The sequence below is a fragment of the Rhizorhabdus antheiae genome (assembly GCF_049889055.1).
Lineage (GTDB): Bacteria > Pseudomonadota > Alphaproteobacteria > Sphingomonadales > Sphingomonadaceae > Rhizorhabdus.
Map to the genome: position 1 here is coordinate 674503 of NZ_JBLTWO010000001.1, position 223761 is coordinate 898263.

A 223761-nucleotide genomic window follows, 5' to 3' on the forward strand; every position below is an offset into this window, starting at 1 on the left:
AGGGCGCTCAGCAGGACCGTCTTAGCCTTGCAGTCGCCGAAGCGACGTTCCCACGTCTCGGCAACCGAGGCGGGCCGGAAATTGCCGCCGTCGAGCCCGACATAGACATAGCGTATCTCGTCTTGCACCAGCCGCAGCGCCGCCTGCGCCCGTTCGGCGGGGTCCCCGGTCGCGGCGGCGATCCGGGCGACTTCGGCCTGGAGAGGCGAGTCGGCTGGAATGACCGACACCTTATCGTAGAGCGGCGCCATGCGCCGTGACACTTCACGCCAGTCCTTGAATTCCGAATAGCCGACCGTCCGGCGTATATTGTAGCGGCCCGGCGCGCCGTCATTCAGGATCACGCCCGACGGATCGCGCAATTCATAGCTGATCACCGTCTCGGTCGCCGTGCGGACGGGCACCGCCTGGGGAAGGTCGCGCGAGGCCTGCCAGCGCATCGGCCGTCCGTTCGACCAGCGCAGCGTGAAGCGGAAGGCGCCGGGCATGGCTTCGTCCATCATGGAGCCGAAGCCGAAACCATGCTCGCCCAGCGTCGGATCCCGGTCGGTCGTCGTGTAGGCGAACTCCACCTCGTCGCCGATGCGCAGGCCCGGCGCCTGCAGCACCGCCGTCAACATCCCGTCGAGCATCGACTCCTCGAGCCCATCCTCGCGCTGGAGCACCTGAAAGCGATTGGCCTTGAGAAGATCGACCGACTGTCCGTCGCGAACCAGACGGGCGGTGTGGATCGTGGCGCTCCCGCTGGACGGGTTCCACATCAGGGACATCTTGCCGAAGCTCAGTCCGTCGGACTTCAAGATTTTCACCCGATAGGCGCTGTAAATTTCCTCCCCCTTATCGGTGATGCGCACCTGCCCATCCTGATAGACCAGCCGATAGGCCGCATCGGGAGGCGCGCGACCGGTGGTCGGCGGGGGCGGCGGTGCGATCCAGCTCGCGGCCGGACCATAAGCCAGTTCGGCACCGGCAGGTGCCGCCCATGCCGACAGCGGGCATGCGCCGCCTGCCAGGACGGCTGCGGCTATAAGGGTCGGGATAACTCTGCTCATAGTTCGTCCGCCTGCAGAGGAAAGCGCCGCGTTCCGCCGGCGCGGCGGATCGCCGCCTGCACATCCGGCCGCTGTTTCAGGACGGGCAGCGCCCTTTCGAGCGGCAGCAGCGGCATTGACGCATGAGCGGCGTCATAGTCGCTGAGCAGCAACAACATCCCGGCCCGTTCCGCCGGGTCGTCGAGCCCGGTCACGAGAGCGGCGGCAGCTCCGTCCAGATCCCCGGCACAGGCGAGCAGGTGCAGCAAGGCGAGAGGATGCTCGGTCGCATGCGACCTGGCATAGGCGATGTCGTCGGCCAGCCCGGCGCGGTCGCCGGATAGCGCACGGGCGCAGCCCTGACCTGCACGAAGCTCCATGAGGCCGAACGCACTGAGATCCTTATTGTCCAGTCCCACCGTCTTCGCCGCCGCGAGCGCAGCTGCCGGCTGGCCATAGCGAACATGGAGGAAGACGAGGTTGATGCCCTGGTCGACATTGGGGCCGCCATCCTGTGAAGCTCCGAGGCCACGGGCCAAGGCGGCGACCGCCTGTTCGGGCCGGCCGGCTCTCCGCAAATTGCGCGCCATCTCGTCCCAGAACCAGCGTGTCTGCACGTCCCTATCGGAATAGGATCCGGCCAACGCGCCTTCGGGCGCAAAGGCCTCGAGCGTGGCGACCGCTTCCTCTGGCCGGCCAAGCCTGCGCAGATGCTGCGCAATGGCCACGACCGCGCCGAGCGAATGCATATGGCTTGCCGCAATTTCGCGGGCTCGCTCAAGCTCGCGCTCCCGCGCCGCGCGAAAGTCGATATCGGCCGGAAGCAGCGGCGCCAGATTCGGGTGGACCGCCGCCTGCATCAACAGATCGCCCTCCTCGATCCGCTGCAGCAGGACGCCCGCCGTCCTCTGGTCGCCCGCCTGAGCGAGTCTTTCGGCTCGCTGGAACAGATAATAGCCCTTGCCGCCCAGGGGATCGTCAGGCTGATAGGTGGAGTCGGTCAGAACGACGAGGAGCCGATCGAGCAGATCGGGCTTGCCGGCCTCCTCGACCAGATGGTGGACATCGTCGATCGACCCGAGCGGCATCGCGTCCAGTGCCGCCGGATTGGTCGCCGCCATGCCCTCCATCGTGGCGACCGCGCCGGCGGCATCGTCGCGCTTCAGATCGGACCAGAGCCGGAGGCCCCAGAGGAAGCCCACCCTCGTGTCCAGCGGACTGCCGAGCAGCGCATAGCGTTGCATCGCCGCCTCATCGGCCAACGCCTCGCCGCAGTTTGCCCCCAGTTGCGCGGTCGAGAAGCGTACCGACGGATCGAGCGCCGCAAAGGCCGGATCGCGGACAGCCTTGTCGAACAGCTTCAACGCACCGGCGCAGTCGTCGGCCGAGACGCGTTCTGTGGCCTGCCGCAGCATCGGCATCAGATCGGTACCGGCACGCGCCGCAACCGGTGAAGCCGCTGCGGCCAGCGCGAGCAGGATCGCGGTCAGGCGCCCCACCCCGCGCGGACTCGATGACGACAACAGGCAGGATCGCTCCCGCATAGACACCCCCCTCGTCCGCTACGGAAAGGCGAACGAGGGACCAGTCTATGCAAAACAGGTCCGGACTACGAGCTACGTAATGATCCGAAACGGCGCGATCACCCGAAGCGCCCGGACCGCCTTCCGATCAGTCGAACAGGCTGGAAACCGAGCTTTCGTCGGCGATGCGCTTGATCGCCTCACCGAGCAGCGGGGCGATCGTGAGGTGGCGGATCTTGCTCGCTTCGGCAACGGCCGGGGTCGCGCCGATCGAATCGGTGATGACCAGTTCGAGCAGCTCCGACTTCTCGACGCGGGCGACGGCGCCGCCCGACAGCACGCCATGGCTGACATAGGCGACGACGTCCTCGGCTCCCGCCTTGCGCAGCGCGGCTGCGGCATTGCAGAGCGTGCCCGCCGAATCGACGATGTCATCGACGAGGATGCAGAAGCGGCCCGACACGTCGCCGATGATGTTCATCACCTCCGATTCGCCCGGCCGTTCGCGGCGCTTGTCGACGATCGCCAGCGGCGCGTTGTCGAGGCGCTTGGACAGCGCGCGGGCGCGTACCACACCGCCGACGTCGGGTGACACCACCATCAGGTTGCGGCCCGCGAAGCGCGCATGGATGTCGGCCGACATCACCGGTGCGGCATAGAGATTGTCGGTCGGGATATCGAAGAAGCCCTGGATCTGCCCTGCGTGCAGATCGACCGACAGGACGCGGTTGGCGCCGGCGGTCTCGAGCAGGTTGGCGACCAGCTTGGCCGAGATCGGGGTGCGCGGGCCGGGCTTCCGGTCCTGCCGGGCATAGCCGAAATAGGGGATGACGGCGGTGACGCGCTTGGCCGACGCGCGCTTCAGCGCATCGATGCAGATCAGCAGCTCCATCAGATTGTCGTTCGCCGGATAGCCGGTCGACTGGATCACGAACACGTCCTCGCCGCGAACATTCTCGTGGATCTCGACGAAAACTTCTTCGTCGGCGAAGCGGCGGACGCTCGCCTCCGTCAGCGGCAGTTCGAGATAGGAGGCGATCGCCTTGGCGAGCGGCTGGTTCGAATTGCCGGTCAGAAGCTTCATAGATCTATCCCCGTTCGGGCGGTGTGGGCGGAAGACTCGGGGGCTCTTAGTCGCAAGGTGCCCTTGGGGGAAGAGGGTGGCTGAACCGATCATATCCGCCTAAGAGCCCGCCATGGTCGTCACCCGCTTCGCTCCCTCCCCCACCGGCCGGCTGCATGTCGGCAACATCCGCACCGCACTCCACAACTGGATGTGGGCGCGCGCCAATGGGGGCCGCTTCCTGCTACGGCTCGACGACACCGATGCCGAGCGTTCGACCGAGGAGAACGTCGTCGCGATCCGCGACGATCTCGCCTGGCTCGGCCTTTCGCCCGATGGCGAGGCGCGGCAGTCCGACCGTTTCGCGCTGTATGAGCGCCGTTTCGAGGAACTGCGCGCGCTGGGCCGGGTCTATCCCTGCTACGAGACCGCCGAGGAGCTGGAACTCAAGCGCAAGATTCTGGCCGGCCGGGGTCTGCCGCCGATCTACGACCGCGCCGCGCTGGAGCTCGACGATACGAAGCGGGCCGCACTCGAAGCCGACGGCCATCGGCCGCACTGGCGTTTCCTGCTCGACCATGAGGAGCCGATCCGCTGGGACGACCTGATCAGGGGACCGCAGCATCTCGATCCGAGCCGCCTGTCCGACCCGGTCATCCGGCGCGCCGACGGAAGCTGGCTCTACATGTTGCCCAGCGCGATCGACGATATCGACATGGGCATCACCCATGTCGTGCGCGGCGAGGACCATGTCACGAACACCGGTCTGCAATTGCAGATGTTCTCCGCACTCGGCGCGACGGCGCCCGCCTTCGCGCACGAAGCCTTGCTGGTCGGCAGCGAGGGCAAGCTGTCGAAGCGGCTCGGTTCGCTCGGCTGCGACGCGTTTCGCGAGGAAGGGATCGAGCCGATCGCACTGATCGCGCTGCTCGGACGGATCGGCACCAGCCTGCCGGTGGAGCCGGTCGCCTCGCCCGACGCGCTGTTCGCCGATTTCGACTTCGCCCGCTTCGGTCGCGCCCCTGCGCGCTTCGATCTGGATGAACTCAAGGCGCTGAACGCGCGCATCCTGCACCTGCTCGACCATGCGGCGGTGGCGGAGCGACTTCCGGTGGGCATGGATGCCACGGCCTGGCAGGCGATCCGACCCAATCTGACCCGGCTGTCCGACGCCGCCGACTGGTGGGGCGTGGTCGAGGGTGCGGTGGAGAGTGCGCTGGGCGACGAGGATCGCGCCTTCGTGCTTCGGGCGGCCGAGGTGGCGGAGAGTATAGCCTGGGATACGGGCGTCTGGAAGGCACTGACCAGCCAGTTGAACGCTGCCACCGGGCGCAGGGGCAAGGCGCTGTTCCTGCCGCTGCGGCTCGCGCTCACCGGCCGCGAACATGGGCCGGACATGAACGCGCTGCTTCCGCTGATCGGCCGCGATCGGGCGATCGCGCGGCTGCGCTCCGCCGGAGCCTGAGCCCCGGCGCACGCTTTCGTCGTCAGAAGCGGTTCGACGGCGCGATCAGTCCGACCAGCAGGTAGAGCAGGATCGTCGAGCCGACGCCGCAGAGCGTCAGCAGGACAGCCGCGACACGGATCAACGAAAGATCGATCCCGCTATAGTCGGCAAGACCGGCGCATACGCCCATGATCTTGCCCTGGCTCTTGTTGAGGCGGAAGCGGTCGGTGCGGACGGACATGGCAATTTCCTTTGCTTGGCAGGACGGGTCAGAGGAGGACGGGGCGCTCGGCCGACGTCGGCGTCGCGGAGCAGAAGCAGTTCGCATTCGCCGGTCCCAGCGCCGTCGCCAGACAGGCAAGGCTGAAGAGCAGCGCACCGCCGACAGCGAGCAGGAAACGCCGTGCGTCGCTCATCTCGGTGTTGGTGTCGAACATGGTCAGGCTCCCTTTGATCGGCCCCCTCGGCCGGATGCCTGAAGCTTTGCAGGAGGCGTGCCAAATGCCCCGAGCCAGGAAATTCGGGGTGGAAATCTCGATCAAGGCCAGACAACCTCGAAAGATACGCCATTTTTCTGGAAAAATCGCCAACGAACGGCACATAGGCCCGGATCATGTTTCGCAGTTCGGAGGTTATGGATCCCCGCCTTCGCGGGGATGACGCGAGGGCAGCCGGCAGCCGGTGGCCAGCGTCCTGGTCGGTGGCAGACATCGGGCGATGCTGACCGCGCCGACCGGTTCCGGCGCCCGCCATTCCGGGCGCCGGGCTGGCGCAGCGAGCACGCCTCGCCTATCTTGGCTCCATGGCCATTTTCCCCCGCCCGTCGACCCCGCGCGCTTTCCTCTCCGATCTCAAGGCCTTTTGGGGCCAGCAGGAACGGCACAAGCTGCTGATCGCGGTGATATCGGCGCTGATGCCGATGATCATCGTCTGGGGTTTCTACGTCGATTCGAAGACCGAAAAGCCGAAGGCGCAAGTGATCTTCGTCGAAAGCTGGCCGTCCAGCCGCACCGATGCCGAGATCGAAAAGCAGAATATCGCTGACCAGAAGGTCCGCGACGCCCGGCGCAAGGAGAAGCAGGAAGAATATCGCCGCCTCGCCGACAAGCTGGGCATCGACTATTGATCGCCACGCGCGAAGACGACCGCCGATGGATGATGGCAGCGATATCGCTTGCCGGACGGGGACGGGGTCGCACCGCCCCCAATCCCAATGTCGGCTGCATCATCGTCCGTGGCGGGCGCGTGATCGGACGCGGCGTGACACAGACCGGCGGCCGCCCCCATGCCGAAGCCCAGGCCCTCGCTATGGCGGGCAATGTCGACGGCGCTACCGTATATGTCACGCTGGAGCCCTGCGCTCATGCCTCCTCACGAGGGCCCGCCTGCGCCGACCTGATCGTGGCGGCGTCGCCCGCGCGGGTCGTCGTTGCGCTGACCGACCCCGATCCGCGCACCAACGGCCGGGGGATCGCCCGGCTGCAGGCTGCGGGCATAGCGGTGACGACCGATGTGGCGACAGCGGAGGCTCGCCGGTCGATGGCTGGCTTCCTTGCCCGCCAGGCATCGAACCGGCCCCATGTCACGCTCAAGCTGGCGACATCGCTCGACGGGTGTATCGCGCTCGCGGACGGGAGCAGCCGCTGGATCACCGGCGCCGCCGCCCGGGCGCATTGCCATGTCGAGCGCAGCCGCCACGAGGCGATACTGGTCGGTCGCGGTACTTTCGATGCGGACGCACCGCGGCTCGACGTTCGGCTGCCGGGCCTCGCCGAGCGCAGCCCGCGACGCCTGCTGCTGACGCAGGGCGCGGCGCCCGAAGGCTGGACCGCCATCGCGCGGCCCGAAGCGATAACGGAGCTCGACGGGATCGATCATCTGTTCGTCGAAGGCGGGGCTGCGACGGCCGCGGCCTTCCTGCGCGCGGATCTCGTCGACCGGCTGCTGCTCTACACCGCACCGATCCTGATCGGCGGCGGCCGGCCGGCGATCGCGGATATCGGCCTCGGCGATCTCGCATCGGCACATGGCCGCTGGTGCATGACCGACACGCGCATGCTTGGCAGGGACCGCCTCACCATCTACGAACGCTGCTGACATGTTCACCGGAATCATCACCGACATCGGCACCATCGTCGCGACCGAGCAGCGCGGCGACCTTCATGTGCGCATCGCCTGCTCCTACGACACGGGCTCGATCGACATCGGTGCCTCGATCGCCTGTTCGGGCGCGTGCATGACGGTGGTCGAACTCGGACCCGACTGGTTCGCCATCGACATCAGCGGCGAAAGCGTATCGCGCACCGCAGCCGACCGCTGGGTGACCGGTCGCAAGCTCAACCTCGAACGCTCGCTCAGGCTGGGCGACGAACTGGGCGGCCACATCGTGACCGGCCATGTCGACGGCGTGGGTATGGTCGCGTCGATCAGCACCGACGGCGATTCGAAGCGCTTCGAGATTCGCGCACCGGCCGAGCTCGCTCCCTATCTGGCGGAGAAGGGTTCGATCACGGTCGACGGCGTCTCGCTGACGGTCAACACGATCACCGACCAGCCCGACGGCAGCACTCTGTTCGGCCTGAACATCATCCCGCACACCGCTGCGGTGACGACGATCGGCCTGCTTGAAGTCGGCGACAGCGTAAATCTCGAGATCGACGTGCTGGCCCGTTATCTGCGGCGCATGGAGCAGCTCCGCACCCTGGCCTGACGAGAGTATCACATTTCAATGTGATTTAATCGTTGCGATGTCATCTTGATGTGATATCGCCGCACCTATGAGCACCGAACTGATCGATCGCATCCGCCATGCCGTGTCCGAACGCGGCGTTTCCCGTTCCGGCCTGGCCCGCGCTGCCGGGCTTCACCCCAATTCGCTGCGGTCGCTCGACGACCCGGACTGGAATCCCACGGCGGACACGCTCAAGAAGCTCGAGCGTTACCTCTCCTATTCGGGCCTGTCGCCGATCGAGGAGATCATCGATGAGGCGCGCAACGGCCGCATGTTCATCCTCGTCGACGATGAGGATCGCGAGAATGAGGGCGACCTCATCATCCCCGCACAGATGGCGACCCCCGACGCGATCAACTTCATGGCGAAATATGGTCGCGGGCTGATCTGCCTGTCGATGACCAAGGAGCGGGTCGACCAGCTCGGCCTGCCGCTGATGAGCCGCAACAACGGCACCCGCCACGAAACCGCCTTCACCGTCTCGATCGAGGCCCGCGAGGGCGTTACGACCGGCATATCCGCCGCCGACCGCGCACGCACCGTGGCGGTCGCGATCGACGCGTCGAAGGGGCCCGAGCATATCGTGACCCCCGGCCATGTCTTCCCGCTGGTCGCCAAGCCCGGCGGCGTGCTGATCCGCGCGGGGCATACCGAAGCTGCGGTCGACGTTGCCCGCCTCGCGGGGCTCAACCCCTCGGGCGTGATCTGCGAGATCATGAACGATGACGGGACGATGGCGCGGATGGACTCGCTGGTCGAGTTCGCCCGCACCCACAAGCTCAAGATCGGTACGATCCGCGACCTGATCGCCTATCGCCGCAAGCACGACCATCTGGTCGAGAAACGCACCGAGACGCGCTTCACCAGCCGCTGGGGCGGCGAGTGGAAGCTGACCACCTTCTACAACAAGGCGACCGGGACCGAGCAGACCGCGCTGGTTATGGGCCATATCGATCCGGACAAGCCGACGCTGGTCCGCATGCACCTGCTCAACCCCTTCGCCGACATCTATGGCGAGAAGGGCCCGCGCAGCGACCTGATCGAACGCTCGATGGAGATGATCGCCCAGGAAGGCGCCGGCGTGATCGTCATCCTCAACCGCCCGATGAGCGGCTGGATGACCCGCGCGGTCGAGGCGCGCGAGACCGGTGACACATCGGCGATGGACGAGCTGCGCGATTATGGCGTGGGTGCGCAGATCCTGACCGAACTCGGCGTGCAGGACATGATCCTGCTCACCAATTCGCACCACACGCTGATTGCGCTGGACGGCTATGGTCTGTCGATCGTAGGCGAGCGGCCCATTCCCGCCGCCTGACAGGAGCTAGACCATGGCCAAGATCCTCATCGTCGAAGCGCGCTTCTACGATCATCTGAACGACATGCTCCTCGACGGCGCGCGCACCGCGATCGAGGAAGCGGGCCACCGCCACGAGACGGTCACCGTACCGGGCGCGCTCGAAATCCCCGGCGCCATCGCGATGGCGGCGGAGAGCGGTCGTTATGACGGCTTCGTCGCGATCGGCGTCGTGATCCGGGGCGAGACCTATCATTTCGAGGTGGTCTCGAACGAAAGCGCACGCGGCCTGATGGCGCTGTCGATGGACGGTATCGCGATCGGCAACGGCATCATCACCGTCGAGAACGAAGCCCAGGCGCTCGCCCGCGCCCGCCGGTCGGAAAAGGACAAGGGCGGCGAAGCAGCCAAGGCCGCGCTGCGCATGCTGGAACTGCGCGAGACATTCGGCGCCTGACCCGACCGAAACTGGTCGCCGGTCGCCGACGCGGCGCACCCGCGATCCGGTCTTTCCCTTGCCGCGGCGGAAGATGATGGTCACCCGATGAGCAGCGCGTCGCCCGCCAATCCCCCCGTTGCACGCGCCTATGCCGCGATGGTGATCGCGAATCTCGCGCTCGCCTTCGGGCCGTGGTTCGTCCGCCTCGCGGACACCTCATCGATCGCATCAGCCTTCTGGCGGCTGGCGCTCGCCTGCCCACTGCTGTTCGTGATGACCCGGATCGCCAGACAGCCGATCCCCCGCCTGTCGCTCGGCATGATCGGGACGATCGCGATCGGTGGCCTGTTCTTCGCGGCCGACCTCGGCGCCTGGCATGTCGGCATCCACCACACCAAGCTCGCCAACGCGACCCTGTTCGCCAATCTCGCCGGCTTCCTGCTGCCTGCCTTCGCCCTGATCGCGACGCGCAAGCTGCCCGACCGCATGCAGGCATTCGCCTTGCTGCTGGCGGCAATCGGCACTGCACTGCTGCTAGGCCGGTCCTATCAGCTTGAAAGACGCTACTTGACCGGCGACCTGCTCTGCATCCTCGCCGGGCTCCTGTACACCGGCTACATCATCGCCCTGTCGAAGGCGCGGGGCATGCTGCAGCCTATGCCGGTGCTGCTAATCTCTACGATGGCTGGCATGCTGCCGCTGCTGCTGTTCGCCTGGTTCGACGGCGGCCCGATCCTGCCGCGAGACTGGACACCACTTCTGCTGCTGGCGATCGGCAGTCAGGTCGTCGGGCAGGGCCTGATGGTCTATGCGATCGGCCATCTGCCGCCGCTGGTAATCGGGATCGGCCTGCTCATCCAGCCCTTCATCGCTGCCCTTATCGGCAGCGTGCGTTATGGCGAGATGTTGGGCATTCTCGATCTCGCCGGAGGTCTCGCCATCTGCGCGGCCCTGGTGCTCGTCCGGGCCGGTGGTACTGGTCAGCATACGCTCGAAAAGCTAAGGGAACAGCCATGATTACTGCCGCCGACATGACCCTCGACGAGCTTCGGCTGGCCTTGGCCGAGCGCCTGCCCACCCATGCCGTCTTCGACGGCTGGAGCGCCACCGCGCTCGCCAATGCCGCAGAGGAGCTCGACGTCCCCGCCGACCGTGCCGCCCTGTGTTTCCCCGGTGGCGCTATCGAGATGATCGACGCCTGGTTCGCCACCATCGACGCGGCGATGACGGAGCAGCTCCAGCCGCTCGACCTCGGCGCGATGAAGATACGTGACCGTATCCGCACCGCCCTGCTCGTCCGGCTCGACGAAGCCACCCGCCAGCCCGACGCCCTGCGCCGCGCGATCACCCAGCTTGCGCGTCCGCGCCACGCAGCGCGCGCGGTCAAGCTGGCCTGGCGCGCGGCCGATTCGATGTGGCGCGCGATCGGTGACACCAGCGTCGATATCGCCTGGTACAGCAAGCGGACGACGCTGGCCGCGCTCTATACCTCGGTTCTGACCGCCTGGATGGACGACGACAGCGAGGATTTCGCCGACACGCGCGCCTTTCTCGATCGCCGGATCGACGATGTGATGCGGTTCGAGAAATTCAAGGCCAGGCTGAAACCCGAGCCCGACCGGCATTTTAGCCCGGTCCGCTTCCTGGGGCGGCTGCGATACCGCCTCCAGGCCTGATCGGATAGCTTATTTTGCCATGGGGGATGGCAATGACGCAGGCTTATTGATAATCACTCGCATCATGGATGTGGATGCAGAGACGATGAGCCTCGACAGGCTGCCGCTGGGAACCGGTGGCGCCATCATCGGGGTGCGCTGGGACCAGCTCGACGAGCGCGACGCGCGCCGCCTGCGCGAGTTGGGCGTGGACGAGGGCGTTTCGGTCGAGAAACTGCACAAGGGGCCGTTCGGCGCCGATCCCATCGCCTGCCGCATCGGCCGCATGACCGTCGCGCTGCGCAGCATCCAGGCTTCGGCCATCCTCGTCGGGCCTCGATCGGCATCATGACGCCGACCCCGCTGATCGCGCTCGCCGGCAACCCCAATGCCGGCAAGAGCGCCCTGTTCAACGCCCTTACCGGCGCCCGACAGAAGGTCGGCAATTATCCCGGCGTGACGGTGGAGCGGAAGTCGGGACGGATGGCACTCGACGATGGCCGCCCGCTCGAGTTGCTCGACCTGCCCGGCACCTACAGCCTGACGCCATCGAGCCCCGATGAAGCCGTCACCCATGATGTACTGCTCGGCAGACAGCGGGGCGAGCGCCTGCCCTCTGCCCTGCTCGTGGTCGTCGACGCGACCAATCTCGACAATCATCTGCGCTTCGCGCTGCAGCTGATCGACCTCGGCCTGCCGACGGTGATCGCGCTCAACATGGTCGACATGGCCGAACGCGACGGCCTGCGCATCGACGCCGACCGGCTCTCGGCCGAACTCGGCGTGCCGGTCATCCCGACCGTCGCCGTCCGTCGGAAGGGCATAGACGAACTCAAGGCTGCGCTCGGCGGTATGGCGGCGACGCAGGCGAGCCGGCCGGTCCGCGAACCTTCGAACGACCATGACGCGCTGGTCGCGCTCCAGCGGCGCGCGCGCGCGATCGCCGCCGCCGCGACGACCGAGGAGAATTTCCGCCTGCGCTGGACGCACCGCGCCGATGCGGTCGCGCTGCATCCGGTGATCGGCCCCGTCCTGCTCGCGACGATCCTGTTCGTGATGTTCCAGGCGGTCTTCGCCTGGTCTGCAGCGCCCGCCGATGCGATCGACGGCGCCTTCGTCGCCTTGCAGGGCGTGGTCAACGACCGGATGGCCGATGGCTTCGTGCGATCGCTGATCGCCGAAGGGCTGATCGCCGGTGTGGGCGCGGTGATCGTGTTCCTGCCGCAGATTCTGATCCTTTTCCTGTTCATCCTGCTGCTCGAAGCGTCGGGCTATATGGTCCGCGCAGCGTTCATCATGGACCAGCTGATGGCGCGCGTCGGCCTGTCGGGCCGGGCCTTCATCCCGCTCCTGTCCTCCTTCGCCTGCGCCATTCCGGGAATCATGGCGACGCGGACCATCGACGATCCCAAGGACCGGCTGACGACGATCCTGATCGCGCCGCTGATGACCTGTTCGGCGCGCCTGCCGGTCTATGCCGTGATCATCGCGGCCTTCATCCCCGAGCGGACCGTCGGGCCCGGCATCGGCTTGCAGGGCCTCGTCCTCTTCTGCCTCTACATCGCCGGCATCGCCGGCGCGATGCTCGCCGCCTTCATTCTGCGTCGGACGGTGACCAAGGGGCCGGCCCCCGGCTTCCTGATGGAGATGCCGCGCTACCAGATGCCGATCCTGCGCGACGTGCTGCTGGGCCTTTGGCAGCGGGCGATCATCTTCCTGCGCCGCGCGGGCACCATCATCGCCGCGACGACCGCCGTCCTGTGGCTGCTCGTCTCCTACCCCAAGGCGCCTGCGGATTATGCACAGCCGACGATCGACTATTCGGTCGCGGGCCGGATCGCAGGTGCCCTGGAGCCAGTTTTCGCACCGGTGGGGTTCAACCGGGACATGGCACTGGCGCTGATCCCCGCGATGGCCGCGCGCGAGGTCGCCGTTTCGGCGCTCGCCACCGTCTATGCCGTCGATGCCGAGGATGAGGCGGTGCAGGAGCAGTCGCTGGTCGAACGCCTGCAGGGCCGATGGTCGCTGCCGACCGCTTTGGCCTTCCTCGCCTGGTTCGTCTTCGCGCCGCAATGCGTGTCGACGATCGCGGTCGTGCGGCGCGAGACGAACAGCTGGAAATGGACCGGCTTCATGCTGGCCTATTTGTTCGGTCTGGCTTACATCGCGGCAGGCGCTACCTATTGGAGCGCGCTAGCTTTAGGTTTGTAGGGAGGCCCGCGTGGCAGGCAGCGTTAACAAGGTGATCCTCGTCGGCAATCTCGGTCGCGACCCGGAAAGCCGCTCCTTTGCCAATGGCGGCAAGGTGGTGAACCTGCGCATCGCCACGTCGGAGCAGTGGAAGGATCGCAGCACCGGAGAACGTCGCGACAAGACCGAATGGCATTCGGTCGCGATCTTCAACGAGGCGCTGGCCGGCGTCGCCGAGCGCTATCTGCGCAAGGGCAGCAAGGTCTATCTCGAGGGGCAGCTCCAGACCCGCAAATGGACCGACCAGCAGGGCCAGGAGCGCTACTCGACCGAAGTGGTCCTTCAGGGATTCAACGCGGTGATGGTGCTCCTCGATCGCCCCGATGGCGGTGGCGGCATGGGCGGCGGTGGCGGCGGCGGATCCGCTGCTGGCGGCAGCTGGGGCGACGATGACGGCTATGGCAGCAGCTTCGGTGGCGGCAGCGGCGGCGGCGGTGGCGGCTTCGGCGGCGGCAGTCGCGGCGGTGCGCCGGCAGGCGGCGGCCGCAAGTCCGATCCCTTCGATGTCGGCGACCTCGACGACGACGTTCCGTTCTAATAGCGCGGCTGCGCGACCGGTCCTGCCGATTACCCGATGAACGGTTGCCGCGCCCGGTACACCGGGCCTCTCCCCGCTTGCACGGGAAGCGGGGGAGCGTATTTTCCTGCAATGCGTGACCCCGTCCCTTTCGGTCTGGTGAGATGAGCCCCTCGCTGCCGATCCTCAGGTCGCCGCCCTTTCCCGGCACGGCCCCCGCTACGGCGGCCATCAGCCGGCGTCTTCCGCTCGCGCCGGTGCGCGACGCAATCCCTCCCCAGCTAAGCGGGCGCGCACGACTGGTCCGGGAGCGGATCGTGGAAGCGCGTATCGGTGGCCGTTTCTGGGCCGCCGGCGACGCTAATGTCTGGAACCCTGTAGCGCGCGGCGAACGACTGGCGTTCGCCGGAGACGACGAGCGCGGCCTGCTCGCGCTGATCGCCGGCGCGTCGGTCGACTGGACCAGTCCCGGCCCCTTTGCCGATGTCGCGCGCAGCACAGATCCGGACGCGCTCGATCGGGCGGTGATCCACTGGCTGATCGATAGCGTGGAGTATCGCGATCCTTATTCTGGCCGGCCGGTCGCGATCGAAGCCGCGATCGACCAGCTCGCCTTCTGGCGGCAAGTGATCGACCGCAATCGCGGGCTCGTCGCCGCAGCCGGCATCGCGCGCTGGAAGCGACGCGAGGTCGAAGCGATGCTCTGGCCCGGCGACAACCTCGTCTTCGCCGGCAATGCTGCAGACGCCGTCGAAGCCGCTTTGCGAGCGAACGGCGACATCGCGGTCTGGCCGTCAAAGGCGCCGCGCGGGCTTGCCGAGGAAGCCGCAGCCCGTGGCGTGCGCGTGCATCCAGTGGAGGACGGCTTCCTCCGCTCGGCCGGCCTGGGGAGCGACTGCCACCCGCCGCATTCGATCATCTTCGACCGTGCGGGCCTCCACCTCGACCCCAACCGCCCCTCCGACCTCGAGGCCATGATCGCAGGCCCAGCTGATCCGGCACTGCTCGCCCGTGCGGAACGGCTCATGCGGTCGCTGGTCGACGCCGGGATCAGCAAATATGCGAGCGGCGGGGATCCCTGGGAGCGGCCGGTCAAGGACCGCCGCATCGTCCTCGTGACCGGCCAGGTCGAGGACGATCTGTCGGTGCAGCTCGGCGGAGCCGGGGTCGAGGGCAATCTCGACCTGATCCGTCGCGCACGCGCGGCCGAGCCCGATGCCTGGCTCGTCTTCAAGCCGCATCCCGATGTCGACGCCGGCCATCGCCGTGGTGCGATCCCCGATGCCGTCGCTTTGCGCCATGTCGATCAGGTCGTCCGCGACGTGCCGATGGCATCGATGCTCGATGCGGTCGATGCCGTGCATGTCCTGACCTCTCTCGCGGGGTTCGAGGCACTGATTCGCGGCTGCGACGTTGTGACCCACGGCCAGCCCTTCTATGCAGGATGGGGATTGACGCGGGACCTCGCGCCGCCCATTGAGCGCAGACGGGGCCGCAACGTAACGAAGGCGCAGCTTGTGGCGGCAACTTTGATTCTCTACCCGCGCTATCTCGACCCGGTAACGAAGCTCCCCTGCCCTCCCGAAATCCTCGTGGAGCGCCTTGCAGCAGAGCCGGAACCGCGCGAGACGCTGCTGACCCGCCTGCGCCGCCTTCAGGGCCGCCTGCGCCGCACCCTCTCCGTCGCGGGAGGCCGGGCTTGAGGCTTCACGACATCGCCAAGCAGCGCTTCCTGTTCCTGCAGGGGCCGCCGGGACCCTTCTTCGACCGGCTCGGCGCATCGCTGCGCCAGCACGGCCATGCGGTCCACCGGATCAATCTCAACGCCGGCGATGTCGCCTCCTGGTCGGGTCCGGCGGTCGATTATCGCGGCACCGCAGAACGCTGGCCGAGTTTCGTCGATGATTTTCTGGTCCACCATCGGATCACCGACCTGATCCTGTTCGGCGACTGCCGGCCGCTGCACAATGCCGCACGCGGCATGGCACGGCTGCGCGGCGTGCGCGTCCATGTGTTCGAGGAAGGCTATATCCGGCCCGACTGGGCGACGCTCGAACTGGACGGCGTCAACGGGCATTCCTCGCTGCCGCGCGATCCGAACTGGTATCTGAAGGCGGCGCGCACCCTGCCGCCGCTGGCCAAGCGCCCGACCGTGCCGTCGCGTTTCCGTCGCCGGGCACAGGAAGCCACCAGCTATTATGCCCGCACCTCGCTCGGCCGCTGGCGCTTCCCGCACTACAAGTCGCACCGCGACCGCTCTGCGGTGACCGAGGCGCTCGGCTGGCTCAAGCAGTTCGCGCTGCGCAAGCTGCAGGAAGGCCGGGCCGAGAACGTCCTCGCCCAGCTCGAGGGCAAACGCTATTTCGCGCTGCCGCTGCAGCTGTCGTCGGACCACCAGATCCGCGTCCATTCGCTGTTCGGCACGATGCAGGCGGGCGCCTCCTATGTGATCGAGAGCTTCGCCCGCTCGGCGCCCGACGACACCTATCTGCTGGTCAAGGAACATCCCCTCGACAGCAGCCTGTTCAGCTGGCGTCGGTTCATCCGGCGCGAGGCGCGGCGACTGAACGTCGAGAATCGCGTGCTGTTCACCAAGGGCGGCCGGATCGACGACATCGTCGAGAATTCGCTGGGTGTCGTCACCGTCAACAGCACGACGGGCACGTTGGCGCTGGCATCGGGCATTCCGGTGATCACGCTCGGCCAGGCGGTGTACAACATCCCCGGCATCACCTTCCAGGGTCCGCTGGACAGCTTCTGGAGCGATCCGACTCCGCCAAGTGCGAAGATCTGGGACGCTTTCTCCCGCGTGCTGCAGGCGCGCTGCCTGGTCTATGGCGGCTTTGCCAGCGACGAGGGCATCGAGATGCTGGTCGAAGGATCGATCGCGCGGCTGGTCGAAGCGTCGAAGATCGTCGACATCGGCTCCTATCTGGGCGGTGCGGCACAGATCGCCGCCGAATAAGGCGCGCCTCCTGCCCGATCCGCCTCAGCGGCGGCGCATGATATATTCCTCGTCATACCAGCTGCCGACCTTGAAGCGATAGTCGCCGACCTTCTCGAACCCGCGCGCGGCATAGACCGCCTGCGCCTTGGCGTTGCCTGACCAGACGCCCAGCCACACCGGCCCGGGCCGTATCACGGCGAGATGATCGAGCGCGGCGGCGAGCAGCCCCGCGCCAAGGCGGAGCCCCTGTGCCTCTCGCAGGACGTAGAGCTGATAGAGTTCGCCGTCGCCGGGTGCGACCTCGACATGCGGCAGCTTGCAGGGCCCTACCTGCGCATAGCCGAGCAGTTCGCCGTCGCGATCCGCGACCCAGCTGCGCCGCTCTTCGTCGGACAGCTCCGCACGGACGGTATCGGCCGAATAGGCCTCCGCCTCGAAGATCGCGAGATCGGCCGGCGGATAGGGGATCGCGAAACCTTCTTCCAGGAAGGTCTGGCGAAAGGTGGTCAGCTTCAGCCGGGCGAGCGCCTCGGCATCGTCGGGCGCGGCGGGACGGATGGTGACGGTCATGTCCCTGCCTGCGATGCGGCGGCGATGCCGTCAAGCAAGCGTACGCGCCGCAAAGAAAAGGGGCGCGGAAGCCAATGCCTCCGCGCCCCGATCCCTTGTTCCTTCCGGTCCCGCAGGACCGGTCCGGATCAGCCGTTCTGGCGAGCCTTGAGGGCTTCGCCGAGAATGTCGCCGAGCGACGCGCCCGAGTCGGACGAGCCGTACTGGGCGACGGCCTGCTTCTCTTCGGCGATCTGCATCGCCTTGACCGAGAAGGTCGGCTTCTTGGAACGGTCGAAACCGGTCACCATCGCGTCGAACTTCTGGCCGACCTGGAAGCGCTCCGGACGCTGCTCGTCGCGGTCGCGGCCGAGATCGCTGCGCTTGATGAAGCCGGCTGCGCCGTCGTCACCCGCCTGCACTTCCAGACCACCGTCGGTGATCGCGAGAACGGTGACGGTAACGACCGCGCTCTTGTTGAGCTTCGAGCCATCCGAGGTCGCAGCGCCGATGCCGCCACGCTCGAGCTGCTTGATGCCGAGCGAGATGCGCTCCTTCTCGGAGTCGATGTCAAGCACGATCGCCTTGACCGTCTCACCCTTGTGATGAAGCGACAGAGCTTCCTCGCCGGTCACGCCCCAGGCGATGTCCGACATATGCACCATGCCGTCGACATCGTTGTCGAGGCCGATGAACAGGCCGAACTCGGTGGCGTTCTTGACTTCACCCTCGACGACCGAACCGATCGGATGCGCTTCGGCGAAGGCCTCCCACGGGTTGGTGATCGCCTGCTTGAGGCCGAGCGAGATGCGGCGCTTGTCGGCGTCGACCTCGAGGATGACGACTTCGACTTCCTGGCTGGTCGAGACGATCTTGCCCGGATGGACGTTCTTCTTGGTCCAGCTCATTTCGGAAACGTGGACCAGACCCTCGATGCCCGGCTCGAGCTCGACGAAGGCACCATATTCGGTGATGTTCGTCACGCGGCCCGAGAACTTGCCACCGATCGGGTACTTGGCGGATGCGCCTTCCCACGGATCGCTCTCGAGCTGCTTCATGCCGAGCGAGATGCGCTGCGTGTCCTTGTTGATGCGGATGATCTGCACCTTCACGACGTCGCCGATGTTGATCATCTCGTTCGGATGGCCGACGCGCTTGTAGCTGAGGTCGGTGACGTGCAGCAGGCCGTCGATGCCGCCCAGGTCGACGAACGCACCATAGTCGGTGATGTTCTTGACGACGCCTTCGATCACCTGGCCTTCGGCCAGCGACTGGATCAGGCCCGAACGCTGCTCGGCGCGGGTTTCTTCGAGGACGGCGCGGCGCGACACGACGATGTTGCCGCGGCGGCGATCCATCTTGAGGATCTGGAAGGGCTGCGGAATGTCCATCAGCGGGGTGACGTCGCGGACCGGACGGATGTCGACCTGCGAACCCGGCAGGAAGGCAACGGCGCCGTTGAGGTCGACGGTGAAGCCGCCCTTCACGCGGCCGAAGATAACGCCCTCGACGCGGCTCGACTGCGAGAACTCGGCTTCGAGCTTGTCCCAGGCGGCTTCGCGGCGGGCGCGGTCGCGGCTGAGCATCGCTTCGCCATGGACGTTCTCGACGCGGTCGACATAAACTTCGACTTCGTCACCGACCTTCAGATCGGCCTTCTGGCCGGGCGCAGGCGCGAATTCGCGCAGGGCCACGCGGCCTTCCGACTTCAGACCGACGTCGATGACGGCCATGTCGTTTTCGATCGCGGTGACGGTGCCCTTGACGACGCGGCCTTCGAAGCCTTCGTTCTCGCCGCCGAGGGTCTGGTTGAGAAGCGCCGCGAAATCGTCGCGGCTCGGGTTTGCCGTAGTGGCCATAGACTAATGTCTTCCTGTGTCAGTTATTCCGGCCATCCGGTTGTCTCCGGAGGTCTTGGGGCCAGAACCGCCATAACGGCCTCATGCCGCTATGACATCCGAAGGACGCTCGATTCGCGGAACCCGAAAAAGCATAAGGGCGCGGCAAGAGAACGGCTTCTTGACTGCCGACCCCCTGTCGCGCCTGCTGGCGATCGCCTTTAAGAGCGCTGCGCCGTCCGGGCTTCCACGAGCTCTACCGCCCGTTGGACGGCCGCTTCTATACCGAGATCGCTGGTATCGAGCAAGTCAGCATCCTCGGCCTGGCGCAGCGGTGCGGCGGACCGCCCCATGTCACGTTCGTCGCGCGCGAGGATGTCGGCCAGGACCGCGTCATAGCCGACCGCGGCGCCCATCGATTCCATCTCGCGAAAGCGACGCTGGGCCCGCACCTCGGAGCGGGCCGTGACGAACAGCTTGGCGTCGGCGTCCGGCGCGATCACCGTGCCGATGTCGCGCCCGTCGAGCACCGCGCCCCCAGCCTGTCCGGCAAAGGCCCGCTGCCGTTCGAGCAGCGCTTCCCGCACCAGGCTGTGCACCGAGGCGAGCGAGGCCGCCCGGCCCGCCGACTCGGTCTTGAGCGCGGGATCGTCGAGCAGCACCGCCTCGAAATTGCAGCCGCGCAACGCATCGGCCGCATCGGCCGGATCGCCGCCGGCGCGCATCACCGACACGCCGACCGCGCGATAGAGCAGGCCGGTGTCGAGGTGCGGCAGGCCATAATGGCGGGCGAGCGCCTTGGCGATGGTGCCCTTGCCCGATGCCGCCGGGCCGTCGACCGCGATGATCATGCGACTTCGGCACCCAGGCCGGTCATCAACGCGGTGAAGCCGGGGAAGCTGGTCGCTACCGGCCCCATGTCGTCGATTATGACCGGCGCCGAGGAGACCAGCCCCGCCACCGCAAAGCTCATCGCGATGCGGTGGTCGAGCCGCGCGGCGATCGTGGCCCCGCCCGGCAGCCTGTCGCCCCCGGTGCCGTCGATGATCAGCCCGTCGTCGAGCTCCTCGACCCGAGCGCCGATCGCGCGCAGCCCTTCGGCCATCACCGCGATCCGGTCCGATTCCTTGACGCGCAGTTCCTCCAGCCCCCGCGCCACGGTGCGGCCCTCGGCCAGCGCCGCCGCGACGAACAGGATCGGATATTCGTCGACCATCGAGGCGACCGTCTCGATCGGGGTCTCGATCCCCTTGAGCACCGAGTGGCGCACGATGATGTCGGCGACGGGTTCACCCCCAACTTCGCGGGCGTTGGCGAAGACGATGTCGCCGCCCATCATCCGCAGCACGTCGAACAGCGCGGCGCGGGTGGGGTTGAGCCCGACATTGGTGACGGTCACCTCAGAGCCCGGCACCAGCAGCGCCGCGACGACGGGAAAAGCCGCCGAGGAGGGATCGCCCGGCACGACGATATGCTGCGGCCGCAGATCGGCCTCGCCCCGGATCGAGATCAGCCGCGCGCCTGCGCCATCCTCCTCGACCGTCAGTTCGGCGCCGAAGCCGCGCAGCATCCGCTCGCTATGGTCGCGCGTCGCGATCGGCTCAACCACGCGGGTGACCCCCGGCGTGTTGAGACCGGCGAGCAGGATCGCCGACTTGACCTGCGCCGAGGCGACGGGGAGGCGATAATCGATCGGCACCGCCGGGCAGAGTCCCCGCACCATCAGTGGCAGGCGCCCGCCGGGGCTCGCGCTGACCTCGGCGCCCATCAGGCCGAGCGGCTCGATCACGCGCCCCATCGGCCGCTTCGACAGCGAAGCATCGCCGGTGAAGGTGGCGGTGATCGCATGGCTGGCGACGAGGCCCATCAGCAGGCGCGTCGATGTGCCCGAATTGCCCATGTCGAGCGCGCCCTGCGGCTGGAGCAGCCCGCCGACGCCGACGCCGTGGATGCACCAGACATCGTCCGCGCCGCGCTCGATCGTGGCGCCCATCGCCCGCATCGCAGCGGCGGTGGCGAGGACGTCCTCCCCTTCCAGCAGCCCTTCGACGCGACTTTCGCCGATCGCGAGCGCGGACAGCATCAGCGATCGGTGCGAGATCGACTTGTCGCCGGGAACACCGGTGGTTCCGCGCAACGGGCCGGGGGCCGAGAAGCGCGCGGGGCTGGGATGGGGGCCGTGCATAAGCGCGCGCTTTTGACAGCGGCGTCGGGCTATGGCAAGGCGCCCGGCGTTTCGGCCTTCCATTGACTCGGGCGGCCGCGAAGTTTCCGCAATGTCGACTGGAGTTTCTGAACCGTGGTGAAACCTGAATGGGGCACCAAGCGGACCTGCCCGAAGTGCGGCACCCGCTTTTACGACCTGGAAAAGGACAATCCCGTCACCTGCATCGAATGCGGTGCGGCCTGGGAGCCTGAGCCCGTTCTCAAGTCGAAGCAGCCGCTGCCGTTCGACGCGCCCAAGAAGGAAGGTCCCGAGCCCAAGGCGGTCGACACCGACCTGTCCGACGATCTGGACATCGACGAGGACGCCGAGGAGAATCCGGACGACGACGTCGATCTGGGCGGCGACGACGATATCGGCCTGAACACGGCCGACGACGAGGACGACAACTGATCCGCGCGCCGGGGCGGGCCCCTGCGGCCCGCCCCGGCGGCGATCGGCATAAAATCGAGCGCGCGATGCGAAAGGGTCTTGCGAGGCCCTCGAAGCTGACCTAAAGGGCGCGCTCCGCCGCCGGGCCCAACCGGCAAGCGACCGAAATGGCACGGGGCCGTAGCTCAGCTGGGAGAGCGCTGCAATGGCATTGCAGAGGTCAGGGGTTCGATCCCCCTCGGCTCCACCATTCCCCCCCAACATTGAACGAGGGCTGGCCCTTGAAACTTCCTAGGCGGCCAAAAACGGCCGTTGAAACGTTTAATAACGAGCGCAGTGACTTGATGTATAGCGTCCGTTATTGTCCAGAAGCCCTCGCCAACTACCGGTCGGTAGAATCATTTTGCCAATAATTTAGAGACTAGCCCATGCACTGTCGCATCGGCCGGCCCTTCGTCTTTGACGATACCATCCGGGGTTGCGCGAAAGAGAGCGCCTAAAACGATGTGACGATCAGCCTCTGCAGCCGCACCCTCTGACGCAAGCGCAAGATAAGTCGTAGTCATCACAGCCCGCTCTTCTGCATCGTTGCGAAGATGATGCTCACTCAAATACAATTTTGTTAACAGCCTCCCGATCCAAAATGCTAGACTAGATAAGATTATTAGGCTTCCAGATATAACAACATATACTGCGACAGGCATTTTTCCTTCTGAATTCTCAGGGTAAGATATTATAAATTTTCCTGCAGACAGAAAAGCGAGAACTAATATAATTATCGTAATTGGAAAATAAAAATACAAACGTTTACGCGCAATCGACTCCCTTCCCTCATGATTTATTGCTTTTTGTTGCCAATATTCTACGGGCGCCTTAAGCTTCATGAACTCTCGATAGGCCTTGTCCGTAGCATGTACGGCTTCGACAGCCTTCTTCGATATATGTTCGATGGTTTGAACACGCGCCGAAGCCTCGTCCCGCAAACTCTCTTGCGCCCGTTGCCAATCGGCTAATCTCCGTTTGAACACGCGCAAACTCAACTGCGCAGCCCGGCGTGCGAATCGCATGTTCTGGTCTGCGCGTTCCCTCGCTTCTTTCTCAACCCGATCAGTCAAACTCTGGACTGACATGCGGAAGTTGCTGCGCTCGCGCTTGAGATGGTCGCTCCAGTCTCGAACCCTCGACAGATCGGGAACGATCGTCAGCAAAATGCCTAGAAAATCATCGCGCGAAGTTGCATTTTGTACACCTACCACACCTTTTAAGAATCCTGCTGCAAAAGATGCAGCATTAGCACCGGATGAATGAAGTATATCGATAACAGCTGCGCCATCGGCCGATGTGGAAATAAGTATTGGTCCATCTACGAGTGGACTAAGATACACCTCTATCGCATCAAGGGGCTCGCCAGCTCCTTGAAAATCAGCGACCTGATTGATAATCTCGTGCCACGCATTATGAATTCTGCTGGCGATATGGAATCGATCCATAACTTGGTCGCCGGGCACCAACCAAGTCCAGCGAGCACGCTCCTTTTCAAGCCATCGCTGAAGTTCGCCGTAGCTTCGAACGGTCACCTCACCGGCGTCGCCCACAGAGAAAGTTAGGTGGTCAGACATCTCATCTCCCTGCCGCAATGTTCGAACAAACGCGACGGTCGCGCAACCCGTCAACCCCAGCCCTGGAGATGGCGTCAGGGAAAGCACTTCATCGAACAGAAAATGGAGAAATAGGGCATATTTAAACTGGCCTGCAGCCGATATTGGCGCTGCTGCCGATGCCCTGCTCGGTTTACGGCGATCATGCACTGAGGCTGTTCATTCGCCCCCCGCCCGCGCCCCCCTCTCCCTTGCTCCCCCGAACGCGCGTATCTCTCTCTTACGACCGCCAGAAAGCCGGCTTGAAATGTAAGAGAGGATGCGATGAGGCCACATATGGAGACCGTCGATGCAGGCGCGTAATCCCAGGATCGTCTTTCAGGATGCCTTGCCCCACTGGGCGTCCGACCACGCCTTCGCCCAGATCGTCAACGCGGGATCGCTGATCATCCCGGCGGTCGAAATTTTCCTGAACAAGGTGATGGCGCGCGCCTTGAGCGAGATCACGGACCCCGCCACGCGGCGCGACATCGAGATCTTCATGGCCCAGGAAGGCAATCATTATCGCTACCACCGCCTGTTCAACAAGACGATGTGGGCGCGCTACCCCGAACTCCGCGCTTTCGACGCGGAGCTGACGGCCGAATATGAAGCGATGCTCAGGACACGCTCGCTCCACGACTGCGCCGCCTATTGCGAGGGGTTCGAATCGCTGGGCCTGATCCAGGCCGAGTTCTTCTTCGGGCATGTCGACGATCTTCTGGAAGGCGCCGACGCGCGCGTGGTCCGCCTGTGGCAATGGCATCTGGCGGAGGAGTTCGAGCATCGCTCGGTCTGCTTCGACGTCCACCGCCAGCTGGGCGGCGGCTATCTGGCGCGCATCCGGGGCTTCGCGGAGGCCGCGCGGCATCTGGGGGCGTGGGGCAAGCGTGTCTCGGGCCACCTGATCGCCCACGACTGTGCGGGGCTCGACGCCGCGGCCCGCGCGCAGCTGCGCGCGCAGGAAAAGGCCTATCGCCGCCGCCTCCTGCGCTTCTCGCTGCCCCGGCTCCTCGCAATCCTGTCGCCCACCTATGATCCGCGCGGAAAGACGGTGCCGCGCGCGGCGACGAGACTGCTGGAAAGCTTGGGCGCGCAATAGCAGAGAGCCTGCGCCTCATAACAGCCTTGCCAAAGTACAGCGATCTCGCACATTGAAGCAGGCAGAAAGAACTGGAGTTATTTATGAACAAGCAGGAAACGCATGAGACCGCGCGCGACAGCGATATGCCGAAGCAGGTCTGGACGCAGCCGCAGATGATCGAGATCGATGCCGTCGCGGTCACCCTGGCAGGTGGCGCTGTTTCCGCCGATCAGGATCCCAATCAGCCGTCCTGATGCTCGTCGGGCGCGGTTGAACGCGGCGGTCCAGCGCTACCAGAGGCGGTTTTTGCAAAGATGGCGCAATGATCACCGGGCTGTCCGACCTTCTGCCGCCCGCTGAGAAAGGTGAACTCCTCGCGGCCGTGGCCGAAAAGCGGCCGATCAAATCGCGTACGTCACGGATCGATCTTGCGCGGCTCGCCCCATGGTCCGAACTGAACCGCTGGATCACGATCGACACGCTGGCATCGGGCCGTGTGCGCCTGTTGCGCGGTGGGCGGGACGTTCCCATCGAACTCGTGAGCAAGCGGGAGAACGGCCGGCAACGCGTCCTGCTGGCCCAGGCCTTGCACCAACTGTGCGAACAGGGGCTGAGCATACAATTTCTTGCTGTCGAGCGCCTCAGCCAGCGCATTGCCGTCGTCGTTGCAGCGCTGGAACGCGAACTGCGCGCGGATATGTGGGCCAATGCCTATGCCAGTTTCACCCGTGGTGGCGCACTTCCGCCGCATTCGGACGAGCATGATGTGCTGATCCTGCAACTGGACGGCAGAAAGGCGTGGAAAGGCTATGGCGGTGCCGATGCCCGCCCGTTGGGCGGCGGCGCTGCCAAAGTGGGCGATCCCGAATGGGAAGAAGAGTTGCAGCCTGGCGACCTGCTCTATTTGCCGCGTGGAGAGGTTCATCATGCGGCGGTCATCGGCGAACAATCGCTTCACCTGACCATCGGCATCGAACACGCCAAGGGCCGCGACAGCCTGTCCTGGCTGCACGAACGCAGCAGCCGCGACATCATCTTCCGCACCGATATCACGCCAGAGGCGCAGGGGGAGAGTCTCGACCAGCGGTCGATCGCGTTGAGACAGGCACTCCACAGGCTGGTCGACCAGTTCGACCTGCGTGAAATGCTCGCCGACCGCGATCGCGCTGTGGCTCCCCACAGTCCTCTCAACCTCGGCCTGTTCGGTCGGATCGCCCCCGAGGCCTGGGTATCCCCCACCTTGCGCCGTCGCCCTAACCTCCCCGCCGAGGGCGAGGCTCGGATCGAGGCGAATGGCGCCGAGATCCTGCTGGACTCCGCCGAATGCGCCTTGCTCCTCCACCTTCTGGACAGCGGCGGCAGTCGCGTCGGCGCGCTGATCGACGGTCCAGAGGCACAAACTGTCGAGCGCGCACTGACGGGGCTGATCCGCAAGTCGCTGCTGTTCGTCCTCGAGGATTGAACCAGGCGGGCGAGGCTCCGGCTTATGCGTTCAGGCGTTGCTGCCGCTCGCCTTGCGCGTGAACATGCCTGTCGAAAGGCCGCGCATCAGCTTCAGATTATAGCGGTAATAAGAGGCCCGATCCGCCGGGTCCGCCTCTTCCAGCGTCTGCGCCAGGCCCAGCAAGGTCCGCACGTCGACCACATCGTTGCAGGCATCTGTCGCCAGTTGCCGCTGCAACTCTCCGACCAACGAAGCCTGCGCCTGAATCTGCACGGCTTTCCAGTCGGACGCTGCGAGGCCGACATGCCTGTCCTCCCATAGCGGGGCCGGCACGCGCTCGCCAAAGGCCTTGCGATAGAGCCATTTGGGCTGCCCCTCGCGGAGAAAGATATCCGCCGGGGTCGACAGGCAATATTCGAGAACGCGGCGATCGGCGGTCGGGTCGCGACGGTCGACGCGAAAGGCCGCCCGGATCGCGGCGTTCATCGGCGCAGCGTCGGCCATGGGCAGCATGTGCCGAAACCAGGACCGCCAGGACAGCAGCCGGGGTGATATATTCTGCGCCAGACGCGCATCGTCCGGCCCGTCATATCCCATCTGCCGCAGCAGTGCCGGCGCGATCGGGTAGAGATTCTCATAGATCGCCTGTCGGCGAAGGCGTCGGACCGCATCCGGGAGGCGCGTGGTCAGCGCCTTTCGCACGACCGTATAGAGGCGATATTCCGCGCGCACCGCATAGCCGTTGCGGCGCAGCTGCCGGGTTTCCCCCAGCAGCCGAGCCCAGCGGCCGCTGTCCATCATCTCCGACAGCGCGTGCTGGCCGGTATAGCTGATACCCAAATTGCCCTTGGTGCCAACGAGAACCGTCGAATTGCCGCGCTGGGCCGCAAGGCGATAGCCAAGACACAGCCAGGCCGTGTTGAGCGGGTTCATCACCGGCTGATCGGCATAGCTGATCAAGCGCTCGACCTCCGCCAGCAGGTCCGCATCGGCGAGGTGAATGAGGTGATGGTCGATGTTCGGATGCCGCGCCGCCACGAGACGGGCGAATGGCCCTTCGTCGAGGCGGGCATGCGTCATGAACTGGGGCGGGACGTCGGAGCGCGGCACATTGGTTATGGCGGTAAGCCTTTCTCCGCGCGCCGCGAGGATCGGCGCAGCGCTGGTCGCTACCGCGCTGCTGTCGAGTCCTCCGCTGAGCAGGAGCGCGTTGCCGCGTACGCTCCGCAACCGCGCTTCGACCGCCTGATCCAGCACGGCGCGCAGCCCCTCGGCATAATCCTCGGGACGTGCGAGCCGCAGCACCGGCACCGCTTCGGGCCGCCAGTGGCGCCGAACATCCACGCGCCCGTCAGCGCCGATCCGCACCAGATGCCCCGGCTCGACGCGCGAGACCTGTTCGTAGAAGCTGCGGCTTCCTTCGTCGGGATGCAGCAGCTGCCAGCGCGCGAGCCTGACCGGATCCAGATCGCGACCGATATCGGGAAGAGCCAGCAATATGCTCGGCATGGTGGCAAAGGCGAACCAGCCCTTGCCACGATGATAGTGGAGTGGGCGCGCGTCGCCATGGTCACGCGCGATCAGCAGCGAACGGTCCCGCGCGTCCCACAGCGCGAAGGCAAAGTCGCCGACCAGACGGTCGATCGCCGCCTCGCCCCAGCGCTCATAGGCGGCAAGAAGCACGTCCGCGTCGCTTCTGCGAGCCATGTCCGGGGGCGATGTGCCGAGCGCTTCGCCAAGCTCGCCGCGATTGTCGAGACGAATGTCGGCCACGAGGGTCACTACCCCGCTCGCGCCGAGCAATGGCTGCCGATCGAAACGGTCCTCCGGCAGGAGTCGCAGCAACGCAGCCCCAAGCGCAACCTCTCCACCATCCCAGGCGCGCGCCTGATCGGGACCAAAAGCGCGGGCCGCCTTCTGCATCCGTTCGCACGCAGCATGCGCTCCGGGTCGACCGTCGATATGCCAGGCCCCATAGATCGCACTCATGACCGGCTCCTGCCGCATGCGGCGCCATCGCCGAAAGACGGTCGGGCCTGCTGCGCCAGGCGCAGTTCTTCCAGCCGATTATAAGGTTCGCGCACCAACGCCTCGACTATGGCTTCAAGCGCGGTATCGCAGGGGTCGATCCGCGGCACGGCTGCGTCGCCTTGGTCGGCCGCCTTCACGTTCGTGCGAGCGAGGACCTTGAAGCGCGCTACCAAATCGGTTCCTGGGCTCATTCCAAAATGGCGGCAGATGGCAGGCATGGTGTCCGCGAGTTCGGCATAGTTCACGAGCATCCAGTCGCCCATCGGATCGCCCTCGATCATTTCGGCTATGACGTTCATGCCATCCGCCACTGTCCGGGCGACAAAATCCAATAGCCCCTCCGCACCGGCATGGCGCCCCCAGATCGGCGGCCGGGCTGCGAAGGAGGCAAGCGCAGCGAGGGGCTCGCGGTACAGATAGAGCTTGGGGACGCCCGGCCACATGGTCTGCAGTCGCGCGGCCTCCCTCGTCGTCCAACTCGACATCTTCACGATGAGCGGGCCGGGATCGTCGCCGAACCCCGCCGGCACAAGGTGCATCAGATGGCGCAGCGCCGCCTCACGTCGCGGCCATGGCTGGAAGCGCCAGAACCCCGCCTCGCTCAGCACATCATTAAGCGCGCCGGGCTCCGAAACGACCCGGCTCTGCTGCAAGCGTGCCAGGGCGACGGCGAGCAACGTCGATCCGCATCTGCCGACATGGAAGATCAGTCCGTCGGGAGCCGATGCGTCAGCAAGGTCGAGCGGTGGAGTCCGCCGGCTGGACAATGGCCGCTGCAAGGCGCGGGCTGCCGCGATCTGATCGAACTGAAACGGGTAATCGCTGCGCAGCCCGGCGACATCGATCTCTACGACTTCCAGTCCTTCGCCAAAGGGAAAGGCCCTGACCGGGATCGGGCGGGCAACCGTCTCGCGCTCAATCTCCGACACGGATGACATCGCGGGCGATCGCCCGGTTAAGAAACCGCATGGCATCGGACTCGATGACCGATCGGTCGCCATGATATTTCAAACAAAGCCGGTCGACGAGATATCCCACGTCCAGCGGCGTTTCGATCAGTCGCCATATCTCTGAAGCGACATGGTCTAAGCTGATATAGGATCCGGTCGCGACGTCGAGCATCACGATTTCACCTTCGACCTCCGACCACATGAACTCCGTATTTCGGTTGAGCACGCTATGAAGGGCTATCGTCTGCGGTTCTTCGGCCATGACGTCCGGATATCGAAAAGCTGCGCGATTTAAAACGGGATCATGATCGGCAAAGACGCCGGATCAAGGACCTGTTCACCACCGGCACGCGGCCCGGCCCCCGCTGGCGTTCGCGGCCCTGCCGTGCATGATGGGTGCGATCGGCCCCTCCGACATGCTCAGGTCGGGATAGTGCGCCGGCGCGGAGGATGCCCATGTCACTGACTCTCTATGCCCACCCCTTCTCGTCCTACAGCCAGAAAGTGCTGATCGCTCTGTGGGAGAATGATACCCCCTTTTCCTATCGCCATATGGAAGAGCCGGGGGCCGGCGACGAATTGCGCGCGCATTGGCCGATCGGCAAATTCCCGGTGCTGTTCGACGGAGACCAGGCCATCGCCGAGACGAGCATCATCGTCGAGCACCTGGACGTGCACCATCGCGGGCCGGTCCGTTTCCTGCCCGACGACCCGGAGGCGGCGCTGGAAGTGCGGTTGATCGACCGCGTTTTCGACAATCATGTGATGAGCGCGATGCAGGGCGCCGTGAACGAATCTCTGCGGGAGAAGCCCGATCGCCTCGACGAGGCGAAGCGCGTCGCAGCGACCGCGCTCGATCGTGCCTATGGCTGGATCGAGGGCCGGATTAGCGGACGCCAGTGGGCGGCAGGCGAGGATTTCTCGCTCGCGGATTGCGCGGCGGCGCCGGCGCTCTTCTATGCCGACTGGGTTCATCCTATCACGCAGGCCTATCCCGTCCTGCGCGCCTATCGCGCGCGGCTGATCGAGCGGCCCTCCTTTGCCCGGGCGGTCGAGGAAGCCCGGAAGTACCGGCATTATTTCCCGCTGGGTGCGCCCGACCGCGACTGACCCGGGATCGGGCTGTAACGTGCCAGCCCAGCGCTTAATGCCGCATTTTCCGAGACGTCGACCGAATCCGATCAACTTGAAAATGCTCTAGCCACGCTTGCCGGCCCCCGATAAAACAGACATGCATGTTTGTATTTTTCGAGTCTTGTCAGGCCGGACGATGCAGACCAGCGGCGCGGACAGGAGCAGGATGTCGACGCCGGACCTCGCCCGAAGCGGGACCATATCCGCCGGGCGCAATCAGGAGATGGGTGCATGACCGAAGACGGCCATTATGATCATCGCCTGACCTGGCCGGTCAATCCCGAGGCACCGGCCGACAGCTATGAAGCCAAGGCGCCCTATGTCGACAATGGCTGCGCCCCGATTGCGCCGGAGCGCTATTATGCGGTCGATTATATGGAGGCGGAACGTCGGCTGCTGTGGCCGCGCGTCTGGAACTGGGCCGCGCGTGAGGAGGACATAACCGACACGGGCGACTATGTGACCTTCGAGATCGGCCGCGAGAGCTTCATCGTCACGCGCGACGAGGCCGGCGCGATCCGGGCCTATGCCAATGTCTGCCCCCATCGCGGCAACCGGCTGGTGTCGGACGAGGAAGGGTCTCGTCCCGGCGGCTTCACCTGCCCGTTTCACAACTGGAATTTCGGGCTGGACGGGAAGGTGGCGCGCGTCACCGATCGCGAAACCTTCCGCCCCGAGGCGCTGTGCCGGTCGATGGACCTGGCCGAGGTCCGCTGCGAGAGCTGGGAGGGCTTCGTCTTCATCAACATGGACGAGAATGCCCCGCCGCTGATCGAGACGCTGGGTCCGCTGCCCGCCCATGCCCGCCCCTATCGGCTGAAGGACATGCGGATCATGCGGCGGGTGCAGGCCGTGTGGGAGGCGAACTGGAAGATCGGCGTCGACGGCTTCAACGAAGCTTATCATGTCCACGCGATCCACCCGCAGATCCTGCCGGTGTTCAACGACTATAATGCGCAGATCGACCTCTACCCCAACGGCATGAGCCGGATGGTGACGAAGTTCGCGACCGAGAGCCCGCGCATGGGCCAGGAGGGGTTGAACGCCGGACTGCGCGCGACGATGATCGAGGTCGGGATCGACCCCGATGCCTTCGAGGGCGGCAAGGGCGACGTCCGCAAGGCGATCCAGGCGGCGAAGCGCCAGCGCGCCGAAGCGCTGGGCCTCGACTATTCGGGCTTCCTCGACAACCAGCTGACCGACGACTGGAACTATGCGATCTTCCCCAACATCCAGATGGGCATCCATCCGGAGGGCGTGTCGATGCTCTATTTCCGCCCGCACGCAACCGACCCGCGCAAGTTCATCTTCGACGTCATCGTGATGATGCACCCGCAGGAGAGCCCCGAAATCCTGCCGCCGGCCTATATGGGCCTGCCCGATGGCTGGGATATTTCGGGCCGGGAGAAGGCCGAGATCCAGCATATCGACTGGCGCGAAGGGGGGCTGGGCGAGGTGTTCGACCAGGACAGCAGCCTGTTCGCCGAGGTCCAGCGCGCGATCGAGAGCCGCTTCTTTCGCGGCTCGATCCTATCCGAGCAGGAGCAGCGGATCGGCCATTTCCACGCGGAGCTCGATCGCTACATGATGGGCAAGGGCTGACGCCTCAGCCCATGATGCGCTCGAACGGCAGAAAGGCCGAGCGGGCGTGGTCGATGAAGCGGCGCTCGTCCTCATAGGCGTCACCCGCGATGTCGGGCGAGGCGAGACGCGCCTGCATCGCGCGGAGATCGGCGAACAGGGCCTGGGCCACGCCGTCGAAGAGCGCGTCCGGCAAGCCGGCCGGCACGACCGCTTGCCGCGGATGGATCTGGCGATAGGCGTTGACCGGGTTGCGCCGGCCGAAATCGGCGTGGACGTCGAGCCAGTAGCGCTGAAAGCCTGCCGGGGTGAGGTGGCCGAGGCGCACGAGCGGACAGAACAGCGCGACGTCCCCGCTCCCGCCGACGATCTCATAGGCGGTGCCGACAAAAGCCCGCGATCGACTTCGGTCGAGTCCCTGCGCTGCGGCAAGGGCCACCGCCAGCCGATCGGCTGCGGCCGTGCCGACCGCCTCCAGCACCAGATCATAGTGCGTCCCCGGCCCTGCGGCGCCCTGCGGACTCGGCCCGAGCAGCTCGCGCGGTAGCGCATTCCACGCGTGCAGGCCGGGTGCCGTTCCGGCACAGGCCGATAGCAGCAACGCCTCGACCGCGTCGGAGTCGGTATTGGCGATGAAGGCCAATATCGTCTCGGTCCCGGATGGACGGATGCTCATGCCCACTCTCCTGCGCCGCCGGCTCGTACCGGCCTGGGCTCAGCGTGACCGATGGGCGTCGTCGTTGCACCGCTGACTAAGGACAGGGACAGCAGCCCATGTCGGACAGCGATCCCCGGATTTGCGCCATTTACACATTAACTTTCTGTAATGTTGTCTCAAACGCAACGATCCGACACAGAAACCCGCCTTGTTCGGCGAAATAGAATGTTACAAGGCTGTTTCTACAAGACGGTAAATGTCTCGCATGCCGTGATTTTGCGCCATCATCAGAGAGGGTTGGCCGACATGAAGACGATCCTGACCGCCGCCGCCGCCCTGGCGCTTTCCACGGTCCTCCATCCGGCCGGTGCGGTCGCCGCCGAGCAGACCTTCTCCGCACCCGTGAAGGACGATGTGCTGTCGCGCATGTTCATCTGGTGGAACCAGGCGATCAAGGATCCGAACGGCTTCACGGTCGAGGCATTCAGCCGCTATTTCACCGACGATGCGGTGCTGCGCATCAACGGCACCAATCGCGCCGCGGGTATCCAGAACCTCACCGAGCGCTTCCGCATGATCCAGAAGGGTGTCGAAGCGGTCGAGATCAAGGTGCCGTTCGTCGAGTCCTTCTCCTCGCCCGACGGCTCGAAGATCTTCACCTACCATCTCGAGGAAGCCATGGAGAAGGGCAAGCCCAGCCACTCGATGGTGATGGGCTATGCCGAAATCCGCGACGGCAAGATCGCCCTCGTCAACTTCATCAGCATCGACGGTCAGCCGGGCCCCATCGCCGGAAAATGACCTGACCAGGGCCCGTTAGACGGGCCGCACCACAGGCCGGCGGCCGCAGGTCGACCGGCCCCTCCAAAAGGGAATGACATGAAACGCTCTGCCTTCGTCCAGCTGCTGCTGGCCGGAATATCCTTTGGCGCGCCCGTGATGGCGCAGACCGCCGCCGACGCCGCAGCCAATGCGGCCGATGGCGACATCGTCGTCACCGCGCAGCGCCGCCAGCAGCTCGCCACCGACGTGCCGATCAGCCTGACCGTGTTCGACGACAAGGCGATCACGCGCCAGAACGTCCAGGGCATCGACGACTATTTCTCGCAGACGCCGAACGTCAGCTTCACCTCGACCGGCGCGCGTGACCGCAAGGAAATCAGCATCCGCGGCATCACCAACCAGCTGAGCGCCGACGCGATCCCGAGGACGAGCACCTTCGGCTTCTACATCGACGAGTTCAACGTCTCGACCGGCACGGTGAACCCCGAGATCGTCGACATCGACCGGATCGAAGTGCTGCGCGGCCCGCAGGGCACCTATTTCGGCCGCAACTCGGTCGGCGGCGCGATCAACATCACGACCAAGCAGGCGAACACCCAGGAGTTCGAGGGCGAAGGCTCGATCGGCTATTCGAGCTTCGACACGCTCGACGTGCACGGCGTCGTCAACGTTCCGATCGTCACCGACAAGGCCGCGATCCGCGTGGTCGGCCGCCTGTCGAAGAGCGACGGCAACATCAAGAACATCAACCCGATCGGCGGCGGCAACGACTCCGACTATAAATATGGCAAGGCGATGCTGCGCCTGACGCCGACCGACCGTCTGACCGTCGACCTGACCGGCGTGTACACCAAGGAAAATGTCGGCATGCGCGTCGGCGTGCCCTCGGGCGTGCTCGGCTACACCGCGCTGCAGGTCGTCTATCCGGGCGTGACCAACCCGGTCGCCGATCCGGACGGCGTCGGCTTCTTCCCCGACAACGACAACAAGGTGAACTTCAACCGCCCGCAGAAGATCGGCACGGAGTTCTATTACTTCACCGGTCGCGCCAAGTGGGACTTCGACTTCGCCACGCTGACCAGCATCACCGGCTACATCCACTCCAAGCAGTTCCTGCAGGGTGACATCGACGGGTCGAGCAAGGACTATTATTACGAGACCAAGCCGATCAGCCGGTCCTCGTTCAGCCAGGAAGTCCGCCTGCAGTCGAACGACAATGGCAGCCCGCTGAGCTGGACCATCGGCGCGCTCTATGCGACCGACAAGGGCAGCATCAATCAGTTCACCTTCACCGGCACAGACAACCCCTTCGGTCTGCCCGCCGACCTGCAGATCACCTCGACCCAGAACCGCGGCAAGTCCGAGAGCTGGGCGATCTTCGGCGAAGGCGTGTACAAGCTGAACGACGCTTTGTCGGTGACGCTCGGCGGCCGCTACACCCACGAAAAGGTGACCGTAGCCCAGCTCAACACCTCGACCGGCGGCGTCAACGGCGTGGTCGACGACAGCGCGAGCTTCAACAATTTCTCGCCGCGCGTGACCGTCGCCTATGAGCTGGCCGATCGCACCAACCTCTACGCAACCGTCTCGCGCGGCTTCAAGGCGGGGGGCGTCCAGATCAACCCGTTGGTCAACGACACCTCCTATGCGCCGGAAAGCCTGTGGAACTATGAGGTCGGCTTCAAGACGCAGGCCTTCGATCGCCGCCTGCTGTTCAACGTCGCCGCCTTCTACATGGACTGGAAGAACCTCCAGACCGAGTTCGCGGTGGCCCGCGCCGACGCAGCCGGCAACATCACCTTCATCTCGGGCATCGAGAATGCGGCCAAGGCGCGCAGCTACGGCGCCGAGGCGGATGCGACGTTCAAGCTGACCCGCGACCTGCAGATGGGCGGCACCGTCGGCTATCTCAGCGCGGAATTCCGCAAATATGAGAATGCCTTCATCGACGGCCGGGTCATCGACCTGTCGGGCCGGCGCATGCCGAACTCGCCCAAGTGGACGCTGAGCGGCTTCGGCGAGTACAACTTCACCCCGGCCGAAGGCTTCGACAGCTTCGTCCGTGCGGAGTGGGTCTATCGCAGCTCGATCTACTCGGACAAGGCCGCGCTCCTGTATAACATCTGGCCGTACAAGGTGCCGGCGTTCAACCAGTGGAACCTGCGCGCGGGCTTTACCCGCGGCAATGTCGAGGTGCAGGCCTTCGTGGAGAATGTGTTCAAGAACAAGTACTTCACCAATGCCTATGAAAAGGCGTTCGCGGGCGGCCTCTATGTCGAGCCGTCGGTGCGCAACATCGGCACCCGCGTGACGTGGAAGTTCTGATCCACTGACATGCCCATGCCGGCCCGTCGTCGCCTTCCAGCGGCGGCGGGCCGGATGCGTTTGGGGCTCCTGACAGGGAGCGCCCTTCCATTACCCTCTTCCGCCTGCACCGACTCGTCATGCTATGCGTGCAGACATCGATAGCGGCTCCGCTCCGCCAGCTTGCCCGAAGGACCTCGACGCCGATGAAGACCGACCAGCGCTTCCTCCTTTCGCTCCTCGTCGCCGCTTCGACCCTGGCAAGCGCTAGCCTTGCGGCCACGCCAGCCATAGATCTTGATCGAGCGCCCCTGCCGCCGGTTCCGGTCTGGCACGGCAAGAGCGAGAAGCTGGCCGTCAAGCCGTCTGACCCATGGATTACCCCGGCCGAGAAGAGCGGCCTGACGGCAACCGCGACCTATGCCGAGACGGCTGCCTATCTCGACCGGCTCGCCGCCGCCTCGCCACTGATCCGCGTCGAGCGCTTCGCGAAGACCCCGCAGGGCCGCGACATGCTGCTGGTCGTCGCCAGCAAGGACGGCGCCACGCTCGATCCGGCCAAGCCACTGCTGCTGGTGCAGGCGGGCATCCATTCGGGCGAGATCGACGGCAAGGATGCCGGCATGATGCTGCTGCGCGACATCGCGCTGCGCGGCAAGGACTGGCTGCTCGACCGCGTCAACTTCGCGTTCGTGCCGATCTTCAATCTCGACGGGCATGAGCGCAGCTCGGCCTATAACCGCCCCAACCAGCGCGGGCCGGTGTCGCAGGGTTGGCGCACGACCGCGCAGAACATCAACCTGAACCGCGACTACATCAAGGCCGACGCGCCGGAGATGCAGGCGATGCTGGGGCTGTTCAACCGGTTCGATCCGACGCTCTACATGGACCTGCACGTCTCCGACGGGCTCGACTTCCAATATGACATCACCTTCGGCTGGCAGGAGCCGCAATATACGAAGTCGCCCGCGATCAACCGCTGGTTCGAGAACGTCTATCGCGGCCAGGCCGATGCCGGACTGAAAGGCGCGGGCCATGTCCCGGGGCCGCTGATCCTCGCCGCCGACGATCGCCATCCCGAAAAGGGCCTGATGCTGCCCGCCTTTCCGGCACGCTTTTCGCACGGCTATGGCGACCTGCGGCACATGCCGGCGGTGCTGGTCGAGAACCACTCTCTCAAGCCCTTCGGCCGCCGCGTACTCGGCACCTATGTGCTGCTCGAACAGACGCTGAAGACCCTCGCCAGCGACGGCGCGGCGCTCAAGGCCGCGATCGCTGCCGACCGCAAGGCGACCGGCCCCGAGGTGATCGCCTGGAAGGGAAAGGCAGATCCGGTCCGCACCATCGACTTCCTGCCGATGCAGGCGGACTATTACACCTCGCCGGCGTCGGGCGCCGAGGAAGTGCGCTGGCTCGCCAAGCCCGCCCCGGCAGCGGTCGTGCCGCTCTACGGCTCCGAAGCCGACGTGACCGTGACGCCGCCGGCCGCCTATTGGGTATCGGCGGTCGACCGCGAGGTGATCGACCGGCTCCGCCGCCACGGTGTCCAGATGGAGACGATCGACGCCCCGCGCACGGTGGACGTCGACATGATCCGCGTGGCCGATCCCAAGCTCGATGCCACCCCGACCGAGGGCCGCGTCATGGTCCACGCCGCCGGCTTCGCGCATGAACGGCGGCAGGAAACCTACCCCGCCGGATCGGTGCGCGTGCCGACCGACCAGCCGCTCGGCGCGCTGGCGACGATGCTGCTAGAGCCGCAGGGCGAGGACTCGCTCTTCACCTGGGGCTTCTTCCCCGCGCTGCTCCAGCGGACCGAATATATCGAGGGCTATGTCATCGCGCCGATGGCCGACGCGATGCTGCAGCGCGATCCGGCGCTCAAGGCGGCGTTCGACAAGAAGCTGGCCGAGGACCCTGCCTTCGCCGCCGACCCGCAGGCCCGCCTGACCTGGTTCTACGCACACACCCGCTATTATGACGCGCGCTACCTGCTCTATCCGGTGGGACGCGAGTTGGCTGGACGATAAGCCCCGGGGGGGGGGGCTCTATCCGGCCGACCCGGATCATGGCCGGGTCGGGTCGGGCACCCATTGGGCGAGTATGTCGGCGAGATCGCACGCAACCGGCCCCTCCAACTGGGGAAGCGTGGCGATAATCCAATTGCCGCTGCTATTGCCTTCGAGAAGCACGGGGCCGCTCGCGGTCGGGATGAAATCCCAATGAACCAGTGGGAGCGGAGGGAGTGCGTCCATCGCCCGGAGGGCCGCCGCCAAGGCAATGCCGAAGTCCGGCAAGACGCGCCCCTTCAGCGCAGCGCCGTTCCAAGGCAGCCGATCCAGTCTGTCGTTAGGACGTGACAGCCTTATACCTCGCATCATCCGGCCCGTCGAGACATCGACCGGCACGTACAGCGCACCATCGAGAAAATGCGCGGGATTCTGGCCGGGAACGCCAAGCGTCAGCATCGCGGAATGCACAAAGGGTTCGGCGCCAGGCCACCTGCCGGTGACGATCCGCAGCACCGGCGCCGGGTCGGCTACGGCGAGATCGACGAGATCGGGGGATGCCGTCAGGCGCTCCTGAACCAACAGATCATCAAATCGCACTGACCGCTGGAGCCGGTCCAGCAAAGTCGGCATCGGGACCGCCTGTCCATCGATTCGCCATTCGCCGGCATGCCCGTCCAAGGCAAAAGCGCCCCGGCCGCCATGACCATGCCGGGGTTTCAGGAACAAAGGGCGGTCGGGCAGCGCTGCGCTGGAAAAATCGATCGGCTTGCCTTGTTCGAGCACGCCGAAAAGAGTCGGGAAGGTGAGCGCAGCCTCCGCAAGCTTGGCGGCGGTGGCAAGCTTGTCGGCCAGAAGATGATGCGCCTCGGGCGATCCCAGCCGGGGCAGCAACAGCGCGGCAGCCCTGGCGGGCAGCGGATGGGGCGACGCATGTAGCGTCCGCCAAACATGCGCCTCCAGCGGCGTCGCGCCCGTGGCCACGCAATCGCGGTACAAGCGAACGGGCGCGACGCCCTCGATCCTCCGCGAGAAACGCAGCGCCGCGCCGAGCGCTGCCAGGGGCCACAGAAATTTGCTGGCGAAACCGACGGCCCCGTGAAGCGAGGGCGCACGCTCGCGGCGCCACGCACGCGCCGACCATGAGCGGAGGTGATATAGTGTCGGATCGCTCGCGCGGGCCAGGCCTTGGCCATCCCACGGCAGATTGTGCCAAAACCGCCTTGCCATGCCGATCGCGATGCCCAATCCGAGAAAGCTCAAAACTGAACGCTATGCCGGCATGACGCAACGCTTCCATTTCAGGAACCGAGAGACCGCTTTATGGCATGGTGGCGACCGGGCGGAAGACGAGCCGGACGGCGCGTCAAATATTATCCGAGGTGCTCCATGATCACGTCGATTGCCGATCTGCTGCATCCGAACGAGCCGGTGACGCTGCGCGCTGCGGCGGCAGACGGCAAGCGCCTCTTGCTCCACACCGATCGTGCCGCGCAATTCGCGAAGCTGATATCCTGGGAGCGGTTCAACGATCTTGTCACCGCCGACAAGGTTTTGGCGGGGGATATCGAATTCGCGCGCAACAATGCCATATTGCCGGCCGAAATGACGATCGTCCGGCCCAAGCGGCAAAGGCCCCCCACGCGCATGCGTGCCGCCGCGATCGACCATTATGCCCGGCAAGGCGTCAGTGTGGTCATCAACGGGCTCGACGAGATGGACGCCGAAATCCGACGATTGAATGCCATCGTAGAGCGCATGTTTCGCGCACGCGTTCAGGCCAATCTTTACGCCAGCTTCGGTCGCGACAGCGCCTTCAAGCCGCACTGGGACGATCATAATGTGCTGGTTCTGCAGCTCCACGGGAGGAAGCTGTGGCGCAGTTGGGGCCAGCCATGGCAGGCTCCCTTGTCGCGCAAGCTCTTCAAGGTTCCGGAGACCCTCGGCGAACCTGAATGGCAGGCCATACTCGACCCCGGCGACATCCTGTACCTCCCCCGTGGAGAAATTCACGCGGCGGAAATCACGCCGGGCGAGGACTCTATGCACCTGACAATCGGCATCGCTCCGCCCGGCTTTGATGCGCTCACGACGGCAATGGCGGAAGCGTGCCAAAGCGAGGTTATCGGACGTCAGGACCTGCCTATCCTGGCCGAGCGCGCGCAGTCAGATGCCTGGATGAGAGATGCCCGCGAGGCCCTGCATCGCGCTGTCGACAGACTGGACCTCGAACAGATCCTCGAGGCTCTCGACCGACGCGTCGAACCGATGCCTGCGGGATTCCTTGGCGCTGATCGGCGACTGGGCCCAGAAACCTTTATACTGCCAACACTCCGGCGCCCGCTGAGCGACGTCGACAAGGAAAAAGAAGAGCCGTGCGACGACCGCCTCGTGGTCAATGCCGGATCGCAGAGCTGGACCCTGGAGGGAACCGAGCGCCGCGTTCTGGATCAGATAATGAAGGACGGCGCCCCGACGCTTACGCATCTGGCCGCACGGCTGGCCAGCGACGGGGAGCCAAATGTCGAGGAGGCTGTGGTTCAATTAGCGCGTAAGGGACTGGTCCTTCTGCGAAGCCCGGCCGACCAGGTATGAAGGCAAAGAGCTATCAGGAACCCGCCTTCAGAAAGTCAGTCCCTTCGACGCCGGAATCGCCACCGCCATGGGTGATGGCGCTGATGTCCGCATCCTCGATCACCGGAGCAGACCACCGCTTGCGCATATCATTCCCAACAGCTTCGGAGAGAGGCCCGCTGATCTTGTCGTTTCCCATGTGAACCCTCTCTTCCAAGCGACTTTCGGCCGTCTGCCCTTAAACCACGGCTATATGCCGCTACCGATACTGAGCAGCACTTAGTCGAAAAACTCTCTGACGGAAAGTCTTGCCTTTGCAGCCCCCGCCTCGCATCGAGAATAGATGACAGATAGCGATCGCCCGCCTCCCCGTCAGTACCGGCTGTCCGGCTTGACTGTGCGATCCGACTTCGAACTGCCGATGCGGACCTCCAGGCCTTCCGATGACCTACGTCCACCCGACGTGCTCTTCGAATTGGGAGAAGCTCCGGAGAGCCTTCCCCACTTTTCTCATCGTGGCCCGAACTGGACCGCCAACCAGAGAAGCTTTCTGCTGGATTTGCCCGGCATCGGGCGGTTCCTCTCTGAGGATGGGTGCCGATTGATGTTGCGCCCGGCGCCTGGCGCATTTTTGGATGACATCGCGGTCTTCGCAACAGGCACGGCCATGGCTGCCATCCTGTACCAGCGCGGGGCGATGCTTCTCCACGCCTCTGCGGTGGTCCATGACGGAAGGGCCTTTCTGTTCTGCGGTGCCAGCGGATCGGGGAAATCCACGATCGCCGGAGCGCTCGTCCAGGCGGGCGCCACTTTTCTCGCGGACGATGTCTGCTCGATCGACCAGTCCGCCGGGCGCCCGCCCGTGGTTCTGACCGACGGACGGTGCCTCCGCCTCTATCCCGACAGCATCGACCAAGTCGGTTTGCGGGACGGCGTAGGGGATCGCGTGCGCCGACGGATCGACAAATTTCACGTGACGCCCGCCGCGACCTCGCACGCCGTCCAGGAATACGCTCCCCTTGGCGGCATATACATCCTTTCCAACTCCACTGCCGCTGCGCCGCCGGGCGTCAGGCCGATGCCGCTGCTGGAAGCCGCTCAGTCCTTGCTGCATCACACCTACCGGCGGCGGCTGGCGCTGGCTTATGGGCGCGAGGGCCAGGTGGCCCGAGACGCGGCCCGCCTTCTTTCGCAGGTTCCGGTGTTCCACCTTCGTCGTCCGCTCGATTTTGATCGCCTCGATGAGAGCGTCGCGATGATCAGGAGACACTGGGCCAGCCGGGGTTGAGGAGGCGAGTCTATGGCTGATTTTCCCGCAGGGCTGGTGTGGCTCGCCTCCTATCCCAAATCCGGCAATACCTGGATGCGTATCCTGCTGGCGAACTTGCTGGCCGGTGCGGAACGGCCCGCCGACATCAACAACCTTGCCGAGCCCGAGACGCTCGTGAGCCAATGGCGCTTCGCGGACGACATGCTGGTCGACCCGGACCTGCTGGACAAGCGCGAGCTTGAACGCCTGAGACCCCTGCAATGCGACTTTGCGGCTATGAACGTTTCGCGCCCCTTCTTCTGCAAGACGCATGACAGGTTCTGGATGAAAACGGGCGAACCGACGCTGGGGACTTCGGCGCGCCGCGCGCTCTATATCGTTCGCGACCCGCGCGACGTCGCCATATCGCTCAGCTATCACTCCAGCCTGACCATCGACGCCGCGATTGCACAGATGATGGACCCGAAGGCGCATTCTGCGGGCCGCGTGCAACTCCCTTATGCGGTAGGAGATTGGGGCTGCCACGTCATGAGCTGGACGACGCAACGCGTCGTCGAGACCAAGGTCGTGCGCTACGAAGATCTTCACGCGGACACGATCGGTACCTTGAGCGGCATCGTCGACTTCGTGGGCGGACAAGCGAGTCAGGAGGAAATTCGCCGGGCGGTCAGCCATAGCAGCTTCGAAGAATTGCAGCGGCAGGAGGCGAGCAAGGGATTCCGCGAAAGCCGGCCGGGGCAGCAGCGCTTTTTTCGCGCCGGCCGCGTCGCAGACTGGCGCGAAACCCTGACCCCACAACAAGCTCACACGATCGAAAACCATTTCGCTGACGTCATGTCGATGCATGGTTACGTGGGCTCGACCTGACGCCATGGTCGCCGCCATTCCGTGCAGGGCGGACGCAGATACTATCGAGGGAAAAGAGGATATGGGCCAGAAATTTCATCGCAAGAGTGACGTGTTCGAGGCTGAAGTCGAAGAGTCGGTGGTGCTGCTGCTCAACGCGGACACGGGCAGCTACCATTCGCTGAACCCCGTGGCCGGACGTATCTGGGAGTTGCTTGCGGAGCCAATCGACGAAGACTCGATCATCACGCAACTGGTCGAGGAATTCGCCGTGACAGTGGAAGAGTGCCGGCGCGAGGTGGCGGCCTTCCTGCCGGCATTGCGTGCACGCGGCCTGATCGTCGACGTCTGAGCCATGCGGCTGATCGCCGGGGTCCTGCAACTCGACGGCCGCCCCGCCGAACCGAACGTGCTGGCGCGGATGGCCAGCGCGATGACGCCACCCGGGTTGCACCCGTCGCTTGCGCGATGGCTTGAAGGACCGGTTGGTCTGCTCGCGCTGGATTTCTCGGGAGACGAAGGCCCCCTTCCTGAGAGTGGCGGATGGACCGTAGTGCCGGATCTCCGACTCGACCGACCGAGCGGGCCTGCCCATGTCGATCTGGTGCGCGCGATCGATAATCATGGGCCCGACTTCCCCGACCGACTGGATGGCGACTTCGCCGTAGCGCTGTGGCACCGGGGACGCGGCGAGCTTTGGCTCGGCAGAGACTTCATCGGCGTCAGGCCGCTGGCGTGGACGTGGCAGAGCGGTCGCCATTTCGCCTTCGCGAGTCTGCCCAAGGGGTTGCACGGTTCGGGACTGGCCTCGTCGGCGCCCGACCCCGTGGCGCTCGCGAGAAAGGCGAGCCAGACATATTTCTCCGGAGCGGACAGCGGATTTACGGATATCCGCTATCTTGAGGCCGGGCATAGCCTGTGCCTCCGAATCGGAGAGGACCGCCAACCGCAGCCACACCGAGCCTATCGGCCCTGCGCCTCGCAGGTGGGGCAGTGGCGCGGCACGCCGGAACAGGCGGCGACACAGCTGCGCGCGCTTGTGGAGGAAGCGGTTACGGTCCGGATGCCGACGAGCGGCCCCATTGCCACGCATCTGACCGGAGGGTTGGACAGTTCATCGATCACCGTTCTTGCCGCGAGGCGCGCCCGCGAACGAGGCGAGAGTATCGTCGCCCTGAACCGTGGCACCGAGATCATGTTCGGCCCGGAAGAGCTCGACGAGCGTCCGTTGATCGAAGAGGTGCTGCGGCAGGAAGCGAACATCAGCTATCGCTTCATACCCGATGTTCTGCCGATGCCGGGCCGGCAAGCCGACCCGGATTGGCCAGGCGGCATGATCGGCGATGGCGACGACCTGATCATGGAAACGGCGGCGGCCGCGGGAGCCGACCGCCTCCTGAGTGGGGTCGGCGGAGACGAAGGCGCGACCTATAATGGAGCGCGGCTTTATCTTTCCCTGCTGAAAACCGGGCGATGGCCGACCTTGCTGCGGGAAATGAGAGCCCGGGCGGTCGCGGGCCGCATCTCGCTGCCCCGCGTCCTCTATCGCCAGTTGGGAGCGCCACTGCTCGCGGCCGTCCTGGGAGGCAACCGGCCCGGCCCCGCCGACAGCCGGCTGGGCGCCACGCGCTACCTCGCCCCCACGATCGTCGAGCGCGTCAATGCCGGCCGGCTACGGCCGGTTCTGCACAGCAACCGGGCGGAGGACAGGGTGCGCGCCTTTGCCGACCATCACATCCCGTCGCGCTGCACCTATTATTCGGTGGTGGCGGCGCGCCATGGCATTGCGGTCAGCTTTCCCCTGCTCGACCGGCGCATCGTCGATTTCGCTTTGTCGCTCCCGCTGCACCTGTTGGTCGGCGAAGGCCTCGGCAGGCAGCCCTTCCGGCGCGCCATGCGCGGCATCTTGCCCGAGCGGGTGCGCCTGACCAACGCCAAGGTCGGACTGTTCGACCAGCGTTTCCGGCAATATGCGCAGCTCCGCCCGGTCCTGCTGGACGATGTCGCGCACCTGCGCGCGCTCGGCCTGCCGTCCATATCGGAAATGTTCGACCTCGATGCCATCAGCGCCGGCATCGAAAGCTTCCCTGCCGTCGAGGACATCGCCGATCGCTCAGCGCGGGGCGAGCGCGTGCTGGGTAAATCGCCATGGGTGCTGGTCTACGCCCTGAATGCTCTGATCATGGCCCGGGAGATCGCCGACAAGGCCGCAGCGCAGACGGACCTCCGCGCCACCTAGCCGCCCCAGCCCGTGAAGTGCAGCCAGATCAGCTCGAGGAACGGCAGCGGATGGGCTGTACCGAGGGGGCCGAGCGGCAGGCAGTAGAGCAGGAAGATTGCAGTCAGCGCAGGCGATGCCGGCGGCAAACGCCAGCCCAGGCGGGCGACGCCGATCAGCAGCGTCAGCGCCACCGCGAACAGGCCCAGGCTTGCCCAGCGGAAATAGTCGAAGCCGAGCGGAAAGAGCAGCAGCGTCGCCGTCGGGGGCAGGAAATAGCGCAACAGGCTGGCGCGGTTGTGGCGCAGCACCGCGAACAGCAGGACGAAGGGCGCGAGCGTGTAGAAGGCGAGCGCGGCCTGTTCATAGGGCTTGAGCGCGATCGGTACCTCGATCACCCCGCGCGACCAGACAGTGGTGCCGCTGCCGGGGCGAGCGTCGAGCAGCGCCAGCTGCGCCGCGTCGAGATTGCCCCACAGCCCGACCGCGCCCAGCGCCAACGCGCCGGGCAACAGGCACGCCACCATGTCGGCCGGACGGGACCGGGTGGCGAACAGGGCGACGGCGAGCGGCCCGACCCCGTAGAAGAAAACCGCTTCATGGACGAGGCCGGCAATGCCGAAGATCAGCCCGGCGAGGCGCGGGCGCCCGTTCAGGACCAGTGCGACCGCGACCAGCAGCAGCGCGATGTTGAGCGCGTCATAGCGCCCGATATCGTGCGCGATCTCCATCAGACCGGCGGGCGAGAGCAGCAGCGCCGCAAGAACGCAGGCGCCGAGGCCCGCCTCCTCTCTGCGAAGCGGCCGGGCATGAAGCCGGTCGAGCAGCAGGATCATCACCGCGAAGATCGCGAGCGACAATCCGGTCGCGATGGCCGCGCCGGTGGCAGCATCGACGACCGGGGCGGAGAAGACCGGATAGAGCAGCGTGCCCACCAGTGCACGCTTGGCGAAGCCGAAGTCGACATAGTTGACATAGAACTGCTTGAGCAGCCACGGCCCGACCAGCGGCCGATCGGCGCCGAGCCGGAAATAGAGATTGGCGAGCGAGCCGACCGCGAGCGACAGCAAAGCCAGCAGCAGAAAGTGGCGCAAGGCCATCCGTCCTGCCTCCTGCCCGATCCCCCTACGCTCCATCCCCGTCCCCGTCAGATGCTCAGCTTCTTGAACAACCCTTCGGGTATCGCCCGAATGATGGCCATGATCCAGCGCCACAGCGGGCGGACATAAACGACATCCGTCTTCCGCTCGACCGCGCGCCAGATGGCCTGCGCGACCTCCTCTGGCCGGGCGGTGAGCGCGGGCGGCAACGCCATTCCCTCGGTCATCCGCGTATCGACGAAGCCGGGCAGGACGCTGACGACGTGGACGCCGGTCTTGCCGAAACGGTTGCGCAGGCCCGAGAGGAAGGCGGTCATCCCCGCCTTGGCCGAGCCATAGACATAGTTGGACGCCCGCCCCCGCTCACCCGCGACCGAGCTGATGCCGACAATGACGCCCTGGCCGCGGCTGGCGAACGCCTCCGCGAGGGCGCCCAGCAGCAGGGCCGGCCCCTCATAATTGGCGCGCATCACCCGTTCGGCGGCGGTCGGATCGATCTCGCTTTCCCGCTGGTCGCCGAGAAGACCGACCGCACAGACGACCACATCGGGCAGCACCGACAGGCCGGCGAGCAGCGCTGCGCGATCCCGCGCCTCGGTCACGTCGCAGCGATGGATCGACACGGCGACGCGGTGACGCAGTTCCAGGTCGGCCGCCATCGCGCCGAGGGCCGCCTCATCGCGGCCGGCGAGCTGCACTGCATAGCCGGCAGCAGAGAAGCGCCGCGCAGTCGCGGCGGCGATGTCCGACGATGCGCCGAGAACGAGAAGGGTGCGCGTCACAGTCCGAGCCTTTCCGACATATACGAGCGTAACGGCCCGACCATGCCTCCGTCGCGCCGCCAGCGCGCGAAGGCAAGCCCGCGCGGATCGAGTGCGGCCATTTCCGCCTCGGTCATCTGTGCATCTTTGGCAAGATAGAGCCGCCCGCCATGATCGCGGGTCATCGCGCGAAGCTCGGCGGTCAGCGCCTCGGTCCGTCGGCCAACGGGGAAATCGAGCGCGAGCGTGTAGCCTTCCATCGGGAAAGAGAAGGGCCCCTCCTCCGGTCCCATCTGCTTGAGCACGGCGAGGAAGGAGCCGGTGCCGGAAGCCGCGATCCGCGAGAGCATCGCGGTGAGCCCCGCCTGTGCACTGACAAGCGGAAGCACGCACTGGAACTGGACGAAGCCACGCCGGCCATAGATGCGGTTCCATCGCAGGATCGCATCGAGCGGATAGAAATAGCCGTCGATCGGGACCAGCGCTTCGCCCGCGCGGCGGCGATTGCGCGCATGATAGAGCGCGTTGAAGGCGCGGACGACCGGCCCGCCGACCAGACTGAAAGGCGGGGTCAACGGCACGTCGAGCGTCGGGCCGCGACGCCGTGCGAAGGGGGTGGCGGCGACATCCTCGGGCAATTCCTCGACGCGGGCATGTTCGCCCAGCATCAGGATCGAGCGACCGAGCGAGCGGCCCGAGGCGAGCGTGTCGATCCACGCCACCGAATAGGTCGCCTCGGCGCTCGCCTCGAACGCGTCCATCGTCTCGGCCAGCGAGAAGGTCGGGATGGTCCGCTGCCGGATCCAAGCGCTTTCGACCGGGCGCAGCCGCACCGCCGCGCGCAGGATCGTGCCGGTCAGCCCCATGCCACCCATCGTCCAGTGAAACAGCTCGGCATGGTCGTCGGGAGAGCAACGCCGCTCGATGCCGTCGGGGCCGAGCAGGTCGAACCAGGCGACGTGGCGCCGGAAGCTCCCTTCGCCATGGTGGTTCTTGCCATGAACGTCGGCCGCGATCGCACCGCCGAGGGTAACAAACTTCGTGCCCGGCGTGACCACCGGAAACCAGCCGCGCGGCAGGAAGATGTCGATGATCTCGGCCAGGGTCAGCCCGGCTTCGGCGACCAACAGCCCCGTCGCATGATCGAATGCGATCAGCCGGTCGAGCCGGCGCATGTCGACAGTGGTCGACAGCCCGATCGCGGCATCGCCATAGGCCCGGCCATTGCCGCGCGCGACCGTGCCCGCCGGATCGAGCAGGGCCGGCACGTCCGCCGGCTGTCCGGCGCGACGCAACCGCGTGGCGCGGGGGGGATAGAGCCCCCAGCCGCTGAGCTCGACCCGATCAGCCATGCCCCGTGGTCACAACAAGCCGAAGCCGGTGGCGCTGCCTGCGACGATGATGACCATCAGCAGCGCGCAGCAGAGGCTGACGCGGTCGGTCGCCGCAAAGACGATCGGATCGTCGTGCATATTGCCGCGATTGGCGACCATCGCCATCCGGCTGATCCAGTAGAGCAGGATGGCGCAGCTGCCCCACAGCAATTCGGGAAAGGCGTAGAGCCGGTCGACCGCCGTCGAGTTCAGATAGAGGGCGAGGACGAGCACCGCGACATAGCCCGACGAGATCGCCATCTGCGACACGGTTGCGAGGTCGCCGCTGTGATAGCCGCGCCCGTGCAGCGTGCGACCGCCATCGGCGAGGCTGTCGACGATCTCCGCCTGGCGCTTGATCGCTGCCAGCGAAAAGAACAGGAACAGGGTGAAGGCCAGCATCCACATCGACAGCGGTACCTGCGCCGCCACCGCACCGGCGATCACGCGCAAGGTGTAGAGACCGGCCAGCGTGCAGATGTCTACCACCACCTTGCGCTTGAGCCACAGCGAATAGGCGGTGGTCGCGATATGGTAGAAGAGCAGCACGCCCAGAAAGGCCCCCCCCACCACCGCGCCCAATGCAACGCCGCCCGCAAACAGGCCGATCACCATCCAGCTGGCCTGCTCGATCGGGATCGTGCCAGCCGCGAAGGGCCGCAGCCGCTTGCGCGGATGGGCGCGGTCCGAGCTGAGGTCGAGCAGGTCGTTGAGCACATAGACGCTCGACGCGATCAACGAAAAGGCGAGGAAGGCCAGGCACCCCGCGCGCAGCGTCGCCAGATCGGACTGGTGCGCGCCGATGATCGGCAGGAAGACCAGCGGATTCTTCGCCCATTGGTGGACGCGGATCGCGCGCAGATAATCTGCGATGCGGGCCTTCGGCCGGGACAGCGTCTCGTGCCCCGGATAGAGACCGGCGAGCCGCGTCGAGAGGCGGCGACCGGGGTTGCAGGCGATCACCATGCGCGCCTTGCCCCATACCGGGAGGTCGGCGGGGCTGTCGCCGATATAAGCGAAGCCACCCTCGCCATAGCGCTCGCACAGCCGACGCGCCTTGGTCGCACCCTTGAGATTTTCGTCGCGGCCGGATGCCATCACCTCGTCGAACAGGCCGAGATGATCGGCGATCAACCGCGCCAGCCGCTCGCTCGTGGCGGTGACCAGCGCCACGCGTCCACCCCGGGCTCGCCAGCCGCGAATATGGTCGATCACCCCCTGGTCATAAGGCAGCGTCGCGGGATCGATGCGGGCATGCTCGGCAAGCACATGCTTGATCCGCGAACGGCCGCCGGGAAGCGCCATCAGCAATTGGACCAGCACCGCCCACCGCTGCGCCAGTGCCGACCAGAAGCTCTCGTAGAGCATGTTCGAACGCAGCAACGTACCGTCGAGGTCGACCGCCAAGACCGGCAGGACTTCCTTGTCCAAACTGCTTCCCCCGTAGGCCACTGGTCAGACGGATCACGCCGACGCTGCGTCCGTCTATAACCGGTTGCGACTGTGCATCAATCGCCTGCGGATGACGGCCGTCGGCGACTGCCTGACGGCACTTGTTGTTACACGGTAATTCATCTGGAGGCGATCTCGCTCTTACCCATCTGAATCGATTGGATGTTGTTCAATGGGCATGGAAAGGGCAGATGCATAACGACCAATTGCCATGGGTCGGAGATGAAGCAAGCGGTGCCGCGGTATCGGGCATAACGGCGTGCTTCGTGGCTATCACAGTTGCGCCCTGCCATCGAAAGGGCGGGCACTGAAGGAGGGGCGAGCATTGAAGGATCGGGGCGTGAAAGAAATCTGGATAGTCCGCCGATTATGGCTTGTTCCGATTATAATACTTGGCTTTATCTATGCCGTCATTCTCGGCAGATCAGCTTTTTTCGGATTCGCCACCGACGATTTCTTTCTAGTAAACTTAACCTATGGGGAAGCGATCTATCATACGCTGCACGGGCCTCACTTTCGTCCGCTATGGTTTTTGAGATATCCGTTTCTAAACAGTTTGTTCGGCCAAAACGCTTTTGTCCATCACATCGTCAATCTTATTCTACATGCGGCAAATTGCGTTTTGGCCTTCCTGTGGCTGAGGACGAGCTTGGGGGCGGCCAAGGCGAGCTTCGCGGTGCTGGTCTGGACAATGCTGCCTCAAACGGCTTTCCCAATAGTATGGATATCTCAGCGCAACGACGCCCTTATGAGTTTCTTTCTTCTGCTCAGCCTAGTCGTTCATGGACAGAGACATCGAATTTCAGCTTATCTTCTTTATGTTCTAGCGTTTCTCAGCAAGGTAACGTGCATGTTCTTTCCTGCTGTCTTCATGACAACAAAGGGACTGTGTCGGACTAGGGGCGATTTTATCGCGGGACTAATGTTGTTAATATTATCCGTGGCGATTGCAGCCTATTCCTTTCAGAATATGGAGGCGTCTGAGCATCTGGCTCATCTTAGTCCTGCCATGCGAGCTGCCAACCATTGTAAAAATTTGGTTCTTGGCTGGTTTACGCTGATCGTCCCGATTCCCTTTTTCGCAAACACCCTGCTCGCTCTTGCCTATTTCATATTTGCAGCGGGTACCACTTGGTTGCTGATAAAGTGTCCCATCAAATCTTCGACAACATACCAACTACTCATTTTTTCTATCGCAATGTCATTGCCTTTAGCGATAACGAGCGAAGTCCGCATTACCTATTTGCAGAGCTTGTTTTTAACCGGTGCAATTTTTTCGGCTGTCAATTCAGCGATGATTGCGGCAAGTCGTCAAGCTAAAGCGGTACTGGCAATGACTGCAGTAGCTGGCCTCATATACGCTTGTCCTGCAACCTTTCTTATAACAGAGAAATTCAACTCTAATGAATATTCGGTCAATCAGCCATCCAATCAACCTTATATAATGTATTATCTCGTAGATTTTTACGGATGGTTCAGGGATTTCCAAAAAGAAATTCTGAAACGCAAATAGCGCACTGTTGTCATTCGAGATTGCAAGGAAGGATTGAATGTGGGCCCAGGCCCAATTTTAACCTTGCATTATATCAAAAGCTATCGCCTCTTCAATTTGATATGGCGGGTGGCTGTACCTGCCTGGCCCTTCAGGCCCACTTGCCGTCGACCGCACGTTAATCCAATCAAGATCACCCTCTGGAGCGTCACTGCATCTGATCATGTGCGCTTGCCCGCAGCGCAGGCGGCGCCTACAGCGCCGGTGCGGCCATCCTGCCGCGAGGGGACGGCAGATGGAACGGCGGGTGAGCCCGGTGGCGATCTATGTCGTGATCGCCTGCATGGCCGCGCTGCTCAACATCGGCGCGCAGATGGCGAGCGTCGCCGTCTACAAGGGACGCTTCTACGTCGAGCTTTCGATGATCGTCGGGCTGGCGACGGTGCTGCCCGTCAAATATCTGCTCGAGAAGCTGTTCGTCTTTTCCTTCGCCTCGCGCGGACTGTTCCACGATGCGCGGCTGTTCACGCTGTACACGGTGCTCGGCGGCATCACGACGCTGGTGTTCGTGGCGGTCGAATATCTGTTCCACCTGCTCTTTGCGGGAGAGGCGATGCGCTATGTCGGCGCCGCGCTCGGCCTCGCGCTGGGCCATCTGCTCAAATATCAGCTCGACAAGCGCTTCGTCTTCGCCAGCCGCTGAGCGCGCGGAGCCTTCCTCCATCACCCCGCACTCTTGTCTTGTCGAAGCGGGCGCTCTACCGGGCCCCCATGGGGTGGCTGCGGCAAGTCTGGATGCGCGTCGTGCCGATCATGCTGATCGGCATGCTGTTCGGCGCGCTCGCACCACAGGGCTTCATGCCACGCGTCGGCGAAAATGGCCTGAGCATCATCCTCTGTTCCGGCAGCGGAGACGTGGAAGCGCGGATCGGCAAGGCAGACCCGCTCTACGCCAAGATCGCGGCGATCAAGGCAGCGATGGCGGACGACGCGGATCGGCACGACGGCAACGACGAGCAGGCGACCATGCCGCACTGCGCTTTCGCAGGCGCCGCCATGGCCGCGCTTTTGCCAGCGCAGCCGGTCGTGGCGCTGCCGCAGTCCTTCGCAGCGCTTGCCCCCGAGACGATCACCACTATCGGGCTGAGCCGCCATCGCGCCGCCACGCCGCCCGCCACGGGTCCGCCCCTCCTGATCTGACGCTTCGCGCCGGCGCTTTGCCGGCCCAACGCTCTCAGTTCAGGACATCAAGATGCGCATTCACGCAAGGACCTGCGCCGCCCTTCTGGGCGGAACCCTCTGTGCCACAGTCTCCTTTCCGCTCGCCGCCCAGGGCATCGGGCAGCGGCAGGACGCCATCATCGTCACCGGCACCAAGCCGGGTACGCCAACTGCCCCCTCCGCCGAGCAGGCGCGCAAGACGCTCGAGCGCATTCCGGGAGCCATCGGTTTCGTCGAGGACGACGTCTTTGCCGACGACTTCGCCCAGAGCATCGGCGATACGCTCGCACTGACACCCGGCGTCTTCGCCGACACGAGCGCGCAGCGCGAGAGCCGCATCTCGATCCGCGGTTCGGGCCTGAACTCCGGCTTCGAACGGCGCGGCCTGACCGTGCTGCGCGACGGCGTGCCGATCAGCCGGGCGAGCGGCAGCACCGAGTTCCAGGAGGTCGATCCGTTGACCATCCGCTATCTGGAGGTGTTCAAAGGCGCCAATGGTCTGCGCTATGGCGCGGCGTCACTGGGCGGCGCGGTCAATGTCGTCAGCCCGACCGGACGCACCGCGCGAGCCCCCTTCACGGCCAAGGTCGAGGGCGGCAGTTTCTCGACGCTGCGCGCCAACATGTCGCTGTCGGGCGTGTCGGGCGACGTCGACTATTATGGCGGGATCACGGGCCTGCGCACCAACGGCTATCGCGAGCATAGCGATGTGCGCAGCGTCTACGGCCATGGCAATATCGGCTGGCGGGTCAGCGACAGCGTCGAAACCCGCTTCTTCGTGACCGCGCTCAGTGACAATTTCGAGCTGGCCGGATCTCTCCGGCTTGCCGACGCGCTGGCCAATCCGAAGGCAGCCGGACGGCCGGTGCAGATCGGCCCGTTCTTCCCCGGCGGTCCGGTCACCGTCCTCGATCCGGGGCCGGTCGCGGACGACTGGGATCGCAATCTCGACGTCTATCGCGTCTCCAATCTCACTGCGATCGACCTTGACCTCGCCAAGCTCGAACTGGGCGGCTGGTATGCGAAGCGCATCCTCGACCATGCGATCACGCGTTTCGCGGGCATCATCGCGCAGAATGAAGACGAAGTGGGCGTGTCCACGCGCCTGACCGGCACTTTCGCCTTCCTCGGCGGCGAGAGCAGTTGGACGCTCGGCGGCAGCTACGCCTACGCAACCAACGACGCGAAGACCTATGCGAACCTATCGGGCAAGCGCGGCGCGCTTCGGACGCGATCGGACCAGGATTCCTCGATGGTCATTGTCTATGGCGAGGCGCAGCTGGCGCTGGCCCCGATGCTCGATGCGGTGCTGGGCGGGCAATATGCCCGGGCGACGCGCGATGTCGACGGCAAGCTCGCCACCGTCAGCGGCCGCCGCAGCTACGAACAGTTCAACCCCCGCATCGGCCTCATCGCCGATCTCGGCGGCAGCGCCCAGCTTTACGGCAATGTCAGCCGCAGCTTCGAACCGCCGAGCCTGGCCGACGTGACCTCGGGCGGGACCGCTCCCTTTGCGCCGCTCGATCCGCAGCGTGCGACGACCTTCGAAATCGGCACCCGTGGACAGAAGGGTGTCATCGCCTGGGACATCGCCATCTATCGCGCTGACGTCGAAAATGAGTTTGTCGACGTCGCGATCAACAATGGCGCGTCCTCGGTTACCGGCAATGCGAAGCGGACGCTGCACCAGGGCATCGAGCTGGGCGTCGACCTGTTCGTCGCGCGGGACCTGCTCGAATCCCGGGGACAGACATTGCGGCTGAGCACGGCCTATACCTTCAACGATTTCCGCTTCCGGGGCGACGCCGCCTATGGGAACAACCGGCTGCCGGGCGTTCCGCGCCACGTCGTGATTTCGGAAGTTCGCTTCGATCAGAAAGAGCGCTTCTACGTCTCGGCCAACCTCCGCTGGATCCTCGACGGGCCCTGGTCGGACTATGCGAATACCGAACGCGCGCCCGGCTATGAGCTGGTCGGGCTGACGGCAGGCGTCAACCTGACCGAGCGGCTGAAGCTGTTCGGATCGGTCGAGAATCTGTTCGACGTGCGCCACATCTCGAACGTCGCGACCGCAGGCAATCAGTCGAGGGAAAGGCTGGCCATCTACACGCCCGGCCAGGGCCGCGCACTCTATGCCGGCCTGAGCATCGGCCTCTGACAGCGAAGGGAACAGCATCATGGCAAGCAAGACGAAGATCGCGCGCTGGTCCTTCAGCAAGCATCAGTGGCTGGCACTGGTTGGCGGGATCAGCCTCCTCCTGTGGGGACTGTCCGGGCTGACGCACATCGCCATGGTGCTGTTCGGCCCGCAACAGGCGCAGTTCATGCCGCCGCGCGCGCCGCTGGACCTTCAGGGGGCGCCACCGGTGGCCGACATGCTCGGTCGGGCCGGCCTGAGCCAGGCCGTCGCGGTCCGCACGGTGCCCTATGACGGCCGGAGCCTGCTTCAGGTGACCACCGATCCGCGTGCCGAGCGCCGTTACTTCGATCCGGCGTCGGGCGCCGAATTGCCGGGGCAGGATGCCCGCCAGGCCGAATATCTGGCGCGCTACTTTCTGAAGGAGGAGCGGCCGATCAGCTCGATCACGCTCCAGACCGGGTTCGACGCCGACTATGGCTGGGTCAACCGGCTGCTGCCGGTGTGGAAGATCCGCTTCGCCGGCGACGACCGGCTCACCGCTTATGTCCACACCGAGACGAGCAGCCTCGCCGCTGTCAACAACCGCACCAAGGGCTGGCTGCAGACGATATTCCGCGCGCTGCACAGCTGGGAATGGGTTCCGCCGTCGATGACGTGGCTGAAGGTCGTCGTCGCGGGCGCGATGGTCGGCAGCCTGGCCGCGCTCGCGCTGACCGGTATCGCCATGCTCGTGACGGTCCGGCGCAAGAAGCGGCTGCCGGGGGCGAAGGGCTGGCACCGCGTCGCAGGATATGTTCTCGCCCTGCCGCTGATCATGTTCTCGCTGAGCGGCATCTATCATCTGGTGCAGGGGGCGATCGCCCCGCCCGCCGGGCAGATGCGGATGGCGGCGCCCATCGACCTGAGCCAGGGACGCTTCCCGATTGGCGCGCAATGGTCCGAGCTGACCCGGGGCCTGAAGGTCGACTCGCTGTCGCTGGTCGAGGGTGCGGGCGGGCGTCCGCTCTATCGCCTGGGCCTGGCACGCGACGAGGCGATGCCGAAGGGCGAGCATGACCATGGCGCAGCACCTGCCGCCAAAGGCGATCATGCCGGCCATGGCGATCATATGGGCCATGCCATGCCGAAGACCGCGATCGAAATCCGGGCCGCGCGCTTCGAGGGCGTCCAGCCGACCGGCCCGGCGCTCTACATCGATGCGCAGACCGGCGCGGCCGCGCCACAGGGCGATCGCGAGCTCGCCCGGATGCTGGCCACCCGCTATGCTGGCGTAAGCGAGGACAAGATTAGCGACATGCGGCTCATCACCCGCTTCGGCCCCGACTATGATTTCCGCAACAAGCGCCTGCCCGTCTGGCGGGTCGACTATGCCGCGCCGGTCAATGCGACCCTGTTCGTCGACACTGCGACCGGGGCGCTGGCCGACCGGGTCGAGCATTGGCAGCTGCCCGAGCGCTATGTGTTCAGCTTCATCCACAAGTGGAACTTCCTGTTCCCGCTGGGCAAGATCGGAATGAATGCCGTTGTCGGTGGGTTCATGATCGCGCTGCTGATCTTCATGGGCGTGATCGGGCTACAGCTTTATCTGCGCCTGCGCCGCGCCCGGCGCTGAGGACGGGAAGGGGGCTCAGCCGGCAATCCGGATGAGCCCCTCCTGCGCGACCGAGGCGACGACGCGCCCTGCCCGGTCGAAGATGGTGCCCCGCCCCAGTGTCCGCGCACCGCCGGCATAGGGGCTGTCCATAGCGTAGAGCAGCCAGTCGTCGGCGCGAAAGCGCTGATGGAACCAGATGGCATGGTCGAGGCTGGCATCCTGCAGGTCGTGCGCCGACCAGCTGATGCCGAGCGGCAACAACCCCGTATGCATGATGTAGAGGTCGGAGGCGAAGGCCAGCATCCGCTGATGCTCGGCCGGATCGTCGCCCATCGGATCGCGCAGGCGGAACCAGAAGGAGCGGCGCGCGCGCGCGCGGGGCGGATCGATCGTCACGAAGGGCTCGACCGCGCGATAGTCGATGCCGATGTCCCGATCCCAGAAGACGATGCGGTGCGGCGGCATGTACGGCAGCGCGGCGGCAATGACCTCATCCTGCGGAACGATCGATTCAGGATCGGGCACGTCGGGCATGATGGCGCCGTGCGTTGCCCCCTCCTCCGCCACATGAAAGGATGCGGACATGGTCAGGATCAGTATGCCCTCCTGCCGCGCCTCGATCCGTCGCGCCGAGAAGCTGCGCCCATCGGCGTCGCGCAAGACCGTGAAATCGATCGGCTGGTCGGTCCGCCCGGCGCGGACGAAATAGGCGTGGCAGCTATGAGCGAGCTTTTCGACCGACACCGTCGACTGCGCCGCCGCCAGCGCCTGAGCGAGGACCTGGCCGCCATAGAGCCGGAACAGCGGGCCGCCCGACGCCGGCGCGCGCAAGGCGCCGTCGGACCCTTCGCCGAAGTCGAACAGCTCCGAAAATCTGTGTCTCACGCGATCCAGCCCCGCTTATGTCCGGCGGACAGCCTTGGCAAAAGCCGCCGTCCGGGGGAAAGAGAAAAACGAACAGGAGAGCCCCGATGTCCGAACCCGCCGCCTTCACCCCCGTGCGCCCGACGCGCTGCTTCGAGGATCTTGCGGTGGGTGAACGGCGCGTGTCGGCGCCGCGCACCGTGACCCGCGAGGAGATGCTGGACTTCGCCCGCCAATGGGACCCGCAATGGTTTCACAGCGACGCCGATCTCGCCACCCAGTCGGTGTTCGGCGAGGTGATCGCATCGGGCATCCACGTCCTGGCGCTGTGGCGTCAGATGGACCACGAGATCAATTCGGACATCGATTTCGTCTGCGGCATCGGCTGGGACGAGTTCCGGCTGAAGAAAGCCGTGCGCGCGGGCGACACGATCCACGTCACTTCGGAGATCGTCGAACTGCGCCCGTCGACCTCGCGCGAGGACCGGGGGACCGCCATCACCCGCTATGCCGTGATCAACCAGCGCGGCGAGGAGGCGGTCAGCTTCACCAGCATCAATCTGGTCTATACGCGGTCCGGCCGGAACAGCCGCGAGGCGAGCGCATCGGCCTCGGCATAGGCCGTCGCCATGACCGGCTCCACAGCTTCCGGCGGACCGAAGGTCGGCTTGACGTGGATCGTTTCGATATCGGTGACGCCGATGAAGCCCAGCCAGCCGGTCAGGAAAGCGTGCTGATGGTCGAGCGCCGCCATCGGCCCGCCGGGGCGAATGTCCAGCGCGCCCGAGGTGATGAGCACCGCCTTGCGGCCCGCCGCCAGCCCCTCGCCCTGCCCGTCGACCACGCGGAAGCTCATGCCCGGCTGGGTGACAAGATCGACATAGTGCTTGAGCGGATAGGGAATGCCGAAATTCCACATCGGCACCGTCATCACCCAGCCGTCGAAGGACAGGAAATGCTCGATCAGCCGGCCGATCGCACCCCATTGCGCCTCGACCGACGGATCGACCGCCTCACCCGCGATCAGCGCATAGCGCCCTTCGATCGTCGCGCCGTCGAAGGCCGGAAGCTCGGCCTCGAACAGGTTGAGATACTCGACCTCGATGTCCGGACGCTGCGCCAGCAGCCGCTCGGCGACCATGTTCGAGCGCGAGCGGGGCCCGCGAGGGCTGGCGTCGAGGTGCAACAGCTTAGGCATCGGGCATCTCCACCAGAACGTCGTCGCCCTCGATACTGACCGGGAAGACGGTGATCGGCTTGCGCGTCAGCGTGCCGTTCGGCTCGCCGGTGCGCATGTCGAAGCGCACCCCGTGAAGCGGGCAGAAGATGTGCGGCCCCTTCACCTTGCCGCCCTCGAGATGGGCAAGCGCGTGGCTGCACATATTCTCCACCGCGAACACCCCGGCGGCGGTGCGGCAGAGCAGTACCGATGTGCCGCAGGCGTCGAACGCCTTGTTGCCCCCTTCCGGGACCTCCGCCAGGGCGGCGACGCGCTGGAGCGCCATCAGCGCCTCTGGTCGAAGCGCCGGCCGAGCAGCGCGGAGGCGATGTTGACCTTCTGGATGTCGATCGCACCACCGGCGATGCCCCAGCCCCAGCTGTCGCGCAGCCGGCGTTCCATCGGGAAATCCTTGGAATAGCCATAGGCGCCCATCAGCTGGACGGCGTCGCCGGCCACTTCGCGTGCGATCGAATTGGCGAAGCATTTGGCGGTCGAGCTGTCGAGGATCGACGGCAGGCCATCCTCGGCATTCGCCGCTGCGCGCCAGATCAGCAGCCGGGCCGCGTCGACCTTCATGTGCATTTCGGCGAGCTTCAGCTGGACCGCCTGGAACTCGACGATCGGCTTGCCGAACTGGCGGCGTTCCTGGACATAGGCGGTCACGTCCTCGAGCGCGCCCGATGCCTGACCGAGCGCCATGGTGGCATTGCCGCAGCGTTCGAGGTCGAAGGTCTCCATCAGCTTCTTGAAGCCGCCGGCCGGCACGACGATGTTGTCGAGCGGGATTTCCACATCGTCGAAATTGAGGTCGGCCGAGGGCACGCCGCGGAAGCCCATCAGCTGCTCGTTCGGTCCGAAGGTGAAGCCGGGCGTGTCCTTCTCGACCAGCACCGCGCCGATCGCCTTGGGCCCCGGATCGTCGGACAGGCGACAATAGACCAGATAGGCATCGGCATGGCCGCCGCCCGAGCACCAGCGCTTGGTGCCGTTGAGGACGAGCTTGTCGCCCTTGACCACACCCTTGGTCTTAAGGTCGGTCAGCGCCGAGCCGGCATCCGGCTCGGACATGCCGATCGCGACGACCATCTCGCCCTTGCAGACGGCGGGGACGATGCGCTGCTTCAGGCTGTCCGAGGCGAAATGCTCGATCGCCCGCACCGGGCCGACCGAGGATTCGAAGATCGGGAAGGCGACCGCCGAGGAAATCTTGGCGAACTCCTCGAGAACGATCAGCGCCTCGAGATTGCCGAGACCGAGACCGCCCAGTTCGGCCGGCACGTTGATGCCGAGAAAGCCCATCTCGGCGAAGCGATGCACGAGCTCATGGCTCGGCGGCTTGTTGTCGCGCTCGCATTCCGCAGCGATGGCCGGCAGTTCGGCGCGCGCGAAGGTCCTGGCGGCCTCGCGCAGTTCCTCCTGCTCGGGCGTGAGCCTGAAATCCATGATAACCCCTCCCAGAAAAGTTCAGCGCGTGACCCAGTCGTGCAGCACCTGCTCGACCCGCGCATCGGCCGGCACGCGGTTCAGACCGATGCGACGGTCGAGTTCCTCATGCCAATGATAGATGCGCCGCTCCTGATAGTTGAGCGGCATGCCCCGGAAGCCGTCACTCTCCAGCGATTCCTGGATCTGCGGGGCATATTGGAGATCCTCATAGAGAATCCGCGTCCAGTTATCGATCCGCGTTTCCCACATCGGATGGGGGTTGGCGGGATCGTGATCCGGGCCGATCCAGCTCGACACGACGCGCGAGGTCTTGGGGCCGGTCGGCCAGAATTGCAGGATCGGGATGCCGCTGTCGGACGGCGGCATCACGAAATTGGGATAGATGTGATAGCTGACGTTGTTGTTCGCCGGCAGGTCGGTCACCGTCGGGATCTTCGGCATGCCGATCGTGCCCGGATCCTTCCAGTCGGGACGCGCATTGGGCGTCACCATCCGGCTATGCCCGTTCGGCCAGAGCGTCACGATCATGCCGCGATGGTCAAGAAAGCGGTCGACCGTTTTCTGGTGGATCGACTTGATGTGATAGACTTCGAGAAATGCGTCGAGCAGCACCTTCACATTGCAGCCGACGTCGTAGCTGCGGCTGTCGACGAGGCGCAGATTGTCGAGCTGGAACTGGTCGAGCTCCTTCGCCATCGGGCCGATATGATCGAGCAAAGGCTGCGCCTCGGGATCCTCGTTGACGAAGATCAGGCTGCCGAGCCGCTCGCAGCGGACGGGGACCAGGGAGCGACAGGAAAAGTCGAGATCGACGAAGTCGCGCCGGTCGCGCACGGCGGTCAGCTTGCCGTCGAGCGTGTAGCTCCAGCCATGATAGCCGCAGACGAAGCCGCGCGATTCGCCAGCATCCTCGGTGACCAGCGGCGCGCCGCGATGCTGGCAGGTATTGTAGAAGGCCCGAATCTCGCCGCCCAGATCGCGGACGATGATGATCGGTGAGCCGGTGTTTCGGGTCAGGAACCAGCTGCCCGGATTGGGCGCCTGGTCGACATGGCCGGCATAGAGCCAGGCCTTTTTCCACATCGAGTCCTTCTCGAGCGCAAGAAACTCGGGATCGACATAGCGCTTGCCGGGGATGTCCGGCAGGCTGGGAAAGCCCTCGGGGGCGGCCTTGCGGCCCCGTTCGAAGTCCATCCGTGCGTAATCTTCCACCGCACTGCCGCGACTGATACCGTCCATCGATCCTGTCCCGCCGGTCCTTGTGATCTCTCGATTGACTCGCCCTAACACAGCTGCGCATAAAAACAATCATGAATGATTTTTTGTTGGTCGATGCCTCGCTCTCGCTGCACCATCTGACGGTGCTCGACGCGACACCGCTGGAGCTCATCGAGATCGCGGGCACGCTGCGCTGCGACCATGTCTGCCTGTTCACCCATGTGCCCGAAGAGGGCCGGCAGATGTTCCCGAGCGTCGGCCGGGCTGACATCCCCGTGGTGCGCGAGGCACTCGACCGGGCCGGCGTGTCTCTCTGCAACATCGAATTCTTTCCGATCGACGGCCAGCCCGACTATCCGGCGTTCGAAGAAGCGCTGGCGGTGGGACAGGCGCTGGGCGCGACCAAGGCTACGGTGCACGTCCACGGACTGGACGATGATGAGGCCGTCCACTGGCTGCGCGACTTCTGCGACCGAGCGTCGCCGTTCGGGATCGTCCCCGGGCTCGAGCCCAACGCCTTTTCGGCGGTGCGGTCGGTAGCGCACGCAGCCTCGATCATCCGGCGGGTCGAGCGCGACAATCTCGCCATGGTGTGCGACGCGCTCCATCTGGTGAGGAGCGAAGGACGGGTCGCCGACGTAGCCGAGGCGAGCGCGCTGATCGGCTATTTCCAGATCTGTGACGGTCCGCTGTCGATCGCCGATGAGGATCGTTGGCACGAGGCGATCTTCGAACGCGGCATCCCGGGGACGGGCGCCTTTCCGTTGCTGGAGGCGCTGCCGCTGCTGCGACCGGGCACGGTGATCGACGTGGAAGTTCCGCAGAAGGCAGCGCGCAAGGCAGGGGTAGATGGCCTCGAACGGGCCCGCCGCGCGGTGGATGCGACGCGCTCGATCCTGGCCTCGCTCGACCGGAAGGATGCAGCCCGATGAGTTTTCAGCCGACGATCATTCAATATGCCTGGGTCGTGCCCGACCTGATCGAAGCCGCGCAGCGCTGGCATGCGACCACCGGCATCGGCCCCTTTCTCGTCAATCGCGACCTGAAGCTCGACCAGCCGCGCTATCGCGGCGCACCGTCGACCACGCGTTTCTCGACCGCCGTCGCGCAACATGGCGACGTGCAAGTCGAACTGGTCGAACAACTCGACGACAGCCGCTCGGCCTATCGCGATACGGTGGCCGCCGGACGGACCGGCTTCCACCATGTCGCCTTCATCGCCGGGGATTACGACGCCGACCTCGCCCATTATGTCGACCAGGGCTTCGAAGTCGCGGCCGATGGCCTGTTCGGGCCGATGCGCTATGCCTATGTCGATACGTCCGCGACACTCGGCCACATGATCGAGATCGTCGAAGACAAGCCCGCGATCCGCGCCTTCTTCGGCGCCGTGCGCAAGGCCGCCGAGCGCTGGGACCGCGATCCTGCGACGCTGATCCGCGAACTTTAACTCCCAGTCTGCGCTCGCGGGTGGGCGACCGCCCGCTCGAACCCAAAGCTGCACCCATCATCAACGATCTGCAGCAGTTCGACGACATTGCCGTCGCAGTCGCGGCCATAGGTCGCGCGCGTCGCCGCCGATCCGCCGGGCGGGCCGGTGAACTCCATGCCGAGCGCCAACAGCCGTTCATATTCGGCGAAGACGTCGTCGCAATAGAGGCACAGGTGGATGATGCCATGGTCGCACATGCGGGGCCGCACCGCCTCGCCTTGCGGTGAGGCATATTGGAACACCTCGACATAGAGGTTGCCGAGGCGGATCATCTGGTAGCGCGCCGCGCTGTCCTTCAGCCCGACCATCCGGTCGACACGTTCGTTGCCGACCTCCCAGCCGCCACCGCCGCAGCGTTCGAAGCCGAACCAGCGCTCATAATGATCGACGAAACGGTCGATGTCGGGCGTCGACACCGCCAGATGGTGGACGCCCCGGATCATGACCTGGCAGCCGCGGCAGCAGCGCGCGCCGTCATCACTGCCTCGACGATCTCGGCGTTGCGCGGATTGCGCCGCAGGGTGACGCCTCCATTCACCTGCAGCATCTGCCCGGTCATGAAGCAGGCATCGGAGACGACCCAGGCCACCGCCTCGGCGATGTCGTCGCTCGTGCCCACGCGGCCCAGCGGATATTCCTTGGCGAAGGTCTCGATGATCGCGGGGTTACGGCCCGCCTTGGCCGTCATCGGCGTGACGGTGAAACCGGGGGCCACCGAATTGGCGCGGATGCCGCGGTGACCGAATTCGTTGGCGATGCAGCGGATGACATGGTCGGCGCCGGCCTTGGTGCCCATATAGGCGGCGTGGTCCTCGAGCATGATCGTCGCGGTCGCCGAACTGATCTGCACCAGCGACCCGCCGTCGCGCATCACGCGCAGCATCGCCTGGTAGAAGAGGATCGCCCCGGTGAACTGGAGCGCGGTCATGCGCTCGATCTCTTCCTTGGTCGTGTCGAGGAAGGGCTTGAGCAGACCCCAGCCGGTCGCGTTGACCGCGATGTCGACCCCGCCGAACCGCTCGACCGCAGCCTGACCCAGCCGGGCGAGATCGGCCTCGCTGGTCAGGTCGCACTGCCCCACGGCAAGCCCGTCCAGTTCCTCCGCCAGTTCGGCGAGCGGCTCGGGATCGCGCCCGGCGAGCACGAGTCGCGCACCATCGGCCGCCAGCCTGCGGGCGATGGACTGTGCCATATTGCCTCGCCCGGCCGCCCCCATCACGACCGCGACCTTACCGTCCAGATTCGCCATTTCCGCTCTCCTCTCCCTAGCATTAAAAACAGGCATGACTGCCTTTTTCAATAGCCGATGGGTTGTGCCCGACGGCCAGGAAACCTCGCTTTGCTGCGGCATTCTGCGGGAAAAGGCCTGGCCCCGTAAAAAAGACATTTGTGATTGTTTTATTTCCCGGCGATGATAAGCCTTGCTTGGAGGAGCCTGAAAAATCGATGGATGCCAATCGCCCAGAGGCCGCGACGAACGGCCATGTACGCCCGGATCCCAACGACCCATCCCGCCCGAAGCGCGGCCTGGTGACGGAACAGCTCGCGACGCAGGAGACGGTGTTCCGATCCGATCTGCTCGCCGGTCACCGCATATTGATCACCGGCGGCGGCAGCGGCATGGGCAAGGCGACCGCCTTTCTCGCCACGCGCCTGGGCGCCGATGTCGCGATCTGCGGCCGTAGTCCGGAGAAGCTCGAAACCGTCCAGCGCGAGATCAAGGAGGCCACTGGCCGCGAGATCATGACCGCGTCGATGACGATCCGCGATCCCGAGGCCTGCGAGGCGCTGATCGCCGACGTCTATGAACGGTTCGGCGGCCTCGACACGCTGGTCAACAATGCCGGCGGCCAGTTTCCGCAGAATGCGATCGACTTCAGCCGCAAGGGCTGGCTGGCCGTGATCGACACCAATCTCAACGGCACCTGGTGGATGATGCAGGAGGCGGCCAAGCGCTGGCGCGACAGCGACACGCCCGGCCACGTCATCAACATCGTCGCCAATGTCGAGCGCGGGATGCCGCAGGCGGCGCACACCTGCGCCGCGCGTGCCGGGGTCATCTATCTGTCCAAGACTCTCGCGACCGAATGGGCGCCGTTCAAGGTCCGCGTGAACTGCATCGGCCCTGGCGTGATCGAGACCGAAGGCTTCGGCGTCTATCCGGAGGAAGCGCTCGTCCGCTTCCACAAGGCCAATCCGATGAAGGTCCGCGGCAATGCCTGGGACGTGGCCGAGGCGATTGCCTATCTCGCCTCGCCGGCCGGCCGCTTCATCAACGGCGACCTGATGATCATCGACGGCGGCCAGGCGCAGTGGGGCGTCGTGTGGCCGGGCGGCATGCCCGACTATTTCGCGGAAAATGGCGCGGCCTGAAGGTCCGCCGACAATGGAGAGGTTGATGGGACAGGATCGTGGCGGCCGAGTGGCCGGCAAGGTGGCACTGGTCACCGGCGGTGGATCGGGTCTGGGCAAGGCCGATTGCGAGGCACTGGCGCGCGAGGGCGCGACCGTCGTCGTCACCGACGTGAAGCTCGAACCCGCGCAGAAGGTGGCCGATGCGATCGGCAACGGCGCCGTGGCGATGGTGCTCGACGTCGCGTCCGAGGAGCAGTGGATCGCCACGATCAAGGCGATCGAGGACAGCTTTGGCCGGCTCGATATCCTCGTCAACAATGCGGGCGTGGTGCTGTCGGCCGATGTCGAAGGCACGACGCTCGAGCAGTTCCGCTTCGTCAACGCGGTGATGAACGAGGGCGTATTCCTCGGCTGCAAATATGCGATCCCGCTGATGAACCGCAATGACGGCGGCTCGATCATCAACATGTCGTCGACCGGTGCGTTGCTCGGCTATCCGATCTTCTTCGCCTATTCCGCCGCCAAGGGCGCGGTGCGGTCGATGACCAAGTCGATCGCGGTGATGTGCCAGGAAAAGGGCTACAAGATCCGCTGCAACTCGGTCCATCCCGGCGCGATCGAAACGCCGATGGTGCAGGAGGCCGAGGGCCGGATCGGCCAGGTACAGGCCGTCGCCACCGGCGTTCTGCCTCCCGGCGCAAAGGGGGCGCCCGAAGACGTCGCCGCGATGGTGCTGTTCCTCGCCTCGGATGAATCGCGCTTCGTCAACGGGGCCGAACTGGTCGTGGACAATGGCGTGACCATCCGCCCCTTCTGATCTGTCCTGCGCCCGGCGGCGTTCAGGCACTACCGAGAATGTTGATCGTGAAGGCCAGCACGCCGATGTTGAAGATGAAGGCGGCGAAGCAGTGGCTGACCGCCACCCGCCGCATATGCCGCCCGCTCAATTCGACATCGGATGTCTGGAAGGTCATCCCCAGCGTGAAGGCGAAATAGACGAAGTCCCAATAATCGGGATCGTCGTTGCCGGGGAAGTCCAGCCCACGCGCGTCGCCGCCATCGGCCTGACTGTAATAGAGATGCGCATAATGCAGCGCATAGATCATGTTGCTGAACAGCCAGGCGAGCAGCAGCGTGACGATCACCAGCGCGGTGCCGCTGGCATGAAGATCGCCCTTGCGGCCGAGTTCGAAGCCGACCGCCACCAATATCGTCGTGCAGACGGTGCCGGTGACCGCCAGCAGCATCACCCGATTGGCGTCGTTGCGCTCGGCGGCGTCGCGCATCGCGGGCGGATCCTTGGCGAGCAGCGGAATAACCGACAGCAGGAACAGCGCTGCTCCCGCATCGAAGCCGACCAGCGCCGCCCGCGACCAGCCCAGCCGGTCGAACGCCAGCCAGAAGACCGTTGCCGACAGAAGCAGAAAGGCGAGGAAGCGCGGCGGAGCGACATGATGACCGAGCGCGAGGCGAAGCGACATGGACGATCTTCTAGCGCCGCCGGGACCGCGCGGCTATGGCCCTCCCATGGCCTGGATATTGCTCATCGTCGGCGGCTGCTTCGAAGTCGGCTTCACCACCTGCCTCCGCTTCGTCGACGGCTTCCGCAACATCCCCTGGACGATCGCTTTCCTCGTCTCGGTCACGCTGTCGATGGGCCTGCTCGAACTGTCGAGCCGGTCGATTCCGATGGGCACGGCCTATGCGGTGTGGACCGGCATCGGGGCGATCGGCACCGTGCTCGTCGGGATGATATGGTTCGGCGAACCCGCGACCAGCGTTCGCATCCTGCTGCTGCTGACGATCGTCGCCTGCATCGCCGGACTCAAATTCGTCGCCCACTGAGCAAAGCCGTCAGCCTCTTGCCAGCCGGCGCGCCGGGCTGGCATGCGGGACCGGAACGGCGATCACTCGTCCGTGCGTCAGGAGTGTCATGCGTTATTATCTCGATACCGAGTTCAACGGCTTCGGCGGCGACCTGCTGAGCCTGGCTCTCGTCCCCGAATATGGCGACCAGGACTATTATGTCGTGATCCCGACCGACGCGCCTTACCACCCCTGGGTCGAGAAGCATGTCGTTCCTTATCTCGAATCGGTCCCCCGCACGCTGTACAACCGGCTCGACCGTGTCGCGGCCGCGCATGATGTCGCAGCCTTCCTCGCAGGCGACCCCGATCCGGTCATCATTGCCGACTGGCCCGAGGATATCGCGCTCTTTTGCCGCTTGTTGCTGGTGGGCGAGACCGAGATCGTCGACATCCGTCACATGCGCTTCGAATTCCAGCGCACGCCGGGCTTTTCGACAGCACGCAACAGCGCAGTACCGCACAATGCGCTGCATGACGCCCGCGCGCTGCGCGATCACCTGACCAGCCTCGACTGACCCGACACCGGCCAAGCATCTCTGTCATAGAAGCGCCCGACGCGACCGCTTATGCTGTCGCCCGATATAGAAGGAGAGCAATCCCGATGAAGACCAGCTTCCTCAACCCCATGCGCGCGACGCTCGTCGCGGCGATGGCGCTGCTGATCGCCAGTTGCGGGCAGCAGGCGAAGAAGGACGATGCCGCAGGCGGCGGCTCGGCCGCAGCGGCCGGTGCCCTGTCCGGCGCAGGCGCGACCTTCCCCGCGCCGCTCTATGCAAAATGGGCCGAAAGCTACAAGGCACAGACCGGTGTGGGCCTGAACTATCAGGCGATCGGCTCGGGCGGCGGGATCAAGCAGATCAAGGCCAACACCGTCGATTTCGGCGCGTCGGACAAGCCGCTCAAGGCGGACGAACTGGCTGCCGCCGGCCTGTACCAGTTCCCGACCGTGATGGGCGGCGTCGTACCCGTCGTGAACATCCCCGGCATCACCCCCGGCCAGGTGCGCCTGTCGGGCGAACTGCTCGGCGCGATCTTCCTGGGCGAAGTCGCCAAGTGGACCGACCCGCGCATCGCCGCGCTCAACCCCGGCGTTAAGCTGCCCGCGCTGCCGATCACCGTCGTCCACCGTTCGGACGGATCGGGGACCTCTTTTCTCTTCACCAGCTATCTGACCGCGAAGAGCCCCGCCTGGGGATCGAAGGTCGGTGCCAGCGACGCCGTATCCTGGCCGACCGGCATCGGCGGCAAGGGCAATGACGGCGTCTCCGCCTTCGTGCGCCAGACCAAGGGCTCGATCGGCTATGTCGAATATGCCTATGCCAAGCAGAATCAGATGAGCCACGTCCTGCTGCAGAACAAAGCGGGCGGCTTCGTCGCCCCCTCGGCCGAGAGCTTCGCCGCCGCAGCCGCCGGTGCCGACTGGGCCGCAGCCCCCGGCAATTATCTGCTGCTGCTCGACCAGCCGGGCGAGAAGAGCTGGCCGATCACCGGCGCCACCTTCATCCTGCTCCACACAAAGCAGGAAAATGTCGCCAAGGCGAAGGCCGCGCTCGGCTTCTTCGACTGGGCGATGGGCAAGGGCGACGCCGAAGCAGTTGCGCTCGACTATGTCCCGCTGCCCGCCGAGGTGAAGGCGCTCGTCCGCAAGCAGTGGGCGGAGGCGATCACCGGGCCGAACGGCAAGCCGCTCTACACGCCGGCTCCCTGAGCCGGCTCTCCCGAAACCGAAAAGGGGCCGCCGGCACTGTGCCGACGGCCCCTTTCTTTTGCTGCGGGCCGGAGCGGAGCGCCCCGGCCTGCCGTCCCTTCGGCCCAATCAGTTCGGAACGACGGTGACCGCGCGGCGGTTCTGCGCCCAGGCAGCCTCGTCCGAACCGGTCGCCAGCGGGCGTTCCTTGCCATAGCTGATGACCGAGATGCGCGACGCCGGAACGCCGACGCTCACCAGATAATTCTTCGCGGCATTGGCACGACGCTCGCCAAGGGCGAGGTTGTACTCGCGCGTGCCACGCTCGTCGCAATGGCCTTCTATCGTCACCGAAACGTTCGGATATTTGGCCAGCCACTGGGCCTGGCGGCTCAGCGTCGCCTGATCCTCGGCATCGACATCATAGGAATCGGTGTCGAAGAACACGGTATCGGTGCCGGCCTGCGCCAGAAAATCGGCGCGCGATCCCGGGACCGGGCCGGTCTGCGGCGGCGGCGGCGGCGGGGCCTCCGGCATCGGGGCCGGGGCGGTCTGCGGCGGCGGCGGCGGCAGTTCCTCGGGCTTCTTCTTCGAACAGGCAGCGACGCTCAGTGCCAGCGCGGACACGAGCGCGATCTTAAGGGTCATACGCGCCATCTAAATCTCCTTCCTCAGCTGGTTACGGTTGAATAACGATTTTCATTCCCGGTTTCTCCCAGAAATCCCCTCATGGCAGCAACGGCCCCCAGGCCGGGTCCGACCCGTCGAGCGGGGTCGGGATTGGGCGTTCGTTGACGCCGGTCAGGTCGACCGACCAGAGATCGGCCTTGCCCGACCCCTGCGCGGTACGGAAGAACATGATCACGCGGCCGTTGGGCGACCAGCTCGGGCCTTCGTCCTGCCAGCCATTGGTCAGGATCTTCTCGCCCGAACCATCGATGTTCATGACACCGACATTGAAGCCCCCGCCGATCCGCGTGAAGGCGATCAGGTCGCCACGCGGGCTCCATGCGGCGCTGCCATAGCGGCCCGAACCGAAGCTGATCCGGTTCTGGCTCGAGCCGTCGGCGTTCATCACATAGAGCTGCTGGGTGCCCGAACGATCGCTTTCGAACACGATCTTCGACCCATCAGGCGAATAGCTGGCGCCGGTGTCGATGCCGGGCGAAGTCGTCAGCCGCTGTGGCGTGCCGCCGGTGCTGGCCACGCGATAGATGTCGGTGTTGCCGCCGACCGCCATCGAGAAGACGATATAGCGGCCATCGGGCGAGAAGCGTGGCGAAAAGGTCATGTTCGGCTGATCGACGACCAGCCGCTGCGAGCCCGAGCCGATGTCGTACACGTAAACGCGGGCGCGATTGTTGGTGTAGGACATATAGGTGATCGTCTGCTGGTTCGGCGCGAAGCGCGGCGTCAGAACGATCGACTGCCCGTTGGTCAGGAAGCGGTGGTTGGCGCCATCTTGGTCCATGATCGCCAGACGCTTGATGCGGTTGGTCTTGGGTCCTGTCTCCGAGACATAGACGACGCGGCTGTCGAAATAGGGGCCTTCGCCGGTCAGGCGGGTATAGACCTGATCGGCGCATTTGTGTGCGGCACGGCGCCACTGGCCCGGCTGCACGACGAAGCCCTGCCGCGTCAGTTCGCTGCGCGCCAGAACGTCATAGAGGTAACAGCCGACCGTTAGCGTCCCGTCGCCATTGGCCTGAACGAAGCCCTGGACCAGCGCCTGCGCGCCGCTTTGGGTCCAGAACATATAATCGGGCGCGGTTACCTGCGGGTGGGTAACGGTCTGCATCGCGCTCTTCGGCAGCGGGCTGAACAGGCCGCTATTCTTGAGATCGGCGGTGACCACCTCGGCGACGCGCTGGCCGAGGGCTGCGGTGTCGCCGGCAGGGGTGTTCGCGACCGCCGGGGTCGGCATGCCGGGCACCGCAATCGGCATGGGCTGCGCGATGCCGCCGGTGATGTCGACCTCGAGCTGTGCGGCAGCGGGCGACGCCGCCAGCGTCAAGCTCAACAGGGACAGGGCAAGGCCAAAGCGCATTCTCGTCTCCTTCGCCCCGCTCGGGGCATGCTGCCCAAAGCGGGGGCAATAGTCAAAAAACCGGCCCATCAGTTCATCTGCGCCGGGCGGAAGGTGAAGTTCACATCTTCCCAGCCACCCTCGTACAGGTCGGGCGGAAGCTTGTACGGGGCGCAACGCTGCAACGCCCGGGTGGCGGCTTCGTTCATCTGCCGCACATAGGGCTGGTTGGTGGGCGTCACACCGAGATTGCCGATCACCTCGGGCGCGACCGCGATCGAGCCGTCCGGCTTGAAGCGCAGCCGCACGCGGGTGACGATGCTGGCGGTGTCGGCGCCGCCGGCCGGGATGGTGTAGCAGGGCTTCACCTGGCTCGCGATCAGGGCGACGAGGCCGTTCATCGCGATCGGGCTGATCGCGGCAGCGCGCGGCGCGGCGCCCTTGCCGGCCGACTTCTCGACCGGGATGCCCTTGAGGAAGTCGGTACCGAGCGAGGTGGCCTTCGGCTTGGGCTTCGCGGGGGCGGGCGTTGCCTTCGCTGCTGGCGCGGGCGCGGCTTTCGCCGGGGTCGGGGGCGTCTTCTCGGCCGGCTTCGGCGTGGGCGCAGGCGCGGGCTTGGGGGGAGCCGGCTTGAGGGCAGGCTTCGGGGTCGGCGCGGGCTTGGGCGGCGTCGGCGGAGCGGGCTCGGGCTTGGCGGGCGCCGGCGTCGGCTCGGGCGGTGTCTCCTCGACCGGGCCCAGCTCGGGCGCCTGCGCGGCCTGCGGCGGCTCCTTCGAGATTTCGGGCGCAGCCGAGACGAGCCCGGCCTTGTCGACCAGCATCACGTCCATCGGCTCGCTGAGCTTGGGCATCTGCCGCACGCTCATCAGGTTCAGCGACAGCAGCGCGAGCAGGCCGACATGGCCCGCGATCGACAGCCCCAGCCCTGCACCCTCGGACCGCTTCATTCTCAGGGCACCGCCGGCTCGGGAACTTCGTCCCCGTCGACGCGACCGCCCGCCTGCGGACCGGCCGCCTCGCCCTCGCCCAGCGTAACCAGCGCGACGCGGTTGAGGCCCGCATGGTTGAGCGCGCCCATCACGGCCATCACGCGGCCATAATCGAGCGCGCGGTCGGCCCGCAGGAAGATTTGCGGGCTGTCCTTGCCCTTGCCCGATTTGGCGGCGATTTCGGCGAACTGGGCTTCCATCGCCGCGATCTGGATCTCTCGATCGTCGAGATAGACGCGGCCGTCCTTGTCGATCGACAGCTGGATCGGCTTCTTGTCCTGATCGAGCGCGCCGGCCGAGCTTTCGGGCAGGTCGACGGGCACGCCCGCGAGCAGCAGCGGCGCGGTCACCATGAAGATGATCAGCAGCACCAGCATCACGTCGACGAGCGGCGTGACGTTGATCTCCGCCATCGGCGCGCGCCGGCCGCCGCGTCCGGAAACGGGACCGCCCATGCCCATCAGAGGCGCTCCAGTTCCCGGCTGAGGGTCATGTGGATCGCATCGCCGAAGCGGTGGAGCTGGCCCTCGATCTTGGACACCGTATGGAGAAGCCGGTTATAGGCGATGACCGCCGGGATCGCGGCGAACAGGCCCAGCGCGGTCGCGAACAGTGCCTCGGCGATGCCGGGCGCGACGACGCCGAGCGAGGTGTTCTGCGACGCCGCGATGTCGGTGAAGCTGCGCATGATCCCCCAGACTGTGCCGAACAGCCCGACGAAGGGCGCGACCGAACCGACGGTGGCGAGGATGTTCAGCCGATCCGACAGCCGATCGATCTCGTTACCGGCCGCCGCGCCGAGTGCATTGGCCAGCCGCGCGCGGGTGCCCTCGCGGTCGATCGCCTGGCCCGAGCGGACCGAGCGGCGCCATTCGGCGACGCCGGCCGAAAAGACCTTGGCGGCGGGGATGTCCTGCCGACCGGGCCCTTCATAGAATTTGTCGATATCCTCGGACTTCCAGAAATCCGCCTCGAAGCCCTTGCTCGCCTTGAGCGCGCGGCCCAGCGACAGGCTGCCGGACAGGATGATCGTCCAGGTCCAGATGCTGGCTGCGAGCAGGCCGATCATCACCGCCTTCACGACGATGTCGGCCTGGAGGAAGAGAGCGATGGGCGATAGCGCCGAAGCCGATGCGGAGACCGCCATTTCCTGCATCATCAATTCAATCCGTCCCTTTTCAATCTCTCGCCGCTTTGAGGCGCTCGAATGTCTCGATCCAGTGGCGGGGCTGACGCTTCGGACGGCCGTCCGAGCCGATCAGGGCAACCGAGACATCGGCTTGCACCAATGTTTCGGGTCCGCGCATGACTCTCTGATGAACGATGCATGAGGCACCCCGGATAGTCCCCATGCGGCTGATCACCAGCAGCTCGTCGTCGAGCCGGCCCGGCGCGCGATAGCGCAGGCCCAGTTCGACGACGACATAATTGCCCTCGCCACGCTCCATCGCGCCACGCTGGTCGATTCCGGCCAGCCGCATCATGTCGCTGCGCGCCCGCTCCATGAACCGCAAATAGCTCGCATGATAAACGACGCCGCCCGCATCGGTATCCTCGAAATAGACGCGCAGCGCGAAATGATGCGCGCCCGCTTCGAAGCGTCCGGAATAGGGTGTGTCGTGCATTGTCGCCTGTTTAAGCGATCGCGGCCCGAAATGAACGGATATTCGCCGAAAGCGGCTCGGTTCGCCCTGCAGGAACGTCGATCCGGCGATGTCGCGACCGCAGCGGACGTCAGACGCCGTCGAACAGACCGTCCTGCCCGGCCTCGGGCGGCGGCGCGATGCCGAGATGCTTCCAGCCGCGCCCGTTGAGGCAGCGCCCGCGCGCGGTGCGGGCGATCAGGCCCAGCTGGATCAGATAGGGCTCGATCACGTCCTCGATCGTGTCGCGCGGTTCGGACAGGCCGGCGGCCAGGGTCTCCACCCCGACCGGCCCGCCCCGATAGATATCGGCGATCATGTGGAGATAGCGCCGGTCCATCGCGTCGAGGCCAAGGCTGTCGACCTCGAGCCGGTTGAGCGCCTGGTCGGCCAGCTTGGCGTCGACGATCTCGGACCCCAGCACATGCGCGAAGTCGCGGACCCGGCGCAGCAGCCGGCCGGCGATGCGCGGCGTGCCCCGCGCGCGCCGCGCGATTTCGACCGCCCCGTCGGGTGCGATCGGCAGGTCGAGCAGGCGCGAAGCGCGGGTGACGACCTTCTCCAGCTCGTCCACGGTATAGAATTGCAGCCGGATCGGAATGCCGAAGCGGTCGCGCAAGGGGGTGGTGATCAGCCCCTGCCGCGTGGTGGCACCGACCAGGGTGAAGCGCGGCAGATCGATCCGCACGCTGCGCGCCGACGGCCCCTCGCCGATCATCAGGTCGAGCGCGCGGTCCTCCATCGCCGGATAGAGCACCTCCTCGACCTGCGGCTGAAGCCGGTGAATCTCGTCGATGAAGAGGACGTCGCCATCCTCGAGATTGGTCAGCAGCGCGGCGAGATCACCCGACTTGGCGATCACCGGACCGGAGGTCGCGCGGAAGCCCGCCCCCATCTCCTTGGCGATGATCTGCGCGAGCGTGGTCTTGCCGAGACCCGGCGGGCCGAAGAACAGGACATGGTCGAGCGCATCGCCGCGCCTGCGCGCCGCCTCGATGAACACCCGCAGATTGTCGCGAGCCGCCTGCTGCCCGACGAACTCGTCGAGCGACCTGGGACGCAGCGCTGCGTCGACATCCTCGGGACGTCGGCCGGCAGAAAGGAGGCGATCGGGTTCGGTCATGACTGGTGGTCGTTCCCTAACCGTTCTTGGCCCCCGCTGTCGACCTCGCTCGTCGGACAATGTGCCTGCGGGCGTGGACAGGAGCGGACGGCGATGGCACCACGCCGCCGCCGACGCCCCTTTCATCGGAGCCTGACTTGACCATTGCCCGCACCAGACCGCCCGTCCTGCTGCGCCCGCATCTGCCGCTGCCGGCGCTCCGCCCGGCGCTGGAGGAGCGGTTCGAACTGCGCTCCGAGCCGGGGCCGGGAATCACCGCGATGGTCGCCTCCGGGATTGTCGATGCGGCGCTGATGGACAGCCTGCCCGACCTGAAGCTGATCGCGCTCGGCACGGTGGGTTATGACGGCGTCGACCTCGATCATGCGCGCCGCCGCGGCATAAGCGTCACCAACACGCCCGACGTCCTCACCGACGATGTCGCCGACCTGGCGGTGGCGCTGATCCTCGCGGTCCATCGCAAGCTGCCGCGCGACGACGCCCATGTCCGCGCCGGGCGCTGGCCGGTCGAGGGGCAGCCTTCGCTGACCCGTCGCTTCAGCGGACGCCGCAGCGGTATCGTCGGGCTCGGCCGGATCGGTCTGGCCATTGCGCAGCGGCTGGAGGGGTTCGGCGGTGAGATCGCCTATCATGCGCGGCATCGGCGCGACGATGTGCTCTATCGCTACGCCGATAGCCCGGAAGCGTTGGCTGCATCGGTCGACGTGCTCGTCGTCGCGACCCCGGGCGGCGGCGAAACCGCGAAGCTGATCGACCGGCGGGTGATCGACGCACTCGGGCCGGATGGCGTGATCGTCAATATCGCGCGCGGGTCGGTGATCGACGAGGAGGCGCTGGTGGCGGCGCTCGTCGATGGCCGGCTGGGCGGGGCAGGGCTCGACGTCTTCGCGCAGGAACCGCATGTGCCCGACGCGCTGCTGGCGATGGACAATGTCGTGCTGCTGCCGCACCAGGGCAGCGGCACCATAGAGACGCGCGCCGCAATGGCGGCTCTGGTCGTCGCCAATCTCGACGCCTTCTTCGCAGGTCAGCCGCTGCCGACGCCGATCAACTAGCGATTATTTTGCGGCCTTGCGCAGCGCCAGCCGGACGACCGCGTCGAGCGTAGCCGTGGGACCGAGCTCTTCGACTGCAGCACCTACGGCGTGGCTCGCTTCGGCGGGCTTGAAGCCGAGATTGCCGAGCGCCGAGACCGCATCCTCCGCGACGCCGCCTTTGGGCACAGCAGCCGGAGAAAGCCCGGCGGCCAGCCCGACGACGCCCATCTTGTCCTTGAGTTCGTTGACGATTCGCATGGCGAGCTTGGGGCCGACGCCATTGGCCCGGGCGACCATCGCCTTGTCCCCGGTCGCCACCGCGCGCGACAATTCGCCCGCATCGAGCACCGACAGGATCGACAGCGCGACCCGCCCGCCGACGCCCTGGACACTGGTCAGCAGGCGAAAGGAATCGCGTTCGCCGGCCGAGCCGAAGCCGTAGAGAGTGATCGCATCCTCGCGCACCTGCATCTCGGTGAACAGCAGCACGTCGCCGCCGACCTCGCCGATCGCCGACAAGGTCCGCGCCGAACACCAGACGAGATAGCCGACTCCGCCGACGTCGAGCACGGCATGGTCGGCGGTGCTTTCGGCGAGGGTGCCGCGCAGCCGGGCGATCATGGGATGATCCGGCGCATGGCGCGCGCGCTGGCGAGATGATGGGCATGGGTTATCGCCACCGCCAGCGCGTCCGCTGCATCCGGACCGGCCAGCTTCGCCCCCGGCAGCAACACCTTCACCATCGCCTGCACCTGCCTCTTCTCCGCCCCGCCGGTTCCCACGACCGCCTTCTTCACGATCGACGGGTGATACTCACCGACGCTCACTTCCGCCAGCGCCGCCGCCAGAAGCACGACGCCGCGCGCCTGGCCGAGCTTGAGCGTCGACTGCGCATTGGAATTGCCGAGCACCTCCTCGACCGCCGCGCCCTCTGGCCGGTAACTTCGGATGATCTCGGACAGTGCGCCGTGCAGGAGATAAAGCCGACGTGACAATTCCATCGACGGCTCGGTCTTGATCTGCCCGTTGGCGACGTGACTCAGCCGGTTCCCATCAGCGGCGATGACGCCCCAGCCGGTTGTGCCAAGGCCTGGATCGAAACCGATGAGGATCATTAGGATTTCCTATTCCGGCTCGAACAGCCCCTCTCCTTTAGGGGAGGGGTTGGGGTGGGGCCACCGATCCGGGAGTGCCGCCAAAGTTCTTGCGATGAGCTCCAGCACCCCACTGATGTTGGTCATAACATCTTCGTTAGTGAATCGGATTGTCCGATAGCCTAGCTTTTCGAGATGAGCATCCCGCAGCTTATCCGCCTCAACGTCGTGGGTATCGCCGTCGATCTCGATAACCAGCGCTTTGGCGGGGCAGAGAAAGTCGACGATGAACCCATCGATCACCGATTGCCGCCGTATCTTGTAACCGATCTGAGAGTTGGACAGGCTCCGCCAGAGCCGCTTTTCGGGCTCGGTCGGGTTGTTGCGCATCAAGCGCGCTCGGTCGCCTAGGCTCTCGATCTGCCCCACCCCTTCCCAGCATGGCGGCTCTTTGCCCTCTCCGGGGGAGAGGGCGGCCGCCCTGCTCCTGAAGGGGAGGGGCTTATATCTTGGCTTACCTAAGTATTCTGCGTTTACCCCAGCTTCGCCATGACCTCTTCGGGGACGTCGTAATTGCCCCAGACGGTCTGGACGTCGTCATCATCGTCGAGCGCGTCGATCAGCTTCAGGAGCTTGGCGGCGTCCTCCTCGCCGACGCTGACCTGGGTCTGCGGGCGCCAGGCGAGCTTCGCTCCGTCGGCCTCGCCCAGCACGGTTTCGAGCGCCTTGGCGACTTCATGGAGCGAGTCGATCGCGGTCCAGATCTCATGGCCCTCCTCGGACGAGGTCACGTCCTCGGCGCCCGCTTCGAGCGCGGCCTCGAACACCTTGTCCGGATCGCCGGCCGAGGCCGGGTAATTGATCAGGCCGAGCCGGTCGAAGCCATGGCTGACCGAGCCGCCCGCTCCCAGATTGCCGCCATTTTTCGACACCGCCGTGCGGACGTTGGTCGCCGTGCGGTTTCGGTTGTCGGTCAGTGCCTCGATGATCAGCGCGACGCCGCCCGGGCCGAAGCCCTCATAGCGGATCTCTTCGTAATTGGTGTCGTCGCCGCCGGCCGCCTTGTTGATCGACCGCTCGATATTGTCCTTCGGCAGGCCTTCCTTGCGCGCGGTGATCACCGCCTGGCGCAGGCGTGCGTTCATCGCCGGGTCGGGCAGACCCATGCGGGCCGCCACCGTGATTTCGCGGCTAAGCTTGGAAAAGAGCGCCGAGCGCTTCTTATCCTGCGCACCCTTGCGGTGCATGATGTTCTTGAATTTGCTATGACCGGCCATTGCCGTCCCGTCCTGCGCTGTCCCTGGATGGCCGGCTCTCTAGCCTTGCGAGCAGGCGGGTGGCAAGCCGAGTCCGGACTCGCCGCCCCGCCCTGGGTGCGCTCAGTCCACGAACAGCAGCGCCGGCGTCTCCAGAAGACGCTTGAGCGCCTGCACGAAACTGGCGGCGTCCCAGCCATCGACGACACGGTGATCGCACGAGATCGACAGGTTCATCAGCTTGGCAGCCACCACCTGCCCGTCGCGGAACACCGGCCGCTCGACCACCTTGTTCGGCCCGATGATCGCCACCTCGGGCCGGTTGATCACCGGCGTCGTCGCGATGCCGCCCAGCGGGCCGAGCGAGGTAATCGTCAGGGTCGAGCCCGACAGTTCGTCCGACTTCGCCTTGCCGCTGCGCGCCGCTTCGGCCAGCCGCACGATCTCCGACGCCAGCTGCCAGACATTGCGCGCCTCGGCGTTGCGGATCACCGGGACCATCAACCCGGCATCGGTCTGCGTCGCCATGCCCAGATGCACCGCGCCCGAGCGGGTCACGACCCCCGCCTCGTCGTCGTAGCGCGCGTTGATCATCGGGAAGTCGGGCAGCGTCCTGCAGATCGCCGTGATCAGCAACGGCAGCATCGTCAGCTTCGGCTTGGCCCCGCGCGTCGCATTGAGGTCGGTGCGCAGCGCCTCCAGCTTGGTGACATCGATCTCCTCGACATAGGTGAAGTGGGGGATGGCGCGCTTGGCCGCCGCCATATTCTCCGCGATCCGGCGGCGCAGGCCGATCACCTTGACCTGCTCGTCGCCGCGCGCGGCACCGGGCGCGCGGTAGCCGCCGCCGGCATTGTAGGTCAGGAAGGCGTCCAGATCGGCATGGCGCACGCGCCCGTCCGCCGCCGCCTTCACCTGCGCCAGATCGATGCCCAGATCCTTCGCCCGCTGGCGCACCGCCGGGGACGCGAGCACGCGGTGCCGCTCGGTTGGTGCCGGTTCGGGCTCCTGAGCCGCAGCGACGACGGGCGCAGCCTCGGGCTTCGCCTCGACCGGTGTCGGCATGGGATCGGGCTTGACCACCTGTGCGACCTCGACCGGGGCAACCTCGACGACCGGCGCCGGCGCCTCTTCGACCGCCGCATCGCGCTCGACCTCGAACACTGCCAGGATCGAACCGATCGCCACCTGCTCGCCGACCTCCCCGGTCAGCCGCACCACCCGGCCCGCCACCGGCGCGGTCATCTCGACCGTCGCCTTGTCGGTCATCAGGTCGGCCAGCGGCGCGTCCTCCTCGACCATATCGCCCACCGCCACATGCCAGGCGACGATCTCCGCCTCGGCTATGCCCTCGCCGATGTCGGGAAGCTTGAATTCATAGGTCGCCATGTCGGATCAATCCTGCATCACGCGCTTGAGCGCCTGGGTGAGACGGACGGGGCCGGGGAAATAGGCCCATTCGAGGCTGTGCGGATAAGGCGTGTCCCAGCCGGTCACGCGCTGCACGGGGGCCTCGAGCCAGTGGAAGCAATGTTCCTGGATGAGCGCCGAAAGCTCGGCGCCATAGCCGGCGGTCTTCGTCGCCTCGTGCACCACGACGCAGCGGCCGGTCTTCTTCACCGAGGCTGCGACCGCCTCGATGTCGAGCGGGACCAGGGTGCGCAGGTCGATGATCTCGGCGTCGACGCCGCTCTCCTCGACCACGCCCTTCGCTACATGGACCATGGTGCCGTAGCAGAGGATGGTGACGTCGCCGCCCTCGCGCACGACCTTCGCCTTGCCCAGTTCGATCCGGTAATGGCCCGTCGGCACCTCGCTTTCGGGAAAGCGGCTCCATGGCGCCACCGGGCGGTCATAATGGCCGTCGAACGGGCCATTGTAGATGCGCTTGGGCTCGAAGAAGATGACCGGGTCATTGTCCTCGATCGCGGCGATCAGCAGGCCCTTGGCATCATAAGGGTTGGACGGGATCACCGTCTTGAGCCCTGCAACATGGGTGAAGATGCCCTCGGGGCTCTGGCTGTGCGTCTGCCCACCGAAAATGCCGCCACCGAAGGGCGTCCGCACCGTGATCGGCGCGGTATACTCGCCCGCCGAGCGATAGCGCAGCCGCGCCGCTTCCGACACCAGCTGGTCGAGCGCGGGATAGATATAGTCGGCGAACTGGATCTCGGGCACCGGGCGCAGGCCATAGGTCGCCATGCCGACCGCCACGCCGATGATGCCGCACTCGCTGATCGGCGTATCGAACACGCGAGTCTTGCCGTAGCGCTTCTGCAGCCCCTCGGTCGCCTTGAAGACGCCGCCGAAGAAGCCGACATCTTCGCCGAGCACGACGATGCCCTCGTCGCGCTCCATCGACACGTCGAGCGCCGAGTTGATCGCCTGGATCATGTTCATGGTGCGGGTGCCGCCCGCCGCCTGCTCCGCGCTCATATGCCGGCCGCCTTGCGCTCTTCGAGCATCTGCTCGCGCTGCTCCTCCAGATGCCAGGGCATCGTCTCGAACACGTCCTCGAACATCGGATCGAAGGACTGCTTGAGCCCGTCGTGGAGGACGCCGTTCTTCTCGGCCTCGCGCTGCGCCGCCTTCACCTGTTCGGCGACCTCGCGGTCCATCGCTGCGTGGCGCTCTTCGTTCCAGATGCCGAGGCCGATGACATGCTTCTTCAGCCGCGCGATCGGATCGCCGAGCGGCCATTTGGTGCCCTCGTCGGCCGAGCGATATTTGGTCGGGTCGTCCGAGGTCGAATGCCCCTCGGCGCGATAGGTGAAATGCTCGATCAGGGTCGGCCCATGGTTGCTGCGCGCGCGGTCCGCCGCCCATTGCGTCGCCGCATAGACCGCCAGCGCGTCATTGCCGTCGACCCGCAGGCCGGCGATGCCATAGCCGATCGCCCGCGCCGCAAAGGTCGTCGCCTCGGCCCCAGCGAAGCCCGAGAAGGACGAGATCGCCCATTGGTTGTTGATGACGTTGAGGATGACCGGCGCGCGGTACACCGCGGCGAAGGTCATCGCCGAATGGAAGTCGCCCTCGGCAGTCGATCCCTCGCCGCACCAGGCCGCCGCGATGCGCGTGTCGCCGCGCGCGGCGCTCGCCATCGCCCAGCCGACCGCCTGCGGATATTGCGTCGTCAGATTGCCGGAGATCGAGAAGAAATTGGCGTCGCGCACCGAATACATGATCGGCATCTGCCGGCCCTTCAGTCGATCGGCACGGTTCGAGTAGATCTGGTTGATCATGTCGACGATCGGCCAGTCCCGCGCGATCAGCAGGCCCTGCTGGCGATAGCTCGGAAAGCACATATCGTCATAGTCGAGCGCATGGGCCGCCGCTATCGAGGTCGCCTCCTCCCCGGTGCACTTCATATAGAAGCTGGTCTTGCCCTGCCGCTGCGCACGGTAGAGCCGCTCGTCGAAGGCGCGGGTCAGCGCCATGTTGCGCAGCATCTTTAGCAGAGTCTCGGGCGACAGGCGCGGGTCCCATGGCCCCTGCGCGGCTCCATCCTCGTCGAGGACGCGGACCATGTCATAGGACAGGTCACGCATGTCGGCGGGTGCGGTGCCGACCTCGGGGCGACGGACGGCGCCCGCGACGGGCATCGGAAAGCTGCTGTAATCGGCCTCGTCCCCAGGTCGGAACGACGGCTCCGGAACGTGCAGCGACAAAGGCGGCAGATTGCGGCCGGTCATGCGCTAACCATCCTCTCATCCATTTCTGTCAGCAATACTGACTGAAATCATCTAATATGATTATGGAATAAAATTACAAGCCCTGTCGAACGCTTCGGCGAACATCCTACAACATGTCAAAGCGCCGGACAGCCTGTCGTTCGGGCGAAGGTCAGTCCCGAACGGGCATCCGGAAGAGGGCTTCGAGCCCGCCGCCCTCGCGATTGGCGAGGACGAGAGTGCCGCCATGCTCCTGCGCTATGGCGCGGGAAATGCTGAGGCCGAGGCCGATTCCGCCGGTCGTTCGGTTGCGCGAGGGCTCGCCGCGCTCGAATGGCCGGAACATCGATTCGAGCGCAGCGGGAGGGAGGCCCGGCCCCCGATCGGCCACGCGAATCTCGGCGACATCGCCATCGCGCCGGACCGACAGTTCGGCGCTGCCGCCATAGACGATCGCATTGTCGACGAGGTTCTGGACGAGTCGTCGCAACGCCATGGGATCGCCAAGCAGGGTGATGGGATCGACCTGCGACAGGCTGACGGCGCGACCGATTTCGCGTTCCGCTTCCACCAGTTCGCGTACCAGCCGGTCGAGCGAGAGGCTGTGCATCTCGGCGATCCCGCCCGTATCCCGCACGAAGGAGATCGTCGCGGCGATCATCGCGCGCATCTGTTCGATGTCGCCCTGGACCTTCTGGCGCATCTCGTCCGGGGCCGCTTCGATCCGGAAGGCGATGCGCGCCAGCGGGGTGCGCAGGTCATGCGCGATCGCGCCGATCATATTGGTCCGCTCGGTCAGATAGGCGGACAGCCGCTCCTGCATCCGGTTGAGCGCATGGGCGGTGACGCGCAATTCGGCCGGGCCTTCCTCGACGATCAGCGGTGCCTGGGGATTGGCGCCCATGCGATCGGCGGCATCGGCGATCCGCCGGATCGGCTTGGCCAGCGCACGGGCGAACAGCCAGGCGAAGGGGATGACCGCGAGCAGGCTCAACCCGAACAGCAGCAGGATGCGCTGCTGCCAGGCCGGGAAGAAGGGTCGGGGTGGCGTTCGGACGACACGCCAGCTACCCGCGTCGGTCCGATAGCCGGCGAGCACGGTGTCGAAGAAGAGCGGTTCGCCGCGCCGCACGATCACGCGCCGTTCCCTCCCCGACCGAAAGGGCATGCCGACGCGCTGGTCCGGGCCGAAATAAAGTCGCACCCGATCGGGCGAAACGCCCAGCCGATCCGCCAGCCGGCGCGAGAAGCGGCGCGATTCGATCATCTCGGGATCGGGGCGCGGCTCTGCCGACTGCTCGCGCGTCGCCAGCAACCGGTCGCGCGGCAGGTCGTCGAGCGGCGACTGTTGGCGCCGGTCGGGGGGCGCCGGGGCTTCATGCCGCGCATCGGGCAGGTCGACCGCCTGCCATATTCGCTCGCGCGGCAGCCGTCGTCCGGCCAGCGCCTCTGCGATGTCGGACAATGAATTGAAATCAGGCCGGGGCGGTGGCGCCACGCTGAACAGGACGATGGTGACGACGAAGACCGCCGCAACGCTGGCGAGCAACAGCAGCAGCGTCTGCCAGAAGATCGACAGTCCAGGGCGCAGCCGCGCCGTCATTCGCCCTCGACCTTGAGGGTAAACATATAGCCTTCGTTACGGATCGTGCGGATCGGATCGTCGGGGCCGAGTTTCTTGCGCAACCGGCTGATCGTGACGTCGATCGCGCGGTCGAACACGTCGCTGTCGAGGCCCTTGCCGGCTTCGATGAGCTTGTCGCGGCTCAGCACACGCTGCGGGCGGTCGAGAAAGGCGGCAAGCACCCGGAATTCGGCGTCGGTGAGCGGCGCCGGCGCCGCGCCGATGCGGCGCACCTCGCGCTGGACGATGTCGAGCGTCCACGCGCCGAAGCGGCGCACAGCGCCCTGGGTGGCGGCGGCTGCCTCCTCGCTCTTGCGGCGCAGCACCGCGCGGATGCGGGCCAGCAGCTCGCGCGGGTTGCAGGGCTTGGCCAGATAATCGTCGGCGCCGACCTCAAGGCCGATGATGCGGTCGGTGTCTTCGCCCATGGCGGACAGCATGATGATGCCGGGGCTTCCCGGCTTGCGCAGGCGACGAAGGATCGACAAGCCATCTTCTCCCGGCATCATGAGGTCGAGAACGATCAGATCGGGGCGCTCGGCCGAGATCAGCGCATCCATTTCCACCCCGTCGGCGGCGCTTTCGACGCGCAGGCCGTTGCCGCGCAGGAAATCGGTCATCAGCGAGCGCAGGTCGGCATCGTCGTCGACGACCAGGATCAGGGGATCGCCGGCACTCATTTGCGTCTTTCTCTCGCTCTATCCTTGACCCGCTCGACGCACTGGGCGTTGGCGACGATCTGGGCCGGGGTTCGGGGCAGGTCGGCAAGCGCCAGATAGCCGCGCCCTTCCTTGTCGACATCGCGGAAGCGCTCGGCTGCAGCGGCGCGATACTCGCGCAGCGAAATGGCACGGTCGAAATCCCGGTCGGACGAGGCAACCGGGTTCGGAACATTGACAAAGGAATAGCGCCCGGCACCTGCGGCACCGCCGAAATCTGGCGGTGTCGGTCGCTTACCGCCGGTCTTCGGGGGCATACCGCCCGGTGGCGGCGAGGGCGGAGCATCGCCCGTTGCTGCGCCGGCACCGGTGCCGCGCGGCTCGCCGCGAAACTGGTAGAGCCGGATTTCGGGGGCGACGTTCAGTTCATAGGCCGTGAGTTCGTCGGGCAGGATCTCGCCACTGCCGTCCTTGTCGAGCGCCGCGAAGAAGCGATCGGCGTCGAGCAGCATCTCCGCCATCGTCAACCGCCCGTCATGATCGCGATCGGCCTGATCGAACCAGCGGCGCATGGGCTGATCCGCATCGTCCTTCGTCCGGAACGGCTCGCCGATCGGGGAGATGAACAGCGGCTGGCGGAACGGCTCCGAGCAGGGCGTGGCCGGCACCTCCTTGCGCGCGGACGCCGTGCCGGAAAGGCCGACGAGCAGCAACAGGGCGAGGACGCGTCTCATTCGTGCCGCAGCGCCTCAATGGGGTTCAGCGAGGCGGCCCGCCGCGCCGGGAAATAGCCGAACACCACGCCGATCAACGCCGAGAAGACGAAGGCGATCAGGTTGATCTGCGCATCGAAGATGAAGGGCACCTTCAGCACCGGGGCAAGCGCCAGCGTCGAAGCGAGCGCGAGCAACAGCCCGAGCAGGCCGCCGAGGCAGGCAAGCGTCACCGCCTCGACAAGGAATTGCAGCAGCACCTCTCGCGCGACCGCTCCGATCGCGAGCCGGATACCGATCTCGCGGGTCCGCTCCGTCACCGACACGAGCATGATGTTCATGATGCCGATCCCGCCGACGAGCAGGCTGACCGCCGCGACCGCGCCGAGCAGGGAGGTCAGGATCTGGGTCGTCCCCTGCAATGTCTCGGAAATCTGGCGCGTGTCGAAGATGTTGAAGTCGTCTTCGGCGGTAGCGTTCAGATGGCGGCGCTGGCGCAGCAGGTCGCGCAGCGACGACTGGATCGCCTGGCTGTCATAATTGGCGTCGACCGACACCATGATCGTCCGCACGTCGCGATTGCCGGTCATCCGCCGCTGCACCGCCTTGTAGGGCATCAGCACGATGTCGTCCTGGTCGTTGCCGAAGCCGCCCTGCCCCTTGGAGGCAAGCGTGCCGATGATCTCGCAGGAGATGTTCTTGATCCGGAAGCGCTTGCCGACCGGATCCTCCTCGCGGAACAGCCGGGTGCGCACCGTATTGCCGATGATGCAGACGGCCTTGCCCGCCTGCTCCTCCGCCTCGCTGAAGATGCGCCCGCCGGTGAAGGTCCAGGGCTGCGCCACGAAATATTCGCGGTTGGTACCGTTGATCGTCGTCGACCAGTTGGCGGCATTGTAGACGGCGGTGCCGCTCGACTGAACCAGCGGGGCGACCGCCGTCACCCCGACGATCTGGGTCCGGATTGCGTCGATGTCCTCGATCTTGAAATCGGGCGGCTGCGGGCCGCCGCCGCCCCGCCCGAAGCCCTGGCCGGGCCGGACCTGCAGCACATTGGCGCCCAGGCTCGAAATCTGCTCCTTGACCGCCGCCGTGGCGCCATTGCCGAGCGTGACCATCGTCACCACCGCCCAGACGCCGATCACGATGCCGAGGATCGTCAGGAAGGAGCGCAGCAGATGGCGCCGGATCTCGCGGACCGCGAGCAGGAAGGTCGTCGCCCACATCAGCAGCGCACTCCCGACGGAAGCTGGACCAGCATCACGCCTTCTCTCCCGCGTCGATCCGCTCGACAAGGCCGTCACGGAAATGGATGATCGTCCGCGCATAGGCCGCCATGTCGGACTCGTGGGTGACCATCAGCACGGTGATGTCGCTGTTGCGGTTGAGGTCGGTCAGCAATTCCATGATTTCGATCGACCGCTCGGTGTCGAGATTGCCGGTCGGCTCGTCAGCCAGAAGCACGTCGGGATGGGTCACGATCGCACGGGCGATCGCGACACGCTGCTGCTGTCCGCCCGACAGTTCGGACGGGGTGTGATCCCACCAGTCGGCGAGGCCCACCTTGTCGAGCGCGGCCATCGCGGCTTCACGACGGGCCGCTTTTTCCTCGCCGCGATAGACCAGCGGAAGCTCGACATTTTCGAGCGCGGAGGTGCGCGCCAGCAGGTTGAACCCCTGGAAGACGAAGCCGAGATAGCGACGACGGAGCAAGGCGCGCTGGTCGCGGTCGAGCCGTTCGACATGATGGCCGCGAAACAGATACTCGCCCTCGGTGGGCACATCGAGGCAGCCGAGGATGTTCATCGTAGTCGACTTGCCCGACCCAGATGGCCCCATGACCGCGACAAAATCGCCCTTGGCGATGTCGATGTCGACACCCTTGAGCGCGGCGAAGGCGGTCGGGCCCTCGCCGAAGATCTTGCGCACTCCGCGCAGCGAGATCAGCGTCTCGCCCGACGCGACGCCTCCGGGCATCAGTTGCGCGACCCGCCCGAGGCCGGACGGCCCGCGCCGCCGGCAAACCGGCCGATCACGACCTGCATGCCGGGCTTCAGGTCGCCGCCGATCACTTCGGCCTGCGAGCCGTTGCTCTCCCCGATCACCACCTCGACGGGCTTCGGCGCGTCGCCGCTTCCGGACACGACATAGACGGTCTGCTTGCTACCACGGCCGATGGTGGCTTCACGAGAGCCACCGCCGCCGCGCCGCATCGGGCGGGGGGCGAGCACGCTCGTCAGCCCGCCGCCGCTCGATGCGCCCGCCTTGGCGTCGGGCGTGAATCGCAGCGCGGCGACCGGGATCAGCAGGGCGCCCTTCTTCTCGCTGGTGACGATGTCGGCGGTCGCGGTCATGCCCGGCCGCAACAGGCCGTTGGCATTATCGACCGTCAGACGCGCGGTGTAGGACACCACGCCGCTGGTCGTGGCCGTGGTCGTGGTGGTCGAGGACGAGCTGGACCCGCTACTGGTCGCATTGGCGCCGACATCGACGCGCTCGATGGTGGCGGGGAAAGTCCGCCCGGGGAAGGCATCGACGGTGAAGCTCGCCTTCTGACCCTTCTTCACCTGGCCGACATCGGCCTCGTCCACCTTCACCTCCAGCCGCATCTGGCGGAGATCCTGGGCAATGGTGAACAGAACCGGGGCATTGAACGACGCGGCGACCGTCTGACCGGGCTCGATCGAGCGCGACAGCACCTGACCATTGACCGGCGAGCGGATATAGGCGCGCGACAGAGCGACCTCGGCCGAAGACAGGCTGGCGCGAGCCTGCTCGACCGATGCACGCGCGGTCGCGATACCAGCCGTGGCGCGGGCCAGATCGGCGCGCGCCACGTCGAGTTCGGTCGCCGAGGGCACCTTGCCGCCCGACAATTTCCAGACCTGCTCCTGCCGTCGCAGCGTCGCACGCGACTGCTGCTCGGTCGCCTCGGCCTGCTGGACGCTCGCCTGGGCGGAGGCGAGCGCCGCGCGCGCCTGCACGACCGCGTCCTCCAGCCGCTGCGGATCGATCTTCGCCAGCAACTGCCCGTTCTTCACGACGTCGTTATTGTCGACATAGACGTCCATGACCGTGCCGGACTGTTCGGATCCGACCTCGACCTGGTTGGTCGGTGCGAGATTTCCCGTTGCCGACACGACCACCGTCAGGTCGCCACGCTCGACCGGCCGCGTCGCATAGGCGACCTTGTCGTCACCGCCGACGAACAGCCGCCACAGGATGATGACGACGACGAGAACGGCGAGGCCGATGCCGATCCGCCGGAACAGGGTCGCCCGCGGCGAGCTCGGCTCGACGCCGAGGAAGTCGTCGAGGTCGTGATCGGTCTTCTTGTCCGAGTCGCTCATCGGTGTGCGGTTCCACTGGAGGCAATGTGGCCGGCCTCATAGGGACCGGGACCGGGAATGGCGGCGTTCTGCCAGCCGCCACCCAGCGCCTTGTAGAGCTGGATCGTCGCGGTGGCGCGGGTCGCGCGGGCGGTGGCCGAGGCGTCCTGGCTGGACAGCAGCGTGCGCTGAGCGTCGAGCAGCGACTGAAAGTCGATCAGGCCCGAGCGATATTGCAGCCGCGCGAGCGAAGCAGCGCTATTGGCGGCTTCGTAACTGACCGAAAGATCGGCCTCGCGCCGTTCGGCGACCTCGCGGCCCTTCAGCGCATTCTCGACTTCCTCCAGCGCGGTCAGCACCGTCTGGCGATAGCTGTCGAAGGCAGCATCGGCCGAGGCGCGCTGGCCGAGGATGGCGGCACGAATCTGTCCGCCCTGGAAGATCGGCGCCGTGATGCCCGCGACCAGACTGCCAAGGCCATCGCTGATCACATTGCCGATCGACGTCGCCGATCCCGAGAAGGACCCGGAGAGCCGCAGCGCCGGATAGAGCTGCGCCTTCTGCACGCCGATCCGCGCGACTTCCGCCGCCAGCGTCCGCTCGGCAACGGCGACGTCGGGGCGACGCTCGACGACCTGTGCGGGAATGGGGGCATCGACGCCGGGGGCCAGCGGTATGGAAGAGGGTGGATCGATCAGCGGGGTGATGCTGCCGGGCGCCTCTCCCAGCAAGACTGCGATCCGGTTGACGGCGGTGTTGTAGTCATTCTCGATGGTCGGGATCGATGCCGCCGTCTGCGCGCGCAACTGGCGGGCCTGCTCGTAATCGAGGCTCGACACCAGCCCGGCCTGCCGCCGCCAGCCGACCAGTTCGAGCGTTTCGTCCTGCGCCGAGAGATTTTCGCGCGCGATCCGGAGCCGGATCTGGGCAAGGCGCGCCTGGACATAGTTGAGGGCGACTTCCGAGGCGACGCTCGCCTGGGTGAAGCGCAGATTGGCCTCGCTCGATTCCGCCGAGGCCCGCGCCGCTTCGATCGATCGACGGATGCCGCCGAAGATGTCGGCCTCCCACGCCACGTCGAAGCCGCCGCGATAGATGGTGGTGTCGCCACCACTGGTCAGGGTCTGGCCGGTCGTCGGATCGATGATCGAGCGGCTGTCGGCGCCGACACTGCGCGTGACAGAACCGCTGACACCTGCTGTGGGAAGTGCCTGCCCCTGCGTGCCGCGCAGTGTCGCCCGCGCCTGACGCAGGCGGGCGGCTGCAACGCCGATGTCGAGATTGGCCGTGAAGGCCCGATTGACCAGCTGCGAGAGGACCGGATCCTCGAAACTGTCCCACCAGCGCGCCAGATCGACCATGTCCTGGTCGGCCGCGATCGCACCGGACGAGCCGAACTGATCCGGGATCTTGAGCGCGGAAACGGCGGGCGGACGATAATCGGGTCCGACGCTGCACGCCGACAGCAGCACCGGCCCGATCAGCAGGGGCAGGCGCAGCGACGACAGGGGACGGGCGCGGTTGATCATGCGGGTGCTTCTACCGGGCATTTTTGACGGGGGATTTCATCGCTGAAATGCGGATGTCGTTTCGCACATAAAGCCTGTTCTCGTGCGATCGGAAACAAGCGGTGGCCGCGATGGTTCCGCTTAAGGAACGAACTGGGGACAGGAAGGTCACGCCTAAGCCTTGCCCAAAAAGCGAAACCCGCGAAAGCGGGAATCCTCGTCCGGTGCCGGGCTTGAGCCCTTTTGCACCCGAACCGGATTCCCGCCCTCGCGGGCCGGGACCGCTACAGGGGGCCGGTCGCCCGACCCCGAAGGTCAGCGAAGGGCCGCGAAAGATGCGGCCTGCTGACCCACCAGCGTCACTTCGACGCGACGATTCTGCTGGCGCCCGGCGACGTCCTTGTTGTCGGCCACCGGTTCGCTCTCGCCATGGCCGATCGCGGTGATGCGATCGCCGGCGATGCCCATCGATGCCAGCGCGGTACGCACCGACTGGGCCCGCGCCTCGGACAGCTGCTGATTATAGGCATCGCTGCCCTGCGAGTCGGTGTGACCGTCGATGCGGACCTTCACATCGGGATTGGCCTGCAGATATTGCGCGAGCGGCTGCAGGCGCTGGGCCGCTCCCGGCTTCAGGTCGGCCTTGCCGGTCTCGAACACAACATCCTGCAGAACCAGCGTTGCACCGAGCTGGGTCTGGCGGAGCTGATACTCCTTCATCTGACCACGCAGGCGTGCAGCCTCGGCCTGGGCAGCGGCCGCGTCGGCCTGCGCGGTGGCAGCGGCCGCCTGAGCCGCCGCGACCTCGGAGGTCGTGCGGGCGGCCGAGTCAGCCTTGGCGACCTCCAGGTCCTTCTTCATCATCGCGATCTTCGCGCGAGTGCGCGCAGTCTCGATCAGCGCGTCGATCTCACCCGCGACCGCCTTGGCCTGTCCGGCCTTGTCATTGTCGAGCTTCTTGTCGAGCTTGGCGATCCGGTCGGTCGCGCGATCGAGATAGGCGCCGCCAAACTCGGCAACGCCCGGCTCGGCACGGGCCACGGCGATCTTCTCGCGATACTGGTCGGTGACGAGCTTGTCGGTCTTGTCGGCCAGGGCCGGGGCGGCGAGACCAGCCAGCGCAGTGGCGCCGGCCAGCGTCAGCATGAACTTGTTCATCATATATCTCCCTGAAAGCGGGTTTAGTTGGCGGCGAGCTTCGCGCGCTCGGTCTCGAGCTGGCGCATCTCGGCGGTCGCGGCCGCGAGATCGGCCAGCGCCTCGGCCTCGTTGGCCAGGGCGCGCGCCGCACGATCCTCGTCCTTCTTGAACTGGACATTGGCTTCGTCGAGCGTCGCCCGGCTGCGGCTGAGCACGTCAGCGGCATTGCCCCCGACGCCCGCCTTGTCGGCGGCATCCAGCTTGGCCCGTGCGGCGGCGATAGCCACGCGCGCATCATCCTCGTCGCCGGCAAAAGCCGCGGTCGGGGTAAATGTTGCCGTCATCGCTGCGGCGGCGACGGCAGTCAGGATCAGCTTCTTCATGCTTCGCTACTCCACTGTAACAACTGGAACCCACAACCCGCGAACGAGGGCCCCGGTTCCGCCCGCCGCGATTGTGGAAGGGACCGGAAAGGCCTATTCTGCGGCGCATAACAGGAGAGGGGCCACGCTATGCGATCGCTTGCCCGCAAAGGATTCCTAGCCGTTACAATCGTTTGCTCCGTGGCTGCCGCAACGGTCGCCCGATCGGCGGAGACCATGCCGGTCGAACATATCCAGGGCGGAAAAGATTTGAGCCAGCGCCTTACCGTCCCGGTGACGATCGGCGGATCCGGCCCCTATGCCTTCGTCGTCGACACGGGAGCCGAGCGCACCGTCCTGTCGCGCGAACTGGCCGACCGGCTGACGCTCGCGCCGTCCGCCAGCGTCACCCTGCTGAGCATCGCCGGCGAGGATCATGTGGACACGGCGGTGGTGCCGGGACTCAGCCTTGTCTCGGCCCGCATCCGCATGGGCCGCTTCGATGCACCGCTGCTGTCGCAGCAGCATCTGGGCGCCGTCGGCATGCTCGGCATCGACAGCCTCCAGACGAAGAAGGTCACTCTCGATTTCCGCGCGATGCGGATGACGATCGCGGACGCTCCGCGCCGTCCCCAGGCGGACAGCGACGAGATCGTCGTCACGGCGCGCCGCCGCCTCGGACAGCTGATATTGGTCGATTCCGAAATCGATGGGCAGAAGGTCAACGTCATCATCGACACGGGAACGGCGGTGTCGATCGGCAATCCCGCCCTCCGCGCGCGGCTCGCGCGGCGGGGCAGGCTGATGCCTCTGGTGCCGATCAGCATCACCAGCGTGACGGGCGCGCAGACGCCGGCGGACTATGGCTCGATCCGGACCATCCGGCTGGGCGGGGTGACGCTCAACAACATGCCGATCGCCTTTGCCGACGCACGCATCTTCCACCGGCTCAGCCTCGACAAGCGGCCCTCACTGCTGCTGGGCATGGATGCGCTCAAGCTGTTCGACCGGGTGTCGATCGACTTCCCCAACCGCAGCGTGCGCTTCGTGATGCCGGGCGACGCCTTCTTCACCCCCGCGCCGCGCCTCGCCGCACTGCTGCCGGGTCAGGGCTGATAGGACAGGGCTGACAGAGCAGAGCCGGCAGGGCGGCACTGGCACGCCTGTCCGAACGAACATACTGGACGCCGACCGGCAAGCGGCTAGTCTGTGGTCTTTCCGAGGAGATATCGATGCGTGCTCTGTTCAAATCGCTGACCGGGCTGGTCGGCCTCGCCCTGACCGTCGCCGTCGCCACACCTGCGACCGCCGCGCTCAAGGTCGGCGCGCAGGCGCCGATGTTCGACACCCGCGCCTCGCTCGGCGGCAAGGATTTCGACTTCACCCTTGCGCAGGCGCTCAAGAAAGGCCCGGTTGTCCTCTATTTCTTCCCCGCCGCCTTCACCTCGGGCTGCACGGTCGAAGCGCATGAGTTCGCCGAGGCAACCGACGACTTCGCCAAGATGGGCGCGACCGTGATCGGCATGGCCGCCGATCCGATCGAGAAGCTCAACAAATTCTCGGTCGAGGAGTGCCGCAACAAGTTTGCCGTGGGCGTGGCCACCAAGCCGATGATCAAGGGCTATGACGTCGCGCTCGAATCCGGCCTGCTGCCCAACATCACCGGCCGCACCAACCGGACTTCCTACGTCATCGCGCCGAACGGCAAGGTGATCTTCACCCATTCGGCGATGGGCGTAGCGGGTCATGTCAGTGGCACGATGGCAGCGGTCAAAGCCTGGAAAGCCAAGCACTGAGATCGAAGACCGGGCGGTTGGAAGCGACCGCCCGGCACCCTATCTCCGGTCGATGGCCAGCCCCGCCCCCTTCCGCCTCTCGGTCCTCGACCAGTCCCCGGTGCCCGAGGGCAGCGACGCCGCGCAGACCGTCCGCGACACGGTCGACCTCGCCCGGACGTGCGACGCCCTCGGCTATGACCGCTACTGGCTCGCCGAGCATCATGCCTCGCTCAGCATCGTCGGCGTCGCGCCGGAGGTGCTGATCGGCCCGGTGGCGCTGGCGACCGAACGGATCAGGGTCGGCTCGGGCGGAATCATGCTGCCCCATTTCTCCCCCTTCAAAGTGGCCGAGACCTTCCGCCTGCTGGGTGCCATCGCGCCGGGGCGGATCGACCTCGGGCTCGGCCGCGCGCCGGGATCCGACCAACGTACCGCCTACGCGCTCCAGCGCGACCGCTCGCGCCGGATTCCGTCGGACGACTTCCCGCAGAGCGTCGCCGAACTGCTCGCCTATCTGTCCGACAGCCTGCCCGACGATCACCCCTTTGCGCCGCTCGCCGGATCGCTGCCCGACGGCACCGGCGGGTCGCCCGATCCGTGGCTGCTCGGCTCCTCGCCCGACAGCGCGCAATGGGCCGGCGAACTCGGCCTCCCCTATTGCATCGCGGATTTCATCAACCCGCACGCGGTTCCGCTCGCCGATCTCTACCGCAAGGCGTTCCGCCCCTCGCGCTGGGCCGCCGAGCCCTATGTGATGGTCGCCAGCTGGGCGATCGCCGCCGAGAATCGCGCGGAGGCGGAGGATCTGGCGCTCCCCTTCGGCATGATGTTCGCGCACCTCATGCGCGGCCAGACGATCCGCGTTCCCTCGGTCGAGACGGCGCGCGCCTGGGCGGCGGACAATCCGGGCGTCTCGCGCCGCGATCGGCGGATGCTGCTCGGCGACGGCCCCGGCGTCCGGGCGGCGGTCGAGGAGGTGGCCGAACTATATGGAGCGCAGGAGATGATGCTCGTCAACATCATGTCCGACCATGCGAAGCGCCTGCGCTCCTATCGCCTGGTGGCGGAGGCCTTCGACATGATATGCGAGGTCGAGCCGGCCTGACCGTCCGGGCTCAGCGCAGGCGTTCGATCAGCGCCATCGCTGCGGCAGGGTTGCGCTCCTTAGCCCCCGAGATCACGAACAGATAGACATCGCGCGGCCCGCCCGTGCCCGCAGAAGGCGTGCCGGCATAGGGCAGCCCCTCGGGCGCTGATCCGCCGGCCCAGCCCCGCGCAACCGAGGCCCAATGATCGAGGCGATCAGCCGAATAGCCGGCCGGCTCCTCCGCCACGGTCTTCTGCAGTCGCGCATAGACGAAGGGCGCGGTCAGGTCGGCGATCTCCGGATAGTCCGGATGATCCGCGAATATGATCGCGCAACCCCGCTCGCGCGCCAGGTCCACAAAGGCCGGGCAGGCGAAGCTCGGATGGCGAACCTCCAGCGCGTGGCGTATCGGCACATCCTCCTGCACCGGCGGCAGAAGGTCGAGGAAGCGCGCGAAGTCCTCGGCGTCGAACGCCTTGGTCGGCGCAAACTGCCACAGGATCGGCCCCAGCTTGGGTCCGAGTTCGGCCAGGCCCTGCCCCAGGAATTTCGCGATCGACTCCCCCGCTTCGGCAAGCACGCGGCGATTGGTGCAATAGCGCGAGGCCTTCGCCGTGAAGCGGAAGCCATCGGGCACGGCCGCCGCCCATTTGCGCCAGCTCTCGCGCTTCTGCGTTCCGTAATAGGTACCGTTGATCTCGATCGCCGTCAGCTGGCGGCTGGCATAGTCGAGCTCGCGCGACTGGGTCAGGCCCTTGGGATAGAAATTGGCGCGCCAGGGCTCATAGGTCCAGCCGCCGACCCCGACATGAATCGCACCGGCCATCAGAAGCTGGCTCCGTCGACCGTAAAGGCGACCTTGCCGCAATGGCAACTGCCCTGATAGCTCATCGATATCTTCCCTTCAGCTGCTGACGATCGTCCGGAAGCCGCCGTAGATCATGCGCTTTCCGTCGAACGGCATCGTCTCCATATCCTGCTTGAGGCGCGGGTCCTCCATCACCTTCTTCATGATGGCGTCGCGGTCCTCGCGCGAAGCATAGGTAATCCAGGAAAATACGACCGTCTCATTTTCCTTCAGCTGCACCGCGCGGGGGAAGCTGGTCAGCTCGCCGACCGGCGTGTCGTCGCCCAGCGCTTCGACATAGGACAGCGCGCCATGCTCTATCCAGATGTCACGCGCACGCTCAGCCATCGCCTTGTACGCATCGATATGTTCGTTCGGCACCGCCAGCACGAAACCGTCGACATAGGTCATCCTGTCTCTCCTCTTCGCGCTGCGGCCGTGCATGGGTCCCGCGAGTAGCGCGGTGGCAGCATCGCAGCTTCCGGGGACAAGACGAAGCTTCCGCTACGGTTGCTGGACCGGTCGCCGCAGAAAAGGCTCCTCCGACCGGCTTTCGACCTGTGTGGCGAGCAGGCGGACCGAAGGCCGGTCGCGCATCGCCGCATCGACATGGCCGCCGAACAGCAGACCGAGGTCGCGGACATAGGGGAAATCGGCGAGACGCGGGCGAACGACGCCGGGCGCCCGGAAACTGTCGGGCATCACCGTCACGCCGAGGCCGGCGCGGACCAGCCGCAGGGCCCGGTCGTCGCTGGTGACGCGCGCGGGGAAGAAGGGGCGCACGCCGCGCGCGGTGAAGTGGCGGCTGGTGTCGGGCAGCAATTCGCAATGCCGCCGCACAATCATAGGCTCACCCGCCAGTTCGGCGCCGTCGATCAGGTCGCGGTCGGCGAAGCGGTGGCTGACCGACATGGCGAGCGAATAGCCCTCGCGCAGCAGCCGCTCCGCCGGAAAGCGGGCATCGTCGCGGATGATGGTGAGCGCCAGGTCGAGACTGCCGCGTGCGAGACGTTCGGTCAGTTCGCGCTCGCGCCCCTCGATGAACTCGACGCGTTCGCCGCCGCCAGCCTCGCGCAGCCCGGCCGCATAATCCTCGATCCAGGCACCCGGTATCGAAGCGAGAACGCCGAGCCGGAGCGTTGCGGGCGCGGTCTCCTCCTGCACCGCGCGCTCGGCGGCGCTGAACTCGGCCTCGATCCGCCGCGCATGGCCGGCCAGATGGACCGCAGCCGGCGTCAGTTCGACGCGCCGGTTGCTGCGGATGAACAGGGGGCGGCCGAGCAGCGTTTCGAGCTTGGCGATCCCGGCGGACAGCGTAGGCTGCGAGACGTTGCATGACGCCGCCGCCTTGGAGAAATTGCCCTGGTCGATAACCGCCAGGAAATAGCGCAGGAGGTAGCGATCAATCATAGACACGGTCTATGCTGTTCCCCGCGATATTTCAATTTTTCTAATGATGCAGGCTGATTTACAAAGCTACGACATCGCTTCGGAGAGGCAGCCATGGCAGAATTCGACTTCGCGCTCGGCGAGATGGCCGACGCCATCCGCGACACCACCGCCCGCTTCGCGGCGGACCGCATCGCCCCCCTCGCCGCCCGCATCGACGCGGAAGACTGGTTCCCGAAGGAGCTGTGGCCCGAAATGGGCGCGCTCGGCCTGCACGGGATCACCGTCGAGGAGGAGGATGGCGGACTGGGTCTCGGCTATCTCGAGCATGTCGTCGCGCAGGAGGAGGTCGCCCGGGCATCGGCGTCGATCGGCCTGAGCTATGGCGCGCATTCCAATCTTTGCGTCAACCAGATCCGCCGCTGGGGCACCGCCGAGCAGAAGCAGCGCTATCTGCCCAAACTGATCTCGGGCGAACATGTCGGCAGCCTCGCTATGTCCGAGGCGGGCGCCGGATCGGACGTCGTCTCGATGAAGCTGCGCGCCGAGAAGAAGGGTGATCGCTACATCCTCAACGGCACCAAATTCTGGATCACCAACGCGACCTATGCCGACACGCTGGTCGTCTATGCCAAGACCGGCGACGGATCGCGCGGGATCACGACCTTCCTGATCGAGAAGGACTTCGCCGGCTTTTCGATCGGCCAGAAGATCGACAAGGTCGGCATGCGTGGCTCCCCCACGGCCGAGCTCGTCTTCCAGGACTGCGAGGTTCCGGAAGAAAATGTCATGGGTCCGGTCGGGGGCGGCGTCGGGGTGCTGATGTCGGGCCTCGACTATGAGCGCACCGTGCTCGCGGGCATCCAGCTCGGCATCATGCAGGCCTGCCTCGACACGGTCCTGCCCTATCTGCGCGAGCGCAAGCAGTTCGGCCAGCCGATCGGCGCCTTCCAGCTGATGCAGGCCAAGGTCGCCGACATGTATGTCGCGCTCAATTCGGCGCGCGCTTATGTCTATGCGGTCGCACGCAATTGCGATGCGGGGCGCACGACCCGCTTCGACGCGGCCGGCGCGATCCTGCTCGCCAGCGAGAATGCCGTGCGCGTGGCGAACGAGGCGGTCCAGGCGCTGGGCGGCGCGGGCTATACCAAGGACTGGCCGGTGGAGCGCTATATGCGCGACGCCAAGCTGCTCGACATCGGTGCGGGCACGAACGAAATCCGCCGCATGCTGATCGGCCGCGAGGTCATCGGGGCATGACGGGCGTGGCATTCAGCGCGACGAACGAAGCAGGCTCGCTACGCTCGCTACCCACCCCTTCCCCCTCCCTTGAAAGGGAGGGGCTATGACGCGCCTGACCTCCAATGTCGTCCCCACCTCGGACGACTTCGCCGCCAATGCTGCGCATAATGGCGCGCTGGTCGAGCAGCTGCGCGCGCGTGTCGCTGCGGCGGCGCTGGGTGGCTCCGAGGCGCATCGCGAACGCCATGTCGGGCGCGGCAAGCTGCTGCCGCGCGACCGCGTCCACCGGCTGCTCGACGCGGGATCGCCCTTCCTCGAAATCGGCCAGCTCGCCGCCAATGGCATGTACGACAAGGACGGCGGGCCGGCCGGCGCCGGCATGATCGCCGGCATCGGTCTGGTGCACGGGCGCCAGTGCATGATCGTGGCGAACGACCCCACCGTGAAGGGCGGCGCCTATTTCCCGATGACGGTGAAGAAGCATCTCCGCGCGCAGGAGATCGCCCGCGAGAACCGGCTGCCCTGCATCTATCTGGTCGACAGCGGCGGCGCCAACCTTCCGCACCAGGCCGAGGTCTTCCCCGACCGCGACCATTTCGGCCGCATCTTCTTCAACCAGGCGCAGATGTCGTCGGAAGGCATTCCGCAGATCGCCTGCGTGATGGGAAGCTGCACCGCCGGCGGCGCCTATGTGCCGGCGATGTCGGATGAGACCGTCATCGTCCGCAATCAGGGGACCATCTTCCTCGCCGGCCCGCCGCTCGTGAAGGCCGCGACGGGCGAGGTGATCAGCGCCGAGGATCTGGGCGGCGGCGACCTGCACACGCGCAAGTCGGGCGTGGCCGACCATCTGGCCGAGAATGACGAACATGCGCTGCTGATCGTGCGCGACATCGTCGCGACGCTGCCGCCGCCGGTCAGCGCGCCGGTGAACATGGCCGAGGTCCGCCCGCCGCTCTACGATCCGGCGGAACTGCTCGGCATCATCCCGCAGGACGTCCGCGCGCCTTATGACGTGCATGAGGTGATCGCGCGGCTCGTCGACGGATCCGAGTTCCACGAGTTCAAGCCGCTCTACGGCACCACGCTGGTCTGCGGCTTCGCCCATATCTGGGGCCAGCCGGTCGCGATCCTCGCGAACAACGGCGTGCTCTTTTCCGAGAGCGCGCTGAAAGGCGCGCACTTCATCGAGCTCGCCTGCCAGCGCAAGGTTCCGCTGCTGTTCCTGCAGAACATCTCGGGCTTCATGGTCGGCGGCAAATATGAGGGCGAGGGCATCGCCAAGAACGGCGCCAAGCTGGTCACCGCCGTCGCCACGGCAAGCGTGCCCAAGATCACCATCCTGATCGGGGGCAGCTTCGGCGCGGGCAATTACGGCATGTGCGGCCGCGCCTATCAGCCGCGCTTCCTGTTCAGCTGGCCGAACAGCCGGATCAGCGTGATGGGCGGCGAACAGGCCGCCGCCGTGCTGGCCACCGTCCACCGCGACGCCGAGCGCTGGACGCCCGAGGAGGCCGAGGCGTTCAAGGCGCCGATCCGCCAGAAGTACGAGGATGAGGGCAACCCCTATTACGCCACCGCGCGGATGTGGGACGACGGCATCATCGACCCGACACAGACCCGCGACGTTCTTGGCCTCGCCCTCGCCGCAACGCTGAACGCCCCGATCCCCGATCGCGCGCAGTTCGGCGTCTTCCGGATGTGACAGGGATGGGCGCCCTCCCCTCCACCATGCTCCGCATGGTCCCCCTCCCCGTTCCGGGGAGGATATGGTCCCTATCGATCCTCCCCGGGACGGGGAGGGGGACCGTCCGCAGGACGGTGGAGGGGACGGCGCGCCTCGCAGACACTGACGATCTGTCGGACAGCATCATCGGCATTGCGAAGCACCTCCCCCGCCGGGATCCGCAAAACCGCGACGCCCTGGCCAGCGAGCCACGCATCTCGAACCGCATCCCGTTCGGGTCGATCGCCCATGTCGTGCGCGATGCCATCGACTTCGATCGCCAGCCGCGCCTCGGCACAGTAGAAGTCGAGCACATAGGGTCCTGCGGGATGTTGTCGCCTGAACTTCCACCCTCGGGGGCGCTGTCGCAACGCTTTCCACAACAAGACTTCGGGAAGGCTCAACGCCTTGCGCAGCTTGCGGGCGCGTTCGATCGTGCGTTTGGGTCCCGTCAGCATCGGCGCTTCCCCTCCACCATGCTCCGCATGGTCCCCCTCCCCGTTCCGGGGAGGACCATTTATCAAATCCTCCCCGGAACGGAGAGGGGGACCGTCCGCAGGACGGTGGAGGGGAAACTCCGCCGCCCGATAGCCACCCCCCATAACCAGGTGATCACATGATCCGCTCGCTTCTCATCGCCAATCGGGGCGAGATTGCCCGTCGCATCATCCGGACCGCGCGGAAGATGGGGATCCGCACGATCGCGGTTCATTCCGACGTCGACGCCGGCATGCCCTTCGTTCGCGAGGCGGACGAAGCCGTCTGCATCGGGCCGGCGGCGGCGCGGGAGTCCTATCTCGTCCAGGCGAAGATCCTCGATGCGGCGCGCGCGACCGGCGCGGAGGCGATCCATCCGGGCTATGGCTTCCTGTCGGAAAATGCCGAGTTCGCCGAGGCGGTCGAGGCGGCCGGGCTGGTCTGGGTCGGGGCGCCTGCGCATGCGATCCGCGCAATGGGTCTGAAGGACGCCGCCAAGGCGCTGATGATCGAGGCCGGCGTGCCGGTGACGCCAGGCTATCTGGGCGAGGACCAGGACCCGGCGCGGCTGAAGGCCGAGGCCGATCGGATCGGCTATCCGGTGCTGATAAAGGCGGTCGCGGGCGGCGGCGGCAAGGGCATGCGCAAGGTCGACGCGCCCGAGCAGTTCGCCGACGCACTGCAGTCGTGCCAGCGCGAGGCGGCCTCGTCCTTCGGCGATGATCGCGTGCTGATCGAGAAATATATACTGGGCCCGCGCCATATCGAGGTGCAGGTGTTCGGCGATCGCCACGGCGACGTCGTCCATCTGTTCGAGCGCGACTGTTCGCTGCAGCGCCGCCACCAGAAGGTGATCGAGGAAGCCCCCGCCCCGGGCATGGACGAGGCCACCCGCGCGGCGGTGTGCGAGGCGGCGGTCAAGGCGGCGAAGGCGGTCGACTATGTCGGCGCGGGCACGATCGAATTCATCGCCGACGCCTCCGAAGGGCTGCGTGCCGACCGCATCTGGTTCATGGAGATGAACACCCGCCTGCAGGTCGAGCATCCTGTGACCGAGGCGATCACCGGGCAGGATCTGGTCGAGTGGCAGTTGCGCGTCGCTTCGGGCGAACCCCTGCCGAAGCGGCAGGCCCAGCTCGCCATCAGCGGCTGGGCGATGGAGGCGCGGCTCTATGCCGAGAACCCGTCGAACGGTTTTCTGCCGTCGATCGGGCCGCTGACGCGGATGCGCCTGCCTCGTGGAATCCGCGTCGACAGTGGCGTCGAGGAAGGCGGCGAGGTATCGCCCCATTATGACCCGATGATCGCCAAGCTGATCGTCTCCGCTCCCAGCCGGCCAGCGGCGGCGGAAAAGCTCGCACGCGCAGCGGCCAAGGTCGAGGTGTGGCCGGTCCGCACCAATGCGGCCTTCCTCGCGCGGGCGGCGGCGCATCCGGAGTTCGTCGCCGGGCGGATCGATACCGGCTTCATCGAACGCCATGCGGCGGTGCTCGTCCCCGCTGCGGAGCCGGCCGACACCGTGGTGGCCGACGCCGCGCGCGCGCTGCTGCCCGAGGCGACGGGGCCGTGGACGAGCCTGACCGGCTTCCGCGCCAACGGACCGTCAGACCGCCGCGTGGCGGTCGAGATCGCCGGCCAGGTGCATCTGGCGACCGTCGAGGCGGGCAAAGCTGCCGGACGCGACCGGCGGGTCGGCCAGGAACGGGTGCTGTTTGCCGACGGCGAGGCCTGGCCCTTCGGACCGCCCCGCGCCGATCAGGCGGGCGGCGGCGCGGGTCTGTCTGACGGTGCGCTGGTTGCGCCGATGCCGGGCAAGGTCATCTCGGTCGAGGTCGCCGAAGGCCAGAGCGTGACCAAGGGCCAGAAGCTGCTCGTGCTCGAGGCGATGAAGATGGAGCAGGCGATGCTCGCCCCGTTCGACGGCATGGTGTGCGACCTCAAGGCGAGCGTCGGTGCGCAGGTCACCGAAGGAACGCTGCTGGCGCGGGTCGAAGCGGCCGAAGGCTGACCCTCTACCAGGTGCCGAAGCTGTCCTTGCCGGCCAGATAATCGGCAATCCGCAGGCGCGTTGCCGGCGACGTTGCTTCCGGGAGCGCGTCCGGCGCGAACCAGCACGCCTCGGCAATCTCGAACGGTGCCGCCGTACGCAGACGATCGGGCACCGGCCCGTCCGCGCGCATCAGGAACAAAACGACATGATCGTCGCGCCCTTCCTTCAGGTTGAGGAACAGGCCGATGACGCGCTCGGGCACGACGTTGGCCAGTCCGAGTTCCTCGCGCACCTCGCGCTGGATGGCGGCGGCGATCGCCTCGCCGGCATCGACACCCCCTCCGGGAAGATACCAGCGCTCGTCATAGGTGTGGCGCACGAGCGCGATGCGCCCGGTGGAGTCGACGACGACCGCGCGCACGCCGATCGTCAACGGCGGCAGCAGGCGGATGCGCAGCCGGACCAAGGCCCCCAATATCCTGCGCCCCAGTGCCACGCCTGTCTCCCGACGGGGGCCGAAGGACAGCCCCCGAAGACTTCATAGACGGTTCAGGCGGTCACGGGCTAGCATGGCGGGCAAAGAGCGGGGAAATGCGATGCGAAGGATAGTGATGATCGGAAGCCTGTTGGCGCTGCCAGCCTGTGTCAGCACGGCGAAGACGGTGGTCACCGCCCCGTTCAAGGTGGTCGGCAAGGGCGTCGACTGGGCCACGACCAGCCAGGACGAAGCCGATCGCAACCGCGGCCGCGAGATGCGCAAGCAGGAGGAGCGCGACCGCAAGGAGCGCAAGCGCCTCGAACGGGAACGGGAACGCCAGTCGCGGGACGACTGACGCGCGCGATCAGGCCGCGCTGGCGGTCGCCTGCGCCTTGCGTGCGGCCCTGCTGCCGGCGAGCAACAGCGCGCCGAGCAACGCGGCCGCGAGGAGCACCGAGCCAGCCATGCCGAGAAACGCCGCCTCGGCCTTCACCGCCGGGATGGTCGCGATCGTCAGCATCAGCATGAAGGCGTAGTTCACAAGGATCGGTACCCAGCCCATCAGCAGAGCATAGATGGCGAGCAATATCCCGATCAGCGCGACGACCATACCTGCTGTGCCGAACTGTTCGGGCAGCAGGTGCAACGCTGCCGCCATGCCGATCCCGCCGAGCGATCCGACCAGCGCCGCCGGGAATTCCTTCGGGTCGCTATGCTTGAGTCCGCCGAAATTGAGCGAGAAGGCGAAGCCTGCATAGAGCGGCGTGATCCCGAGCGCGCCGCCGATTGCGAGATAGGTGGCAACGCCCACGACGACCCCCAGCAAGACGATCAATCCCTTGGCCGGCGTCAGGCCGGGTGCCGCGGTCGGCTTTTCCATAGCTTCCTCTCACCATCTGTTTGCGCAGATGATGACAGGCTTATGCGCCGCTTTCCAGATTATTTGACCCCTCAGGCGTCTCTTTGCGTAGCGATCGTCGCGGCCCGGAGCTTTGGCCAACCATCTCCGGGCCATGGTTTCGCAACGCCGCCCCTCGGCTGCCACCCGGACGCCGCGCCGCGCGGCAGGCCCCACATACAGGCGAGGTAGCCGAGGATAGCACTTCCCCCATAGCCGACCAGCGGGGTCGGATAATTGCCGAGCGCCGCCGCCAGCACGATCGCAGACCATGTCGCGGCGAAGACAGCACCGGCCGGCCGATGGCCGGCGCCCTCCATCATCAGCACCAGCCCCGGCAGGACCAGCAGCGCAGCGCCCCCAACCACGGCAAGGCCCGCAAGCGGGTGAAGCGCGAAGGCGGTCCACAGGATCTGGTCGACGAAGGGCATGGCCGGCTGAACATCCGGCTGGGCGAGCGTGGCAACGAACCCGGCGCTGGCTGCGGCCAGCGCGAACAGCGTCACCCGATCGGGCCGCACCAGCGCCAGCGCCAGAAGACCGGCGGCGAGGGCGCCCGCCATCGCCCGGTCGGGCTGCAATGCGAGCGCGACCGCCGACAGCAGGATGGCGAGGAGCGAGGCGGGGGAAGCCCGCCGCGCGAAGCAGAGGAGGATCAGGGGCAGCAGGATCAGACTCGGCTGGATCGACAGGCCGCTCAGCCGGATCCAACGCGTGGCGCCGTCGACCGTGATTCCGCCGAAGGTCGTGGCGAGCAGCAGCGGGGCGAGCAGCAGCGACAGGCTGCGCAGATCGGGCGCAGGCAGGAACGAGCGGAGCATGGAGGTTGTCGACAGCAGCAACAGCCCCAGTGCGAGCGCGATGAGGTTCATCAGCATCATCGTCGCCGGTGCGCCGCCCGCCTGCATATGACCAAGCCCGAGCAGCACGGCGATGGTCGCGCAGACCATGAGCAGGGAACGCGACCTGTGCCCGGCGGGCCGTCCCGAAATCTTCTCGGCTTTCGCTCCATCTTCGAGATCGGCGGGTCCGCAGAGCTCGCGAAAGGCGCCCACCAGGCATCCGAGCGCGAAGTGAAGCGCCTCGCCCCCCTGAGGAATGTTGCGAAGCTCTTCCTGCATCGCCCGGCCCCAGTCGCGCGACTGTTTCGGCAGAAGCAGGGCGGCGAGGACTGCGACCATCGCTGCGAGTGCGCGGATCGATCGGTCGATCATGCCGAAGCCTTTCCAAGGTCGCGGCCGCGCACCGCGTCGACCATGGGCGGATTGGCCCTGGCCAGTGTCCGCCCCGCTTCGGTCAGCCGATAGGCATGACGCGGCGGCCGGCCTGGCTCGGTCGCAGGCTGCCACTCGGCCTCCAGATAGCCCTGCCCTTCGAGACGAATGAGCAAGGGGTAAAGCGTACCCGACTTGATCCCCGCGCTGCGCGCGAGATCATAGCCGTGCAGCCAGCCCGACCCGCCCTCCATCAACGCGGCGAGCAACTGGCGGGCGGCGGGAGACAAAGCGCGATTTCTGGTCATAAGGCAATAAATCTACATATGTAGATTTATAGTCAAGACCTATGTGGTGGCGGCGATCTCGCGACCCAGGATCATGTCCGACGCCTTCTCGGCGATCATGATCACGGGGGCGTTGGTGTTGCCCGATACCAATCGCGGCATGATCGACGCATCGACCACGCGCAGCCCCTCCAGCCCATGGACCCGCAGCCGCGCGTCGACCACCGCCTCGGGCCCACTGCCCATCGCACAGGTGCCGGCCGCATGATGATCGTTGGTCAGCGTTGCCCGCACATGGGCGTCGAGCGCATCATCGTCGTCCATGTCCGACACCGGCAGCTGCGGCTCCACGCCGAAGGGCGCGAAGGCGGACTGCCGGAATATCTCGATCGCTTCCCGGATGGCGAAGCGCAGCTTCGCCCGGTCAGCGGGCTCAGCCAGATAATTGGGGTCGATCAGGGGTGCTGTGAGAGGATCGGACGAAGCGAGGCGCAGCGTCCCCCGGCTTTCCGGCACCGTCAGTTCCATGCGGTTGATCATGCCATGGGCGCGGATCGGCAGGCCGCTGACCGGATCGAGCGGGATCGGCACGAACTGGCACTTGATGTCGGGCACGGCGGCACCCGGGCTGCGCATCGTCCCCGACGCCTCGATCGAGCATTCGCCCATCACCCCGTCCTTGTGGAGCAGGTAGCGCAGGAAGGCCCCCGCCGCATGCACCGGATTGAGCAGCTTCGCCAGCGTGCCGCGATAGGTGCAGGTCGCATGGGCGGTGACGCTGGCATGGTCGTGCAGGTTCGATCCGACCCCCGGCAGATCGATACGCGGCGAGATGCCGGTCTGGCGCAGATGATCCGCCGGCCCGATCCCCGACAGCATCAGCAGATGCGGCGACTGGAGCGCGCCAGCGGCAAGGATGACCTCCCCACCCATGCGGCGAAGCCGGTCGCCCTTCAGCGCCAGTTCTACCCCGACCGCTCGCGATCCCTCGACGAGAATGCGGGTCGCCTGGGCGCCGGTGACGACCTGGAGATTCGGTCGCGCCATGGCGGGGCGGAGATAAGCCTGCGCCGCGCTCCAGCGCCTGCCGCCCGCAATGGTGGAGTCCGCCGGCCCGAAGCCCTGCCGGTCGGCGCCGTTGATGTCGGCGCTATAGGGATGCCCTGCCTCTGCCGCCGCCGCGACGAAGGCCCGCGCCAGCGGGTGGTTCATCCGGCTCCGCTGCACTTTGAGCGGCCCGCCGGTGCCGTGAAAGGCGTCGGCACCGTCTCCATGGTCTTCGGCGCGGCGGAAATAGGGCAGTATCTCCGTATAGGACCAGCCGTCATTGCCCATCGCCGCCCAGCCGTCATAGTCGGCGGCCGCCCCGCGACAGTAGAGCATGCCGTTGATCGAGCTCGACCCGCCCAGCACCTTGCCGCGCACGTCGCGCATCACGCGCCCGTCGACATGGCGCTGCGGGACCGTCCGATACTCCCAGGCGAAACGACCCTGGCGGTAGAGGGTGGAGAAGAGCCCCGGTATGTGAATCAGCGCGCTGCGATCAGGCGGGCCGGCCTCGACCAGCAATACGCTGGCGCCTTGCGCCGAAAGCCGGTTGGCCAGCACGCAGCCCGCCGATCCGGCACCGATGATGATGAAGTCATGATGGGTCGCCATCGGATCGCCGCCTCTCTCTCGAAGGGCCGATGCTAGCCGCTGGCGGGCATGGACGCCCTATCCCAATCCGGCGCATCTATATCGATCCCGCTGCCGGCGATCCGGCCGGTCCCGTCCGCGCGACTTGACGCTGCGGCCCCGCCCCGCGACAGAGGATCGCTCTTCCGACACGCGCAGGAACCGAGCCTTTGGCCTCCATCACGATCGTTCTCCTCCTTCTCCTCGCCGTCGTGGTCAGCGGCATATTGTCGCGCGCCGTCCCGCTGCCCCTGCCTCGTCCGCTGTTCCAGATCGCGCTGGGGGCGGCGATCGGGCTCGTCGCGGACTGGCGGGTCGAACTCGATCCCGAAATCTTCTTTCTGCTGTTCCTGCCGCCGCTGCTGTTCCTCGACGGCTGGCGCATCCCGCGCGAGGAGCTGTTCCGCGACAGCCAGACCGTGCTCGAACTGGCGCTGGGCCTGGTGCTGTTCACCGTTCTCGGCATGGGCATGTTCATCCACTGGATGATCCCGGCGATGCCGCTGGCGGTCGCCTTCGCGCTGGCGGCGGTGATCTCGCCGACCGATCCGATCGCCGTGTCGGCGATCGCCCAGCGCGTGCCCATCCCCAAAAGGATGATGCACATATTGGAAGGGGAATCGCTGCTCAACGACGCATCCGGCCTCGTCTGCCTGCGCTTCGCCGTCGCCGCCGCGCTCACCGGCGCCTTCTCGATCCAGCAGGCGGCGCTCAGCTTCCTGTGGGTCGCGCTCGGGGGCATCGCCGTCGGCATCGGCGTGACCTGGGGCGTCGCCCGCGCCAAGGCGTTCGTCAGCCGCCGCTATGGCGAGGAAGGCGGCGCGCAGATCGTCATCAGCCTGCTGATCCCCTTCGGTTCCTACCTGCTCGCCGAACAGATCCACTGCTCCGGCATCCTCGCCGCGGTCGCCGCCGGCGTCACCATGGGCTTCGTCGAGAATCGGGGCGAGGTCGCCGCGACCACCCGCATCCGCCGCAACTCGATCTGGGACGTGATCCAGTTCGTCGCCAACGGCATCATCTTCGTGCTGCTCGGCGAACAACTGCCCGGCATCCTCGAAGGCGCCGCAGATATCGTCCGGACGACGGGCCACCGCGAAATCTGGTGGCTGGCCGTCTATGTGCTCGCACTGAACCTGGGCCTGGCGGCGCTGCGTTTTCTGTGGGTGTGGGTGTCGCTGCGCTGGACCTTCTTCCGCGCCGGCGAATGGAAGCGCGCGCCGAACTGGCGTGCCGTAGCCGCGACCTCCTTCGCCGGCGTGCGCGGGGCGATCACCCTGGCGGGCGTGCTGACGCTGCCGCTGACCATGCCCGACGGCTCACCCTTTCCGGCGCGCGACCTTGCCATCTTTCTGGCGATGGGTGTGATCATCGTCTCGCTGCTGACCGCCAGCGTCACCCTGCCCTGGCTGCTCCGCGACCTGAAACTGCCGGAAGAGCCGTCGCATCTGGCCGAAGAGAACCGCGCCCGCGTTGCCGCCGCACAGGCCGCGATCGCAGCGGTCGAGCAGCTCGAACATGACATGGCCGCCGGCAGGCCCGACGCCGACATCTATGTCGCGGCAGCCTCGCGGATCATGGACGGTTACCGCGCGCGGATGGAAACACATCGCGGCGCAGTCGAGGAACAGGCGCTCGCCCGCAGCCTGGAGACAATCGAGCGCGAACTGCGCCTCGCCGCCCTGAAGGCCGAGCGCCGCGAGATCTTCCGCCGCGTGCGCAAGCGCGAACTGGGCAGCGAGACCGCCCGCAAGCTGGTCCGCGAACTCGACCTGCAGGAGGTGCGCTATGCGGTGGCCGGGGGGTGATCGACGCGCGATAGCCAGGCTCCAATCTCGCGACGACCGCGCTCGACCGCGAAATAGGGCCGAACCGGATTATTCCATTGGATGCAATGCTGAGCTTTCGACAAGGCGGCTTCAGGCGACGACAGGATAGGCGCAGCCTTTGCGCATGGATCGGGACAGCTCCGATCCTCTGCAGAGGCCGCATCCATGAAACTCTATCACCATCCGCTTTCGGGCCACGCCCACCGCGCCGTCCTGTTCGCATCGCTTCTGGGCGTTACCCATGAACTCGTCGAGGTCGATCTGGCGGCGGGCGCTCACAAGCGGCCCGAGTTCCTGAAGCTCAATCCTTTCGGCCAGGTGCCGGTGCTGGTCGATGGCGATGTCGTGATCGCCGACTCCAATGCCATCCTGGTCTATCTGGCACGCACGTCCGGCCGCACCGACTGGCTGCCCGACGATGCCCAGGGCGAGGCGGCAGTCCAGCGCTGGCTCTCGGTCGCGGCAGGCGAACTCGCTTATGGACCGGCGGCCGCGCGCCTGATCACCGTCTTCGGTGCAGCGTTCGACGCGGAAGAGGTGATCGCCCGCTCGCACCGCCTGCTCGGGCTGCTGGACGCGCGGCTTGCGGAGAGCGCGTGGCTGGCCGGGGCGGCCCCGACGATCGCCGACGTCGCGCTCTACAGCTATGTAGCGCGGGCCCCGGAAGGCAGTGTCGACATGTCGGCCTATCCCGCCGTCATCGATTTCCTCGGTCGGGTCGAAGCCTTGCCCGGCTTCGTGCCATTCGCGCGGACGCCGATCGGGCTCGCCGCCTGAACCGGGAGAGCGCGCGCAGCCCGGCGCGCGCCTTCCCCAATGGCGCACGAAAGGACCCGGCGATGTCAGGACAGTCCAGCACATATCCCGTGTGGCACGAGGGCGAGCGGCGCATTCAGGAAAGGCTCGGCGTGGCCGAGCGCATCGCCGAGGTTGGCACCCGCGTGATCCGGGACCATATGCCCGACCAGCATCGCGCCTTCTATGCCCAATTGCCGTTCATCCTGGCGGGAAGCGTCGACGGGTCCGGCGACGCCTGGGCGACGATGCTCGAAGGACCGCCGGGCTTCATCGCGGCGCCGTCGCCGACGACGCTCGACATCGCGGCGCGGCCGCTGGCGGGCGACCCCGCCGCACCGGGGATCGGCGCCGGCCGCTCGCTGGGCCTGCTGGGCATCGAGATGCATAGCCGCCGCCGCAACCGGATGAACGGAACCCTGACCGACGCGGATGGCGTCCTGCGCGTCGAGGTCCAGCAGAGCTTCGGCAACTGCCCGCGCTACATCCAGCTGCGCGATGCCCGTTTCGCCCGCGACGTGACGCAGCCTCATGAGGCACCGGTGGAGAGCCTGACGGCGCTGGACGACGCTAGCCGCGCCATGATCGAGGCGGCGGACAGCTTCTTCGTCGCCTCCTATGCCGATCACGACGGGCAGCGACAGGTCGACGTGTCGCATCGAGGCGGCAAGCCGGGATTCGTGCGCGCGGATGCCGACGATGTGCTGACCATCCCCGATTTCGACGGCAATCTGTTCTTCAACACGCTGGGCAACATCCTGCTCAACGGCAAGGCGGGCCTGCTGTTCGTCGATCATGCCAGCGGCGACATGCTGCAGATGACCGGAGACGCCGAGATCCTGTTCGACTCGCCCGAGATCGAGGCCTTCCTGGGCGCGGAGCGGCTATGGACCTTCCGTCCCCGCCGGATCGTGCTGCGCCGCGGGGCGCTGGCGCTGCGCTGGGCCTTTCGCGGCCAAGCCGGCTGGTCGCCTCATACGCTGAAGACCGGCAACTGGCGACAAGCGGCCCAGTGACAGAGGCCCTGCAATCCAAGCTCGACCACAGACAAAGGAGACAGCCATGACCAGACCTCCCCTCCCTCCATTCACCCGCGAAAGCGCGATCGAAAAGGTCCGCCTTGCCGAAGATGGCTGGAACAGCCGCGACGCCGCCAGGGTCGCTCTGGCCTACACGCCCGATACCTGCTGGCGGAACCGGGTGGAGTTCGCCAACGACCGCGAGCAGGCGCAGGCCTTTTTGAGCCGCAAGTGGAAGACCGAGCTCGACTATCGCCTGATCAAGGAGCTGTGGGCCTTCACCGGCAACCGCATCGCCGTCCGCTATGCCTATGAGTATCGCAATGACAGCGGCCAGTGGTTCCGCGCCTATGGCAGCGAGAATTGGGAATTCGCCGAGGACGGGCTGATGGCGCACCGCCATGCGAGCATCAACGAGATGCCGATCCGCGAGGAGGAGCGCAAATTCCGCTGGCCGCTGGGCCGTCGTCCCGATGATCATCCAGGGCTCAGCGATCTCGGCCTCTGATCGGCCGAAAGGGTGCGCGGGCGGGATGGCCTGATCGACGCGCCTTTCCCCGTCGATTATGGACCGCCGGTGAAGGGGATCTGAAATGGACCGGTGGCAGGCGATGCGGATCTTCGTGAAGGTGGCCGAGACCGGCAGCTTCGCGGAGACGGCGCGGACCATGCACATGAGTGCCCCGGCCGTGACCCGCGCGGTCGCCGCGCTGGAGGAGTTGATCGGCGCGCAGCTGTTCGTCCGCACCACAAGGTCGGTCCGGATGACCGAGGCCGGCGGGCGCTATCTGGACGATTGCCGGCGCATCCTGGCTGATATCGCCGAAGCCGAAGCCGCCGCAGCAGGATCTTATGCGACGCCCGGCGGCACCCTCGCGGTCACCGCCTCGGTGATGTTCGGACATATGTATGTCCTGCCGATCATGACCGAATATCTAGCGCAGCATCCCTCTGCGGCCGGGCGTACCCTGTTCGTCGATCGTCCGGTCAACATCGTCGACGAGGGCGTCGACGTCGCCATCAGGATCGGCCATCTGCCCGATTCGGGCTTTACCGCAACGAAGGTAGGCTCGGTGCGAAGGGTCGTCTGCGGGTCGCCGGACTATTTCGACCGATATGGCGTTCCGACCGCGCCTGCCGATCTGAGGCAGCACAGGATCGCCGCATCGACCAGCGCCTGGGCATCGCCGGAATGGCGCTTCGCAGGGGACCAGCGCGTGACGATCGACGCCGCTTTGCAATGCAACACCAACGAGGCAGCGATCGCGGCAGCCCGGTCAGGGCACGCGCTGACGCGCGTGCTGCACTATCAGATCGGTCCGGCCTTGCGCTCGGGCGAGCTGCAGATCGTGATGGCCGAGCATGAGGAGCCACCGCTTCCCATCCACATCCTCTACCCGCAGGGCCGCGATGCCCCCGCCAAGGTCCGCGCCTTCGTGACCCTGGCCACCGCCAGGCTGCGCGGGAACGCCTTGTTCAACTGAGCAAGGATCGAGGGGGATCGGCCGGCTGGAGCGGGTGAAGGGAATTGAGCAATACCGTACTTGGCTGAAAGCTATGGTCTAAGGCCTGCTGGGATCAGTTCGCTTAGCGCAAACCGCCACGAAGAAAAATGCGCAAATATCTGCACATTATCTCTTGACGGTTTGCAGCGTCGTGTGTAGATATTTGCACATGGAACGGGATAGCAAAAAGATCATCAAGCGCCTCCTTTCGGAGGGTTGGGAACCGATCTCGATACAGGGATCACACCACAAGCTTGGAAGGGGCACCGAAAGGATCATCATCCCGCACCCGAAAAAGGACCTGCCCACCGGAACCGCAAGGGCAATCGCAAAGGCAGCGGGGTGGCTCTAAGCCACCCCCAAGGAGTTTGAGGCTATGAAGTATTTTTACGCCATCGTGCACAAGGAAGAGGATAGCGCCTATGGCGTCCACTTCCCCGACCTCCCCGGTTGTTTCTCCGCCGCCGATGACTTGAACGACGTTCTGCCGAACGCTGTAGAGGCAATGGAGCTGTGGCTTGAGGATCAGCCGGAGCCCGAGGCCAGCAGCGTTGAGGCGGTCCGCATGATCGCCGCCGACGATTTGGCCCAGGGCGCTTTTCTGTTGGCCGTTCCCCGGATGACAACCGCCGGCAAGCTTACCCGCGTCAATCTCTCGCTCGACATGGGCACGCTCGCGGCGATCGACGCTGCCGCGACCTCGCGGAAATTGACGCGAAGCGCTTTCCTCGCGGAGGCCGCCCGGAACGAAATTCAGGGCCGGCACTGATAGCGCGCGCTGGCATGGGCGCCGCAAAGTCGATCGACTGGTCGCAGCCGTGGCCGAAGGCGGCAGCGACTTCGCGGAGATTCGCAACGCGCTCGCCAAGGCAAAGGCCGATCGTGATCAGATTGCCGAAGCGATGCGCGAGATCGAGGCCGACAACGTCATCGCGCTGCACCCGTCGATCGTCGACGATTACCGACGCCAGATGGCTGATCTGGCCAAAGTGCTGAACAGCGATCCGGACAACCGGGACGAAGCCGCCCCGGTGCTGCGCAGCCTGATCGAGAGGATTACCGTTCGCCCGGCCGAAGCCGCGCGAGGCGTAGAGATCGAAGTCACGGGAAGGCTGGCCAACATTCTGGCCTTGGCGGCCGGCACGCCGTCTATCGAACAAGGTACTGTATTGCTGGAGCGGGTGAAGGGAATCGAACCCTCCTAGCCAGCTTGGAAGGCTGGAGCATTACCACTATGCTACACCCGCTCACCGGGTTCTCGGCTTCGTCTGCCGAGGGCGCCCCAATGCCACCATGTCGGTATCATCGTCAACCGCGCATAGGCGGTTGCCTCGCGTCCCGCTGCCGGTAGAGACGGACGCCGATATCCGCGGCGGCGCGAAAGGGAGTGACGGGTGACGGGAGTCTGCTGCAATTGGCATCTGGATGGAGCGCCCGGCGCGGACGACGCCTGTGCCGCGATGCAGCGCGCGCTCGCACTCTATGGCGGCCATCGGAGCGACCGGATCGACCTGGGGCCGATCGCGCTGGGCATCGAGCTCGCCCATATGCTGCCCGAGGACCGGTTCGACCGGCAACCGCTGAGCGGCGCGGACGGCGGGCTGTACCTCGTCGCGGATGCCCGCATCGACAACCGGCCCGAACTGGCCGAAGCGCTCGGGCTGTCGGCCGAGAGAACCGCCGCCATGGGCGACGCCGACTATATCCTCGCCGCCTGGGAGCGCTGGGGCGAGGGCGCGCTCGACCGGTTGAAGGGCAGCTACGCCTTCATATTGTGGGACGCTCGTGCGCGGGTCTTGCGGCTGGTGCGTGATCCGTTGGGCCAGCGTCCATTGTTCGTCCATCGCGCGCCGGGCCGCATCCGTGTTGCGAGCATGGCGAAGGGGCTGCACGCCCTGCCCGACATTCCCCGCGCTCCCGATGTGGAGCGCGTGCGCGACCATATCGCGCTGCTGCCGCATGTCGGCCCGCGCAGCTTCTTCGCGGGGATCGAACGGATCGAACCGGGCCAGATGCTGCGCATCCACGGCGATGGCCGCACCGACAAGGTGGACTGGTATGATCGAACGCAGGACCGCTCGCCCCGCTTCGCGCGCATCGACGACTATGCCGATGCGTTTCGCGAGCTGTTCGACCGGGTGATCGCCGATGCCCTGCGCACCCCCGGCGGCGTCGCCAGCCAATTGAGCGCGGGGCGCGACAGCGGACTGGTGACGGTCAGCGCTGCGGCTCGGCTTGCGCAAGACGGCAAGCGGCTGACCGCCTATACTCATGTCCCGTTGCCGGGCGCGCACCTGCCGCCCGTATCGGGTCGCTTTGGCAATGAAGGCGCAGGCGCAGCGCGAGCCGCCGCGATGTACCCGAACATCGATCATGTCCTGGTCGACTGCGCCGAGCGGACAGTGGGAGACGAATTCGACAGCAATTTCTTCTACAAAGAATATCCCGTGCTCAACCCCACCAACAGCCTGTGGGACAGCGAGATCGCGAGGCAGGCGGCGGCAAGTGGCGCCACGCTGCTGCTCAACGGACAATTCGGCAATATGACGGTCAGCGTGCTGGGCACCCAGCGCATGGCGGAACTCGTCGCACGCGGCCAACTCCTGCGCTGGGCGCGCGAGGTCGCGGCGCTGCATCGCAATCGGCACCACGGCCTGCGCAGCCTACTGTCGATCAGCATCGTCCCGCATCTGCCAATCCCGGTCGTGATAGCGCTCCGCCGGCTGTTCGGCCGACAAGACTATATCGTCAGCGAATATACCGCCTTGCGCGATGATCTGGCGCAGTCGGAGGCCTTTCAATCGCATGTGGAGGCGATGGGGTTCGACACGCATTTCCGCGCCTGGGGCGACGTTCATGCGATGCGGCGGATGGTGCTGTGGCGGGTCGACTATATTGGCCAGCATATGAAGGGCATGCTCGCGGCGACCGGCCTGGACTCGCGCGATCCGACCTCCGACATCCGCCTCGTCGAGTTCCTGTCGGGCGTGCCTACGGAATTGTTTTTGCGCGATGGCCAGACCGCCTGGCTGTTCAAGCAGGCGTTCGGCGACCGGCTCCCCGCCGACACCGTCGAGGCGCGGACAAAGGGGCTGCAGTCCGCCGACTGGCCGACGCGGATGCGACAGGCTTTGCCCATGCTGCGCACCGAACTCGAGCGTGCCCGGCACAGCCCCACCGCCGTCGCCCTGATGGACATGGATGGGCTCCTGGCCGACGCGTCGGCTTTCCCGAACAATGACAGCGACCTGCTCGGCGGGGAACGGCGGATGCGCTACCATATGCGACTGACGCGGGGGCTGTCGGTATCGCATTTCCTGCGCAAGCTGGAAGCCGGCAACCATTGAAGCTCAGGCGCTATGCGCGGCTCCGGCGCGGCTCTGCGCCTCTCGATCAGCGACAAGACTCCGCAGCCGATAGTGGGCGATATAGCCGACATGGTCGGACAACATGTCGCCCGCCGCATCATGGCCGAAGGGCACGCTGATCCCGGCGACGTCGATCGCCATGCGTGAACCGGGCATCACGATCTCCCAGTCCCTCGCCCGTTTCAGCGAATAGGCCGCGTCTGCCGACAGTGGCCCGCCGCACGGGCCGGGTGCGGTGGCGCAACTTCGCAGCGCGTCGTGCATGCCGCTGCGGACGTGGCTGCCGAGCTCGTGCAGGCGCGACAGGAAATAGGACGTGCGCGACGGCCGCGGGCCGACGTTGAAATCGCCTGCCAGGATGAGCGGCGTATCGGGACGCAGATTGACGGTGAGGAAAGCCTCCAGCGCATCGACCTGCCGTTCGAACGCATAGAGTGACCGGTCATCGTCGACATGCGAGGCGCGCCGGGAGTTGAGGTGCACGTCGACCACCGCCACCGGTACCGCGCTGCCGGGGATGTCGATCATCGCAAGGACCGCCCCCTTGTTGGCGAGGCAGTCGAAGCCGGCGCAGGCGAAGTCGGGAAAGGCCATGCGGCGGATCGAGCGCACCGGATAGTCGGAGAGGATCTGCAGACCGCTGCCCAGCAGCTTGCCGCTGCGTTCCCCCGCGAAGAAGCTGGCCTTCTGCAGGAAGGCGGCATCGGCGGGCGTCGGCGCCGCCCTGTTCTGCAGATCGGGGCCCGGACCGTCGACCACGAAGCGATATCCGGCCTGTCGGCCAATCGCCCGGGCATCCTCGGTGAATGCTTCCTGGAGCAGGACGATGTGCGGCTGCGCCCCCTGTCGTCGCAAGGTTGCGAGCCGGTCGCCGATCTGCCGGAACGCGGCCTCCCGTCCCAACCGGATCGGCCAGGGCAAGCCTTCGACATTATAGGTCATCACGGAGAGGGCGCCGTCGCCCTCCGGACGGGCGCCGCCCTTCATCGGCGGCAGGGCAGGCGCGCCGCCCAGCGTAGGCTTCCCCATCAGCGCCAACGCCGCCAGCGCCAGAGCAGCAATCAACGGCCTCTTCATGATCGCTTTCCTCGCGGTCTTCCTCGCATCTTGCGGCGAGACGATCCGGAAACCTGGCGCCCACAGTTCAGCCAGAGATTATTTTGCAGTGGGGGCTGCGGCGCGCTCGCGACAGCGGCGTCGTGGCGGGCATGAGGATAGGCTTTCTCTTCAACCACGACCAGGTCCACCAGGTCGCCCACGCCCTGCCCATCGCGCTCGCCATGCGGCACTTGTCCCCCTCCACGCAGGTCGTGGTCGCCACGACCAACCCGGCGCTGACCGCAGAGGTGTTCCGCCTCGCGGGGCCGGCTGCCGGCGGACTGGAGGTCGTCGAACTGTCGCTGCGGCGGACCTCGACGCGTCTCCTGTCCCGCGCGCTCGAATGGGCGCTGCCAGTGCGCAAGATCGGCATGTACCGCGACAATCTGGACCTGTTCCGCTCGCTCGACGCGCTGGTCGTGACCGAGAAGACCTCGTTGATCCTCAAGACCCGCTATGGGCTGGACCTGCCCATCGTTCACACCCGCCATGGCGCCGGCGACCGCGCGATCGGCTTCAACAAGGCCAGCGCCGGCTTCGATCACATACTGGTGTCCGGCCCCAAGATCCGTCGCCGGCTGACCGAGGAGGCCGGAGTATCGCCCGACCGGATCAGCATGGTCGGCTATGCCAAGTTCGACCTGATCGGAGACCGGCGGCCGCGCCTGCCGATGCAGGACAATGGCAGGCCGACCGTCCTCTACAATCCGCATCCTTCGCCCCATCTGTCGTCCTGGTATCGCCATGGCCGGGCGGTGCTCGAGCATTTCCTGCGCGACGATCGCTTCAACCTGATCTTCGCCCCCCATGTGATGCTGTTCCACCGGCGCTTCGTCGTGACGATCGACAAGCTGCGCATCGACCGACCCGGCCTGATCGATCAGCGCTTCTACGACGCCCCCAATATCCACATCGATCTGGGCAGTTCGGCCTCGACCGACATGAGCTACACGCTCGGCGCCGATATCTATCTCGGAGACGTCAGCAGCCAGATCTACGAGTTCCTTTATCGCTCGCGCCCCTGCGTCTTTCTCAACAGCCATGGCGTCGCATGGCGGAACGACCCCAATTATGCACATTGGGCAGCCGGCCCGGTGATCGCGGATCCCGCCGATCTCGGAACCGCCCTCGACTGGGCAATGATCGCGCACAGCCGTTATGCGACCATCCAGCAGCGCCTGTTCGCGGACAGCGTCGATCTGACCGGCGAGCCGTCCGCCGTCCGCGCGGCGCGCGCGGTGCTCGGCCGACTGGGTGCATCGATGCTGGCGGGCGAGACCGAACTGCCTGTCGCGGTCTGATCGTGGCGCTGCGCAAGGATATCTGGCGGCCGGCGATCGTCGAACGATCTCTGCAAGACATCGTCGTCGCCGGGGGCATCGGCGACGCCCCGCTGCACTGGCTGCCCGAACAGCGGCCCTATGCCTTTCTGGCAGACCCTTTCGGCCTGTGGCGTGACGGGCTGCTCCACCTGTTCGTCGAACGCTTCGACTATCGCGACCGGCGCGGCACAATCGACCTGCTGGTCTACGACCGGCATTTCCACCTGATCGAGCAGCGAGAGATATTGGCGGAACCCTGGCACCTCTCCTACCCCTTCGTGTTCGAGGCGGACGGGGAGACGTGGATGCTGCCCGAAGCGCATCGCTCGGGTCGGCTGACACTCTATCGTGCGGTCGACTTCCCCCTTTGCTGGAAACCGGCGGCGGTCATTCCGCTCGACTGCGTCGCGGTCGACCCCACCCCATTCCACCATGAGGGGCGCTGGTGGCTGTTCTACACCTCGGCCGGCGATCGGCAGAGCAAGGTTGCCGAACTCCATGTGGCCCATTCGGAACGGCTGACCGACGGGTGGCGCCCGCACCGTCAGAACCCGGTGCGGCAGGATCCGGTCAGCGCACGGCCGGGTGGAACGCCGATGCTGATCGATGACAAGCTGCTGTTGCCCGTTCAGAACTGCCTGACCACCTATGGCGGAGCTATCGGCATGCTCGACATCGGCACCCTTACTCCCGAGCGTTTTTCGGCGCGCCTGGACGGACCGATCGCGCCACCCGACAGCGTTGCGCCCTTCGCGGAAGGCATGCATACGCTTTCCGCAGCGGGACCCGTCACCCTGATCGACGTCAAGCGGACAAGGCTGTCGGTTCGGGGGCTGGCGATAGAGGCGCGGCGCGAGCTGGCTCGACTGCCGGCCAGGCTGCGAGGCTGAACAGCCGGTCGAGCGCGGCGCGGCCCGCGGCCTCGAATGCCGGCGGTCCGAAACGCGCGACGGCCTGGTGCCGCGCTTCTTCCCCCATGCGCGCCAGTCGCACGGGATCGTTCAGTAGCAGGCCCAGCTTGATCGCCAGCAGATCGGGCTGGTCGGGGGGAACAAGCTCGCCCGTTACGCCGGGAGTGATGGAGCGCGCCGGTTCGCCCACCGCCGAGGCGATGACGGGCAGGCCCGCCTGCATCGCTTCATGCGCCGCGATGCAGAAGCCCTCCGAACGCGACGGCTGAACATAAAGGTCGAGGCTTGCGAGAAAGGTCTGCGGATCGGTCGCGAACCCCGAAAAGACGACATTGTCGAGGCCGAGATCGGCGGCCTGCTTCTCCAGTGCCGACCGCTCCTGTCCTTCGCCTGCAATCTCCAGTTCGAAGTCGATCGACAGCGCGCGTAGCGAGGCGGCAGCGAGGAGCAGCGTGTCATAGCCTTTGACCCGATGGAGGCGTCCGAGACTTCCGATCCTGAGGCGGTTGCCATGCGTGCCCGGCGCGGCGCGGCGTGCGGCCGGATCGGCCCGGAAGATCGGCCAGCTGACCAGCCTCCTGGGCGACACGCCGAGCTGCTCGACGGTGAAGTCAGCAACCGCATCGGAATCCGCCACCCACAAGGTCGAAAGCGCGTGCGAGGCGCGCAACAAGCGGCGATTGGCGGGTTTAAGATAGGCGGCATGCTGCCAGCTGACGACGGGCAGGTGCAGCCGCTGCCCCGCCAGTTGGCCGAGCAGCGTGGCGCGGGTCAGCGATGTCCATAGCAGGGTCGGGCGATAGTCACGCAACCGCGCCAGCAGCCATTTGAACGCCGACAGATGATCCGCTTCCGCGCCGTCGCGAACGTCGACAGCAATGTCGGTGGCCTGCAAGGCCGGAATACCCCGCCCATCCCGGCGGCACAGCGCGAACACCCGCATCTCGGCGCCGCATCGTCGGAGCACGTCGGTGATCGCAGCGATCGGTGCCGACGCGCCTCCGCCTTCCATAGAGTTGATGACATAGGCGATGCGCAGCGGCGCGGGGGCAGACGATGAGGGACGCATGCTCCGTCGACGACGCCGGACGATCACCGCCGCAGTCGCCGATACGCCTCACCAGAAAATATTCCTGATCCTGTGACGAACTGCGGCCCGGACCCGGCCGCGCCGTCACCTGCACATGCATCCGAACGAGACAGCCTATGGGGTATGAGCCAGCATCTGCGGGCGGCTCTTACGCGATCGGCGAACCAGCCGGGCAAAGTCGGCGCCCGCCAGCCAATCATATCGGTATCGTCATGCACGACTTCTCGACCGGGGGAAGCGAACGGATCGCCATACGTCTGGCGAACCGCTGGGCCACCGCCGGGCGGCGCGTGACGCTGTTCGTCGGGAATCCCGCGGGGCCGGCGCGCGCACTCATATCCGCATCGGTCGAAATCGTCGGGGCATGTCCTGCTGTCCCGCGTGGATTGCTGTCGAGGATGCTCCTGGGGCGGCGCCTCGCGATGACCATTGATGCGGTTGGTCCGGACCTGCTGTTCGTTCCCGGCAATTTCCACATCCCTGTAGTAGCGGCTCTTTCTGCCCGCCTCGGAGCCCGGTGCCCGCCCGTCATCTGCAAGCTGAGCAATCCGCTCAGACGATCGGACCGCAGCCCCTTGTCGCAATGGCTGCACGAAGCGATCCTGCGTCGCCAGACCCGGCGGATCGACTGTCTCGTCGCGATGGCGCCATCGCTCGCGCTGGAGGCGCAGCTGATACTCGGCGAGGCCCGCATCGCGACGATCGCGGAACCGAATATCGATGAAGACCGGCCGGTGGTACAACGCGACACCCGGCCGGCGAGGCACCGGATTCTGTGCGCGGGGCGTCTAGTCGATCAGAAGAATTTCGCGCTTGCCTTGCGCGCCACGGCGCAGGTCGATCGGGCGCTCGATATCGAGCTGGCAATCCATGGCGAAGGCCCGCTGCGCGGCGCTCTCGAGACGCTGGCCCGTCAGCTGGGCATTGAGGATCGCGTCCTGTTCGGCGGTCATGTGCCCGATCTGCTTCCCGCTCTGCATGCGGCGAGCCTGTTCCTGATATCGTCACGCTATGAAGGCTATCCGGCCGTGGCGGTCGAGGCGCTGGTCGCGGGGGTCCCCGTCATCACGACGGCCTGTTCGCCGGCGATGCCCGATATCCTCCGCAGCGAGAAGGACGGCGCGATCGTCGAGGCCGATCCTGCCGCCATCGCACGGGCGATCGAGCTGCGCTTGCGGCGCGGCGTCGCAGTGTCCAGTTCACGCTGGCTGGCGGACCATCATCGCGCCGACCGGGTTGCCGCAGACTATCTGGCGCTGTTCGATGAGCAGGCGGGGCTTGGCCGCGCCTGACAAGCTCGACCGTCGCGGACCGCAACTGAGAAGAGTAACGGCAGGTGCCGCCGGATAGCGAATCCGACAGATCATCCCGGCTTCGGTGAAATTGATCAGCGTCGCCCCCGGCCGGCTCATGGGCGATCGCTTCCTGCAACAGCTGCGAGCCGAAGCCGCGCTTCAGGGCCGCAAGCGTTGCGCCACCCGTCCCGACACCCCGATCGATCCACTGGATGCACAGGCCGATGAGCTGCTGCCGGTTTGGTGGACAGCGAGACAGGCTTATTCAGGCAACCCCAGCTTGGCGTTCGAAGTCGATGGGGCCGCGGTAACCCGGTGTCGAGATGCCAGCATCCGCAGCAGCAGCCTCGCTCGCACGCCCGCGGGCGATGGGCTGCCAGGAGCAGCAATGATGCTCACGCAACCACGCAGATGGATGCCCGGGTGAATGTAGCTTCTCTCGGGTGCGCCGCTCTGATGCTCTTCGACCCGCCATCTTCGCAACCCCCAACTTACTGCTGTTGCGACGACCGGTTGAATCCGCCCTGTATGCCCTGATCGGAATGATGCAGCAGAGCGTCGGGTTTCCCACGCCGCCAGATCGCCGTGATGACGGCATAGGTGACGAGCTGGACCGTCATCGAGCTACTCATCGACCAGCCGACCACCCTGCGCAGGGACAGGTCGATGACGGCGGCAACGTACAGCCACCCTTTCGCTGTCCAGACATAGGTGAAGTCCGCCGCCCATTTCTGGTTGGGCCTGTCGGCCGTGAACTGGCGATCCAGGACATTGCCGGCGATGACCGAGCGGTCACCATGGTCGTTCGACAGACCACGGCGGCGTGGCCGCGCTCGCAGGCCCTGCGCGCGCATCAGGCATTCGACCCGGTGCAGGCCACAGGATCCGCCGTCGGCAAGCAGGTCGTGCCACATAGGGCGAGCCCCGTAGGTGCTATAGCTGGCGACGTGAGTGGCCCATGGTAGCGCTTGACGGTGCAATCCCGGTGCAAGTTATTGATTAAACGCTGGACCTCCAAAGGGTCGTGCCGGCCTTCCACGACACACCGACTTCGTGCCAGTACCCTGCGATCTTCTCCTGGGGCGCGATATCCAGCAGTTCTTCGACCGGGCTGTCGAAATAGGCTAGGTCGAAGTCTCCCTTGAAGCAGCGGCCGAAGTCGACATCATAGCTCGACATCGTGACGACCTCGTTCAGGCTCTGCGTGCCGTCGGTCTCGATCGCGGGCATCCAGCGGTTGTGCGCCATGGGATGGCCGTTGACGAAGCCCGGCTTCTCGCAGGTCTCGGCGATGGTGAAGCGGCCTTCGGCAAGGCGACGGTCGAAGGCTGCAAGCGTCACCCCAAAAGTGCCGCCGGGGGCCAGCCGCGGGCCGGCCTTGCCGACGTAGACGGGACGGCTCATGTGGATCGAGCCGAGCTTCTTGGGATAGCCCTGATGCTGTCCGCGCAGCATGGCGAACTCCTTGTCCACCCAGATGTAAACGCAGCGCGAATAGGTCCTGCCCTGGAACTGGCAGCGGACGACGATGAACATCTCCTTGTACTGCACGCGGATCGGATCGAGCAGTTGCGCCGGATCGTCCCCGGTCGATTGCCAGTCGGCCCAGATCGCCGCTACGGCGCCCGGGTCTTCGTCGGCCAGGCTGAAGCCCTCGGGTAGCAGCGCCGCAATCTTGGCCGGATCGGTACGGTATTCCAGCGTGATCAGTTCACCCGAATAGTGCCAGGGCACGGGCGGCACGATGCTGGCCTTGCCGGTCGGCGTGCGCGGATAGAACAGCCCCTTGAGTTCGGTCATTGTTGCCTCGACGATTGATCGGCATTGTCTGTGCTCGAAAGCCGCGTGAAGAGCTTGGCCGCAACGGCCAAAGCCCCGGTTCGCGAACCGCGCTAGAAGGCCGGCAAAGATTCACTGGAAAGCCACCCTATGACCACCGAATATCGCCGTATTCTGCTTGATGGCTACCCGATCCTCACCACTCGCCACGGCGACGCCCTGGTCACGCGCGATGGCCGCGAGATCGGCGTGGATGAGGCGGTCCATCTTGCACCGTGCAATCCGAGCAAGATCATCTGCGTCCACCTGAACTACCACAGTCGGGTGCAGGAATTCATCACCAGGCTGCCGTCGGCGCCGACCTATTTCCACAAGCCGGTGACGGCGCTCAACACGCACAAGGGCGCGGTCGTGCGGCCCGAGCGCTGCAACTGGCTGAACTACGAAGGCGAGATCGCCATCGTCATCGGTAAGACCTGCCGCAACATCTCGCCCGCGGAAGCTGGCGACTACATCCTCGGCTATGCCGTTTCCAACGACTACGGACTCCACGATTTCCGCGACACGGACGCCGGCTCGATGCTGCGCGTCAAGGGCTCGGACACGCTCTGCCCGATCGGCCCAGGGCTGGTGACCGGGTGGGACTTCCACGACAAGATGATCCGGACCTACGTGAACGGCGTCCTCAAACAGGAGGACACCACCGCGAACATGGAATGGGACATGCACTATCTGGTGGCCGACATCGCCCGGACCATCACGCTGGAGCCGGGCGACGTGCTGCTATCGGGCACGCCGGCCAACAGCCGCCCGGTGCAAATCGGCGACGTAGTCGAGGTCGAGGTCGAGGGGCTTGGACGCCTCTCGAACACCATCGTCCATGGCCCCACCCCGATCCGTGACGATTGCGGCGCCCAGCCGACCGAGAGCGAGGAGGTGATCTCAACCGCGATGGGCGGCGACTGGGAGTTCCGCGGCAAACGCGCGGCCGGCGGCCAGGGCGCGGCCTTCTACGAATCCGCCCTCGGCGACAAGAAGTAGGTGCCCATGGCTGACGCGACACGCTTCTACATCGATGGCCAATGGGTTGCTCCGGTCGGCGGTGCGCAGGCGCCCATCGTCAATCCGGCGGACCGGTCGATCATCGGCGAGGTCGCGCTTGGTGGTCCGGCCGACGCGCGAGCCGCCATTGCTGCCGCAAGGGCTGCCTTCCCGGCATGGTCCGCCACCAGCCGCGAGGAGCGGCTGAGCTATCTTGAATTGATCAACGCAGCCCTGATCGCCCGCGCCGACGAGATCGGCGATGCCATCATGGCCGAGATGGGCGCCCCAGTCGGTCTGGCGCGCGGGACACAGGCCGGGTCCGGCCCGCAGCATTTTACCGAAGTGATCCGCGTGCTGCGCGACTATCCGTTCGAGACCCCGCTGGGATCGACGCTGCTGCAGCGTGAAGCGATCGGTGTGTGTGTGCTGATCACGCCGTGGAACTGGCCGATGAACCAGATCGCTGCGAAAGTTGCTCCAGCCTTGGCGGCAGGCTGCACGATGGTCCTGAAACCAAGCGAGCTTTCGCCGCTTGATGCCGCAATTCTTGCCGGGATCATCGACGAAGTGGGCCTGCCTAAAGGCGTGTTCAATCTCGTCCATGGCGCGGGTCCCGAGATCGGCAATGCCCTGACCGGACATCCCGATGTCGACATGGTGAGCTTTACCGGCTCCACCCGCGCCGGGATCGCTATTGCGACCAATGCCGCTCCCACGATCAAGCGCGTTGCGCTCGAACTCGGCGGCAAAAGCGCCAACATCGTCCTGCCGGGCAGCGAACTAGAGAAAGCCATTCCCGCCAGCGTGCGCGGCTGCATGCTCAATACCGGGCAGAGCTGCAACGCGCCCACGCGGCTGCTCGTGCCGGCTGCGCAACTCGACGCGGTGGAAGCGCTGGCCAAGGCAACGGCAGAAGCGATTAGCGTCGGCATGCCTGCCGAAGATCCGGATCTCGGCCCAGTTGCCAATGCTGCGCAATATGATCGCGTCATCGCCCTGATCGACCAGGCCTGCGCCGAAGGGGCGCGTCTGCTGTGCGGCGGATCCGCCCCGCCCGCAGGGCTCGAACACGGCCTGTTCGTGGCCCCGACTATCTTCAGCGGCGTCGCTCCCGATTCGACGATCGCCCGCGAGGAGGTCTTCGGCCCGGTGCTGGCCATCATCCCCTATGACAGCGTGGAACAGGCGATCGCCATCGCCAACGACAGTCCTTACGGTCTGTCGGGCTATGTCTGGGGACCTGATGTGGACAGCGCCCGCAATGTCGGCCGCCGCCTGCGCACCGGCATGGTCCATCTCAATGGGGCAGGCCTCGATAGTGCAGCACCTTTCGGTGGGTACAAGATGTCGGGCAACGGGCGCGAATGGGGCGTCTGGGGCCTTGAGGAGTTTCTCGAGGTCAAGTCGATCTATGGTGGAGCCTGAGCGGCGCTTCCCGGCAACCTTGTAAGGACAACAAGGATCGATAGTCTCAAACAACCATGACGGCTCCGACGATCTCCGCCCAGTTCCTGCGCCACGTAGCGAACTGCGTGGCGCTCACCGGACGGGATTCCGCGCCATTGCTCGACGCGGTGGGCATCGCACGTGACCAGATCGAGGATCCCGATGGGCTGATCCCGCTGGCATCGTTCCTTTCCTTCTTCGAACGGGCAGCCGAGCTGGTGCACAATCCGCACTTCGGACTGCATGCCGGACGTCTGGCGGGATCAGAAAGCCTCGGCCCCTTGAGCTTCCTTTTCCTCAGCGCACCCACCCTCGGTGCGGCATTTGCCAGCTTCACTCGCTACCTTGCGCTGATGCAGCAGGCCTCACGCAATGTGTTCATGTCTGGCGATCGCTGGGCGACGTTCGAATATATGGTGCAGGACCAGCGGCTGGGAGAACGTCGGCAGGATGCCGAATATTCGATCAGCGCGATGTTCAGCCTGGCCCGGCAGTTCTGTGGCGGCGCAATCGAACTGCGCGAGGTGCGCTTCGAGCACGCCCGCGTCGGTGACTATCTGCGTTATCGCGACTATTTCGGTTGCGACGTGTTCTTCGAGCAGGAGACCAACGCCTTCTCGTTCGACATGGCCCTGCTGCAGACTCGCGGCAAGGTTCTGAGCCCCTCGCTGCACCCAATCATCGAGGATCACCTGCGCCGGCGCGAGCCGCTTGCCGGGAGTGCCGCATCCGCCTTTACCGACGACGTGCGTGCAATCATCGCTGCAGCCCGCCTCGATCGACCGCCTCTTGCCGAAGACGTCGCGCGCCGACTGGGCTGCTCGCTTGCCACCATGAACCGCAGGCTTGCCGGAGAGGGAACAAAGTGGCGCACGCTGCTCGCCATGCATCGCATGGATGCTGCGGCGCGGATGCTACGGGACAGCGGGCGCGACATCAATTCTATCGCGCTCGGGCTGGGTTTCTCCGAAAGTGCGGCATTCGTGCGCAGCTTCACGCGCTATTTCGGCACGTCACCGGCTCGCTATCGCCGGAGCCTGAAGGGCGGCACCGCCGCCTGTCGGGCAAGCGGTGCCAGTTCAGGATGAAATCGGTCGTCCGATCAGCGATTACCAATTTACGGTGGCGCTGACCCCATAGGTCGCCGGCTTGGCATAGACGGAGGTTGTACCTAGCGGTCCAAGGTTCAGGGCATAAGCGCGATAGGCCTTGTCGAACACGTTGCGCCCGAAGATCTGGACCGAGAGGCGATCATCAGCCGAGGTCCAGCTGAGCGAAACATTGGTCACATTGTACGCGGGCTGGACCGAGGAGCGCCCGTTGGTCACTTCGAGGAACTGCTTGTCGTACCAGACGCCATCGGCCTGGGCGACGACGTTCCCGCCGAAGGCATCGACATTGTAGCGCAAGACGTAGTTCAGACTGAAGCGCGGCGCATTGGGGAACTGCGCCCCACTGACCGACTTGGACGGATAATTGCAGAAGTAGGTCCCGTCGTTCTGATCGGTGCAATATTGAGGAACCGATGCGCCCGGAACGAGAACCGAGAGAAACTGGGACCCTGCCGTCTGCACGGTGTCGACGTGCGTGCGCTCCCATGTTGCGCCCAGGTTGACATTGAACCGGTCGCTAGGCTGGAAGAAGGTTTCCAGCTCCACACCGGTGGCGTTGGCATCGCTGTTGCCGACCTGCGGTACGCCGCCGATCAACGCAAACGCCTGATAGTCGGAGTAGATATAATGGTAGGCCGTCGCATTCACGCGCAACGAACGTGACGGGTTGGACCACTTCACCCCGGCTTCGAACGAATTGAGTGTTTCGGGCCGATGCTGGAAGGTCTGAGCAGTAACATAACCGTTGAGCGTGAAATTGCCGCCCTTGATGCCCCGGTTCCACGAGGCGAACAGCAGGGTATCGCTCGCCGGCTTGTAGTTCAGCGTGACGCGTGCCGCCACGTCGCCATCGGAGATACGGTTGGCGCCCGGAAGGACTGAGCTGAAGGTCTCGTCCGTCGCGATCGGTACTGCGGCACTTCCCTCGGCCACGACAGAGCGATAGTCGACGGTCTTGCTGTCCTTCGAATAGCGCAGGCCGCCGATCAGCGTGACCTTGTCCGAGAAGTCGTATTCCGCCTGGCCGAACACCGACCAGTTCTTCGAACGGAGGTTGTAAGTCTCAGCAATCGTTGGCGAAACGCCTGGCAAACCTGCTGCGAGCGCTGCACCAATCGCAGGTGCTCCCACAGTGTCTGCCCCACCCCTGATCTTCATATCGAGAAAATAGGCACCCGCCTGCCAGCGCAAGCGATCGGTGTCACCGGCAAGCCGCAGTTCCTGGCTGAACTGGCTGTAACGGGCATTGGTACGGAACACGATCACTTCAACCGGAAGCGCATCGCCGTCTTCCTGATAGTCTTTCTTCAATTTGGTGAAGTTGGTGATCGCGGTCAGCTCGACACCGCCGAAGTCATAGCTCAGTTTGCCCTGATATATATTGGTGTTGCGATTGAAGAAGCCCGGTGTACCGCTGAAGTTCTGAAATGGGCTGGCCCGTTCGCCGGTGATCCCATTGATCACTCCGCCACTGCCGTTGCCAAGCCCTGCGGCATCGGTCCCGCAATAGCCGTTGTCCTGCAGATTGCAGTTGTCGAACACATAGCCGCCCGTAGCAACATTGTTGTCCTCACTATGCTTTACCCACAAGTCCAACTTTCCATCCGGTCCAAGATCCGCCTGCACCGTTCCGCGAAGCGACCAGCCGTTCTCCGCGCCCAGATCCTGTCCGTTGCCGTCGAACACGCCCGGCAATGCTGCTGCCGACTTGATGTAGCCATTGGCCTTCACGACGCGCCCTGCGATACGCGCACGGATGCCCTCCGCAAGCGGGCCGCCAACAGCCCCCTCCAGCGCTCGGCGATCGAACCGTTCATAACTGGCGGTGGCGTAGCCGTTCAGGTAGGATTTGCTGGCATCGGTCGAGACATAGTGAATCAGTCCGCCCGTCGCATTGCGGCCGAACAGCGTTCCCTGCGGTCCGCGCAGCACTTCGACGCGCGAGACGTCGAAGAGCTGTCCCGACAGCCCATTGATCGACCCCATATAGGCATCATCGACATAGACCGCGATCGGCGCTTCGAGATAGTCGGTGAAGTTGTTCTGCGAGATCCCGCGCAGGTTGAAGATCGTGACGTTCGGCGACCATGCGTTGAGCTGAAGCCCCGGCACTTGCTGAGTGATCTGCGTCGCGTCGGTCACGCCCAGCGCTTTAAGCTGATCGCCGGAATAGGCGGTAATCGCGATCGGCACTTTCTGGACGTTTTCGGCGCGCTTGTTGGCCGTCACCGTAATCTCGCCGAACAAGCTGCCGTCCGTCACGGCCGCGTCCTGCACCGCACCAGCGTCCTGGGCAAGCCCGGGAGCGGAGAAGCCAACGAGGGCAAACAGCGAGACGGAGCAAATGAACTTCACAGCTGACTTCATGATTCCCCCCCTAGGGCCATTCATCGGAACGCGAGTTTCAGGCGGCGCAAGTCCTTTCGATGATCGCACCGACGATGCGCCCGGAGCGGGCCGTCACGCTTGCCTGATCCGGCCAATCAGGCCTGAAGTGCGCGCCTGATTGACAGTTCCAGCTTGTCCAGTGCCTCATCAAGCAGCGCTTCGGGCATGGTCAACGCGGGCAGGAACCGCACGACGTTGCCGCGCAAGCCGCAAGACAGGAGCAGCAGTCCCTGACGAGCTCCCTCTTGCACGATGGCTTTCGTCAATTCCGGATTGGGCTGTGCCGCGTCGCCATCGCGCACCAATTCCATCGCAATCATCGCCCCGGGACCGCGCACATCGCCGATTGCAGTGATTCCGCTGTCGCGCAGAGCGCGGAGCCCCGCCTTGATGCGGTCACCTATCTCCACGGCCCGTTCGCACAGGCGCTCCTCGGCAATCACATCGAGCACGGCAAGGCCAGCGGCGCAGCCCAGCGGCGATCCGCCGTAGGTGCCGCCGAGCCCACCCGGATCGGAGGCGTCCATGATCTGAGCCTTGCCCATAACGCCAGAGATCGGGAAGCCGCCCGCCATTGCCTTGGCGATCGTTACAAGGTCGGGCGTCACGCCGGTCGCCTCGCGCACCCAGTCCATCGCGAACATACGACCGGTACGCGCAAATCCGGCCTGCACTTCATCCGCGATCAACAAGATACCGTAGCGATCGCAGATTTCACGCAGCGCTTTGAAGAAGGTATAGGACGCCGTATAGAACCCACCCTCGCCCAGCACCGGCTCGAGCACGATCGCGGCCACGGCGGAAGGCTCGATGGACGAAGCGAACAGCGCCTCGATACCCGCAATCGCCTGCTTTTCCGAAAAGCCGTGATAGGGAATTGGAAAACGGGTGTGAAACACGTCGCCAGGCATCGGACCGAATCGCGCCTTGTACGGCAGGACCTTTCCGGTCATCGCTAGGGTCAGCAGCGTGCGGCCGTGGTAACCACCCTGAAAGGTGATAATCCCGCGACGCCCTGTGTGGGCACGGGCGATCTTCACCGCATTCTCCAGCGCTTCGGCACCGGTGGTGAAGAAGATCGTCTTCACCGGCCCGTCAATGGGTGCGATCGCATTCAGCCTCTCAGCCAATTCGATATAGTTTTCGTAAGGCGTCACCTGAAAGGAACAATGCGAGAATGCATCGAGCTGACGCCGCACTGCCGCGATCACGCGCGGATGCCCGTGCCCCGTGTTGCACACGGCGATGCCGGTAGCGAAATCGATGTAGCGATTGCCTTCGGCGTCAAACGCCTCGGCATTGTCGCCCCGAGCGAAAAAGCGCTGGTGCATTGAGCCGACCCCGCGTGGAACGGCGGCTTCACGGCGGGTCCAGAGTTCGGCGTTCGTGGTCATCGATCGATGCCTCCCATCAGGCAATATTTGAGTTCAAGATATTCATTGAGGCCGTGGCGCGATCCTTCGCGACCAAAGCCGGAGTGCTTGATCCCCCCGAACGGCGCGACTTCGGTCGAGATGATGCCGTCGTTCACGCCCACCATCCCGTATTCGAGCGCTTCCATCGTTCGCCAGATCCGGCCCATGTCCCGCGTATAGAAGTAGGCCGCGAGACCATAAGGCGTGTCGTTGGCGATCCGGACGGCCTGGGCTTCATCGGAAAAGCCGATCACCGGTACGACCGGGCCGAAGATTTCCGACGATGCGATGGCCATAGCCGGCTTCACTCCCGTTAGGATCGTCGGCTCGTAGAACCCCGGCCCCTTGGTAGACGGCCTGCCGCCGGTCACGATGTGGGCGCCGTCATCATGCGCGGCACGCACCAGATCCTGCACCTTGCGAACAGCTGCGCGATCGATCAGGGGACCGATAGTGGTCCTCGGTTCGGCACCATGTCCGACCACCAGCCCCGCTACGCGCGCCTTCACCTTCTCTAGGAAAGCGTCATGCACACGCTCCTGCACCAGAATACGGTTGGCGCAAACGCACGTCTGTCCGGCGTTTCTGAACTTCGACGCCATCAATCCATCGGCCGCAGCGTCGAGATCGGCATCGTCGAACACGATGAAGGGCGCGTTCCCGCCCAGTTCCAGGCTGAGCCGGCTGAGGTTGGCCGCCGCCTGCTCCATCAGTATCTGGCCGACCCGCGTGGAACCGGTGAAGCTCAGCTTGCGGACCAGCGGATGCGTGCAGAACAGCTTGCCAAGGCTTGCTGGATCGGAGGTCGGCACAACGCGGAACAGGTCGGGCGGAATACCCGCCTCGTGCGCCAGTCGCTCCAGTGCCAGCGCCGAAAGCGGCGTTGCCTCGGCGGGCTTGACCACCATCGCGCACCCCGCGGCGAGAGCCGGAGCGACCTTGCGGGTGATCATCGCGATCGGGAAGTTCCAGGGCGTTATTGCAGCGCAGGTACCGACGGGCTGCTTCACCGTCAGCACGCGCTTGTCAGTCGCAAAACTCGGAACCGTCTCACCATAGGCGCGCTTGCCTTCTTCGGCGAACCATTCGATGAAGGCGGCGCCATAGGCCACCTCGCTACGCGCTTCTGACAGCGGCTTGCCGCTCTCCGCCGTCACCAGCGCAGCCAGATCATCCTGCCGCGCCATGACAAGATCATGCCAGCGGCGCAGCGTCGCCGCGCGGTCCCCGGCGGTGCGCGCCGCCCAGGCCGGTCGTGCGGCATCCGCCGCTTCTATCAGAGACGCCACCTCCCCGGCGGAATAGGCCTTGACCGTGGCAATGCCATGTTCGGTCGCGGGATCGAGCACATCGAGGCCTTCCCCCGCAACAAGCGTCGGATATAGCATTCGCAATTCCATGATTCAGATCGTTGAAGGCAGGGCAGGCGCGGCCTGCATCAGCAGTGCGGCATGACGCCGGATCGGGATCTGCAGCAACGCGAAGCTTAGGCAGAACAGAACGATGCAGAAGCCCAGCACCGCGCCATAGCCGCTAGCTTCCATCAGACGCGCGGCAATCAGCGGGCCTCCGCCAAGTCCGGTCATCTGCATCGCAATCGCAAGCGACATCATCCGCCCGCTAGTGTCGAAGTCGCAGATCCGCCCGAGAATGAAGGGCAACACGAAGTTCCACAGGAAGTTGAAACCGCAGACCCCGAAGGTGAACAACATTACCGTGGGTCGGCCCAGCAAAAGCGCAATGCTTCCTGCACCGAGAAGAATGCCCAGGGCGATCGCCGCATTGCGATTGAGCGAGGAAGCAAGGAAAACCGAGGCCAGAGCTCCGGCAACCGCAACAACCTGGGAGAGGAACAGGCTTTCGGCCACCTGTTGCTCCAGTATCCCGGCGTTGATCCCCACCAGGAACAGCACCGCCCAGGCGATCCCCTGCGCGAGGTTGTACGCGAGCACCCCGCCCAGCGCCACGGCCAGCAGGCCGCGCGAGAGTTGACGTGCCTCGGGATTACCCATTTCCTCGGCGATATAGGCACGGGGAACGAGTGGAATCGTCGCCAGCGCCAGGCCCGAAAGTGCCGCAAATGCCGTAAACAGACCGGTGAATCCCACCGCATCGAGGATTGTCGGCAACTGCCACAGCGTGAAGGCGCCATAGGTCAGCAGCAGCATCAGATAGAGCGCGACGTTGCGTTCCGCCCGCCGGGTAATGCCGACGAACGTAAAGCTGATCGAGATGATCGCGCCCTCGCCAAGGCCCGAAATGAAACGGAAGAAGGCAAAGGAGCCGGGGCTGGACAATGCCGAGCCGAGATTGCCGATGACGGCCGTAGCGAGACCAGCTGCGACAATATGCCGCCAGTCGATCCGACCACCCAGCACTGCCAGCAGCGCCGTCGCCAGCGCCACACCCAGCATCTCGATGCCAGCCAGATCCACCGCAGCCGGCTCGCTCAAGCCCAGTTCGGTCACGAAGCCCTGCACAAGGCCAGGCTGGATGATGAAGGAGAGGACGCCGATCGTTCCGAGCAGGATCGCACTCGTCACAGCCGGAACGCCGTTGACGTCGACAGCAGTGTGCGTCGGTGATTTGGCCACGGACGTCGATGGATCAGCCATCTGCGAAATCCCCTCAGCCGCCGAAACAACCTCCGACCGAGGTGCAGCGCTTCGCCGCAATTTCCACATCTACAGCGGATGTGCTTGGCCGGAACGGTCAATGCAGCATGTCGATCCCGGTCGCCCACAAAAGCACGGCTCGGAGATCGAAACAGTCAATCTTTGACGGATTCGATCAATAAGACTGTTTCATGAATCGATAGGCTCGAATCCGACACGAAAGGTTGATCAAAAACCGGTCGGGGAGAAATTTTATGTCGCAAGCTACCGTGCGCACCGCTGCGCTTGAAGGCTGGGATGGTATCCTCGCCGATCGCGCAAGCTCTTGGGCAGCCGTCCGGCAACACGCGAAGTTCTCGGAGAGTTCCTCTTCGCATTCTCAAATGGCCGCGCCGTCGATGCCACTGGCCGAGTTCGTGCGCTTTTCCGAAAACGTCGTCCGAGAAACTCGTGATGTCGCAGTTCCATGGCTTGTGGGCATCCAATATGATCTTGCCCTCCTCGGTCCGATCGGCACTGCGATCAATTCCAGCGGCAAGGTGGGCACGGCGCTACGCCGGATGGTCGACTATTTCGCACTGCTGCAGGACTGCACCGACATTCGCTTCGAGCGCGAGGATGACATGGCGTCGGTCAGCTACCGCATTCTCGATCCCGAAATCTGGCCGCGCCACCACGACGCCATGTTCTCGCTCGGCATCATTGGTCAGATCATCAAGCGCGGCACGCGCGGCGCTTGGGACAAGATCGAGTTCGCCTTCGAAGCCGATGCCCACGAGATGCGCGGCGATATCGGCAAGGTCCTGCGCGCGCCGTGCAGATTTGGAGCTGACAGCAACCAGATCCGCTTTCCGGCGCAGATGCTCGACCTCGCTCTGCCCCAGAGCAATGGCCCCGAAGTCGATCTGCGGCGGCTTTCGGGTGAGATCGTCAACCGCCGTCGCAGCACACCGCTGGTCGAGCGGCTCGCCCAGGTCGTTTTCCGTGACCTCAACAGCCAGACGATCGAACAGGAGCGGATCGCCCGCGAGATCGGCATGTCGAGCCGCACCATGCGCCGCAAGTTGGCGGAAGAAGGCAGTTCGTTCCAGCAGGTGCTCGATGAATGCCGCATGCGGCAGGCGGTATTCGAGTTCCTCACGAGGCCGGACCTGTCGATCGCCCAGATCGCGCTGCGCCTTGGCTATGCCGAACACAGCAACTTCACCCGCGCATTCCACCGCTGGAGCGGGGAATCGCCCCACAGCTATCGCGCCCGGCTCTCGCAGACCGCGCATTGACCTCCGACAGAGACTGACCCCATGACCCGACTTCTGTTGCTCGAAGGGAACACCGCCGACAAGCGCGCAAAGGCGCTGAAACTGGGCGTACGCAGTTCGAGCGAGATCTATGCACAGGCCATCGCTGCGCACTTCCCGCACATCGAACTCGACGTGTTCCACGGTGCGGACGAGGGCGAATGCATGCCGCATGGTCGGGACTGGAGCGATTATGACGGCTTCGTCGTCACCGGCTCATCGCTCCACGCCTATGACAAGGACTTCGCGGTCACCAACCAGATCGCGCTGGTGGCCGAAGCCGCCGAACAGGGCCTGCCGATCTTCGGATCCTGCTGGGGTCTGCAGATCGCAGTCATGGCCGCAGGGGGCGAGGTTGCCTATAACCCCAAGGGCCGCGAAGTGGGCTTTGCCCGGAAAATCCTGGTCAACAGCGCAGGGGCAAACCACCCGATGTTCGCCGCAAAACCGGCCGTCTTCGATGCTCCCTGCATCCATTATGATGAGGTGGTGCGGATGCCTGATGGGGCTACCCTGCTCGCATCGAACGCGCACAGCGCGGTGCAGGCCGCCGTCGTGCCTCTGGGCAGAAGCGAGGTCTGGGCTGTTCAGTATCACCCCGAATTCGACCTTGCCCAGCTGGTCCAGCTCTATACGCTCTATGCCGACGACATGATCACCCAGGGCTTCTTCGCCGACGAGGCGGAGCTGGCGTCCTACCGCGACAAGATCGCCCGTCTGGTGGAAAACCCCACCCTGCCCGGTCTCGCCTGGCAGCTCGGCATCGATGCCGACATTCTCGACCCCCGGCAGCGCGCAGCCGAAATCATCGCCTGGATCGAAACGCGGGTGCTGAACACCGCCTGATTGCGGCAGTCGCCAAGGCAGCACTGGCAAGGAGGCCTGTCGGCCTCCCTGCTTTTTCAGGCCCAGCCCTCCTGTGGCCGGTCGAACCAGACGTGAACCTGGCTGGTGCCAGTGGCATTCTCATAGTCCGAAAACTGTCGCCCCCTGGCCTTCCAGTCCCGCCCGCCGCACGCCGCAACCATCATCAGATAGTGGCCGAAACGCGCCTCGGGCACATGGCGCAGATACTGGGGCATGGCGTCGATCACCGCCGCATGATTGCCTTCGGCGAACCAGGCCAGCCGCTCAAGATCGGCCTCGCGAGCTTCGGGCGTAGAGATGTGGATCGGGTCCGAAGCCTCGTGCAACGGGATCTGCTTGAACGGCCAGAATCGGTGGCTCATCGATCCGCTGGCGATCAGGACCACGCGCTTGTCGGATTCGCGGATCGCGCGCCCGATCCCTTCGCCCACGGTTAGGAAGTCATCCGGCTCGGCCGAGTAGGCATGGCTGACAGAAACCCACTCCTCATCGCCCTGCAGGAAGGTCGAAAGGTTCACGGTGGGATAGTGGATCGGTAGCCAGGGATCATCGATGGCATTGGTGCGCACGCCCGCTTCGGTGGCACGCTCGGCCATCGCACGGGCCAGCGCGGGACTTCCCTTGAGGTCATAGGGAATTTGCTTCATGCCGCGCGGCAATTCGTCGGAGGTGTAGAGCCCGGCCCGGCGGCTGTGCGCAGCCACGCAAAATTCCACGATCGTATACCAGTGCGTGTCGAACAGCACGATCGTATCGGGCTTGAGCACGTCGAGCACTTCGCTCTTCAGTCGATGCAGACCCGGCACGAGGCTGATCTCCTTGCCTTCGTTGAGCTCGTACCGGTCTTGCTTCGACATCATGATGGTCGGCGCATGCGCGACGATGCCGGCTCCGATGATTTCGCCCATTCTCTTGCATCCTTCAGCAACAGGTTGCCGACCCCATTAGGCGCAACCCCGGCCGACCTGAATAGGTCCTTGCCAGTCTGTCCGCTTAAGCCAAGTCCCGCCGACCGTCGCAGGACTAGCACGGCACAAGGACTGGAGGACCAGATGCAATTTCCCTTTTCCCGCTCAACCGATCCGAACGTCGACCTGTCGTCGCTCGATGCGTTCAACGAAGGCGCACCCTTCGTGACGTTCGATCGGATGCGCCGGGAAGACCCGATGGCGTGGAGCGAAATGGTCAACGGAGATCGCGGGTTCTGGTCCGTCACCCGCCACGCAGACCTGCTCGAACTGAACCGTCAGGCGGATCTGCTGTCTTCCGCCAAGGGCATCCGCATGGAGGACCAGACCGAGGAGGAATATGAGGCGCGCAAGACGTTCCAGGAAACCGATGCCCCTCACCACCGGGGTTTCCGCGCGCTGGTGTCAAAGGCCTTTTCCAAGAGCACCGTGGCGGGCTTCGAAGAGCAGATCCGCAAGATCGTTACCGACCTGCTCGACGTGGCGCTGGCCGAGGGCGAATTCGACGCGGTCGATCGTATAGCCCGCCGCCTGCCGATGCAGATGCTCGCCCAGATCATGGGCGTACCCCAGGAAGACGGCCCGTGGCTGGTGGAAAAAGGCGATGCGCTGATCTCCAACTCCGATCCGGACTACACCGATTTCGTCGTCGATCAACTCGATGGCGAGGCTTACCGGATGCTGCCGTTCCGCTCTCCGGCAGCGGTCGAGCTGTTCGACTACGCCAATGGCCTGCTCGACCGGATGGACGCAGGCGAACAGATCGGCGTGCTGAACCTCGTGCGCGAACCCACCAGCACCGGCACACGAATGAGCCGTGACGAGTTCCGCAACTTCTTCTGCCTGCTCGTGGCCGCAGGCAACGACACCACGCGCTACTCGATCTCGGCCACGATCCATGCGCTGGCCAATAACCCGCACCTGCTGCAGGCCCTGAAGGATGGCGACTTCACCGGCTGGGAAGCAGCCGCCGACGAAATGATCCGCTATGCCTCGCCTACCACCCACTTCCGCCGTACCGCGACCCGCGACTTCATACTGCACGGCAAGCAGGTGCGGGCAGGTGACAAGGTTCTGCTGTGGTTCATCGCCGGCAACCGCGACGAGACCGCCATCACCGCCCCCTACACCATCAACCTGCGCCGCGAACGCAATCCCTTCCTGTCGTTCGGCCAGGGCGGCCCGCACATCTGCCTCGGCATGTGGCTCGCCAGGCTGGAAGTCGCAATCGTCATGCAGGAGCTGGCAAAGCGGATTGCCACAATCGAGCAGACGGCTGAGCACAGCTACCTCAGGTCGAACTTCATCCACGGCATCAAGCACCTGCCGGTCCGTATCATCGCGCGCTGAAATCCATCCGGAAGGACTGATCCAAAAGATCGGATGCCCTTGGGGAGAACCATGAACACCATGTCGAAAGTCGAAGCTTCGCGCATTCAGGAGCAGACCGCAAAACGCTGTCGCGTCCTTTTCGCCGACCAGCTGAACCTGGCGCGTGGCAAATACATACCGATGGCAGATGCCGCCAAGGGCCATACGCGCATGTGTGTCGGCACGTTCGCAGTCACATATGACAAGCAGCTGGTCGCGGCGCCTGGCGGCGGGATGCTTGATGGCCTGCCGGACATGGAAGTGACCTTCGACCCGCGAGCCATGCGCCCGTCATGGGACATTGGCACGCAGATCGCGCTCGGCAGTCTGCGCTTCAAGGGCGAACCCTTCGCCCTGTGCGGGCGCAGCGCGCTCCAGCGTGCGATCGACGCCTGGCGCGCGCGCGGCCTCGACCCCATGGTAGGCATCGAGATGGAAGCCTATATCTTCCAGCGCGGGCCGGACGGCACTTGGGTTCCTTACGACACCCCTGGCGGCTTCGTTTATGGCACCGGACCATTCGCCGATCCAGCCGGTCTCATCGACGAAATCTGGGCCACGGCAGAGGCCTGCGGCATACCCGTCGAGTCCATGAACGCCGAGTTCGATACGCCGCAGTTCGAACTCACCTTGCGCTTCGCCGACGCGATGAAGGCGGCGGACGATGCCTTCTTGTTCCGTCAGATGGCCCGCGAACTGCTCTACAAGCGCGGTTACCTTCTGTCGTTCCTGCCCAAGCCTTTCGCCGGCAAGAGCGGCAGCGGCCTCCACTTCAACCTCAGCTTCAACAAGTCGGACGGCGGCAACGTCTTCGCAAACGATGTGGCGAGCGGTGCACTCTCTGTGGAAATGCGGGGCTGCATCGCCGGCCTGATCCGCCACCATGAGGCGCTTGCCGCGATCATGGCACCCATCACCAACAGCTACGCTCGCCTCCAGCCAGCAAGCCTCTCCGGCTACTGGGCAAACTGGGGCATCGATCACCGTTCGGTCACCGTGCGCGTGTCCGCCGAAGCTGGCCCGGCCGCGCGGATCGAGCATCGCATGGCCGATTGCGCCGCCAGCCCCTATTTCGCGATGGCCGCGCTGCTCCAGGCGGCACTGCTCGGCATCGAAAACGGCTATGAGTTGCCCCAGCCCGAAACGAATGACGGTCTGGAGACGATTAACACCGATCGCCACACCCCTCATACGCTGGCCGAGGCGCTGGATGCTCTCGCGGCGGATACGGTGCTGGCCGATGCGCTCGGCCCCGAACTTATCGCCAACTTCATCGCGATCAAGCGCGACGAGTTGAGGATCGTGACAGGACTGAGCGAGGCCGAGCAGCTCGACTATTATCTGCATTACATCTGAGGTCCCCATGCGCGAACGCATCGACATTGCCGGCATTTCCGTCTCGCCTGATCACTTCATCGGCGGCAGGCGGGTGTCATCTCCCGATAGCTTCGAAACGCGCTGCCCGTTCGACTGGTCGTGGAAACTCGCGGACATCTCGCGCGGGACGACGGCGACCGCCGCACAGGCGGCGCAGGCAGCGACCGATGCCTTTCCGGCATGGGCCGCGCTGACCGCAGCCGAACGCGGCGCCTATCTTCATCGCCTTGCCGATCTGATAGAGGCCAATGTCGACAAGCTGGCCATGGTCGAATGCCTCGACATGGGCATGCTGCTTGAAAGTCTGCGCCTGCGCGTGATTCTGCGCGGTGCCACCAACTTCCGCAACTACGCCGATCTTGCCACCGGGCATGAGGAGCGCGTGTGGTCCTCACGCGGCACGCTCAACCGCGTCATCCGCATACCGGCCGGCCCCGCGCTGATCATCACGCCGTGGAACGCCCCGTTCATGCTGTCCACCTGGAAGTGCGCCCCGGCGCTCGCTGCGGGCAATACGGTGATCCTGAAGCCCGCCGACTGGTCGCCGCTGTCGGCATCGGTCCTGGCCGACTTGATCGAGGAGGCGGGCTTTCCGGCCGGCGTGTTCAACATCGTCCAGGGCCTGGGTGCGGAACTGGGCAATGCTCTCACGTCAGACCCGCGGATCAAGCGCATCAGCTTCACCGGCAGCGTGCCCACCGCGCGCGTGATCGGCAAGGCGGCGGCCGAGAATATCGTACCCTTCACTGCGGAACTCGGCGGCAAGTCGCCGCTGCTGGTCTTTGCCGATGCCGATATCGACGCTGCGGCAAAGAAGGCTGCAGGACAGTTCGACGACAGCGGACAGGTCTGCATGGCGGGAACGCGCATCATCGTCGAAGAGAGCGTGCGGGAAGAATTCCTCAAGAAATTCCATGCTTATGCCGATGCCCATATCATGGGCGACAGCCGCGATCCAGCAACCACCATGTCCGCTCTGATTCACCCCGTGCATGTCGATCGGGTACTTGGCTTCATCAACCGCGCCCGCGCTGCGGGCGACAGCATCGTGCGTGGCGGCAAGCTGTTCAAGGAAGGGGCAAACTGGATCGAGCCGACGCTGATCATCCCGGCGAACAACGACAGCGAGATCGTCCAGAGCGAAGTCTTCGGGCCTGTCCTGACCTTCCAGACCTTCCGTGACGAGGCTGAAGGCATCGCACTCGCAAATTCCACTGCCTATGGCCTTTCGGCTATCGTCTATACCGGAAGCGCCGAAAGGGCTGAACGGGTCGGGCGACAGGTGCGCGGTGGCACGGTCTGGGTCAACACCTTCCTCGTGCGCGATCTGACTGCCCCCTTCGGCGGGATCGGGATATCGGGGATCGGCCGCGAAGGCGGCGACTATGCGCTCGACTTTCATTCCGATCTCAAGACGCTCCAGATTCTCGAAGGCAGCGTAGGCTGACCTGCCCCTATCCCGGCACATGCCTTCAGCGGGAGTGAGAAGAATCCGGCAAGATCGAAGCTGAGCAGAATTGTTTCGGGACGAGCTACAGGCCTGCAAGGCGCCAGACAATCGGGCGTGGCGACCAATCTTGCCAGACTTTTCTCGCCGGGCCTCGCAACCAGTCGGTCCGCTTGGACCGCTCTGACCCCGGCTTCGGGGGGGAAGCGATTGGGCAAGCGTGTTGGCGGAGCGCAGCAGCGGCAGGTCAACGAAAGGAGGCAAATCGCCTCTCAAGATATCGTACCCTAGAGAAGCGTAAAGCGAGTTTCGGGCATGATCTGGACCGGGATGTCCCCGATCGACTGCGCAAAGGAGGCAAGGGACATGCCATCGTTCACCCTGGCAGCCCATGCGCGAATGCCCGGAAGATACTTCAGCTCGATATCGTCTGTAAGACGCTCGCGCAGTTGCGCATCGATTACGGCGCAGCGCGCGACGAACTCGCTCGTCAGCTGTTCAGAGCGCGCCTGCGCCGTCGGCACATCCAGTCCAGGCGGCAGAGGAGCGAAGGGATCGAGGCTCTCGCGCCAGCCCGGCGGCAGAACCGATTCCAGTGGCATGAGCAGGAACATCGTCACGCCCTGGCATATAACCCGAACTAGGCGCGAATGCGACCCGCGCCGCCATAGTTGCTGTTGTAGGGGTGGGACTGAACCGGATCGAGCGAGGACAGCAGACTCAGGAACAGCGCTCGGGGATGTCCCAGCAGCCCAGGATTGGCGCTCATCCGTCGCGCCGCGATCCCGGTCACCAGCGGCGTCGCCATCGACGTGCCGCTCATACGGGCGTAGCGATTGCCGGGAATAGCCGCGAGAACGTCGACCCCGGGCGCCGACAGGTTGGGCACCGGATATTGAATGCGTCCGTCCTGACCCGACAGCTGCCAATCGCTGAAGATCGCGATGACATCCTGGTCGTCGCTGGCTCCCACGCTCAAGGTGGTGCGGTAATTGCCGGGAGATCCGTGGAACCCGTCGCCCCGGCGCCCATCATTGCCGATTGCAGCGATCATAGAAATCCCGGCCGCCAGCCCGTTCAGCACGGGCTGCTCGAGATAGGGATGATATCCAGCGCCCCCGAGTGAGGCGTTGACCACATCCACGCCGCGTCGCTCCGGCCTGAACTGGTGCTGGACCAGCCAGTCCATGCCGGCTGCGATCTGCTTGAGATAGCCGAACAGGCGACCTTGTGCGTCCAGCGTGGTCAGCACCGCAGCCACTGCCAGATCCGCATCGGGAGCCGCGCCGCACCGTTGGCCCGCCGCGATCGAACTGACGTGGGTTCCATGCATGCCTGCATCACGGGCGCTGTCGCTGACCGCCCGTCCATCGCTGTCGAATTCACGGAAATGGACGATTTTGTTCGCAAATTCGTCATGCGTCACATCAACCCCGGTATCCAGTACCCCGATCATAATCCCCTGGCCGCCGGACTGGCCGGAGGAGAGGCCGACCTTCTTCAGGTGCCAGAATGGATCATCCGCCAACGCCGCAGCACCTGCTTCCGCATCGATCACAGCTTCCATGTCGGGATGGACCATGTGTACTTCGACATTGGGATACACCGATACGCCCGGCTGGCTGTAAATCGCTTCCAGGTCGATATCCTCGCGGTCAACGAGGATCGCGCCGACACCGGCCAGAACCCGCATGCCGGCCGGCGGCTCGGACGCTGGTTCGATACTCGCGATCCTGGGCAGACCAAAGGTCGCGGCATCGGCTGCCGTGCCGAGGGTATCGAAGCGCGTGGCAGGACTGTCGATACCATGGGCGATCTGGCTAAGGACCGCACGGCGGCGGGTCAGCAATTCCGGGGGTGGCAGAGCCTCTGCGGTGGTCGCCGCAGCTTCTGCCTCGCTCGGCAGAGCCGCCAGCGCGCCGGCTGCCATGCCGAACATTTCGACCGAACCGTCGAGAACGCCTTCATCGACGAAAATGACATAACCGGACGGGGTGCCAGGCATGGTTCCTCTCCTTTGGGTTGATCGGAAATCCGCGAGATATGTTGAGGATAGCGGGGAAAATGCACTTTAGGCGCGGGCCAATGCCCCTAGAGCCCGGCCCCAGCGGCTCTCTCTTCATCCTTCTTGGCTTCTGCCTCGATCAGAGCTTCGAGCGCATTCGCTTGCGTGCGCCTTTCGACTTCGCGCTTGATGGCATTGGTCTTGGAGTCGCGCAGTTCGATCCCTGCAGCGACCGAAGCGTCGACCACTCCCGCGAGCGCATCCGCTCCGCCGGTGCTGGTGTAGCCGATCGAGGTCAGTTCGCCCATTTGATCGAAGGTCGCCGCGACCGCGCGCGATCCAAAGATGCCGCTGCCATCGAAGGGGATCGTCTTTAGCGTACCGATCTGCGGCACCTTGACTGTCGCCTTCACCTTGGTCTGCTCATATGCCGCACGGGCTAGCACGGCCGCTTCAGTGTCCAGATTTCCGGGTTGGAAGTCATTCAACGGTCTCAGCTTGACATCGACCACGCCGGGCTCGCGATAGACCAGCGCCCGATATATCTTCGGGCCGCCTTCAGCGGTCGTTGTCGGTGTTGCGTCGCTCGCTGTGAGGTAAGTAGCTTCGGCTTTGAACGCGTGCACCTGGCCGAGGCCGACATCCGCGAAAGCCTTTGCCCAATCAATCCGCGGGTCGGGCTTGAACCATTTGGTCAGATCAGCCGGGGCAGGATCAGGCGGAGCAACTCTCGCTGCGGACGGGGTCCAGATCACCGGCGTGGAGTCTATCGTCAAGCCTGCGGCCGCGTCGTCGATGGCAGCTTCGGTGCGGGTGATCTGCAGGAGCAGATTCTCCGAGGGTCCCTCGTTCAGCAGCATCTGCCTGAGGCTTGCCAGGGTAGCTTCCAACATCTTCTTCTGCCGGAGCAGGGTCAGAACCTCCTCCTTGCATTGTATCGAGGGCGGGATCGATGGTTCGGCGAGTGCGGCAAAACCCGCACCCGCACTCAAAGTCGCGCCAAAGCTGGCCGCCTTGATGGCTGCGGCAACGATCTTACCGCCTTGCCCCGTCGATGCGCCGTTGAAGCTCTTGAGCGTTCCGCCCTCGTGAAACTCAAGTTTGACCTGCCTGTCCACGAACAGGTTGCCCTTTGGGTTGATCCTTATTCTGGTCCCCCGCACATAGACCGGCTTGATCTGGGTAACGGTGTCCATCGCAAAGCCCGAAAGATTGGCGCCGCCATTGGGGCAGGCGCTGATCATGTGGCTCACGGCAAGCCCTATCTTGACCTCGGGCAGGTGGTAATCGAGGGTCAGAGGGGGCTTTTGGGCGCGCTGCTCCGGATTGGCATAGGCCGGTGCTGCCAGCACCAGGCCTGCAGTCGAAAGGATCGCGATCATGACTCTGGATTTGCCCATTGGTGTTGCTCCCGATTATGTTACGGCATGCGTCGGACCATTCCGGGGCGATCAGCCTTGCCTAGGATCGTAGATGCCATTGCTGAAAGAACAGAGCGCGTGATTGCCATCACGCTTTGCGCTCGATCCAAGGCTTCCACGCCTGATCTGCGTCGCCTGTTTCTCTCTGTCGCCGGAACCGTAGATGGACCGGGCTGAGCGGCTGGCCGCACTGGCATCATTTTTCGCCTGTAGTGCGGCGGAGGCGGAGAGGCTTGGCGATGCGATGGTATTCATGACCTATCGCCATGGCCAGACACTCATCCACCAGGGGGATCTCGGCGCGAAGGTATGGATCGTGCTCGATGGGCAGGCGCAATTGCAGGTCATCGGCGGCGATGGGCAAGTACAGTTGCTGATGTCACATGGCCCGGGCGAACTGTTCGGCGCCTTACCGCATGAGCGGGTGTTCGTCTCCGATGTCGTAGCGCGCGACAATATCGCCGTGCTTGAAATTGCCTCGGCCAGCCTTACCCGCTTGGTCCAGGAGGAAGTACAGATCGGCAGCGGACTGGCGATGATCCTCGCGCGGCAATATCACTCGGCGCTCGACCGGATGGCAGCACGCATCACGCTGTCTGCGACCGGTCGGGTCTGCGCTGAATTGCTTAGCACCGCAGGCGATGGGGATGTAATCGCTCCGCCGCCCGTGGTGGCAGCGCTCGGCCTGATGGCGCAGACCACACGCGAAACCGCCTCGCGCGCGATCAACGGCCTCATGCGCCGCGGCATCCTGCGCCGCGACGCGGACCGCCTGACAATCGTCTCGCGCAAGCTTCTCGAGGACCTTGTGATCTAGCAGGCTGCTGAATAACTCACAATTCCGCCGGATTTTGGATGATTGCCTCGTCGGTCGGTTGGTTTTTCCTCGTCAAACCTCCGGATGATCGGGTTTGCGCTGGCGGCTGGCGGCTGGCGGTGATCCTTGGTCCGGTCAGGTGGGCTGGGTGATCAGTTTGGGTATTCGGATGAGGTTGTAGGCGATCATACGGAAGGTGAAGGCGGCGTCGGCGCGGGCGATGCCGCGGACCTTGAGCTTGGCGATGCCGCCGATGGTCTTGGCCCAGCCGAATGCCTCTTCGATCGTTTCCTGATCCGCTGGCTGATCTCGTATCCGCCATGGCGGGTAGTGCGCCCATCGACGGCGGTCTTGCGGACCTTGCCGAGCTTGCTGACGCTGCCGTTGATCGCGATGTGCGGGGTGATCCTTCGTGCCTTGAGTTCGGTCACGAAGGGCGCTGCGTCGAACAGATTGTCAGCACCCAAGGTCACGCGCTTGCCGGGCCTGCGGCTGCGCTCGATCATGACCAGCGCCGCCTCGCGTTCCGCCGTGCCGGTAGCATGGGTGAGTGTGGCATCGACGATCAGGCCGTTTCGGTTCTCCATCAGCGCATGGCCAAGATAGGCAAGCTTGCTCTCCTGCCCGTTGGCCTTCCTGAACAGCCGGGCGTCGGGATCGGTGGTCGAGGCATGGGTCTCGTTCGAGCGCTTCTCCTTATGGAAGTTGCGCTCCGCGTTCCTGCCCGGTCCCGGCGGATCGCCCGAACCGTCCTTGGGGCGGAAGCTCTTCATCGAGGCCCAGGCTTCGAGCAGCGTACCATCGACCGAGAAGTGATCGGTCGACAAGAGCCGCTTGACCTGGCCAAGCTCCATCAGCGTGCCCAGGAACTCGCGCGCGACATCGGCTTCGAGCAGCCGGTCGCGGTTCTTGGAAAAGGTCGAGGCATCCCACACGGCTGCGTCCATCTCCAGCCCGACGAACCAGCGAAACAACAGGTTGTAGTCGATCTGCTCCATCAGCTGGCGCTCGGAACGCACCGAGAAGAACGCCTGCAGCAGCGTCGCCTTGAGCAACTGTTCGGGCGGAATCGAGGGACGCGCCGTGTGCGAATAGAGGCCGGCCAACCGCCCCGAAAGTCGCTCCAGAACCTCCTCGACCAGCGCCCGGATCGCCCGCAACGGATGGTCCGCCGCGATACGGTCCTCCAGCCGAACATAGGAAAACAGCCCCGCCGCCCGATTGTCTGTCCCGCCCATCACAAACCTCCGCTGGCCACCGCCAACAGAATCGGTCAGGCACCCGCCTGTCGAGCGTTTTTCAGCAGCCTGCTAGGCCTTGAAGACGCTCCAGACCGGCTCGAGGCCAGATGGCAGGAGCAGTTCGCCCAGTTCCTCGACGGGGCTCGACCACCCCGCAGAGAGCAGCGCCATCGCCGTCGCGTCGTCGCTCACCACTGTCGTCGGGACGGCAACGGCGGCCAATGCTGCGGCCCGCTGCAACAGCGCCGCCGGCGGGGCGTCGGTATCGCAGGGGGTGACCACGAGCGCGACCCCCACGCCAGTCTTCGCGCCAGAAAGTTCGCGCGCCCATTTACCCGCCACCAGCAGATCTTCATGCGCCGACCAGTCGCCATCACCCGCCCAGACCAAGGTTTTGAGGCTCCGACAGGTGGGCGCAGGTTCCGAACGGCGGCCGCGCTTGCCTTCTATGATCGTCAGCGTTCGGCCCGCATCGCGCCATCCCGCCAACTGCGGGCGCAAGCGTTCCCCCGCCCCTACCACGGTGACAGCGCAGGCCTGGCTGGCCAGCGCCGCAGCATTGCGCAGCGCGCGGCCCATTGCCACCCGATCGGCATAGTCGACCGCGAGCGGCAGCGAGGGATCGTCCAGACCATAGACAGTTGTGCTGGTCGCCTGCGCCAATGCGGAATCGAAGCGCAGCAGCCAGTGATCACCGAAAGCAGCGACCGAGATCTGGCGGAACTGGTCGACCGGGTAGGGCAGAACAACGTGCAGTTCCGCAGCAGGGCATTCGGAATCGCGCCAGGCGATGAAGGCCTCGGCAAACAGCAGGTCGGCCCCGGCGGCCAACGCGCCATAGGCAAAACCCGGCCGTTCCCCAGCGATCCACCGCGCCAGCGCTTGCCGGACGTCCATCGCGTTGGCAGCGAGCCCGACGATGCCGCTGAAATGGACGCTGGGCGGCGGACGATGGACATCGAGCCAGCCCGCATTCCAGCCCTTCTCGGCGGCGATCAGCACGAATTGCCCAATGGTGGCCGCATGATCCTCCCATGCGTGCGGCTGAAGCGCGATCGCCTTACTCAGGGCCACACGCGCCTCGACTTCGCGGTCGAGCAGCAGCAGCGCCTCGGCCCGGGTCGCCTCGCGCCAATAGGGGGTTTCGCCCTCACCCGGGTCGGCTTCTATCAGCTTGAGTACATCTGCGGCGAAGCGCCGCGCCTGCGCAGGCTTGCCGGCGAACAGCGAGAGCGAAGCGGCGTTGACGAGCGGATAGCTGGACCCGTTAAGGCGTGCGGCGTTGGCATAAAGTTGCGCCGACTGAGCGAACAACCTCGTCCGTTCCGCTCTCGTCCTCGCACGCTTGGCCCCATCCTTGATGAGCCGCGCCTGCAAGGTCAGCGCGCGCGGATCACTGTCGGAGTCCAGCAAACCATGTTGCGCCATCAACGCCCATGCCCGCTCCGACGATCCGGAACGGGCGAGACGCAGTATCTCCGTATGGGGGGTCAGCAAAGGGGTGGGCATCCTTTGATCAGGTGATTTCGATCATGCTCGAACCGCCACGCGGGTGAATGCCGCCATGGCCGAGCAGCCCAAAAATGGACGCCGCAGGCACGCTCACAGATCGCTGATGCGGAGGCTTGAGTACCGGCGATCTGCCATCATCGGAGTCGACGAAGTCGAATACGATCGGGAAGCGCGTCATCGTGGGAGCGCCGGCCGATGTGCCAAGTTCGCTCGAGACTCTGGCATCATTGACCTCGAACGAACAGACGGTGGGAAAGCGACGCCCCGGCAGTGAGTGACGCTCGACATTGCTTATGATCGAGGCTTTTGGTCTGCCCCTGACATCCAGATCGCGCACGATGTCCTCGCCGAAATATGTCGTGCTATTGTGTGACCGACCAGCCGCGCCCTCATCGCGCGTAGCGGCATCATGGTAGTGATCACCGATGATCGCCACGAATACCAGACTTGGCTGCGCCTTGACGAAGGCCATATCGATTCCACCGGCCCGATGCGATAGCGGGGCGGCATTCCAATCCTTTTCTACATTGCCCAGCTCGATGTCCTGCCAGGCTTGCTTCCGGTTGCCGGAAGATGGTCGCTTGAAAACCGCCCTCACCTCCGCGTAACCGTCGTTACCGTTGCCGAGCATGAACATGAATATGTTCTGGTGCTCCCCGTCGGTATTGCTCATCACTCATTCCTCCAGCCGCTTGCGAAAGTCCTCTAAGCTTGACCGCCATTCCGCGCGCTCGGGATCGAGCCGCGTCAAATCCTCGGCGATTCCGAGCGCCATGGTCAGCATCGAGCGGCGCAGCGACACGGGCTCGAAGCCTGCGAGATAGCCGTAGATCTCCATCCGCTGCGCCCTGATCTTGCGGTTGTCCGGATTGAGTTCGGTCAGCCGGTCGGTCAGGCGCAGCGCCTCTTGGCGCACCTTACGTGCCTCATCGCGACGGCCCGACTGCTCCAGCGCGACGCTCTGCCACATCAGATTGAACACCAGATCATAGGGCGCACGCGAAGCAACCTTGTCCTCGCTCGCTAGCCGCTTGCCCAGCTCAACCGCGATGCGGCACTTGTCGAGCGTCTGGTCCTCCACGCTCTTGCCCAGCGCGTCGATCGCGCACAGATTGCCCGCGACCAGCGCCGTGGTGCGACGCCATTCGGAATTGGTGCTTTCCCATGCCTGCAGATCGGAGAGCAATGCCCAGCTCCCGCGAAGTTGGGCCGCGGCCCGTGCGCCATCCCCTTTTGCATCGGAGAGAACCGCGAGCCGATTAAGGCTGAGGGCATGATCGAACCGGCGCTCGGGATCGCGCGGCGCCGCGCTGAGCAAGCTCAGCGTCGTTCGTGCCCGTTCGTCGAGATTGCGCTGCGCCAAAGCAAAGTTCTGGCGGAACATCGCATCTTCGCCCAGCCTGCCAATCACCCGTGCACGCCGCTCCAGACTGTCGGGGGAAAGCGAGGCCAGACTTTGCTGACTCTCATAATAGGCAAGCGCGCGCTGGTTCACGCGGGTCATCACCGCAACGCCGGCCGCACCGTCGAGATCTTCGCGCAAATCGGTCAGCATATACTCGATTAGTCCTTCAGCCTCGGCCTGCTGCCGCTGCGCTTCGCTGCGCGCCTCATGAGCGATCACTGTCATCGCAGCCATGGCTAGCGCAATCACGGCGACCAGCCCCGTGACAGCCATCACGCGTAGCATCTGTCTTTGGTTGTCGCGCTGCACCAGCGTGTCGAGCGGCACACCGACAATGCCGGCCACCAGTTTGAGAAAGCCGAGTCGATAGCCATCCCCATCCTTGCGCAGATCCGCAGCCAGCGGCTCGCCGCCGTCATGCAGCAGCACGGGGAAGGATTCGGCGGGCTCTCCGACTAGCAGTGCTGCCAGTATCGGGCGGTCGGGATGCAGTTTGCGGAAGAGCGCAATCTCACTCGCGACCCAGGGTGAGGCCTTTGCATCCGGAGAACACAGCACGATAAGCGCCCGCGAAACGGCCAGCGCCTGCTGCACACTGGCCGACAGATCGGTTGCTGCAGGCAAATCCTCTCGGTCCCGGAAGACTTTGCCGATCCCGCTGGCGGTCTTGGCCCGGCGCAGATGACCTGGCAGGCGGTAGCTTTCGAGTTTGCGGTGAAGCCGCCGCGCGGCGGCCATGTCAGCGTGGCTGTAGCTCAGGAACGCCCCGAAAGACGGCGTGGGCCTTCTATTCGCTTCGCGTGCCTGCACGTGCCTGCCCCCACCCGCGCGACGACGGACCCGATATGGTCAAATGGCGTGCAAATTGTAGTTCATCCATGCCTTGAAAGCTACGGGCGTCAATTCGGCACGTTTTCCTCTGCCATTCACGACGGACAAGGCGTTCTGTCTCCTTCGTAGACGCCGCAAGATGTCGACCGGCGCCAGTGGGGTGCGATGGATTTCCATCATTACGGGAATGACGCGCATCTGGGCGCGATCGGCAACGACGGCGCGCCGGAATATGGTTATCGAAATGCGATAGATCATCGCTACGACACGGCCTCGACCACGGCCTTCCGTTATGGATCGGCGCAGAGCTTCGTCGATTTCGATCAGAGCTACGAGATGATAAACCCGATCTCGCAGAACGGGACCAGCTCGGCCTATACCGTGCAGGCGGGCGACACGCTGCAGACCCTGGCGCTGGTCTATTGGGGCGACAGCAGCCTCTGGTATCTGATTGCTTACGCCAAAGGGTTATCTGGCAGCGAAACCCTCGTGGCAGGGACCTCGCTGTGGGTTCCCTCGCGGGTCGCCAACGTCCACAATACTGCCTCGACCTTCAAGCCCTATGATCCGAACGAAGCGCAGGTCAACACCGACCCGCTCGCGCCCTCGCCGAAGAAGGCGAAGAAGTGCGGAGGCCTCGGAGCGGTGATCCTCGCCGCCGTCGCCGTCGCCGTGACGGCGATCGCAACCGCCGGGATCGGCGCCTTGGCGACTGGCGCTTCGTTCAGCAGCATCGCCAGCCAGGGCCTCGGCATCGCGATGGGGCTGCAGAGCAAGTTCAGCTTCAAAGAGGTGGCACTTGCCGCCATTGCGGGCGGGATCAGTGGAGGAATCGGCCAGTCTTCGCTGTTCAGTAGCCTTGGTCCGGTCGGTGGCGCGATTGCGCGGGGAACGGTCGCAAATGTGGCGACCCAGGGGATCGGTGTTGCAACCGGCCTACAGAACCGCTTCAACTGGGCCGGTGTCGCCCCAGGCGCCGCCCCAGCTCACGACAACTGACGCCATGGCGAATGCCTTGGTCGATCGCTATCCGCTCGCGATAATTCAGATGACTATATCGTGCTCCCATCGCTTTGCTACTTGACCGGTTTGGCAGGGGCATGCCCCTGCCAAACCGGTCAAGGACGCGCCACTGTTGCACTTGGTTTTGGAACGCGCGGTAATTTCGGCTTCCCGCTGAGCCGACCGATCCGCTGAGACCGAGCCATTCGGGACTAGTCCGATACTACTACATGATTTGGTCCGCCCGCATCTTTGGTGGCGACCTGTTCGGGTCCAGATGAGAGGCATGGCGCTGCGTCCGGTAGCGCCGCACTCTTGAAGATGGAAGCCGACATGGACAGCAATCGCATCAAGGGCGAGGCCCGCAAGGTCAAGGGCTCGATCAAGGAAGCCGCCGGCAAGATCATCGGCGATCGCCAGCTCGAGGCCGAAGGCATTGCCGAGAAGGCCGCAGGCAAGGCGCAGGCTGCCGCAGGCAAGGTGATCGACGGCGCGCGAGAGGCGCTGCGTCGCTGACCCGTCAAGGGCCGCTGCCGCGATGCGGCGGCCCGTCCCGCCCCGAACATCCCCCCTCCTATTCGCAGAGAAAGACCGGAATGACCTTGTCCGCACTGCGTGCGCGGCCCGCGAACAACGCAGGGTCGCAGAAGAGCCAGACCATGCCCAGCATCGAGACCGACATGGCCTATTATCGTCGCCGTGCCGCCGAAAGCGCCGAACGCGCGCTGGTTGCGTCGAACCCCGGCGCGCGCCTCGCCCATGAAGAACTTGCCAAGCTCTACCGCGCCAGGCTCGCGACGCTCGAAGCGGAACTTCGCGAGCGCCGCTGATGTTCACGCGGGAGCACCGCCGATTTTTGGAGAAACCGTCATGAACAGGATCGTCCTTATCCCGCTTGCGGCGCTCGCCGCGCTCGCCGCCTGTCAGGGGCCCGAGCAGAAGGCGGGCGCAGAGAAGGATAAGGCCGAAGCCCAGGCGGCCGGCCGTCCCTATAGCGGTGACGGCCCCCATGAGCGGATCGGCGCGGCCATGGACAAGGCAAGGGAAGCCGCCCAGGAAGCCCGCGAGGCGACCGCCGATGCGCTGGAGCAACGCGGCGACAGCATCGAGCGCACGGCCGACATCGAGGCCGAGAAGCTCGAAGCCCAGGCCGAGGCGATCCGCAGCGCGGCCGAGGACAAGGCAAAGGCGCTGAAGTCGCAGGCCGAGACGGCGGTCCGCTAAGCAGACACTATGAGACGACTAAAGGAAAAGGGGGACGCGCCTCGCCGCGCATCCCCCCTTCCCTCATGCCGTCAGCTTCCGTCAGAGGCCGACGACGCCGCCGTCGGTCTTGGTGATCACGATCGTCGCCGAGCGCGGGCGCGCCGTCGTCGAGGTGCCGCCCTGGGTCGCCGGCCAGCTGCTCTGCAGCGTGGTCAGCGAGCCGTCCTCGCCGGGATGCTGGATGTTGACGAACAGCGTGCGGCCGTCCGGCGTCGAGTCGATGCCGGTGATCTCGCAGCCCTTGGGCCCGACCAGGAAGCGCTTGAGCGTACCGGTGGTCGCAGCCTTGCCGACCACGGTCGCCTGGGTCCGCGTCGCGCCGTCGGCGCCGGTGTTGGTGATCGTCTTCGCGCCGCCGTCGCCGACCTTGCCCGGAAGCGCGACCAGCATCTGGTTGTTGGTGCGATCGGTGAAGGCGCCGTCATCGGTCTGGATCCACAGCAGCGGATTGGCCTGACCCGAAGCGTTCTGCCCACGACCGAACCACAGACCATCCGGGCTGGAGAAGTCGTTCGACGCATCCAGGCCCGAGATGTTGACGTTGGTCGGGTCGGCATCGGCCGAATCCGCACCGAACAGATAAATGTCCCAGTTGAAGGTGGTGGCCTCGGACGTGTCGCCCGTCTCGCGGAGGCGCAGGATATGGCCGTTCGGATTGCCGCGCTGCGCCGTGTTCGCCGAACCCTTCGGATCGTTGTAGTGGCGCGGGTTCGCCGCGTCGGTGCCGGTCAGCGGACGGACCGTCGCATTGTTGTTGGTCAGCGTCAGATACATCTCGCCGTTGACCGGATTGGTCGCGGTCCACTCCGGCCGGTCCATCTTGGTCGCGCCGAGCGCGTCGGCGGCGAGACGGACGTTGGTCAGAACGTCGGCCTGATCCGAGAAGGCATAGGTCGTGTTGGCCGAGGTCAGCGGACCGGTACCGAACACCAGCGGCATCCAGCTGCCGGTGCCGTCGGCGTTGAACTTGGCGACATAGAGCGTGCCGGCGTCGAGATATTTGTCGCCCATGGCAAGGCGATCGGTCGCATTGGCATCGGCCGCGACCCAGGCCTGCGCCGAGACGAACTTGTACAGATATTCGCCACGCGAATCGTCGCCCATGTAGAAGGCGGGCTTGCGACCGGCGACGAACTGCGACGGCCAGGCGCCTTCATGGCCGAAGCGGCCGAGCGCGGTGCGCTTGCGCGGCGCCTTGGTCGGATCATAAGGATCGATCTCGACGACCCAGCCATATTGGTTCGGTTCGTTGCGGAAGTCGCCGCTGCCATTGGTGGCGGTCGCAACGACACTCGCATTCCAGCGCGAGTAGATGGTGCTGCTGGCGTTGGCCGGCACGACCGTGGCCCAGCCATAGCTGCCATTGGCGCCTTCGCTGATGCCATAGCGGTTCAGAGCGACGACCGACTTGGCGGTCGCGCCGCCGCGGGCGGCGTTGTCTTCCGTCACGCGGCGGAAATAGCCCGCCCAGTTTTCTTCGCAGGTCAGGTAGGTGCTCCAGGCGGTATAGCCGTTGGCGCAGTTGTTGATCGTGCCGCGACCGTCGGTGCCCGCCGGCGAGAAGGCCGTGCGCAGGAAATCGGTACCACGGACCGGACCCGAAAAGCTGGTCGGGGTCAGCGGCGTGATGCGACGGTTGAGGGTCGAACCCTGGACATAGCTCCAGGCACCCGAGCTGGCGCGCGTCACTTCGACGACGCTGACGCCATGGGCTTCCATCTCCTTCAGCGCTTCGGCTTCGGGACGGGCGCCGGCAACGGTCGTCGGGCCATTGGCGTGGAGATAGATCTGGGTGATGTTCTCGTGGTTCATCACGAGCAGGCCGCGCGTGCTGCTGTTCGCATCCGGAGTGGCGCCGGTCGCGGCGAGGCCGAAATAGCTCATGCCGTCATGATGATCGCCGGCGCGCTTGGAGAAGGTCGTGTCGGTGCCGTTATTGGCATAAGCCGAGGTTGCGGTGTCGATCGGATCGCCCAGGCGGTAGAGTACCGAAACGGCATAGCCCTCGGGCACCTTGACGATGTCGTCGAGGCTCTTCGCGATCGAGTTGAAGCCCAGCACCGCCGGGGTGACGGTGATCGTGGTGTCGGCAGTCGACGCCTTGTTCTTCACGTCGGTCGCGGTGAAGCGGAACACCAGCGTGGTCGACGCGGACACCGCCGGCGCGATGAAGGTGGCGTTGTTGCTGTTGGCATTGGTCAGCGTGACTGTCGGCCCCGAAACCTGCGTCCAGCCGACGCTACCGATCTCGTTCTTGTCGGTCGCGGTGCCGGCGAGCGTGACAAGCTTGCCCGAGCTGGTGCTGGCATTCTGGCCTGCGTTCACGACCGGGGCGTCATTCTCGCCGCATGCCGTGAGCAGCATGCCGCCGAACGTCGCGGCGGCGATGGCGGAAATGCCGCCGAACAGCGTCTGGCGGCGCGAATAGCGCTGCTCGACGATGCTCTCCAGCGTGGGATTGTCAGTCGGATTGCAATCGACATTGCCGTCCGTGTAGCCGTGCACCATCTCGTTCATCTGGTCGGACCCCTTGGTTGAGAAGGGGGCGGGCTAACAGCGCCGTGCGAAACATTGGTGCCGTAGCGTTTACAGCGGGATGAAAGGCAAATGACGTACGCGTTACAGCGTCGGCAGACTCGCTCCGGCAGAGCGCGTTGCAGGAGACGATCGTCGCCTTTCAGGCCCCTACCAGCCTGCGCAGCTTGGCCAGGCTCGTATCGTCAGCTTCGCCATGCGCCAGCGCCCCGAAGAAATGACCTTCGGCATCCATCAGGAAGGTGGTGGCGGTGTGATCGATCAGATAGTCGCCGCCCTCGATCGGCACCTTCTCCCGATAGACATGATAGGCCTCGATGATCCGCGCCAGCTGAACCGGGCTTCCCGTCAGCCCTGTGATCGACTCCGGGAAGAGCGACACATAGTCGCCGATCAGCTTGGGGCTGTCGCGTTCGGGATCGAGCGACACGAACACAAGTCGCAGCTTCTCGCCAGCAGGGCCGAGTTGGCGCTTCAGGCGGGACATGCGCTGGAGCGTCGTCGGGCAGATGTCGGGACAGCGCGTGAAACCGAAGAAGATCGCGAAGGGCTTCCCGCGAAGGCTCCGGTCGGTGACGATTCGGCCATTCTGGTCGACCAGTTCGAACGCGCCGCCAAAGGCGTCCGCATAGCCGGCCACCTTCTCATCGCCGGGCCAGAATGCCGCCGCCGCCAGCCCGCCTAGGGCCAGCAATATTGCCAGCCACAGGACGGGCCGCAACCAGCGCGGTGCCGGTCGCGACTCAGTGGTGGTCATGGCCCCCGCCCAGTTGATGGTCGATCGGCTCGACGCGGAAGCGCACGGGCAGCGCGCCTGCCTTGGCGAAGCGCAGCGTGATCGTCACGATCTCGCCCCGCTTCAGCGGCCGCTTGAGCCCCATCAGCATCAGATGATAGCCGCCGGGCTTGAGGGCGACGCTGCCGCCCGGTGCGATGGAGAGGCCGCCGCTGACCGGGCGCATCCGCATGATGTTGCCATCCATCGTCATGCTGTGGACGTCGACGCTCGAAGCGATCTCCGTGCTGCCGCCCAGCAGGCGATCCTCGGTCTTGCTGGCGTTACGGATGAGGGCATAGCCGCCGCCTGCCTTCGCACCCGGCGCGGTTTCGCGCAGCCAGGCGCTGTCCACGCTGACGGGGGCCGCCACGGCTGGCGCGCTGGCAAGAACAGCGGCGAGCCAGGCGGTCGAAACTGGAGTCTTCATGGGTCGTCCTTTCGGAAAGGGAGAGCGGCACGGGCCGCTCCCCCAGAATCGCATCAGAAGGTCATTCGCAGGCCGCCGTAGAAGGCGCGGCGCTCGATCGGGTAGAAGGCAACACTGCCTTCGTCGGCCACCGTTGCCGGATTATTGGCGACATAGCGCAGGATAGCGCTGATATCGCCGACCGCCTTCTTGTTGGTCAGGTTGCGCGCATCGACGAACAGGGTCACGCCCTCGGCCACCCGCGCCTCGCCGCGCGCACCGAACATGGTGTAGCCGGAGACGCGCTTCGTGTTCTGATAGTCGACCCACGCTCCCTGCGGCACCCATTCGACATTGGGCGTCAGATTCAGCCCCTCGATGCCGATCCGCAGTTCGGCGCGATATTGGTGCTTCGGCAGGACGGGCAGCCGGTTATCGCCATATTGGACGTCATCTCGGAACCGGAAGTCGTTGTACTGATAGACCTGCCGCAGCCGCAGCAGCGCGCCGAGAGTGAGATCCAGCCCCGCCTCGATGCCCTGATGCCGGGTCTTGCCCGCGTTGAACGTCGAGGCCGGGATAGTGGGGCTGATCGCAAATTGCAGCATCTCGCCCTTCAGATCGGCGCGATACACGCCGATATCCCAGGATGCGATGCCGTGCCGTCCGCGCGTACCGATCTCGAAGGTCCAGGCCTTCTGCGCGCCCACCGGCGTGAAGCCGGGCACACCCATGGCGGGGATCTGGCTCAGTTCGCTGAAGCCCGGAAGTTCGACCGAGCGGTTATAGTTTGAATAGAGCTGAACACCGTCGGTCAGATCATAAAGCAGCCCGATCTTCGGCGCGAAGGCATCGAAGTCCGCCGAACCGCTGCGTGCCGGGACGAGCCGGTTCTCGATCTCGCGCCTGCCATGGGTGTAGATGCCGCCGGCGACGAGGGTCAGTCGATCGATCGGCTTGAGGCGAAGTTCGCCATAGCTGTTGATCGTTCGTGCCGTCTGCCGGGCATCGGCCGTCGGCGCGCCGCGATTACCCGCGATGTTGACGAACTGCTTCGCCGCGACCTTGCCGAAGCGCGCCTGCGTGCCGAGCGTGATTTCCCAATCCATTCCGGCGGTGCGGCCGCCCAGATCGAGGCTGGCGAACAGGCCGCGATCATCGCTGTTCTGGTCGATCACCTGAAAGATCGGATGAAACAGCTTCTTGGCATTGTAAAAGCCGCCAAAGGCCAGCGTACCGCCGCCCAGATCGACAGTCGTCCGGTTCTGCAGGCGAATCGAATCGATATCGCGCTCCTGATCCTGCGCGATGAGATTGGGCAAGGAAAGGCGCGGATTCGTCAGGACCTGATCGAGGCTGAGCGTGCCCGGCAGATCCTGATCGATCCTGCTCACCGTGGCATAGAAGCGCGTCTCGATCGCATCGGTCAGACGCAACCCGACATTGCCGTTGAAGCGCAGTGCGCTGCGCTTCGCATGCTGCCGGTCACCGTCGGATCGGTCGGTGGTGAGCGCGACATAGGCATCGCCCCGCTCGTCGGCATAAGCCCCCGCCGCCTTGGTCCGCAGCGTCGAGAAACTCCCACCGTCGACGCGCAGTTCGATCCGGGGTGCGGTCCGCCCGGTCGGCGTGACGGCATTGATGGCACCGCCCAGCGTGGAACCGCCGAAGCGCAGCGCATTGGCGCCACGATAGACCTCGATCCGTTCGAAGACCTGCGGGTCGAGCTCCTGGAAATCGCCATTGTCGTCGGCAAGATTGATCGGGATCCCATCCTGCAGCAGCGTCAGGCCGCGCATGTGGAAGCCCCGGCTCAACCCGGACCCGCGGATCGACAGACGAATTTCCTGGCCGAAGCGCGGCTGCATGTAGACGCCGGGCGAAAAGGCGAGCGCATCGCGCAGGCTGACGGCGACGCGGTCGGCGAATTCCGTAGCGTCGACCACATCGACGCCGCCGGGTCGCTTTTCGACCGAGCGGCGGGCCTCTTCGGTGACCGATGCAGCGGTGACCACGATCGTGGCGCGGTCCTCGGCATCGGACGCGGACTCGTCGGCGGCCCGGGCGGAAACCGACGACAGAAGGGCGAGCGCGGATGCGCCCAGGAGAGAATGACGATAGAAAGACATGGAACGGACCTCGATCGGGCAGGCCGATCACGGCCCTACCCCCTGAACAAGCATATGCGACCGCAACGATGCACGGCCGGCGAGCGACGGTTCAGAGAGCGCCAGGCGGTCCGGTGGGCGGTGGAGGCGGCGCGGCAAGCCCATGCCCGACGCCCCCCATGCCGCGCGCGAAAGCGAACGGCAGCACGACCGGCACGACAAAGAGCGAAGGTGCGATATCGAAAGGCCGCAGATCGAACGCCGCACCGAAGCCGGCAAAGACGCAGGGATGCGAGGCCCGGTCATCGCCAGGCTTGCCCTCATGGAGTTCGCCCTTCTCGTCGATCCAGGCCGACATGGCGCCCTGCCCTGTGCAGAGGATGATCGAGAAGCCGCGCTCGGCCGAGGCAGGCATCCATCCGGCGGGGATAAGGACGCGCATGAACAGCGCGAGCATGGCGAGGCCAAGCGCCGCCTGCACAGAGACGCGCCGCGCATTGCCTGCAAGAAAGGCCCCGCCCCGGATCATATCGCGCGCCTAGCCGCGCCGCTTCCGGAAGTCCATGGGGCAGTCTGTCCCAGGCGTCTCATGTTGCAACGGCATAGGATCGACTACCGTAACTACCGAGTCTGGACCCCTTTTCCGCCGGGTGACAGGATCGACCGGGGCCAAGGTGGGGAGCGAATGGGCGCAGAGACGATCAGGAGCGCAGCGATCAGCGGAGCTTCGCGCGAGTCTGCGCTGCTGGTCCGCAACGACGGAGGGCGCAGCCTGCTGGCAGTGCTTTTGCTCGCGCTCGCTACCTATATGGCCGCCGCCTACTGCCTGTCCTTTCCGAACGAGGGCCGGACGACACCCGGCATCTGGCTGGTCAACGGCATTGCCCTGGCCGCCCTGCTGCGCACCTCGCGCCGCCGCTGGCTTTCGATCATCGTCGCAGCCTTCCTGGGCAATTTTGCGGCCGATGCGCAGTTCCAGGACAAGGCCATGCTGCTTCACGCGCTCAGCGCCGCGACCAACGCAGTCCAGTTCGTGCTGTGCGCGACGATCATCCGCGGCCGGGTGGGACGCTATTTCGACCTGACCGATATTCGCCACCTGCTCTGGCTGGCGGGGATGGGAGCGGCGACCACCGCGATCAAGGTCGGGATAGCGATGGCCCTCAATGTCGGGCTCGGCATCGCCGACGTCTACAACCGCTTCATGCTCGACTGGTCGCTGATCGTCTTCCTCGGCTTGTTCGTTCTCGCCCTCCCTTTGCTCGCCCTCTCGGCGCCGCGCGACCGCCTGTCGAAACCGATGGACCTGATCGGAGTCACACTGGTCCTGCTTCAGTTCCTGATCCTCTTCCTCACCTTCGGGCCACCGGGCTATCCGGGAGTCTATCTGGCGGTGCCGATCCTGATGCTGCTGGCATGGCGGCATGGGCTGTTCGGCGCCGGACTGGGTTCTCTGGTGACCGTTATCGCGGCCTGCATGCTGCTGCGCTTCACCACCGGTCTCGAAGGAAAACTGTCGATCGCGGGCTATAGCCCGACCGAGCGGGGCACCTATCTGGAGCTGTTCTTCAGCGTCGCGATACTGATGTGCCTGCCGCTTGCCATCGGGCGCACGCGGCAGCTGCGGATGGAGAAGGCGCTGGCCGATGCCCTCCATGCCGCCAATCGGCGCAGCGCGATGCTGTCCAAGAGCGAGGCCGCCGCCCGCCGGTCCGAATCCGCCCTGGTCGAAAATGAACTGCGCTGGCGCTCGGCGATCGAAGGATCTGGGCTGGGCGTGTGGGACTGGAATCTGTCGCGGCGGGAAATCTATCTGTCGCAGCGGCTGAACGCGATGTTCGGCTATCCGGACGAGGAACGCCAGAGCAGCCTGCGCAGCATCCGCGCGCGCATTCACCCCGAGGACCGCCAGCGCAACCGCATCGCCCTCCAGCGCTATCTGCGCGGCGAGACGGACTCGTACGAATGCCAGATGCGCTGCCGGTGCGCCGACGGCAGCTATCGCTGGTTTCATGATCGCGGCATGATCTTCGAGCGCGATGCCGGCGGTCTGCCAGTGCGGATGATCGGCACTTACACCGACATCCACAACCAGAAGGTCTATGAGTTCCGGTCGCGCCGCCACGCCCGGCTGTACGCCACGCTGGCGGCCTGCAACGCGGCGATAGCGCGCCGCGCGCCGATCGATGATCTGTGCGCAACCATCTGCGACATCCTGGTCGGCAGCAGCGACATCAAGCTCGCCTGGATCGGCTTCGCCGACGAGGAAACCGGCATCTTCGGGCCGCTGACGATCCGGGGCGAGGCGCTCGATCATGTGTCCCATGTCCGGCTGTCTGCGCGTGCCGATGACCCACGCGGGCTAGGGCCGACCGGCACCGCCTTCCGCCGTGGCGAACCCGTCTGGGTCGACGATTATGCGCGGGATCCGCTGACGGCCTCGTGGCGCGAAGCCGGGGCCCGTTTCGGCTGGAAAGGCATGGCGTCGATTCCCCTGCGCCGCAAGAAGGAGCCCGTGGCCATCATGGGGATCCATGTGGGCGACGTCGATTTTTTCGACGAGGAGGCCCGCGCGCTGCTGATGGATATCGCCGCGCAGTTCGGCCTGGCATTGGAAATCGACGAGGTCGAGGATGCGGCTGCACGCTATCAGGCCAATCTGACCGAGTCCGAACGGCGGTTCCGCGCCGTGTTCGAGGCTTCGCCGATCGGGATTGCGGTCATGGATACCGCCAAGGGTGATTTCCATACCGTCAACCCGCGCTTCGAAGCTATTGTCGGCCGGACTCTCGACGAACTTCGCACGCTGACCTGGCAGGCAATCACCCACCCCGAAGACCTCGCCCAGGACGTTGCGCTGTGGGACCGCTTCGCGCGGGGAGCGATCGACGGTTATCAGCTCGAGAAGCGCTATCTCCGCAAGACGGGCGAGACCGTTTGGGTGCACATGACGATCGCTCGCTTCGCCCTGCCCGGTGAACCGGTGGCGCAACATCTGTGCATGATCGAGGACATCACCGAGGAGAAATCGCTGCGCAGCCAGATGGAGTTCGCGCAGCGCATGGAATCCATCGGCCAGCTGACGGGTGGCGTGGCGCACGATTTCAACAATCTGCTGACGATCATGATCGGTAGCAGCGAATCCCTTCTGGAAACGCTCCGGGACGAGGAACAGCGCAAGCTGGCGGCTCTGGTGCTGCGCGCCGCAGAACAGGGCGGCGAACTGACCCGGCGCCTGCTCGCCTTTTCGCGCCGGCAGCCACTCGAGCCGCAAAGCTTCGACCTCAACACGCTGCTCGATCGCAATATTCCGCTGCTGCGCCGCTCGCTCGGCGGCGGGCTGCGCTTCGTCGTCGATGCCTCGGCAGAGCTTCGCCGGGTGTTCGCCGATCCGGGCCAGACCGAGGCGGCCATCCTGAACCTGTGCATCAATGCCCGCGACGCTATGCCGGAGGGCGGCGTGCTCACCCTGGCCACGCGCAACGCCAGCATCGACGAGGACAGCTATCGGCATCATCCCGAAGCGAGCCGCGGCGACTATGTCGTGATCGAAGTGAGCGATACGGGCACCGGCATCGCCCCCGAACTGATGAGCCGCATCTTCGAACCCTTCTTCACGACCAAGGAGGCCGGGCAGGGATCGGGCCTCGGCTTGAGCATGGTCTATGGCTTCGTCAAGCAGTCGGGCGGTTTCGTCGAGGTCCGGAGCGATCTCGGCCGGGGCACCTGCTTTGCGCTGCACCTGCCGACCGCACCAGAGGGCGATGCGAACGATGACGACGCCAGCGAGGGGACGGACGAGGCGCCGCCCGTTGGCGATGAACGCATCCTGCTGGTGGAGGACAATGAGGTGCTGCGCGCCCATGCGGTCGCCCAGCTCCAGGGCCTGGGCTATCAGGTGATCGAGGCGGAGGATGGCCAAGCAGCACTCGCCATCCTCGGCGCACGACAGGACATCGACCTGCTGTTTACCGACATCGTGATGCCGGGCGGGCTCAACGGCCGGGAACTGGCGGAGACGGCGGCTGCGGACCAGCCCTGGCTGCGCGTCCTCTATACATCGGGCTATTCGCGCGACGCGCTGATGAAGGACGGGCGCCTCGTGGCGGGTGTGACATTGCTGCAGAAACCCTATTCCAAGCTGGAGCTGGCCCGAAAGATCCGCAAGGTGCTGGACGAGATTCCGCCCCTCTGACCACCGTCCCCTTTCGTGACAAAAACCTGCCCGGGCAAAATAGAGCTTGCGGCCGCGCGTCCCCCCTCTACTTTCCATATAGGGGGCCGAAACGGACCGTTCCTGCGGGAACGTCCGAACGGACCGCCGTCATCGCGCTGTCGGCGAAGCCTTCGCCGGCGGGGGGCCGCGAAGGGGGTAAAGTGTGGCGCAGGATGGATCGGGGCATGTGCACGTCATCGACGACGAGGCCGGCGTAAGCGAAACCATAGCCATCATCCTGCGCGGGGCGGGCTACCCCGTATCTATCTACGAAACTGCCGAATCCTTCATCGGGGGGCTGGACCAGTCCACTGCAGGCTGCATCCTGACCGACGTCAACATGCCGGGCATGAACGGCATCGCCCTGGTCCGCCACATGAAGTCGATCGGTCTCGATTTGCCCGTGATCGTCGTATCGGGGCAGGCCGATGTAGCGATGGCGGTCGAGGCGATGAAGGCCGGCGCGGTCGAGTTTCTCGAAAAGCCGCTCCATGCCGAGCCGTTGCGCGAGGCGGTTCGGATCGCGCTGGACCGGACGCCCGCGCCCCGTTCGCCCGAGGCCGAACGCTATGTCCGCGTGGTCGAATCGCTGACCCGCCGCCAGCGCGAAGTGCTGACCGGCATTCTCGAGGGTCTGCCCAACAAGCTGATCGCCCATCGCCTGGGCCTGAGCGTACGCACCGTCGAGGCCTATCGTGCCGCGATCATGGAGCGCACCCAGACGCGCAGCCTGAGCGAGCTCGTGCGGCTGGGCATCATGGCGGGGCTATAGCCAGGCCGTAAGTCCGGTCTCGCCCCATTGGACGATCGCGCTTTCGACCTCGGCGAAAGGCACCGGCTTCGAGGCGAAGAAGCCCTGGACATAATCGCAGCCCAGGTCGCGCAAGATTTCCGCCTGAACCTTGGTCTCGACGCCTTCCGCGACGACGCGTTTGCCGAGATGATGCGACAAGAGGATCACGCTTTCGACAATGGCCCGATCCGCCGGGTTGCTGCCTAGCGCCTTGATGAAACCGCGGTCGATCTTCACCATATCCACCGGCAGGTCGCGGAGGTGGCTCAGCGAGGCATAGCCTGTTCCAAAGTCGTCGAACGCAATCCGGAAGCTGTGGCCATGCAGCAACTCGATCGCCGTACGGACGCGATCGCCATGCTGGCCGATCAGCAGATCCTCCGTGATTTCAACACAGATATCACCCGGCACGATCCGTCCGGACCGCACCGCGTCGATCAGGACTTTGACATAGTGGCCCTGTTTGAAGTCGCTCAAGGCAACATTGACAGCGACCGACCCCACGGCCACGCCCACGCCATATCGCTATGTCGGCCAGAACCCGTTCGAGCAGCTGTCGGTCGGCCAGCGCGATCAAGCGCTCATCGTCCATCGCCTCGCGAAACGCGGCAGGCGACAGCAACCCGCGCTGCGGATGCTGCCAGCGCAGCAGCGCCTCTAGCTTGACCCGGGCGCCGGGCTCGAGCGGCACGATGGGCTGATAATGCACCGCGAGCTGATCGTTGAGCAGACCATGCTCGAAACTCGATTGCAGCGCGGCGCGGCGCGCGACCCCATCGCGCATCGCATCGCTGAAATAGACCGCGCAGTTCCGTCCCTTTGCCTTGGCCGCGTAGAGCGCGATGTCGGCATGTTTGAGGAGATCGCCGGGCGACCTCCCGCCCTCGGGAAAACGCGTGACGCCGATCGACACGCCGAGCCTCTGGATTTCGCCATTCAGCGTGATCGGGCGATCAAGCGTCTCGTAGATCTGGCGAATCCGGCGCGTCTATACGCTGCGATCGGGGCAATGGCGCAGGACCAGGGCAAACTCGTCACCGCCGAGGCGGGCGAGGATATCGTCGGGATCGAGCGCCTGTTGCACACGCTGTGCAAGTTCCTTCAACAGCGCATCACCGGCTGCATGGCCCAGGCTGTCGTTGATGTCCTTGAAATTGTCGACATCGATCAGCCCGACGGCGAAGCTTTCGTTGCTGACGCCGCCGATCAGCATCTCCAGATCGCCCAGAAACTGCATCCGGTTAGGCAGGCCGGTAAGCGAGTCGACATTGGCCAGCCGCCAGAGTCGCTCCTCGGCCTGCTTCTGCGGCGTGATGTCGAACCTGATCGCGGTGTAGCTGTTGATCCGACCGTCGAGATCGCGATGCGGGACGATCGTCGTATCGACCCAGTAGAGCTCACCATCCTTGGCCCGGTTGCATATCTCACCATGCCAGGTCTGGCCCTGCGCTATGGTGCGGTAAAGGTCGCGGAAGAACGCCGGATCATGATAACCGGAACGCAATATCCGGTGGTTGGCGCCGATCAGTTCGGCCTCGCTATAGCCGCTCAACTCGCAGAATTTGCGGTTCACCGTGCGGATGATGCCTTGCGTGTCCGTCACCGCGACGATTGCGGCCTCATCGAGCGCCTCGCGGTAAAAGGATGCCCAACTCTCCGTCTCGCGGAAACGCGCGCTTGCGTCATTGGCGGGTTCGGCGATCAGCACGTCCTGAACGGGGGCGGCCACCGACAATAGGGCCTCCTTCGTCGACGCCAAGGTGCGGCAGGATCGGCTCACGACATCATGCCGTCGCGGCCGGCCTGTGCCGCATGCGAAGCGCCTGCGCCGAGCCAGCCGGCTAGACGGCGGAAATGAACCGGAGAGCAGAATTTCAGGCCGATCCGCTCCGGCGTCGCCCAGCGGACAGTGGCGGTGAACTCGCCCAGCCCATCCAGAGCCAGCTCGACGACATCGCCCGGCGAAAGGCTCATCGGCTCCGAGAGCGCGAGGCCGACGCCCGACAGCGAGATGTTCTCCACGAACACCGGGCTTTCTTCATGCGCGGCGATCAATCGTCCACCGCCCCGCGCGCAGAAGCGCGGCGGCCTGCTCGGATGCAAATGCTCCGTCGCCGCCCCGAGGAAGTCTGCCGGGTCGACCGGCGCGTCGAACTCGACTCCTGCACTGCCATCGGCGCTCCAGCGAACCGTGGACACTATCGTGGCGTCGGACCGGACTTGCAGCACCAGTCGCTGTCCCGGATCGACCGGAAAATTGGTCTCGATCCGCGCGCCACGGGGCGAGAAGTTGCGGATTATGCAGAGCGCCTCGCCGTGGACGCCGCAGATCCTCGCTACCTTGAACATCGTCACATGTCGCTCGTCGCGCCGACGACTTTCGGACTGCGGCATGTTGGACATTGTCATTCCCTTCCCTGTAGGCCCGGACTGCTCAGAATTGCGTCCAGTCGTCGCCGACCGCCCGGGCCATGGGGGCGACCTCGGCCGGCGCGGGCACCGTCCTGACGCGCAACGGGCGGACGTTGGTCACGGTTACCGGCCGCTGCTGCGTGGTCCCGGCCGTCAGCCGGAAGGATGCAACCGCCGATACCAGCTCATGCGCCTCATGTGCGAGCGTCCGGGCGGCAGCACTGGACTGCTCCACCATCGCAGCATTTTGCTGCGTCATCCGGTCCATGTTCGACACCGCCCCGCTGACCAGTCCGAGCCGGCCCGCCTGAACCTCGGCGGCCTCCGATATCTCGCCCGCCTGTACCTTGATCTCGCCGACGCGGCCGGCGATCCGCTCGAGCGCCCTGCCGGTTCGCCCGACGAGATCGACCCCGCGCTCAACCTGGCGGGACGATGTCTCGATCAGACCCTTGATGTTCTGGGCCGCATCCGCCGATCGTTGCGCAAGCGCCCGCACTTCGTTCGCCACGACTGCAAAACCGCGCCCGGAGTCGCCCGCCCGCGCGGCCTCGACGCCGGCGTTCAGCGCCAGCAAATTGGTCTGAAAGGAAATGCCGTCGATCAGATCCACGATCTGCGCGATCTGCCGGGCGGAGGACTCGATATCGCCCATCGCCATGACCGCCTCCTGGACGATCTCGGCGCCCTGAGACGCTTCGAGATGCGCTTTGCCGACCGTGTCGTTGACCGAGGCGGCCCCCGATGCGGTAGTGCGCACCGCATCGGTGATCTCTTTCATCGCATCGGCCGTCTCCTCCAGGCTGGCTGCCTGCTGCTCGGTCCGCTGGGCGAGATCGTCCGACGCCTGACTGATCTCGGCCGAGCCGATGCTGATGCTGTCGGACGAGCGGGCGACCCGTCCGATCGTCTCGGCCATCTGGGCGCGCATCGTCTCGAAATCGTCCGCCAGCTTGCGATAATCCTCGGGAAGATCTTCGAGCCGCACGGTGAAGTCGCCGGAGGCAAGCCGGTGCAGCGCCGTACCGAGCTTGTCGACCACCGCTGCACGACGCTCGCTTTCGACGCGGAAATAGGATGACAGCGCGACGTCCATATCGAGCAGCGCGGTCTTGACCAGCGTACCGAGCATGTCGCTGAGCGCCCGGCCGTTCAACCGCGTCAACAGGCCCTGCGTGAGCACCCGCTCGATCACGCGTTCGAGGACGGCCGCATAGCCGCCGATATACCAGGTCGGCTCCAGCCCGATCGTCGCATGAACCTGCCCGATCCGCTCCGCCCGCACGAAATATTGGGCGTCGATTCGCCGTGCGAACAGTTCCCGCCAATGCTCCAGCTGCTTGTCGCGGGCGTGGTCCGCATGCTTCTTCGAGGCGAAGAAAGACGCGATTTCGGGAGTCTCGGCGATATGCCGATAGAGATCGTCCAGGGCATCGGACGCATATTCGGCGAGCACCGCACGAATCTTCGGAAAAGCCTCATAATTTTCATCCGTCAGCCGAATGAAATCCAGCCGCCGTTCCATGCCAACACCCTGATCTTGCCGTTCGCTCATAGGGCAGCCCTTCCATCCGCTGCAAAACCCCGAAAGTCCCGGTAAATCTTTTATTAACCTATTGAACTATCAAGATAGTTTTCTCTATGCTCTGACGGCTTTGGACGAATATTGGGGAAAATACGATCTGCGGAAGATACCTTTCCGACAGCGCCCCGCGCCGGAGGGGGCGTGCGGATCGCCCTCAGGTTCGAGGATCAGCGATGGTAGGGAGGGGGCGGCCGCAGGGGTGAACGACGGGGGAATCGTTCACTTTCGGGGGAGCCCTGCGGCCATAAGGCAGACGCTGGGGGATGCCTCCCGGGAGGAGAGGCGTGCGTCCGCCTAGGCGCCGCATGTGGCCTATTCCCTGCCCTGTCGCAATTCGGGACGCTTACTGCAGTAGTACTACCTATCGCCTGTCGGTCAGCTGAGACCGGCCAGTGGCCGCGCGATGATCGGGGCGATGGCGCCCCCGGACCGTAGCCCGGATGGCCGGATGCGAGCCCCTCTGCCGACAGCGATTTTCATCGCCGTAAAAAGCGGTTAGCAGTTTGTCATCACGCTACAGGGGACTTCCAATGCGCCGATCGATCGCTCTCGCCACCGCCCTGCTCCTGGCCGCTGCCGCGCCCCAGGCCATCGCCGCCGCCCCGCAGGTGACGATGATTCACGCCGGCGCGCTGCTGGCCGAACCCGGCAAGGCGCCGCGCGGGCCGAGCACGATCGTCATCCGCGACGGCAAGATCGCCGAAGTCCGCGATGGCTATGCCGATCCGCTGCCGGGCGCGACGCTGGTCGACCTGAAGGATCGCTTCGTGATGCCGGGGCTGGTCGACATGCACGTTCACCTGTGGGGCATCGGCGGCGATCCGATGCGCGCACGGATGACCGCGCTGAACCGCGACGAGGCGGACGACATGCTGACCGCGATCGGCAATGCCCGCACCACTTTGGAGGCCGGTTTCACCACGGTGCGCGACCTTGGCGGCAATGCGCGCGGCATGCGTGCGATGCGCGAGGGCGTCGAGCGCGGCGACATTGCCGGACCGACCATCGTCAATGCGGGCGCGCCGATCTCGGTCTCCGGCGGCCATGGCGACCGCACCAACGGCCTTGCCGAAACCTTCGCCGAGGCGATGCACCAGCATGCGACCAACACCTGCGACGGCCCCGACGATTGCCGCCGTGCGGTGCGCGAGCAGGTCGCGCTCGGCGCACAGGTGATCAAATATATGTCGACCGGCGGCGTGCTGTCGAACGTCTCGGGCGGCCTCGGCCGGGCGATGACCGACGAGGAGATGAAGGCGATCATCGATACGTCGCACGGCCTGGGTCGCAAGGTCGCGACCCACAGCCACGCCGCCGCAGGCACCAAGGCCGCCATCGCCGCCGGCGTCGACACGGTCGACCATGGCACCTTCCTCGACGACGAGGCGATCAAGGCGTTCAAGGCGAACGGCACCTGGCTCGTGCCGACGATGATCGCGCCGGTGACCGCCGTCGAACAGGCCCGCGCGGGCGCCCTGCCCCCGGCCGTGATCCCGAAGGCCGAGGAAGCGGCAGCGGTTGCTTTTGCCAGCCATTCGAAGGCGATCGCCGCCGGGGTGAAGGTCGCCTTCGGCACCGACAGCGGCGTGTCGCGCCACGGTATCAACGCGCGCGAGTTTACCCTGCTCGTCAAGGCCGGCATGACCCCGGCTGCGGCCCTAAAGACCGCAACCGTCAACGCCGCCGAGGCGCTGGGCCGCAGCGCATCGATCGGGACGATCGAGCCGGGCAAGGACGCCGACATCATCGCCGTCTCCGGCAGCCCGATCGAGGATGTGGCCCGTATGGAGAAGGTCGATTTCGTGATGCGGCACGGCGTGGTCCACAAGCTGGGCGGCGCTCGCGCGGTCTTCCCGCCCGCAAGCTGAGCGCCAACGTGCCGCCCGCCGATCGGTTCGACATCGACGCGACGCTGTGGTGCTGGCAGCCGAACCGAAAGGGCGGCGGCTGGCACTTCATAACGATCGACGGGCAGACAGCGGCCGAGATGCGCTATGCCGCACTCGGTCGCATCGGTGGCTTCGGTTCGATCCGGGTGGACGCCCGTATAGGCGCCACACGCTGGCAGACGTCGGTCTTTCCGCACAAGGAAAGCGGCGGCTTCATCCTGCCGGTGAAGGCGGACGTCAGGAAGCGCGAGGGACTGTCGGAGGGCGATGAGGTGACCGTATCGCTGGCCATCTGACGCCAAAGCCGCGCATCGCGCGCACGGACACCGGCTACCGGTCGCAACGGCGCTTTGCTAGGCTGGTTGCGTGACCTGGCATTTCTGGATCGATCGCGGCGGGACCTTCACCGATGTCGTGGCCCGCGACCCGGCAGGGCGGATCGTCACCGCCAAGCTGCTGTCCGAGGACCCCGAGCGCTATGACGATGCGGCGGTCGCGGCGATCCGTCGGCTGACCGACTCCCCCACAGGACCGCTGCCCTCGCTCGAAGTGAGGATCGGAACCACCGTCGCGACCAATGCCCTGCTCGAACGCAAGGGCGAACCGACGCTGCTCGCGATCACACGCGGCTTCGGCGATGCCCTGACGATCGGCCATCAGGAACGGCCCGAGCTGTTCGCCCGCGCCATTCGTCGTCCCCCGCCCGTGCACGACCGCACGATCGAAATAGACGAGCGTGTGTCGGCCGAGGGCAAGGTGCTGCGCCCGCTCGACCGGGAGGCAGCATCGGCGGCGCTCCGCAAGGCCTATGCCGACGGCTACCGCGCCATCGCCATCGTGCTGATGCACGGCTATCGCTACCCCGCGCATGAAGCCGCGCTCGCCGAAATCGCGCGCGAGATCGGTTTCGAGCAGGTTTCGGCGAGCCATGACGTGGCCCCACTGATCAAGCTGATCGCGCGCGGCGACACCAGCGTGGTCGATGCCTACCTGTCCCCGGTGCTAAAGCGCTATGTCGACGGCGTTCGCCGGGCGCTGGGCGACGGGCCGACGCCTTTGTTCATGCAGTCCAATGGCGGGCTGATCGAGGGCGATGCCTTTCACGGCAAGGACGCGATCCTGTCGGGACCGGCGGGCGGGATCGTCGGCATGGCGCGGACCGCGCAGGCGGCGGGCTTCGATCATGTCATCGGCTTCGACATGGGTGGCACCTCGACCGACGTGTCGCTGTTCGCGGGCGATTATGAGCGCGAGACCGAGACACGCATCGCCGGTGCCCGCATCCGCGCGCCGATGATGAAGATCCATACGGTCGCAGCCGGAGGCGGGTCGATCTGCCGCTTCGACAAGGGCCGCTTCCGCGTCGGCCCGGAATCGGCCGGCGCGGTGCCGGGCCCCGCCTGCTACCGGCGCGGCGGGCCGCTGACCGTGACCGATTGCAACGTCATGCTGGGCAAGATCCAGCCCGATCATTTCCCCCGGCTGTTCGGCCCGGCGGGGGACGAGCCGATCGACCGTACGGCGGTCGAAGCGCGCTTCGCCGAACTGCTCGCCGAAGCCGGGACTGATATCGATCCGCGCGTGGCAGCAGAGGGGATGGTCGCGATCGCCGTCGCCAATATGGCGCATGCGATCAAGGCGGTCTCGATCGGCGCCGGCCATGATCCCGCCCGCTTCACCCTCGCCTGCTTCGGCGGCGCCGGTGGACAGCATGCCTGTCTGGTCGCCGACGCCCTGTCGATCGAGCGGGTGATGATCCACCCGCTGGCCGGCGTGCTGTCGGCCTATGGCATTGGCCTCGCCGATCGCGGTGTGATCCGCGAGCGCAGCACCGCGCTGCGGCTCGATGACGCGGACGGACTCGCCAGCGAGGTCGAAGCGCTGTCCCTCGAAGCGCGGATGGCGCTGCCCGCAGCTACCAACATCGTCGCCACCATCCTCGTCCGCTATGCCGCCAGCGATTCCGCGATTCCTGTGCCTCTCGCAGACGCTGCGACGATGCGCGCCGCGTTCGAGGCTGCCTTCTCCCGCCGCTTCGGCTTTGCCGGCCAGGGTGACCCGATCGTCGATGCGGTCCGGGTCGAGGCGCTGGTGAAGGGGGCAACCGGCACGGAGGCGGTCGTTACCCTGCCGCTCGAAGAGCCGAGGCCGCTTGCGACCGTCCGCTGCTGGATGGACGGGGCCGAGCGCGCGACGCCGCTGTTCGACCGGGCGGCGATGCCCGCCGGCTTCGCGGTGGACGGGCCGGCTTTGATCGTCGATCCGGTCGCGACCACCGCCGTCGAGCCAGGCTGGCGCGCCACGGTCGATGGCCTCGGCAACCTGATCCTCGATCGAACGGCCCCTCGCCCGCAATCGGCGCGTTTCGAGCAGGGCGTCGAGGCCGATCCGATCCGGCTCGAGATCTTCGCGGGCATGTTCATGGCCATCGCCGAGGAGATGGGGGCGGCGCTGCGCCAGAGCGCCTCGTCGGTGAACATCCGCGAGCGGCTCGATTTCTCCTGCGCGCTGTTCGACGCCGCCGGCAATCTGGTCGCCAATGCGCCGCACATCCCCGTCCATCTCGGCTCGATGGGCGACAGCATCCGTACGATCATCGCCCGGCGCGGCGACGGGCGCGACGGGCGCGGCATGAAGCCGGGCGACGCCTATGCGCTCAACGCGCCCTATCAGGGCGGCACCCATCTGCCCGACATCACCGTCATCATGCCGGTCTTCGTCGAACCGGACGATACGGCGCCCGCCTTCTTCGTCGCGGCGCGCGGCCATCATGCCGATGTCGGCGGGATCAGCCCCGGGTCGATGCCGTCGAACAGCCGGACGATCGACGAGGAGGGCATCATCCTCGACAATGTGCTGCTGGTCGATGCGGGGCACTTCCGCGAGGTCGACATGCGCGCGATCCTCGCCGACGATCGCTGGCCCGCGCGCAACCCCGACCAGAATATCGCCGACCTCGCCGCGCAGATCGCCGCCTGTACGCGCGGCGCAGACGCCTTGCGCGCGCTGGCGATCAGCCAGGGACGCGCGGCGGTATCGGCCTATATGGAGCATGTGCAGGCGAACGCGGAGGCCGCCGTCCGGGCTTTGATCCCGAACCTGCGCGACGGCGAGGCGGCCGTGGAGATGGACAATGGCGCAGTCATCCGCGTCGCTGTCCGGATCGACCGCGAGGCCAGCGCGATACACATCGACTTTGCCGGGACGAGTGCGCAGCTGCCCGGCAATTACAATGCGCCGCTGTCCGTGGTGCGCGCGGCGGCGCTCTATGCGGTGCGCCTTCTGATCGACCAGCCCGTCCCGCTCAACGACGGCTGCCTGCGCCCGGTGGCGCTCCACGTTCCAGAGGGATCGATGCTCAACCCGCGCCACCCGGCAGCTGTGGTCGCCGGCAATGTCGAGACCAGCCAGGCGATCACCGACGCGCTGCTGCTGGCCTTCGGCGCGATGGCGGGCAGCCAGGGGACGATGAACAACTTCACCTTCGGCGACGCGACCCACCAATATTATGAGACGATCGCCGGCGGATCGGGGGCAGGCCCCGGCTTTGACGGCTGCGCCGCCGTGCAGACCCACATGACCAACAGCCGCCTGACCGACCCGGAAATCCTCGAAAGCCGCTTCCCGGTGCTGGTCGAGCGTTTCGCGATCCGCACCGGATCGGGCGGAGCCGGGCAATGGCATGGCGGTGAAGGCGCGGTCCGGCACATCCGCTTTCACGCGCCGATGCATGTCGACATCCTGTCGAACCGCCGCCGCACCGCGCCCCCCGGCCTCCACGGCGGAGGCGACGGGCAGCCCGGCATCAACCAGATCGAGCGCGCCGACGGACGGGTCGAGGAGCTGCCTGCCACCGCCTCGGCCGAGCTGGAAGCGGGCGACCTGTTCGTGATCGAGACCCCCGGCGGTGGTGGCTGCGGCTTGAGGAACGCCTGATGCTGGTCCTGTCCGGCATCGTCATCATCGTCGCGGGCTTCCTGCTCCGCTTCAACCCGCTGCTGGTCGTGCTCGCCTCGGCGATGGCGACGGGGCTCGCCGCCGGGATCGGGCCGCTCGACCTGCTCGCCGCCTTCGGCAAGGCGTTCAACGACAGCCGCTATGTCACCGTCATCTACATGGTGCTGCCGGTGATCGGCCTGCTCGAACGCCACGGGCTGCAGGAGCGTGCGCGGACGCTGATCGCCGGGCTCAAGGGCTTCACCGTCGGACGGCTGCTGCTCGGCTATCTGGCGTTCCGGCAGATCACGGCGGCGCTCGGCCTCGTCTCGGTCGCCGGTCATGCGCAGACCGTCCGTCCGCTGGTCGCGCCGATGGCGGAAGCCGCCGCGCAACAGCAGAGCGGCGAGGCCGAGCGCGACGAGGAAGCTGCCGCCATGGCCGCCGCGACCGACAATATCGGCCTTTTCTTCGGCGAGGACATCTTCATCGCGATCGGGTCGATCCTGCTGATGAAGGGCGTGCTCGAAACCTATGGCTATGCGATCGAGCCGCTGCACCTGTCGGTCTGGGCGATACCTACCGCGATCGCCGCCTTCCTGATCCACGGCCTGCGCCTGTGGCTGTTCGACCGGCGGAGGACGCGCCGATGATCGGGCTCAACGCGGTCTATCCCTTCGCCGGGCTGATCTTCCTCGCCTTCGCCGCCTCGGCGCTGCACGACCGCAGCAATGCGAAGCGGCTCGGCAATGCCGGCTTCTACGCGCTGATCGCGCTGAGCCTGATCGCCGGTGACCGTCTCGGTGATCTCGGCAATGGCGCCCTCGTGCTGGGTCTCGTTGCGATCGCCGGTCTCGGCCTGATGGGGCGCGGCGCGTCCGCCTCGACCTCGCCCGAAGAGCGCAGCGCAGAAGCAGCGCGGCGGCGCAACCGGCTGTTCGTGCCGGCACTCATCATCCCGATCACGGCACTGGTCGGCACGCTGATCTTCAAGCAATTGCCGGGCGCGATCGACACGAAGCAGGCAACCCTCGTCGCGCTGAGCCTGGGCGTCATCCTCGCGCTCGGCACCGCCCTCCTCTGGTTTCGGCCGCGCCCGATGACGGCCTTCGACGAGGGCCGGCGGCTGATGGACGGGGTCGGCTGGGCCGCCGTCCTGCCGCAGATGCTGGCGAGCCTCGGCGCGGTCTTCGCGCTCGCCGGAGTCGGCGAGGTCGTCGGCGGGCTGGTCGGCGCGATGATCCCGCAGGGCAGCCTGATCGGCGCGGTGCTCGCTTACACGCTGGGCATGGCGCTGTTCACGATCGTCATGGGCAATGCCTTCGCCGCCTTCCCGGTGATGGCGGCGGCGGTGGGCATCCCGCTGCTGATCCAGGGTGCGGGCGGCGATCCCGCGATCGTCGCGGCGATCGGCATGCTCGCCGGTTTCTGCGGCACGCTGATGACCCCCATGGCCGCCAACTTCAATCTGGTCCCGGCGGCGCTGCTCGACCTGAAGGACCGCAACGCCGTCATTCGCGCGCAGATCCCGACCGCACTGCCGCTGCTCGCGGTCAATATCGCGCTGCTCTACTGGCTCGCCTTCCGCTGACCCCGCCCGGAAATCTCTTATGACGGTGACTCTCACCCCCGCGCTCGCTTCCTCCTTCGCCGCCATGACGCTCGGCCATCTTGGCCGTCAATGGCCGTACAAGCTCGACCATGTGATGACCGGGCCGGAGGACGTGCGCGCGCCGATCGACTTCCATCCGATATTCCACGGCAGCTTCGACTGGCACAGCTGCGTCCATGGCTGGTGGCAGGTGATGCGGCTTCTGCGCCGTTTCCCGGATCTGCCACAGGCGGATGAAATCCGCGCGCGGGCCGATGCGATGCTGGTCCCGGACAAGGTCGCGGGCGAACTCGCCTATCTGGCGCGCCCGGCCTCGGGCGGATTCGAGCGGCCCTATGGCTGGGGCTGGCTGCTCGCGCTCCACGACGAACTCGGCCGCCATGCCGAGGATCGCTGGGCCAGAACGCTTGCCCCACTGGCGGAAGCCTTCGCCGCGCGCTTCACTGCCTATCTGCCGAAGCTGACCTATCCGATCCGGGTGGGCACCCATTTCAACAGCAGCTTCGCGCTGGTCCACGCCCATCGCTGGGCGAAGCGCCACGATCCCGCACTCCGCACGCGGATAGAAACGCGCGCGCTCGACTGGTTCGGCGAGGATCGCGGCTGCCAGGCGTGGGAACCCGGCGGCGACGAATTCCTCTCCCCCGCGCTCAGCGAGGCGCATCTGATGCGCGAAGTCCTGCCACCGGATCGCTTCATCGCCTGGTTCGACGTTTTCCTGCCGGTGGTTCCGGAGATGCTGCTCACGCCCGCTTTCGTGTCCGATCGCAGCGACGGCAAGATCGCCCATCTCGACGGCCTCAACCTCAGCCGCGCGTGGAACTGGCGCGCCATCGCCTCGGCCCTGCCGCCCGATCATCCCGTTCGGCAGGTCGCCGCCGACGCCGCTGCGCGCCACGTCGCAGCGGCCCTACCCCATCTCGGCGACGATTATATGGGCGAGCATTGGCTGGCGAGCTTCGCGCTGCTCGCGCTCGACGACCTGCCCGAATGAGGCCACGAGGCCCGATCTTGTTTCAATTCGCGGCGCACCGCGGCTAGAGGCTGGCCCGACCAAAGGAGACGCGCCCCATGACCAACCTCCAGGACCTGTCCTTCGAGCAATTCCCGTTCCGGACCTTCGACAAGCTGCGCTATTCCGACACCGACCGGCAGGGCCATGTGAACAATGCGGTCTTCTCGACCTTTCTCGAAACCGGCCGGGTCGAGTTTCTCTATGACGCGGTGCGCCCGCTGCTGGCGGCGCAGGCGGCCTTCGTCATCGCCAATCTGAACCTGCAGTTCGTCTCCGAGATACGCTGGCCGGGGCAGGTCGATATCGGCACGGCGGTGCTGCGCGTCGGGACCAGTTCGCTCGGCCTCTATCAGGGTCTGTTCCAGGAAGGGCGACGGGTCGCCTCGGCCGAAACCGTGATCGTCCAGATGGATGAACAGACCCGCAAATCCTGCCCGCTGTCGCAGGACGCCCGCGACTTCCTGTCGCGCCACCTGATCACGGCGGACTGAGAGCGGTTCAACCCAGAAAGTCGCGCAGCAGCGTGATGAAATCCTCGCGCCGGTCATGGTGGACCCAGTGGCCGGCATCGGCGAACAGCTCGACCTGTGCATCGCGAAAGCGGGCCGCCCGCCCATCGCCCGCCGGGTTCGACGCCCAGCTGTCGGCGCCGTAGACGAGCAGCACCGGGCAGCTGATCGCCGCCCACATCAGCTCCTTGGTCGCGTGCGGGATGTCGACGCCATTGGGCGGGAACAGCGCGGGATCATGTTTCAGGCGCACCGTGCCGTCGGGATTGTCGCGCGCCGCGTGACGCGCGAGATGCTCGACCGTCTCGGGGCTGAGGCGCGGATCGATCTGGCGCATCCGCTCGAACAGGGCGGCCCGATCGGGATAGTCGCGCGGCTGGCGCGCGAGATGGCGCGCCCGCTCCTCCAGATAGTCGCGCAGCAGCGCCAGCTGGTCCTGCGCGGCCCGGCGGGCGACGACCTCGGGCGAGTCGCCCAGCCCCTCGATATTGACGAGGCGCGTCACCCGATCGGGATAGAGGCCCGCGAAACGCGTGACGATATTGCCGCCGAGCGAATGACCGACCATCGCGCAGGGCGGCAGATCGAGCAGGCGGACGAGCGCGGCGAAATCCTCCAGATAGGCGAAGAGCTCATAACCGCCGTCGCGCGACCATTCGCTGTCGCCATGGCCGCGCAGGTCCGGAACGATGACCCGATGACTGTCGGCGAAGGCCCGCGCCACCCAGTCCCAACTGCGCGCATGATCGCGCCCGCCATGCTGGAGGATCAGCGGCGGGGCCGACGGATAGCCCCATTCGACGATGTTGAGCCGGATGCGGGGGGCATCGATCGAATAGCTGCGCGGTTCTGCCATGCCCCCGCGATAGGCGCTGTCGGGCGCCAGACCAAGCCCCGTGCCGCCCGCCCGGCCGCAATCGCGTCCGGGATCGCGGGTTGACGCTGGCCGGTCGCGACGACATGCCCCGACCGATGCGCCTCCTCCTTCGCCTGCTGAAGGGGCTCGACCCCTTCCTCGTCCTGCTGACGCTGGTCGTCGTCATCGCCTCTTTGCTGCCAGCGCGGGGGCTGGCGGTCGCATGGTTCGAAGGCGCGACCGATGCCGCGATCGTGCTGCTCTTCTTCCTGCACGGGGCCAAGCTGTCGCGCGAGGCGATCCTGGCGGGGATCGGCAACTGGCGGCTGCACCTGCTCGTGCTGGCCTCCTCTTTCCTGCTCTTCCCGCTGCTCGGCTGGACGCTCGCCGAGAGCGCCACGGCGGTAACGACGCCGGAAATCGTCTCGGGCCTGCTGTTCCTGTCCCTGCTCCCATCGACGGTACAGTCGTCGATCGCCTTCACCGCGATGGCCAGGGGCAATGTGCCGGCGGCGGTCTGCAGCGCGTCGCTGTCGAACATCGTCGGGATCGTGCTGACCCCGGTGCTGGTCGGCCTGCTGATCCATGTTCCGGGGCAGGCGCCGGGCATATCGACCGACGCGATCGTCTCGATCATGCTCCAGCTGCTCCTGCCCTTCGTCGCGGGGCACCTCTCGCGTCCGCTGATCGGCGGCTTCGTCGCGCGCCATCGCGCGATTCTCTCCTATGTCGATCGCTCGTCGATCCTGCTGGTCGTCTATACCGCGTTCAGCGCAGCAGTCGTCGGCGGGATCTGGCAGCGAACCGAGGCGGCCGACCTGCTCGCCATCCTGCTGCTCAGCGCGGTGCTGCTCGCCCTGGTCATGGGCGCCAATCTGTTCCTCGCCCGGCGGATCGGCCTGCCGCGCGAGGACGAGATCGTCCTGCTCTTCTGCGGGTCGAAGAAGAGCCTCGTTTCGGGCGTACCGATGGCAGGGGCGATCTTCGCGCCGGCGCAGGTCGGGATCATCATCCTGCCGCTGATGATCTTCCACCAGCTCCAGCTGTTCGTGTGCGCGGTGGCGGCGGGTCGCTATGCCCGCGCGACGGAGGACGTGCCCGCTTGAAGCGCCATTGCGCGCCCTTGCGGCGCTGCTAGGATCGCAGCGGAGAGGATCATTCAGCGACCGGGGGACCGCCCATTGCCTCTTCTACGCGAACGCCTCGACCGCCATTTTCAGCTGACGGAGCGCGGCACGACCGTCCGCACCGAGATATTGGCAGGTGCGACGACCTTCCTGACCATGGCCTATATCATCCTGGTCAACCCGGCGATCCTGGGTCAGGCGGGGATGCCGGTGGCTGCCGTCGCTGCCGCGACCTGCCTGGCGGCGGCCTTCGCCAGCGTGCTGATGGGGCTGGTCGCTAACGTCCCGCTCGCGCTCGCCCCCGGCATGGGGCTCAACGCCTATTTCAGCTTCACCGTCGTTCAGGGCATGGGCATCCCCTGGCCGGTGGCGCTGGCCTGCGTCTTCCTGTCGGGGGTCGTCTTCCTGCTGCTGACACTCGGCGGCATCCGACAGCTGATCATCGAGGCGATCCCGCTCCACCTGTTCGCGGCGGTCGGCGGGGGCATCGGCCTGTTCATTGGCTTCATCGGGCTGAAAAATGCCGGCATCGTGGTTTCGAGCCCGGCGACGTCGGTCACGCTCGGCAAGCTGACCGAGCCCGGCGCGGCGCTAGCGCTGTTCGGCCTGCTGCTGATCGCAGCCCTCACCCTGTGGCGCGTCCGGGGCGCGATGCTGATCGGGATCGTCGTCACCACCCTGGCGGGCTGGGCGATCGGTGTGGTCAGCTTCGCCCCCCAGCCCTATGATCTCGGCGCGATCGGGGACACCGCCTTCAAGCTCGACTTGCCCGGCCTGTTCGGCGGCCATGGGCTGGGCCTGCTCGAGATCGTCTTCGTCTTCCTGTTCGTCGACCTGTTCGACAATGTCGGAACACTGGTCGCCGTCACCCGCCGCGCCGGGCTGATCGGCGCGGACGGCCGCATCCCCCGGCTCAACCGCATCCTGCTCGCTGACGCGACCGCGACGATGGTCGGGTCGGTCGCGGGCACCAGCACCGTCACCTCCTATGTCGAAAGCGCCGCCGGGGTTCAGGCGGGCGGGCGGACCGGGCTGACGGCGGTCGTCACCGGCCTGCTGTTCCTCCTGGCGATGCTCGCGGCGCCCTATGCGCAGCTGATTCCGCTGGCGGCGACCGCCCCCGCGCTGATCCTGGTCGGCGCGCTGATGATGGCGCCGCTGGCGGAGGTGCCCTGGGACGAACCCGACATCGCCATTCCTGCCTTTCTGACTCTCGTCATGATCCCCTTGAGCTTCTCGATCGCCAATGGCCTCGCCTTCGGCATCACCGCCCATGCGCTGATGAAGATGCTGAAGGGCGAGGCCCGCACTCGCGACTGGCTGCTGTTCCTGCTCGCCGGACTGTTCGTGATCCGCTTCATCTGGCTGGCGGCGGGCTGATCATCGTGTACTGCTGTCGCCCATGACCGATCTCGACTCCTTCGTGACGGGCCTGCCCAAGGCCGAACTCCATCTGCACATCGAGGGCAGCCTGGAGCCCGAGCAGATGTTCGAACTGGCGCGGCGCAACCGCATCGCCATCCCGTTCAGGAGCGTGGAGGAGCTGCGCGGCGCCTACAGCTTCTCGCGCCTGCAGGATTTTCTCGACATCTATTATCAGGGCGCCGACGTGCTGCGCACCGAAGAGGATTTCCGCGACCTCGCCCTCGCCTATTTCGACCGCGCGGCGGCCGACAATGTCCGCCATGCCGAGATCTTCTTCGATCCGCAGACCCACACCGATCGCGGCATTCCCTTCGGCGTCGTCGCCGATGGCCTGCTCGCCGCCATGGAAGAGGCCGAGCGCCGCCACGGGGTGACCAGCAAGCTCATCCTCTGCTTCCTGCGCCATCTGGACGAGGAAGCCGCACTGGCAACGCTCGCTGCTGCCGATCCCTGGCTGGGCCGCATCGTGGGCGTGGGGCTGGATTCGTCCGAAGTCGGCCATCCGCCGTCGAAGTTCGCGCGCGTGTTCGCCCGCGCCGGGGAGATGGGGCTGCTCCGCGTCGCCCATGCCGGCGAGGAAGGCCCGCCGACCTATGTCCATGAGGCGCTCGACATGCTCCATGTCGACCGGCTCGACCATGGCAATCGCGCGCTGGAGGATGCCGATCTGGTGACCCGGCTCGCGCGGTCGGCGATGACGCTGACGGTCTGCCCGCTGTCGAACCTCAAGCTGTGCGTGGTCGACGACATCGCCGCCCATCCGGTCGAGGCGATGCTCCGCCTGGGCATCAGGGCCACGATCAACTCGGACGATCCGGCCTATTTCGGCGGCTATGTGAACGATAATTATCGCGCGCTGATCCCCGCCGGCCGGCTGGATGCGCGCGACTTCGCGACACTTGCCCGCAACAGCTTCCTGGGGTCGTTCCTCGACGACGGCGCGATCACGCGCCACCTCGCCGAACTCGACGCCTATATCGCCACCGCCCATTGATCCGAGGACGCCGATGCCGACCCTGACTCCCGTCGACCAGCCCGAGTTTCTGACTGCGGTCCATTATGTCGCAGCACGGATCCGCGAGAGCGGCTGGCAGCCCGACTTCATCATCGGTGTCGGGCGCGGCGGTCTGACCCCGGCGGTCTATCTGAGCCATGCCACCGGCATCTCCATGCTGTCGGTCGACCACAGCTCGCAGCTGCCCGATTTCTCCGCCGAACTGCTGGTCACGCTGGCGGCGCGCAGCGCGACCGACCGGCTGCTGTTCGTCGATGATATCAACGACAGCGGGTCGACCATCACCCATATCCGCGAGGCCCTGACGGCGGCGGGCGGTACGCTCGACAATGTCCGCTTCGCGACGCTGATCGACAATGTCGTTTCGACCGAGCGGGTCGACTATCGCTTCCGCACGATCGACCGCACCGTCAACAAGGACTGGTTCGTCTTTCCCTGGGAGCAGATGTCCCCGGTCGACAAGGTGCTCGAGGATTCCGAGGTCGTGCCCCAGCGGCTGGCCTGATCGCGCTCAGCCGGGATCGATCGTCCCGGCGGGAAGATGCAGGCGGCGCCCGATCCCGATCGCGTCGAGAAAGGCCTCGTCATGGCTGACGACGAGGAGCGCCCCGTCATAGGCGGAGAGCCCCGCCTCCACCGCCTCGATCGCCTCCAGATCGAGATGGTTGGTCGGCTCGTCGAGTAGCAGTAGCGGTGGAGGGTTCTCCCCGCCCAGCACGCAGGCCAGCCCGGCCCGAAGCATCTGCCCGCCGCTGAGTGTCCCCACCACCTGATCCGCCGCCTCGGCACGGAAGCGGAAGCGGGCGAGTGCCGCGCGGCAGGCGTTCCGGGTGGCGCCCGGATGGCGCACAGCAAAGTTGTCCGCGATCGAGAGAGAGCGATCGAGCAGCGACACCTGCTGATCGAGCATCACCGCTCCGAGCGGACATCGCACCGTTCCGCCCAGCCGCGGCAGATGGCCGGCGATAGTGGCAAGCAGCGTGCTCTTGCCGGATCCATTGGGCCCGACGATCGCGACGCGCTCCGGGCCGCGCACCACAAGATCCAGAGGCGCTGCGAGCGGCTTTGCCAGATCGTGCCCGAACAGCAGCCCGTCGAGGACGAGAACGACCCGGTCGGAGGCGAGCCCGGTCGAGGGCATCGTGACGCGGATCGGCTCGATGATCTCCAGCCGCGCGCGCGCCGCTGAAACCGCCGCGCCGGCCTCTGCGCGCATCCGCTCAGCATTGCGCTGGTGCGCGCACCCGCTCTCCTCGGCCTGCTGCCGCCGCTTGCCGAGGAGGATCTTCGGCATATCGCCCCGCCCCGCCTTGCGCCGGCCACCCGCATCGCGCCGCGCCAGCCGCTCGCTGGCGATCTGCGCCTTGCGTCCGACCTCGTCGGCGCGCCGCTCGGCGGTCGCGACATCGTGGCGGACAGCCTCCAGCTCAGCGCTCTTCTGCGCCCGATAGTCGGCCCAGTTGCCCCCATAGCGGACCGCACCGAGCGTCGACAGTTCGACAATGGCCTGCATATGGTCGAGCAGTTCGCGGTCGTGGCTGACGACGATCGCGCCATTTCGCCAACGCATCAGAAGGTCGATCACAGCCTGCCGCCCCTCACGGTCGAGATTGTTGGTCGGCTCGTCGAACAGCAGGAAATCGGGGGCGTCGAAGGCGGCTGCTGCGAGCGCCGCCCGCGTGCGCTGCCCGCCGGACAGCGACGCCAGCGGCGTATCGGGCGGGACCGGCACGCCCATTTCGGCCAGCGCCTCCTCCAGCCGCGCTTCGAGCGTCCAGTCCGCCTCGGCCATCTCGTCGACGGAGGCGTCGCCGGCCAGGGCACGCGCGAGCAGGGCCAGCGCCTCCCGCCGCCCGAACAGATCGGCGACGGTGAGGCCGGGCGGGGGTTCGACGAGCTGGCGCAGCACGGCGATGCTGCCATCGACGATGACCTTGCCCGAGCGGGGCGCGATCTCGCCCGCGATCAGCCGCAGCAGGGTCGATTTGCCGACGCCGTTGCGGCCGACAAGGCCACAGCACTCACGCCCGAAATGGAGATCGAGATCGTCGAAAAGGGCCCGCCCTTCAGGGGTGAACCAGGACAGCCGGGAGAGATGGATCGAAGGAGACATGAGGAACGGCCTTGCTGACGAAGCTTATGGGCTTTGCTGTCAGGGGGAGGTTCATCGGATCGATCCTTCGCAGGCCGTCGGCACTGCGCCGACCCGCCACATATAGGCCCGACACCCTGTTCCGCCAAATTCGCCGCAGCTCGCGGGTTCAAATGCGCGCGGACATCTGGTCTACAATGCTGTCATGACGATGATCCGATTCGCCCTTTCCGCCCTGCTCTGTCTGTCGGCCATGCCGGCCGTCGCGCAGGATGCTCCCGCCGCTGCGCCCGCCCCGGCCGCCGCACCCGCGCCGGCCCCAGCGCCCAAGCCGGCGACGGTGCAGGTCAGCATCCTCACCAGCGAAGGGCCGATCCTGCTCGAACTGGAGAAGGAGCGCGCCCCGATCACGACCAACAATTTCCTGCGCTATGTGGACAGCAAGCGGTTCGACGCTTCGACCTTCTACCGCGCGGTCGCGGTGCCCGGCGCACCCGAACTCGGCCTCGTCCAGGGCGGAATCAAGTTCGACCCGAAGAAGGTCTTCCCGACGATCGCGCATGAGCCGACGACCAAGACCGGGCTCAAGCATGTCGACGGTACCATCTCGATGGGCCGCAACGCGCCGGGCACGGCGGCGGGCGACTTCTTCATCGTCGTCGGCGACATGAGCTATATGGACGCCAACCCCTCGGCGCCCGGCGACAATGTCGGCTATGCCGCCTTCGGCCATGTCGTCCAGGGCATGGAGGTGGTGAAGAAGATCCTCGCCGCCCCGCGCAGCCCGACGCTCGGCGAAGGGGTGATGAAGGGGCAGATGCTCGCCCCCGCGATCAAGATCATCAGCGTCCGGCGCGTCGCCGCCCCGCCCAAGGCACCCTGATCGCTCAGCCGGCGAGCAGGTCGCGATGCTCCTCGCGGAGCAGCGCCTTCTGCACCTTGCCCATCGCATTCTTCGGCAGCGCATCGACGAACAGGATCGCGCGCGGCTGCTTGTAGCGGGCGAGCCGATCGGCAAGCCCGGCGCGGATCGCCTCGGCATCGGCGAAACCCTTGTCGCGCGGCACGACGACGGCGACCGGCGCCTCGCCCAGCTCGCGGTGGGGCACGGCGATCACCGCCGATTCATGAACCTGCGGCAGCTCGTCGAGCGCGGTTTCGACCTCGGCCGGATAGACATTGTAGCCGCCAGAAATGATCAGATCCTTGGCGCGCCCGACGAGCGTGACATAGCCGCGTTCGTCGATGAAGCCGAGGTCGCCCGAGATGAAATGGCCGTCGCGAAACTCGGCAGCGGTCTTTTCCGGCATTCGCCAATAGCCCTTGAACACGTTCGGCCCGGCGATCTCGACCACCCCGACCTCGCCGACCGGCAGCGCTGCGCCCGTGTCGGGATCGGCGATGCGGATCGACACCCCCGGGAGCGGCAGGCCTACGGTGCCCGCGATCCGCTCGCCGTCATAGGGGTTCGAGATGTTCATGTTGGTCTCGGTCATGCCATAGCGTTCGAGGATCGCATGGCCGGTGCGCTCGCGGAACTCGCGGTGGATATCCGCCGACAGTGGCGCCGAGCCCGAGACTAACAGCCGCATGTGGCGAGTCAGGGCCCGGTCGAAGCGAGGATCGTCGAGCAGCCTTATGTAGAAGGTCGGCACCCCCATCATCGTCGTTGCCGAAGGCAGCCGGGCGATGACTTCACCCGCATCGAAGCGCGGCAGGAAGATCATCGAGGCCCCGGCGGCGAGGACGATGTTGGTCGCGACGAACAGCCCGTGCGTGTGGAAGATCGGCAGCGCGTGGAGCAGCACGTCTTCGGCGGTGAAGCGCCACTCCTCACGCAGCATGAAGGCGTTGGAGCCGAGATTGTCGTGACTCAGCATCGCGCCCTTGGACCGGCCGGTCGTGCCCGAGGTGTAGAGGATCGCGGCGAGATCGTCGTCCTCGCGGGGCACATCTTCGAAAGTCGTCGCGTCGGCGTCTGCCAGACCCGACAGACTGCCCTCGCGTCCGGGCCCCAGCGTTTCGACCCACGGCACGCCGACGTCGCGGGCCAAGGCCTCGGCCGCCTCGCGCATGGCCGGATCGCAGACGAACAGCGCGGGTCCGGCGTCACGGAGGAAATGGTCGAGTTCGCCGGCGGTATAGGCGGTGTTGAGCGGCAGGAAGACCGCCCCCGCCCGCAGCGCGCCCAGATAGAGCATCAGCATGTCGACGCTCTTTTCGGCCTGCACCGCGACCCGATCTCCGATGCCGACGCCGCAGGACCGCAGGACGTTGGCGAAGGCGGCCGATCGCTTTTCCAGATCGCCATAGGTGACGGTCGCGCCGTCGACGAGGTGAAGGAAGGGTGTGGACGGAGCGGGAAAGCCTGCAGCGAGGCGCGCGTAGAGATTGCTCATGGAGACGCTCTTTAGGCGCTAACGGTGCGCGGTGCAGCCCCCCGCGATGCCGCCCGGCCCAGCAGGAATCGCATCAGCAGCGACGCTGCAACCGTCGCCCCGGCCGCGCCAATCGGCCCGGCGAGATGGAGTCCGACGAAAAGCAGCGCAGCGAACAGCAGCGCCCCGAGCAAGCGGATGTGCAGCACTCTGCCCGCCTCCCCCCGCGCCACCAGCAACGGTTCGAGCGTGAACCCCGACAGGTCGACGGCCACGCCGAACGCGAGCAGCGCGAGCATCCACCGGGCAAAGGCAAACTCCTCTCCTGCCAGCAACCGGATCAATAGCGGGCCGCACAGCGTGCCGAGCAGCAGCGCCAGCACACCGAGCAACAGCCCCAGCCATGCCACGCGGGAGCCGACCAGATCGAAGGTCGCGCGGTCCGCATGCGCGTGCAGCCGGGCCAGTTCGGGATAGACGATGCGCGCGGCGATCTGGATCGGGCGGGCCAGTGCGCGCGCGATCTTGGCCGCGATGCGGAAGCCCCCGGCGGCGGTCGCACCCGCCATGCCCCCCACCGCCAACGTCGCCAGTTGCTCGGACAGGAGCCCGATCGTCCCCGCCGCATTGGTCGTCAGCATGAAATGCCAGATCCCGGGATTTTCGGTGCGGCTCCGCGACAGGCTTTCCCGCGACGGCCGGATCGGCAGGTCGGTGCAGAGCAGCGCAAGGCTCCAGGTCGCTAGGTGCTGGAGCAGCGCCGCAGCCGCCCAGGCGACCAGGAATTGTTCGACCCCGCCGCCCCGGAACCAGACGAGCCCCGCCCCGGCCAGGCGCACCAGCGGCCCCACCGCCTGGGCATAGGCGATCAGGTCGAAGCGATCGACCAGCCGCAGCATGCCGGTCGGGGTCGCGCCGATCGACAGCAGCAGGGCGACACCGAACCAGGCTGCACGCCCCTGCTCATGATCCGCCCAGCCGAGGAAGGAGGCGACCAGCGGCACTGCGAGCAGCGCAACGGCAGCCCCCAGCAGCGCCCCGGCCATGTCGAGTACCATGGTGAAAGCGAGCAGGCGCCCCAGCCGGTCGCGGGCAACGGCGGCAATGTGGAGCGTCCCGTAGCGGATCACCGTCTGCCAGGACTGGAGTTGCGCGACATTGGCGATCGCCTGCCCATAAGCGAGTATGAGCGAGAATTCGCCGAAGCCGGCCGGACCCAGCGCGCGGGCGGCGATCCCGAGATAGGCGATGCTGGCCACCGCCTGGAATCCGCGTCCGCCGAGCAGCCAGGCGAGGTTGCGCCCCATGCGCGAGAAGATGGCGGGGCCGGACGGTGCCGTCTTGGCGAGCGTCATGCAGCGTGGCGGAAGCCGTCGCGGCGGCGCGCCATCACCTCCTGCGCCAGACGCAGATAGGTGGGGGACGGGAGACCGAAGTCGCGTGCCCGGTTCCCGGGCCGGACGGCGTCGCCCGACAACTGGCGCGCGATCGCTGCAGCCAGTTCCTCCGGATCCTCACCCCCGACGAGCAGCCCGTGTCGTCCTTCGCCGAGCACGACGGCAGCATCGCCGGCCTTGCGGCTCGCGATCACCGGGGTACCGACCGCCATCGCCTCGAGCAGGGCGAGCGAAGACCCCTCCCAGCGCGAGGGCAGCACGAACAGCGCCGCCCGCGACGCCCATGCGAAGACATTGGTGGTCTCGCCCGCGAGCAGGAAATCCTCTCCCAGCCCGGCAGCCAGGGCCCGCGCTTCGAGATCGGCCCGCTCCTCCGCGCTGCCACCGCCGACGATGGCCAGCCGCAGTCGGCGCGAGCGGCGGGCGACGGCGACCGCATCGACGAGCAGCGGGAAATTCTTCTGCGGCCGCAGCCGTCCGATGCCGAGGACGACTGGCACCTCCTCCTCGAACCAGCCATGCGGCGCGGGCACCGCCGCCATGTCCAGCGCATGATCGACGTCGACCCCGCTCGCCACCGTCACCGCGTGGCCGCTCTCGACCGCGCGCCCCAGCACCGGAACCTGGCCCAGCGCAGCACCGACCAGCGCGATGCGGTCGGCATCGTCGACCAGCCGCTGCATCCAGTGCATCCGCAAAGCCCCGCGCAGACCGTCGCCCCGGCGCACCTCGTTGCTGATGCGATAGATTCGGCGGATATGGTCGATGCCGCGACAGGCGAGATGCGGCGTCGCATGGCCGAGATTGCCCATCGACAGCAGCACGCCGCCCGGCTGTTCGCGCAGCCAGCGTCGCAGCGGAAAGGCGGCGGTGACGCGCGAGGCCGCCGGGCTCGGCGCCGGCTTCATCACGGCCACCCGATAGCGCCCGATGTCGGCGGCCTCGCGAAAAAAGCCTTCCGCATGCCCCGCCACCAGCGTCGTCGGATGGTGGTCGACGCAATGATCGGCGAGCATCAGCGCATCGCGGACCACCCCGCTCGACCGGAAATCGTGAATATAGATGTAGATATGATCCATATGCCTCGGTCCGACCCGAAAGCGTCATGCTAGCCGACATATATGACGGTCCCGCGAGACGATGGAGCGCGGACGATCCATGGCGGGCTATGACCACATCTATTTCCTGAAAAAGGCCTGGCCGCTCTATCCGGGTATCATCGAGCCCCGATCGGCCAGCGTCCTTCGCGACCATTATGCGCGTCGCCGTCGCCGACGCGGGCCTGTGCGGGCCGCCGCAGATGCAATGATCGGTCTTGCCTTTCATGCCTGGATTCCGCTGCGCGCCGCCGCGGTCCAGCGCAAATTCGGCTTCGATGCGGCGTGGCGGCGACGGGCCATCGCCATCGCCCGCAGGACCTTCGCCGATCCGAACGACATCGCACTGTTTCGCATCGATAGCGCCGATCAGCTGGACCATTATATCCGCCGCTTCGAGGATGCCGCCATCAACAAGCGCCTCAATCCGCTCGGCTGGACCGGGGATTGCGTGCTCGCCGACAAGCACCGCTTTGCCGAGCGGTGCGCCGCGAGCGGCCTTCCCTGCCCGCCGACGGTGGCGCTGGTTGAGAAGGGCCGCGCCGAAGTGCGGATCGATCCCGCCGATCGGCCGATGATCGCGAAGCCGATCCGGGGCGAAGGCGGCGACGGCGTGCGCATGCTGGGCCCCGTCGCGGATCGGAAGGCCCTGCTGGCAAGGCTGCAGGGCATGAGCGAAGATCTGATCGTGCAACCGCTCATTACGGTCCATCCTGCGCTGGCCGACATTGCGCTGGGCGCTCTGCCGACCGTCCGCATCGTCACCATGCTCGACGAACAGGGCCGGCCCGAAGTGGTCAGCGCGACCTTCCGCTGCGCCTCCGACCCCAAGGCGCGCGTCGACAATATGAAGGCCGGGGGACTGATCGTCCCGGTCGATCTGGAAGAAGGCCGGCTCGGGCTCGGCTGCTTCGGCTATGGCGGCGGCGATCATGACCGCCACCCTGCCTCCGGCGCGCCGATCGAGGGGCAAAGGCTTCCCGACTGGGATGAAATGCGCGCCCTCGCCACACGCGCGCATCGCGAGGCCTTCGTCGATTATGTCGTCATAGGCTGGGACATAGCCCCGTCGCGCGAAGGCCCGGTCCTGATCGAAGGCAATGGCAAGCCCGGCGTGCTGATGCCGCAGCGCGCGGCGCGGCAGGGCCTGGGGACCGGGCGCTATGGCGCCCTGCTCGCCCATCATCTCGCCATCAAAGCGTAGCGTCGCCGTAACGCCAGCGCCCTTGGGACGTCATAGGCGCGGACTATTTTGGCCCGGCCCGACCGAACCCGCCGGAGATCGTCTCCGCGCACGGCAGGGCCGGAGACCGGAATGACTCGTATCGCGGCACCGAGCGCGCTTCCCGCATCGGCGAAACGCGCGCTCAGCATCCTTCTGATCGCCAGGCATGTCCATTGGGAAGGGGGGCTTCACCCCAGCGACGGCACCCACGCAACCTATCATCGCGAGATGCGCGCGACGCTGGAGGAGATCGGGGTGAATCTGCGCCTCGCCGACAGCTATCAGGCGCTGTTCGAGGAGCCCGACGCCGATTTCGTCTTTCCCCTGCTCAACCGGGGCGGCTTCCTGAATTCGGAGATGCTGCTGCCGATTCTGTGCGAGCGTCACCGCATTCCCTATCTCGGCGCCAGCCCGATCCTGCGCGGCCTGTCCGACGACAAGCATCTGTCCAAGCGCATGGCGGTCGCGCGTGGCCTGCCCACCGCACCCTGGGCGATCTTCCGGCGCGGCGCGGTCGTCGATCTCTCGACGGTGCCGCCTGCGCGCAAATGGGTCGTCAAGCCCAATGCGTCGTCGGCCAGCTGGGGCATCAGCGCCGCCGACGACCTCGCCGACATCGGTGCTGCGGTCGAGCGTCTGCACCGCGAGGGCCATGACGTCATCGTCGAGCCCTTCATCCCCGGCCACGATATCGAGGTCAGCGTGATCACGCGCGAGGGCCGCCCCTTCCTCCTGCCGATGCAGATCGTCGAACAGGAGGACCCGCATTATCTGCGCACCTATCTCGAAAAGCGGAACCTGATCGACGGGCAGGCCTATGAGATCCGCCCGCTCCACGACGCGGCGGTGATTGCCGAAGCCGAGCGCCAGTCGCTCGCGCTGATGCAGGAGTTCATGCCGTTCGACTATGGCCGGTTCGAGTTCCGGCTCGACATCCGCACCGGCGAGGTCCGCTTCATGGAGGTTAACCTCAACTGCAACCTCTGGTCGCGCAAGACCATATCGATGGCGGCGCGGCAGATCGGCTGGAGCCATGCCGAGCTTATCGAGACGATCCTGACCGAGAGCCTCGCCCGGCATGGACTGCTGCAGCAGGTGCCCCAGCGTGTTGCGGCCTGAGCCCGGCTACACCGCCGCGATCCTCGCCGCGCAGCGCCCCGGCATCGTCGATCCGCTGGCTGAGGCGCATGGCGTGTCGCACAAATGCGTCGTGCCGATCGAAGATGCGCCGCTGATCGCGCATGTCGTCGCGGCACTGCGGGCCTCTGCCGGCTGCCGCCGCATCCTGATCGTGGTCGAACCCGCCATGTTCGCGCCACTGCGCGACCTGCTCGGCGACGGCTCCCCGGCGATCGACTTCGTCGCGGCAGCGGACAATCTCGCCGATAGCGTGCTGGTCGCAGCCGAAGCGGCGGACGGCATGATGATCGTCACCACGGCCGACAATGTCCTGCTCACGCCCGCTGCAGTCGACGCCGTGGTGCGCGACCTGCGGGCGGGTGCCGATGTGAGCGTTGCGCTCGCGACGCGCGAGAGCGTGCTGGCGGCTCATCCCGAGGGGCAGCGCCGCTTCTACCGGTTCAGCGACGTCGAGATATCGAACTGCAACCTCTACGGCTTCGGCGGACGCCGGGCTGTGGCCGCCGCCGAGAGCTTCCGCAGCGGCGGTCAGTTCGCCAAGAAGCCCTTGCGGCTGCTCGCGGCGGTCGGCGCCGCCAACGTCGCCCTGCTGCTGCTCCATCGCCTGTCGCTGGCCGCCGCTTTCGACCGGCTGTCCCGCCGCTTCGGACTGCGCATCGCGCCGCTGATCCTCGACGACGGATCGCATGCGATCGATGTCGACAATGAGCGGACCTACCGCGTCGCGGCGCTGCTGCTCCGGCAGCGCGGCCAGACGCCGCGCCGGATGATGGACCGCGTCGCCGAGATGCTGGCCGGCTGAGCCGTCAGGCACCGATCCGCAGCAGCGCGGCGCGGTCGAACAGAGCGCGGACGAGCGGATCGCGCTCCTGCCGGCGGATCGCGACCTGGAAGTCGATCGACCGGTCGAGGCCGGGCCACAGGCGGACGAGCGCGCCGCTGGCGAGCTGATCGGCGACCATCGGGCGCGGCACGAGGCTCAGCCCCGCCTCGGCCGCGACCAGGTCGATCAGCATGCGCGCATTGTTGCAGATGTGGATCATCGGCCGGGCCACGCCCGACTCCTCCAGCGCCGACAGCGCGAGGCCATGGATGGGGGAATGGCGATGCAGCAGCCAGATGGGCAGCACTCCCGGGCAGGCCTCCGCCTGCCCCGCCACTGACGGAGCGGCGACCCAGACGAGGTCGACGCGGCCCACCGGCGCCGTCTCGACATTGGGCGTGGCGACCGGCCCGGCCACGAAGATCAGATCATTGGCCGCGCCCAGAAGCTTCTGCAGCATATTGTGCGAGAGATCGATATCGACCTCGAGCGAGGCTTGCGGAAAGTCGTCCTGCAAAGCTCTGAGGAAGGGCGGCAGCACGGTCGCCGCGACGATTTCGCCAGTACCGATCCTCACGATGCCGGCGGTTCCGGACAGGCGAGCGGAATGAAGCAGGATGCGCTCGATCGAGGCCCAGAGCGGCTCGCATTCCTCGACCAGCTGGCGCCCCCGCGCGGTCAGCACCATGTTGCGCCCGGCGCGCTGGAACAGCTCGAACCCGACCTGCCCCTCCAGCTCACGGACTCGTGCCGAGATGGCAGGCTGGGTGGTGTTGAGGCGATCGGCAGCAGCGGCGAACGTGCCCAGCCGGCTGATCCATAACAGCGTTTCGAGGTGATAGAGCGAAATGCGTCTCATAAGGTCACTTTATGGATATGATGAAAGAACAACAATTGGATTTTATGATTCAGCACGCCTAACCCAAGGGCAGGAGGTACTGCCGTGACCAAGATCTACGATAGCGCGCAAGCCGCGCTCGAAGGGCTTCTGTTCGACGGAATGACGATCTGCTCCGGGGGCTTCGGCCTGTGCGGGGTGCCCGACCGGCTGATCGACGCGATCCAGGCCTCGGGCGTCAAGAAGCTCGTCGTCGCCTCGAACAATGCCGGCATCGACGGCGAAGGGCTCGGCAAGCTGCTGCGCACGCGCCAGATCGCCAAGATGATCGCCTCCTATGTCGGCGAGAACAAGGAGTTCGAGCGGCAATATCTGGCGGGTGAGCTCGAAGTCGAATTCTGCCCGCAGGGCACGCTCGCCGAGCGGATGCGCGCCGGCGGCGCCGGCATCCCCGGCTTCTACACCAAGACCGGCGTCGGCACGCTCGTGGCCGAAGGCAAGGAAACCAAGGATTTCGACGGCGAGACCTATGTGCTCGAACGCGGCATCCGCGCCGACCTGTCGATCATCAAGGGCTGGAAGGCCGACGAGAGCGGCAACCTGATCTTCCGCAAGACCGCGCGCAACTTCAACCAGCCGGCGGCGACGGCGGGCAAGATCTGCGTCGCCGAAGTCGAGGAGATCGTGCCGGTGGGCAGCCTCGATCCCGACCACATCCATGTGCCGAGCATCTATGTGAAGCGGCTCGTGCTCGGCGCGCCCTATGACAAGAGGATCGAGTTCCGCACCGTACGGCAGAGGGAGACGGCATAATGGCCTGGGACCGCAACCAGATGGCGGCGCGCGCCGCCCGCGAACTGCAGGACGGCTTCTACGTCAATCTCGGCATCGGCATTCCGACGCTGGTGGCGAACAACATCCCCGAAGGGATGACCGTCACGCTGCAGTCCGAGAATGGCATGCTCGGCATCGGCCCCTTCCCTTATGAGGGCGAGGAGGATGCCGACCTGATCAACGCGGGCAAGCAGACGATCAGCGAACTGCCGTCATCGAGCTATTTCTCCTCGTCCGACAGCTTCGCGATGATCCGGGGCGGGCATATCGACCTGACCGTGCTCGGCGCGATGGAGGTGTCCGAGCAGGGTGACATCGCCAACTGGATGATCCCCGGCAAGATGGTGAAGGGCATGGGCGGTGCGATGGATCTCGTCGCCGGGGTCAAGAAGATCATCGTCGTGATGGAGCATTGCGCCAAGGATGGCAGCCCGAAATTCATTCCGGCCTGCACCCTGCCGCTCACCGGCAAGAACGTCGTCGACATGATCGTCACCGACCTTGCCGTGTTTCAGCGTCCCGACCACCAGTCGCCCTTCCGCCTGGTCGAGACCGCACCGGGCGTGACGGCCGAGGAGATCGCGGCGAAGACGACCGCGCACTACATCGTCTGACGCCCGCAAGGCTTGTTATGAAGGCCGGCCGCCGCAGGGCGCGCCGGCCTTCTGCTTTTGGGGAGGGTCAGGCCGTCAGGTTTCGCGCGGCAGATCGATCTCGCCGGGTTCGAGCGATCCGATCAGGTGGATGAAGGATTTGACCGCGATCTTTTCCAGCGCCGGCATCCGCGCTTCGAATGGCTTTTCGTAGCCGGCGAAGATTGTCAGCCCTTCCATCGAGGCTGAAATGAACAGCGCGACCAGCTTGCGTTCCTCGACCGGCAGGCGGGGGTTGATCTCCGCGATCAGCTCGTTGATCGCGACGCGGGCACGCTCGTACAGTTCGTGGACGCGCTCCTGCACGAACGGGTCGTGGTTCGACATCGCCCAGAGCTCGGGAAAGACCCGCGTCGTCTTCTTGCTGCGGATGTCCTCGAGCACCAACGTGACGAGCCGCTCCAACCGCCGTTCGGCATCGGCGGCCGGATCATGGACGATGACGTCGAACGCCTGTTCGTAGCTGCTGATGATCGCGTTGAGCAGCTCGCGCAGCAATTCGTCCTTGGACGGAAAATAATAAGCGAGATTGCCCGCCTTCATTCCGCAGGCCGCCGCGATCCGTCGCAGGGTCAACGCCTTCGACCCCTCTTCGACGAGAATCTCCAGCGCGGCGTGAAGGATCTGCTCGAACCCCTCCTGGCCGCGCGCATAGCCCCCCTCCCGCGGTGTGATTCGCAAATCGGGAACGATGAAATCGGTCAAGTCGGGGTCCTCAAGACTATGATCCAAACGCCCTAATCCCGGCCATCCCAGACAACAAGCCCGACCATATTTTTGTCGCTTGACATATTTTGGACGTATGACAAACTTTCTCCCGTCACGCCGAAAGGGCGGACACAGGGAGGCGGGCATTCGATGACTCGAAATTCCATGGTGGCGGCGCTTGTGCTGTCGTTGACGAGCGGAGCGGCAATGGGGGCCAGCCCCTATCCCAATCCGCTGCCGGTCGAGCCGATCCCGAACGTGCTCGAACTGACCGCGAAATATCCGGCCAGCTGGATCTATGTGCAGGACCTGCACTTCAACAGCATCCTCGATGGCCGCGCTGCGATCGTCGACGTCGCGGCCGAGCATAGCGCGGTCAAGGGCCAGATCCCGGTAGCCCAGTTCGGCACGCTGCTGCCCTCGACCACCCGACCCGACATCTATGTCGCCGAGACATTCCATGCGCGACTGACCCGTGGCGAGCGCACCGACGTCATCACCATCTGGGACAAGGCAACGCTGAAGCCCAAGGGCGAGATCGCCCTGCCAGGCGGCAAGCGCGGCCAGTTCGTGACGCTGCGCAACGCCTTCCAGCTGACCAATGGCGAGAAATGGGCGCTGCTGTTCAACTTCACGCCGGCCTCGTCGGTGTCGGTGATCGACCTCGACAGCCGCACCATCCTCAACGAGATCGATCTGCCCGGCTGCTCGCTCGTCTATCCCACCGGCGAGCGCGGCTTCACCTCGCTCTGCGCCGATGGAACGATGACGAGCATCGCACTGGACGCGGCGGGCAAGGTCGCGTCGAGCGCGACAAGCAAGGCTATCAACGACATCGACCATGATGCGATGTTCATGACCCCGACGATGGTAGGACGCACCGCCTGGTTCGCCACCTTTACCGGCAATCTCCACGGCATCGACTTTAGTGGCGACGTGGCCCGCGACCTTGGCACGTTCGCGATGCCGAAGGAAAAGACGGCTGAAGGCGAATGGCGTCCGGGCGGCTGGCAGGTGATCAGCAGCGATCCCGCCGGACGCGTCTATGTCCTGATGAATCCGGCGGGCCGGGAAGGCAGCCACAAGGACGGCGGCAGCGAAGTCTGGGTCGTCGACCCCGCCAAGCGGCAGCGCGTCGCCCGGGTGCCGCTCGCCAATCCGGCCATCTCGATCGAGGTCACCGCCCAGTCGGCTCCACTGCTCGTCGCCTCGCGCGCCGATGGCTCGCTCGACGTCTATGATGCCGCCAGCGGCAAGCTCCAGCGGAGCATCGCGCAGGTCGTTCACGACCCGATGACCATGACGGCGGCACGGTGATCGCGATGGGCGAGATCCTCCCTTATTTCCTCGCCACCGTGCTGGTCTCGGCAGCGATCCACAAGCTGATCGCGCGCGACCGGCTGGCGGCGGCGGCGGTCCGCATGACGGGTCTTCCCGCCGCCCTGGGTCAGCCTCTGTCGCTTTCGGCCGCCGCGATCGAAGCGGGTGCCGCCGTCGCCCTGCCCCTCCCGGCCGGCCGCCCTGCGGGCTGCGCGTTGGCCATGCTGCTCTGGGCCGCCTACGCGCTGCTGCTGTGGCGCGCGCGCCAGCGCGGGGAAGGTTTCGACTGCGGCTGCAGCCTCAGCGGACCGTCGCGGTCGACCGAAGCCTATCCCGCGATGCGCGCCGCCGCTCTGGCCGCGCTCGCTGCGATCGCGGCGCTGCTTCCTGTGGGAAGCCCGAATATCCTCTCCATTTTCGGCGCCTTAACCTTCTTCGCGCTGTATCTCGCCGCGGGCGAAATCGCCTCGGCATCCTCCTCGGCAAGGAGACTCGCACGATGACCGGCTTCGTACTCGCTTCGCAGATCATGTTGTGGATTGCCGTCGGCGTGCTGGGCATCCTTGTGATGGCCCTCGCCCGGCAGGTCGGCGTCCTGCACGAACGGATCGCCCCGGCAGGCGCGCTGACGTTGCACCAGAAGGTCGCGGTCGGCGACAAGGGGCCGGAAATGACCGTGATCGCCCTCGACGGACAGGATGTCCGCATCGGCGGCAAGCGCGACGGGCGCAGCCAGCTGCTCTTCTTCCTCTCCCCCGACTGCCCGATCTGCAAGACCTTGCTGCCGGTGCTGCGCTCCGCCGCCCGCGCGGAGGCGGGCTGGGTCGACACGGTGCTCGCTAGCGACGGCGACGAGGCCGCGCATCGCCGACTGGTCATGAAGGAAGGTCTGGCCGGCATGCCCTATGTCCTTTCGGAAACCCTCGGCCGGTCGCTGGGCGTGTCGAAGCTGCCCTATGCCGTGCTGCTCGACGAGCAAGGCCGCATCGCATCGCTCGGGCTGATCAACAACCGCGAACATCTCGAAAGCCTGTTCGAGGCGAAGGAACGCGGGGTCGCTTCGATCCAGCATTATCTGGCCGGCGCCTGAACGGCATCACGAGCAAAAGGGGGCTGCTCCCATGTCCAACATCGATCGTTTCGCCGAACGGGCCGTGCGCATGGTCGCCAGCCGCACCTCGCGCCGGAGCCTGCTGACGCTGATCGGCGGCGCCATCACCGGCGCGGCGGTGATCCCCGTCCTGCCCGTCTCGCGCGCTGTCGCCTCGACGCATGGCGGCGGCAAGAGCGGCCTTCCACCGCAGACCAGCGGCAACCCGCAGGATCCCGGCGACCAGACCCAGTGCGATTACTGGCGCTATTGCGCGATCGACGGCTTCCTCTGCTCTTGCTGCGGCGGTACCGCCAATGCCTGCCCGCCCGGAACGGAGATGTCGCCGATCACCTGGATCGGCACCTGCCTCAACCCTGCCGATGGCCGCTCCTACATCATCAGCTACAATGATTGCTGCGGCAAATCCTCGTGCGGGCGTTGCCTCTGCAACCGCAACGAGAGCGACCGGCCGATGGTCCGGCCGCAGGCGAACAACGACATCAACTGGTGCCTCGGGACGGAGAGCGGCTCGATCTACAACTGCTCGACCGCCGTCATCCTGGGCACCGCGCTGGAGAGCCAGTGATGCGGCGCTGGTCGCTCGTCCTCCCGCTCGCGGTCCTGCTCGCGGCGGTGCCGGCCCAATCCGCCCCTGACGGCGCCAAAATCTACCAGCGCTGCGCCGCCTGCCATCTGGCGACCGGCAAGGGCGTGCCGGGTGCTTTCCCGCCCCTCCAGTCCGACGTGCGGACGCTGGCCGGCATGGCGGATGGCCGCCGCTATCTGATCCTCGCGGTTACGCGCGGGCTCGCAGGCCCGCTCACCGTCGAGGGCAAGACCTATCGCGGCATGATGCCCGCGCAGGGCGGTCTCGACGACGAGTCCATCGCGGCGGTCCTCACCCATGTGACGGGCACGATCGCAGGCGGCGGCAGTGGCGTCAAAGCCTTCACCACCGCCGAGGTGAAGGCAGCGCGCGAAAGCGGGGCCACCCTCGATGCCGCAGCCGTTGCCCGGCTGCAACCGAAGCTCCCGGCCAAATGAGGTTGACGGCGGCACTTGCGATCCTCGCGATCGGAACGGCCGCCGCAGCGGCTGCGACGAATAGCGCCATGCCGGGGGTTCCCGATCCCCGGCGGGCGCACATCAACTGGATCGTGAAATGCCAGGGATGCCACCGCCCCGACGGCGGCGGCACCCCCACCTCGACGCCGCCGCTCGCCGGCCAGGTGTCGCGCCTGCTCGCCGTGCCCGGCGGGCGGGAATTTCTCGGCCGGGTGCCGGGGGTGGCGACGACGACGCTTCCCGACGACCAGCTGGCAGAACTCCTGAACTGGACGCTGATCCGCTTCGACCCGGATCACGTCCCGGCAGGTTTCCAGCCCTACACACGGGAGGAGATCCGAAAGCTGCGGGAAAAGCCGCTGCGGATCGAACGGGCTGCCCTGCGCGCCGACCTCGTCGCCCGGCTGGCGGCGAGCGAGCGCGCCCATGACGCAACAAGACACGAAGGGGAAAAATGATGACGATCTCGGCACGCGTGCACAGGACATCTCGCATCGCAGCTATGCTGCTCGCCGGCCTGTCAAGCCAGGCGCTGATGGCGCAGGCGGCGACGGACGACGCAGTCGACGAGAGCATGGAGATCGTCGTTACCGCGCAGAAGCGCAGCGAGCGCCTGCAGGACGTGCCCATTTCGGTGTCGGCGATCGGCGGCGATGCCGTGCGCAAGCAGCGCCTGACCAGCGCCGACGACCTCGTCAGCAAGGTTGCCAATCTCCAGCTGACCTCGACCGTCGGCGACGGCACCCCGATCTTCGCGCTGCGCGGCGTGTCGATGTCCGACTACAGCCTCAACCAGTCAGGCCCGGTCGCGACCTATTATGACGAGGTCTACAAGGGCAATTTCGCCTTTCTCGGCGTCGCGCTCTACGATCTCGAGCGGGTCGAGGTGCTGCGCGGACCGCAGGGTACGCTCTACGGCAAGAACACCACCGGCGGCGCGGTCAACCTGATTAGCCACAAGCCCGACCTCGGCAAGGTCGAGGGCTATCTGAATCTGGGCTACGGCAATTATAATCGCCACGAAGCCAATGGCGCGATCAACCTGCCGCTGGGCGAGACGGTAGCCGCGCGCGTCGCCTTCACCGCCGCGCGGGCTGAAGGCTGGTTCCGCAACCAGCTTCCCGGCCAGCCCGACCTCAACGGCACCCGCGAATATGCGGTGCGCGGGTCGCTGCTGTGGGAGCCGAAGGATGGCACCTCCTTCCTGCTCCGCGCCTCGACCAGCTATCAGAACCCCCGCAATTACGGCATTTTCGCCGCGCCCGGCCCCGATGGCGTCGGCGTCGGCCTCTATGAATCGCTCGGCCAGGGCAGCAGCTATTTCCGCACCGGGATCGGCCGTCGCCAGATCGAGTCCAACTATACGCCGCGCCGGCGCGCGCGCGCCTATGCGGTGGCGCTGACATCGACCTTCGACACCGGCAACGATCTGTCGATCGTGTCGGTGTCGTCCTGGGACAAGGGGCGGCTGAACTTCGGCGAGGATACCGACGGGGCGCCCAACAAGACGCTCGAGATTTTCTACGGCGACCGCGCGAGCCAGCTGTCGCAGGACCTGCGCCTTGCGAGCAGCTGGGGCGGCCCGTTCGAGTTCATCCTCGGCGCTTACTATAACCGCGAAAAGGTGTTCAACACGACCGACTTCGGCATCTTCAAGGATGCCGACATCGACGGCAACGGAACGGTGGACGCCGCCGACTGCGCCGCCGGGCTTCCGGCCGCCTGCAGCGTGGTCAACAGCTTCGACCAGCTCAAGCACAGCTATGCGCTCTATACCGACATGCATTATGATTTCGGGGGCGGTTTCACGCTGCGCGGCGGCCTGCGTTACACCCGCGACGACGGCAAGCAGAAGGGCCTGCGCTCGGATGCGCTGGGCGTCGACGGATCGCTGATCGCGACGCTGATCCCGCCGACGACGCTCAGCTTCAAGAATAACAATATCTCGGGCAAGATCGGCATCGACTACAGGATCGACCGCGACCGGATGCTCTATGCGAGCTACAGCCGCGGCTATCGCGCGCCGAGCTTCAACGCCCAGGCCTTCTTCGACCCGTCCGAAGCATCGGTCGCCAAGCCCGAGACGATCGACGCCTTCGAGGGCGGCGCCAAGCTGCAGCTGGCCGAGCGCCGCATCACCCTGAACATTGCCGGCTTCTATTATCTCTACAAGAACCAGCAATTCATCAACGTCAGCCCGCAAACCGCCGCGCAGACGCTGGTGAATGTCGACAAGTCACGCATCTTCGGCGGCGAGGTCGAGTTCAACGCCCGCGCGAGCGAGTTTCTGTCCGTGCGCGCCAGCCTCGGCCTGCTCAACGCCAAGATCAAGAAGGGCATATTGAGCGGCGTCGACGTGAAGGGCAACCGCCTGTCCAACGCACCCTCGGTCAGCGCCAATGCCGGCCTCGACATCACGCTGATGGACGAGGATGCCGGCAAGCTGAGCCTGCATCCCGACATCAGCTATGTGTCGAGCCAATATTTCGAGGTGTTCAACGTGCCCAGGCTACGCCAGTCGGGCTATGCCCTGTTCGGCGGGCATATCGACTTCGAGCGGGGCCCCTTCTCCGCCTCGATCTGGGGCAAGAACCTGACCAACAAGTTCTTCCTCACGTCACGCGTCGATCTCACCGGGGGCTTCGGCTTCGATTACAACCATGTCGGCGCACCGCGAACCTATGGCGTGACCGTCGGCTATAAATTCTGACAGGATGACGGGCCGCGACCACAAGGATCGCGGCCCATGAGGAGAGGATCATGACCGACTATAAGCTGTTGATCGACGGCCGTCTGGTAGACGGCGCGATGACCATGGATGTCGTCAACCCGGCGACCGAGGAGGTGCTCGCGACCTGCCCGCGCGGGTCGGAGGATCAGCTGAACGACGCCGTCGCCGCCGCGAAGCGCGCCTTCCCCGCCTGGGCCGCCAGGCCGATCGAGGAGCGCCGCGCGACCATCCTGAAGCTGGCCGATGCGATCGAGGCCGAGGCCGAAGCCTTCGCCCGCCTGCTGACCCAGGAACAGGGCAAGCCGCTGCCGGAAGCCACCGCCGAGATCGCCTATACCCAGGCCTTCATCCGGCAGCTGGCGAGCCACGAGCTGCCCGTGCGGGTGCTCGAGGACAATGACCGCCACCGGGTCGAGCAGCGTCGGCGCCCGCTGGGCGTGGTCGGTGCGATCATCCCGTGGAACTTCCCGGTCCTGATCGTCGCCTTCAAGCTGCCGCTCGCGCTGCTTGCCGGCAATACGATGGTGGTCAAGCCGGCGCCGACGACCCCGCTGACGACGCTGAAGATGGGCGCTCTGATGGCCGACATCTTCCCGGCCGGCGTGGTCAACATCGTCACCGATGCCAATGATCTGGGTGGCAAGCTGACCGCGCATCCCGACATCGCCAAGATCAGCTTCACCGGATCGACCGAAACCGGTCGCAAGGTGATGGCCAGCGCCGCCGCCTCGATCAAGCGGCTCACCCTCGAACTGGGCGGCAACGATGCGGCGATCGTCATGCCCGATGCCGATCCGGCCAAGGTCGCACCCGGCATTTTCGGCGGCGCCTTCCTCAACGCGGGGCAGGTCTGTCTGGCGATCAAGCGCGTCTATGCGCATTCGGACATCTATGACGCGCTGTGCGTCGAGCTCGCCCGTCTGGCCGAGGAGGCAATCGTCGACGACGGGCTGAAGCAGGGCGTCCAGATCGGACCGCTGCAAAATGCTGCGCAATATGAAAAGGTGAAGGGCTTCCTGGAGGACGCAAAGGCGAACGGGACGATCGTCGCCGGCGGCATCGTCGAGGACCGCCCCGGCTATTTCGTTCGCCCGACGATCGTTCGCGACATCGCAGACGGCACCCGTATCGTCGACGAGGAACAGTTCGGCCCGATCCTGCCGGTGATCCGCTTCGACGACCCCGAAGATGCGCTGGCGCGCGCCAATGCGTCGGCGATGGGCCTGGGCGGTTCGGTCTGGGGCAGCGACCGCGAAAAGCTGCGCGACATGGCGAGCCGCATGGAAAGCGGCACGACCTGGATCAACCAGCATCTCGACTTCGGCCCGACCATTCCCTTCGGCGGCGCGAAGCAGTCGGGCCTCGGCGTCGAGTTCGCCGAGGAAGGGCTCCACGAGTTCACCCAGTTGCACATCATCAACGAAGCCAAATGACGATGCTCGACTTTCCCGACCGGCCGGACCTGTTCAACTTCACCCGCGACGTCATCGGTCGCTGGGCGGAGCGGCGCCCCGGCGATACGGCGATGCTGTGGGTGGATGCCGACGGTCGGGCGGTCGAGCGGAGTTTCGCCGATATCGCCACCGCAGCCGGACGCGCCGCAGCGGTGCTGTCGCAAGCCGGCGTGCGCCGGGGCGATACGGTGCTGATCCTGCTCAACCGCGAGCAGCAATGGTGGGAGCTGATGCTCGGCTGCATCGCCATCGGCGCCGTAGCTTCCCCCGGCACGACGCAGCTGATGGCGAAGGATATCGCCTATCGCCACCAGGCAGCCGAGGCGACCTGCGTCGCGGCGACGGGCGACATGGCGGAGCGTGTCGACAAGGCGCTGGGCCATGCCGACATCGTCCGGCTCCATATCGGCGGGCCACGTCCGGACTGGCTCGACTATGACGCGCTGCGCGATACCGCCGAGCCGCTGCCCCCGCTCGCCGACACCGGCTTCGACGAGGATGCGCTCTGCTATTTCACCAGCGGGACGACCGGCCAGCCGAAGATGACGATCCACACGCATGGCTATATGCTCGCGCACCGGATCACCGGCAGCTACTGGCTCGATCTCAAGCCCGGCGATCTGCACTGGAACCTGTCCGACACCGGGTGGGCGAAGGCCGCCTGGAGCAGCCTGTTCGCGCCCTGGCTGATGGGCGCCACGATCTTCGTCCACCACAACGCCGCCTTCGATCCCGCCGCGACGATGGACCTGCTCGAACGGATGCCGGTGACGACGCTCTGCGCGCCGCCGACCGCCTATCGCATGTTCGTGCGCGGCGACATCGCCGGACGGACCTTCCCGTCGCTGCGCCACTGCGTCAGCGCGGGCGAGCCGTTGAACCCGGAGGTGATCGACCTGTGGAAGGCGGCGACCGGCCTCGATATCCATGATGGCTATGGCCAGACCGAGACCGTCCTGCTGTGCGCCAATCGGCCCGGCGCGGCGCGGCAGGGATCGATGGGCCGCCCCGCCCCGGCCTTCGACCTGGCTGTGATCGACGGCGAAGGGCAGCGTATGGCCCCCGGCGAGGAAGGCGACGTCGCGCTGCGGATCGCCGAGGCTCTGCCGCCGGGCCTGTTCGCGCGCTACCGCGACGATCCGCAACGCACCGCCGACACGCGCCGGCACGGCTGGTACCTGACCGGCGACCGCGCCATCGTCGACGAAGATGGTTTCTTCTGGTTCGTCGGCCGCTCGGACGACGTGATCCTCTCCTCGGGCTATCGCATCGGCCCGTTCGAGGTGGAAAGCGCGCTGTTCGAGCATCCGGCCGTCGCCGAGAGCGCGGTGGTGTCGAGTCCCGATCCGACGCGCGGCGAGGTGGTGAAGGCCTTTGTCATTCTCGCACCCGGCCACGAACCCTCCGATACGCTGGTGAAGACCTTGCAGGACCATGTGAAGGCGACGACCGCTCCCTATAAATATCCGCGCAAGATCGAGTTCGTGACGAGCCTGCCCAAGACCGTCAGCGGCAAGATCCGTCGCAAGGAACTGCGCGACCAGGAATGGCAGCGGGGGGCCGCGTGATGCTGTCGCAGGTTCGCGGCGGCGATACGCCTCCGCTGCTGGATATCACGATCGGCGAGCTTCTGGCGGAGACGGCCGCGCGACAACCGGATGCGCCCGCCCTGATCGTGCGCCACCAGAATGTCCGCCTGACCTATGCCGAGTTGCTGGCAAGGGTCGACGCCCTCGCACGCGGGCTGATCGGGGCCGGGCTGCGACCGGGTGAGCGGATCGGCATCTGGTCGCCCAATTGCGTCGAGTGGGTGCTGGTCCAGTTCGCCGCGGCGCGCGCGGGGCTGGTGCTGGTGAACATAAACCCGGCCTATCGCGCGATCGAGATGCAGCGGGCGGCCGCAATGGTCGGCTGCGCCGCTCTGGTGATCGCGCCGCGCTTCAAGTCGAGCGACTATGTCGCAATGCTCGCCGAAGTCCGCGCGGACCTGCCCGACCTGAGGCTGGTGTTGTCGATCGGCGAGGGCGAGCATCAGGGCTGCAGGCTGCTGGACACGCTGCCCAGCGATCCGGCAACGCCGCTCCCCGGCGATGTGAAGCCGCGGGATGCGACCAACATCCAGTTCACCAGCGGCACCACCGGCCTGCCCAAGGGGGCAACGCTGTCGCACCGGAACATCGTCAATAACGGCTATATGGTCGGGCGGCGGATCGGGCTGTCCCCGGCCGACATCGTCTGCATACCGGTGCCGCTCTATCATTGCTTCGGCATGGTGATGGGCAATCTCGCCTGCGTCGCCCATGGCGCGACCATGTGCCTGCCAGGCGACGCCTTCGACCCGGCGACCGCGCTGGCGGCGGTGGCGGAGGAGCGCTGCACCGCGCTCTACGGCGTGCCGACGATGTTCGTCGCGATGCTCGAACATCCGGGCTTCGCCGGCTTCGACCTTCGCTCGCTGCGCACCGGCATCATGGCGGGCTCGCTCTGCCCGACCGCGATCATGCAGGCGGTGCTCGACCGGATGCACATGCGCGAGGTGACGATCGCCTATGGCATGACCGAGACGAGTCCGGTCAGCTTCCAGTCGGCGATGGACGATCCGCTAGAACTGCGCGTCTCGACGGTCGGACAGGTCCAGCCGCATCTGGAGGCGAAGGTCGTCGATCTCGATGGCAAGACGGTTGCCGTCGGCGAGCCCGGCGAACTGTGCACGCGCGGCTATTCGGTGATGCTCGGCTATTGGGACGATCCGGAGAAGACCGCGCAGGTGATCGACGCCGAGGGCTGGATGCATACCGGCGACCTCGCGACGATCGACGAGCAGGGCTATTGTCGCATCGTCGGGCGGATCAAGGACATGATCATCCGGGGCGGCGAGAATATCTATCCGCGCGAGATCGAGGAGCATCTGCTGACCCATCCCGACGTGGTCGACGCCCAGGTCTTCGGCGTGCCCGACGACCGCTTCGGCGAAGAGGTCTGCGCCTGGGTGATCGCGCGCAGCACGACGCTCAGCGAAGGCGCGGTGATCGAACATTGCCGGGGCAGGATCGCCCATTACAAGGTGCCGCGCCACGTCCGGCTGGTCCCAGCCTTCCCGCTGACGGTCACCGGCAAGGTCCAGAAGTTCATGATGCGCGAGGCGATGGCGGCGGAGCTTGCGCCGAGCGACTGAACCGCGATCGGGGGCTTGACCGGGACGGGTGCGGCGGGCCACCCATGTGACATGATCACACCCGCCCGCCTCGCCCGCAACCTTGCGCTCGCTCCGCTCGCCCTCGCCATCGCGACCACGCTCTCCGCCGCCCAGCCGGCGCCACCGCCGACCGACACGATGGCGAACGAGCAGGTCGCCGAATATGACTGGGTCCGCCCCGAGGCCGACTATGTCCGCCGGGTCGAGATGGTGCCGATGCGCGACGGCAAGAAGCTGTTCACGGTGATCATCCACCGCAAGGGCGTTACCGACGCACCGATCCTGCTCAGCCGCACGCCCTATAATGCGAACAAGATGACGTCGCGCAATCGCAGCCAGCGGATCGAGGAAATCCTGCCCGTCGCCGATGCCGAGTTCGTCAATGACGGCTATATTCGCGTCTATCAGGACGTCCGCGGCCTCGACGGCTCGGAGGGCGATTATGTCATGAACCGCCCCTTGCGCGGACCGCTCAACGCCACCGACGTCGACCATGCGACCGATGCCTATGACACGGTCGACTGGCTGGTGAAGAATGTGAAGGAGAGCAACGGCAAGGTCGGGATCACCGGCTCTTCCTATCTCGGCTTCACCTCGCTGATGGCGCTGATCGATCCGCATCCCGCGCTCAAGGCGGCGGTGCCGCAGAGCCCGATGGTCGATGGCTGGATCGGCGACGACTGGTTCCACAACGGCGCCTTCCGCACCTTCGGCTTCGACTATGATCTCGGCCAGACCGTCAAGAAGGGCGGCGGCGCGGTGCCGAAGGGGACGGGCGACGAATATGCGGCCTATCTCGAGGCGGGCTCGGCCATGGCCTATGCGCGCCGTTACGGACTGCTCGACCTGCCGGTGGTGCGCAAGGTGCTCGAACATCCGAGCTACGACGCCTGGTGGCAGGGCCAGGCGGTCGACAAGCTGCTCGGCGAACGCAAGCTGACCGTGCCCACCATGCTCGTCGTCGGGCAGTGGGACCAGGAAGACAGCTATGGCGCGCCCGCCGTCTACCAGGCGCTGGCCAAGCAGTCGCCCGCCGACGGGATGCTCAGCCTCGTCATCGGTCCCTGGCGCCACTCGCAGGTCAATTATGAGGCGCGCGAGCTCGGCCCGCTCAAATGGGAAGGCGACACCGGGCTGCAATTCCGCACGCGCTGGATGAAGCCCTTCCTCGACTGTCACCTGAAGAGCGTGGCCCCGAAATGCGACACCCCGCCCGTGCTCACCTATGCCACCGGCGCCAATCGCTGGGAGGTCTCGCCGAAATGGCCGGCGGGCACTTACAAGCCGCTCTATCTGAGCAAGGATTTCGGCCTGTCCTGGAGCAAGCCGCAGGCTGGCAGCGACAGCTATGTCTCCGATCCCGCCAAGCCGGTGCCGATGCTGCCCCGCCCGGTCCACATGCAGGGCGAGGAATGGAAGACCTGGCTCGTCCGTGATCAGCGCTTCGTCGACGGCCGGCCCGACGTGCTCAGCTATTCGACCGGCGTGCTCGACAAGGCGGTCCACATCAAGGGCGCCCCCAAGGTCGACCTGCGCGCCGCGACGAGCGGGCGAGACGGCGACTTCGTGGTCAAGCTGATCGACGTCTATCCGGACGAGAACTCCGCCAATCCGACGATGGCCGGCTATCAGCTGGCGCTCGGTATCGAGATTTTCCGGGGCCGCTATGTCAGCGGCTTCGCAACGCCCGCGCCGCTCAAGCCCGGCAAGACCTATGCGTTCGCCTGGGAGCTGCCCAATGTGGACCATGTCTTCCTGCCGGGGCACCGGATCATGGTGCAGGTCCAGTCGAGCCTCTTCCCGCTCTACGACCGCAATCCGCAAAGCTGGGTGGACTCGATCATGGACGCGAAGCCGGCCGACTATGTGAAGGCGACGCAGACGATCCGCTGGGGCGGCGATGCCGCCAGCGCGGTGTGGCTGCCGGTGGCAGGCGACTGACGCCGCCTGCCTTCATCAGCAGGCACATGACATGCTGAGCCTCGGCCCGCTGGCGATCGCCGGCGAACGCCTGGCCGCGCTGCTCGCGATCTGGGGCTTTCTGGCGGGCATGGGCATGATCGCCCGGCGATGGGCGCTGCCACAGCCGGCTCGGATCGGCTGGCTCGCGACCGCGATCGGACTGGCCATGGCGCGGGCGGGCTTCATTGCGGCCCATGCCCGGATCTATGCCGACGATCCGCTGTCGGCTCTCGCCCTGTGGCAGGGCGGATTCCTGCTTTGGCCCGGCATCGCCGGGGCGGCCCTCGTCCTTGTCATGGCGCTGCGTCCGTGGCGCGCACTGCTGGCCGGTCTTGCCCTGCTCGGCCTCTGCGTGGCCAGCGCCCTGTCCGTACAGGCGTGGCTCCGCCCTGCCCCCTTCGCCCTGCCGCGCGGGATTATGCTGCGCAGCATCGCGGGCGATGCCGTCCCGCTCGACACTTATCGCGGTCGTCCGCTCGTGCTCAATCTCTGGGCGACATGGTGCGGTCCCTGCCGCCGCGAACTGCCGATGCTGATCCGCGCTGCTGCTGCTTCGGACGTGCCAGTCCGTCTTGTCGATGCCGGCGAGAGCGCGGCGACCGTGCGATCCTTCCTACAGCGCGAAGGGCTCGTCAGCGATGCGGTACTGCTCGACGAGACCCAGGCGCTGATGCGCGCGGCGAACAGCGACGTTCTGCCGACGACGCTTTTCATCGATGCATCGGGGTGGGTAAGGCGCGTCGAACAGGGCGAGATTTCTCGCGCCGCGCTGACCGACGGCATCGCCCTGATCGAGGAGTGACAATGACAGTCTCACGGGCCCGCTGGGCCGCGATCGCCGCCCTTCTCCTGGGTTTGGCCGGCAGCGCCCAGAGCCAGCAGCCGCGCATCGCAGGGCAGGATCAGGTCGCCAGCGACATGGCGCGCCGGGTCCGGCAGGCGATCCGGACCGACCCAGTCGCGCCCGCCGTCGCGCCTAAAGGGGCCGACGTCACCATCGTCCTCTTTTCCGACTATAATTGTCCCTATTGTCGCAAGGTGCATCCGGCGCTGCAGGCGCTCCTGCGGGAAGACCCCAAGGTCCGGCTGCTCTATCGCGACTGGCCGATCTTCGGCGGCGCCTCGACCGAGGCCGCCCGTGCGGCGATCGCCGCCGAGTTCCAGGGGCGCCATGCCGCCTTCAACGATGCGCTGATGGCGAGCCAGGGCAAGCTCGACAGCGCCGGCATCCGCGCCGCCGCCAATCGCGCGGGTGTCGATTGGGCAAGGCTGCAAAAGGATATGACGGCACGCCGCCAGGATATCGACGCGGCGCTCGGCCGCTCGGACCGCTATGCCCGGATGCTGCGCCTCAGCGGAACGCCCGGCCTGCTGATCGGTCCCTATCTTCTGCCCGGCGCGGTCGGGGTCGCCGAACTGCGCAAAGTGGTCGCGGCTGTGCGTGCCAGGCCGGAAGACTGACGAAGCCCCAGGCCGAACCTCGGAGCCTCCTCTTCTCCTGGTATTTACCGCAACGCAAAAAACCCGCGCCCTCGCACTGGGGTGACGCCGATCCGGTGGCGTCACTGGTCCAAACAGTGCGAGTGCAAAGATGGACCAGTTGCTCAAGGATTTCGTGGCCGACCGTTTCGACCGGGTGCATTCGGCCACCCCCTGTCTCGATTACCCCGCCTGGATTCAGATTCGCGACCAGTCGCGCCGCCCCTCGGCGACGCTCGGCTTGCGCGATGCGTCCAAAGGCCCCCTGTTCCTGGAAGCCTATCTCGACCAGCCGATCGAGGTGCTGGTCGCGGCAGCGCTCGATATGGACATCGACCGCACCGAGATCGTCGAGATCGGCTGCCTCGCCGCGACCCCTTCGCGCTCGCTGATCGAGCTCTGGTGCGAAACGGCTGAGACACTGCGCGAAACCCATCGGGTGGCGGTCGCCACGCTGACCCGTCCGCTCCGGTCGATGTTTGCCCGCGTCGGCATCCCGCTCGTCGAACTGCATGTGGCCGACCCCGGCCGTCTTGCCAATGCCGATAGCTGGGGACGCTATTACCAGCTCGATCCGGTGATTTGCTGCGGTGAGATCGCGCAGGGCGCCGCCCTGCTGGAGAGGTTCACCGCACGGAGCCGCGCACAATGAGCGCGCTGCTGCACGCCATTCTCGCCGCCGCAAGCGGGCGAGGCCGCAAGCTCGCGTTGAGCGACGGTGCCAACCATATCCGCTATGAGGAGCTTCGGCCCGCCATCGACGCCGTGGCCGAGATGATCGAAGACGAAGCCGGACCGGCAGGGCCTGTCGCGATCGAGCTGGGCAATGGCATCGACTGGGTCTTGGCCGATCTGGCGCTGCTCTCGCTTGGCCGCGCCTGCGTTCCCGTCCCCCCCTTCTTCACGCCGGCCCAACGGCAGGATGCATTGCGCGATGCCGGTGTCGTCGCCAGCGTGACGCCCAAGGGCATCGTCCAGTTCGACTACCAGCCGGCCCTGTTGCCCGAGGGCACGGCGAAGATCAGCTACACGTCCGGGTCGACCGGCAAGCCCAAGGGTATCTGCCTGTCCGCCAATGGAATGCTCGCCACGGCGCTGTCGGTGATCGATCGCGCCGGGAGCGACAAGGCCGGGCTGCACCTGCCGATGCTGCCGCTCGCCGTGCTGCTGGAGAATGTGGCGGGGCTTTATGCGACCCTGATCGCGGGCGGCACCTATATGGTACAATCCCTCGAGGAAATCGGCTTCGCCCGGATGTTCGACCCGGATGCTGCAGCGATGCTGGCGGCGATCGAACGGACCGGCGCGACGAGTCTGATCCTGGTTCCCGAACTGCTCGGACGGCTTCTGGCTGCATGCGAGAAGGTCAACCGGGTTCCGTCGACGCTGCGCCTCGTCGCCGTCGGCGGCGCCCATATTTCCCCCGACCTGCTGTCGCGCGCCGATCGGATCGGGCTGCCGCTGGTGCAGGGCTATGGCCTGACCGAATGCGGCTCGGTCGTTGCGATCGAAACGCCCGGCGATCTTGCCGGGCGCGGCAGCGTCGGCCGCCCGCTGAGCCATGTGCAGGTCACGATCGAGGATGACGGCGAGATCGTCGTCGATGGGAATGGCCATCTCGGTCTGGTCGGCCAGCCCCGGCCGCAGTCACCGATCAGGACCGGCGACATCGGCCGCTGGGACGCGCAGGGACGGCTCGTCATCGACGGTCGCAAGTCGAACCTGATCGTGACCGGCTTCGGGCGCAACGTCTCGCCAGAATGGGTCGAGACGCTGCTCAAGGAGCGTTCCGAGATCGCCCAGGCGATGGTCTATGGCGACGGCGAAGCAGCGCTTTCCGCGCTCATCGTTCCCTCTTCGCTTATGGCCGACGTCGCGCCCGCGATCGCCGCTGTCAACGCAGATCTCCCTGACTATGCGCGCCTCAGCGACTGGCGCTGCACCAAGCCCTTCCTGCCCGTCGACGGCACGCTGACCGCCAATGGCCGGTTGCGGCGCGGCGAGATACTGGCCCGCGAAGAGGCGTTCCGGCTGTTCGACCGGCTGGTGCTCCGCACCCTGCCCGCACGGGCAAGGCTGCTGCGCGTGCCACAGATCCGGGCGGGCCTTGCCGGCAATATCAGCCGTGCGACCTACTCCGCCTATCTGGCGCAGGCCTATCATCATGTCCGCCACACGGTCCCCCTGATGCAGGAAGCCCGCGCCCGGCTCGGCCATCGGCCAGCTCTGGTCGCGGCACTCGACGAGTATATCGAGGAGGAGACCGGTCACGAACACTGGATCCTGAACGACATCGCGGCCCTCGGCGAAGATCCGCAAAGGGCCGTTGCCCTGGGCCCGTCCCCCGCGACCAAGGCGATGGTGGACCATGCCTATCGGACGATCCGGGAAGGCAACCCGGCCAGCTTCTTCGGCATGGTCTATGTTCTCGAGAGCACCAGCATCGCGCTGGCGAGCCAGGGTGCGGACGCGCTGCGGACCAGTCTCAACCTGCCCAGCACCGCCTTCAGCTATCTGCAGTCCCACGGCGCGCTCGACCAGGACCATATGCGCTTCTTCCAGGGGCTGATGGACAGCATCGAGGACCCCGACGACGCAACGGCGATCATCGCCATGGCCGACCGGATCTTCGACCTGTTCGGCGCCCTCTTCGCAACCATACCGATGGAGTTCGAACATGAAGCAGCTTGATGGACAAACTATTGCCGTCACCGGCGCTGCAGGCGGCATCGGTTCGTTGCTGTGCCAGCGCCTGGCTCAGCGCGGCGCTCATGTCATAGGCATCGACCGCCTCCCCTCACCGGATGCGAACAGCGAAATCATCGCCGACATCAGCAGCTTCGAAGGCATCGGTGAACTCGGCGCCCGGCTTGACGACATCGCCCCTGACATGCTCGTGAACCTGGCCGGAATTCAGTACTTTGGTCCGCTTCAGGATCAGTCGCCACAGAATCTCTGGGCCGGCTATGTCATCAACCTGATCGCGCCGGCGATGCTCTCGCGAGCGGTCTTGCCGGGCATGAGGGCGCGCCGATACGGACGGATCGTCAACATCGGATCGGTGTTCGGATCCATCCCCTTCGCCCATTTCGTCAGCTATTCCAGCGCCAAGGCAGGACTTAAAGGCTTGAGCCAGGCGCTCCGGCGCGAGCTGGCGGGAAGTGGCGTGGAGGTTACGCATATAGCGCCCCGCGCGGTGCGGACGCCGCTCAACTCCGAACGGGTGATGGCGCTGGCGGAGATCACGAAGATGCACCTCGATGCACCCGCGGATGTTGCCTACCGGATCGCCCTCGCCATCGAAAAGGGCGAACGCGACGTGGTGATCGGCTTTCCGGAATCGGTCTTCGTCCGGCTGAACGCGCTGATGCCGACGATGATCGACAAGGCCCTCGCCGCCAACGACCGCAAGGCGGCGGCCATCTTTAACTGAGACTATGGAGACGATGATGAAGGCTCGTTACATCCTGGCTGCGCTCGCACTCGGCAGCGCCCTCGCTCCCGCTCATGCCGACGGCACCAGCGACCGCGCCATGGCGCTCGCGGGCGCCTGGGCCCAGGCGAAATACGGCACCCCCGCCGCAGCCCAGACCGACGCGATGGCCAGGCTCAAGGGGCAGGCCGACGCGCTGGTCGCGGCGTCCCCGAACCGCGCCGAACCGCTGATCTGGGATGGCATCATCACCTCGACCCTCGCCGGGCTGAAGGGCGGCATGGGCGGTCTGTCGCTGGCCAAGGAAGCCAAGAACCTGCTCGAGAAGGCCGAGAAGATCGATGGCAGCGCGCTCGGCGGCTCGGCCCATACCAGCCTCGGCGCACTCTATTATCAGGTCCCGGGCTGGCCGATCGGTTTCGGTAGCAGCGACAAGGCACGCGCCGAGTTGCTGGCGGGCCTGAAGGCCAATCCTCAAGGCATCGATTCCAATTATTTCTGGGGAGACTTCCTGTTCCACCAGGGGCAATATGCGGAAGCAGCCAAGGCCCTGAAAACCGCTCTGGCGGCGCCCGCCCGACCGGGCCGCGAAGTGGCCGATTCCGGCCGGCGGGGCGAGATACAGAAGCTGTTGGGTCAGGTGAACGCCAAGCTCAAGGCCTGATATGGGGAGACCGGCGGTCGACGACGAATCCGAACAGCTTTCCGGCCTGACGAGCGTCCTGGCCGCCAACCGTCCTCAACTCCTGCGGTTCTTCACGGCCCGAACCGGCGATGCCGGCGAGGCGGAGGATGTGGTGCAGGACATCTGGCTGCACATCTCCCGCGCAGAGTCGGGGCCGATCGCCAATCCGCTCGCCTATCTGCACCGGGTGGGCATGAACATCGTCCTCGACCGGGTGCGCGAGCGCCGGCGCAGGACCAAGCGCGAGAGCGACTGGATCGCGGTCGAACATGATGTCGACCCGGCCGGTCCCGGCGAGGTGACCGACCAGTCGCCCTCCCCGCTCGCTATATTGGAAGGTCGCGACCGACTCCGCCGGCTTGCCGAAGCGATAGGCCAATTGCCGCCTGGCGCGGCACGCGTGTTCAGGCGGCACAAGCTCGACGGCCTCAGCCATGGCGAAGTCGCCGCCGAACTGGGAATAAGCCGCAGTGCGGTCGAGAAGCATATCGCGGTGGCGCTGCGCCATCTGCGGGAGCTGATGGCATGAAAAGCCGGGGCCGGACTGGGGTGCAAGACATGCGGCGGCGTCTATCGTCCATGAGGGTGGATGCGGCGCAGGAGGAGCGCAATGGAAGATAGACAGAAGGAGGACGCGCAAATCCGCGACGAAGCTGCGGGATGGCATGTCGCGTCCGCATTCGACGAGATGGACTGGGTGGCCTTTGCCGAATGGCTGAACCGCGATCCGCGTCACCGCGACGCCTATGACGACGTCGCGCTGCTCGATCGGGAGATCGAAGCAGGCCGCGAAGCGATCGCGACGCTGATGCCGGCCAACGACATCGAGGAAGAACAACCCGTCGTCGCCAGGCCGAACCGTCGCCGCTGGTGGGCAGGCGGGGGCGTCGCCCTGGCCGCCTGCCTGGCGCTGATCGGAATGCCGCAATGGATGCCGGCTGGCCCGGGCACGTCAGCGTCGACCTATCGAACGGCCGAGGCCGGCCGAACCATCGCCTTGCCCGACGGAAGCAGCATCGCGCTTGGCGGCAAGACCGAACTCGCCCTGGCCGATGGCGGCACGTCGATCCGCATGCGCGAAGGCGTCGCGCATTTCGACATAAAGCACGACCCCAGCCGACAGATGGTCATCGACGCCGGATCGGTGCAGATCAGCGACATCGGGACGCAGTTCGATCTGGTCGTCGGGCCGAAGCACACGACCGTCGCCGTCGGCGAAGGACGGTTGAGCGTGACGCCGCGTAACGGCAGCCCTGTCGTACTCACCGCCGGTCACCGTCTTGACCTCGACGAGGCCAAGGGCGACGCCACCATCCGCCCGACATCGACGGAATCGGTCGGCAGCTGGCGCGAAGGCCGCCTCGTTTACGACAATTCGCCGCTGGCTCTGGTCGCGATCGATATCGGGCGCTATTCCGGGCAGAGAATATCGGTCGATCCGCAGATTGCCGATTTGCGCATGTCCGGGGTGCTCAACATCGGTGACGGGTCCAAGCTTGTTTCGCAGGTCACCGCATTGCTGCCGATCCGGGCCGACCGGCAGGGTGAGGGCGTTCGCCTGGTGGCTGCTCGCTGAGCTGTTCCTATGCGCCGCCCCCGTCCAGGCGGCGCCCGTCCAGTTGGACATACCTGCCAGCGATCTCGGCCAGGCCCTGCTCGCCTTTTCGCGCCAGACCGGAGAGTCGGTCGGGACGGCTGGTGCGCTGCCGCGCCACCATGTCCGCCGCATCAAGGGCGCCTTCGATCCGCAGGATGCGCTGATCCGCATGGTGCGGGGCAGCGGACTGCGCGTCGTCCGCGCCGGGACCGGGCTCTGGCGGCTGGAACCTGCGGCGCGATCGGCGCCGTCGATCGAGCGCCCCCTCGACCATGCGGCCGAGGAGATCGTCGTCACCGGCTCCAAGCGCGACGAGGCGCTCGGGACCATTCCGATAGCGGTCTCGATCGTACGGCCCAGCTTGCCCGATGGCTTGATCCCGGGGCGAGGTCTGCAGGAGCTGGCGGGTGATGCGGAAGGCGTCTTCGCGACCAATCTCGGGCCCGGCCGCGACCGGCTGTTCCTGCGCGGGGTCGCCGACAGCGCGTTCAACGGCCCGACCCAGTCGACGGTCAGCCTCTTCCTCGACGACGCACGTGTCAGCTATGCCACGCCCGATCCCGACCTGCGCCTGATCGACATCGATCATGTCGAGATTTTGCGCGGTCCCCAAGGCACCTTGTACGGCACCGGCGCGCTGGGCGGCATCGTCCGCATCGTCCCCCGCAAGCCCGACCTGGACCACTGGGGTGCGACAGCCGCCATCGAAGGCCGGATAACCGCGCATGGCGCCACCGGCGGCACCTTCGACGGCACCATCAATGCGCCGCTGGTCGAGGACAAACTCGGCCTCCGCCTCGTGGGCTATGCGGAACGCACCGGCGGCTGGATCGACGATGACGGCCGGTCGCGCAAGGACGTGAACGATTCCCGGCGCTATGGCGGCCGTGCGGCCCTTCGCTGGAAAGCCGCCGAGGACTGGATCGTCGACATCGGCGCGGTCGCACAATGGATCGATGCCGACGACAGCCAATATGCGACCCGGGGACTGCACCGATCGACGCGCCTGGCCGAACCGCACGACAATGACTTTCTGGCCGGCTCGGTGACGGTGCGCGGCGTGGTCGCCGATCTCGACATCCTCTCGGCGACCGCCTTCGTCAAACATGAGGTGGAGAGCCGCTATGACGCCAGCGCGGCGGCGGCCTCGGTCGGCTATGTCCCGCCGCTCGCCTATCTCGATGCCCGCGATGTCCGGCTGTTCAGCCAGGAATGGCGCCTGAGCGACCCGTCTCCCGCCCGCCCCTGGGTGCTCGGCGCGACGCTGCTGAGCGTGGAGAACAGCGCGCGCGGGACCTTTCTTCCCGGCAATGCTCCGGCCGAGCGGGTGACCTCGCTCCACAACGACACGTTCGAGGCCGCCCTGTTCGGAGAGGCCAGCCAGCAGCTGGGCAATGCGTGGACCGCCACGCTCGGCGTCCGCGCCTTCCTGTCCAAGGTGAAGGACGAACTCGAAGGCGTGCGCGAAAGCGAGGCCAACCGCTTCGGCCTGACACCGTCCGCCGACCTGTCCTGGCACCCAGAGAACGGACGGACGGTCTGGCTCCGTTATGCCAAGGCGATCCGCCCCGGCGGACTCAACCCCGACGGCGCGCCCGGATTGAGCGGCTTCCGTTCGGACAAGCTGGAAAGCCTCGAACTGGGATGGCGCGCAAGGGTCGCGCCGCAGGTACAGATCCATGGCGCACTGTTCGGCCTGCGCTGGCGCAACGTGCAGAGCGACACGGTCGGAACCGACGGGCTGGTCCGCACGATCAACGCGGGCAGCGCGCGCAATTACGGGCTGGAGATGTCGCTCAGCTGGAAGCCGGGCCGCTTCCGGATCGATGGCAACGCCACGATGCAACATGCGCGGCTCAGCCGCCCCTCCGCCGCCGCCATGGCGATCGGCGACGATACGAGGCTGCCCGTGGTGCCCGACATAGCAGGACGGGTGCGCGTTGCGCATGAAAGCCGGCTGGGCGCGTTCGACCTGACCGGCTTTGTGGCGGCACGCTATACCGGCAGCGCCCGGCTGAGTTTCGACCCCGGCCTGGCGGCGCCGATGGGCGATTATTGGCAGGCCGACGCCGGGCTGACCCTCTCGCGCGACCGCACGACGGTTTCGTTGACGGTCACCAACATTCTGGACAGCCGCGGCAACAGCTTCGGCTTCGGCAACCCCTTCTCGCTGCGGCTCGCCCCGCAGGAGACGCCGCTGCGGCCCAGGACGATCGGCCTGCGGATCGAACGCCGGCTTTGAACACGCCCACCGGCTGAAGGGTCGGTGGAACGAGCGGCGAGGCTCTGCTATTTGCCGCGACGTCCATCGATTCGAAAGGAGGGCCATGATGATCGATTTGCACATGCCCTCGCGCTGCGGGCACATCGGGCACCGCTGACGCCGGCGGCTCCCCCACCGGACCGCCTTTCCTTTTCTGATATCGGAGCCGCGCCCTCAGGCGCGAACAGCATCATGGACGACAGTGACGACCTCTTCCCGCGCGCCAATGTGCTGCGCAACGTTCTCGGCTTCACCTTCCGGCACTGGATGCGCCGCCCGCTGATCGTGGCTGTGTGCACGCTGGCGATGATTGCCGGGACGATGACCGAGATCTTCGTGCCGATGCTCGCCGGTCGGCTGATCGACGCCGTGGGTGCGGGGGATCGCGCCGCTGCGATCCACGCCTTCGCGATCATGTCGGCGCTTGGGCTCGCCATGGTCCTGCTGCGCCATCTCGGCTGGTGGGCGATCATCCCGCTGACCCTCGGCATGATGCGCGACGTGGCGCAGGAAGCGTTCGCGCGCGTCCAGCGGCTGTCGACCGACTGGCACGCCAACAGCTTTGCCGGATCGACCGTGCGGCGGATCAGCCGGGGCATGTGGGCGCTCGACACGCTCAACGACGTGCTGCTCCTGTCGCTGCTGCCATCACTGACCGTGCTGGCGGGCACCGTCGTGCTGCTCGGCCTCGACTGGCCGCTGCTCGGGCTGGGCATGGCGCTCGGCGCCTTTGCCTATGTCGCGGTGACCTTCGGCCTCGCGACGCGCGTCCTCGCGCCGATCGCACGGCTGTCGAACCAGTGGGACACGAAGCTGGGCGGGGTGCTGTCCGACGCGATCGGCGCCAATGCCGTCGTCAAGGCGTTCGGCGGCGAGGCACGCGAGGATGCGCGGCTCGCCCGCACGGTCGACAAATGGCATCGCCGGACCTGGCGATCATGGGTCGCCTTCACCTGGGCCGGCAGCGGGCAGCTGGCGCTGCTCTGGCTGATCCGCCTGGGCGTCACGGGCGGGGCGCTGTGGCTGTGGCAGGCCGGCCTTGCGAGCGCAGGCGACGTTGCCTTCATCCTGACCAGCTATCTGCTCGTCCATGGCTATCTGCGCGACGTCGGTCAGCATGTGCACATGCTCCAGCGCTCGGTGAACGAGATGGAGGAGCTGGTACAATTGCATGCGGAGCCGCCCGCCGTCGTCGATGCACCCGACGCAAGGCCGCTCGAGGTCACGGCCGGCGCCATCCGCTTCGACGCGGTCCGCTTCCGCTATGCCGGCCAGACAGGCGCGCTCTACGACGGACTCGATGTGTCGATCGCGGCGGGCGAACGCGTCGGCCTGGTCGGCCCGTCGGGTTCGGGCAAGACCAGCTTCGTGAAGCTGATCCAGCGGCTCTACGACATCGAGAGCGGCGGGATTGCGATCGACGGTCAGGATATCGCCGACTTCACGCAGGAGTCGCTGCGTCGGCAGGTCGCGATCGTCCCGCAGGAGCCGGTGCTGTTCCACCGCTCGCTCGCCGAGAATATCGGCTATGGTCGCCCCGGCGCGACCCAGGCCGAAATCGAGGCGGCCGCCCGCCTCGCCAATGCGCATGGCTTCATCGAGCGGCTGCCGAAGGGCTATGCGACGCTGGTCGGCGAGCGCGGGGTCAAGCTGTCGGGCGGCGAACGCCAGCGGGTCGCGATCGCGCGCGCCTTTCTCGCGGATGCCCCGATCCTGATCCTCGACGAGGCGACCTCGAGCCTGGATTCGGAATCGGAGGCGGCGATCCAGCAGGCGATGGAGCGGCTGATGGTTGGCCGCACCGCGATCGTCATCGCCCACCGCCTGTCGACGGTCCGTGCGCTCGACCGCATCCTGGTGTTCGACCAGGGTCGGATCGTCGAGGACGGCCCGCATGACCGCCTGCTGGCGATCCCCGATGGCCAGTATCGGCGGTTGTTCGAGCGGCAGGCGGGCCAGGCAGAGCCGGTCCTGCTGCCCTAAGGAGCAGGAGCGTCCGGCCAGCGCGGCGCGCGGGCGAAATCCTCCACGGTGAACGGGCGGTCCTCGAAGATATAGGGATAGTAGAAGCGCCGCAGCCGGTCATGATAGGCGCGGATACGATCCTGATAGGCCTGTTGCGCCTCCAGGTCGGTTAGCGCCAGGCGGTGGATCGCAACCTGCGCCCCCACGGCGGGAAGCACATAGCCGATGCGCCGGGTCCAGCGATCGCGTGCCTTGAGCCCTTCGCGATAGGCGGCGGCCTGATCGGCAACGCTGCGGTCTCCGAGATGCTGGAAGGCATGATACCATTTCCAGTGGAAGCCGCCCTCCACCGGCGGGGTGTTCCGCCATTCGGGGTGGTAGCGGAAGAAGGCGTCCATCGTCGCGGCCTTGGGCTTGTCCCAGCCGGCATGGACGGCCTCGCGCTGGGCAAGGGTCAGCTCCACGCCCTGCCGCACCGGGATCGCGCCGTTGATCGCGAGCAGCGCGAGCCCCGGCGCTACGAGGGTCAGGAACAACCAAAGTGCGGCGAGCGAGGCCGCATTGGCGAGCGAGCGGCGACCGGCGCGTGCCACGCCGACGCAGATCGCCGTCCACAGCAGCAGATAGAGCGCCGCAACGCCGGCGACCGCGAGCGCGGGAAGGCCGCTTCCCGACAACAGCGCGCCGACCGCGAAAGGCAGCAGCAGCGTCACGCACAGCAGGCCGACGCGCAGCAGCACGCGCCGGGCCCACAGCCCGCGTGACGACCGCGCCATGACGGTCAGAAACTGGTGCCGTCCCGCCTCCCCTTCGCCGGAAAACAGGTCGTGGAGCAGCAGGATCAGGAACAGCGGCGCCAGATAGACGAGCACGAAAGCCCAGTCGAACCGCCCCGGCAGTGCCAGCTCGGCGTTGTAATTCTCGCTCTCGTGAATCTGCCCCTCGAGCGCGAGGGAACGGATGCGCAGGATATAGGGCGCGATATCGCGCTGGCCCAACGCCGCGAAGGCAAGGGTCGACGGCGCGTCCCAGGTCGGGTGGAAGCTGTAATAAGCGGCATCCCCGGCATCGCCGCGCGCGGGCACCCAGGCGGCGATGGCGGCCTCGTCCTCGGCCTGTAGCGGCTGGATGCGGACGATCGTCTCGCTTTGCCGGGCGACCTCGCTCATGCCAGCCCAGACGCTGGCCGCCGACAGGAGGAGCATCAGCACCAGGGTCGGCAGCGCGACCGGTTGGCGCAGGAACAGGCGCAGTTCGTGACGCCAGAGCGACATCAGGACGCCCTCCCCAGCCGCCGCATCGCCACGCGCAACGCCAGTCCGACGAGGAGCGTCCAGACCAGCAGCACTGCCGTACCCGGTCCCGCCGCCATCAGGCGTTCGCGCAGGCTCGGCCCGCGATAGGCGAAGTCGGGAATGTCGTGCCAGTGGCGCGGATCGATGCGCACCCGGCGCCCCGCCTCGGGATCGGAATTGCGGCTGCCGTCATCGGCATAGGTCACCGCCTCAGCCTGCAGCCGGTTGAGCTGCTGGACGATCCCGTAGCGATAGGCTTCGGCCTGCTGAAGGAAGCGGCGGTGCGCCTCCAGATCTGTGCCCGCCAGCGCCATCGACAGGCTGCGCAGCGCGATCGTCGGGCTGAGCAGGCCGAAGGCCGAGACGATCCTCCCCTGGTCGCGCTCGCCTTCGAACTGAGCGCGCGCATAGGCGTCGAACAGGCCAGATGTCAGACGCTCCCCCTCCATCGCCAGCAGTCCGCGATAATTGACCGGCAATTGCTCGATCTTTTCCACGCCGTAGCGACGCAGCACGTCGGCCTTGAAGGCCTTGAAATGGGGATCGTCGGGATCATGGCTGTCGCCGATGCGCCGCAGATCGCGGTGGATGGCGATGTCCGTTTCCAGCCGGGTCGGCGAGGGAACGGCCGCCAGCGCCATGTCGGGCGCGACACGCGGCACCAATATGATCGCGAACGCCCACAGGCCGAGCAGCGTCATCAGCGCCGAACGCGCGCTGCGTACCGCGCTGGAGGCCGCGACGATCCCCACCGTCCACAGCAGAAGATAGGCGGCATAGCCAAGGCCCAGGGCAAGAGCTGCGGCGGGAGCGGCCGCTTCGACCGCCACCAGCCAGGCCAGCGACAGCAGCGCCGGCACAAGCATCAGGCCGGCGATCGTGCCGAGCGCCAGCACCTTGCCGGCGACCAGCGCGCCGGTCGTGGTGCCATGCGCCTTGAGTACCCGCAGCGTCCCCTGCTCCCGTTCGCGCGCGACCGCGCCGAAGCCGACGAAGATCAGGACGAGCGGTGCCAGGACCTGGAGCACGAAGGCGGGGGTCAGGGAGCCGAAGCGGGCGAGCAGCGACGACTGGCGCACATCGCCGAAATTGGCGCTGTTCTGGCGATGTCCCTCGAGGAAGATCGTGCTGCCCGTGAAGGGATCGACGCCCGGATCGAACGCCGCGAGCGGTGGCAGCGGGCGGAAGACGAAATGGCCATAATGAACCATGCGGTGCGGATGCCGGGCGGGCTGGCCGTCGAAGGCGCGATCCGCCTGCGCCTGAAAGCGCGCCCGCAGCGCAGCGCTTGCATCGCGATGCGCGACCGAGGTCAGCGTGGCCACGACCGACAGCAACAGAAGCATCAGGATGGCCAGCTGCGCCACGCGGTTGCGCCGCATCAGCCGCCCCTCGTTCCGCGCGATCAACAGCACGCGGTTCATGCAGCGGCGGCCTCGCCATAGCGGTGATGGAGCGCCATGACATCGATACCGTCGGCAGGGCGAACCTCCTCGACGATATGGCCGTCGGCGAGGAAACCGATCCGGTCGGCGCAGTCCGCCGCTCCGAGCAGATCGTGGGTGACCATCAGGATCGCGGTTCCCCGCGCCCGCAGGCGCCCGATCAGCGCGTTGAAATCGGCGGTCGCGCGCGGATCGAGCCCGCTGGTCGGTTCGTCGAGCAGCAGCACGGGGACATCGCGGAGGACCGCCATCGCGATCGCCACCTTCTGCCGCATCCCCTTGGAGAAGCCGGCGACGCGGCGGTGACGCGCCTCGCCCTGCAGCCCGGCCGCATCGAGCGCCGCATCGATCTCGGCGGCCGAAGGCTGGCGGCCGGCCAGAGCCATGAAATAGGCGATATTCTCATGCGCCGACAGCTGGTCGTAGAGCGCGACATTTTCCGGCAGATAGGCGATCTTGCGCCGTGCGGCGTCGGGGTCCGCCACCGGATCGACACCCGCCACGCGCGCGCTGCCCGCCTCGGGACGCAGGAAGCCAAGCAGCACCGACAAGGTCGTCGACTTGCCCGCACCATTACCCCCGAGCAGCGCATAGATTTCCCCAGCCGCCACCTGCAGCGACAAGCGCGACAGCACAGGGCGGGCCTCCCTCCGCAGCACGATGTCGGTCAACTGGATCGGGGCGTCGGGCGAAGGAGCGTCGGTCATGCCGCTTCTTCCCAACGGCCCCATCGCTTGTCAATGTAATGTTATACCACACCTGTCAGTATCACTTGCCGGTCGCGTCTCACTTGGCGAGAAGCTGCGGGTTCATCCTCCCTTGCGGGTCGACATGGGCGAGGACAGCGTCGAGAAGGCCAACGGCACCGTCGTCGATCCGGCTGCGATAGGGGTAGAAAGCGCCCAGTTGCATATGCAGCGCCCCGACCGCATCGACGGCTTCGACCGCCTCCTGTCGTATCCGGGCGACCAGCGCCCGCGTTTCCGGGGCGTCTGCCGCCCCAGCGAAGCGCGCAGCACGCTTCTGCCCGATCGCGTCGATGTGCAGCGGTTGCAGGCTGTCGGGCCAGAAGAACATCGGCTCGATCACCATGGCGTGGTTGCCGACGGTGGTGAACAGCCAGGAGTGAACGATGCCCGCAGCCTGCATCGCCGCCGCATGACGGTCGAACACGGCCTCCAGCGCCGCGTGCCCGGCAACCGCTCGCGACAGCGGCAGGATGCAGTGAACCGGGACCCATCGTTCGCCTTTCGGCCCGGTGACGCCATTGAGCGCCGGAAAGGGCTCGGCCGACATCGCGCGGGGAACCGAGGCTGCGACTTCGCGACACCGATGGCGTCGGCAAATCGCACGAATGCGGGCCTGCCGCTCCTTTGCCTCGCGCGGCCCCTCCGCTTCGGCGAAAACATGAAGCGAGAAGGGGTGGCCGTCGAGAAAGCCGTCCCCCGCCATGGCCATCGACGCCAGCTGGCCGAGCGCCCGCAGAGGGCTGGTCCCGCGCACCAGCTGCCGCGCGATGGCGAGGCGATCGCGCAGCCCCGTCGAAGCGAGCCGGGCATTCTTCAGGCGTTCGTCGAGGCCCATCTGCTGCGCCGCCAGCCCTTCGCGCGCCAGATCGCCGAGCGCTGCCATCAGGGACTCCGCGTTGGGCGCCGTGAAGGACAGCCCCTCCCTGATCGCCGGCACCCGTTCCAGCCGGAGGACGATCGCGGTCTTGATCCCCAGACGGCCGCAGTCCGAGGTGAACAGCCCGGTCAGGTCGGGACCGAAGTGGCGCGAAAAGCCGTTGGATTCGGCAACCGCCAGGCTACCTGTCCGCACGACCTCGCCCTTGCCGGTGACCACCTCCAGTCCGATCACGGCGTCTACCGCGCTGCCTGCGCACCCCGAGCCCCAGAAGATCGCATTCTGGCTGACCCCGCCGCCCACCGTTGCGCGCCGGCCGGACAGCGATCCCCAGAAGCGCGAGCGCAGCCCCATCGGCGCGAGATGATCGTGGAGTTGCGCCCAGGTGCAGCCGGGCTCGACAACGACATACATGTCGTCGGGGTTTACCTCGACGATGCGGTTCATGCCGCGCAGGTCGAGGGCAACCGCCTCATCGGGCCTGTCCGCCAGATAGCCTGCGGAATAGCTCATGCCACCGCCGCGCAGGACAAGGCCGACCGAGTGCTGCTGCGCGAGCCGGACGATCGCCTGGACATGATCGGTCGCCGCCGGATGGACGACCGCCGCAACCGGCTCGCCCTGGTAGAAGACATCCTGGCCGAACAACGTCCGCGTCGCGCCATCCTGCGCAATCGCGATACCGTCGACCATGGCGGAAAGGTCGGCCAGAAAAATGTCGACGGCGGTCGAGGTCATGCCGGTCGCGTCTCGTTTTCACAGAGACGCACCTCATGATCCCGACCGCCGATGTACATCAGAACTTCACCGTGCCGGTGAGCCGGTAGAAGCGCGGCGCGCCCGCATAGGCCGCCGCATAGCGGCCGATCACCGTCTGGGCGTCGAAATACTCCCGATTGAGGCAGTTCGAGCAGGATAGGGTCAGCTGGTAATTGTCGTCCGCGCCCCAGCGATAGCCGACCGAGGCGTTCACGAGGGCAAAGTCTCCGCTGCGGTTGCTGTCGACCGGCACGAGCGGCGCAGTGAAGGCGAGGTTGGCCGGCGTCACGAGATAGTGCGACGTGTAGAAAATGTCGCCATTGACCAGCAGGCTGCCGGCGCCCAGCGGCTTGTCGACGGAGAAGCCGGCCTTGCCCTGGAAAGAGGGCGCGCGCTGCAGCTTGTCGGCCAGATTGACCGGCCGGTTGCCCTTGTAGCGCGCGTTCAGCAGGCCGACATTGGCGAACAGGTCGAGCCACGGCGCCGCGCGGACCGTGAGTTCGCTCTCCAGACCATAGATGCGGGCGTCGGCCAGCTGCGCGGTGAAGGCACCGTTGACCGTCAACGTGTTGAAGAGATTGGTGTAGTTCATGTAGAAAGCAGAGCTGTTCCACCGCACCTTGCGATCGAACAGGCTGACTTTCGTGCCGGCTTCCCAGCTCTCGACCTCTTCGGGCTCGAAATCGATATATTGGTCGGCGCGCAGCGCACGTCCGGTCCAGCCGCCCGACCGGAAGCCCTTCGTCCAGGACGCATAGGCGAACAGATCGTCGTTGACCGTCCAGTCGATCCCGATCTTCGGCGTAAACTTGTTGAAGGTGCGGTCATTGCCGAAATTCTGCCCGGCAGCAGCGCGGGTCAGAAGATCGGCGGTGGTGTAGTTGAACAGAGGGCCCGCCAGATTGCTCGTCTGGGTCACCGTCAGCTCGCGATTCTCATGCGTGTAGCGCCCGGCGGCCACGAGCTTGACGTTGTCGAGCACCGCATATTCGAGCTGGCCGAACGCCGCCCAGCTTTTCACATCCACCGTGAAAACCTTCCGGAAGATGCTCTGCGCAGCAGTGGGAGCGCTCCGCGTCGTGTCGGTGACATCAGCGTCGATGTTCTCGTCGAAATAGAAGAAGCCGGCGGTCAGCTTCAGCGCGTCGGTCAAGGTCGCATTGACCTTGATCTCCTCGCTGAACTGGTGAGCAAGCTGCTTCTGGTCGAGCACATAGAGCGGGATGGGCTGGTCGGAGAGGTCGAGGAGCAGATTCTGCTTGGTCGAGCGCCAGGCGGTGATCGATTCCACCGAGATATCGTCGTTGACGTCCCAGGACAATTTGCCCGAATGCCCCATGCCGCGCGCATAGCCACTGGCGTCGGTGCCGGACACGACGGTGAACAGGTCCCCCGTCGAGGGGCGCAGCGATCCGGCGATGTCCGAGGCATAGCCGCCATTGGTCTTGTCGCGGCCATAGTCGAACGCATAGTCGAAGGTCAGGCTGTCGGTGAGCAGTGCGCGTACCGCGATGCGGCCACCGGCATAGTCCTGATCGTTGACCTTCTTGTCGAGGGTGCGGTTGTAGATATAGCCATTGCCCTGCTGCACGAGCAGATTGGCGCGGACGAAGATGCGGTCGCTCAGCGGCACATTGGCCGACAGCCGCCCTTCCCACCGATCATAATTGCCATAGGAGCCCGACAGCGCGAAGGCGGTCTTGGAATCGGGCGCCTTGGGCACGATCTTGATCGCGCCGCCATTGGTGTTGCGTCCATAAAGCGTGCCCTGCGGCCCGCGCAGAACCTCGATCCGCTCGACGTCGAACAGCGAGAAATTGTTCACCGCCTGGCGCGAGATATAGACGTCGTCGACATAGAGGCCGACGCTGGTGTCCGCCGTCGCCAGATTTTCGGTGGTGCCGACGCCGCGGATGAAGAAGGTCGTCGCGGTGTTCTGTCCGACATTGTTGTTGCCGGTCAGATTGGGGGCATTGAACACGATCTGCTTGGTGTCGGTGATCTGCTGGCGATCGAGCGCGGCAGCGTCGATCGCGGTGACCGAGACGGCGGTCCGCTGCAGGCTTTCGGAGCGGCGCTGCGCGGTGACGACGATGTCGCCGAGGCCCTCTTCCTGGGGTTGCTGCTCCTGCGCCTGCGCTGCGGACGCGAGCAGGATCGACGCTGACAGAAAGCCACACAGCGTGGCGAGCTTGGCCTTGTTTGTCACGATATTCCCCTTGTTCCCGAAATTTGTCCTCTACCCGGCGGCATCCCGTCCTTGTTCGATGGACGTTAATGAGCGGCGATAAGGTCGCCGTGCGGCGGTGAGCAGCACGGCCGACAGCGTGCCCGCGAGACCGATCGTCAGCGCGAGGCCGAGCCCGACGAAGCCCGGGCCGCCGAACAGCTTTTCCGTGAAGAGCGCGACGACCGTCGGGCCGAGGCCGATGCCGGCCAGATTCAAACCGAGGAAGTAGATCGCCGTGACCTGCCCCCGCATCCGGTTCGGCGTAATGTCCTGAAGGGCGGCCCCGGCGCAGCCATAGGGCATGGCTCCACCGACGACGAACAGCGCGAACAGGAGCAGCGACAGGTCCGGGTCGGCCATGAGCGGCGCGACCACGCCGAACGGGACCGCGATGCAGGCGGCCCCCACCGTGACGACGACATTGGCGTCGGCCATTCCACGGGCGTGCAGAATGCCGGAGAGCCAGCCGCCGACCATGATGCTGGCGCTGCCCACGACGAGCAGGATGAGGCCGAAGGCAAGCCCGATCTGCGGCGCGGTGAAGCCGAAATGGCGGATGAAGAAGGTCGCGATCCAGGCGGTTGCGCCGTTCCACATCAGGCTGGAGGCGGCGAAGCCGAGGATCAGCAGCGCGAAGCTGGACCGGTGCGCGCCCAGATAGGCGAAGAGTTCGCCGATGCTCGGAAAGTCGGCCTTGGCGGGATCGACGCCGCGCCTGACCGGCTCGCGCAGCGTCGCCACCAGCAGGCTGACGAGGACACCGGGAGCGCCGACGATCAGGAATACCGTCTGCCAGGATTCCAGATGGCCGACATGGGGCAGGTCGATCGGCGGCACGAGGCCCACCAGCGTGCCTCCCGCAATCAACGCCAGCCCCGCGCCCAGATAGATGGCTCCGGTATAGACCGACATCGCCTTGGGCAGCGTCCTGCGGTCGAAATAGTCGG

The 223761-nt window shown here is 66.0% G+C and carries 209 protein-coding genes, 2 tRNA genes and 4 pseudogenes (2 of these 215 cut by a window edge); 114 read left to right on the forward strand and 101 right to left on the reverse strand.

Translation table 11 applies throughout. The features are described from left to right. The 3 genes from ACNI3R_RS03110 to ACNI3R_RS03120 all read right to left on the reverse strand — a co-directional run. Positions 1 to 1052, reverse strand: the 5' portion of a protein-coding gene (locus ACNI3R_RS03110; RefSeq protein ID WP_426179803.1) for a DUF3857 domain-containing transglutaminase family protein. It extends 1024 nt beyond the left edge of the window; the window shows 1052 of its 2076 coding nt (coding positions 1-1052); the start codon lies at positions 1050 to 1052; the stop codon falls past the left edge of the window. Next, the gene (locus ACNI3R_RS03115) at positions 1049 to 2575 is read right to left on the reverse strand and encodes a hypothetical protein (protein WP_426179804.1); all 1527 of its coding nucleotides are present in this window, start codon (positions 2573 to 2575) and stop codon (positions 1049 to 1051) included. The genes ACNI3R_RS03110 and ACNI3R_RS03115 overlap by 4 nt, the downstream gene beginning before the upstream one ends. A 127-nt stretch (positions 2576 to 2702) precedes the next feature. Next, the gene (locus ACNI3R_RS03120; protein WP_426179806.1) at positions 2703 to 3638 is read right to left on the reverse strand and encodes a ribose-phosphate pyrophosphokinase; all 936 of its coding nucleotides are present in this window, start codon (positions 3636 to 3638) and stop codon (positions 2703 to 2705) included. Positions 3639 to 3750: 112 nt separating this feature from the next. Here ACNI3R_RS03120 and gltX point away from each other — a divergent pair, with 112 nt between their 5' ends. Next, a complete protein-coding gene (gene gltX / locus ACNI3R_RS03125) occupies positions 3751 to 5082 on the forward strand; it encodes a glutamate--tRNA ligase (RefSeq protein WP_426179808.1) in 1332 nt (443 codons plus the stop codon). A 22-nt stretch (positions 5083 to 5104) separates the two neighbouring features. On the opposite strand, the gene ACNI3R_RS03130 is transcribed toward gltX, so the two are convergent. Next, positions 5105 to 5305, reverse strand: a complete 201-nt coding sequence (locus ACNI3R_RS03130) for a PspC domain-containing protein (RefSeq protein WP_426179810.1) — start codon at positions 5303 to 5305, stop codon at positions 5105 to 5107. Positions 5306 to 5333: 28 nt separating this feature from the next. Then, the gene (locus tag ACNI3R_RS03135; RefSeq protein WP_426179812.1) at positions 5334 to 5501 is read right to left on the reverse strand and encodes a hypothetical protein; all 168 of its coding nucleotides are present in this window, start codon (positions 5499 to 5501) and stop codon (positions 5334 to 5336) included. Positions 5502 to 5866: 365 nt separating this feature from the next. Here ACNI3R_RS03135 and ACNI3R_RS03140 point away from each other — a divergent pair, with 365 nt between their 5' ends. The 12 genes from ACNI3R_RS03140 (at position 5867) to ACNI3R_RS03195 (ending at position 16918) form a co-directional block, all read left to right on the forward strand. Next, positions 5867 to 6190, forward strand: coding sequence for a hypothetical protein (locus tag ACNI3R_RS03140; protein WP_426179813.1), 324 nt, complete (start codon positions 5867 to 5869; stop codon positions 6188 to 6190). 29 nt (positions 6191 to 6219) lie between these two features. Further along, on the forward strand, positions 6220 to 7161 hold the full coding sequence (gene ribD, locus ACNI3R_RS03145) for a bifunctional diaminohydroxyphosphoribosylaminopyrimidine deaminase/5-amino-6-(5-phosphoribosylamino)uracil reductase RibD (RefSeq protein ID WP_426179815.1): 942 nt from the start codon (positions 6220 to 6222) through the stop codon (positions 7159 to 7161). Position 7162: 1 nt separating this feature from the next. Next, complete coding sequence (locus ACNI3R_RS03150; RefSeq protein ID WP_426179816.1) at positions 7163 to 7774, forward strand: riboflavin synthase; 612 nt, start codon at positions 7163 to 7165, stop codon at positions 7772 to 7774. 67 nt (positions 7775 to 7841) lie between these two features. Then, complete coding sequence (gene ribB / locus ACNI3R_RS03155) at positions 7842 to 9113, forward strand: 3,4-dihydroxy-2-butanone-4-phosphate synthase (protein ID WP_426179818.1); 1272 nt, start codon at positions 7842 to 7844, stop codon at positions 9111 to 9113. A 13-nt stretch (positions 9114 to 9126) separates the two neighbouring features. Continuing rightward, on the forward strand, positions 9127 to 9549 hold the full coding sequence (gene ribH, locus ACNI3R_RS03160; RefSeq protein ID WP_426179819.1) for a 6,7-dimethyl-8-ribityllumazine synthase: 423 nt from the start codon (positions 9127 to 9129) through the stop codon (positions 9547 to 9549). An 87-nt stretch (positions 9550 to 9636) separates the two neighbouring features. Next, positions 9637 to 10548 carry a DMT family transporter gene (locus ACNI3R_RS03165; protein ID WP_426179821.1) on the forward strand — a complete coding sequence of 304 codons (912 nt, stop codon included), beginning with the start codon at positions 9637 to 9639 and terminating at the stop codon, positions 10546 to 10548. Further along, positions 10545 to 11207 carry a COQ9 family protein gene (locus ACNI3R_RS03170; RefSeq protein WP_426179823.1) on the forward strand — a complete coding sequence of 221 codons (663 nt, stop codon included), beginning with the start codon at positions 10545 to 10547 and terminating at the stop codon, positions 11205 to 11207. The genes ACNI3R_RS03165 and ACNI3R_RS03170 overlap by 4 nt, the downstream gene beginning before the upstream one ends. Before the next feature lie 64 nt (positions 11208 to 11271). Beyond that, positions 11272 to 11538 (forward strand): FeoA family protein, encoded by a 267-nt coding sequence (locus ACNI3R_RS03175; RefSeq protein ID WP_374650094.1) that lies wholly within the window; start codon positions 11272 to 11274, stop codon positions 11536 to 11538. Next, positions 11535 to 13397 (forward strand): ferrous iron transporter B, encoded by a 1863-nt coding sequence (gene feoB / locus ACNI3R_RS03180; RefSeq protein ID WP_426179826.1) that lies wholly within the window; start codon positions 11535 to 11537, stop codon positions 13395 to 13397. The genes ACNI3R_RS03175 and feoB overlap by 4 nt, the downstream gene beginning before the upstream one ends. 10 nt (positions 13398 to 13407) lie before the next feature. Beyond that, positions 13408 to 13974 (forward strand): single-stranded DNA-binding protein, encoded by a 567-nt coding sequence (ssb, locus tag ACNI3R_RS03185; RefSeq protein ID WP_426179827.1) that lies wholly within the window; start codon positions 13408 to 13410, stop codon positions 13972 to 13974. A gap of 296 nt (positions 13975 to 14270) precedes the next feature. Continuing rightward, positions 14271 to 15656 carry a capsular polysaccharide export protein, LipB/KpsS family gene (locus ACNI3R_RS03190; protein ID WP_426179829.1) on the forward strand — a complete coding sequence of 462 codons (1386 nt, stop codon included), beginning with the start codon at positions 14271 to 14273 and terminating at the stop codon, positions 15654 to 15656. After that, the gene (locus ACNI3R_RS03195; RefSeq protein WP_426179830.1) at positions 15653 to 16918 is read left to right on the forward strand and encodes a capsule biosynthesis protein; all 1266 of its coding nucleotides are present in this window, start codon (positions 15653 to 15655) and stop codon (positions 16916 to 16918) included. Before ACNI3R_RS03190 ends, ACNI3R_RS03195 begins: the two co-directional genes overlap by 4 nt. Positions 16919 to 16942: 24 nt before the next feature. On the opposite strand, the gene ACNI3R_RS03200 is transcribed toward ACNI3R_RS03195, so the two are convergent. The 4 genes from ACNI3R_RS03200 to aroA form a co-directional block, all read right to left on the reverse strand. Beyond that, positions 16943 to 17470 carry a GNAT family N-acetyltransferase gene (locus ACNI3R_RS03200; RefSeq protein ID WP_426179832.1) on the reverse strand — a complete coding sequence of 176 codons (528 nt, stop codon included), beginning with the start codon at positions 17468 to 17470 and terminating at the stop codon, positions 16943 to 16945. Positions 17471 to 17598: 128 nt separating this feature from the next. Beyond that, a complete protein-coding gene (gene rpsA, locus ACNI3R_RS03205) occupies positions 17599 to 19308 on the reverse strand; it encodes a 30S ribosomal protein S1 (RefSeq protein ID WP_426179834.1) in 1710 nt (569 codons plus the stop codon). 200 nt (positions 19309 to 19508) lie between these two features. Beyond that, complete coding sequence (gene cmk / locus ACNI3R_RS03210; RefSeq protein ID WP_426179835.1) at positions 19509 to 20138, reverse strand: (d)CMP kinase; 630 nt, start codon at positions 20136 to 20138, stop codon at positions 19509 to 19511. Then, a complete protein-coding gene (gene aroA / locus ACNI3R_RS03215; RefSeq protein ID WP_426179837.1) occupies positions 20135 to 21472 on the reverse strand; it encodes a 3-phosphoshikimate 1-carboxyvinyltransferase in 1338 nt (445 codons plus the stop codon). Before aroA ends, cmk begins: the two co-directional genes overlap by 4 nt. A 114-nt stretch (positions 21473 to 21586) precedes the next feature. Here aroA and ACNI3R_RS03220 point away from each other — a divergent pair, with 114 nt between their 5' ends. Both ACNI3R_RS03220 and ACNI3R_RS03225 read left to right on the forward strand, forming a co-directional pair. Next, positions 21587 to 21904 carry a TIGR02300 family protein gene (locus ACNI3R_RS03220; RefSeq protein ID WP_296620287.1) on the forward strand — a complete coding sequence of 106 codons (318 nt, stop codon included), beginning with the start codon at positions 21587 to 21589 and terminating at the stop codon, positions 21902 to 21904. A 153-nt stretch (positions 21905 to 22057) separates the two neighbouring features. Next, positions 22058 to 22133: transfer RNA gene (locus tag ACNI3R_RS03225), tRNA-Ala, on the forward strand. A gap of 148 nt (positions 22134 to 22281) precedes the next feature. Here ACNI3R_RS03225 and ACNI3R_RS03230 read toward each other — a convergent pair. Further along, positions 22282 to 23691 (reverse strand): DUF6161 domain-containing protein, encoded by a 1410-nt coding sequence (locus tag ACNI3R_RS03230; RefSeq protein ID WP_426179839.1) that lies wholly within the window; start codon positions 23689 to 23691, stop codon positions 22282 to 22284. A 139-nt stretch (positions 23692 to 23830) separates the two neighbouring features. Here ACNI3R_RS03230 and ACNI3R_RS03235 point away from each other — a divergent pair, with 139 nt between their 5' ends. The 3 genes from ACNI3R_RS03235 (at position 23831) to ACNI3R_RS03245 (ending at position 26066) form a co-directional block, all read left to right on the forward strand. Further along, positions 23831 to 24622, forward strand: coding sequence for a metal-dependent hydrolase (locus tag ACNI3R_RS03235; RefSeq protein ID WP_426179840.1), 792 nt, complete (start codon positions 23831 to 23833; stop codon positions 24620 to 24622). A gap of 83 nt (positions 24623 to 24705) precedes the next feature. Then, positions 24706 to 24858, forward strand: coding sequence for a hypothetical protein (locus tag ACNI3R_RS03240; protein WP_426179841.1), 153 nt, complete (start codon positions 24706 to 24708; stop codon positions 24856 to 24858). Positions 24859 to 24926: 68 nt separating this feature from the next. After that, positions 24927 to 26066: a JmjC domain-containing protein gene (locus tag ACNI3R_RS03245; protein WP_426179843.1), complete on the forward strand. Its 1140-nt coding sequence runs from the start codon at positions 24927 to 24929 to the stop codon at positions 26064 to 26066. Between the two features lie 30 nt (positions 26067 to 26096). Here the strand turns inward: ACNI3R_RS03245 and ACNI3R_RS03250 are convergent, their stop codons facing one another. The 3 genes from ACNI3R_RS03250 to ACNI3R_RS03260 are packed head-to-tail and all read right to left on the reverse strand — an operon-like array spanning position 26097 to position 29291. Beyond that, positions 26097 to 28037 carry an asparagine synthetase B family protein gene (locus ACNI3R_RS03250; protein WP_426179845.1) on the reverse strand — a complete coding sequence of 647 codons (1941 nt, stop codon included), beginning with the start codon at positions 28035 to 28037 and terminating at the stop codon, positions 26097 to 26099. After that, the gene (locus ACNI3R_RS03255) at positions 28034 to 29080 is read right to left on the reverse strand and encodes a hypothetical protein (protein ID WP_426179847.1); all 1047 of its coding nucleotides are present in this window, start codon (positions 29078 to 29080) and stop codon (positions 28034 to 28036) included. The genes ACNI3R_RS03250 and ACNI3R_RS03255 overlap by 4 nt, the downstream gene beginning before the upstream one ends. Next, positions 28995 to 29291 carry a PqqD family protein gene (locus tag ACNI3R_RS03260; RefSeq protein WP_426179849.1) on the reverse strand — a complete coding sequence of 99 codons (297 nt, stop codon included), beginning with the start codon at positions 29289 to 29291 and terminating at the stop codon, positions 28995 to 28997. Before ACNI3R_RS03260 ends, ACNI3R_RS03255 begins: the two co-directional genes overlap by 86 nt. Positions 29292 to 29485: 194 nt before the next feature. On the opposite strand from ACNI3R_RS03260, the gene ACNI3R_RS03265 reads away from it, so the two are divergent. Then, positions 29486 to 30139 carry a glutathione S-transferase family protein gene (locus ACNI3R_RS03265; protein WP_426179851.1) on the forward strand — a complete coding sequence of 218 codons (654 nt, stop codon included), beginning with the start codon at positions 29486 to 29488 and terminating at the stop codon, positions 30137 to 30139. 255 nt (positions 30140 to 30394) lie between these two features. Continuing rightward, entirely contained in the window at positions 30395 to 31765 is a 1371-nt protein-coding gene (locus ACNI3R_RS03270) for an aromatic ring-hydroxylating oxygenase subunit alpha (RefSeq protein WP_426179852.1), read from the forward strand. A 4-nt stretch (positions 31766 to 31769) separates the two neighbouring features. On the opposite strand, the gene ACNI3R_RS03275 is transcribed toward ACNI3R_RS03270, so the two are convergent. After that, positions 31770 to 32420 (reverse strand): EthD domain-containing protein, encoded by a 651-nt coding sequence (locus ACNI3R_RS03275; protein WP_426179853.1) that lies wholly within the window; start codon positions 32418 to 32420, stop codon positions 31770 to 31772. A gap of 288 nt (positions 32421 to 32708) precedes the next feature. On the opposite strand from ACNI3R_RS03275, the gene ACNI3R_RS03280 reads away from it, so the two are divergent. From ACNI3R_RS03280 to ACNI3R_RS03290, 3 genes are all read left to right on the forward strand, one after another. Next, the gene (locus ACNI3R_RS03280) at positions 32709 to 33203 is read left to right on the forward strand and encodes a hypothetical protein (RefSeq protein ID WP_426179855.1); all 495 of its coding nucleotides are present in this window, start codon (positions 32709 to 32711) and stop codon (positions 33201 to 33203) included. 78 nt (positions 33204 to 33281) lie between these two features. Continuing rightward, positions 33282 to 35510, forward strand: coding sequence for a TonB-dependent receptor (locus tag ACNI3R_RS03285; RefSeq protein ID WP_426179856.1), 2229 nt, complete (start codon positions 33282 to 33284; stop codon positions 35508 to 35510). A gap of 185 nt (positions 35511 to 35695) precedes the next feature. Further along, a complete protein-coding gene (locus tag ACNI3R_RS03290; protein WP_426179858.1) occupies positions 35696 to 37519 on the forward strand; it encodes a M14 family metallopeptidase in 1824 nt (607 codons plus the stop codon). A gap of 36 nt (positions 37520 to 37555) precedes the next feature. Here ACNI3R_RS03290 and ACNI3R_RS03295 read toward each other — a convergent pair whose 3' ends face one another. After that, the gene (locus ACNI3R_RS03295) at positions 37556 to 38728 is read right to left on the reverse strand and encodes a sugar-transfer associated ATP-grasp domain-containing protein (RefSeq protein ID WP_426179860.1); all 1173 of its coding nucleotides are present in this window, start codon (positions 38726 to 38728) and stop codon (positions 37556 to 37558) included. Positions 38729 to 38887: 159 nt separating this feature from the next. Here ACNI3R_RS03295 and ACNI3R_RS03300 point away from each other — a divergent pair, with 159 nt between their 5' ends. Further along, positions 38888 to 40093 carry a JmjC domain-containing protein gene (locus ACNI3R_RS03300; RefSeq protein WP_426179862.1) on the forward strand — a complete coding sequence of 402 codons (1206 nt, stop codon included), beginning with the start codon at positions 38888 to 38890 and terminating at the stop codon, positions 40091 to 40093. A gap of 13 nt (positions 40094 to 40106) precedes the next feature. Here the strand turns inward: ACNI3R_RS03300 and ACNI3R_RS03305 are convergent, their stop codons facing one another. Then, positions 40107 to 40271 carry a hypothetical protein gene (locus ACNI3R_RS03305; protein WP_426179864.1) on the reverse strand — a complete coding sequence of 55 codons (165 nt, stop codon included), beginning with the start codon at positions 40269 to 40271 and terminating at the stop codon, positions 40107 to 40109. A gap of 144 nt (positions 40272 to 40415) precedes the next feature. On the opposite strand from ACNI3R_RS03305, the gene ACNI3R_RS03310 reads away from it, so the two are divergent. The 4 genes from ACNI3R_RS03310 (at position 40416) to ACNI3R_RS03325 (ending at position 44427) form a co-directional block, all read left to right on the forward strand. Next, positions 40416 to 41360 carry a hypothetical protein gene (locus ACNI3R_RS03310; protein WP_426179865.1) on the forward strand — a complete coding sequence of 315 codons (945 nt, stop codon included), beginning with the start codon at positions 40416 to 40418 and terminating at the stop codon, positions 41358 to 41360. 12 nt (positions 41361 to 41372) lie between these two features. Beyond that, entirely contained in the window at positions 41373 to 42209 is an 837-nt protein-coding gene (locus ACNI3R_RS03315) for a sulfotransferase domain-containing protein (RefSeq protein ID WP_426179867.1), read from the forward strand. A 61-nt stretch (positions 42210 to 42270) separates the two neighbouring features. Continuing rightward, positions 42271 to 42540, forward strand: a complete 270-nt coding sequence (locus ACNI3R_RS03320) for a PqqD family protein (RefSeq protein ID WP_426179869.1) — start codon at positions 42271 to 42273, stop codon at positions 42538 to 42540. 3 nt (positions 42541 to 42543) lie between these two features. Continuing rightward, on the forward strand, positions 42544 to 44427 hold the full coding sequence (locus ACNI3R_RS03325) for an asparagine synthase-related protein (RefSeq protein WP_426179870.1): 1884 nt from the start codon (positions 42544 to 42546) through the stop codon (positions 44425 to 44427). Here the strand turns inward: ACNI3R_RS03325 and ACNI3R_RS03330 are convergent. The 4 genes from ACNI3R_RS03330 to ACNI3R_RS03345 are packed head-to-tail and all read right to left on the reverse strand — an operon-like array spanning position 44424 to position 49071. Next, positions 44424 to 45506: a hypothetical protein gene (locus ACNI3R_RS03330; RefSeq protein WP_426179872.1), complete on the reverse strand. Its 1083-nt coding sequence runs from the start codon at positions 45504 to 45506 to the stop codon at positions 44424 to 44426. The two genes, ACNI3R_RS03325 and ACNI3R_RS03330, sit on opposite strands and share 4 nt — an antisense overlap. A 47-nt stretch (positions 45507 to 45553) precedes the next feature. After that, the gene (locus ACNI3R_RS03335) at positions 45554 to 46288 is read right to left on the reverse strand and encodes an SDR family oxidoreductase (protein ID WP_426179873.1); all 735 of its coding nucleotides are present in this window, start codon (positions 46286 to 46288) and stop codon (positions 45554 to 45556) included. Further along, entirely contained in the window at positions 46285 to 47619 is a 1335-nt protein-coding gene (locus ACNI3R_RS03340; protein WP_426179875.1) for an FAD-binding protein, read from the reverse strand. The genes ACNI3R_RS03335 and ACNI3R_RS03340 overlap by 4 nt, the downstream gene beginning before the upstream one ends. A gap of 9 nt (positions 47620 to 47628) precedes the next feature. After that, entirely contained in the window at positions 47629 to 49071 is a 1443-nt protein-coding gene (locus tag ACNI3R_RS03345) for a UbiA family prenyltransferase (protein WP_426179876.1), read from the reverse strand. 361 nt (positions 49072 to 49432) lie between these two features. Between ACNI3R_RS03345 and ACNI3R_RS03350 the strand changes: the two genes are divergently transcribed. From ACNI3R_RS03350 to ACNI3R_RS03370, 5 genes are all read left to right on the forward strand, one after another. Then, on the forward strand, positions 49433 to 50605 hold the full coding sequence (locus tag ACNI3R_RS03350) for a hypothetical protein (RefSeq protein ID WP_426179878.1): 1173 nt from the start codon (positions 49433 to 49435) through the stop codon (positions 50603 to 50605). Positions 50606 to 50879: 274 nt separating this feature from the next. Further along, positions 50880 to 51287: a GtrA family protein gene (locus ACNI3R_RS03355; RefSeq protein WP_426179879.1), complete on the forward strand. Its 408-nt coding sequence runs from the start codon at positions 50880 to 50882 to the stop codon at positions 51285 to 51287. Between the two features lie 92 nt (positions 51288 to 51379). Next, positions 51380 to 51784 (forward strand): DUF2946 family protein, encoded by a 405-nt coding sequence (locus tag ACNI3R_RS03360; protein WP_426179881.1) that lies wholly within the window; start codon positions 51380 to 51382, stop codon positions 51782 to 51784. Between the two features lie 52 nt (positions 51785 to 51836). Further along, positions 51837 to 53963: a TonB-dependent receptor family protein gene (locus ACNI3R_RS03365; protein ID WP_426179883.1), complete on the forward strand. Its 2127-nt coding sequence runs from the start codon at positions 51837 to 51839 to the stop codon at positions 53961 to 53963. A gap of 19 nt (positions 53964 to 53982) precedes the next feature. Beyond that, on the forward strand, positions 53983 to 55557 hold the full coding sequence (locus ACNI3R_RS03370; protein WP_426179885.1) for a PepSY domain-containing protein: 1575 nt from the start codon (positions 53983 to 53985) through the stop codon (positions 55555 to 55557). A gap of 15 nt (positions 55558 to 55572) precedes the next feature. On the opposite strand, the gene ACNI3R_RS03375 is transcribed toward ACNI3R_RS03370, so the two are convergent. Further along, a complete protein-coding gene (locus ACNI3R_RS03375; protein ID WP_426179887.1) occupies positions 55573 to 56424 on the reverse strand; it encodes an acyl-CoA thioesterase in 852 nt (283 codons plus the stop codon). Positions 56425 to 56510: 86 nt separating this feature from the next. Here ACNI3R_RS03375 and ACNI3R_RS03380 point away from each other — a divergent pair, with 86 nt between their 5' ends. Then, complete coding sequence (locus tag ACNI3R_RS03380) at positions 56511 to 57023, forward strand: MaoC family dehydratase (RefSeq protein ID WP_426179888.1); 513 nt, start codon at positions 56511 to 56513, stop codon at positions 57021 to 57023. On the opposite strand, the gene ACNI3R_RS03385 is transcribed toward ACNI3R_RS03380, so the two are convergent. The 4 genes from ACNI3R_RS03385 to ACNI3R_RS03400 are packed head-to-tail and all read right to left on the reverse strand — an operon-like array spanning position 56969 to position 60310. Next, complete coding sequence (locus ACNI3R_RS03385) at positions 56969 to 57601, reverse strand: FMN-dependent NADH-azoreductase (protein WP_426179890.1); 633 nt, start codon at positions 57599 to 57601, stop codon at positions 56969 to 56971. The two genes, ACNI3R_RS03380 and ACNI3R_RS03385, sit on opposite strands and share 55 nt — an antisense overlap. Next, positions 57594 to 57908, reverse strand: a complete 315-nt coding sequence (locus ACNI3R_RS03390; RefSeq protein ID WP_426179891.1) for a Rieske (2Fe-2S) protein — start codon at positions 57906 to 57908, stop codon at positions 57594 to 57596. The genes ACNI3R_RS03385 and ACNI3R_RS03390 overlap by 8 nt, the downstream gene beginning before the upstream one ends. Next, positions 57908 to 59068, reverse strand: a complete 1161-nt coding sequence (locus ACNI3R_RS03395; protein WP_165323791.1) for an acyl-CoA dehydrogenase family protein — start codon at positions 59066 to 59068, stop codon at positions 57908 to 57910. The genes ACNI3R_RS03390 and ACNI3R_RS03395 overlap by 1 nt, the downstream gene beginning before the upstream one ends. Positions 59069 to 59089: 21 nt before the next feature. After that, entirely contained in the window at positions 59090 to 60310 is a 1221-nt protein-coding gene (locus ACNI3R_RS03400; protein WP_426179892.1) for an aromatic ring-hydroxylating oxygenase subunit alpha, read from the reverse strand. A gap of 71 nt (positions 60311 to 60381) precedes the next feature. Here ACNI3R_RS03400 and ACNI3R_RS03405 point away from each other — a divergent pair, with 71 nt between their 5' ends. After that, the gene (locus ACNI3R_RS03405) at positions 60382 to 61221 is read left to right on the forward strand and encodes a sugar phosphate isomerase/epimerase family protein (protein WP_426179894.1); all 840 of its coding nucleotides are present in this window, start codon (positions 60382 to 60384) and stop codon (positions 61219 to 61221) included. Next, positions 61218 to 61739, forward strand: coding sequence for a VOC family protein (locus ACNI3R_RS03410; RefSeq protein ID WP_426179896.1), 522 nt, complete (start codon positions 61218 to 61220; stop codon positions 61737 to 61739). The genes ACNI3R_RS03405 and ACNI3R_RS03410 overlap by 4 nt, the downstream gene beginning before the upstream one ends. Here the strand turns inward: ACNI3R_RS03410 and ACNI3R_RS03415 are convergent. After that, on the reverse strand, positions 61736 to 62224 hold the full coding sequence (locus ACNI3R_RS03415; protein ID WP_426179898.1) for a VOC family protein: 489 nt from the start codon (positions 62222 to 62224) through the stop codon (positions 61736 to 61738). The two genes, ACNI3R_RS03410 and ACNI3R_RS03415, sit on opposite strands and share 4 nt — an antisense overlap. Continuing rightward, on the reverse strand, positions 62221 to 63030 hold the full coding sequence (locus tag ACNI3R_RS03420) for an SDR family oxidoreductase (RefSeq protein ID WP_426179900.1): 810 nt from the start codon (positions 63028 to 63030) through the stop codon (positions 62221 to 62223). The genes ACNI3R_RS03415 and ACNI3R_RS03420 overlap by 4 nt, the downstream gene beginning before the upstream one ends. A 281-nt stretch (positions 63031 to 63311) precedes the next feature. Here ACNI3R_RS03420 and ACNI3R_RS03425 point away from each other — a divergent pair, with 281 nt between their 5' ends. Together ACNI3R_RS03425 and ACNI3R_RS03430 are read left to right on the forward strand one after the other, a co-directional pair. Further along, a complete protein-coding gene (locus ACNI3R_RS03425) occupies positions 63312 to 64154 on the forward strand; it encodes an SDR family oxidoreductase (protein WP_426179902.1) in 843 nt (280 codons plus the stop codon). A gap of 25 nt (positions 64155 to 64179) precedes the next feature. Next, positions 64180 to 64953 carry an SDR family oxidoreductase gene (locus ACNI3R_RS03430; RefSeq protein WP_426179903.1) on the forward strand — a complete coding sequence of 258 codons (774 nt, stop codon included), beginning with the start codon at positions 64180 to 64182 and terminating at the stop codon, positions 64951 to 64953. Positions 64954 to 64975: 22 nt separating this feature from the next. Here ACNI3R_RS03430 and ACNI3R_RS03435 read toward each other — a convergent pair whose 3' ends face one another. Beyond that, the gene (locus tag ACNI3R_RS03435; protein ID WP_426179905.1) at positions 64976 to 65617 is read right to left on the reverse strand and encodes a DUF1345 domain-containing protein; all 642 of its coding nucleotides are present in this window, start codon (positions 65615 to 65617) and stop codon (positions 64976 to 64978) included. On the opposite strand from ACNI3R_RS03435, the gene ACNI3R_RS03440 reads away from it, so the two are divergent. The 3 genes from ACNI3R_RS03440 to pstS all read left to right on the forward strand — a co-directional run bounded on the left by ACNI3R_RS03440 (position 65616) and on the right by pstS (position 67712). Next, on the forward strand, positions 65616 to 65981 hold the full coding sequence (locus tag ACNI3R_RS03440; protein WP_426179906.1) for a DMT family transporter: 366 nt from the start codon (positions 65616 to 65618) through the stop codon (positions 65979 to 65981). The genes ACNI3R_RS03435 and ACNI3R_RS03440 overlap by 2 nt on opposite strands. Before the next feature lie 88 nt (positions 65982 to 66069). Next, positions 66070 to 66519, forward strand: coding sequence for a hypothetical protein (locus tag ACNI3R_RS03445; RefSeq protein WP_426179908.1), 450 nt, complete (start codon positions 66070 to 66072; stop codon positions 66517 to 66519). An 86-nt stretch (positions 66520 to 66605) separates the two neighbouring features. Continuing rightward, entirely contained in the window at positions 66606 to 67712 is a 1107-nt protein-coding gene (pstS, locus tag ACNI3R_RS03450; RefSeq protein ID WP_426179910.1) for a phosphate ABC transporter substrate-binding protein PstS, read from the forward strand. Positions 67713 to 67820: 108 nt separating this feature from the next. Here pstS and pal read toward each other — a convergent pair whose 3' ends face one another. The 7 genes and pseudogenes from pal to ruvB all read right to left on the reverse strand — a co-directional run bounded on the left by pal (position 67821) and on the right by ruvB (position 73472). Beyond that, positions 67821 to 68348, reverse strand: a complete 528-nt coding sequence (gene pal / locus ACNI3R_RS03455) for a peptidoglycan-associated lipoprotein Pal (RefSeq protein WP_426179912.1) — start codon at positions 68346 to 68348, stop codon at positions 67821 to 67823. Positions 68349 to 68418: 70 nt separating this feature from the next. After that, positions 68419 to 69696, reverse strand: a pseudogene (tolB, locus tag ACNI3R_RS03460) (Tol-Pal system beta propeller repeat protein TolB); the annotation flags it as partial. Between the two features lie 110 nt (positions 69697 to 69806). Then, entirely contained in the window at positions 69807 to 70664 is an 858-nt protein-coding gene (locus ACNI3R_RS03465) for a hypothetical protein (RefSeq protein ID WP_426179913.1), read from the reverse strand. 2 nt (positions 70665 to 70666) lie between these two features. Next, positions 70667 to 71167, reverse strand: a complete 501-nt coding sequence (tolR, locus tag ACNI3R_RS03470; RefSeq protein WP_426179915.1) for a protein TolR — start codon at positions 71165 to 71167, stop codon at positions 70667 to 70669. Further along, positions 71167 to 71865: a protein TolQ gene (tolQ, locus tag ACNI3R_RS03475; protein WP_426179917.1), complete on the reverse strand. Its 699-nt coding sequence runs from the start codon at positions 71863 to 71865 to the stop codon at positions 71167 to 71169. Before tolQ ends, tolR begins: the two co-directional genes overlap by 1 nt. 19 nt (positions 71866 to 71884) lie before the next feature. Continuing rightward, entirely contained in the window at positions 71885 to 72331 is a 447-nt protein-coding gene (locus ACNI3R_RS03480) for a YbgC/FadM family acyl-CoA thioesterase (protein ID WP_426179919.1), read from the reverse strand. A 109-nt stretch (positions 72332 to 72440) separates the two neighbouring features. Beyond that, positions 72441 to 73472, reverse strand: a complete 1032-nt coding sequence (gene ruvB / locus ACNI3R_RS03485) for a Holliday junction branch migration DNA helicase RuvB (protein WP_426179921.1) — start codon at positions 73470 to 73472, stop codon at positions 72441 to 72443. 137 nt (positions 73473 to 73609) lie between these two features. On the opposite strand from ruvB, the gene ACNI3R_RS03490 reads away from it, so the two are divergent. Next, positions 73610 to 74527, forward strand: coding sequence for a 2-hydroxyacid dehydrogenase (locus tag ACNI3R_RS03490; protein ID WP_426179923.1), 918 nt, complete (start codon positions 73610 to 73612; stop codon positions 74525 to 74527). Between the two features lie 3 nt (positions 74528 to 74530). Here ACNI3R_RS03490 and ruvA read toward each other — a convergent pair whose 3' ends face one another. The 16 genes from ruvA to ACNI3R_RS03570 form a co-directional block, all read right to left on the reverse strand. Then, positions 74531 to 75130, reverse strand: a complete 600-nt coding sequence (gene ruvA / locus ACNI3R_RS03495) for a Holliday junction branch migration protein RuvA (RefSeq protein ID WP_426179925.1) — start codon at positions 75128 to 75130, stop codon at positions 74531 to 74533. Continuing rightward, complete coding sequence (ruvC, locus tag ACNI3R_RS03500; RefSeq protein ID WP_296624217.1) at positions 75127 to 75624, reverse strand: crossover junction endodeoxyribonuclease RuvC; 498 nt, start codon at positions 75622 to 75624, stop codon at positions 75127 to 75129. Before ruvC ends, ruvA begins: the two co-directional genes overlap by 4 nt. A 9-nt stretch (positions 75625 to 75633) precedes the next feature. Further along, the gene (locus ACNI3R_RS03505; RefSeq protein WP_426179927.1) at positions 75634 to 75993 is read right to left on the reverse strand and encodes an endonuclease domain-containing protein; all 360 of its coding nucleotides are present in this window, start codon (positions 75991 to 75993) and stop codon (positions 75634 to 75636) included. 143 nt (positions 75994 to 76136) lie between these two features. Beyond that, on the reverse strand, positions 76137 to 76880 hold the full coding sequence (locus ACNI3R_RS03510; RefSeq protein ID WP_426179928.1) for a YebC/PmpR family DNA-binding transcriptional regulator: 744 nt from the start codon (positions 76878 to 76880) through the stop codon (positions 76137 to 76139). Between the two features lie 102 nt (positions 76881 to 76982). Continuing rightward, positions 76983 to 78248, reverse strand: coding sequence for a dihydrolipoamide acetyltransferase family protein (locus ACNI3R_RS03515; protein WP_426179930.1), 1266 nt, complete (start codon positions 78246 to 78248; stop codon positions 76983 to 76985). A 6-nt stretch (positions 78249 to 78254) separates the two neighbouring features. Then, entirely contained in the window at positions 78255 to 79259 is a 1005-nt protein-coding gene (locus ACNI3R_RS03520) for an alpha-ketoacid dehydrogenase subunit beta (RefSeq protein ID WP_426180259.1), read from the reverse strand. A 32-nt stretch (positions 79260 to 79291) separates the two neighbouring features. After that, complete coding sequence (locus ACNI3R_RS03525; protein ID WP_426179932.1) at positions 79292 to 80551, reverse strand: 3-methyl-2-oxobutanoate dehydrogenase (2-methylpropanoyl-transferring) subunit alpha; 1260 nt, start codon at positions 80549 to 80551, stop codon at positions 79292 to 79294. A 151-nt stretch (positions 80552 to 80702) separates the two neighbouring features. Further along, positions 80703 to 82133, reverse strand: coding sequence for an ATP-binding protein (locus ACNI3R_RS03530; protein WP_426179934.1), 1431 nt, complete (start codon positions 82131 to 82133; stop codon positions 80703 to 80705). Beyond that, positions 82130 to 82834, reverse strand: coding sequence for a response regulator (locus ACNI3R_RS03535; protein WP_426179936.1), 705 nt, complete (start codon positions 82832 to 82834; stop codon positions 82130 to 82132). Before ACNI3R_RS03535 ends, ACNI3R_RS03530 begins: the two co-directional genes overlap by 4 nt. Then, on the reverse strand, positions 82831 to 83547 hold the full coding sequence (locus ACNI3R_RS03540) for an EF-hand domain-containing protein (RefSeq protein ID WP_426179938.1): 717 nt from the start codon (positions 83545 to 83547) through the stop codon (positions 82831 to 82833). Before ACNI3R_RS03540 ends, ACNI3R_RS03535 begins: the two co-directional genes overlap by 4 nt. Continuing rightward, complete coding sequence (locus ACNI3R_RS03545) at positions 83544 to 84752, reverse strand: ABC transporter permease (RefSeq protein WP_426179940.1); 1209 nt, start codon at positions 84750 to 84752, stop codon at positions 83544 to 83546. Before ACNI3R_RS03545 ends, ACNI3R_RS03540 begins: the two co-directional genes overlap by 4 nt. Positions 84753 to 84786: 34 nt before the next feature. After that, complete coding sequence (locus ACNI3R_RS03550; protein ID WP_426179942.1) at positions 84787 to 85503, reverse strand: ABC transporter ATP-binding protein; 717 nt, start codon at positions 85501 to 85503, stop codon at positions 84787 to 84789. Further along, positions 85503 to 86876: an efflux RND transporter periplasmic adaptor subunit gene (locus ACNI3R_RS03555; RefSeq protein ID WP_426179944.1), complete on the reverse strand. Its 1374-nt coding sequence runs from the start codon at positions 86874 to 86876 to the stop codon at positions 85503 to 85505. Before ACNI3R_RS03555 ends, ACNI3R_RS03550 begins: the two co-directional genes overlap by 1 nt. Further along, the gene (locus tag ACNI3R_RS03560) at positions 86873 to 88384 is read right to left on the reverse strand and encodes an efflux transporter outer membrane subunit (RefSeq protein ID WP_426179945.1); all 1512 of its coding nucleotides are present in this window, start codon (positions 88382 to 88384) and stop codon (positions 86873 to 86875) included. The genes ACNI3R_RS03555 and ACNI3R_RS03560 overlap by 4 nt, the downstream gene beginning before the upstream one ends. 294 nt (positions 88385 to 88678) lie before the next feature. After that, positions 88679 to 89524, reverse strand: a complete 846-nt coding sequence (locus ACNI3R_RS03565; protein ID WP_426179947.1) for an OmpA family protein — start codon at positions 89522 to 89524, stop codon at positions 88679 to 88681. 20 nt (positions 89525 to 89544) lie between these two features. Continuing rightward, positions 89545 to 89886 (reverse strand): hypothetical protein, encoded by a 342-nt coding sequence (locus ACNI3R_RS03570; protein ID WP_426179949.1) that lies wholly within the window; start codon positions 89884 to 89886, stop codon positions 89545 to 89547. A gap of 249 nt (positions 89887 to 90135) precedes the next feature. On the opposite strand from ACNI3R_RS03570, the gene ACNI3R_RS03575 reads away from it, so the two are divergent. The 3 genes from ACNI3R_RS03575 to ACNI3R_RS03585 all read left to right on the forward strand — a co-directional run bounded on the left by ACNI3R_RS03575 (position 90136) and on the right by ACNI3R_RS03585 (position 92748). Then, entirely contained in the window at positions 90136 to 90981 is an 846-nt protein-coding gene (locus ACNI3R_RS03575; protein ID WP_426179951.1) for an aspartyl protease family protein, read from the forward strand. 116 nt (positions 90982 to 91097) lie between these two features. Further along, positions 91098 to 91661, forward strand: coding sequence for a peroxiredoxin (locus ACNI3R_RS03580; protein ID WP_426179952.1), 564 nt, complete (start codon positions 91098 to 91100; stop codon positions 91659 to 91661). Positions 91662 to 91713: 52 nt separating this feature from the next. Beyond that, the gene (locus ACNI3R_RS03585) at positions 91714 to 92748 is read left to right on the forward strand and encodes an LLM class flavin-dependent oxidoreductase (protein ID WP_426179953.1); all 1035 of its coding nucleotides are present in this window, start codon (positions 91714 to 91716) and stop codon (positions 92746 to 92748) included. Between the two features lie 10 nt (positions 92749 to 92758). Here the strand turns inward: ACNI3R_RS03585 and ACNI3R_RS03590 are convergent, their stop codons facing one another. The 3 genes from ACNI3R_RS03590 to ACNI3R_RS03600 form a co-directional block, all read right to left on the reverse strand. After that, positions 92759 to 93556 carry a DUF72 domain-containing protein gene (locus tag ACNI3R_RS03590; protein WP_426179954.1) on the reverse strand — a complete coding sequence of 266 codons (798 nt, stop codon included), beginning with the start codon at positions 93554 to 93556 and terminating at the stop codon, positions 92759 to 92761. Between the two features lie 78 nt (positions 93557 to 93634). Continuing rightward, complete coding sequence (locus tag ACNI3R_RS03595; RefSeq protein ID WP_426179955.1) at positions 93635 to 93988, reverse strand: DUF1428 domain-containing protein; 354 nt, start codon at positions 93986 to 93988, stop codon at positions 93635 to 93637. Between the two features lie 93 nt (positions 93989 to 94081). Next, entirely contained in the window at positions 94082 to 94987 is a 906-nt protein-coding gene (locus ACNI3R_RS03600) for a LysR family transcriptional regulator (RefSeq protein WP_426179957.1), read from the reverse strand. A gap of 93 nt (positions 94988 to 95080) precedes the next feature. Between ACNI3R_RS03600 and ACNI3R_RS03605 the strand changes: the two genes are divergently transcribed. Next, positions 95081 to 96226: an acyl-CoA dehydrogenase family protein gene (locus ACNI3R_RS03605; protein ID WP_426179959.1), complete on the forward strand. Its 1146-nt coding sequence runs from the start codon at positions 95081 to 95083 to the stop codon at positions 96224 to 96226. An 85-nt stretch (positions 96227 to 96311) separates the two neighbouring features. Continuing rightward, complete coding sequence (locus tag ACNI3R_RS03610) at positions 96312 to 97913, forward strand: carboxyl transferase domain-containing protein (RefSeq protein WP_426179961.1); 1602 nt, start codon at positions 96312 to 96314, stop codon at positions 97911 to 97913. Between the two features lie 71 nt (positions 97914 to 97984). On the opposite strand, the gene ACNI3R_RS03615 is transcribed toward ACNI3R_RS03610, so the two are convergent. Further along, complete coding sequence (locus ACNI3R_RS03615; RefSeq protein ID WP_426179963.1) at positions 97985 to 98536, reverse strand: endonuclease domain-containing protein; 552 nt, start codon at positions 98534 to 98536, stop codon at positions 97985 to 97987. A gap of 14 nt (positions 98537 to 98550) precedes the next feature. Between ACNI3R_RS03615 and ACNI3R_RS03620 the strand changes: the two genes are divergently transcribed. Then, the gene (locus tag ACNI3R_RS03620) at positions 98551 to 100419 is read left to right on the forward strand and encodes an acetyl/propionyl/methylcrotonyl-CoA carboxylase subunit alpha (RefSeq protein ID WP_426179965.1); all 1869 of its coding nucleotides are present in this window, start codon (positions 98551 to 98553) and stop codon (positions 100417 to 100419) included. A 4-nt stretch (positions 100420 to 100423) separates the two neighbouring features. Here the strand turns inward: ACNI3R_RS03620 and ACNI3R_RS03625 are convergent, their stop codons facing one another. Then, complete coding sequence (locus ACNI3R_RS03625; protein WP_426179967.1) at positions 100424 to 100897, reverse strand: NUDIX domain-containing protein; 474 nt, start codon at positions 100895 to 100897, stop codon at positions 100424 to 100426. A gap of 100 nt (positions 100898 to 100997) precedes the next feature. Here ACNI3R_RS03625 and ACNI3R_RS03630 point away from each other — a divergent pair, with 100 nt between their 5' ends. Next, positions 100998 to 101234: a hypothetical protein gene (locus ACNI3R_RS03630; protein WP_426179968.1), complete on the forward strand. Its 237-nt coding sequence runs from the start codon at positions 100998 to 101000 to the stop codon at positions 101232 to 101234. 9 nt (positions 101235 to 101243) lie between these two features. Here ACNI3R_RS03630 and ACNI3R_RS03635 read toward each other — a convergent pair whose 3' ends face one another. From ACNI3R_RS03635 to ACNI3R_RS03650, 4 genes are all read right to left on the reverse strand, one after another. Beyond that, positions 101244 to 101759, reverse strand: coding sequence for a hypothetical protein (locus ACNI3R_RS03635; protein ID WP_426179970.1), 516 nt, complete (start codon positions 101757 to 101759; stop codon positions 101244 to 101246). Positions 101760 to 101830: 71 nt separating this feature from the next. Continuing rightward, the gene (locus ACNI3R_RS03640; RefSeq protein WP_426179972.1) at positions 101831 to 102991 is read right to left on the reverse strand and encodes a hypothetical protein; all 1161 of its coding nucleotides are present in this window, start codon (positions 102989 to 102991) and stop codon (positions 101831 to 101833) included. Beyond that, positions 102988 to 103299 carry a PadR family transcriptional regulator gene (locus ACNI3R_RS03645; protein ID WP_426179974.1) on the reverse strand — a complete coding sequence of 104 codons (312 nt, stop codon included), beginning with the start codon at positions 103297 to 103299 and terminating at the stop codon, positions 102988 to 102990. Before ACNI3R_RS03645 ends, ACNI3R_RS03640 begins: the two co-directional genes overlap by 4 nt. A gap of 39 nt (positions 103300 to 103338) precedes the next feature. Then, entirely contained in the window at positions 103339 to 104937 is a 1599-nt protein-coding gene (locus tag ACNI3R_RS03650; protein ID WP_426179976.1) for a GMC family oxidoreductase, read from the reverse strand. 188 nt (positions 104938 to 105125) lie between these two features. Between ACNI3R_RS03650 and ACNI3R_RS03655 the strand changes: the two genes are divergently transcribed. The 8 genes from ACNI3R_RS03655 to ACNI3R_RS03690 all read left to right on the forward strand — a co-directional run bounded on the left by ACNI3R_RS03655 (position 105126) and on the right by ACNI3R_RS03690 (position 111308). Then, positions 105126 to 106763, forward strand: coding sequence for a Na+/H+ antiporter (locus tag ACNI3R_RS03655; protein ID WP_426179977.1), 1638 nt, complete (start codon positions 105126 to 105128; stop codon positions 106761 to 106763). A 186-nt stretch (positions 106764 to 106949) separates the two neighbouring features. After that, a complete protein-coding gene (locus ACNI3R_RS03660; RefSeq protein ID WP_426179979.1) occupies positions 106950 to 107561 on the forward strand; it encodes a glutathione S-transferase family protein in 612 nt (203 codons plus the stop codon). A gap of 62 nt (positions 107562 to 107623) precedes the next feature. Further along, positions 107624 to 108595, forward strand: a complete 972-nt coding sequence (locus ACNI3R_RS03665; protein ID WP_426179981.1) for a pyridoxamine 5'-phosphate oxidase family protein — start codon at positions 107624 to 107626, stop codon at positions 108593 to 108595. 46 nt (positions 108596 to 108641) lie between these two features. Next, positions 108642 to 109106 carry a nuclear transport factor 2 family protein gene (locus tag ACNI3R_RS03670; protein WP_426179983.1) on the forward strand — a complete coding sequence of 155 codons (465 nt, stop codon included), beginning with the start codon at positions 108642 to 108644 and terminating at the stop codon, positions 109104 to 109106. Between the two features lie 85 nt (positions 109107 to 109191). Beyond that, positions 109192 to 110082, forward strand: a complete 891-nt coding sequence (locus ACNI3R_RS03675; RefSeq protein ID WP_426179985.1) for a LysR family transcriptional regulator — start codon at positions 109192 to 109194, stop codon at positions 110080 to 110082. Between the two features lie 190 nt (positions 110083 to 110272). Beyond that, a complete protein-coding gene (locus tag ACNI3R_RS03680; RefSeq protein WP_426179986.1) occupies positions 110273 to 110455 on the forward strand; it encodes a type II toxin-antitoxin system HicA family toxin in 183 nt (60 codons plus the stop codon). A gap of 24 nt (positions 110456 to 110479) precedes the next feature. Then, complete coding sequence (locus ACNI3R_RS03685) at positions 110480 to 110872, forward strand: type II toxin-antitoxin system HicB family antitoxin (RefSeq protein WP_426179987.1); 393 nt, start codon at positions 110480 to 110482, stop codon at positions 110870 to 110872. Positions 110873 to 110921: 49 nt separating this feature from the next. Further along, positions 110922 to 111308 (forward strand): hypothetical protein, encoded by a 387-nt coding sequence (locus ACNI3R_RS03690; protein ID WP_426179989.1) that lies wholly within the window; start codon positions 110922 to 110924, stop codon positions 111306 to 111308. Here the strand turns inward: ACNI3R_RS03690 and ACNI3R_RS03695 are convergent. Beyond that, positions 111277 to 111350: transfer RNA gene (locus ACNI3R_RS03695), tRNA-Gly, on the reverse strand. The genes ACNI3R_RS03690 and ACNI3R_RS03695 overlap by 32 nt on opposite strands. Before the next feature lie 147 nt (positions 111351 to 111497). Here ACNI3R_RS03695 and ACNI3R_RS03700 point away from each other — a divergent pair. Continuing rightward, the gene (locus tag ACNI3R_RS03700; RefSeq protein ID WP_426179991.1) at positions 111498 to 113450 is read left to right on the forward strand and encodes an asparagine synthetase B family protein; all 1953 of its coding nucleotides are present in this window, start codon (positions 111498 to 111500) and stop codon (positions 113448 to 113450) included. A 3-nt stretch (positions 113451 to 113453) separates the two neighbouring features. On the opposite strand, the gene ACNI3R_RS03705 is transcribed toward ACNI3R_RS03700, so the two are convergent. Then, positions 113454 to 114548 carry an endonuclease/exonuclease/phosphatase family protein gene (locus tag ACNI3R_RS03705; protein WP_426179993.1) on the reverse strand — a complete coding sequence of 365 codons (1095 nt, stop codon included), beginning with the start codon at positions 114546 to 114548 and terminating at the stop codon, positions 113454 to 113456. Between the two features lie 131 nt (positions 114549 to 114679). On the opposite strand from ACNI3R_RS03705, the gene ACNI3R_RS03710 reads away from it, so the two are divergent. Then, complete coding sequence (locus ACNI3R_RS03710; protein WP_426179995.1) at positions 114680 to 115870, forward strand: hypothetical protein; 1191 nt, start codon at positions 114680 to 114682, stop codon at positions 115868 to 115870. Positions 115871 to 115872: 2 nt separating this feature from the next. After that, a complete protein-coding gene (locus tag ACNI3R_RS03715) occupies positions 115873 to 116781 on the forward strand; it encodes a glucosamine inositolphosphorylceramide transferase family protein (protein ID WP_426179996.1) in 909 nt (302 codons plus the stop codon). Here the strand turns inward: ACNI3R_RS03715 and ACNI3R_RS03720 are convergent. Further along, positions 116696 to 117871, reverse strand: a complete 1176-nt coding sequence (locus tag ACNI3R_RS03720; RefSeq protein ID WP_426179998.1) for a glycosyltransferase — start codon at positions 117869 to 117871, stop codon at positions 116696 to 116698. The genes ACNI3R_RS03715 and ACNI3R_RS03720 overlap by 86 nt on opposite strands. Positions 117872 to 118104: 233 nt before the next feature. Here ACNI3R_RS03720 and ACNI3R_RS03725 point away from each other — a divergent pair, with 233 nt between their 5' ends. Then, entirely contained in the window at positions 118105 to 119184 is a 1080-nt protein-coding gene (locus tag ACNI3R_RS03725; protein WP_426180000.1) for a glycosyltransferase, read from the forward strand. 527 nt (positions 119185 to 119711) lie between these two features. Here ACNI3R_RS03725 and ACNI3R_RS03730 read toward each other — a convergent pair. Continuing rightward, a pseudogene (locus tag ACNI3R_RS03730) lies at positions 119712 to 120131 on the reverse strand (DDE-type integrase/transposase/recombinase); the annotation flags it as partial. Positions 120132 to 120186: 55 nt separating this feature from the next. Continuing rightward, positions 120187 to 120987 carry an acetoacetate decarboxylase family protein gene (locus tag ACNI3R_RS03735; RefSeq protein WP_426180001.1) on the reverse strand — a complete coding sequence of 267 codons (801 nt, stop codon included), beginning with the start codon at positions 120985 to 120987 and terminating at the stop codon, positions 120187 to 120189. 129 nt (positions 120988 to 121116) lie between these two features. Between ACNI3R_RS03735 and ACNI3R_RS03740 the strand changes: the two genes are divergently transcribed. From ACNI3R_RS03740 to ACNI3R_RS03750, 3 genes are read left to right on the forward strand one after another with little or no spacing between them, the layout of a single operon-like run. Next, complete coding sequence (locus ACNI3R_RS03740) at positions 121117 to 122007, forward strand: fumarylacetoacetate hydrolase family protein (protein WP_426180003.1); 891 nt, start codon at positions 121117 to 121119, stop codon at positions 122005 to 122007. A gap of 6 nt (positions 122008 to 122013) precedes the next feature. After that, positions 122014 to 123435 (forward strand): aldehyde dehydrogenase family protein, encoded by a 1422-nt coding sequence (locus ACNI3R_RS03745; RefSeq protein ID WP_426180005.1) that lies wholly within the window; start codon positions 122014 to 122016, stop codon positions 123433 to 123435. A 56-nt stretch (positions 123436 to 123491) separates the two neighbouring features. After that, positions 123492 to 124544: an AraC family transcriptional regulator gene (locus tag ACNI3R_RS03750; RefSeq protein WP_426180006.1), complete on the forward strand. Its 1053-nt coding sequence runs from the start codon at positions 123492 to 123494 to the stop codon at positions 124542 to 124544. Between the two features lie 21 nt (positions 124545 to 124565). Here the strand turns inward: ACNI3R_RS03750 and ACNI3R_RS03755 are convergent, their stop codons facing one another. The 4 genes from ACNI3R_RS03755 to ACNI3R_RS03770 all read right to left on the reverse strand — a co-directional run bounded on the left by ACNI3R_RS03755 (position 124566) and on the right by ACNI3R_RS03770 (position 130986). Then, positions 124566 to 126935 carry a TonB-dependent receptor gene (locus ACNI3R_RS03755; protein ID WP_426180008.1) on the reverse strand — a complete coding sequence of 790 codons (2370 nt, stop codon included), beginning with the start codon at positions 126933 to 126935 and terminating at the stop codon, positions 124566 to 124568. 116 nt (positions 126936 to 127051) lie between these two features. Next, positions 127052 to 128350: a 4-aminobutyrate--2-oxoglutarate transaminase gene (gene gabT, locus ACNI3R_RS03760; RefSeq protein ID WP_426180010.1), complete on the reverse strand. Its 1299-nt coding sequence runs from the start codon at positions 128348 to 128350 to the stop codon at positions 127052 to 127054. Beyond that, positions 128347 to 129759, reverse strand: a complete 1413-nt coding sequence (locus ACNI3R_RS03765; protein WP_426180012.1) for an NAD-dependent succinate-semialdehyde dehydrogenase — start codon at positions 129757 to 129759, stop codon at positions 128347 to 128349. Before ACNI3R_RS03765 ends, gabT begins: the two co-directional genes overlap by 4 nt. Before the next feature lie 15 nt (positions 129760 to 129774). Next, entirely contained in the window at positions 129775 to 130986 is a 1212-nt protein-coding gene (locus ACNI3R_RS03770; RefSeq protein ID WP_426180013.1) for a hypothetical protein, read from the reverse strand. A gap of 383 nt (positions 130987 to 131369) precedes the next feature. On the opposite strand from ACNI3R_RS03770, the gene qhpR reads away from it, so the two are divergent. Together qhpR and ACNI3R_RS03780 are read left to right on the forward strand one after the other, a co-directional pair. Further along, positions 131370 to 132266, forward strand: a complete 897-nt coding sequence (gene qhpR, locus ACNI3R_RS03775; RefSeq protein ID WP_426180015.1) for an AraC-like transcriptional regulator QhpR — start codon at positions 131370 to 131372, stop codon at positions 132264 to 132266. Positions 132267 to 132287: 21 nt separating this feature from the next. Further along, positions 132288 to 133130, forward strand: coding sequence for a type 1 glutamine amidotransferase (locus ACNI3R_RS03780; RefSeq protein WP_426180016.1), 843 nt, complete (start codon positions 132288 to 132290; stop codon positions 133128 to 133130). 56 nt (positions 133131 to 133186) lie between these two features. Here the strand turns inward: ACNI3R_RS03780 and ACNI3R_RS03785 are convergent, their stop codons facing one another. After that, positions 133187 to 134059, reverse strand: a complete 873-nt coding sequence (locus ACNI3R_RS03785) for a 3,4-dihydroxyphenylacetate 2,3-dioxygenase (RefSeq protein ID WP_426180017.1) — start codon at positions 134057 to 134059, stop codon at positions 133187 to 133189. Here ACNI3R_RS03785 and ACNI3R_RS03790 point away from each other — a divergent pair. From ACNI3R_RS03790 to ACNI3R_RS03800, 3 genes are read left to right on the forward strand one after another with little or no spacing between them, the layout of a single operon-like run. Beyond that, positions 134024 to 135469 (forward strand): cytochrome P450, encoded by a 1446-nt coding sequence (locus ACNI3R_RS03790; protein ID WP_426180019.1) that lies wholly within the window; start codon positions 134024 to 134026, stop codon positions 135467 to 135469. The genes ACNI3R_RS03785 and ACNI3R_RS03790 overlap by 36 nt on opposite strands. Positions 135470 to 135520: 51 nt before the next feature. Further along, positions 135521 to 136846 carry a type I glutamate--ammonia ligase gene (locus ACNI3R_RS03795; RefSeq protein WP_426180020.1) on the forward strand — a complete coding sequence of 442 codons (1326 nt, stop codon included), beginning with the start codon at positions 135521 to 135523 and terminating at the stop codon, positions 136844 to 136846. Positions 136847 to 136853: 7 nt separating this feature from the next. Continuing rightward, positions 136854 to 138314: an aldehyde dehydrogenase family protein gene (locus tag ACNI3R_RS03800; protein WP_426180022.1), complete on the forward strand. Its 1461-nt coding sequence runs from the start codon at positions 136854 to 136856 to the stop codon at positions 138312 to 138314. 287 nt (positions 138315 to 138601) lie between these two features. On the opposite strand, the gene ACNI3R_RS03805 is transcribed toward ACNI3R_RS03800, so the two are convergent. The 3 genes from ACNI3R_RS03805 to ACNI3R_RS03815 all read right to left on the reverse strand — a co-directional run bounded on the left by ACNI3R_RS03805 (position 138602) and on the right by ACNI3R_RS03815 (position 141719). Beyond that, positions 138602 to 138928: a hypothetical protein gene (locus ACNI3R_RS03805; protein WP_426180024.1), complete on the reverse strand. Its 327-nt coding sequence runs from the start codon at positions 138926 to 138928 to the stop codon at positions 138602 to 138604. 26 nt (positions 138929 to 138954) lie between these two features. Then, complete coding sequence (locus ACNI3R_RS03810; protein WP_426180025.1) at positions 138955 to 140319, reverse strand: S8 family peptidase; 1365 nt, start codon at positions 140317 to 140319, stop codon at positions 138955 to 138957. An 86-nt stretch (positions 140320 to 140405) separates the two neighbouring features. Next, on the reverse strand, positions 140406 to 141719 hold the full coding sequence (locus ACNI3R_RS03815; RefSeq protein WP_426180027.1) for a hypothetical protein: 1314 nt from the start codon (positions 141717 to 141719) through the stop codon (positions 140406 to 140408). 184 nt (positions 141720 to 141903) lie between these two features. Here ACNI3R_RS03815 and ACNI3R_RS03820 point away from each other — a divergent pair, with 184 nt between their 5' ends. Further along, on the forward strand, positions 141904 to 142557 hold the full coding sequence (locus ACNI3R_RS03820; protein WP_426180028.1) for a Crp/Fnr family transcriptional regulator: 654 nt from the start codon (positions 141904 to 141906) through the stop codon (positions 142555 to 142557). 135 nt (positions 142558 to 142692) lie between these two features. Here ACNI3R_RS03820 and ACNI3R_RS03825 read toward each other — a convergent pair. The 4 genes and pseudogenes from ACNI3R_RS03825 to ACNI3R_RS03840 form a co-directional block, all read right to left on the reverse strand. Next, positions 142693 to 143795, reverse strand: a pseudogene (locus ACNI3R_RS03825) (IS5 family transposase). Between the two features lie 72 nt (positions 143796 to 143867). Then, a complete protein-coding gene (locus ACNI3R_RS03830; RefSeq protein WP_426180031.1) occupies positions 143868 to 145295 on the reverse strand; it encodes a tetratricopeptide repeat-containing protein in 1428 nt (475 codons plus the stop codon). Positions 145296 to 145314: 19 nt separating this feature from the next. Beyond that, positions 145315 to 145983 (reverse strand): hypothetical protein, encoded by a 669-nt coding sequence (locus ACNI3R_RS03835; protein WP_426180033.1) that lies wholly within the window; start codon positions 145981 to 145983, stop codon positions 145315 to 145317. Between the two features lie 3 nt (positions 145984 to 145986). Further along, positions 145987 to 147525, reverse strand: coding sequence for a TIR domain-containing protein (locus tag ACNI3R_RS03840; protein ID WP_426180034.1), 1539 nt, complete (start codon positions 147523 to 147525; stop codon positions 145987 to 145989). Between the two features lie 186 nt (positions 147526 to 147711). On the opposite strand from ACNI3R_RS03840, the gene ACNI3R_RS03845 reads away from it, so the two are divergent. Next, positions 147712 to 148545, forward strand: a complete 834-nt coding sequence (locus tag ACNI3R_RS03845; RefSeq protein ID WP_426180036.1) for a LysM peptidoglycan-binding domain-containing protein — start codon at positions 147712 to 147714, stop codon at positions 148543 to 148545. Here the strand turns inward: ACNI3R_RS03845 and ACNI3R_RS03850 are convergent. After that, positions 148496 to 148648 carry a helix-turn-helix domain-containing protein gene (locus ACNI3R_RS03850; protein ID WP_426180038.1) on the reverse strand — a complete coding sequence of 51 codons (153 nt, stop codon included), beginning with the start codon at positions 148646 to 148648 and terminating at the stop codon, positions 148496 to 148498. The genes ACNI3R_RS03845 and ACNI3R_RS03850 overlap by 50 nt on opposite strands. 233 nt (positions 148649 to 148881) lie before the next feature. Here ACNI3R_RS03850 and ACNI3R_RS03855 point away from each other — a divergent pair, with 233 nt between their 5' ends. From ACNI3R_RS03855 to ACNI3R_RS03865, 3 genes are all read left to right on the forward strand, one after another. Then, positions 148882 to 149064 carry a CsbD family protein gene (locus ACNI3R_RS03855; RefSeq protein WP_426180040.1) on the forward strand — a complete coding sequence of 61 codons (183 nt, stop codon included), beginning with the start codon at positions 148882 to 148884 and terminating at the stop codon, positions 149062 to 149064. 80 nt (positions 149065 to 149144) lie between these two features. Beyond that, positions 149145 to 149378, forward strand: a complete 234-nt coding sequence (locus tag ACNI3R_RS03860; RefSeq protein WP_426180042.1) for a hypothetical protein — start codon at positions 149145 to 149147, stop codon at positions 149376 to 149378. Positions 149379 to 149418: 40 nt separating this feature from the next. After that, positions 149419 to 149772 carry a hypothetical protein gene (locus ACNI3R_RS03865; protein WP_426180043.1) on the forward strand — a complete coding sequence of 118 codons (354 nt, stop codon included), beginning with the start codon at positions 149419 to 149421 and terminating at the stop codon, positions 149770 to 149772. Between the two features lie 81 nt (positions 149773 to 149853). On the opposite strand, the gene ACNI3R_RS03870 is transcribed toward ACNI3R_RS03865, so the two are convergent. The 5 genes from ACNI3R_RS03870 to ACNI3R_RS03890 form a co-directional block, all read right to left on the reverse strand. Beyond that, positions 149854 to 152331 carry a PhoX family protein gene (locus tag ACNI3R_RS03870; RefSeq protein ID WP_426180046.1) on the reverse strand — a complete coding sequence of 826 codons (2478 nt, stop codon included), beginning with the start codon at positions 152329 to 152331 and terminating at the stop codon, positions 149854 to 149856. A gap of 160 nt (positions 152332 to 152491) precedes the next feature. Beyond that, positions 152492 to 153106 carry an SCO family protein gene (locus ACNI3R_RS03875; protein WP_426180048.1) on the reverse strand — a complete coding sequence of 205 codons (615 nt, stop codon included), beginning with the start codon at positions 153104 to 153106 and terminating at the stop codon, positions 152492 to 152494. Further along, a complete protein-coding gene (locus tag ACNI3R_RS03880) occupies positions 153093 to 153554 on the reverse strand; it encodes a copper chaperone PCu(A)C (RefSeq protein ID WP_426180051.1) in 462 nt (153 codons plus the stop codon). Before ACNI3R_RS03880 ends, ACNI3R_RS03875 begins: the two co-directional genes overlap by 14 nt. A 53-nt stretch (positions 153555 to 153607) precedes the next feature. Then, positions 153608 to 155662, reverse strand: a complete 2055-nt coding sequence (locus ACNI3R_RS03885; protein WP_426180052.1) for a TonB-dependent receptor family protein — start codon at positions 155660 to 155662, stop codon at positions 153608 to 153610. A 91-nt stretch (positions 155663 to 155753) separates the two neighbouring features. Then, positions 155754 to 156170: a hypothetical protein gene (locus ACNI3R_RS03890; RefSeq protein ID WP_426180055.1), complete on the reverse strand. Its 417-nt coding sequence runs from the start codon at positions 156168 to 156170 to the stop codon at positions 155754 to 155756. A 156-nt stretch (positions 156171 to 156326) separates the two neighbouring features. Here ACNI3R_RS03890 and ACNI3R_RS03895 point away from each other — a divergent pair, with 156 nt between their 5' ends. Together ACNI3R_RS03895 and ACNI3R_RS03900 are read left to right on the forward strand one after the other, a co-directional pair. After that, positions 156327 to 159836, forward strand: a complete 3510-nt coding sequence (locus ACNI3R_RS03895) for a PAS domain-containing protein (protein ID WP_426180058.1) — start codon at positions 156327 to 156329, stop codon at positions 159834 to 159836. A 208-nt stretch (positions 159837 to 160044) separates the two neighbouring features. Beyond that, a complete protein-coding gene (locus ACNI3R_RS03900; protein WP_426180060.1) occupies positions 160045 to 160629 on the forward strand; it encodes a response regulator transcription factor in 585 nt (194 codons plus the stop codon). Here the strand turns inward: ACNI3R_RS03900 and ACNI3R_RS03905 are convergent. The 5 genes and pseudogenes from ACNI3R_RS03905 to ACNI3R_RS03925 form a co-directional block, all read right to left on the reverse strand. Beyond that, complete coding sequence (locus ACNI3R_RS03905) at positions 160624 to 161166, reverse strand: EAL domain-containing protein (RefSeq protein ID WP_426180062.1); 543 nt, start codon at positions 161164 to 161166, stop codon at positions 160624 to 160626. The two genes, ACNI3R_RS03900 and ACNI3R_RS03905, sit on opposite strands and share 6 nt — an antisense overlap. Continuing rightward, positions 161051 to 161434 carry an EAL domain-containing protein gene (locus ACNI3R_RS03910; RefSeq protein WP_426180261.1) on the reverse strand — a complete coding sequence of 128 codons (384 nt, stop codon included), beginning with the start codon at positions 161432 to 161434 and terminating at the stop codon, positions 161051 to 161053. Before ACNI3R_RS03910 ends, ACNI3R_RS03905 begins: the two co-directional genes overlap by 116 nt. A 36-nt stretch (positions 161435 to 161470) precedes the next feature. Then, a pseudogene (locus ACNI3R_RS03915) lies at positions 161471 to 162430 on the reverse strand (diguanylate cyclase domain-containing protein); the annotation flags it as partial. Then, positions 162427 to 163053: a PilZ domain-containing protein gene (locus ACNI3R_RS03920; RefSeq protein WP_426180065.1), complete on the reverse strand. Its 627-nt coding sequence runs from the start codon at positions 163051 to 163053 to the stop codon at positions 162427 to 162429. The pseudogene ACNI3R_RS03915 and the gene ACNI3R_RS03920, both read right to left, overlap by 4 nt. A 31-nt stretch (positions 163054 to 163084) precedes the next feature. Then, a complete protein-coding gene (locus ACNI3R_RS03925; protein WP_426180068.1) occupies positions 163085 to 164617 on the reverse strand; it encodes a methyl-accepting chemotaxis protein in 1533 nt (510 codons plus the stop codon). 560 nt (positions 164618 to 165177) lie between these two features. Here ACNI3R_RS03925 and ACNI3R_RS03930 point away from each other — a divergent pair. From ACNI3R_RS03930 to ACNI3R_RS03960, 7 genes are all read left to right on the forward strand, one after another. Then, positions 165178 to 166515, forward strand: coding sequence for an amidohydrolase family protein (locus ACNI3R_RS03930; protein ID WP_426180071.1), 1338 nt, complete (start codon positions 165178 to 165180; stop codon positions 166513 to 166515). Between the two features lie 8 nt (positions 166516 to 166523). Next, complete coding sequence (locus ACNI3R_RS03935) at positions 166524 to 166832, forward strand: DUF1905 domain-containing protein (RefSeq protein WP_426180073.1); 309 nt, start codon at positions 166524 to 166526, stop codon at positions 166830 to 166832. A 70-nt stretch (positions 166833 to 166902) separates the two neighbouring features. After that, positions 166903 to 170472 carry a hydantoinase B/oxoprolinase family protein gene (locus ACNI3R_RS03940; protein ID WP_426180074.1) on the forward strand — a complete coding sequence of 1190 codons (3570 nt, stop codon included), beginning with the start codon at positions 166903 to 166905 and terminating at the stop codon, positions 170470 to 170472. Continuing rightward, a complete protein-coding gene (locus ACNI3R_RS03945; RefSeq protein WP_426180076.1) occupies positions 170472 to 171125 on the forward strand; it encodes a DUF969 domain-containing protein in 654 nt (217 codons plus the stop codon). Before ACNI3R_RS03940 ends, ACNI3R_RS03945 begins: the two co-directional genes overlap by 1 nt. Continuing rightward, positions 171122 to 172063: a DUF979 domain-containing protein gene (locus ACNI3R_RS03950; RefSeq protein ID WP_426180078.1), complete on the forward strand. Its 942-nt coding sequence runs from the start codon at positions 171122 to 171124 to the stop codon at positions 172061 to 172063. Before ACNI3R_RS03945 ends, ACNI3R_RS03950 begins: the two co-directional genes overlap by 4 nt. 19 nt (positions 172064 to 172082) lie before the next feature. Continuing rightward, positions 172083 to 173078 carry a DUF2891 domain-containing protein gene (locus ACNI3R_RS03955; protein ID WP_426180080.1) on the forward strand — a complete coding sequence of 332 codons (996 nt, stop codon included), beginning with the start codon at positions 172083 to 172085 and terminating at the stop codon, positions 173076 to 173078. Between the two features lie 77 nt (positions 173079 to 173155). Beyond that, positions 173156 to 173590: an acyl-CoA thioesterase gene (locus tag ACNI3R_RS03960; protein WP_426180082.1), complete on the forward strand. Its 435-nt coding sequence runs from the start codon at positions 173156 to 173158 to the stop codon at positions 173588 to 173590. A gap of 7 nt (positions 173591 to 173597) precedes the next feature. Here the strand turns inward: ACNI3R_RS03960 and ACNI3R_RS03965 are convergent, their stop codons facing one another. Continuing rightward, on the reverse strand, positions 173598 to 174464 hold the full coding sequence (locus ACNI3R_RS03965) for an alpha/beta fold hydrolase (RefSeq protein ID WP_426180083.1): 867 nt from the start codon (positions 174462 to 174464) through the stop codon (positions 173598 to 173600). Positions 174465 to 174580: 116 nt separating this feature from the next. Here ACNI3R_RS03965 and ACNI3R_RS03970 point away from each other — a divergent pair, with 116 nt between their 5' ends. The 4 genes from ACNI3R_RS03970 to ACNI3R_RS03985 all read left to right on the forward strand — a co-directional run bounded on the left by ACNI3R_RS03970 (position 174581) and on the right by ACNI3R_RS03985 (position 178536). After that, positions 174581 to 175570: a bile acid:sodium symporter family protein gene (locus tag ACNI3R_RS03970; RefSeq protein ID WP_426180263.1), complete on the forward strand. Its 990-nt coding sequence runs from the start codon at positions 174581 to 174583 to the stop codon at positions 175568 to 175570. Positions 175571 to 175645: 75 nt separating this feature from the next. Beyond that, positions 175646 to 176971 (forward strand): NCS2 family permease, encoded by a 1326-nt coding sequence (locus tag ACNI3R_RS03975; RefSeq protein ID WP_426180085.1) that lies wholly within the window; start codon positions 175646 to 175648, stop codon positions 176969 to 176971. Between the two features lie 22 nt (positions 176972 to 176993). Continuing rightward, the gene (locus ACNI3R_RS03980) at positions 176994 to 178010 is read left to right on the forward strand and encodes an adenosine deaminase (protein WP_426180087.1); all 1017 of its coding nucleotides are present in this window, start codon (positions 176994 to 176996) and stop codon (positions 178008 to 178010) included. 13 nt (positions 178011 to 178023) lie between these two features. Continuing rightward, positions 178024 to 178536 carry a phosphoribosyltransferase gene (locus ACNI3R_RS03985; RefSeq protein WP_426180091.1) on the forward strand — a complete coding sequence of 171 codons (513 nt, stop codon included), beginning with the start codon at positions 178024 to 178026 and terminating at the stop codon, positions 178534 to 178536. Positions 178537 to 178542: 6 nt separating this feature from the next. On the opposite strand, the gene ACNI3R_RS03990 is transcribed toward ACNI3R_RS03985, so the two are convergent. Continuing rightward, the gene (locus ACNI3R_RS03990) at positions 178543 to 180144 is read right to left on the reverse strand and encodes an ATP-binding cassette domain-containing protein (RefSeq protein ID WP_426180093.1); all 1602 of its coding nucleotides are present in this window, start codon (positions 180142 to 180144) and stop codon (positions 178543 to 178545) included. Positions 180145 to 180328: 184 nt separating this feature from the next. On the opposite strand from ACNI3R_RS03990, the gene ACNI3R_RS03995 reads away from it, so the two are divergent. Further along, on the forward strand, positions 180329 to 181006 hold the full coding sequence (locus ACNI3R_RS03995; RefSeq protein WP_426180095.1) for a peptidylprolyl isomerase: 678 nt from the start codon (positions 180329 to 180331) through the stop codon (positions 181004 to 181006). Between the two features lie 4 nt (positions 181007 to 181010). Here the strand turns inward: ACNI3R_RS03995 and ACNI3R_RS04000 are convergent, their stop codons facing one another. From ACNI3R_RS04000 to ACNI3R_RS04010, 3 genes are read right to left on the reverse strand one after another with little or no spacing between them, the layout of a single operon-like run. After that, entirely contained in the window at positions 181011 to 182522 is a 1512-nt protein-coding gene (locus ACNI3R_RS04000; RefSeq protein WP_426180098.1) for a malonate--CoA ligase, read from the reverse strand. A gap of 11 nt (positions 182523 to 182533) precedes the next feature. Then, positions 182534 to 183856: a lipopolysaccharide biosynthesis protein gene (locus ACNI3R_RS04005; protein WP_426180100.1), complete on the reverse strand. Its 1323-nt coding sequence runs from the start codon at positions 183854 to 183856 to the stop codon at positions 182534 to 182536. Continuing rightward, positions 183853 to 184977, reverse strand: a complete 1125-nt coding sequence (locus ACNI3R_RS04010; protein WP_426180102.1) for a glycosyltransferase — start codon at positions 184975 to 184977, stop codon at positions 183853 to 183855. The genes ACNI3R_RS04005 and ACNI3R_RS04010 overlap by 4 nt, the downstream gene beginning before the upstream one ends. 79 nt (positions 184978 to 185056) lie before the next feature. Here ACNI3R_RS04010 and ACNI3R_RS04015 point away from each other — a divergent pair, with 79 nt between their 5' ends. The 3 genes from ACNI3R_RS04015 (at position 185057) to ACNI3R_RS04025 (ending at position 188162) form a co-directional block, all read left to right on the forward strand. Further along, positions 185057 to 186199: a sugar-transfer associated ATP-grasp domain-containing protein gene (locus tag ACNI3R_RS04015; protein ID WP_426180105.1), complete on the forward strand. Its 1143-nt coding sequence runs from the start codon at positions 185057 to 185059 to the stop codon at positions 186197 to 186199. A gap of 111 nt (positions 186200 to 186310) precedes the next feature. Continuing rightward, positions 186311 to 187339 (forward strand): D-alanine--D-alanine ligase family protein, encoded by a 1029-nt coding sequence (locus ACNI3R_RS04020; protein ID WP_426180108.1) that lies wholly within the window; start codon positions 186311 to 186313, stop codon positions 187337 to 187339. Beyond that, positions 187326 to 188162, forward strand: a complete 837-nt coding sequence (locus ACNI3R_RS04025; protein WP_426180110.1) for an NTP transferase domain-containing protein — start codon at positions 187326 to 187328, stop codon at positions 188160 to 188162. Before ACNI3R_RS04020 ends, ACNI3R_RS04025 begins: the two co-directional genes overlap by 14 nt. Before the next feature lie 4 nt (positions 188163 to 188166). Here the strand turns inward: ACNI3R_RS04025 and ACNI3R_RS04030 are convergent, their stop codons facing one another. Beyond that, positions 188167 to 189042, reverse strand: a complete 876-nt coding sequence (locus ACNI3R_RS04030; RefSeq protein ID WP_426180113.1) for a LysR family transcriptional regulator — start codon at positions 189040 to 189042, stop codon at positions 188167 to 188169. Positions 189043 to 189126: 84 nt separating this feature from the next. Between ACNI3R_RS04030 and ACNI3R_RS04035 the strand changes: the two genes are divergently transcribed. Then, complete coding sequence (locus ACNI3R_RS04035; protein ID WP_426180116.1) at positions 189127 to 189834, forward strand: CoA transferase subunit A; 708 nt, start codon at positions 189127 to 189129, stop codon at positions 189832 to 189834. After that, positions 189834 to 190469 carry a 3-oxoacid CoA-transferase subunit B gene (locus ACNI3R_RS04040; RefSeq protein ID WP_426180119.1) on the forward strand — a complete coding sequence of 212 codons (636 nt, stop codon included), beginning with the start codon at positions 189834 to 189836 and terminating at the stop codon, positions 190467 to 190469. The genes ACNI3R_RS04035 and ACNI3R_RS04040 overlap by 1 nt, the downstream gene beginning before the upstream one ends. A 75-nt stretch (positions 190470 to 190544) precedes the next feature. On the opposite strand, the gene ACNI3R_RS04045 is transcribed toward ACNI3R_RS04040, so the two are convergent. Next, positions 190545 to 191213, reverse strand: coding sequence for a TetR/AcrR family transcriptional regulator (locus ACNI3R_RS04045; RefSeq protein WP_426180121.1), 669 nt, complete (start codon positions 191211 to 191213; stop codon positions 190545 to 190547). A 153-nt stretch (positions 191214 to 191366) separates the two neighbouring features. Here ACNI3R_RS04045 and ACNI3R_RS04050 point away from each other — a divergent pair, with 153 nt between their 5' ends. From ACNI3R_RS04050 to ACNI3R_RS04150, 21 genes are all read left to right on the forward strand, one after another. Next, positions 191367 to 192533, forward strand: coding sequence for an amine dehydrogenase large subunit (locus ACNI3R_RS04050; RefSeq protein WP_426180124.1), 1167 nt, complete (start codon positions 191367 to 191369; stop codon positions 192531 to 192533). 5 nt (positions 192534 to 192538) lie between these two features. After that, on the forward strand, positions 192539 to 193039 hold the full coding sequence (locus ACNI3R_RS04055) for a MauE/DoxX family redox-associated membrane protein (protein WP_426180126.1): 501 nt from the start codon (positions 192539 to 192541) through the stop codon (positions 193037 to 193039). Next, positions 193036 to 193626 (forward strand): redoxin family protein, encoded by a 591-nt coding sequence (locus ACNI3R_RS04060; protein WP_426180127.1) that lies wholly within the window; start codon positions 193036 to 193038, stop codon positions 193624 to 193626. The genes ACNI3R_RS04055 and ACNI3R_RS04060 overlap by 4 nt, the downstream gene beginning before the upstream one ends. A 31-nt stretch (positions 193627 to 193657) precedes the next feature. After that, the gene (locus ACNI3R_RS04065) at positions 193658 to 194215 is read left to right on the forward strand and encodes a methylamine dehydrogenase light chain (protein WP_165322978.1); all 558 of its coding nucleotides are present in this window, start codon (positions 193658 to 193660) and stop codon (positions 194213 to 194215) included. Continuing rightward, complete coding sequence (locus ACNI3R_RS04070; RefSeq protein ID WP_426180130.1) at positions 194215 to 194673, forward strand: c-type cytochrome; 459 nt, start codon at positions 194215 to 194217, stop codon at positions 194671 to 194673. Before ACNI3R_RS04065 ends, ACNI3R_RS04070 begins: the two co-directional genes overlap by 1 nt. Continuing rightward, positions 194670 to 195152 (forward strand): c-type cytochrome, encoded by a 483-nt coding sequence (locus tag ACNI3R_RS04075; protein WP_426180132.1) that lies wholly within the window; start codon positions 194670 to 194672, stop codon positions 195150 to 195152. Before ACNI3R_RS04070 ends, ACNI3R_RS04075 begins: the two co-directional genes overlap by 4 nt. Next, positions 195149 to 197404, forward strand: a complete 2256-nt coding sequence (locus ACNI3R_RS04080) for a TonB-dependent receptor (protein ID WP_426180134.1) — start codon at positions 195149 to 195151, stop codon at positions 197402 to 197404. Before ACNI3R_RS04075 ends, ACNI3R_RS04080 begins: the two co-directional genes overlap by 4 nt. Positions 197405 to 197454: 50 nt before the next feature. Next, positions 197455 to 198858: an aldehyde dehydrogenase family protein gene (locus ACNI3R_RS04085; protein WP_426180135.1), complete on the forward strand. Its 1404-nt coding sequence runs from the start codon at positions 197455 to 197457 to the stop codon at positions 198856 to 198858. Further along, on the forward strand, positions 198855 to 200447 hold the full coding sequence (locus tag ACNI3R_RS04090) for an AMP-binding protein (RefSeq protein WP_426180138.1): 1593 nt from the start codon (positions 198855 to 198857) through the stop codon (positions 200445 to 200447). The genes ACNI3R_RS04085 and ACNI3R_RS04090 overlap by 4 nt, the downstream gene beginning before the upstream one ends. Further along, complete coding sequence (locus tag ACNI3R_RS04095; protein WP_426180140.1) at positions 200426 to 202054, forward strand: AMP-binding protein; 1629 nt, start codon at positions 200426 to 200428, stop codon at positions 202052 to 202054. Before ACNI3R_RS04090 ends, ACNI3R_RS04095 begins: the two co-directional genes overlap by 22 nt. Positions 202055 to 202105: 51 nt before the next feature. After that, a complete protein-coding gene (locus ACNI3R_RS04100) occupies positions 202106 to 204016 on the forward strand; it encodes a CocE/NonD family hydrolase (RefSeq protein WP_426180141.1) in 1911 nt (636 codons plus the stop codon). A 31-nt stretch (positions 204017 to 204047) separates the two neighbouring features. Continuing rightward, on the forward strand, positions 204048 to 204839 hold the full coding sequence (locus ACNI3R_RS04105; protein WP_426180144.1) for a redoxin domain-containing protein: 792 nt from the start codon (positions 204048 to 204050) through the stop codon (positions 204837 to 204839). Between the two features lie 2 nt (positions 204840 to 204841). Continuing rightward, complete coding sequence (locus ACNI3R_RS04110; RefSeq protein ID WP_426180146.1) at positions 204842 to 205498, forward strand: DsbA family protein; 657 nt, start codon at positions 204842 to 204844, stop codon at positions 205496 to 205498. A 130-nt stretch (positions 205499 to 205628) separates the two neighbouring features. Beyond that, on the forward strand, positions 205629 to 206168 hold the full coding sequence (locus ACNI3R_RS04115) for a thermostable hemolysin (protein WP_426180149.1): 540 nt from the start codon (positions 205629 to 205631) through the stop codon (positions 206166 to 206168). Next, positions 206165 to 208207: an AMP-binding protein gene (locus ACNI3R_RS04120; RefSeq protein WP_426180152.1), complete on the forward strand. Its 2043-nt coding sequence runs from the start codon at positions 206165 to 206167 to the stop codon at positions 208205 to 208207. The genes ACNI3R_RS04115 and ACNI3R_RS04120 overlap by 4 nt, the downstream gene beginning before the upstream one ends. Then, on the forward strand, positions 208194 to 208949 hold the full coding sequence (locus ACNI3R_RS04125) for an SDR family NAD(P)-dependent oxidoreductase (protein ID WP_426180155.1): 756 nt from the start codon (positions 208194 to 208196) through the stop codon (positions 208947 to 208949). Before ACNI3R_RS04120 ends, ACNI3R_RS04125 begins: the two co-directional genes overlap by 14 nt. A 16-nt stretch (positions 208950 to 208965) precedes the next feature. Continuing rightward, positions 208966 to 209613: a hypothetical protein gene (locus tag ACNI3R_RS04130; RefSeq protein WP_426180157.1), complete on the forward strand. Its 648-nt coding sequence runs from the start codon at positions 208966 to 208968 to the stop codon at positions 209611 to 209613. Between the two features lies 1 nt (position 209614). After that, complete coding sequence (locus ACNI3R_RS04135) at positions 209615 to 210163, forward strand: RNA polymerase sigma factor (protein WP_426180159.1); 549 nt, start codon at positions 209615 to 209617, stop codon at positions 210161 to 210163. An 81-nt stretch (positions 210164 to 210244) separates the two neighbouring features. Further along, positions 210245 to 211210 carry a FecR family protein gene (locus tag ACNI3R_RS04140; protein ID WP_426180161.1) on the forward strand — a complete coding sequence of 322 codons (966 nt, stop codon included), beginning with the start codon at positions 210245 to 210247 and terminating at the stop codon, positions 211208 to 211210. Further along, positions 211179 to 213473: a TonB-dependent receptor gene (locus tag ACNI3R_RS04145; RefSeq protein ID WP_426180163.1), complete on the forward strand. Its 2295-nt coding sequence runs from the start codon at positions 211179 to 211181 to the stop codon at positions 213471 to 213473. Before ACNI3R_RS04140 ends, ACNI3R_RS04145 begins: the two co-directional genes overlap by 32 nt. 213 nt (positions 213474 to 213686) lie before the next feature. Next, entirely contained in the window at positions 213687 to 215477 is a 1791-nt protein-coding gene (locus ACNI3R_RS04150; protein ID WP_426180166.1) for an ABC transporter ATP-binding protein, read from the forward strand. On the opposite strand, the gene ACNI3R_RS04155 is transcribed toward ACNI3R_RS04150, so the two are convergent. The 6 genes from ACNI3R_RS04155 to ACNI3R_RS04180 all read right to left on the reverse strand — a co-directional run. After that, the gene (locus ACNI3R_RS04155; protein WP_426180168.1) at positions 215474 to 216733 is read right to left on the reverse strand and encodes a DUF3526 domain-containing protein; all 1260 of its coding nucleotides are present in this window, start codon (positions 216731 to 216733) and stop codon (positions 215474 to 215476) included. The two genes, ACNI3R_RS04150 and ACNI3R_RS04155, sit on opposite strands and share 4 nt — an antisense overlap. Next, entirely contained in the window at positions 216733 to 218178 is a 1446-nt protein-coding gene (locus ACNI3R_RS04160) for an ABC transporter permease (RefSeq protein ID WP_426180170.1), read from the reverse strand. The genes ACNI3R_RS04155 and ACNI3R_RS04160 overlap by 1 nt, the downstream gene beginning before the upstream one ends. After that, positions 218175 to 218906, reverse strand: a complete 732-nt coding sequence (locus ACNI3R_RS04165) for an ABC transporter ATP-binding protein (protein WP_426180171.1) — start codon at positions 218904 to 218906, stop codon at positions 218175 to 218177. Before ACNI3R_RS04165 ends, ACNI3R_RS04160 begins: the two co-directional genes overlap by 4 nt. A 79-nt stretch (positions 218907 to 218985) precedes the next feature. Further along, positions 218986 to 220563, reverse strand: coding sequence for an FAD-binding oxidoreductase (locus ACNI3R_RS04170; protein ID WP_426180173.1), 1578 nt, complete (start codon positions 220561 to 220563; stop codon positions 218986 to 218988). A 58-nt stretch (positions 220564 to 220621) separates the two neighbouring features. Beyond that, complete coding sequence (locus tag ACNI3R_RS04175; RefSeq protein WP_426180174.1) at positions 220622 to 222793, reverse strand: TonB-dependent receptor; 2172 nt, start codon at positions 222791 to 222793, stop codon at positions 220622 to 220624. Positions 222794 to 222823: 30 nt separating this feature from the next. Further along, positions 222824 to 223761, reverse strand: partial view of a spinster family MFS transporter gene (locus ACNI3R_RS04180; RefSeq protein WP_426180175.1) — the 3' portion only. 397 nt of this gene lie beyond the right edge of the window; the window shows 938 of its 1335 coding nt (coding positions 398-1335); its start codon lies beyond the right edge, outside the window; the stop codon is at positions 222824 to 222826.

Excerpts from the sequence above, each read along its gene's own strand:
- aroA (WP_426179837.1), bottom strand. The coding sequence starts at position 21,472 with ATGCACGGCCCCCATCCCAGCCCCGCGCGCTTCTCGGCCCCCGGCCCG.
- ACNI3R_RS03505 (WP_426179927.1), bottom strand. The coding sequence starts at position 75,993 with ATGCGCAACAACCCGACCGAGCCCGAAAAGCGGCTCTGGCGGAGCCTG.
- ACNI3R_RS03340 (WP_426179875.1), bottom strand. The coding sequence starts at position 47,619 with ATGGCTGATCGGGTCGAGCTCAGCGGCTGGGGGCTCTATCCCCCCCGC.
- ACNI3R_RS04105 (WP_426180144.1), top strand. The coding sequence starts at position 204,048 with ATGCTGAGCCTCGGCCCGCTGGCGATCGCCGGCGAACGCCTGGCCGCG.
- ACNI3R_RS03740 (WP_426180003.1), top strand. The coding sequence starts at position 121,117 with ATGACCACCGAATATCGCCGTATTCTGCTTGATGGCTACCCGATCCTC.
- ACNI3R_RS03780 (WP_426180016.1), top strand. The coding sequence starts at position 132,288 with ATGACCCGACTTCTGTTGCTCGAAGGGAACACCGCCGACAAGCGCGCA.
- ACNI3R_RS03480 (WP_426179919.1), bottom strand. The coding sequence starts at position 72,331 with ATGCACGACACACCCTATTCCGGACGCTTCGAAGCGGGCGCGCATCAT.
- pal (WP_426179912.1), bottom strand. The coding sequence starts at position 68,348 with ATGGCGCGTATGACCCTTAAGATCGCGCTCGTGTCCGCGCTGGCACTG.
- ACNI3R_RS03565 (WP_426179947.1), bottom strand. The coding sequence starts at position 89,524 with ATGATGAACAAGTTCATGCTGACGCTGGCCGGCGCCACTGCGCTGGCT.
- ACNI3R_RS03390 (WP_426179891.1), bottom strand. The coding sequence starts at position 57,908 with ATGGCGCTCCAGCGCGTCGCCGCCCTGGCGGAGGTCCCGGAAGGGGGC.
- ACNI3R_RS03705 (WP_426179993.1), bottom strand. The coding sequence starts at position 114,548 with ATGAAGAGGCCGTTGATTGCTGCTCTGGCGCTGGCGGCGTTGGCGCTG.
- ACNI3R_RS03270 (WP_426179852.1), top strand. The coding sequence starts at position 30,395 with ATGACCGAAGACGGCCATTATGATCATCGCCTGACCTGGCCGGTCAAT.
- ACNI3R_RS03150 (WP_426179816.1), top strand. The coding sequence starts at position 7,163 with ATGTTCACCGGAATCATCACCGACATCGGCACCATCGTCGCGACCGAG.
- ACNI3R_RS03465 (WP_426179913.1), bottom strand. The coding sequence starts at position 70,664 with ATGAAGCGGTCCGAGGGTGCAGGGCTGGGGCTGTCGATCGCGGGCCAT.
- ACNI3R_RS03555 (WP_426179944.1), bottom strand. The coding sequence starts at position 86,876 with ATGAGCGACTCGGACAAGAAGACCGATCACGACCTCGACGACTTCCTC.
- ACNI3R_RS04055 (WP_426180126.1), top strand. The coding sequence starts at position 192,539 with ATGGGCGAGATCCTCCCTTATTTCCTCGCCACCGTGCTGGTCTCGGCA.
- ACNI3R_RS03950 (WP_426180078.1), top strand. The coding sequence starts at position 171,122 with ATGATCGGGCTCAACGCGGTCTATCCCTTCGCCGGGCTGATCTTCCTC.
- ACNI3R_RS04125 (WP_426180155.1), top strand. The coding sequence starts at position 208,194 with ATGAAGCAGCTTGATGGACAAACTATTGCCGTCACCGGCGCTGCAGGC.
- ACNI3R_RS04070 (WP_426180130.1), top strand. The coding sequence starts at position 194,215 with ATGCGGCGCTGGTCGCTCGTCCTCCCGCTCGCGGTCCTGCTCGCGGCG.
- ACNI3R_RS04075 (WP_426180132.1), top strand. The coding sequence starts at position 194,670 with ATGAGGTTGACGGCGGCACTTGCGATCCTCGCGATCGGAACGGCCGCC.
- ACNI3R_RS04135 (WP_426180159.1), top strand. The coding sequence starts at position 209,615 with ATGGGGAGACCGGCGGTCGACGACGAATCCGAACAGCTTTCCGGCCTG.
- ACNI3R_RS04015 (WP_426180105.1), top strand. The coding sequence starts at position 185,057 with ATGGCGGGCTATGACCACATCTATTTCCTGAAAAAGGCCTGGCCGCTC.
- ACNI3R_RS04140 (WP_426180161.1), top strand. The coding sequence starts at position 210,245 with ATGGAAGATAGACAGAAGGAGGACGCGCAAATCCGCGACGAAGCTGCG.
- ACNI3R_RS03610 (WP_426179961.1), top strand. The coding sequence starts at position 96,312 with ATGACGCGCCTGACCTCCAATGTCGTCCCCACCTCGGACGACTTCGCC.
- ACNI3R_RS03930 (WP_426180071.1), top strand. The coding sequence starts at position 165,178 with ATGCGCCGATCGATCGCTCTCGCCACCGCCCTGCTCCTGGCCGCTGCC.
- ACNI3R_RS03875 (WP_426180048.1), bottom strand. The coding sequence starts at position 153,106 with ATGACCACCACTGAGTCGCGACCGGCACCGCGCTGGTTGCGGCCCGTC.
- ACNI3R_RS04165 (WP_426180171.1), bottom strand. The coding sequence starts at position 218,906 with ATGACCGACGCTCCTTCGCCCGACGCCCCGATCCAGTTGACCGACATC.
- ACNI3R_RS03245 (WP_426179843.1), top strand. The coding sequence starts at position 24,927 with ATGATCACCGGGCTGTCCGACCTTCTGCCGCCCGCTGAGAAAGGTGAA.
- ribH (WP_426179819.1), top strand. The coding sequence starts at position 9,127 with ATGGCCAAGATCCTCATCGTCGAAGCGCGCTTCTACGATCATCTGAAC.
- ACNI3R_RS03440 (WP_426179906.1), top strand. The coding sequence starts at position 65,616 with ATGGACGATCTTCTAGCGCCGCCGGGACCGCGCGGCTATGGCCCTCCC.
- ACNI3R_RS03615 (WP_426179963.1), bottom strand. The coding sequence starts at position 98,536 with ATGGGGGGTGGCTATCGGGCGGCGGAGTTTCCCCTCCACCGTCCTGCG.
- ACNI3R_RS03735 (WP_426180001.1), bottom strand. The coding sequence starts at position 120,987 with ATGACCGAACTCAAGGGGCTGTTCTATCCGCGCACGCCGACCGGCAAG.
- ACNI3R_RS04155 (WP_426180168.1), bottom strand. The coding sequence starts at position 216,733 with ATGTCGCTCTGGCGTCACGAACTGCGCCTGTTCCTGCGCCAACCGGTC.
- ACNI3R_RS03400 (WP_426179892.1), bottom strand. The coding sequence starts at position 60,310 with ATGGACGGTATCAGTCGCGGCAGTGCGGTGGAAGATTACGCACGGATG.
- ACNI3R_RS03250 (WP_426179845.1), bottom strand. The coding sequence starts at position 28,037 with ATGAGTGCGATCTATGGGGCCTGGCATATCGACGGTCGACCCGGAGCG.
- ACNI3R_RS03600 (WP_426179957.1), bottom strand. The coding sequence starts at position 94,987 with ATGATTGATCGCTACCTCCTGCGCTATTTCCTGGCGGTTATCGACCAG.
- ACNI3R_RS03755 (WP_426180008.1), bottom strand. The coding sequence starts at position 126,935 with ATGAAGTCAGCTGTGAAGTTCATTTGCTCCGTCTCGCTGTTTGCCCTC.
- ACNI3R_RS03545 (WP_426179940.1), bottom strand. The coding sequence starts at position 84,752 with ATGTGGGCGACGACCTTCCTGCTCGCGGTCCGCGAGATCCGGCGCCAT.
- ACNI3R_RS04150 (WP_426180166.1), top strand. The coding sequence starts at position 213,687 with ATGGACGACAGTGACGACCTCTTCCCGCGCGCCAATGTGCTGCGCAAC.
- ACNI3R_RS03280 (WP_426179855.1), top strand. The coding sequence starts at position 32,709 with ATGAAGACGATCCTGACCGCCGCCGCCGCCCTGGCGCTTTCCACGGTC.
- ACNI3R_RS03585 (WP_426179953.1), top strand. The coding sequence starts at position 91,714 with ATGGCCAGCCCCGCCCCCTTCCGCCTCTCGGTCCTCGACCAGTCCCCG.
- ACNI3R_RS03170 (WP_426179823.1), top strand. The coding sequence starts at position 10,545 with ATGATTACTGCCGCCGACATGACCCTCGACGAGCTTCGGCTGGCCTTG.
- ACNI3R_RS03790 (WP_426180019.1), top strand. The coding sequence starts at position 134,024 with ATGCGCGACGATGCCGGCTCCGATGATTTCGCCCATTCTCTTGCATCC.
- ACNI3R_RS03750 (WP_426180006.1), top strand. The coding sequence starts at position 123,492 with ATGACGGCTCCGACGATCTCCGCCCAGTTCCTGCGCCACGTAGCGAAC.
- ACNI3R_RS04170 (WP_426180173.1), bottom strand. The coding sequence starts at position 220,563 with ATGACCTCGACCGCCGTCGACATTTTTCTGGCCGACCTTTCCGCCATG.
- ACNI3R_RS03560 (WP_426179945.1), bottom strand. The coding sequence starts at position 88,384 with ATGATCAACCGCGCCCGTCCCCTGTCGTCGCTGCGCCTGCCCCTGCTG.
- ACNI3R_RS04085 (WP_426180135.1), top strand. The coding sequence starts at position 197,455 with ATGACCGACTATAAGCTGTTGATCGACGGCCGTCTGGTAGACGGCGCG.
- ACNI3R_RS04080 (WP_426180134.1), top strand. The coding sequence starts at position 195,149 with ATGATGACGATCTCGGCACGCGTGCACAGGACATCTCGCATCGCAGCT.
- ACNI3R_RS03380 (WP_426179888.1), top strand. The coding sequence starts at position 56,511 with ATGTCCGAACCCGCCGCCTTCACCCCCGTGCGCCCGACGCGCTGCTTC.
- ACNI3R_RS04115 (WP_426180149.1), top strand. The coding sequence starts at position 205,629 with ATGGACCAGTTGCTCAAGGATTTCGTGGCCGACCGTTTCGACCGGGTG.
- ACNI3R_RS03240 (WP_426179841.1), top strand. The coding sequence starts at position 24,706 with ATGAACAAGCAGGAAACGCATGAGACCGCGCGCGACAGCGATATGCCG.
- ACNI3R_RS04065 (WP_165322978.1), top strand. The coding sequence starts at position 193,658 with ATGTCCAACATCGATCGTTTCGCCGAACGGGCCGTGCGCATGGTCGCC.
- ACNI3R_RS03405 (WP_426179894.1), top strand. The coding sequence starts at position 60,382 with ATGAATGATTTTTTGTTGGTCGATGCCTCGCTCTCGCTGCACCATCTG.
- ACNI3R_RS03530 (WP_426179934.1), bottom strand. The coding sequence starts at position 82,133 with ATGACGGCGCGGCTGCGCCCTGGACTGTCGATCTTCTGGCAGACGCTG.
- ACNI3R_RS03325 (WP_426179870.1), top strand. The coding sequence starts at position 42,544 with ATGCGGCTGATCGCCGGGGTCCTGCAACTCGACGGCCGCCCCGCCGAA.
- pstS (WP_426179910.1), top strand. The coding sequence starts at position 66,606 with ATGAAGACCAGCTTCCTCAACCCCATGCGCGCGACGCTCGTCGCGGCG.
- ACNI3R_RS04130 (WP_426180157.1), top strand. The coding sequence starts at position 208,966 with ATGAAGGCTCGTTACATCCTGGCTGCGCTCGCACTCGGCAGCGCCCTC.
- ACNI3R_RS03135 (WP_426179812.1), bottom strand. The coding sequence starts at position 5,501 with ATGTTCGACACCAACACCGAGATGAGCGACGCACGGCGTTTCCTGCTC.
- ACNI3R_RS03535 (WP_426179936.1), bottom strand. The coding sequence starts at position 82,834 with ATGAGTGCCGGCGATCCCCTGATCCTGGTCGTCGACGACGATGCCGAC.
- ACNI3R_RS03645 (WP_426179974.1), bottom strand. The coding sequence starts at position 103,299 with ATGACCAGAAATCGCGCTTTGTCTCCCGCCGCCCGCCAGTTGCTCGCC.
- ACNI3R_RS03770 (WP_426180013.1), bottom strand. The coding sequence starts at position 130,986 with ATGGCTGATCCATCGACGTCCGTGGCCAAATCACCGACGCACACTGCT.
- ACNI3R_RS03870 (WP_426180046.1), bottom strand. The coding sequence starts at position 152,331 with ATGAACGAGATGGTGCACGGCTACACGGACGGCAATGTCGATTGCAAT.
- ACNI3R_RS03890 (WP_426180055.1), bottom strand. The coding sequence starts at position 156,170 with ATGATCCGGGGCGGGGCCTTTCTTGCAGGCAATGCGCGGCGCGTCTCT.
- ACNI3R_RS03275 (WP_426179853.1), bottom strand. The coding sequence starts at position 32,420 with ATGAGCATCCGTCCATCCGGGACCGAGACGATATTGGCCTTCATCGCC.
- ACNI3R_RS03165 (WP_426179821.1), top strand. The coding sequence starts at position 9,637 with ATGAGCAGCGCGTCGCCCGCCAATCCCCCCGTTGCACGCGCCTATGCC.
- ACNI3R_RS03515 (WP_426179930.1), bottom strand. The coding sequence starts at position 78,248 with ATGGCGACCTATGAATTCAAGCTTCCCGACATCGGCGAGGGCATAGCC.
- ACNI3R_RS03855 (WP_426180040.1), top strand. The coding sequence starts at position 148,882 with ATGGACAGCAATCGCATCAAGGGCGAGGCCCGCAAGGTCAAGGGCTCG.
- ACNI3R_RS03580 (WP_426179952.1), top strand. The coding sequence starts at position 91,098 with ATGCGTGCTCTGTTCAAATCGCTGACCGGGCTGGTCGGCCTCGCCCTG.
- ACNI3R_RS03880 (WP_426180051.1), bottom strand. The coding sequence starts at position 153,554 with ATGAAGACTCCAGTTTCGACCGCCTGGCTCGCCGCTGTTCTTGCCAGC.
- ACNI3R_RS03920 (WP_426180065.1), bottom strand. The coding sequence starts at position 163,053 with ATGTCCAACATGCCGCAGTCCGAAAGTCGTCGGCGCGACGAGCGACAT.
- ACNI3R_RS03765 (WP_426180012.1), bottom strand. The coding sequence starts at position 129,759 with ATGCTATATCCGACGCTTGTTGCGGGGGAAGGCCTCGATGTGCTCGAT.
- ACNI3R_RS03670 (WP_426179983.1), top strand. The coding sequence starts at position 108,642 with ATGACCAGACCTCCCCTCCCTCCATTCACCCGCGAAAGCGCGATCGAA.
- ACNI3R_RS03295 (WP_426179860.1), bottom strand. The coding sequence starts at position 38,728 with ATGGCAAGGCGGTTTTGGCACAATCTGCCGTGGGATGGCCAAGGCCTG.
- ACNI3R_RS03885 (WP_426180052.1), bottom strand. The coding sequence starts at position 155,662 with ATGTCTTTCTATCGTCATTCTCTCCTGGGCGCATCCGCGCTCGCCCTT.
- ACNI3R_RS03590 (WP_426179954.1), bottom strand. The coding sequence starts at position 93,556 with ATGGCCGGTGCGATTCATGTCGGGGTCGGCGGCTGGACCTATGAGCCC.
- ACNI3R_RS04110 (WP_426180146.1), top strand. The coding sequence starts at position 204,842 with ATGACAGTCTCACGGGCCCGCTGGGCCGCGATCGCCGCCCTTCTCCTG.
- ACNI3R_RS03130 (WP_426179810.1), bottom strand. The coding sequence starts at position 5,305 with ATGTCCGTCCGCACCGACCGCTTCCGCCTCAACAAGAGCCAGGGCAAG.
- ACNI3R_RS04120 (WP_426180152.1), top strand. The coding sequence starts at position 206,165 with ATGAGCGCGCTGCTGCACGCCATTCTCGCCGCCGCAAGCGGGCGAGGC.
- ruvA (WP_426179925.1), bottom strand. The coding sequence starts at position 75,130 with ATGATCGCCCGGCTGCGCGGCACCCTCGCCGAAAGCACCGCCGACCAT.
- ACNI3R_RS03315 (WP_426179867.1), top strand. The coding sequence starts at position 41,373 with ATGGCTGATTTTCCCGCAGGGCTGGTGTGGCTCGCCTCCTATCCCAAA.
- ACNI3R_RS03725 (WP_426180000.1), top strand. The coding sequence starts at position 118,105 with ATGCACGACTTCTCGACCGGGGGAAGCGAACGGATCGCCATACGTCTG.
- ACNI3R_RS03290 (WP_426179858.1), top strand. The coding sequence starts at position 35,696 with ATGAAGACCGACCAGCGCTTCCTCCTTTCGCTCCTCGTCGCCGCTTCG.
- ACNI3R_RS03540 (WP_426179938.1), bottom strand. The coding sequence starts at position 83,547 with ATGAGACGCGTCCTCGCCCTGTTGCTGCTCGTCGGCCTTTCCGGCACG.
- ACNI3R_RS03865 (WP_426180043.1), top strand. The coding sequence starts at position 149,419 with ATGAACAGGATCGTCCTTATCCCGCTTGCGGCGCTCGCCGCGCTCGCC.
- ACNI3R_RS04040 (WP_426180119.1), top strand. The coding sequence starts at position 189,834 with ATGGCCTGGGACCGCAACCAGATGGCGGCGCGCGCCGCCCGCGAACTG.
- ACNI3R_RS03720 (WP_426179998.1), bottom strand. The coding sequence starts at position 117,871 with ATGCGTCCCTCATCGTCTGCCCCCGCGCCGCTGCGCATCGCCTATGTC.
- ACNI3R_RS03320 (WP_426179869.1), top strand. The coding sequence starts at position 42,271 with ATGGGCCAGAAATTTCATCGCAAGAGTGACGTGTTCGAGGCTGAAGTC.
- ACNI3R_RS03640 (WP_426179972.1), bottom strand. The coding sequence starts at position 102,991 with ATGATCGACCGATCGATCCGCGCACTCGCAGCGATGGTCGCAGTCCTC.
- ACNI3R_RS04000 (WP_426180098.1), bottom strand. The coding sequence starts at position 182,522 with ATGAGCAATCTCTACGCGCGCCTCGCTGCAGGCTTTCCCGCTCCGTCC.
- ruvC (WP_296624217.1), bottom strand. The coding sequence starts at position 75,624 with ATGATCCTCATCGGTTTCGATCCAGGCCTTGGCACAACCGGCTGGGGC.
- ACNI3R_RS03660 (WP_426179979.1), top strand. The coding sequence starts at position 106,950 with ATGAAACTCTATCACCATCCGCTTTCGGGCCACGCCCACCGCGCCGTC.
- ribB (WP_426179818.1), top strand. The coding sequence starts at position 7,842 with ATGAGCACCGAACTGATCGATCGCATCCGCCATGCCGTGTCCGAACGC.
- ACNI3R_RS03420 (WP_426179900.1), bottom strand. The coding sequence starts at position 63,030 with ATGGCGAATCTGGACGGTAAGGTCGCGGTCGTGATGGGGGCGGCCGGG.
- ACNI3R_RS03845 (WP_426180036.1), top strand. The coding sequence starts at position 147,712 with ATGGATTTCCATCATTACGGGAATGACGCGCATCTGGGCGCGATCGGC.
- ACNI3R_RS03795 (WP_426180020.1), top strand. The coding sequence starts at position 135,521 with ATGAACACCATGTCGAAAGTCGAAGCTTCGCGCATTCAGGAGCAGACC.
- ACNI3R_RS03990 (WP_426180093.1), bottom strand. The coding sequence starts at position 180,144 with ATGTCTCCTTCGATCCATCTCTCCCGGCTGTCCTGGTTCACCCCTGAA.
- ACNI3R_RS03805 (WP_426180024.1), bottom strand. The coding sequence starts at position 138,928 with ATGTTCCTGCTCATGCCACTGGAATCGGTTCTGCCGCCGGGCTGGCGC.
- ACNI3R_RS03675 (WP_426179985.1), top strand. The coding sequence starts at position 109,192 with ATGGACCGGTGGCAGGCGATGCGGATCTTCGTGAAGGTGGCCGAGACC.
- ACNI3R_RS03850 (WP_426180038.1), bottom strand. The coding sequence starts at position 148,648 with ATGCCCCTGCCAAACCGGTCAAGTAGCAAAGCGATGGGAGCACGATAT.
- ACNI3R_RS03265 (WP_426179851.1), top strand. The coding sequence starts at position 29,486 with ATGTCACTGACTCTCTATGCCCACCCCTTCTCGTCCTACAGCCAGAAA.
- ACNI3R_RS04095 (WP_426180140.1), top strand. The coding sequence starts at position 200,426 with ATGGCAGCGGGGGGCCGCGTGATGCTGTCGCAGGTTCGCGGCGGCGAT.
- ACNI3R_RS03570 (WP_426179949.1), bottom strand. The coding sequence starts at position 89,886 with ATGAAGAAGCTGATCCTGACTGCCGTCGCCGCCGCAGCGATGACGGCA.
- ACNI3R_RS04160 (WP_426180170.1), bottom strand. The coding sequence starts at position 218,178 with ATGAACCGCGTGCTGTTGATCGCGCGGAACGAGGGGCGGCTGATGCGG.
- ACNI3R_RS03710 (WP_426179995.1), top strand. The coding sequence starts at position 114,680 with ATGAGGATAGGCTTTCTCTTCAACCACGACCAGGTCCACCAGGTCGCC.
- ACNI3R_RS03620 (WP_426179965.1), top strand. The coding sequence starts at position 98,551 with ATGATCCGCTCGCTTCTCATCGCCAATCGGGGCGAGATTGCCCGTCGC.
- ACNI3R_RS03365 (WP_426179883.1), top strand. The coding sequence starts at position 51,837 with ATGCGCATTCACGCAAGGACCTGCGCCGCCCTTCTGGGCGGAACCCTC.
- rpsA (WP_426179834.1), bottom strand. The coding sequence starts at position 19,308 with ATGGCCACTACGGCAAACCCGAGCCGCGACGATTTCGCGGCGCTTCTC.
- ACNI3R_RS03635 (WP_426179970.1), bottom strand. The coding sequence starts at position 101,759 with ATGGAAAAGCCGACCGCGGCACCCGGCCTGACGCCGGCCAAGGGATTG.
- ACNI3R_RS03945 (WP_426180076.1), top strand. The coding sequence starts at position 170,472 with ATGCTGGTCCTGTCCGGCATCGTCATCATCGTCGCGGGCTTCCTGCTC.
- ACNI3R_RS03550 (WP_426179942.1), bottom strand. The coding sequence starts at position 85,503 with ATGCCCGGAGGCGTCGCGTCGGGCGAGACGCTGATCTCGCTGCGCGGA.
- ACNI3R_RS03955 (WP_426180080.1), top strand. The coding sequence starts at position 172,083 with ATGACGGTGACTCTCACCCCCGCGCTCGCTTCCTCCTTCGCCGCCATG.
- ACNI3R_RS03410 (WP_426179896.1), top strand. The coding sequence starts at position 61,218 with ATGAGTTTTCAGCCGACGATCATTCAATATGCCTGGGTCGTGCCCGAC.
- ACNI3R_RS03925 (WP_426180068.1), bottom strand. The coding sequence starts at position 164,617 with ATGAGCGAACGGCAAGATCAGGGTGTTGGCATGGAACGGCGGCTGGAT.
- ACNI3R_RS03960 (WP_426180082.1), top strand. The coding sequence starts at position 173,156 with ATGACCAACCTCCAGGACCTGTCCTTCGAGCAATTCCCGTTCCGGACC.
- ACNI3R_RS03785 (WP_426180017.1), bottom strand. The coding sequence starts at position 134,059 with ATGGGCGAAATCATCGGAGCCGGCATCGTCGCGCATGCGCCGACCATC.
- tolR (WP_426179915.1), bottom strand. The coding sequence starts at position 71,167 with ATGGGCATGGGCGGTCCCGTTTCCGGACGCGGCGGCCGGCGCGCGCCG.
- ACNI3R_RS03285 (WP_426179856.1), top strand. The coding sequence starts at position 33,282 with ATGAAACGCTCTGCCTTCGTCCAGCTGCTGCTGGCCGGAATATCCTTT.
- ACNI3R_RS03800 (WP_426180022.1), top strand. The coding sequence starts at position 136,854 with ATGCGCGAACGCATCGACATTGCCGGCATTTCCGTCTCGCCTGATCAC.
- ACNI3R_RS03435 (WP_426179905.1), bottom strand. The coding sequence starts at position 65,617 with ATGTCGCTTCGCCTCGCGCTCGGTCATCATGTCGCTCCGCCGCGCTTC.
- ribD (WP_426179815.1), top strand. The coding sequence starts at position 6,220 with ATGATGGCAGCGATATCGCTTGCCGGACGGGGACGGGGTCGCACCGCC.
- ACNI3R_RS03630 (WP_426179968.1), top strand. The coding sequence starts at position 100,998 with ATGCGAAGGATAGTGATGATCGGAAGCCTGTTGGCGCTGCCAGCCTGT.
- ACNI3R_RS03980 (WP_426180087.1), top strand. The coding sequence starts at position 176,994 with ATGACCGATCTCGACTCCTTCGTGACGGGCCTGCCCAAGGCCGAACTC.
- ACNI3R_RS03370 (WP_426179885.1), top strand. The coding sequence starts at position 53,983 with ATGGCAAGCAAGACGAAGATCGCGCGCTGGTCCTTCAGCAAGCATCAG.
- ACNI3R_RS03360 (WP_426179881.1), top strand. The coding sequence starts at position 51,380 with ATGCGCGTCGTGCCGATCATGCTGATCGGCATGCTGTTCGGCGCGCTC.
- ACNI3R_RS03745 (WP_426180005.1), top strand. The coding sequence starts at position 122,014 with ATGGCTGACGCGACACGCTTCTACATCGATGGCCAATGGGTTGCTCCG.
- ACNI3R_RS04010 (WP_426180102.1), bottom strand. The coding sequence starts at position 184,977 with ATGGATCATATCTACATCTATATTCACGATTTCCGGTCGAGCGGGGTG.
- ACNI3R_RS03430 (WP_426179903.1), top strand. The coding sequence starts at position 64,180 with ATGGGACAGGATCGTGGCGGCCGAGTGGCCGGCAAGGTGGCACTGGTC.
- ACNI3R_RS04060 (WP_426180127.1), top strand. The coding sequence starts at position 193,036 with ATGACCGGCTTCGTACTCGCTTCGCAGATCATGTTGTGGATTGCCGTC.
- ACNI3R_RS03910 (WP_426180261.1), bottom strand. The coding sequence starts at position 161,434 with ATGCGCGATGGGGTCGCGCGCCGCGCCGCGCTGCAATCGAGTTTCGAG.
- ACNI3R_RS03175 (WP_374650094.1), top strand. The coding sequence starts at position 11,272 with ATGGATGTGGATGCAGAGACGATGAGCCTCGACAGGCTGCCGCTGGGA.
- ACNI3R_RS03330 (WP_426179872.1), bottom strand. The coding sequence starts at position 45,506 with ATGGCCTTGCGCCACTTTCTGCTGCTGGCTTTGCTGTCGCTCGCGGTC.
- ACNI3R_RS03995 (WP_426180095.1), top strand. The coding sequence starts at position 180,329 with ATGACGATGATCCGATTCGCCCTTTCCGCCCTGCTCTGTCTGTCGGCC.
- ACNI3R_RS03835 (WP_426180033.1), bottom strand. The coding sequence starts at position 145,983 with ATGAGCAATACCGACGGGGAGCACCAGAACATATTCATGTTCATGCTC.
- ACNI3R_RS03305 (WP_426179864.1), bottom strand. The coding sequence starts at position 40,271 with ATGGGAAACGACAAGATCAGCGGGCCTCTCTCCGAAGCTGTTGGGAAT.
- ACNI3R_RS03525 (WP_426179932.1), bottom strand. The coding sequence starts at position 80,551 with ATGACCGGCCGCAATCTGCCGCCTTTGTCGCTGCACGTTCCGGAGCCG.
- ACNI3R_RS03115 (WP_426179804.1), bottom strand. The coding sequence starts at position 2,575 with ATGCGGGAGCGATCCTGCCTGTTGTCGTCATCGAGTCCGCGCGGGGTG.
- feoB (WP_426179826.1), top strand. The coding sequence starts at position 11,535 with ATGACGCCGACCCCGCTGATCGCGCTCGCCGGCAACCCCAATGCCGGC.
- tolQ (WP_426179917.1), bottom strand. The coding sequence starts at position 71,865 with ATGATGCAGGAAATGGCGGTCTCCGCATCGGCTTCGGCGCTATCGCCC.
- ACNI3R_RS03140 (WP_426179813.1), top strand. The coding sequence starts at position 5,867 with ATGGCCATTTTCCCCCGCCCGTCGACCCCGCGCGCTTTCCTCTCCGAT.
- ACNI3R_RS04050 (WP_426180124.1), top strand. The coding sequence starts at position 191,367 with ATGACTCGAAATTCCATGGTGGCGGCGCTTGTGCTGTCGTTGACGAGC.
- ACNI3R_RS03685 (WP_426179987.1), top strand. The coding sequence starts at position 110,480 with ATGAAGTATTTTTACGCCATCGTGCACAAGGAAGAGGATAGCGCCTAT.
- ACNI3R_RS03595 (WP_426179955.1), bottom strand. The coding sequence starts at position 93,988 with ATGACCTATGTCGACGGTTTCGTGCTGGCGGTGCCGAACGAACATATC.
- ACNI3R_RS03260 (WP_426179849.1), bottom strand. The coding sequence starts at position 29,291 with ATGGCCGAAGAACCGCAGACGATAGCCCTTCATAGCGTGCTCAACCGA.
- ACNI3R_RS03650 (WP_426179976.1), bottom strand. The coding sequence starts at position 104,937 with ATGGCGACCCATCATGACTTCATCATCATCGGTGCCGGATCGGCGGGC.
- ACNI3R_RS03985 (WP_426180091.1), top strand. The coding sequence starts at position 178,024 with ATGCCGACCCTGACTCCCGTCGACCAGCCCGAGTTTCTGACTGCGGTC.
- ACNI3R_RS03510 (WP_426179928.1), bottom strand. The coding sequence starts at position 76,880 with ATGGCCGGTCATAGCAAATTCAAGAACATCATGCACCGCAAGGGTGCG.
- ACNI3R_RS03235 (WP_426179840.1), top strand. The coding sequence starts at position 23,831 with ATGCAGGCGCGTAATCCCAGGATCGTCTTTCAGGATGCCTTGCCCCAC.
- gabT (WP_426180010.1), bottom strand. The coding sequence starts at position 128,350 with ATGACCACGAACGCCGAACTCTGGACCCGCCGTGAAGCCGCCGTTCCA.
- ACNI3R_RS04020 (WP_426180108.1), top strand. The coding sequence starts at position 186,311 with ATGACTCGTATCGCGGCACCGAGCGCGCTTCCCGCATCGGCGAAACGC.
- ACNI3R_RS03605 (WP_426179959.1), top strand. The coding sequence starts at position 95,081 with ATGGCAGAATTCGACTTCGCGCTCGGCGAGATGGCCGACGCCATCCGC.
- ACNI3R_RS03820 (WP_426180028.1), top strand. The coding sequence starts at position 141,904 with ATGGACCGGGCTGAGCGGCTGGCCGCACTGGCATCATTTTTCGCCTGT.
- ACNI3R_RS04100 (WP_426180141.1), top strand. The coding sequence starts at position 202,106 with ATGATCACACCCGCCCGCCTCGCCCGCAACCTTGCGCTCGCTCCGCTC.
- ACNI3R_RS03355 (WP_426179879.1), top strand. The coding sequence starts at position 50,880 with ATGGAACGGCGGGTGAGCCCGGTGGCGATCTATGTCGTGATCGCCTGC.
- ACNI3R_RS03860 (WP_426180042.1), top strand. The coding sequence starts at position 149,145 with ATGACCTTGTCCGCACTGCGTGCGCGGCCCGCGAACAACGCAGGGTCG.
- ACNI3R_RS03665 (WP_426179981.1), top strand. The coding sequence starts at position 107,624 with ATGTCAGGACAGTCCAGCACATATCCCGTGTGGCACGAGGGCGAGCGG.
- ACNI3R_RS03255 (WP_426179847.1), bottom strand. The coding sequence starts at position 29,080 with ATGGCGACCGATCGGTCATCGAGTCCGATGCCATGCGGTTTCTTAACC.
- ACNI3R_RS03200 (WP_426179832.1), bottom strand. The coding sequence starts at position 17,470 with ATGACCGTCACCATCCGTCCCGCCGCGCCCGACGATGCCGAGGCGCTC.
- gltX (WP_426179808.1), top strand. The coding sequence starts at position 3,751 with ATGGTCGTCACCCGCTTCGCTCCCTCCCCCACCGGCCGGCTGCATGTC.
- ruvB (WP_426179921.1), bottom strand. The coding sequence starts at position 73,472 with ATGACCGAACCCGATCGCCTCCTTTCTGCCGGCCGACGTCCCGAGGAT.
- ACNI3R_RS03300 (WP_426179862.1), top strand. The coding sequence starts at position 38,888 with ATGATCACGTCGATTGCCGATCTGCTGCATCCGAACGAGCCGGTGACG.
- ACNI3R_RS03385 (WP_426179890.1), bottom strand. The coding sequence starts at position 57,601 with ATGCCTAAGCTGTTGCACCTCGACGCCAGCCCTCGCGGGCCCCGCTCG.
- ACNI3R_RS03895 (WP_426180058.1), top strand. The coding sequence starts at position 156,327 with ATGGGCGCAGAGACGATCAGGAGCGCAGCGATCAGCGGAGCTTCGCGC.
- ACNI3R_RS03965 (WP_426180083.1), bottom strand. The coding sequence starts at position 174,464 with ATGGCAGAACCGCGCAGCTATTCGATCGATGCCCCCCGCATCCGGCTC.
- ACNI3R_RS03815 (WP_426180027.1), bottom strand. The coding sequence starts at position 141,719 with ATGGGCAAATCCAGAGTCATGATCGCGATCCTTTCGACTGCAGGCCTG.
- ACNI3R_RS03120 (WP_426179806.1), bottom strand. The coding sequence starts at position 3,638 with ATGAAGCTTCTGACCGGCAATTCGAACCAGCCGCTCGCCAAGGCGATC.
- cmk (WP_426179835.1), bottom strand. The coding sequence starts at position 20,138 with ATGATCATCGCGGTCGACGGCCCGGCGGCATCGGGCAAGGGCACCATC.
- ACNI3R_RS03810 (WP_426180025.1), bottom strand. The coding sequence starts at position 140,319 with ATGCCTGGCACCCCGTCCGGTTATGTCATTTTCGTCGATGAAGGCGTT.
- ACNI3R_RS04030 (WP_426180113.1), bottom strand. The coding sequence starts at position 189,042 with ATGAGACGCATTTCGCTCTATCACCTCGAAACGCTGTTATGGATCAGC.
- ACNI3R_RS03970 (WP_426180263.1), top strand. The coding sequence starts at position 174,581 with ATGCGCCTCCTCCTTCGCCTGCTGAAGGGGCTCGACCCCTTCCTCGTC.
- qhpR (WP_426180015.1), top strand. The coding sequence starts at position 131,370 with ATGGCCGCGCCGTCGATGCCACTGGCCGAGTTCGTGCGCTTTTCCGAA.
- ACNI3R_RS03415 (WP_426179898.1), bottom strand. The coding sequence starts at position 62,224 with ATGATCCGGGGCGTCCACCATCTGGCGGTGTCGACGCCCGACATCGAC.
- ACNI3R_RS03310 (WP_426179865.1), top strand. The coding sequence starts at position 40,416 with ATGACAGATAGCGATCGCCCGCCTCCCCGTCAGTACCGGCTGTCCGGC.
- ACNI3R_RS04090 (WP_426180138.1), top strand. The coding sequence starts at position 198,855 with ATGACGATGCTCGACTTTCCCGACCGGCCGGACCTGTTCAACTTCACC.
- ACNI3R_RS03445 (WP_426179908.1), top strand. The coding sequence starts at position 66,070 with ATGCGTTATTATCTCGATACCGAGTTCAACGGCTTCGGCGGCGACCTG.
- ACNI3R_RS03680 (WP_426179986.1), top strand. The coding sequence starts at position 110,273 with ATGGAACGGGATAGCAAAAAGATCATCAAGCGCCTCCTTTCGGAGGGT.
- ACNI3R_RS03520 (WP_426180259.1), bottom strand. The coding sequence starts at position 79,259 with ATGAACATGATCCAGGCGATCAACTCGGCGCTCGACGTGTCGATGGAG.
- ACNI3R_RS04005 (WP_426180100.1), bottom strand. The coding sequence starts at position 183,856 with ATGACGCTCGCCAAGACGGCACCGTCCGGCCCCGCCATCTTCTCGCGC.
- ACNI3R_RS03395 (WP_165323791.1), bottom strand. The coding sequence starts at position 59,068 with ATGGATTTCAGGCTCACGCCCGAGCAGGAGGAACTGCGCGAGGCCGCC.